188 protein-coding genes, 2 tRNA genes, 1 other RNA gene and 1 pseudogene (1 of these 192 running past the window's edge) are annotated in these 203,829 nt (G+C 65.1%); 89 read left to right on the top strand and 103 right to left on the bottom strand.

Annotation, left to right across the window (positions count from 1 at the left end; translation table 11 throughout):
- Positions 1 to 1,024, top strand: the 3' portion of a protein-coding gene (locus tag KVF90_RS16650) for a DUF4189 domain-containing protein (RefSeq protein WP_264392674.1). Its footprint begins 341 nt before the window's first position; the window shows 1,024 of its 1,365 coding nt (coding positions 342-1,365); its start codon lies off the left edge, out of view; its stop codon occupies positions 1,022 to 1,024.
- 28 nt (positions 1,025 to 1,052) lie between these two features.
- Here KVF90_RS16650 and KVF90_RS16645 read toward each other — a convergent pair whose 3' ends face one another.
- The 9 genes from KVF90_RS16645 to KVF90_RS16605 all read right to left on the bottom strand — a co-directional run bounded on the left by KVF90_RS16645 (position 1,053) and on the right by KVF90_RS16605 (position 13,262).
- Positions 1,053 to 2,915, bottom strand: a complete 1,863-nt coding sequence (locus tag KVF90_RS16645; RefSeq protein ID WP_264392673.1) for a methyl-accepting chemotaxis protein — start codon at positions 2,913 to 2,915, stop codon at positions 1,053 to 1,055.
- Positions 2,916 to 3,001: 86 nt separating this feature from the next.
- On the bottom strand, positions 3,002 to 4,807 hold the full coding sequence (locus tag KVF90_RS16640) for a methyl-accepting chemotaxis protein (RefSeq protein WP_264392672.1): 1,806 nt from the start codon (positions 4,805 to 4,807) through the stop codon (positions 3,002 to 3,004).
- On the bottom strand, positions 4,804 to 6,345 hold the full coding sequence (locus KVF90_RS16635; RefSeq protein ID WP_264392671.1) for a putative bifunctional diguanylate cyclase/phosphodiesterase: 1,542 nt from the start codon (positions 6,343 to 6,345) through the stop codon (positions 4,804 to 4,806). The genes KVF90_RS16640 and KVF90_RS16635 overlap by 4 nt, the downstream gene beginning before the upstream one ends.
- 113 nt (positions 6,346 to 6,458) lie before the next feature.
- On the bottom strand, positions 6,459 to 7,325 hold the full coding sequence (locus tag KVF90_RS16630; RefSeq protein ID WP_264392670.1) for a CheR family methyltransferase: 867 nt from the start codon (positions 7,323 to 7,325) through the stop codon (positions 6,459 to 6,461).
- Between the two features lie 14 nt (positions 7,326 to 7,339).
- Positions 7,340 to 8,503, bottom strand: coding sequence for a chemotaxis-specific protein-glutamate methyltransferase CheB (gene cheB / locus KVF90_RS16625; RefSeq protein ID WP_264392669.1), 1,164 nt, complete (start codon positions 8,501 to 8,503; stop codon positions 7,340 to 7,342).
- Positions 8,500 to 8,865 (bottom strand): response regulator, encoded by a 366-nt coding sequence (locus KVF90_RS16620; protein WP_264392668.1) that lies wholly within the window; start codon positions 8,863 to 8,865, stop codon positions 8,500 to 8,502. Before KVF90_RS16620 ends, cheB begins: the two co-directional genes overlap by 4 nt.
- A 52-nt stretch (positions 8,866 to 8,917) precedes the next feature.
- Positions 8,918 to 9,385, bottom strand: coding sequence for a chemotaxis protein CheW (locus KVF90_RS16615; RefSeq protein WP_264392667.1), 468 nt, complete (start codon positions 9,383 to 9,385; stop codon positions 8,918 to 8,920).
- Complete coding sequence (locus KVF90_RS16610) at positions 9,382 to 11,820, bottom strand: chemotaxis protein CheA (RefSeq protein ID WP_264392666.1); 2,439 nt, start codon at positions 11,818 to 11,820, stop codon at positions 9,382 to 9,384. The genes KVF90_RS16615 and KVF90_RS16610 overlap by 4 nt, the downstream gene beginning before the upstream one ends.
- A gap of 62 nt (positions 11,821 to 11,882) precedes the next feature.
- A complete protein-coding gene (locus KVF90_RS16605; RefSeq protein WP_264392665.1) occupies positions 11,883 to 13,262 on the bottom strand; it encodes an MATE family efflux transporter in 1,380 nt (459 codons plus the stop codon).
- 94 nt (positions 13,263 to 13,356) lie between these two features.
- Here KVF90_RS16605 and KVF90_RS16600 point away from each other — a divergent pair, with 94 nt between their 5' ends.
- The 3 genes from KVF90_RS16600 to KVF90_RS16590 are packed head-to-tail and all read left to right on the top strand — an operon-like array spanning position 13,357 to position 15,045.
- Positions 13,357 to 14,121 carry a class II aldolase/adducin family protein gene (locus tag KVF90_RS16600; RefSeq protein ID WP_264392664.1) on the top strand — a complete coding sequence of 255 codons (765 nt, stop codon included), beginning with the start codon at positions 13,357 to 13,359 and terminating at the stop codon, positions 14,119 to 14,121.
- Positions 14,122 to 14,141: 20 nt separating this feature from the next.
- Entirely contained in the window at positions 14,142 to 14,690 is a 549-nt protein-coding gene (locus KVF90_RS16595) for a (2Fe-2S)-binding protein (RefSeq protein ID WP_264392663.1), read from the top strand.
- A 10-nt stretch (positions 14,691 to 14,700) separates the two neighbouring features.
- Positions 14,701 to 15,045, top strand: coding sequence for an arsenate reductase family protein (locus tag KVF90_RS16590; RefSeq protein WP_264394576.1), 345 nt, complete (start codon positions 14,701 to 14,703; stop codon positions 15,043 to 15,045).
- Between the two features lie 116 nt (positions 15,046 to 15,161).
- Here the strand turns inward: KVF90_RS16590 and KVF90_RS16585 are convergent, their stop codons facing one another.
- The gene (locus tag KVF90_RS16585; protein WP_264392662.1) at positions 15,162 to 16,520 is read right to left on the bottom strand and encodes an MFS transporter; all 1,359 of its coding nucleotides are present in this window, start codon (positions 16,518 to 16,520) and stop codon (positions 15,162 to 15,164) included.
- Between the two features lie 9 nt (positions 16,521 to 16,529).
- On the bottom strand, positions 16,530 to 17,381 hold the full coding sequence (locus KVF90_RS16580) for a glycerophosphoryl diester phosphodiesterase membrane domain-containing protein (RefSeq protein WP_264392661.1): 852 nt from the start codon (positions 17,379 to 17,381) through the stop codon (positions 16,530 to 16,532).
- A 79-nt stretch (positions 17,382 to 17,460) separates the two neighbouring features.
- Between KVF90_RS16580 and lipB the strand changes: the two genes are divergently transcribed.
- Both lipB and KVF90_RS16570 read left to right on the top strand, forming a co-directional pair.
- Positions 17,461 to 18,150 carry a lipoyl(octanoyl) transferase LipB gene (gene lipB, locus KVF90_RS16575; protein ID WP_264392660.1) on the top strand — a complete coding sequence of 230 codons (690 nt, stop codon included), beginning with the start codon at positions 17,461 to 17,463 and terminating at the stop codon, positions 18,148 to 18,150.
- The gene (locus tag KVF90_RS16570) at positions 18,147 to 18,452 is read left to right on the top strand and encodes a hypothetical protein (protein ID WP_264392659.1); all 306 of its coding nucleotides are present in this window, start codon (positions 18,147 to 18,149) and stop codon (positions 18,450 to 18,452) included. The genes lipB and KVF90_RS16570 overlap by 4 nt, the downstream gene beginning before the upstream one ends.
- 220 nt (positions 18,453 to 18,672) lie before the next feature.
- Here the strand turns inward: KVF90_RS16570 and KVF90_RS16565 are convergent, their stop codons facing one another.
- Together KVF90_RS16565 and KVF90_RS16560 are read right to left on the bottom strand one after the other, a co-directional pair.
- Positions 18,673 to 19,149, bottom strand: coding sequence for a hypothetical protein (locus KVF90_RS16565; RefSeq protein ID WP_264392658.1), 477 nt, complete (start codon positions 19,147 to 19,149; stop codon positions 18,673 to 18,675).
- Positions 19,150 to 19,255: 106 nt separating this feature from the next.
- A complete protein-coding gene (locus KVF90_RS16560; protein ID WP_264392657.1) occupies positions 19,256 to 20,368 on the bottom strand; it encodes an alkene reductase in 1,113 nt (370 codons plus the stop codon).
- Between the two features lie 70 nt (positions 20,369 to 20,438).
- On the opposite strand from KVF90_RS16560, the gene KVF90_RS16555 reads away from it, so the two are divergent.
- Complete coding sequence (locus KVF90_RS16555) at positions 20,439 to 21,353, top strand: DMT family transporter (protein ID WP_264392656.1); 915 nt, start codon at positions 20,439 to 20,441, stop codon at positions 21,351 to 21,353.
- 40 nt (positions 21,354 to 21,393) lie between these two features.
- On the opposite strand, the gene KVF90_RS16550 is transcribed toward KVF90_RS16555, so the two are convergent.
- The 5 genes and pseudogenes from KVF90_RS16550 to KVF90_RS16530 form a co-directional block, all read right to left on the bottom strand.
- Positions 21,394 to 21,687 carry a GIY-YIG nuclease family protein gene (locus KVF90_RS16550; RefSeq protein WP_264392655.1) on the bottom strand — a complete coding sequence of 98 codons (294 nt, stop codon included), beginning with the start codon at positions 21,685 to 21,687 and terminating at the stop codon, positions 21,394 to 21,396.
- A gap of 55 nt (positions 21,688 to 21,742) precedes the next feature.
- Positions 21,743 to 21,916: a hypothetical protein gene (locus KVF90_RS16545; RefSeq protein ID WP_264392654.1), complete on the bottom strand. Its 174-nt coding sequence runs from the start codon at positions 21,914 to 21,916 to the stop codon at positions 21,743 to 21,745.
- A 64-nt stretch (positions 21,917 to 21,980) separates the two neighbouring features.
- Entirely contained in the window at positions 21,981 to 22,982 is a 1,002-nt protein-coding gene (gene nadA, locus KVF90_RS16540) for a quinolinate synthase NadA (protein WP_264392653.1), read from the bottom strand.
- A 76-nt stretch (positions 22,983 to 23,058) separates the two neighbouring features.
- Positions 23,059 to 23,829, bottom strand: a complete 771-nt coding sequence (locus KVF90_RS16535; protein WP_264392652.1) for a hypothetical protein — start codon at positions 23,827 to 23,829, stop codon at positions 23,059 to 23,061.
- A gap of 72 nt (positions 23,830 to 23,901) precedes the next feature.
- Positions 23,902 to 24,102: pseudogene (locus tag KVF90_RS16530) on the bottom strand (hypothetical protein); the annotation flags it as partial.
- Between the two features lie 371 nt (positions 24,103 to 24,473).
- On the opposite strand from KVF90_RS16530, the gene KVF90_RS16525 reads away from it, so the two are divergent.
- Positions 24,474 to 25,286, top strand: a complete 813-nt coding sequence (locus tag KVF90_RS16525; protein ID WP_264392651.1) for a helix-turn-helix domain-containing protein — start codon at positions 24,474 to 24,476, stop codon at positions 25,284 to 25,286.
- Between the two features lie 13 nt (positions 25,287 to 25,299).
- On the opposite strand, the gene KVF90_RS16520 is transcribed toward KVF90_RS16525, so the two are convergent.
- Entirely contained in the window at positions 25,300 to 26,184 is an 885-nt protein-coding gene (locus KVF90_RS16520; RefSeq protein WP_264392650.1) for an MBL fold metallo-hydrolase, read from the bottom strand.
- 56 nt (positions 26,185 to 26,240) lie between these two features.
- Here KVF90_RS16520 and glpK point away from each other — a divergent pair, with 56 nt between their 5' ends.
- Positions 26,241 to 27,713, top strand: a complete 1,473-nt coding sequence (gene glpK, locus KVF90_RS16515) for a glycerol kinase GlpK (RefSeq protein WP_264392649.1) — start codon at positions 26,241 to 26,243, stop codon at positions 27,711 to 27,713.
- A 140-nt stretch (positions 27,714 to 27,853) separates the two neighbouring features.
- Here glpK and KVF90_RS16510 read toward each other — a convergent pair whose 3' ends face one another.
- Together KVF90_RS16510 and KVF90_RS16505 are read right to left on the bottom strand one after the other, a co-directional pair.
- Complete coding sequence (locus KVF90_RS16510) at positions 27,854 to 28,315, bottom strand: DUF1465 family protein (protein ID WP_264392648.1); 462 nt, start codon at positions 28,313 to 28,315, stop codon at positions 27,854 to 27,856.
- 173 nt (positions 28,316 to 28,488) lie between these two features.
- Positions 28,489 to 28,698, bottom strand: a complete 210-nt coding sequence (locus KVF90_RS16505) for a DUF465 domain-containing protein (RefSeq protein WP_264392647.1) — start codon at positions 28,696 to 28,698, stop codon at positions 28,489 to 28,491.
- 283 nt (positions 28,699 to 28,981) lie between these two features.
- On the opposite strand from KVF90_RS16505, the gene KVF90_RS16500 reads away from it, so the two are divergent.
- From KVF90_RS16500 to tilS, 5 genes are all read left to right on the top strand, one after another.
- The gene (locus KVF90_RS16500; RefSeq protein WP_264392646.1) at positions 28,982 to 29,149 is read left to right on the top strand and encodes a YdcH family protein; all 168 of its coding nucleotides are present in this window, start codon (positions 28,982 to 28,984) and stop codon (positions 29,147 to 29,149) included.
- 85 nt (positions 29,150 to 29,234) lie between these two features.
- The gene (gene ptsP / locus KVF90_RS16495) at positions 29,235 to 31,505 is read left to right on the top strand and encodes a phosphoenolpyruvate--protein phosphotransferase (protein ID WP_264392645.1); all 2,271 of its coding nucleotides are present in this window, start codon (positions 29,235 to 29,237) and stop codon (positions 31,503 to 31,505) included.
- 148 nt (positions 31,506 to 31,653) lie between these two features.
- Positions 31,654 to 32,619 (top strand): helix-turn-helix domain-containing protein, encoded by a 966-nt coding sequence (locus tag KVF90_RS16490; protein ID WP_264392644.1) that lies wholly within the window; start codon positions 31,654 to 31,656, stop codon positions 32,617 to 32,619.
- Positions 32,620 to 32,747: 128 nt separating this feature from the next.
- On the top strand, positions 32,748 to 33,791 hold the full coding sequence (locus tag KVF90_RS16485) for a tetratricopeptide repeat protein (protein WP_319641038.1): 1,044 nt from the start codon (positions 32,748 to 32,750) through the stop codon (positions 33,789 to 33,791).
- The gene (gene tilS, locus KVF90_RS16480) at positions 33,782 to 34,777 is read left to right on the top strand and encodes a tRNA lysidine(34) synthetase TilS (RefSeq protein WP_264392643.1); all 996 of its coding nucleotides are present in this window, start codon (positions 33,782 to 33,784) and stop codon (positions 34,775 to 34,777) included. Before KVF90_RS16485 ends, tilS begins: the two co-directional genes overlap by 10 nt.
- 7 nt (positions 34,778 to 34,784) lie before the next feature.
- Here the strand turns inward: tilS and KVF90_RS16475 are convergent, their stop codons facing one another.
- On the bottom strand, positions 34,785 to 35,597 hold the full coding sequence (locus KVF90_RS16475) for a L,D-transpeptidase family protein (RefSeq protein ID WP_264392642.1): 813 nt from the start codon (positions 35,595 to 35,597) through the stop codon (positions 34,785 to 34,787).
- A gap of 84 nt (positions 35,598 to 35,681) precedes the next feature.
- Positions 35,682 to 37,070, bottom strand: coding sequence for a 30S ribosomal protein S12 methylthiotransferase RimO (gene rimO, locus KVF90_RS16470; RefSeq protein ID WP_264392641.1), 1,389 nt, complete (start codon positions 37,068 to 37,070; stop codon positions 35,682 to 35,684).
- 78 nt (positions 37,071 to 37,148) lie between these two features.
- Here rimO and KVF90_RS16465 point away from each other — a divergent pair, with 78 nt between their 5' ends.
- The gene (locus KVF90_RS16465; RefSeq protein WP_264392640.1) at positions 37,149 to 37,388 is read left to right on the top strand and encodes a DUF6356 family protein; all 240 of its coding nucleotides are present in this window, start codon (positions 37,149 to 37,151) and stop codon (positions 37,386 to 37,388) included.
- Positions 37,389 to 37,455: 67 nt separating this feature from the next.
- The gene (locus KVF90_RS16460; protein ID WP_264392639.1) at positions 37,456 to 37,857 is read left to right on the top strand and encodes a DUF1761 domain-containing protein; all 402 of its coding nucleotides are present in this window, start codon (positions 37,456 to 37,458) and stop codon (positions 37,855 to 37,857) included.
- Here the strand turns inward: KVF90_RS16460 and KVF90_RS16455 are convergent.
- The 3 genes from KVF90_RS16455 to serS form a co-directional block, all read right to left on the bottom strand.
- Complete coding sequence (locus KVF90_RS16455) at positions 37,854 to 38,933, bottom strand: potassium channel family protein (RefSeq protein ID WP_264392638.1); 1,080 nt, start codon at positions 38,931 to 38,933, stop codon at positions 37,854 to 37,856. The genes KVF90_RS16460 and KVF90_RS16455 overlap by 4 nt on opposite strands.
- 14 nt (positions 38,934 to 38,947) lie before the next feature.
- Complete coding sequence (gene surE / locus KVF90_RS16450; protein WP_264394572.1) at positions 38,948 to 39,712, bottom strand: 5'/3'-nucleotidase SurE; 765 nt, start codon at positions 39,710 to 39,712, stop codon at positions 38,948 to 38,950.
- Between the two features lie 137 nt (positions 39,713 to 39,849).
- Positions 39,850 to 41,400, bottom strand: a complete 1,551-nt coding sequence (serS, locus tag KVF90_RS16445; protein ID WP_264392637.1) for a serine--tRNA ligase — start codon at positions 41,398 to 41,400, stop codon at positions 39,850 to 39,852.
- A 98-nt stretch (positions 41,401 to 41,498) separates the two neighbouring features.
- Here serS and KVF90_RS16440 point away from each other — a divergent pair, with 98 nt between their 5' ends.
- Complete coding sequence (locus KVF90_RS16440; protein ID WP_264392636.1) at positions 41,499 to 41,738, top strand: hypothetical protein; 240 nt, start codon at positions 41,499 to 41,501, stop codon at positions 41,736 to 41,738.
- 59 nt (positions 41,739 to 41,797) lie between these two features.
- On the opposite strand, the gene KVF90_RS16435 is transcribed toward KVF90_RS16440, so the two are convergent.
- Positions 41,798 to 44,080 (bottom strand): TonB-dependent receptor, encoded by a 2,283-nt coding sequence (locus tag KVF90_RS16435; RefSeq protein WP_264392635.1) that lies wholly within the window; start codon positions 44,078 to 44,080, stop codon positions 41,798 to 41,800.
- A 122-nt stretch (positions 44,081 to 44,202) separates the two neighbouring features.
- Here KVF90_RS16435 and KVF90_RS16430 point away from each other — a divergent pair, with 122 nt between their 5' ends.
- Both KVF90_RS16430 and KVF90_RS16425 read left to right on the top strand, forming a co-directional pair.
- Positions 44,203 to 44,847 carry a TetR/AcrR family transcriptional regulator gene (locus KVF90_RS16430; protein ID WP_264392634.1) on the top strand — a complete coding sequence of 215 codons (645 nt, stop codon included), beginning with the start codon at positions 44,203 to 44,205 and terminating at the stop codon, positions 44,845 to 44,847.
- Between the two features lie 11 nt (positions 44,848 to 44,858).
- The gene (locus tag KVF90_RS16425; RefSeq protein WP_264392633.1) at positions 44,859 to 45,536 is read left to right on the top strand and encodes a Fe2+-dependent dioxygenase; all 678 of its coding nucleotides are present in this window, start codon (positions 44,859 to 44,861) and stop codon (positions 45,534 to 45,536) included.
- Here KVF90_RS16425 and KVF90_RS16420 read toward each other — a convergent pair.
- Both KVF90_RS16420 and KVF90_RS16415 read right to left on the bottom strand, forming a co-directional pair.
- Entirely contained in the window at positions 45,510 to 46,256 is a 747-nt protein-coding gene (locus KVF90_RS16420) for a hypothetical protein (RefSeq protein ID WP_264392632.1), read from the bottom strand. The genes KVF90_RS16425 and KVF90_RS16420 overlap by 27 nt on opposite strands.
- Before the next feature lie 50 nt (positions 46,257 to 46,306).
- Entirely contained in the window at positions 46,307 to 48,931 is a 2,625-nt protein-coding gene (locus KVF90_RS16415; protein WP_264392631.1) for a M14 metallopeptidase family protein, read from the bottom strand.
- On the opposite strand from KVF90_RS16415, the gene KVF90_RS16410 reads away from it, so the two are divergent.
- Positions 48,930 to 49,667, top strand: coding sequence for a hypothetical protein (locus KVF90_RS16410; protein WP_264392630.1), 738 nt, complete (start codon positions 48,930 to 48,932; stop codon positions 49,665 to 49,667). The genes KVF90_RS16415 and KVF90_RS16410 overlap by 2 nt on opposite strands.
- Before the next feature lie 72 nt (positions 49,668 to 49,739).
- Here KVF90_RS16410 and KVF90_RS16405 read toward each other — a convergent pair.
- Together KVF90_RS16405 and sppA are read right to left on the bottom strand one after the other, a co-directional pair.
- Positions 49,740 to 49,814 (bottom strand) — tRNA-Val (locus KVF90_RS16405).
- Between the two features lie 89 nt (positions 49,815 to 49,903).
- Positions 49,904 to 51,817 carry a signal peptide peptidase SppA gene (sppA, locus tag KVF90_RS16400; protein WP_264392629.1) on the bottom strand — a complete coding sequence of 638 codons (1,914 nt, stop codon included), beginning with the start codon at positions 51,815 to 51,817 and terminating at the stop codon, positions 49,904 to 49,906.
- 155 nt (positions 51,818 to 51,972) lie between these two features.
- Between sppA and KVF90_RS16395 the strand changes: the two genes are divergently transcribed.
- Entirely contained in the window at positions 51,973 to 52,992 is a 1,020-nt protein-coding gene (locus tag KVF90_RS16395; protein ID WP_264392628.1) for an aspartate carbamoyltransferase catalytic subunit, read from the top strand.
- The gene (locus KVF90_RS16390; protein ID WP_264392627.1) at positions 52,989 to 54,224 is read left to right on the top strand and encodes a dihydroorotase; all 1,236 of its coding nucleotides are present in this window, start codon (positions 52,989 to 52,991) and stop codon (positions 54,222 to 54,224) included. The genes KVF90_RS16395 and KVF90_RS16390 overlap by 4 nt, the downstream gene beginning before the upstream one ends.
- A gap of 372 nt (positions 54,225 to 54,596) precedes the next feature.
- On the opposite strand, the gene KVF90_RS16385 is transcribed toward KVF90_RS16390, so the two are convergent.
- From KVF90_RS16385 to KVF90_RS16375, 3 genes are all read right to left on the bottom strand, one after another.
- The gene (locus KVF90_RS16385; protein WP_264392626.1) at positions 54,597 to 55,955 is read right to left on the bottom strand and encodes a tetratricopeptide repeat protein; all 1,359 of its coding nucleotides are present in this window, start codon (positions 55,953 to 55,955) and stop codon (positions 54,597 to 54,599) included.
- Positions 55,956 to 56,016: 61 nt separating this feature from the next.
- Entirely contained in the window at positions 56,017 to 56,724 is a 708-nt protein-coding gene (locus KVF90_RS16380) for a type II toxin-antitoxin system HicB family antitoxin (RefSeq protein ID WP_264392625.1), read from the bottom strand.
- Between the two features lie 20 nt (positions 56,725 to 56,744).
- Positions 56,745 to 57,467 (bottom strand): ParA family protein, encoded by a 723-nt coding sequence (locus KVF90_RS16375; protein ID WP_264392624.1) that lies wholly within the window; start codon positions 57,465 to 57,467, stop codon positions 56,745 to 56,747.
- Positions 57,468 to 57,724: 257 nt separating this feature from the next.
- Here KVF90_RS16375 and KVF90_RS16370 point away from each other — a divergent pair, with 257 nt between their 5' ends.
- From KVF90_RS16370 to bfr, 4 genes are all read left to right on the top strand, one after another.
- Positions 57,725 to 58,759 (top strand): SPOR domain-containing protein, encoded by a 1,035-nt coding sequence (locus tag KVF90_RS16370; protein ID WP_264392623.1) that lies wholly within the window; start codon positions 57,725 to 57,727, stop codon positions 58,757 to 58,759.
- Between the two features lie 95 nt (positions 58,760 to 58,854).
- Positions 58,855 to 60,153, top strand: a complete 1,299-nt coding sequence (locus tag KVF90_RS16365; protein ID WP_264392622.1) for a DUF418 domain-containing protein — start codon at positions 58,855 to 58,857, stop codon at positions 60,151 to 60,153.
- Between the two features lie 242 nt (positions 60,154 to 60,395).
- Positions 60,396 to 60,596, top strand: a complete 201-nt coding sequence (locus KVF90_RS16360) for a bacterioferritin-associated ferredoxin (protein ID WP_264392621.1) — start codon at positions 60,396 to 60,398, stop codon at positions 60,594 to 60,596.
- A gap of 137 nt (positions 60,597 to 60,733) precedes the next feature.
- Positions 60,734 to 61,216 carry a bacterioferritin gene (bfr, locus tag KVF90_RS16355; RefSeq protein ID WP_264392620.1) on the top strand — a complete coding sequence of 161 codons (483 nt, stop codon included), beginning with the start codon at positions 60,734 to 60,736 and terminating at the stop codon, positions 61,214 to 61,216.
- A gap of 78 nt (positions 61,217 to 61,294) precedes the next feature.
- Here bfr and KVF90_RS16350 read toward each other — a convergent pair whose 3' ends face one another.
- The 4 genes from KVF90_RS16350 to KVF90_RS16335 all read right to left on the bottom strand — a co-directional run bounded on the left by KVF90_RS16350 (position 61,295) and on the right by KVF90_RS16335 (position 64,433).
- A complete protein-coding gene (locus KVF90_RS16350) occupies positions 61,295 to 62,104 on the bottom strand; it encodes a hypothetical protein (RefSeq protein ID WP_264392619.1) in 810 nt (269 codons plus the stop codon).
- Between the two features lie 22 nt (positions 62,105 to 62,126).
- Complete coding sequence (locus tag KVF90_RS16345; RefSeq protein WP_264392618.1) at positions 62,127 to 62,630, bottom strand: DUF2721 domain-containing protein; 504 nt, start codon at positions 62,628 to 62,630, stop codon at positions 62,127 to 62,129.
- Positions 62,631 to 62,635: 5 nt separating this feature from the next.
- Positions 62,636 to 64,048 carry a ribosome biogenesis GTPase Der gene (der, locus tag KVF90_RS16340; protein WP_264392617.1) on the bottom strand — a complete coding sequence of 471 codons (1,413 nt, stop codon included), beginning with the start codon at positions 64,046 to 64,048 and terminating at the stop codon, positions 62,636 to 62,638.
- A gap of 64 nt (positions 64,049 to 64,112) precedes the next feature.
- Positions 64,113 to 64,433, bottom strand: coding sequence for a DUF3297 family protein (locus tag KVF90_RS16335; RefSeq protein WP_264392616.1), 321 nt, complete (start codon positions 64,431 to 64,433; stop codon positions 64,113 to 64,115).
- A 136-nt stretch (positions 64,434 to 64,569) separates the two neighbouring features.
- Here KVF90_RS16335 and KVF90_RS16330 point away from each other — a divergent pair.
- The 3 genes from KVF90_RS16330 (at position 64,570) to KVF90_RS16320 (ending at position 67,747) form a co-directional block, all read left to right on the top strand.
- Positions 64,570 to 64,654, top strand: a tRNA-Leu gene (locus tag KVF90_RS16330).
- 61 nt (positions 64,655 to 64,715) lie between these two features.
- Entirely contained in the window at positions 64,716 to 66,281 is a 1,566-nt protein-coding gene (gene tig / locus KVF90_RS16325; protein ID WP_264392615.1) for a trigger factor, read from the top strand.
- Between the two features lie 191 nt (positions 66,282 to 66,472).
- A complete protein-coding gene (locus KVF90_RS16320) occupies positions 66,473 to 67,747 on the top strand; it encodes a DUF4189 domain-containing protein (protein ID WP_264392614.1) in 1,275 nt (424 codons plus the stop codon).
- A 7-nt stretch (positions 67,748 to 67,754) separates the two neighbouring features.
- Here KVF90_RS16320 and KVF90_RS16315 read toward each other — a convergent pair whose 3' ends face one another.
- The gene (locus tag KVF90_RS16315; RefSeq protein WP_264392613.1) at positions 67,755 to 69,290 is read right to left on the bottom strand and encodes an amidase; all 1,536 of its coding nucleotides are present in this window, start codon (positions 69,288 to 69,290) and stop codon (positions 67,755 to 67,757) included.
- Between the two features lie 174 nt (positions 69,291 to 69,464).
- On the opposite strand from KVF90_RS16315, the gene KVF90_RS16310 reads away from it, so the two are divergent.
- Both KVF90_RS16310 and clpX read left to right on the top strand, forming a co-directional pair.
- Positions 69,465 to 70,169: an ATP-dependent Clp protease proteolytic subunit gene (locus KVF90_RS16310; RefSeq protein ID WP_264392612.1), complete on the top strand. Its 705-nt coding sequence runs from the start codon at positions 69,465 to 69,467 to the stop codon at positions 70,167 to 70,169.
- A gap of 197 nt (positions 70,170 to 70,366) precedes the next feature.
- The gene (gene clpX / locus KVF90_RS16305) at positions 70,367 to 71,632 is read left to right on the top strand and encodes an ATP-dependent Clp protease ATP-binding subunit ClpX (protein ID WP_264392611.1); all 1,266 of its coding nucleotides are present in this window, start codon (positions 70,367 to 70,369) and stop codon (positions 71,630 to 71,632) included.
- A gap of 72 nt (positions 71,633 to 71,704) precedes the next feature.
- On the opposite strand, the gene KVF90_RS16300 is transcribed toward clpX, so the two are convergent.
- The 7 genes from KVF90_RS16300 to mtgA all read right to left on the bottom strand — a co-directional run bounded on the left by KVF90_RS16300 (position 71,705) and on the right by mtgA (position 77,541).
- A complete protein-coding gene (locus KVF90_RS16300) occupies positions 71,705 to 72,292 on the bottom strand; it encodes a DUF998 domain-containing protein (protein ID WP_264392610.1) in 588 nt (195 codons plus the stop codon).
- A gap of 103 nt (positions 72,293 to 72,395) precedes the next feature.
- On the bottom strand, positions 72,396 to 73,544 hold the full coding sequence (locus tag KVF90_RS16295; RefSeq protein ID WP_264392609.1) for a serine hydrolase domain-containing protein: 1,149 nt from the start codon (positions 73,542 to 73,544) through the stop codon (positions 72,396 to 72,398).
- A 318-nt stretch (positions 73,545 to 73,862) separates the two neighbouring features.
- Positions 73,863 to 74,417, bottom strand: coding sequence for a fasciclin domain-containing protein (locus KVF90_RS16290; protein ID WP_264392608.1), 555 nt, complete (start codon positions 74,415 to 74,417; stop codon positions 73,863 to 73,865).
- Positions 74,418 to 74,560: 143 nt separating this feature from the next.
- Positions 74,561 to 75,340, bottom strand: a complete 780-nt coding sequence (locus tag KVF90_RS16285) for an anti-sigma factor domain-containing protein (protein WP_264392607.1) — start codon at positions 75,338 to 75,340, stop codon at positions 74,561 to 74,563.
- On the bottom strand, positions 75,337 to 75,924 hold the full coding sequence (locus KVF90_RS16280) for a sigma-70 family RNA polymerase sigma factor (protein WP_264392606.1): 588 nt from the start codon (positions 75,922 to 75,924) through the stop codon (positions 75,337 to 75,339). The genes KVF90_RS16285 and KVF90_RS16280 overlap by 4 nt, the downstream gene beginning before the upstream one ends.
- Positions 75,924 to 76,862 (bottom strand): cation diffusion facilitator family transporter, encoded by a 939-nt coding sequence (locus KVF90_RS16275; RefSeq protein WP_264392605.1) that lies wholly within the window; start codon positions 76,860 to 76,862, stop codon positions 75,924 to 75,926. Before KVF90_RS16275 ends, KVF90_RS16280 begins: the two co-directional genes overlap by 1 nt.
- Positions 76,863 to 76,869: 7 nt before the next feature.
- Positions 76,870 to 77,541 carry a monofunctional biosynthetic peptidoglycan transglycosylase gene (gene mtgA / locus KVF90_RS16270; protein ID WP_264392604.1) on the bottom strand — a complete coding sequence of 224 codons (672 nt, stop codon included), beginning with the start codon at positions 77,539 to 77,541 and terminating at the stop codon, positions 76,870 to 76,872.
- A 102-nt stretch (positions 77,542 to 77,643) separates the two neighbouring features.
- On the opposite strand from mtgA, the gene KVF90_RS16265 reads away from it, so the two are divergent.
- Positions 77,644 to 78,975 (top strand): amidohydrolase, encoded by a 1,332-nt coding sequence (locus tag KVF90_RS16265; RefSeq protein WP_264392603.1) that lies wholly within the window; start codon positions 77,644 to 77,646, stop codon positions 78,973 to 78,975.
- A gap of 5 nt (positions 78,976 to 78,980) precedes the next feature.
- Positions 78,981 to 79,889, top strand: a complete 909-nt coding sequence (locus KVF90_RS16260; protein WP_264392602.1) for a hypothetical protein — start codon at positions 78,981 to 78,983, stop codon at positions 79,887 to 79,889.
- A 3-nt stretch (positions 79,890 to 79,892) separates the two neighbouring features.
- Here KVF90_RS16260 and rpoH read toward each other — a convergent pair whose 3' ends face one another.
- Positions 79,893 to 80,813 carry an RNA polymerase sigma factor RpoH gene (rpoH, locus tag KVF90_RS16255; RefSeq protein ID WP_264392601.1) on the bottom strand — a complete coding sequence of 307 codons (921 nt, stop codon included), beginning with the start codon at positions 80,811 to 80,813 and terminating at the stop codon, positions 79,893 to 79,895.
- A gap of 114 nt (positions 80,814 to 80,927) precedes the next feature.
- Positions 80,928 to 81,881: an RluA family pseudouridine synthase gene (locus tag KVF90_RS16250; RefSeq protein WP_264392600.1), complete on the bottom strand. Its 954-nt coding sequence runs from the start codon at positions 81,879 to 81,881 to the stop codon at positions 80,928 to 80,930.
- Between the two features lie 16 nt (positions 81,882 to 81,897).
- Here KVF90_RS16250 and KVF90_RS16245 point away from each other — a divergent pair, with 16 nt between their 5' ends.
- The 5 genes from KVF90_RS16245 (at position 81,898) to KVF90_RS16225 (ending at position 85,115) form a co-directional block, all read left to right on the top strand.
- Positions 81,898 to 82,293 (top strand): M67 family metallopeptidase, encoded by a 396-nt coding sequence (locus tag KVF90_RS16245; protein ID WP_264394570.1) that lies wholly within the window; start codon positions 81,898 to 81,900, stop codon positions 82,291 to 82,293.
- A 9-nt stretch (positions 82,294 to 82,302) separates the two neighbouring features.
- Positions 82,303 to 82,956 (top strand): histidine phosphotransferase family protein, encoded by a 654-nt coding sequence (locus tag KVF90_RS16240; RefSeq protein WP_264392599.1) that lies wholly within the window; start codon positions 82,303 to 82,305, stop codon positions 82,954 to 82,956.
- A gap of 27 nt (positions 82,957 to 82,983) precedes the next feature.
- Complete coding sequence (locus KVF90_RS16235) at positions 82,984 to 83,715, top strand: N-acetylmuramoyl-L-alanine amidase (RefSeq protein WP_264392598.1); 732 nt, start codon at positions 82,984 to 82,986, stop codon at positions 83,713 to 83,715.
- A gap of 34 nt (positions 83,716 to 83,749) precedes the next feature.
- Positions 83,750 to 84,177: RNase P RNA component class A (gene rnpB, locus KVF90_RS16230), an RNA gene on the top strand.
- Between the two features lie 104 nt (positions 84,178 to 84,281).
- Positions 84,282 to 85,115: a hypothetical protein gene (locus tag KVF90_RS16225; protein WP_264392597.1), complete on the top strand. Its 834-nt coding sequence runs from the start codon at positions 84,282 to 84,284 to the stop codon at positions 85,113 to 85,115.
- Here the strand turns inward: KVF90_RS16225 and KVF90_RS16220 are convergent.
- The 3 genes from KVF90_RS16220 to KVF90_RS16210 all read right to left on the bottom strand — a co-directional run bounded on the left by KVF90_RS16220 (position 85,091) and on the right by KVF90_RS16210 (position 88,188).
- Positions 85,091 to 86,401: a UDP-glucose dehydrogenase family protein gene (locus KVF90_RS16220; RefSeq protein WP_264392596.1), complete on the bottom strand. Its 1,311-nt coding sequence runs from the start codon at positions 86,399 to 86,401 to the stop codon at positions 85,091 to 85,093. The genes KVF90_RS16225 and KVF90_RS16220 overlap by 25 nt on opposite strands.
- A gap of 54 nt (positions 86,402 to 86,455) precedes the next feature.
- Positions 86,456 to 87,262, bottom strand: coding sequence for a metallophosphoesterase family protein (locus tag KVF90_RS16215; protein ID WP_264392595.1), 807 nt, complete (start codon positions 87,260 to 87,262; stop codon positions 86,456 to 86,458).
- A 173-nt stretch (positions 87,263 to 87,435) separates the two neighbouring features.
- A complete protein-coding gene (locus KVF90_RS16210; RefSeq protein ID WP_264392594.1) occupies positions 87,436 to 88,188 on the bottom strand; it encodes an SIMPL domain-containing protein in 753 nt (250 codons plus the stop codon).
- 65 nt (positions 88,189 to 88,253) lie between these two features.
- Between KVF90_RS16210 and KVF90_RS16205 the strand changes: the two genes are divergently transcribed.
- From KVF90_RS16205 to KVF90_RS16180, 6 genes are all read left to right on the top strand, one after another.
- Positions 88,254 to 88,691, top strand: a complete 438-nt coding sequence (locus KVF90_RS16205) for a VOC family protein (protein ID WP_264392593.1) — start codon at positions 88,254 to 88,256, stop codon at positions 88,689 to 88,691.
- Between the two features lie 119 nt (positions 88,692 to 88,810).
- Positions 88,811 to 90,235 (top strand): glycosyl transferase family protein, encoded by a 1,425-nt coding sequence (locus KVF90_RS16200; protein WP_264392592.1) that lies wholly within the window; start codon positions 88,811 to 88,813, stop codon positions 90,233 to 90,235.
- Positions 90,232 to 91,338 carry a hypothetical protein gene (locus KVF90_RS16195; RefSeq protein WP_264392591.1) on the top strand — a complete coding sequence of 369 codons (1,107 nt, stop codon included), beginning with the start codon at positions 90,232 to 90,234 and terminating at the stop codon, positions 91,336 to 91,338. The genes KVF90_RS16200 and KVF90_RS16195 overlap by 4 nt, the downstream gene beginning before the upstream one ends.
- 390 nt (positions 91,339 to 91,728) lie before the next feature.
- A complete protein-coding gene (locus KVF90_RS16190; RefSeq protein ID WP_264392590.1) occupies positions 91,729 to 92,646 on the top strand; it encodes a sulfite exporter TauE/SafE family protein in 918 nt (305 codons plus the stop codon).
- 10 nt (positions 92,647 to 92,656) lie between these two features.
- The gene (locus KVF90_RS16185) at positions 92,657 to 93,421 is read left to right on the top strand and encodes a TIGR02186 family protein (protein WP_264392589.1); all 765 of its coding nucleotides are present in this window, start codon (positions 92,657 to 92,659) and stop codon (positions 93,419 to 93,421) included.
- A 107-nt stretch (positions 93,422 to 93,528) separates the two neighbouring features.
- Positions 93,529 to 95,226: an ATP-binding protein gene (locus KVF90_RS16180; protein ID WP_264392588.1), complete on the top strand. Its 1,698-nt coding sequence runs from the start codon at positions 93,529 to 93,531 to the stop codon at positions 95,224 to 95,226.
- Between the two features lie 119 nt (positions 95,227 to 95,345).
- Here KVF90_RS16180 and KVF90_RS16175 read toward each other — a convergent pair whose 3' ends face one another.
- Both KVF90_RS16175 and KVF90_RS16170 read right to left on the bottom strand, forming a co-directional pair.
- Positions 95,346 to 96,080, bottom strand: a complete 735-nt coding sequence (locus KVF90_RS16175) for a 7-carboxy-7-deazaguanine synthase QueE (RefSeq protein WP_264392587.1) — start codon at positions 96,078 to 96,080, stop codon at positions 95,346 to 95,348.
- A 1-nt stretch (position 96,081) separates the two neighbouring features.
- A complete protein-coding gene (locus KVF90_RS16170; RefSeq protein WP_264394568.1) occupies positions 96,082 to 98,946 on the bottom strand; it encodes a valine--tRNA ligase in 2,865 nt (954 codons plus the stop codon).
- 110 nt (positions 98,947 to 99,056) lie between these two features.
- Between KVF90_RS16170 and KVF90_RS16165 the strand changes: the two genes are divergently transcribed.
- Genes KVF90_RS16165 through KVF90_RS16150 form a run of 4 tightly spaced genes read left to right on the top strand, consistent with a single transcriptional unit; the run spans position 99,057 to position 102,605 of the window.
- On the top strand, positions 99,057 to 100,169 hold the full coding sequence (locus KVF90_RS16165; RefSeq protein WP_264394566.1) for an ABC transporter permease: 1,113 nt from the start codon (positions 99,057 to 99,059) through the stop codon (positions 100,167 to 100,169).
- Positions 100,170 to 100,173: 4 nt separating this feature from the next.
- Entirely contained in the window at positions 100,174 to 100,983 is an 810-nt protein-coding gene (locus KVF90_RS16160; RefSeq protein ID WP_264392586.1) for an ABC transporter ATP-binding protein, read from the top strand.
- A 50-nt stretch (positions 100,984 to 101,033) separates the two neighbouring features.
- Positions 101,034 to 101,984: an MlaD family protein gene (locus tag KVF90_RS16155; protein ID WP_264392585.1), complete on the top strand. Its 951-nt coding sequence runs from the start codon at positions 101,034 to 101,036 to the stop codon at positions 101,982 to 101,984.
- A gap of 27 nt (positions 101,985 to 102,011) precedes the next feature.
- Positions 102,012 to 102,605, top strand: coding sequence for an ABC-type transport auxiliary lipoprotein family protein (locus KVF90_RS16150; protein WP_264392584.1), 594 nt, complete (start codon positions 102,012 to 102,014; stop codon positions 102,603 to 102,605).
- Position 102,606: 1 nt separating this feature from the next.
- Here the strand turns inward: KVF90_RS16150 and KVF90_RS16145 are convergent, their stop codons facing one another.
- The 6 genes from KVF90_RS16145 to crcB are packed head-to-tail and all read right to left on the bottom strand — an operon-like array spanning position 102,607 to position 106,504.
- Positions 102,607 to 103,311: an ATP12 family chaperone protein gene (locus KVF90_RS16145; RefSeq protein ID WP_264392583.1), complete on the bottom strand. Its 705-nt coding sequence runs from the start codon at positions 103,309 to 103,311 to the stop codon at positions 102,607 to 102,609.
- Positions 103,308 to 103,547 (bottom strand): hypothetical protein, encoded by a 240-nt coding sequence (locus KVF90_RS16140; protein WP_264392582.1) that lies wholly within the window; start codon positions 103,545 to 103,547, stop codon positions 103,308 to 103,310. Before KVF90_RS16140 ends, KVF90_RS16145 begins: the two co-directional genes overlap by 4 nt.
- Entirely contained in the window at positions 103,544 to 104,203 is a 660-nt protein-coding gene (locus KVF90_RS16135; RefSeq protein WP_264392581.1) for an HAD-IA family hydrolase, read from the bottom strand. Before KVF90_RS16135 ends, KVF90_RS16140 begins: the two co-directional genes overlap by 4 nt.
- Positions 104,200 to 104,814: an FMN-binding negative transcriptional regulator gene (locus KVF90_RS16130; protein WP_264392580.1), complete on the bottom strand. Its 615-nt coding sequence runs from the start codon at positions 104,812 to 104,814 to the stop codon at positions 104,200 to 104,202. The genes KVF90_RS16135 and KVF90_RS16130 overlap by 4 nt, the downstream gene beginning before the upstream one ends.
- Positions 104,814 to 106,094 carry an RluA family pseudouridine synthase gene (locus KVF90_RS16125; RefSeq protein ID WP_264392579.1) on the bottom strand — a complete coding sequence of 427 codons (1,281 nt, stop codon included), beginning with the start codon at positions 106,092 to 106,094 and terminating at the stop codon, positions 104,814 to 104,816. The genes KVF90_RS16130 and KVF90_RS16125 overlap by 1 nt, the downstream gene beginning before the upstream one ends.
- Positions 106,091 to 106,504: a fluoride efflux transporter CrcB gene (gene crcB, locus KVF90_RS16120; RefSeq protein ID WP_264392578.1), complete on the bottom strand. Its 414-nt coding sequence runs from the start codon at positions 106,502 to 106,504 to the stop codon at positions 106,091 to 106,093. The genes KVF90_RS16125 and crcB overlap by 4 nt, the downstream gene beginning before the upstream one ends.
- A gap of 229 nt (positions 106,505 to 106,733) precedes the next feature.
- On the opposite strand from crcB, the gene rpsU reads away from it, so the two are divergent.
- From rpsU to KVF90_RS16060, 12 genes are all read left to right on the top strand, one after another.
- The gene (gene rpsU / locus KVF90_RS16115; protein ID WP_017664771.1) at positions 106,734 to 106,940 is read left to right on the top strand and encodes a 30S ribosomal protein S21; all 207 of its coding nucleotides are present in this window, start codon (positions 106,734 to 106,736) and stop codon (positions 106,938 to 106,940) included.
- Between the two features lie 137 nt (positions 106,941 to 107,077).
- Positions 107,078 to 107,689 (top strand): FKBP-type peptidyl-prolyl cis-trans isomerase, encoded by a 612-nt coding sequence (locus tag KVF90_RS16110; protein ID WP_264392577.1) that lies wholly within the window; start codon positions 107,078 to 107,080, stop codon positions 107,687 to 107,689.
- A gap of 14 nt (positions 107,690 to 107,703) precedes the next feature.
- Entirely contained in the window at positions 107,704 to 108,006 is a 303-nt protein-coding gene (gatC, locus tag KVF90_RS16105; protein ID WP_264392575.1) for an Asp-tRNA(Asn)/Glu-tRNA(Gln) amidotransferase subunit GatC, read from the top strand.
- Between the two features lies 1 nt (position 108,007).
- Positions 108,008 to 109,489 carry an Asp-tRNA(Asn)/Glu-tRNA(Gln) amidotransferase subunit GatA gene (gatA, locus tag KVF90_RS16100; RefSeq protein ID WP_264392574.1) on the top strand — a complete coding sequence of 494 codons (1,482 nt, stop codon included), beginning with the start codon at positions 108,008 to 108,010 and terminating at the stop codon, positions 109,487 to 109,489.
- The gene (locus KVF90_RS16095; protein ID WP_264392573.1) at positions 109,489 to 109,803 is read left to right on the top strand and encodes a hypothetical protein; all 315 of its coding nucleotides are present in this window, start codon (positions 109,489 to 109,491) and stop codon (positions 109,801 to 109,803) included. The genes gatA and KVF90_RS16095 overlap by 1 nt, the downstream gene beginning before the upstream one ends.
- Positions 109,800 to 109,955: a glutamyl-tRNA amidotransferase gene (locus tag KVF90_RS16090; RefSeq protein WP_264392572.1), complete on the top strand. Its 156-nt coding sequence runs from the start codon at positions 109,800 to 109,802 to the stop codon at positions 109,953 to 109,955. The genes KVF90_RS16095 and KVF90_RS16090 overlap by 4 nt, the downstream gene beginning before the upstream one ends.
- A 109-nt stretch (positions 109,956 to 110,064) precedes the next feature.
- Positions 110,065 to 111,561, top strand: coding sequence for an Asp-tRNA(Asn)/Glu-tRNA(Gln) amidotransferase subunit GatB (gene gatB / locus KVF90_RS16085; RefSeq protein ID WP_264392571.1), 1,497 nt, complete (start codon positions 110,065 to 110,067; stop codon positions 111,559 to 111,561).
- A 53-nt stretch (positions 111,562 to 111,614) separates the two neighbouring features.
- On the top strand, positions 111,615 to 112,154 hold the full coding sequence (locus KVF90_RS16080; RefSeq protein WP_264392570.1) for a hypothetical protein: 540 nt from the start codon (positions 111,615 to 111,617) through the stop codon (positions 112,152 to 112,154).
- Positions 112,151 to 113,011 carry a hypothetical protein gene (locus KVF90_RS16075; RefSeq protein WP_264392569.1) on the top strand — a complete coding sequence of 287 codons (861 nt, stop codon included), beginning with the start codon at positions 112,151 to 112,153 and terminating at the stop codon, positions 113,009 to 113,011. The genes KVF90_RS16080 and KVF90_RS16075 overlap by 4 nt, the downstream gene beginning before the upstream one ends.
- A gap of 104 nt (positions 113,012 to 113,115) precedes the next feature.
- Complete coding sequence (locus tag KVF90_RS16070) at positions 113,116 to 113,895, top strand: alpha/beta fold hydrolase (RefSeq protein ID WP_264392568.1); 780 nt, start codon at positions 113,116 to 113,118, stop codon at positions 113,893 to 113,895.
- A gap of 82 nt (positions 113,896 to 113,977) precedes the next feature.
- The gene (locus KVF90_RS16065; RefSeq protein ID WP_264392567.1) at positions 113,978 to 114,844 is read left to right on the top strand and encodes an AraC family transcriptional regulator; all 867 of its coding nucleotides are present in this window, start codon (positions 113,978 to 113,980) and stop codon (positions 114,842 to 114,844) included.
- Between the two features lie 27 nt (positions 114,845 to 114,871).
- A complete protein-coding gene (locus KVF90_RS16060) occupies positions 114,872 to 115,330 on the top strand; it encodes a tRNA (cytidine(34)-2'-O)-methyltransferase (protein WP_264392566.1) in 459 nt (152 codons plus the stop codon).
- Here the strand turns inward: KVF90_RS16060 and KVF90_RS16055 are convergent.
- The 4 genes from KVF90_RS16055 to KVF90_RS16040 all read right to left on the bottom strand — a co-directional run bounded on the left by KVF90_RS16055 (position 115,327) and on the right by KVF90_RS16040 (position 120,535).
- Positions 115,327 to 116,070, bottom strand: a complete 744-nt coding sequence (locus tag KVF90_RS16055; protein WP_264392565.1) for a class I SAM-dependent methyltransferase — start codon at positions 116,068 to 116,070, stop codon at positions 115,327 to 115,329. The genes KVF90_RS16060 and KVF90_RS16055 overlap by 4 nt on opposite strands.
- A 192-nt stretch (positions 116,071 to 116,262) precedes the next feature.
- A complete protein-coding gene (locus tag KVF90_RS16050) occupies positions 116,263 to 117,753 on the bottom strand; it encodes a TolC family protein (protein WP_264392564.1) in 1,491 nt (496 codons plus the stop codon).
- Positions 117,754 to 117,755: 2 nt separating this feature from the next.
- Complete coding sequence (locus KVF90_RS16045) at positions 117,756 to 118,787, bottom strand: HlyD family secretion protein (protein ID WP_264392563.1); 1,032 nt, start codon at positions 118,785 to 118,787, stop codon at positions 117,756 to 117,758.
- 2 nt (positions 118,788 to 118,789) lie between these two features.
- Positions 118,790 to 120,535: an ABC transporter ATP-binding protein gene (locus KVF90_RS16040; RefSeq protein ID WP_264392562.1), complete on the bottom strand. Its 1,746-nt coding sequence runs from the start codon at positions 120,533 to 120,535 to the stop codon at positions 118,790 to 118,792.
- A 265-nt stretch (positions 120,536 to 120,800) separates the two neighbouring features.
- Between KVF90_RS16040 and KVF90_RS16035 the strand changes: the two genes are divergently transcribed.
- Genes KVF90_RS16035 through KVF90_RS16020 form a run of 4 tightly spaced genes read left to right on the top strand, consistent with a single transcriptional unit; the run spans position 120,801 to position 126,005 of the window.
- Complete coding sequence (locus KVF90_RS16035) at positions 120,801 to 121,937, top strand: FAD-dependent oxidoreductase (protein ID WP_264392561.1); 1,137 nt, start codon at positions 120,801 to 120,803, stop codon at positions 121,935 to 121,937.
- Positions 121,938 to 121,986: 49 nt separating this feature from the next.
- Positions 121,987 to 124,128 carry an FAD-dependent oxidoreductase gene (locus KVF90_RS16030; RefSeq protein ID WP_264392560.1) on the top strand — a complete coding sequence of 714 codons (2,142 nt, stop codon included), beginning with the start codon at positions 121,987 to 121,989 and terminating at the stop codon, positions 124,126 to 124,128.
- Between the two features lie 4 nt (positions 124,129 to 124,132).
- The gene (locus KVF90_RS16025; RefSeq protein ID WP_264392559.1) at positions 124,133 to 125,407 is read left to right on the top strand and encodes a NupC/NupG family nucleoside CNT transporter; all 1,275 of its coding nucleotides are present in this window, start codon (positions 124,133 to 124,135) and stop codon (positions 125,405 to 125,407) included.
- The gene (locus KVF90_RS16020; RefSeq protein WP_264392558.1) at positions 125,400 to 126,005 is read left to right on the top strand and encodes a CDP-alcohol phosphatidyltransferase family protein; all 606 of its coding nucleotides are present in this window, start codon (positions 125,400 to 125,402) and stop codon (positions 126,003 to 126,005) included. Before KVF90_RS16025 ends, KVF90_RS16020 begins: the two co-directional genes overlap by 8 nt.
- A gap of 3 nt (positions 126,006 to 126,008) precedes the next feature.
- Here the strand turns inward: KVF90_RS16020 and KVF90_RS16015 are convergent, their stop codons facing one another.
- Entirely contained in the window at positions 126,009 to 126,824 is an 816-nt protein-coding gene (locus KVF90_RS16015; RefSeq protein WP_264392557.1) for a DUF1499 domain-containing protein, read from the bottom strand.
- 204 nt (positions 126,825 to 127,028) lie between these two features.
- Here KVF90_RS16015 and KVF90_RS16010 point away from each other — a divergent pair, with 204 nt between their 5' ends.
- A complete protein-coding gene (locus KVF90_RS16010) occupies positions 127,029 to 127,532 on the top strand; it encodes a c-type cytochrome (protein WP_264392556.1) in 504 nt (167 codons plus the stop codon).
- Between the two features lie 81 nt (positions 127,533 to 127,613).
- Here the strand turns inward: KVF90_RS16010 and KVF90_RS16005 are convergent, their stop codons facing one another.
- Complete coding sequence (locus KVF90_RS16005) at positions 127,614 to 129,137, bottom strand: tryptophan halogenase family protein (RefSeq protein ID WP_264392555.1); 1,524 nt, start codon at positions 129,135 to 129,137, stop codon at positions 127,614 to 127,616.
- A gap of 20 nt (positions 129,138 to 129,157) precedes the next feature.
- Positions 129,158 to 129,826, bottom strand: coding sequence for a DUF6445 family protein (locus KVF90_RS16000; protein WP_319641061.1), 669 nt, complete (start codon positions 129,824 to 129,826; stop codon positions 129,158 to 129,160).
- Positions 129,827 to 130,265: 439 nt separating this feature from the next.
- Between KVF90_RS16000 and KVF90_RS15995 the strand changes: the two genes are divergently transcribed.
- A complete protein-coding gene (locus tag KVF90_RS15995; protein WP_264392553.1) occupies positions 130,266 to 133,085 on the top strand; it encodes a TonB-dependent receptor in 2,820 nt (939 codons plus the stop codon).
- Between the two features lie 206 nt (positions 133,086 to 133,291).
- Here the strand turns inward: KVF90_RS15995 and KVF90_RS15990 are convergent, their stop codons facing one another.
- From KVF90_RS15990 to KVF90_RS15975, 4 genes are read right to left on the bottom strand one after another with little or no spacing between them, the layout of a single operon-like run.
- Positions 133,292 to 134,809 (bottom strand): tryptophan halogenase family protein, encoded by a 1,518-nt coding sequence (locus tag KVF90_RS15990; protein WP_264392552.1) that lies wholly within the window; start codon positions 134,807 to 134,809, stop codon positions 133,292 to 133,294.
- Positions 134,806 to 135,843, bottom strand: a complete 1,038-nt coding sequence (locus KVF90_RS15985; protein ID WP_264392551.1) for a LacI family DNA-binding transcriptional regulator — start codon at positions 135,841 to 135,843, stop codon at positions 134,806 to 134,808. Before KVF90_RS15985 ends, KVF90_RS15990 begins: the two co-directional genes overlap by 4 nt.
- A 6-nt stretch (positions 135,844 to 135,849) precedes the next feature.
- Positions 135,850 to 137,502, bottom strand: a complete 1,653-nt coding sequence (locus KVF90_RS15980; protein WP_264392550.1) for an alpha-amylase family glycosyl hydrolase — start codon at positions 137,500 to 137,502, stop codon at positions 135,850 to 135,852.
- A complete protein-coding gene (locus KVF90_RS15975) occupies positions 137,502 to 139,343 on the bottom strand; it encodes an alpha-amylase family glycosyl hydrolase (RefSeq protein WP_264392549.1) in 1,842 nt (613 codons plus the stop codon). The genes KVF90_RS15980 and KVF90_RS15975 overlap by 1 nt, the downstream gene beginning before the upstream one ends.
- A gap of 314 nt (positions 139,344 to 139,657) precedes the next feature.
- Here KVF90_RS15975 and KVF90_RS15970 point away from each other — a divergent pair, with 314 nt between their 5' ends.
- The 4 genes from KVF90_RS15970 to KVF90_RS15955 all read left to right on the top strand — a co-directional run bounded on the left by KVF90_RS15970 (position 139,658) and on the right by KVF90_RS15955 (position 146,500).
- Positions 139,658 to 141,250, top strand: a complete 1,593-nt coding sequence (locus KVF90_RS15970; protein WP_264394564.1) for an MFS transporter — start codon at positions 139,658 to 139,660, stop codon at positions 141,248 to 141,250.
- Positions 141,250 to 142,614 carry an alpha-amylase family glycosyl hydrolase gene (locus tag KVF90_RS15965; protein WP_264392548.1) on the top strand — a complete coding sequence of 455 codons (1,365 nt, stop codon included), beginning with the start codon at positions 141,250 to 141,252 and terminating at the stop codon, positions 142,612 to 142,614. Before KVF90_RS15970 ends, KVF90_RS15965 begins: the two co-directional genes overlap by 1 nt.
- 32 nt (positions 142,615 to 142,646) lie before the next feature.
- Positions 142,647 to 144,719, top strand: a complete 2,073-nt coding sequence (locus KVF90_RS15960; protein WP_264392547.1) for a glycoside hydrolase family 97 protein — start codon at positions 142,647 to 142,649, stop codon at positions 144,717 to 144,719.
- Positions 144,720 to 144,793: 74 nt separating this feature from the next.
- Positions 144,794 to 146,500 (top strand): alpha-amylase family glycosyl hydrolase, encoded by a 1,707-nt coding sequence (locus KVF90_RS15955; protein ID WP_264392546.1) that lies wholly within the window; start codon positions 144,794 to 144,796, stop codon positions 146,498 to 146,500.
- Positions 146,501 to 146,619: 119 nt separating this feature from the next.
- Here KVF90_RS15955 and hemA read toward each other — a convergent pair whose 3' ends face one another.
- The 14 genes from hemA to bchF form a co-directional block, all read right to left on the bottom strand.
- Positions 146,620 to 147,840 (bottom strand): 5-aminolevulinate synthase, encoded by a 1,221-nt coding sequence (gene hemA / locus KVF90_RS15950; protein WP_264392545.1) that lies wholly within the window; start codon positions 147,838 to 147,840, stop codon positions 146,620 to 146,622.
- 31 nt (positions 147,841 to 147,871) lie between these two features.
- The gene (puhE, locus tag KVF90_RS15945) at positions 147,872 to 148,642 is read right to left on the bottom strand and encodes a putative photosynthetic complex assembly protein PuhE (RefSeq protein ID WP_264392544.1); all 771 of its coding nucleotides are present in this window, start codon (positions 148,640 to 148,642) and stop codon (positions 147,872 to 147,874) included.
- Positions 148,643 to 148,659: 17 nt separating this feature from the next.
- A complete protein-coding gene (gene acsF / locus KVF90_RS15940) occupies positions 148,660 to 149,721 on the bottom strand; it encodes a magnesium-protoporphyrin IX monomethyl ester (oxidative) cyclase (RefSeq protein WP_264392543.1) in 1,062 nt (353 codons plus the stop codon).
- Entirely contained in the window at positions 149,718 to 150,020 is a 303-nt protein-coding gene (locus KVF90_RS15935; protein ID WP_264392542.1) for a hypothetical protein, read from the bottom strand. The genes acsF and KVF90_RS15935 overlap by 4 nt, the downstream gene beginning before the upstream one ends.
- Positions 150,020 to 150,508: a photosynthetic complex assembly protein PuhC gene (gene puhC / locus KVF90_RS15930; protein ID WP_264392541.1), complete on the bottom strand. Its 489-nt coding sequence runs from the start codon at positions 150,506 to 150,508 to the stop codon at positions 150,020 to 150,022. Before puhC ends, KVF90_RS15935 begins: the two co-directional genes overlap by 1 nt.
- On the bottom strand, positions 150,505 to 151,278 hold the full coding sequence (gene puhB, locus KVF90_RS15925) for a photosynthetic complex putative assembly protein PuhB (RefSeq protein ID WP_264392540.1): 774 nt from the start codon (positions 151,276 to 151,278) through the stop codon (positions 150,505 to 150,507). The genes puhC and puhB overlap by 4 nt, the downstream gene beginning before the upstream one ends.
- Complete coding sequence (puhA, locus tag KVF90_RS15920; RefSeq protein ID WP_264392539.1) at positions 151,269 to 152,075, bottom strand: photosynthetic reaction center subunit H; 807 nt, start codon at positions 152,073 to 152,075, stop codon at positions 151,269 to 151,271. The genes puhB and puhA overlap by 10 nt, the downstream gene beginning before the upstream one ends.
- A 73-nt stretch (positions 152,076 to 152,148) precedes the next feature.
- Positions 152,149 to 153,588, bottom strand: a complete 1,440-nt coding sequence (locus tag KVF90_RS15915; RefSeq protein ID WP_264392538.1) for a BCD family MFS transporter — start codon at positions 153,586 to 153,588, stop codon at positions 152,149 to 152,151.
- On the bottom strand, positions 153,585 to 154,289 hold the full coding sequence (gene bchM, locus KVF90_RS15910) for a magnesium protoporphyrin IX methyltransferase (protein WP_264394562.1): 705 nt from the start codon (positions 154,287 to 154,289) through the stop codon (positions 153,585 to 153,587). The genes KVF90_RS15915 and bchM overlap by 4 nt, the downstream gene beginning before the upstream one ends.
- Positions 154,289 to 155,185, bottom strand: coding sequence for a ferredoxin:protochlorophyllide reductase (ATP-dependent) iron-sulfur ATP-binding protein (bchL, locus tag KVF90_RS15905; protein ID WP_264392537.1), 897 nt, complete (start codon positions 155,183 to 155,185; stop codon positions 154,289 to 154,291). The genes bchM and bchL overlap by 1 nt, the downstream gene beginning before the upstream one ends.
- Before the next feature lie 19 nt (positions 155,186 to 155,204).
- Complete coding sequence (locus tag KVF90_RS15900; RefSeq protein WP_264392536.1) at positions 155,205 to 158,843, bottom strand: magnesium chelatase subunit H; 3,639 nt, start codon at positions 158,841 to 158,843, stop codon at positions 155,205 to 155,207.
- Positions 158,833 to 160,410 (bottom strand): ferredoxin:protochlorophyllide reductase (ATP-dependent) subunit B, encoded by a 1,578-nt coding sequence (gene bchB / locus KVF90_RS15895; protein ID WP_264392535.1) that lies wholly within the window; start codon positions 160,408 to 160,410, stop codon positions 158,833 to 158,835. Before bchB ends, KVF90_RS15900 begins: the two co-directional genes overlap by 11 nt.
- 3 nt (positions 160,411 to 160,413) lie before the next feature.
- Complete coding sequence (locus KVF90_RS15890; protein ID WP_264392534.1) at positions 160,414 to 161,727, bottom strand: ferredoxin:protochlorophyllide reductase (ATP-dependent) subunit N; 1,314 nt, start codon at positions 161,725 to 161,727, stop codon at positions 160,414 to 160,416.
- Entirely contained in the window at positions 161,724 to 162,272 is a 549-nt protein-coding gene (gene bchF, locus KVF90_RS15885) for a 2-vinyl bacteriochlorophyllide hydratase (RefSeq protein WP_264392533.1), read from the bottom strand. The genes KVF90_RS15890 and bchF overlap by 4 nt, the downstream gene beginning before the upstream one ends.
- A 365-nt stretch (positions 162,273 to 162,637) precedes the next feature.
- Between bchF and KVF90_RS15880 the strand changes: the two genes are divergently transcribed.
- From KVF90_RS15880 to KVF90_RS15850, 7 genes are all read left to right on the top strand, one after another.
- Positions 162,638 to 163,408: a B12-binding domain-containing protein gene (locus KVF90_RS15880; protein ID WP_264392532.1), complete on the top strand. Its 771-nt coding sequence runs from the start codon at positions 162,638 to 162,640 to the stop codon at positions 163,406 to 163,408.
- A 12-nt stretch (positions 163,409 to 163,420) separates the two neighbouring features.
- Positions 163,421 to 164,842 carry a transcriptional regulator PpsR gene (ppsR, locus tag KVF90_RS15875; RefSeq protein ID WP_264392531.1) on the top strand — a complete coding sequence of 474 codons (1,422 nt, stop codon included), beginning with the start codon at positions 163,421 to 163,423 and terminating at the stop codon, positions 164,840 to 164,842.
- Between the two features lie 306 nt (positions 164,843 to 165,148).
- Positions 165,149 to 166,069 carry a chlorophyll synthase ChlG gene (gene chlG, locus KVF90_RS15870; protein ID WP_264392530.1) on the top strand — a complete coding sequence of 307 codons (921 nt, stop codon included), beginning with the start codon at positions 165,149 to 165,151 and terminating at the stop codon, positions 166,067 to 166,069.
- Positions 166,069 to 167,442 (top strand): BCD family MFS transporter, encoded by a 1,374-nt coding sequence (locus KVF90_RS15865; protein ID WP_264392529.1) that lies wholly within the window; start codon positions 166,069 to 166,071, stop codon positions 167,440 to 167,442. The genes chlG and KVF90_RS15865 overlap by 1 nt, the downstream gene beginning before the upstream one ends.
- Positions 167,439 to 168,635: a geranylgeranyl diphosphate reductase gene (locus tag KVF90_RS15860; RefSeq protein ID WP_264392528.1), complete on the top strand. Its 1,197-nt coding sequence runs from the start codon at positions 167,439 to 167,441 to the stop codon at positions 168,633 to 168,635. Before KVF90_RS15865 ends, KVF90_RS15860 begins: the two co-directional genes overlap by 4 nt.
- Positions 168,636 to 168,687: 52 nt before the next feature.
- Complete coding sequence (locus KVF90_RS15855) at positions 168,688 to 169,170, top strand: TspO/MBR family protein (RefSeq protein ID WP_264392527.1); 483 nt, start codon at positions 168,688 to 168,690, stop codon at positions 169,168 to 169,170.
- Position 169,171: 1 nt separating this feature from the next.
- Positions 169,172 to 169,453 carry a hypothetical protein gene (locus KVF90_RS15850; RefSeq protein ID WP_264392526.1) on the top strand — a complete coding sequence of 94 codons (282 nt, stop codon included), beginning with the start codon at positions 169,172 to 169,174 and terminating at the stop codon, positions 169,451 to 169,453.
- A gap of 110 nt (positions 169,454 to 169,563) precedes the next feature.
- Here the strand turns inward: KVF90_RS15850 and pufM are convergent, their stop codons facing one another.
- The 9 genes from pufM to KVF90_RS15805 form a co-directional block, all read right to left on the bottom strand.
- The gene (gene pufM, locus KVF90_RS15845) at positions 169,564 to 170,535 is read right to left on the bottom strand and encodes a photosynthetic reaction center subunit M (protein WP_264392525.1); all 972 of its coding nucleotides are present in this window, start codon (positions 170,533 to 170,535) and stop codon (positions 169,564 to 169,566) included.
- Between the two features lie 14 nt (positions 170,536 to 170,549).
- Entirely contained in the window at positions 170,550 to 171,374 is an 825-nt protein-coding gene (pufL, locus tag KVF90_RS15840; RefSeq protein ID WP_264392524.1) for a photosynthetic reaction center subunit L, read from the bottom strand.
- A gap of 98 nt (positions 171,375 to 171,472) precedes the next feature.
- Positions 171,473 to 171,667, bottom strand: coding sequence for a light-harvesting antenna LH1, alpha subunit (pufA, locus tag KVF90_RS15835; RefSeq protein WP_264392523.1), 195 nt, complete (start codon positions 171,665 to 171,667; stop codon positions 171,473 to 171,475).
- Between the two features lie 64 nt (positions 171,668 to 171,731).
- The gene (gene pufB, locus KVF90_RS15830; protein ID WP_264392522.1) at positions 171,732 to 171,890 is read right to left on the bottom strand and encodes a light-harvesting antenna LH1, beta subunit; all 159 of its coding nucleotides are present in this window, start codon (positions 171,888 to 171,890) and stop codon (positions 171,732 to 171,734) included.
- Positions 171,891 to 172,064: 174 nt separating this feature from the next.
- The gene (gene bchZ, locus KVF90_RS15825) at positions 172,065 to 173,510 is read right to left on the bottom strand and encodes a chlorophyllide a reductase subunit Z (RefSeq protein ID WP_264392521.1); all 1,446 of its coding nucleotides are present in this window, start codon (positions 173,508 to 173,510) and stop codon (positions 172,065 to 172,067) included.
- Complete coding sequence (gene bchY, locus KVF90_RS15820) at positions 173,507 to 175,045, bottom strand: chlorophyllide a reductase subunit Y (RefSeq protein WP_264392520.1); 1,539 nt, start codon at positions 175,043 to 175,045, stop codon at positions 173,507 to 173,509. The genes bchZ and bchY overlap by 4 nt, the downstream gene beginning before the upstream one ends.
- Before the next feature lie 4 nt (positions 175,046 to 175,049).
- On the bottom strand, positions 175,050 to 176,045 hold the full coding sequence (locus KVF90_RS15815; RefSeq protein ID WP_413676994.1) for a chlorophyllide a reductase iron protein subunit X: 996 nt from the start codon (positions 176,043 to 176,045) through the stop codon (positions 175,050 to 175,052).
- The gene (bchC, locus tag KVF90_RS15810) at positions 176,039 to 176,986 is read right to left on the bottom strand and encodes a chlorophyll synthesis pathway protein BchC (RefSeq protein WP_264392518.1); all 948 of its coding nucleotides are present in this window, start codon (positions 176,984 to 176,986) and stop codon (positions 176,039 to 176,041) included. The genes KVF90_RS15815 and bchC overlap by 7 nt, the downstream gene beginning before the upstream one ends.
- 127 nt (positions 176,987 to 177,113) lie before the next feature.
- A complete protein-coding gene (locus tag KVF90_RS15805) occupies positions 177,114 to 178,238 on the bottom strand; it encodes an acetylserotonin O-methyltransferase (protein WP_264392517.1) in 1,125 nt (374 codons plus the stop codon).
- Positions 178,239 to 178,332: 94 nt separating this feature from the next.
- On the opposite strand from KVF90_RS15805, the gene crtD reads away from it, so the two are divergent.
- Both crtD and KVF90_RS15795 read left to right on the top strand, forming a co-directional pair.
- Positions 178,333 to 179,901 carry a 1-hydroxycarotenoid 3,4-desaturase CrtD gene (gene crtD, locus KVF90_RS15800; protein ID WP_264392516.1) on the top strand — a complete coding sequence of 523 codons (1,569 nt, stop codon included), beginning with the start codon at positions 178,333 to 178,335 and terminating at the stop codon, positions 179,899 to 179,901.
- Positions 179,902 to 179,924: 23 nt separating this feature from the next.
- Positions 179,925 to 180,740, top strand: coding sequence for a hydroxyneurosporene dehydrogenase (locus KVF90_RS15795; RefSeq protein ID WP_264392515.1), 816 nt, complete (start codon positions 179,925 to 179,927; stop codon positions 180,738 to 180,740).
- A 58-nt stretch (positions 180,741 to 180,798) separates the two neighbouring features.
- On the opposite strand, the gene KVF90_RS15790 is transcribed toward KVF90_RS15795, so the two are convergent.
- The 7 genes from KVF90_RS15790 to KVF90_RS15760 form a co-directional block, all read right to left on the bottom strand.
- Complete coding sequence (locus KVF90_RS15790) at positions 180,799 to 181,812, bottom strand: DUF6607 family protein (protein WP_264392514.1); 1,014 nt, start codon at positions 181,810 to 181,812, stop codon at positions 180,799 to 180,801.
- A 20-nt stretch (positions 181,813 to 181,832) separates the two neighbouring features.
- Positions 181,833 to 184,100: a TonB-dependent hemoglobin/transferrin/lactoferrin family receptor gene (locus KVF90_RS15785; RefSeq protein ID WP_264392513.1), complete on the bottom strand. Its 2,268-nt coding sequence runs from the start codon at positions 184,098 to 184,100 to the stop codon at positions 181,833 to 181,835.
- A 181-nt stretch (positions 184,101 to 184,281) separates the two neighbouring features.
- Positions 184,282 to 184,443 carry a hypothetical protein gene (locus KVF90_RS15780; RefSeq protein WP_264392512.1) on the bottom strand — a complete coding sequence of 54 codons (162 nt, stop codon included), beginning with the start codon at positions 184,441 to 184,443 and terminating at the stop codon, positions 184,282 to 184,284.
- Between the two features lie 10 nt (positions 184,444 to 184,453).
- On the bottom strand, positions 184,454 to 185,326 hold the full coding sequence (bchO, locus tag KVF90_RS15775) for an alpha/beta fold hydrolase BchO (RefSeq protein WP_264392511.1): 873 nt from the start codon (positions 185,324 to 185,326) through the stop codon (positions 184,454 to 184,456).
- Positions 185,323 to 187,017 carry a magnesium chelatase subunit D gene (locus KVF90_RS15770; protein ID WP_264392510.1) on the bottom strand — a complete coding sequence of 565 codons (1,695 nt, stop codon included), beginning with the start codon at positions 187,015 to 187,017 and terminating at the stop codon, positions 185,323 to 185,325. Before KVF90_RS15770 ends, bchO begins: the two co-directional genes overlap by 4 nt.
- On the bottom strand, positions 187,014 to 188,015 hold the full coding sequence (gene bchI / locus KVF90_RS15765; RefSeq protein ID WP_264392509.1) for a magnesium chelatase ATPase subunit I: 1,002 nt from the start codon (positions 188,013 to 188,015) through the stop codon (positions 187,014 to 187,016). The genes KVF90_RS15770 and bchI overlap by 4 nt, the downstream gene beginning before the upstream one ends.
- A gap of 71 nt (positions 188,016 to 188,086) precedes the next feature.
- Positions 188,087 to 189,745 carry an ABC transporter permease gene (locus KVF90_RS15760; protein ID WP_264392508.1) on the bottom strand — a complete coding sequence of 553 codons (1,659 nt, stop codon included), beginning with the start codon at positions 189,743 to 189,745 and terminating at the stop codon, positions 188,087 to 188,089.
- 47 nt (positions 189,746 to 189,792) lie between these two features.
- Between KVF90_RS15760 and KVF90_RS15755 the strand changes: the two genes are divergently transcribed.
- The 4 genes from KVF90_RS15755 to KVF90_RS15740 all read left to right on the top strand — a co-directional run bounded on the left by KVF90_RS15755 (position 189,793) and on the right by KVF90_RS15740 (position 193,317).
- Positions 189,793 to 190,812, top strand: coding sequence for an ABC transporter ATP-binding protein (locus KVF90_RS15755; RefSeq protein WP_264392507.1), 1,020 nt, complete (start codon positions 189,793 to 189,795; stop codon positions 190,810 to 190,812).
- 63 nt (positions 190,813 to 190,875) lie between these two features.
- On the top strand, positions 190,876 to 191,913 hold the full coding sequence (locus KVF90_RS15750; RefSeq protein WP_264392506.1) for a Fe(3+) ABC transporter substrate-binding protein: 1,038 nt from the start codon (positions 190,876 to 190,878) through the stop codon (positions 191,911 to 191,913).
- Positions 191,914 to 192,054: 141 nt separating this feature from the next.
- Entirely contained in the window at positions 192,055 to 192,870 is an 816-nt protein-coding gene (locus tag KVF90_RS15745) for a ferredoxin--NADP reductase (protein WP_319641036.1), read from the top strand.
- Positions 192,871 to 192,945: 75 nt separating this feature from the next.
- On the top strand, positions 192,946 to 193,317 hold the full coding sequence (locus KVF90_RS15740) for a hypothetical protein (protein WP_264392505.1): 372 nt from the start codon (positions 192,946 to 192,948) through the stop codon (positions 193,315 to 193,317).
- A gap of 267 nt (positions 193,318 to 193,584) precedes the next feature.
- Here the strand turns inward: KVF90_RS15740 and KVF90_RS15735 are convergent, their stop codons facing one another.
- Entirely contained in the window at positions 193,585 to 194,094 is a 510-nt protein-coding gene (locus KVF90_RS15735; protein ID WP_264392504.1) for a hypothetical protein, read from the bottom strand.
- Positions 194,095 to 194,187: 93 nt separating this feature from the next.
- On the opposite strand from KVF90_RS15735, the gene KVF90_RS15730 reads away from it, so the two are divergent.
- From KVF90_RS15730 to KVF90_RS15710, 5 genes are all read left to right on the top strand, one after another.
- Positions 194,188 to 195,330: an acyl-CoA dehydrogenase family protein gene (locus KVF90_RS15730; protein WP_264392503.1), complete on the top strand. Its 1,143-nt coding sequence runs from the start codon at positions 194,188 to 194,190 to the stop codon at positions 195,328 to 195,330.
- Position 195,331: 1 nt separating this feature from the next.
- Positions 195,332 to 195,790, top strand: coding sequence for a hypothetical protein (locus KVF90_RS15725; RefSeq protein WP_264392502.1), 459 nt, complete (start codon positions 195,332 to 195,334; stop codon positions 195,788 to 195,790).
- 8 nt (positions 195,791 to 195,798) lie between these two features.
- On the top strand, positions 195,799 to 196,539 hold the full coding sequence (locus tag KVF90_RS15720; protein ID WP_264392501.1) for an SDR family NAD(P)-dependent oxidoreductase: 741 nt from the start codon (positions 195,799 to 195,801) through the stop codon (positions 196,537 to 196,539).
- 94 nt (positions 196,540 to 196,633) lie between these two features.
- Positions 196,634 to 197,308: a response regulator transcription factor gene (locus tag KVF90_RS15715; protein ID WP_264392500.1), complete on the top strand. Its 675-nt coding sequence runs from the start codon at positions 196,634 to 196,636 to the stop codon at positions 197,306 to 197,308.
- A 103-nt stretch (positions 197,309 to 197,411) separates the two neighbouring features.
- Positions 197,412 to 198,443, top strand: coding sequence for a hypothetical protein (locus KVF90_RS15710; RefSeq protein ID WP_264392388.1), 1,032 nt, complete (start codon positions 197,412 to 197,414; stop codon positions 198,441 to 198,443).
- A gap of 163 nt (positions 198,444 to 198,606) precedes the next feature.
- On the opposite strand, the gene KVF90_RS15705 is transcribed toward KVF90_RS15710, so the two are convergent.
- Positions 198,607 to 201,345, bottom strand: coding sequence for a TonB-dependent receptor domain-containing protein (locus KVF90_RS15705; protein ID WP_264392499.1), 2,739 nt, complete (start codon positions 201,343 to 201,345; stop codon positions 198,607 to 198,609).
- Positions 201,346 to 201,448: 103 nt separating this feature from the next.
- Positions 201,449 to 203,017, bottom strand: coding sequence for a hypothetical protein (locus tag KVF90_RS15700; protein WP_264392498.1), 1,569 nt, complete (start codon positions 203,015 to 203,017; stop codon positions 201,449 to 201,451).
- Positions 203,018 to 203,327: 310 nt separating this feature from the next.
- Between KVF90_RS15700 and KVF90_RS15695 the strand changes: the two genes are divergently transcribed.
- The gene (locus KVF90_RS15695; protein ID WP_264392497.1) at positions 203,328 to 203,738 is read left to right on the top strand and encodes a tetratricopeptide repeat protein; all 411 of its coding nucleotides are present in this window, start codon (positions 203,328 to 203,330) and stop codon (positions 203,736 to 203,738) included.
- Positions 203,739 to 203,829: the final 91 nt, after the last annotated feature.

Here is a 203,829-nt window from a genome sequence, read left to right as displayed (position 1 = left end):
CCATCGCTCAGTAGAAGCAGCCAAGAACCGCGTCATGGATGCCTGTGCGGCTGCCATGGGCGAAGGCTGCATTTACTCAGAGGCGTGGACCGGCAACATCCTCATTGCCGTCGCAGTCGATGGCGGCGGAGGCGTGTGGCCCGAGGGCGCGGAAAGAAAGTCCGAAGCTGAAAAAGAAGCGCTCGACACCTGCAAAAAAATGGCTCGCGAATGGGGTTGCAAGATAGCCTTCAGCTTCAGAAACGTCCTCATCCCTGCGGGCGCTGATCAAAGCCACGATTATTCGGAGGACTACTTTCCGCAAGGTCCGGTGAAGCGCCGCAAATGGGCTCTGTTGGCCCAGCCTGATGGGGTTCCTTCCATGGCCTGGCAGCGCAAGACCTGGCTGCTCTCGGGCAGGGATAACTGGGCAGCTGCAAAGGAAGAAGTGGTCGCTCGTTGTCAAGCTGACACAGGAGCGAAGTGCAGCTTCGGCGTGGGTGTTGCTGATGGTGTTCTCATCCACTATGTGAACAGACGGGGACAGACTTCCTGGCTGAACGCGGCAGGTGCGGCGACGCCAGAGGCACGTGTGGCCGAATTCTGCACGCCTGACGAAATGCCTTGCCGCATATTGGCGCTTTACGATGCTGCAACACCCCGGCTTCAAGTCATATCAGAACCAGAGCCAACCCGCGGTTACATGTCGGTCGCATGGCCAACCAAGGCAGGCTGGCCGCGGCTCGCGATCGTGACGGGGCGGCCGACGCTCGCCGCAGCAAACGCGGATGCCATCAAGCTGTGCGAAAGCCAGAGCAAGCTGACGTGCGAGCTGTATCTCGACAACCCGGACAACCTGACCAGCATGTTTCTGGGCCTTTACGAGCTACCGGGAGACCAGCTTCACATTATCCGAGGGTACTCGATCGAGGATGTGAAGAAGAAGGCCGCCGAATCGTCCAAGAAGAACAATCTGACCTACACCAATCGCGCGCTCGTCGATCTGTACGAGCGCGGCGAAACGACACCGCTCTACAAGGATTGAGCCCGCTTCACCGCCACGCCGTCGCGGATCAGCCCATCCGCACGGTGCGCAGGAAGCCGCGTACCTGATCGCCGAGATGGGCAGCTTGCGACTCCAGTTCGTTGGCGCTCGACAGCACTTGCGAGGCGGCCGCGCCGGTCGAGAGCGACAATTGCCGCACGTCCTCGATATGGGCAGACACCTTCTCGGTCCCGCGCGCGGCGAGATCGATGCTTAGCGCCAGATCACGGCCGGCGACCGATTGCTGGTCGACAGCTGTCGCGATCGAGACGGCGGTGGATTCGAGATCCTTCACCTGCCCCGCAATCGCGCGGAGCGCCTTGACGCTCGCCCCGGTGGTGGACTGCATGGCGCGGATCTGGTCGGCGACCTTCTCGGTCGCGCGGGTGGTCTGCATCGCGAGTTCCTTGACCTCGCTGGCCACCACCGCGAAGCCGCGACCTGCCTCGCCGCCGCGCGCCGCTTCGATCGAAGCGTTGAGCGCGAGCAGGTTGGTGCGCTGGGCGATGGTCTGGATCAGTTCCACGATCTGGCCGACTTCATCAGCAGAGGCGGCAAGGGCAGAGATGGTATCGTCCGCTTCGCCCGTGGCGACGGTGGCGAGCCGCGCGAGTTCGCTCGACGAGGCCGCCTGACGGCTGATCTCGCTGATCGACAGCGCGAATTCGTCACTGGCGGCTGCTGCTGCGGTGGCGCCGGCGTTGGCCTCTTCCATCGATGCGGCCACTTCGCCGGTGCGGCGGCTGGCTTCTTCAGCGCTGGTCGCCATGCGCGAGGCTGTGGTGTGGAGCTGGCTGGACGCTGCCGCCACGCCGCTCACCACATCGCCGACGGTGCGTTCGAACTGGCGGGCCACATCATCGAGCAGTGCGGCGCGCTTTGCTTCGGCTTCAACCCGCTCGCGCTCACGATCCTGCTGGAGCTGCAATTCCTGCTCCGCGCGTTCCGAACGTTCGCGGGCGCGGTCCTCCATCCACTTGTTGGCACGTTTGAACAGTTCGAGCGCGCGGACCATCTGGCCCACCTCGTCCTTCCGGTCTGCGCCATCGATGTGGAAATGCCGGTCTCCGGCGGCGAGCTGGTTCATCGCCGCTGCGATCTCGACGATCTTGCGCGAGAAATCGCGCGACAGGTAGGTCACACCCAGCAGCAGCACGGCAGCGCCAACAATCGCCAGCGCGGCGAGGATCAGGATCATGTTGAAGAAGTAGCCGATGCCGGAGGCTTCCTGCTGCTCGCCGCGCGCCGCGATTGCGGCGGACAGCTTGGCGCTGGCAGCCATCACCGCGTTGCCCTGATCGGACACTTGCGCCGCAGCCGCATTGGCGTTCCCGCCGCCGCGCACCGTTTCGCTGGCGCGGTCAAAGGTGCTTTCGAACCGGGCGAGCTCCGCGCGAACCGTCTGCACCTGAGGTGCCAGTTCGGGCGCCTCCGTGGCGACAGCCGCTTCGATGGACGCCACCTGCGTCAGCAGCGCGCTTTCCCCGGCGCGTTGCTGTTCGCGCAGGGCGGGGCTGCGATCATAGAGCACGCGCACCGAGTGATAGCGCAATTCGCCCGCGGACGATTGCAGCTGCCCGGCGGCGACGAGGGTTTCCTGCACGCGGGCCGATGCGTTGTAGCGGTCCCACAGGTGGGTCAGGCCGAGGCCGATCACCAGGGTCATTAACAATCCGACGCCGAGGAAGGTGCCGAAAACCGCGTTGATCTTGCCCGACAGCGAAAGGTTGCGGAACCAGGTCAGGCGTTCGAGGAGCGTTGCGCTCGGTGCAGCGCCTGCGGCAGCAGCAGCACCGTCCAGTTCTTCAAGATCGAAGTCGGTTCTGAGGTCGCGCACGAATTCGGGAACAGCCTGTTCCTCGCGACGCTCCTGCAAGCTCATCATGTTCATGCCGCAATCCCCCGGGGTCTGGTTGCAAGCATTTATGAAGGAAAATCCTTTCCAAATGCTTGAGTCCGCGGAATTGCAGTGCGTTACTATCCGGCGCGAACCCGCGACAGGAAACCTTGAACTTGCGTGCGCAATGTGGAGGCCTGGGTTTCGAGACTGGTGGCGCTGGACAGCACCTGACTTGCCGCTGCGCCGGTCGAAAGCGAAAGCGCGCGCACTGTATCGACATGGCCTGCGACCTTCTCGGTCCCGCGTGCGGCCAGATCGATGCTGCGGGCCAGATCATGCCCGGCGACCGATTGCTGGTCGACCGCTGCCGCAATCGAGACCGAGGTGGTTTCCAGCTGCTCGATCTGCGCGGCGATGGTGCGCAGCGCGCTGACGCTGGCGCCGGTGGTCGATTGCATGGCGCGGATCTGTTCGGCGACCTTTTCGGTCGCGCGGCTGGTCTGGGTGGCGAGTTCCTTGACCTCGCTGGCGACCACGGCAAAACCGCGTCCGGCCTCGCCGCCGCGCGCGGCTTCGATCGAGGCGTTGAGCGCCAGCAGATTGGTGCGCTGGGCAATGGTCTGGATCAGTTCGACAATCTGGCCGACTTCCTGCGCCGAAGATGACAGCGCGCCGATGGTGCTGTCCGCCTGCCGCGCCGAAAGGCCTGCCTCGCGCGCCAGTTCTGCCGAGGAGGCGGCCTGGCGGCTGATCTCGCCGATCGACATGGCAAATTCGTCACTGGCCGCTGCCGCTGCTGTGGCGCCGAGATTGGCTTCCTGCATCGCGGATGCTGCTTCGCCGGTGCGGGCGCTGGCGTCCTCTGCGGTGGTGGCCATCAGCGTGGCGGTGGACTGCAACTGGCTGGACGCGGCAACCACGCCGGTCACGACTTCGCCCACGGTGCGTTCGAACTGGTCGGCAATGTTCTGGAGCACGCGTTCGCGTTCAAGCCGGGATTCCTCGCGCTGCACCTGCTCGCGTGCATGTTCGTCAAGCTCGGCCTTGGCGCGTTCGGCGCGTTCGCGGCTGAGGCGTTCAAGCCGCAGTCCGGCGCGGTGGAAGATTTCGGTGGCGCGCGCCATGTCGCCGATCTCGTCCTGCCGATCCTTGCCGCTGATGGTGACATCATGCTCGCCCGCAGCGATGCCGGTCATCTGCCGTGCCATTGCCGAGAGGGTCGCGCCCACGGTGCGATTGAAATAACGCTGTGCGAACAGGGTGATGAGCGTGAGGATCGTGGCCAGCGCAATCCACATCACCAGCAGGCGCGAGATCAACGCTGCGCCGTTGTCAGCCATGGCGTCGGCTTCATCGCCGAGCGTTGCGGTCATGCCTTGCGCGTTTTCCAGCAGAGCGCTTCCGGTGCCGGCGATGCCTGATGCCTGACGGTGGCGGGTGGCGGTGTCCGCAGTGTCAGGGTCGAAGGCGCTGACCTGACGGGCGAGATCATCAATGCCGGTGCGGATCAGGGCCACGCGCTCCTGCGCGGCGATGCCGCCGGCCGCAGCGCTATCGGAGAGTGCGGCAGCGCTGGCCGCTGCGCGATCGAGCGCTTCACGCGCCGCGCGGGCGCGGGCCACATCGCCATCGGCAACGAGCATTTCGGCGTGCCGCTGGCCTTCGCTCAGCTGTACGAGCATCCGTTCGGCCTTGAGCGCAGCCTCGTGCGTGGTGCGGATCCGTTCGGCCCGCTGGCCCAGCTCGATATAGCCGCCGACCACGAACAGTCCGGCAAGCAAGGCAAAGGCAAGGTTGCCACTGAAGAACAGCGTGATCTTGCCGCCGACCGACAGCGATGCAAACCACTGCTGCGCACGGGCGAAGCGGGTGGCGGGCAAAGCCGCCTCATGTCCGGCCGTTTCGGCTTCGACGTCGAGGGCAATATCCTGAAGCGCGCTCATGCCGCCTGTTCGTCCTTGCTCTCGGGCCCTGCGGCCTGTGCGTCCAAAAGACCCTGTGCGGCGATCAACTTGTCGATGTCGGCTGCGGGAAGGGCGCGGTAGTAGAGCCAGCCCTGGATCTGGTCACACCCGGCAAGGCGCACCAGTTCGGCCTGCTCCTCGGTCTCGACCCCTTCGGCGGTGACGCCCATGTCGAGCGCGCGGGCCAGCGCAATCGAGGACAGCATCATCGCGCGGCTGCCGTCATCAACGCCGGCGAGTTCGACGAGGCTGCGGTCGAGCTTGAGCTTTTCGAAGCGGAAGCGCCGCAGGAACCCGATCGATGCATAGCCGGTGCCGAAATCGTCCAGCGCGATACGCACGCCGAAGCTGCGGATCACCGCGAGCGTGCGTTCAGCCACCACCGGATCGAGCACCAGGCAGGTCTCGGTCACTTCGAGTTCCAGCCGGTGCGGCGGGAAGCCGGTTTCCTCCAGCACCTCGCCCAGCTTGATCGGGAATTCGGCGTTGCGCAGCTGTGCGGCGGAAATGTTGACGGAAAGCGTGATGTCACCCCAGCGCAGCGCATCGCACACCGCCTGACGCAGCACCCATAGCCCGAGCGGATTGATCAGGCCCGAATCCTCGGCCACCGGGATAAAGATATTGGGGCCGAGCGCCGGGCGGTCGCCGCGATCCCAGCGCAGCAGCGCCTCGACCGCAACGATGCGCTTGTCGTCGGCGTTCACCAGCGGCTGATAGGCGAGGTGGAATTCGCCCGCGGCGATGCCGGTGCGGATTTCGTCCTCGATCTCGCGCACACGCTCGCGGCGGCGATCAAAGCTTTCGTTGAACCAGGTGCAGCGCATCTTGCCGCCGCGCTTCGACATGTCCATCGCCACATCGGACCGGCGCAGCATCTCGGACGAAGGGACGCGCAGATCGGCGGTCGAGCGGGTGAGGCCGATGCTGGCACCGACTGCGATGTGCCGGTGATCGAGCGTCAGCGGCGTGCCGAGCCGTTCGAGCAGCGTGCGGCACATGCCTTCGAGGATCGTGCCTGACACCTTGCCCGACATGACAGCGGCAAATTCATCGCCGCCCAGACGGTAGCAGCGCGCCTCGGCCCCGCAGACTTCGCGGATCAGCTGCGCGCAGCGTTCGATCAACTGGTCGCCGACCGCGTGACCATAGTGGTCGTTAACCTGCTTGAAGCTGTCGAGATCGATCATCGCCAGCGCCACTTCGTCCTCGCCGCGCGAGAAGGCCTGAATGTCCTCGTGCAGCGCGTGGCGATTGGGCAGCCGGGTGAGCGGATCGGTGTTGGCGCGTTCCTCGAGCCCGCGAACGCTGGCGATCCCGCTGCGGCCCAGGAAGAACAGCGTGGCGGCGTAGACAAGAATCGCCGAAATCAGCAACCCGCTCTTCGATCCGAACGCCCAGTGATCGGAGAAGCCCACCGCCAGAGCCAGCGCTCCGCTCATCACGCTGACCACCCCGAGGGGGATAAGCACCAGCCCGACCGAGGTCAGGTGCAGAGGTGGCTTGGCGGTGATCACGATCAGGCTTCCCGATAGGCGCGCAAATGTCGCGCTGTGGTCAGATCGTCCTAAAGAGGAGCGGCTAAGGAAGGGTAAAGCATAAGCCCCGCGCCGCCCGCGAGACGCGCATTTTACGCGATTTTCCGGAGGACCGGCGCGTGGGGCATGGTGACCGGCTCGAAAAAGCTCGCGCGGCGCGATGTCGGCACGAAGCGGTCGGTCTGGCCGATCACGGTCTCGCCCGCGCCGAGCATCAGGAAGCCATCGGGCATGACAGCCCCGGACAGGCGGGCAAAGGCGTTGCTGCGGGTCTGGCGGTCAAAGTAGAGCAGCACGTTGCGGCACAATACCAGATCAAACGGGATGCGTCCGGGATGGGCCGAGCCGAGCAGGTTGTGCTGGCTGAAGCGCACCATGCGGCGCACGTCATCACGCACCTGCCAGCCGCGCGCGGTCTCTTCGAAATGGCGCAGCATCTGGGTGACGCCGAGCCCGCGCTGCACCTCGAACTGGCTGTAGGTGCCGCTGCGCGCCGCGTTGATCGCGCGATGCGAGACATCGGTGCCGAGAATGTCGATCGTCCAGCCCTGCCAGCGTTCGGCCTGTTCGGCGAACAGCATGGCGAGCGAATAGACCTCCTGCCCCGTGGAGCAGCCCGCCGACCAGATCGACAAGCGGCGCACATCGCGGCGGCGCTGCGCGAGTTCGGGAAGGATTTCGCCGGGAAGCTGGTCGAAGGTCGGCTTGTCGCGGAAGAAATAGGTCTCGTTGTTGAGCAGCGCCTCGACCACTTCCTGCGACAGATCAGGGCCTTCCGGTCCACCCGGAGGCGCGGCGAGCAGGCACACGAGCTGGTCGACATTGCTGATGCCGTGCGCACGGAAAATGCCCGCCAGCGCCGAATTGACGCGCCAGCGGCGGCTTTCGGTCAGGTGCTGGCCGGTCCGTGCTTCAAGCAGATCGGCGATGATCTGGTGGGAGGCTTCGCTCGCTTCCATCGGTCCCGGGCCGCTTACCGCAGCACCGGGGCGGAGGGTGCGGCGAGCTGCGCCATCACCGCACTGCCGAGGCGGTCGGGCGGGGCGATCAGGCTGGCAAGGCCGGCTCGCGCCACCGCGCCGGGCATTCCCCACACGGCGCTGGTATCGGCATCCTGCGCATAGATCGTGCCGCCCGCATCAACGAGGTCCTTCGCGCCGAGCACGCCGTCGCGGCCCATGCCTGAAAGGATCACGCCCAGCGCCCGGCCTTCGCAGGCTTCGGCGAGGCTGGACAGCATCGGATCGACCGAGGGCAAACAGCCGCTCGTCACAGGTTCGGTGCTGATCCGGGTGACGAGGCCGCTGCTACCCGTGCCCTTGCGGCGGATCACGATATGGCCGTGGCCGGGCGCAATCACGATCCGCCCCGGCGTGAGGGCAAGGCCATCCTCTGCGATGTCGGCAGGCCTTCCGCAGGCGGCTTCGATCTGGCGGGCGAAGACCGGCATGAAGGATGCGGGCAGGTGCTGGGTGATCAGCAGCGGCAGATCGAAATCACGCGCCAGCTGGCGCAGCATCAGGCCGAGAGCGTGGATGCCGCCGGTCGAAGCGCCGATGGCGATGACTTCGGGCCGCCACATCCGCCGCGCAAGGCCGGGGCGGACGAAGGTCGGCTCGGGCGGGCGTGCGACGAAGGATTCGCTGTCGCTGACGTTGTCGATCCGGCTTGAACCGAGCGCGCGGATCTTGCCGAGCAGCTGCGCGCGGTAATCATCGGTGAAGCCACCGGGGCGCGGCTTGAGCAGCGTATCGGCAGCGCCCATCTGGAGCGCGGAAAGGGTGTGTTCGGCTCCGTCCACCGTCAGCGAGGAAACCACCAGCACTTGCGGGTTGCCGGGCGTCGCAAGGATGGCGGGCAGGGCTTCAAGCCCGCCGATTCCCGGCATCTCGAGATCGAGCAGCACCACATCGGCGGGGGTATCGGCGAGCTGCGCAATTGCGCGCTCGGCGCTGCTGGCGGTGCCGACGATCACCAGCGCGGCGTCGCTATCGACCATCCGCTTGAAGATGGTGCGAACGGTCAGCGAATCATCGACGATCATCACCCGGATGGCTGCGGCCGCTCCGGCATGGGCATAGGGACGGTTGCCGCTATCGGTGCGGGACGGGCGCTGCAAGGGGAGGGGGTGGCTCACGCAAACCCGACAAGCTGCAACTTGATCTGGAGCGTCTCGTGATCGAAAGGCTTCATCACATATTCGTCCGCTCCGGCCTGGATGGCCTGACGGATGTGCGCGACATCGTTCTCGGTGGTGCAGAACACCACCTTGGGCCGGTCGCCGCCCGGACGCTGGCGCAGATGGACGAGGAATTCGATCCCCGTCATCACCGGCATATTCCAGTCAAGCAGGACGACATCGGGCATCGCCGCTTCGCAGGCGTCCAGCGCGAGCTTGCCGTTTTCAGCTTCTTCCACGGCAAAGCCGAGGGTCTCGAGAATATGTCTCGAAACCTTGCGGATGACCCGGGAATCATCGACGATGAGGCAAGTTTTCATGGGCGTTCCTGCGTTTGGACCATGAACCTAGGCCAAGTTGGTAAGCATAGGATTAAGCTGCGACTTCGATTTCGTGTCGAACCGCCTCTGGTCCGGTGAGCAGCGCGGCCAGATCGATCAGCAGGGCGGGCCCCGCCATCGTCTCGATCATGCCGGTGGCGATCCGCGACCATTCGGGGCCGAATCCGCCCGGCACCTGCCCGGCCTCGCCCACGGCGGTGGTGATATCCTCGATCCCGTCGACCAGCAGCGCATAGGAATAGCCGCCCTCGGCCACCACGGCGGCGCGATGGTCTGTCGCCCAGTCGCCTTCCGCTTGGCCGCCCGTCAATCCGATCGCGCGGCGACAGTCGATCACGGTCAGCGCCTGACTGCGCAGCGCGGTGATCCCGGCAATCCAGACCGGTGCGCGCGGGATCGGGGTGATGGTGCCGATCTCGATCACCGATTTCACGTCGAGCGCGGAAAGCGCGCAGCGGCGCCCGGCGATCTGGGCGATGACAAGCAGGTCTCCGGTCATGCGGCCACTCCCGTTCGCGATGCAGCGGCCTTGGCCAAGGCCGCCAGCAGACCTTCGCGGTCATAGCGGTAGATCGTCTCGCTGCCCTTGGGCGCTTCGGGCTGGTCGCGCAGACGGATCAGCCTGGCGGGCAGCGGTCGGCCGAGCGCTTCGGCAACTTCGTAGACATCCTCGAACAGGATGCCGATGGCACCGGCGTCAGCCTCGCTATCGGGAACGATGTCATAACCGGCGGCGGTCACCAGCGGCGCGAGGATCGAGCGTGCCCATTCGCCATCGGGCAGCACGCATTGCGGGCGCGCAGCGGCAACCGGCGGTTCGCCGTGGCGGGCGAACAGTTCGTGCGCGTCGATCAGGATCGCGGGCTTTCCGCCGATCAGCGTCATGGCTTCGGCCAGCGGATCTTCGGGCACCGGGGTCAGGGCCTCGGTCAGTTCGACCGCATCCTCGACCTCGCGCACCGCATAGAGCAATTCGCACGCGCCGTCCGACAGGCGCAGCAGCCGCACGCGCGGCTGGGCCAGCGGGGTTTCAGGCAGGCCGACCAGCGGCAGGATCAAACCGTCGATCACCACGCGCGGGCGCGCGGCTGATCGGTCGATGGCGGTGGCAGGCGCGGTTTCGATGCGCTGCACCAGTTCCAGCCGCACGGCGGAACGGCGACCGGCGAAATCGGTGAACAGCATGGCACGCGGCACGGCTTCGGTGCGCGCGGCGGCATCGCCATCCAGCGGGCCGAGCACGCGGGTGCGGGTCTCCGAGACCAGATGATGATGCGCCGCGATATTGGCGACATCGAGCAGCAGCACCGGCTGGCCATCGTCCAGCAGCGTCGATCCGGCATAGAGGCCTGACCGCATCACTGCGGGTGCCAGCGGCTTGACCACCAGATCGCCGTGGTTGTGGATGCCTTCGACCGCCAGCGCGAACAGATCGCCGCTGGCAAGGCGGAGCATCACCAGCGTCGGCTCGCGCGGGGCGCTCTCGCCGCATTCAAGGCCGAGCACTTCGCCCAGCATCAGGCAGGGCACGCGGTTGCCGCGGAAGGTGACCAGCGCGGTTTCGCCCATGCGGGTGAGGTCGAGCGCCTTGGCCGAGGCCTGGACGATCTCCTCGACATAGCTTTGCGGGATCGCGAAGCGGTGTCCGGCAACTTCGACTGTCAGCCCGGCGATGATGCTGAGGGTGAGCGGAATCTGGAGCGTGAAGGTGGTGCCTTGCCCGGGGACGCTCGCCACCTTGATGCTGCCGCCGACCTTTTCGAGGTTCTGGCGCACCACATCGAGACCCACGCCGCGGCCCGAGACATTGCTGACAATCTCGGCGGTGGAGAAGCCGGGTTCAAAGATGAGGTTGAGGATCTTGTCGCGGCTCATCGCCTGCCGTTCGGCCGAGGTGACAAGGCTGGTGGCGATGGCCTTGGCCGCAATGCGTTCCTCGTCGAGCCCGCGGCCGTCGTCGGAAATGACGATGCTGATCGTATTGCCCGATTGGCGCGCGGCGATGGCGAGCAGGCCGATCTCGCGCTTGCCATTGGCGAGGCGGACGGTCGGTGCCTCGACCCCGTGATCGATCGCGTTGCGGATGATGTGGGTGAGCGGATCGCGGATCGTTTCGATCATCTCGCGGTCGAGTTCCACATCGCCGCCATCAAGATCGACCATCACCTGCTTGCCGAGTTCGGCGGACAGGTCGCGGACGAGCCGGGGAAGCGCGCCGAACAACGTCTCGATCCGCTGCATCCGCATCCGGGTGATCGCATCGCGGACGTCGGAGAGGATCGTGGTGAGGCGTTCGAAGGGGCCGTCGATGGTCGGCTGGTTGCCCGCCTGCCGGAGCCGGTGGGCCAGATCATTGCGGGCCAGCACCATGTCGGACACGCCGCTCATCACCCGGTCGAGCAGTTCGACGGGCAGGCGGATGGTGCGCTGGGCAGCGGCGGGATCGGACCGGCGGTAAGGTGCGGCCTGCTCGTCATTGGCAGCAAGCAGCGCGGCGGCCGGAGCGTGCAGGGGCGGGTTAGACCCCTCCTCGACCCCCTCCAGACCCCCGTTACCGGGTGTTTCATGTGAAACATCGAGCGCCGCGATCAGGATTTCGTCGCCACCTTCGGGGAAAGGTTCGCCCGCCTCGATGGCGTCGATCATCTGGGCGATCCGGTCGATAATGGCGAGCACGGCGGTGACGAGCTGCTGATCGGGATCGCGGCGTCCGGCACGGCAATCGGCCAGCGCATCCTCGGCAGCATGGCTGAGCCCGGCGAGGCGCGGGAAGTCGAAGAAGCCGCAATTGCCCTTCACGGTGTGGACGAAGCGGAAGATCGTATCGAGCCGCGCGCGGTCAGCCGGATCCGCCTCCCAGGCGACGAGTTCGCCGCCCGAGGCTTCCAGCATCTCGCGGGTCTCGGCGATAAAATCCGCCAGCAGATCGTCCATGCGGTGCGCGCCCTTTTTCGCTTTGCGTTGAGGGCTATGCGACAGAGTTGGTTAACAAGCGCCTAGCGCGCGGCAGGGACGGGCGGTTGTCTGCCGAAAATGTACCGCACCAGCACCACCGTCGATACCGCGCCGAACAGGTTGGCGGCAAGTTCGGCCGAATAGATCGCAGCCGATCCCATTCCGGGGCGCAGCACCAGTGCAACGGGGAGCATCACCACGAAGACCCGCGCCACCGATTGCGCGAGCGCGAAGCCCGCCTTGTCGACGGCGTTCATGATCCCGTTGCCGACGATCAGCAGGCCAAAGCCTGCATAGCCCCAGGCCGCGATTTTCAGGTACAGCGCGAATTCGGCAATCACGGCAGGATTGTCGCTGAAAATCCGCGCGAAACTCTCTCCTGCGGCGATCATGCCGACCGCGACAAGCAGCCCCCAGACGACGCAAAAACCCCCAGCATAGAGCACCGCCTCGCGCGCCCGGTCGATCCGACCCGCGCCCCAGTTCTGCCCGACAATCGCGCCGATCGCGCCCGACAGCCCGAGCAGCGGAACGATCACGAAGCTCTGCAACCGTCCCGCCGCGCCGAAGCCCGCCACCGCCGCCTGCCCTTCCAGCGCCACCAGTGACGTCAGGACCGCAAGTCCCAAGGGGTTGATCGCATTGGAGAACGCTGCCGGAAGCCCGACGCGGATGATCGCCTTGGCAGGGTCGATCAGGCTGCAATTCCGCAGCAAGCCGAGGTTCAAAGGCAAGGCCGTGCCGCGCAGCAGCCACAGCGCCATCGCTACGCCGACGCCCCAGCCAATCACGGTGGCATAAGCCGATCCGGCGATGCCGAAGCCTTCAAAGCCGCCAAGAACATCCGGTGTGCCGGTAATCAGGATCGGGTTGAGCACCCAGTTCGCGGCGGCATAGGCGATGCTCACCGTGCTGGTCCGTTTCGCCTCGCCCTGACCGCGCAGCACGCCGTTGAAGCCCATGATCGCAAGGCTCAGCGGGAAGCCGCTGGCATAGGGGGCCATATAGGCGCGGATCAGCGGCATCAGATGGGCGGGCGCGTTCATCGCGGTGAAGATCGGATCGATCAGCAGCCACAGGGCAAGGCCCATCAGCAGGCCGCAGGCTGCGGCAAACACGATCCCGAAATTGGCGCGCCGCGCGGCCTTTTCGAAATCGCCTTCCCCAAGTGCGCGCGCGACCACGGAGTTGATCCCCACCATCACCCCCACGCCCAGCGAAGTGCTGGCCACGGCGACGGGGAAGATGAAGCTGATCGCGGCCAGCGGCGCGCTGCCCAGCTGACCGATGAAATAGGCGTCGACGATCCCGATCGACATGATCGCCGCCACGCCGATGACGGCAGGCAGCGTCTGGCTGACGAGGTGTCCGGGGATGCTGCCGCTGACCAGTCTGGCAGAGGAAAGAGCGGGCGCATTCATCGTTTCCAAGGCCTAGCGGCAGGCCGCGCGGCTTGCAAAGCATTCCCTCCGCATGCGATAGCTAGGCCCAAGGACAGACGGAGAGGAATGGCCCATGGCGACCCAGCTCAAACCCACAATCGAATGCAGCAAGGAAGAATGGCAGGCGCGGCTCGACCTGGCGGCGTGCTACCGGATCTTTGATCACCTTGGCTGGTCGGAATCGATCTACAACCACATCTCTCTGAAGGTGCCGGGGGAGGAGGACACCTTCCTCATCAACCCCTTCGGCCTGCTGTATAGCGAAGTGACCGCGAGCAACCTCGTCAAGATCGATGTCGAGGGCAGTAATGTCGGCGGGTCACCCTATATGGTGAACAAGGCGGGCTTCACCCAGCACGCCTATTTCCACAAGCATCTGGGCAGCCGTGCCGACGCGATCTGCCATGTCCACACCACAGCGACGATGGCCGTGGCGAGCCACAAGGACGGGCTGCTGCCGACCAATTTCTACGCCTGCAATTTCCAGGGCCAGATCGGCTATCACGACTTTGAAGGCGTCACCGTCCGGGCCGAGGAAGGCGAGCGGCTGGTGCAGAACCTTGGCAATCATACCATCCTGATGCTGCGCAACCATGGCCCTGTCGTCATGGACCGCACCATTCAGGGCATGTTCGTCAAGATGTGGGCCTTGCAGCGCGCCTGCGAGATTCAGGTGGCGACGCTCTCCATGGGCAATCCGAACCTCGTCCCGCAGGAGGTGATCGACGTCCACCAGCGCGACCTGTCGGTGATGGCCGGGCAGGGCGGTGCCGGCATGTTCGACTTCGAAGCTTGGAAGCGCCGGGTCGACAAGATCGACGATAGCTGGCGTCAGTAAGCACCGCTTAGGAACCGACCATGTCGCGCATGACCGTCAACGAGCGGCCGGTCGAATTCGACCTCGATCCGCGTATGCCGCTGCTCTACGCGCTGCGTGAGGCGATGAACCTCACCGGCACCAAGGCGTGTGGCGGCGGGCCGCAATGCTCGGGCGCGTGCACGGTGCTGGTCGACGGCGTGGCCCTGCGGTCCTGCGCGATCACGCTGGCCGAGGCTGAGGGGCGGCTGATCACCACGATCGAGGGGCTGTCGCGCGATCGCTCGCACCCGGTGCAGCAGGCGATGGTGGCGCAACAGGCGATCCAGTGCGGCTATTGCACGCCCGGCATCGTCATGGCGGCGGCAGCGCTGCTCCAGCGCAATCCTTCGCCAACCCGCGAGGATATCGATGCGAGCATCCCCAATATCTGCCGCTGCGGCGTCTATCCCCGCTTGCTCAATGCAGTCGAACAGGCGGGCCGCGTGGCGCAGCGGCAAGAGCGCGTCAGCGCCGCACCCGCGCCGGGGATCAGCCCCGAGGATGCAGCCAAGGCCGTGCCCGCACTGCGGGTGCCGAAGGGCGAGTAGGATGACGAAAATGAAGGCGACGATCTGGCACAACCCGGCGTGCGGCACGTCGCGCAAGACGCTGGCGATCCTCGAGAACCTCAGCAAGGTCGAAGTGACTGTGGTCGAGTATCTGAAAGACCCGCCCAGCCCGGAGAAGCTCGCGCAGCTTTACCGCGATGCCGGGATCACCCCGCAGCAAGGCTTGCGCCTGCGCGGCACAGACGCGGCTGAGCGCGGGCTCCCCGAGGCGGGCGACGCGGCGGTGCTGGCGGCGATGGTGGCCGATCCGATCCTGATCGAGCGACCGCTGGTGGAGACCGACAAGGGTGTGCGCCTGTGCCGCCCGCAGGATATTGTCTTGGAAATCCTTTAGGTCTGGCGGTGCTCGGTCGCTTAGCGACCGCGAGCGCACGCGCGCGAGCCGCAGGTGCCCCGTAGCGTAGCGAAGGGATCAGCACCGAGGACGCACCCGCGGAGGCGGGTGCGCAATCAAGACCGAATCAAGTCTCCGTCAGCCTGAAGCCGGAACCACCCGTGCACCAGCACGATCAGACACAGCGCCACGATCAGGCCGAAGCCCAGCCAGTCGGAATGTCCATAGAGCCACACGCCCAGCGCGGGGGCGTAGATGTAGCTCGCCCCGGCCAGTGACGCGACGATGCCGCTCGCCTGCCCCTGCTCGGCGCGGGTCACGGCGAGCGAGGTGCCCGCGGTCGTACCCGGCCGGAACAGGCCAAACCCCAGCGAGGCGATGGCATAGCCCAAGGCGATCAGATGGAGATCGCCTGCCACCGCCAGCAGCACCGTGCCGAAGGCTGCGGCGGTAATCCCCCACAACGTCGCCGCACGCGGGCCGAGGTCGAAGCGCGGGATCAGGCCCCATTGCGCGAGCAGGGTCGCGATGGCTCCGCTCATCAATACGAGGCCGACCGGCCCCGCGCCTTCGGCTGGCGTGTCGCGCAGGCCCAGCCGGTCGAGCACCAGAAAGCCCGAAATCCCCAGCACCATCGCTTGCGCATGGCCGCCGAAGAACCCCGCAAACACCCACGGCCGCAGACGCGGATCGCGCCAGCTGAGGCGGGGCGGTTCGGGCGCGGTGTCGTCCTGTTCGGGCGTCTCTTGCGGATCGACAGGCGCGCCCGAACCGCTCGAATAGGCGACCCCCTGCCCGCGCGCGGCATATTGCGGCTCGTCATCGGGCAGGCGCAGGCGCAGCAACACCAGTGCGACGACGCCGATTGCGGCAAAGCACAGGAACGGTCCCGTCAGCCCCAGCCCGAGGAACGGCACCACCATCAGCGGGGCAAGCGCCGGGCCGATCACCGTGCCAAGACCAAAGCTTGATGCGATCAGGGACAGCGCCTGCGTGCGCTCCGCCCGGGGGGTGCGCGAGGCGACATAGGCCTGCACCGCCGGCGGCGCGGCGCTGCCGAACCCGCCATACAGGCTGCGCGCGGCGGCAAAGGCGATCAGCGTCCAGAACGCCGTCATCCAGCCCGAAAGTCCGGCCCACAAGGCGACACCGCACAGCACGAAAGAGGCGATGAAGCCTGACAGGCCCAGCGCCATCATCGCCTTGCGCCCGCGCTTGTCCGAACGCCGCGCCCAGAACGGCGCGCACACCACCCACAACAGCGCCGACCAGCTATAGGCCAGGCTGATCCACACATCATCGACCTGAAGCGCAGTCCCGATCGAGGGCATGACCGATTGCATCGCGGTGTTGCCCGCTGCGGTGACCAGCATCACCATGAACAGCAGCGCCATGCGCGAAGGCGGTATCGCGCCGGTGGGGGCAGCAGCAGCGGGTGGAGCCGCGCGCGTCAGGTCGGGATCAGTATCGGCCATCGCGCGCGGTTACTCGAATTCGGTGGCCAGCGCCTCGGGCGATGCACCTGCCAGCTGGCGGTGGATGGCGACCGTCACCACCAGAAAGATCACTGTGAGCAGGGCGTTGACGAGGCCGCCCACCACATCCGTGCCGACGCTTGTGACCGGCTCGCCGAAAGCCGCCAGCACCAGTCCCAGGATCCCGGTGACCAGCGCCGAGATGATCCCGATGGTGAACAGCAGCAGGAACAGGAACAGCACGATGCGGAAGCTGTTGCCCTTGGTCAGCCGCCACGAACGCTTGATCGCGGCGACCGGATTGCGCTCGCCCTCGATGGCGATCACGGGCGCGATCAGCGAGAATTTGATGAACAGGTAAAGGATCACAACGAGGCCCGCGACCAGCGCCAGCGCCGCCACAGCCGGCGGCGCGATCGCTGCGATCAGGCCGAGCGGAAGGCCGATGGCGATCCCTGCGGCAATCGCGCTGAGCAGCTGGGCGGCGATATAGGCCGGAATGCTCCGCAGCCCCGTCCCCAGCGCCTCGCCAACGGTGGGATGGCCGCGATCGGTCAGCAGCGCGAACAGGCTCATCGAACCCACGAACTGCACCACGCTGAGGCCGAGCAGCAGCGGCCAGTTTGCGGCGTAGATCGCGCTCATCTGGTCAACCAGCGCCTGCATGGCAACCGAAGGATCGGCGCCCGATGGCCCGGCGGGTTGCGGCGGATTGGCCAGCTCCGGCACGAAAATCGCCGCCGCGAAAGAGGGCAGGAAGAAGAACAGCCCGGCAATCGCGCTGATCGTGTCGCGGTTGGCGCCGATCAGTCCGGTCGTCTGCGTCCAGGCCTGGCCCATGTCGAGCTTGCGGTTTGTCATGTCGGATCCCTTCCGCCGGGCGGCACGTGTCGCGCAATCGCCTCTTGATCTCGCCGCTCAATGCCCCCACCGGTGCGGCATGGCAAGCATTGCTCCCGCCCCCGGCGTTGCATATCCGATCGAATGGCGACGAGAGCGCGCGCCGGTGGCCTATAGCGCCGCGCTGGCCGCGATGGAGGCGCGCAATGCGGCCGTTCACGCAGGCGAGGCGGCGGAGCTGATCTGGCTGCTCGAACACCCCCCGGTCTACACCGCAGGCACCAGCGCCGATCCTGCCGAACTGGTCGATCCGCGCTTCGAAGTGGTCGAGGCCGGGCGCGGCGGGCGCTACACCTATCACGGGCCGGGCCAGCGGATTGGCTATCTGGTGCTCGATCTGGCCAAGCGCGGCAAGGACGTGCGCTGCTTCGTCCACGCGATCGAAGGCTGGGTGATCGCGACGCTCGCCCGCTTCGGGGTGGAAAGCTGGCGCGCGGAAGGCCGCGTTGGCATCTGGACCAGGGACATTGACGGGCGCGAGGCCAAGATCGGCGCGATCGGCGTGCGGGTGCGGCGCTGGGTGACGATGCATGGCTTCTCGGTCAATCTTGACCCTGACCTTGGGCATTTCGGCGGGATCGTGCCTTGCGGCATTGCCGAATATGGCGTGACCAGTCTTGCGCGGCTGGGGCTGACAGTCTCCGCCGAGGAATGGGACGCCGCCTTGATCGCCACCAGCGATGATTTCCTTGACGCATTGGACGCGGCGGCGAAAAGGGCGTGCCTATGAACCGCGCCGCGCTTCTTGCCCTTTGTTGTCTTGTCGCCGGGTGCGGTGAGCAAGCCGCTCCGCCTGCGCAGCAGGGCGGGGAGGCTTCGGGCGAAGTGCTCGCCGGGTCGATCAACGACGCGATGATCCCGCTCGAACAGCTGGAATCGCAGGCCCCGCTCGCCCCGCGTCAGGGGGCGGTTCCGACCGATCTGGATGCAGAGCAGCCGGTCGTCACGCCTGCCGAAGGGATTGATGGTGCGCCGCCAAGCGAAGGGGCCGCACCGGCACCAGTGGCTCCGGTAGCGCAGCCGGAAGAATAGCCCGCGGCCTTTCCTTCCCGTCTCCCCGGACGTGATCCGGGGCCCCGCTGCCTTCGTCTAAGCCCGCAAGCAATGATAGCGGGATCCCGGGTCAAGCCCGGGAAGACGACACAGCGAAGATTCTGCGGGGATGACTGGGTCGGGCGGCTTGGGGGCAGGTTTCAGGGATGGGCAAGCTTGGTCTGAATGACCGGAATTGGGTGGATTCCGGACAAGTTGATCACTGAACTGAGGGTATGGGAAGGCCTTCGACGATTTCGCGCAGTTCGCCATTCCTATCTGCCAATCTCTCGTGGTCGCAGCCGAAATCCGCAAGATAATGGACATCGTCGTCGGCTGATTGCCAGCGCACATAGAGTGCGCCTGCGTCGGTAACTTTGGGCACGCCTTTCGGGCAGACTTGCTCGATGAACCTCATCGCACTTTCGTCAGAGATTGGCACCGCTTGCTTGCGATATGGCTGCAGTTTTGCAAGCAGTTCAAGCAGTTCGCCTCGAGTGAGTTTGAAACCACCCTTCCTCCCGTCAGGATGTGGTTCGCTATCCTTGTAGGTTCCATTACCTCCTGCATCGATCACAACGTCGAGAGAAGACCAGCCAGAAAGCCGCATCTCGAGCCGCTCGATTTCCTCGCCGCGGCTGTCGGGCGCACAGCTTGTAACAATGAGCAAGACGAATGAGGCGAACAAGGCACGCATTCAGTTGATCTACATCGATAAGTGAATGGGCGCTACGGCGTCGCTTCCCAACCGGCAGCTTTTCCCCCGGCAGCGCCCGAAGCGGACACTGCCGGGAGCGTGAGCCTTACTCGGCCGCTTCGGCCTGTTCTTCTTCCAGCGTCGGGTAGTCGACGTAGCCTTCGGGGATCGGGAAGTACCAGCTCTTGGGCACGTCCTTGTTCGGGTTCCAGTGCGCGCCGACCGCGATCCGCTTTTCGAGATCGGGGTTGGAGATGTAGGGGCGGCCAAAGCTGACCGCGTCGCACTTGCCACTGGTCACATCGGCGACGGCTTCCTCGGCGGTGTAGTCCGAATTGAGGATCAGTGTGCCGGTGTAGATCTGGCGGATCAGCGGGCTTTGCTTGGGCACATCGGTCTGGCCGAAGGTGCCGTCCGGGCCGGGCTCGCGCAGCTCGACGAAGGCAAGGCCCAGTTCTTCGCAGACCTTGGCCGCCGCGCCGAAGGTCGCTGCCGGGTTGCTGTCATCGGTGCCCTGCGAATCGCCATTGGGCGAGAGGCGGATGCCGACACGGTCCGCACCCCACACATCGATCAGGGCTTCGAGCACTTCGCGCATGAAGCGGGTGCGGTTTTCGGGACTGCCGCCATATTCGTCGGTGCGCAGGTTGGTGCCGTCGCGCAGGAACTGGTCGACCAGATAGCCATTCGCGCTGTGCAGCTGAACCCCGTCAAAGCCCGCTTTCTTGGCGTTCTCGGCGGCGCGGCGATAGTCGCCGATGGTCCGCTGGATATCCTCATGCGTCATTTCGCGCGCGACCGCATAGGGCTGCTTGCCGGTCGGCGTGTGCGCCTCGCCCGGAGCCTGCGTGGCGCTCGCCGAGAAGGGCGGCTGGCCATCGAGGAACACCGGGTGGACGATCCGGCCCATGTGCCACAGCTGCATGACGATCAGGCCGCCTTCTTCGTGCACGGCCTTGGTGGTGGCCTTCCAGGCTTCGGTCTGCTCGTCGCTCCAGATGCCCGGCGCGCTCGGCCAGCCGAGGCCTTCGCGGCTGATGCCGGTCGCTTCGGTGAGGATCATGCCCGCGCCGGCACGCTGGCGGTAATAGGTCGCCATCAGTTCGTTAGGGGTGAACATCGGCTCGGCCGCGCGCCCGCGGGTGAGGGGGGCCATGTGAATGCGGTTCTTGGCATGGAGCGCGCCCATCTGGAGCGGCTGGAAGAGTGCGTCGTGCATATGTGGGTAATCCTTGTGAGCCAGTTGCGATTGGCTATCCAATTGGGGGGCGCAAGGCTAGGGCGCAAGCATGGAAAATGAGGGTGCCGCCCAAGAAGAAGTTGCGCGTGAACCTGCCGGGACGGGTAGGCGTCCGGCGGCGTGGCTGCTGCTGTTCGCGCTGTTCGGCGGCAACGTGGCGCTGGCCATCGGCCCGTGGTTCGTGCGGATTGCCGATACCGGGCCGGTCGCGGCGGGCTTCTGGCGTCTGTTTCTGGCGCTGCCCTTCCTGGTTCTGCTGGCGCGGGCGAACGGCCAGCGGCTGACGGGGATGGGCGCGAAGACGCTGGCGCTGGTGGCGCTCGGCGCGGTGACCTTCGCTTTGGACTTGGCGAGCTGGCATATCGGGATCGGCATGACGCGGCTGGGCAATGCAACGCTGTTCGGCAATGCCGGGTCGATCGTGCTGCTGTTCTGGGGCTTCCTTGTCGCGCGCACGCTGCCCGGGCGGCTGGAGTGGCTGGCGATTGTCTTCGCCCTTGCCGGGGCGGCGATCCTGATGGGGCGCAGTCTGGAGATTTCCGACGAGACGCTGATCGGCGACCTGTTCTCGGTCGCGGCGGGGCTGCTTTACGCGGTGTACCTGCTGACGCTGCAGGGCGCGCGCGGGAGCTTCGGTTCGTGGAGCCTGCTGGTGTGGGTGAGCCTGTTCGGCGCGCCGGTGCTGCTGGTGATCGCGCTGCTGCTGGGCGAGCCGGTGTGGCCGCAGGCATGGGGGCCGGTGGTGGGGCTGTTCGTGCTCAGCCAGCTGGTCGGGCAGGGGCTGATGGTGTTTTCGCTGAAATACTTCCCGCCGCTGGTGGTGGGGCTGGCGCTGCTGACGCAGCCCGCTGTCGCCTCGATCTACGGCTGGCTGGCATTCGGCGAGGTGCTGTCGGGGGTGGATATTGTCGGCATGGTGCTGGTGGGGGCTGCGCTGGCTGTGAGTAGGGCGCGGGCCGCCTGACCACTTTCGTCACCCCAGCGAAAGCTGGGGCCTAGGGCGGCTAGGCGTTGATCGTGAGAAAGAGATCGTCCCAAGACGGGTTCTGCCTCTCGATCGCCTCGATCTTCCACATCCGCTGCCACGCTTTGATCGCCTTCTCGCCGGCGATGGCCTCTTCGATGGTCGGGTAGTGTTCGACATAAACGAGCCGCGTGCATTTGTAGCGCGATGTGAACGTGCCGCCCTTGCCCTCACGGTGTTGCGTCACACGGGCCGGCAAGTCGCCGGTTACACCGGTGTAGAGCACGCCGTAGCGCTTGTTGGTCATGATGTAGACGTAGCCACCGCGCTCCATTTCAAGAGCTTAGCACATGGCGGCCCTAGGCCCCAGCTTTCGCTGGGGTGACGAATTAAGGGAGCAAGGCCCAAACCCGCTCCACGTCATGCCAGCGCAAGCTGGCACCTAGGGCGGCATGCGCCAACGTGACCATGCTAACACAATAGATGATCAGGGCGATCAGGCCGTACGCGGGGTGGTATCCGGCCTTGATAAGGGCGAGAAAGATTTTGGCGATGTGCTTCATTCCGCCATTTTACGGCCTGTCAACACCCCGCGCTATTTGTCTTCCCTAGGGCAGACAATCAGAGCTAATCTCCTGAAAACGCCACCTTCCCCAAATCGCCCATCCCCACAGTCCCGCTCGCCATGTCCAGCATCCGGTCGAGGCTGCGCTTTGCCTTCAGGCGGATGCCTTCCTCGATCTCGATCTGTGGCGAGAGGTCGCGCAGTGCCACGTAGAGTTTCTCCATCGTGTTGAGCGCCATGTAGGGGCAGATGTTGCACGAGCAGTTGCCGTCCGCGCCCGGCGCGCCGATGAAGGTTTTCTCGGGCAGGGATTTCTGCATCTGGTGGATGATGTGCGGCTCGGTCGCGACGATCAGGGTGTCGCCGGTGAACTCCTGCGCGAACTTGAGGATGCCGCTGGTCGAGCCGACGTAATCGGCGTGGTCGATGATGGTCGGCGGGCATTCCGGGTGCGCGGCGATGGGCGCGCCGGGGTATTGCTCTTTCAGCTTCAGAAGCTCGGTTTCCGAAAACGCCTCGTGCACGATGCACACGCCGGGCCACAGCAGCATTTCGCGGTTGAACTTGCGTGCGAGATAACCGCCCAAGTGCCGGTCGGGGCCGAAGATGATCTTCTGCTCGGGCGGGATCTGGGCGAGGATCGTCTCGGCGCTGGAACTGGTGACGATCACGTCCGACAGGGCTTTCACCTCGGTCGAGCAATTGATGTAGGTCAGCGCGATGTGATCGGGGTGGGCTTCGCGGAAGGCGCGGAATTTCTCGGGCGGGCAGGAATCCTCAAGGCTGCACCCGGCGTCCATGTCGGGCAGGATCACGGTCTTCTGCGGGCTGAGGATCTTCGCGGTGTCGGCCATGAACTTGACCCCGCAGAAGGCGATCACGTCGGCATCGGTCGCCGCCGCCTTGCGTGACAATTCCAGGCTGTCGCCCACGAAATCGGCAATGTCCTGAATATCGGGCGTCTGGTAATAATGCGCGAGGATCACCGCATTGCGCTCTTTGCGCAAACGGTCGATCTCGGCGAGCAGATCGGCGCCGGTGGGGACTTTGGTGACGTAGCTCATAAGACAGATCCCGCTGTTGGGTGTGGGCGGGATATAGGCGCTGATGCGCGATTTTCGAGCGAAAAGCGCTGCCGCCTTACATCGTGAAGCCCGGCGGCAGGAAGGCGGCCATGGGCCGCTCGGCTCCCGGCGTTCCGGCGATCACCCACTCGGTCAGCGCATAGCCGATGGGCGAATAGGCCAGCAGCATCGAGACAATGAACGCCCCGGCATTGACCCCCATGCCCCACCAATAGGCGGGATGAACCCGCCCGTCGCGTCGCCAATCGGCGATCATCCCGATCACCGGGAAGATGAAGCTGGCGGTGACAGCAATCGTCCAGGCGTTGGGGATCAGCAGCGGCATCGGCAGCAGGCGGCCAAGCCCGGGACCGGTGAGGATGCTCATCGCCACCAGCATCAGCCGCCTGTGCCACCCGCTGTAGCGGCGCACGCGCAGGGCCCACAGCGCCAGCGCGCCGAAGGCCAGCAGCCCGGCAAGATTGCTGACGAAGAATTCGTTGACCGCAAAGAAGAACGGCCCGCCCGTGGTGCGCGCCGACACGACGATGATCATCGTGCCTGCCGCCACCATCAGCGGGATCCACAGATAGGCTAACTTGCCCAGCTGGCGGTGCAACGCGATGTTGCCCGAGGCGATGGTGACGACCTGCGCAAGGTATAGCCCCAGCCAGCCCATGAAGATCATGCCGTGGACGTGGAAGGCGAGCGGGAGCGCGAAGCTCGACCGGCCCATTGCCAGATTGACCGAGAAGCCCGCCACGATCACCAGCGCCATGACGAAAGCCATGATCGTGTAGAAGCGCGTGCCTTCTGCCGCAGCGCCGCCTTGTGCCAAAGTCGCCATATGCTTGATCCCCCGATCACGCGCCCCTTCGTCAATCAGACCATGGAACGGCGGTCAGGGCAAGCGGCGCGGTTAGGCGGTGTGCCAGACCTCGCCGTCACGGTGCGCCATTCCGCGCTTTTCCAGATCGAGCAGGTGCGCGGTGACGCTCATCTCCGCCGCCCCGATCAGACGCGGGTCGAGGCCCTTGTACATATCGGGGATGACGACGCTGGTTGACCAGCCCATCACGTGATCGCCGGTAAACAGCGCGCCGCTCTCTTCGAGCGAAAAGCTGCCTGTCGCCATGACGCGCTGTTCACCGGTGGCTTGGCCGACTCGGCATGTGGTGGAGGGCCGCGAACCGAACATGCGGGCGTGTCTCGCACGCTCTGACGATGTGCGTGATCCGGTTAGGGCCGCGGCTGCTTCCTGCTTACCGCTCTAGGGGGAAACATGCGTAATAATACTCATGGCAATTTAGATAATCGAGTGTTTGATTTAACTAACGGGAAAACCATTTAATCTTTGATTTAAGTATGTTATACATTTGCGATGAGTTGGGATTAACAATAGCTTCTCTACAATGGCACCGCATAGCCGCTACAGACAGGCTGTCCTTCATTTCGGGAAGGGGAGCCGATTTAAGGCAAGGTCGGTTCATCATGGCAAAGTATCAGGTGATTCAGGATAATGTCGGTTCTGTTGTCCATCATTCCGGCATGGACGAAGATGGCCGCATATTCGCATTTAACTCCGACCCTCTCGCCGCGATGGGGTGGTATGCCATAAACCAGCAGGGGACTTGCGCGATGGAGCGCATTCTTGGCGCAGCCGCTCGGTTCGTGGCGGTGGGAAATCAGGTCGGAACAGCGCTTAGCCAGTTTGTTCTGTCGACGTTCGGGCCAACGGCGGTCTACCCCGTGACGACCGATGATATCAGGGGCTTTTCCAGCCAATTGGGCGATTACAGCATAATCATCGTGCTGGTTGACGATGTCGCGCGTGCCAAGCGGGCGTTCCGCGAAATCAAGGACTTTGCCCAGACAAAGCTTTGTTATGCGATCATGACCGAGTCCAATCCGCAGGCCAGGGCCTCGCTAATGCGCTTCCTGTTCGACGACGTTTTCGACACGCGCATGAAACCCTCGGAAATCCTCTTGCGCATCCAGTCCCAGTGCAGCCGTCAGATGCAATACAACAGCGCATTACGCGGTGACGTGGCGTTCGAAACGTTCTGCGACGAAAACCTCGATGGCCGGGTTCACAGTCTGCATTTCACGTTGCTCCGGCAATTGTTCGACAACATGGGGCAAGTGCTGCGCTATCGTGATCTGGCCGCTTACGATTTCCATTCGGGCGAATTCCGACTGGATTCGCTGACAGTCAGAATCCACAATCTGCGCCGCCGCCTGAAGAACTACGAAATCCGGTGCGAACGGGGCGTGGGCTACGCCTTGGTCAAATGCGACTCATAGGGCCGCTTGCGGGCTAGCTGCTGGCCAGCGCCCAACGGCCGCCGTCACACGCCGCCAGACCCCGCTTTTCCAGATCGAGCAGGTGCGCGGTGACGCTCATCTCCGCCGCCCCGATCAGGCGCGGGTCGAGGCCCTTGTACATATCGGGGATGAAGGCGCTGACAGGCCGCGCGGCCTCGCCCAGCAGGCGCAGGATCTGGTTTTCGCGCTGGCGGCGGTGGCCGATCATGCCGCGCACCAGCTGGCGCGGTTTCTCGATCGCGGCGCCGTGGGCCGAATGGTAGCGCACGTCTTCGCGCGCCATCAGCTTGTCGAGGCTCGCCATATAGTCGCCCATGTCGCCATCGGGCGGGATGACGACACTGGTTGACCAGCCCATCACGTGATCGCCGGTGAACAACGCGCCGCTCTCTTCGAGGGCGAAGCACAGGTGGTTGGAAGTGTGACCCGGCGTGGCAACGGCGGTGAGCGTCCAGCCGGTGCCGCGCATCGCCTCGCCATCGGTCAGCACGCGGTCAGGCGCATAGGTGGGATCGAAGGCCTCGTCCGAACGCGGGCCTGCGACTTGCAGCATCAGCGGCGCGCAGCCGACGATCGGCGCGCCGGTCCGCTCTGCCAGCGGCGCGGCGGCGGGGGAGTGGTCGCGGTGGGTGTGGGTGCACATGATCGCCACCACCTTGCGCCCGGCGACAGCGGCGATGATCGCATCGATATGCGCAGGCTCGTTCGGGCCGGGGTCGATCACCGCGCAATCCGGCCCTTGTGGATCGCCCACGACATAGGTCTGGGTGCCGGTGAAGGTATAGGGCGAAGGGTTGGGCGCCAGCACGCGGCGCACCAGCGGCTCGACATCTTCGGCAAGGCCGGTGGGCCAGGGCTGGGGAGGGATCGTGACCATGGCCTTGCATATGGCGAGCGCCGTGGCAGATGTCACGCCGGAGAGAGGAATACCCCATGGCTGACTACATCCTCGTCCTCGACGAGGGCACCACATCCACCCGCGCGATGCTGTTCGCGAGTGACGGCGTGCTGGTCGCCAGCGCGCAGGAGCCGCTGACCCAGCACTATCCGCAAAGCGGCTGGGTGGAGCATGACCCGCGCGAGATCTGGGAGAAGACGCTCGCCTGTGCGCAGGAGGTCGTGCCCAAGGCGGGCGGGGCGGCGAGCATTGCCGCGATCGGTATCACCAACCAGCGCGAAACCGTGGTGGCTTGGGACCGCGCGACCGGCGAGCCGCTCACCAACGCCATCGTCTGGCAGGATCGCCGCACCGAACCCTTCTGCTTGGAGCTGCGCGAAGCCGGCCACGAGGCGGGCGTGCAGGAGCGTACCGGCCTGCTGCTCGACCCCTATTTCTCCGGCACCAAGATGCGCTGGATGCTCGACAATGTGCCCGAGGTTCGGGCGGCGGCGGAGCGGGGCACGCTGGCCTTCGGCACGGTCGAAAGCTGGCTGGTGTTCAAGCTCACCGGCGGGGCGGCGCATATTACCGACGCCTCCAATGCCAGCCGCACGCTGCTGATGGGGCTGGAGGACGACCAGTTCAACGAGGAGCTGTGCGAATTGCTGGGCGTCCCGCTCGCCAGTCTGCCCGGCGTGGTCGACATGGCGGGGCCGCTCGCGGTGACCGCGGCTGACCTGTTCGGAGGCTCCATCCCGATCACCGGCTTGGCGGGCGACCAGCAGGCGGCAACCATCGGGCAGGCGTGCCTCGCGCCCGGCCAGACCAAGGCAACCTTTGGCACCGGGGCTTTCGTGCTGACCTGTCAGGGCCGCCGCATCCCGCGCTCGACCAACCGCCTGCTCGGTACGGTGCTGACCCAGCTTGATGGGCAGCGCACCTATGCCATCGAAGGATCTGTCTTCGTGGCGGGCAGCCTTGTGCAATGGCTGCGGGATTCGCTCGGCATCGTGCAGGTGGCCGAGGAGACCGAGGCGCTGGCGCGGTCGATCCCCGATAGCGGCGGGGTGGTGATCGTGCCTGCGCTGGCCGGTTTGGGCGCGCCGCATTGGCGGGCCGAGGCGCGCGGGGTGGTTGCGGGCCTGAGCTTCGCGAGCGGGAAGGCGGAACTCGCGCGCGCCGCGCTGGAGGCAATGGCGCACCAGACACACGACCTGTGCGCGGCCTTCACCGCCGATGGCGCGCCGTGGCAGACGCTCAGGATCGATGGCGGGATGTCCGCCAATGACTGGATGGCGCAGGATCTGGCCGACATGCTCGGCATCCCCGTCGAGCGGCCCGGGTTTGTCGAGACGACAGCGCTTGGCGCAGCGATGCTGGCGGCGTGCGGGGCGGGGATGTACCCCGATCTCGGCACGGCAGCGCAAGCGATGCGCGGGCGGTTGGCGAGCTTCGAGCCGCAGATGGACGATGGCGTGCGCGACGCGCGGCTGGCGGCGTGGAAAAAGGCTCTGGCTGCGGCTTGACGGTTTCGCGTTCCGACCGGGTCTTGAGGCGTCTTGCAGGGTGTTAGACCCCAGCCAGACCCCTCTTAGACCCCCTCTAGACCCGTCCAGACCCCTTCCCGCCACGGTGTTTCACGTGAAACAGCGACGAAGGGGGCGGGCTAACCTGCCCGTCCGAATGTCTGGCCGATCCGGTCCTGAAAAGCCCGGGCCGGGGAGGTCGTTTCGAAATTCTGACGCCATGCCTCGTCCAGCCGGGCAATGCGCCGGTGCAGCCGTTCGGTATCGGCGATCAGCTCGCGGGTTTCCGGTTCGAGCAGTGCGAGTTGGGTCTCGTCCGACAGGCGGTCAGCCGGTAGCGCGCCATGCAGGCGTACCTGACTCTCGCTCAGTTCCCCCTGAAACAGCGCCCGCTGGTTCAGCAGCCAGGCGAGCACGTGCATCATCCGGGTGGTGGTCTTGAGCCCCTCGGTCGACAGGGCGAGGCGCATAAAGGCGTCCTCTCCGGCCAGCGGTTCGCGCACGCCGGCGGCGAAGACTGCGCGGACATCGTCAGCGAGAACAAGCGCTTCGGTGTAGAGCGCCTCGATGATCGGGCGTGTGAGGTTGGTGGTGCGAGCCATGTTGCGCGCAAGACTACGCCGCTAGCGCCGGGCTCGCCATACGAGCATGGTTACTTTCCAAGTAATTTTCACATCCGTCCCTTACGGGAACAGAATTGACCGATCGGTAACCACGTCTGTTTTCGATCACGCTGGCGCGCGACGCAGGCGGCCCAAGGCGGCACCCCGTCAAATCAGGCGATGATATCCGGCAGCAGCGTGTCCTCGATGATCGCGATCTGGTCCTTCAAGCGCAGTTTGCGCTTCTTGAGGCGCGCGATCTGGAGCATGTCGGCCGTCGCACTGGCGCGCGCCGCATCGGTCAACGCGGCAATCGCAGCGTCGAGATCGCGGTGCTCGGTCTTGAGCAGTTCGAGCGTTTTCCGGAGCTCTTGCTCGGTCATCCTTGCCCCTGATTCCTTCACCGCGGCCACTGCCGCCCAAATGCAGCGCTGCGCTACGCGTTCCCGTGATGCTTTGGTAGATGTCACACACAGTTTTCACGCCGTTGCGAAACGAATGCTGCGACGCGGTTCGTCTCAGCCACATACGGATGCGCCGATTTACGATCCATCAGGGCTTTGCAAGTTACCCTCGCTGTGGTTCTTTCGAACCTGCGGCTCGGCCGCGTCATGTGCCGAGTCGCCTGTCCGGGGGCATCCCCCCGCTACGATAGGAGAACGCATAATGGCATCGACCGCAGTGTCTTCCCACCTCCACGCCCTCCAGAGCAAGCACGCCGGCCTTGAGGCCCGCCTGCGCCAGGAAATGGCCCGGCCCGTGCCCGACACCGCGATGATCCAGTCTCTCAAGAAGCAGAAGCTGCGATTGAAGGAAGAAATCTCGGGACATTGACGCCCTGATCAAAGGGCGGAGCGGCGGGGGTTTCGTCATCTGCACCATTGCAGGTTACAGGCCGCACCCGTAAACCGGCATGGTGATGTCCGCCGCCGCCTCCGCCCGCCAGATCCTGACCCGCCTGACCGAGGTGATGGCCTCGCGCATGCACGCGCAGGGCAAGCTCGATCAGGTGGTCGAAATCATCGGCGAATGCCTGTCTAGCGAGGTCTGCTCGATCTACCTTCTGCGCGAGGGCATGCTCGAGCTGTTCGCGACCCGCGGTCTCAACCAGAGCGCGGTGCACGTCACCCGCATGGCAATTGGTGAAGGGCTGACCGGCGCGATTGCGCAGAAGGTCGAAACGCTCAATCTCGCCGAGGCCAAGGCCCACCCCGACTTCCAGTACCGCCCCGAAACGGGCGAGGAGAAGTTCCACTCCTTTGCCGGTGTCCCTATCGTCTACCGCGCCCGTGCGGTGGGCGTGCTGTGCGTCCAGCATGTCGAACCGCGCCGTTACGAAGAAGTCGAGATCGAGGCGCTGCAGACCACTGCGATGGTATTGAGCGAACTGATCGCCAATGCCGAACTGGTCGATGAAGAAGAAGCGCGCGGCCTGACTCAGGAGCAGACCGGGCCGCAGACCATCACCGGCCTGACGCTGGTGAAGGGGCTGGGCGCGGGCGTTGCCGTCTATCACCAGCCGCGTGTCGAAATTACGCAAGTGATGGCCGAAGATACCGAGGCCGAGCGTCAGCGCGTCTACCGCGCCTTCGACCGGATGCGCGAGCAGATCGACACGCTCGCCAGTCAGGCTGAATTCGGCGCTGGCGGCGAACACGAAGAGGTGCTCGAGACCTACAAGATGTTCGCCTACGACGAAGGATGGTCGCGGCGCATCAACGAGGCGATCGATAGCGGCCTCACCGCCGAAGCCGCGATCGAGCGCGTGCAGCAGCACACCCGCATGCGCATGCGCGAAATCGATGATCCGTTGCTCGCCGACCGGATGCACGATCTGGAGGATCTGGCGAACCGGCTGCTCAGGATCGTCGCCGGACAGGTCGGCACCGCGGCCTCGCAAGGACTGCGCAAGGACGCGATCCTGATCGCGCGCAACCTGGGTCCGGCAGAGCTGCTCGAATATGACAAGCGGCGGCTGAAGGGCGTGATCCTCGAGGAAGGCTCGCTCACCGCGCATGTGGTGATCGTGGCGCGCGCCATGAACGTGCCGGTGATCGGCCGGACCAAAGCCGTGCGCGGCACGATCCGCGAAGGCGACGAGATCCTGCTCGATGCAACCGCGGGCAATGCCATCGTCCGCCCGCTGCCGCAGGTCGCCGATGCGTTTCAGGCGCGCTTTGCCAAGAGCCGGGAAAAACAGGCGGCCTATGCATCCCTGCGCGATGTCGAGCCTTTCACCCGCTGCGGCACCCGCATTCAGGTGATGATGAACGCCGGGCTGCGCGACGACATGAGCTCGCTCGCCATGACCGGCGCAGACGGGGTCGGGCTGTTCCGCACCGAATTCCAGTTCCTCGTTTCGGCCACCTTGCCGCAGCGCGAGCGCCAGACGCGGCTCTACCGCGATGTGCTCGAGGCGGCGGGGGACAAGCCGGTGATTTTCCGCACCGTCGACATCGGGGGCGACAAGTCGGTACCATATCTCGCCAGCGAGATTGCCGCGCAGGACGAGAACCCCGCGATGGGCTGGCGCGCGCTGCGCCTCGCACTGGAACGCGAAGGCCTGATGAAAATCCAGGCGCGCTCGCTGCTCGAAGCGGCGGCGGGGCGTTCGCTCTATGTCATGTTCCCGATGGTGTCCGAACCCTGGGAGTTCGACGCGGCCAAGACCGTCTTCGACGAACAGCTCGCCTACTTGCGCGCGCAGAAGAAGCTGCTGCCCGAACGTATCCACTTCGGCGCGATGCTGGAGGTGCCTGCGCTCGCCGAGGTGCTCGACCTGCTGTTGCCGCGCCTCAGCTTCCTGTCGATCGGCACCAATGATCTGACCCAGTTCCTGTTCGCGGCCGACCGCGCCAACCCCAAGCTGGCCGAGCGTTATGACTGGCTCAGCACCTCGATCCTGCGTTTCCTGCGCCGCGTGATGCAGAACAGCGTCGGCAGCGGCGTGGATATCGGCGTGTGCGGCGAAATGGGCGGACGCAGGCTGGAAGCGCTGGCGCTGATGGGGATCGGTTACCGCCGCCTCTCGATCACCCCCGCGGCGGTCGGCCCGATCAAGGAATTGGTGCGCAAGGTCGACCTGGCCGAACTGACCACCGCGATGACCGCATGGCTCGCCAATCCCGAACTCAATCTGCGCGAACAGCTGTCGGCTTGGGCCGATGCACGCGATATAGAATATGATTGAACTCGGCTCGCCGACAGACGTGCGCGGTCTGCGGCAACGAGCTATAGCAACGCTTGACAGGACGCAGCCCAGCGGGTGAGTCCGGTTCAGGAACAATACACGCACACTACCTCATATAAAGCCTCGCAAGAAGGCGCGGACCCGGGTCATGGACAGCGAAGAACAGAACAGCGCAGACACTGCGCAAGAGCCGGTTGTTTCCGGACCGGGCGGGACCTTGCGCGCGGCGCGCGAGGCGCTGCGCCTTGATCTGGCGCATATCGCTGCCGAGACGCGCATTCCGCTGCGCCATCTCGAAGCGATCGAGGCGGGCGATTTCGAAAGCCTGCCGTCGCGCGCCTATGCGATCGGCTTTTCGCGGACCTTCGCCAAAGCGGTAGGCCTTAATGACGCGGCCATCACCGATGCGGTGCGCGTTGCACTGGCCGACGGTTCGATGCGGCGGACGGCACCGTCTTCCGGGATGGAGCCGGGCGATCCGGCACGGCTTCCTTCGGCGGGTCTCGCCTGGGCGGCGGCGGCGGCGGTGCTGGTGTTCGCTATCGGGATCTTTGCCTTCTACAACAGCTATTTCGGTGCCGGGACTGAGCCGGGTTCGCTGCTGTCACCCGAGTCTGCAGCGCCGTCTGCACCGGTTGCAGCCCAACCCGCCCCTGCGCCCGTCGCAGCGCCGGGCGGCGCGGTGGTGCTGACCGCGCTTGAGGACGGCATCTGGGTACGGCTTTACGAAGAAGGGGGCGAGCGGCTGACCGAACGGACACTCAAGCAGGGCGAGTCGGTCGAAGTGCCAGCGGCGGCAGTCGATCCGCGGATCAACACCGGGCGGCCCGATGCGCTGGCGGTGACGATTGGCGGCCAGCAGGTCCCCAAGCTTTCGGATCGGCCGGAAACAATCTCCGGCATTGCGGTATCGGCGAAGGCATTGGCCGCACGGACAACCGCTCCTGCGGCCGGAGCGGTAACACCGCTGGCAGGTAACGCCACTCCGCCGACGCGTCCGGTGCGCCAGAACCTGTCCGCCCGCCGAACCGATACTGCTGCGCCCGCGCCGACTCCGGACATAGCCGCGCCAACCGAAACCGCACCTTCGCCTGATCGCGCGCCGCAGCGTTAACCGTTTTTCCCGTTGATTAGGTGACTTGCCGCTCTCGACTTGGGCCGCAGGGCGCGGCAGGGATTCGGGACATGTTCATGTGGTGTGCGCCACGCAGTCGCAACCATTGCCAGGGAGCCTGACGAGCCATGACCCCCGACCTGCGAACTTCTGCCCTCAAGATGATCCCGCTGCGCCTTGCCGGTGCGGCGTTGATGGCGGCCACCGCTGCAACCATTGCCACCATGCCCGTACCGGTCGCCGCGCAGGAGACCGCGGACGAAGCACGTATCCGCAAGATCGAGGCCGAGGTCCGCGCTCTCCAGCGCAAGGTCTTCCCCGGCGGTGACGGGCGTTTCTTCGAGCCCCAGATCGGCCCGGGCACGCAAGGGTCGGCCACCACGCCCGCACCGGCAATCGGCACCAGCGCGCCTTCGACCACCGCGGTGACCGACATCCTCATCCGTCTCGATGCTTTGGAAAGGCAGTTGCAGGCGCTCACCGCGCGTTCGGAAGAGCAGGCTAACGCGCTCTCGCAGATGGAATTGCGGCTGGCGGCTCTCGAAACGGCAGGCAATGTGCCGATCGATGCACCTGCGGCGAACCTGCCAGCTGTGCAACCCGCGGCGACTACGCCGGTGGTTGTCCCTGCGGCGGCGACCACGCCTGCGGTGCGTCCCCCGGTCCAGACCACACCCGCGCCCACCGTGCCTGCGCCAACTCCTGCCCCGGCCGCCAGCGTCGCCGCGCCTAGCGCCTCGCGTCTTGCTGCGGTGCAGGCAATCGCCAAGCCGCAGACAGCCGACGCGGGCGATGACGAGTATTCCTACGGCTTCCGCCTGTGGAGCGCCGGGTTCTTCCCCGAAGCGCGCCAGCAGCTCACCCGCTTCGTCGAGCAATATCCCAACCACACCCGCATCAGCTTCGGGCGCAACCTGCTGGGCCGTGCCTTCCTTGACGACAATATGCCCAAGGAGGCCGCGCAGTGGTTCCTCAAGAACTATCAGGCCAACAAGGCCGGTGACCGTGCGCCGGACAGCCTGCTGTACCTTGGCGCATCGATGATCGCGATGAAGGATACCAAGCGTGCCTGCATCGCGCTGGCCGAATTTGCCGAGACCTATCCGCTGATCGCATCGGGGCGGCTCGCCACCGACTATCAGGCGAACCGCGCGAAGGTGAAGTGCAGCTAGACCTTCCCGCGCGCTTCGCTGCCGATCTGGGGGCGCTGTGGCCCGAAGACGAGCGGAGCGGCCCGCTGGGACTGGCGGTATCGGGCGGGCCGGATAGCCTCGCACTGCTGTTGCTCGCCCATGCGACGATGCCGGGGCGGATCGCGGTCGCCAGCATCGATCACGGCCTGCGCCCCGAGGCTGCGGGCGAAGTCGCCCTGGTCGAGCGGATCGCTGCCGAGCGGGGCATTCCCTTCACGCCGCTGACTGTCACGCTCGCCCCCGGCAATGTGCAGGCCAAAGCGCGCGAGGCGCGCTACGCGGCGCTGGCGGAGTGGGCGCAAGAAGCAGGATTGGGCGCGGTCGCGACGGCGCACCATGCCGACGATCAGGCCGAAACGCTGCTGATGCGCCTCAACCGGGGCAGCGGGCTGGCGGGCCTTGCCGGCGTGCGGGCCAGCACAACCATTGACGGGACCGATGTCGTGCTGCTGCGCCCGCTGCTCGGCTGGCGCAAACCCGAGCTGTCGGCAGTGGTAGAAGATGCCGGGATCACCCCCGCGCTCGATCCGTCCAACACCAATCCCGATTTCGACCGCGCCCGATTGCGCGCCCGGCTGGACGAGGCCGATTGGCTCGATCCGGTGCAGATCGCCGCGAGCGCCGCGCATCTCGCTGAAAGCTGGCAGGCGCTGAACTGGTATGCCGAGCTGGACTGGCACGAGATGGTGATGCGCGATGACAGCGCGCCGGGCGGGCTGGGCTACACCTATTGCGCCAACGTTCCGCGGGTGATTGCCATCGAGACGATCCTCGCGATCATCGCCGCGCTGGGCGGGCACGCCACCCGGGCCGAGGCTGCGCGGGCTTGGGACCGGCTCTGGGCGGGCGAGAACGCCTCCTTGGGCGGCGTGCTGGCGGTGCCGGGGGTGGAGCGGGTCGAAAAGGTTGGCGTGATGATGCGCGTGTGGCGCTTCCGGCCGGAACCTGCGCGTTCTTTGAATTGATCGCGCGCTAGAGCACCTTGTCGCCAACCCCGATCATCCGCCCGCGGGTGATGATTACCTTGTCCCCGCGCTTGCTGGCGGCGAACAGCTTCGAGGCGAAATCGTCAGGCACGCCGATGCAGCCGTGGCTGGCATAGCCGTTCATCACCGGCGAACCGTGGATCGCGATCCCGTCCCACGTCAGACGCAGCGTCCAGGGCATGGGCGCATTATTGTATTTCTCGGAGACATTGTCCTTCTCCTTGGTCAGGATCGGGAAGGTGCCGAGCGGGGTGGGGTGGTCCTGCGTGCCTACCAGCACCACTGCGGTCCCGATCTCGTGCCCGTCACGGAAGGCGCTGATCACGCGCGCGTCCAGGTCGACGGTTATGACCAGTGCGCCGGTGCGCGGTGCGGCGCCTTCGTCCCAGAACCAGTCGCCGTAACGGATGGTGCCTTCGATAGGCAGGATCGACTTGATGACGAAGGGATTGCTGCTGGTGCGCGTCAGAGTGGCGGGCGTCGGGACGGCGACCGGCATCGGCGCAGCGACGGGAAGCGGCTGCGCGACATCGATTGGCATCATCCGGATCGCCGGACCGCGCGGTTCTTCAGCCTCAATCACCGGTGCCGCGACCTCCAGCGGCGGCAGGCCGGCATAGACTGCTGCCGCATCGTCTAGCGCAGGCACTTGGCTATCGGGGTCGATCTCCTCGAATGTATCCGCGGCGCGCGCCGCCACGACTTCTGCGGCATCGGCAGCACGGTCGACATTGGACTGCGCGAAGGCTGCGAATTGCAGCACCGCTACGGCGATGAGGAAGACGAGGATACGGATCATGCCCGCGAATATGCCGCGTTAGCCGAAGCGTTACCAGCGGTTAACCACGCTGCGTCCCTGCGGGGGACGGGCGAAGGGCAGGGGTTAACGCGCGATCACCCCGAACAGGTCGTGGGCATCGGCATCTTCAATGGTGACGTTGACGATATCGCCGGGGGCGAGCGTCTCCGGCACATTGCGCAGGTACACCGCACCGTCGATCTCGGGCGCGTCGGCCTGGCTGCGGCCGCTCGCGCCGATGTCACCGTCTTCGTCGGGCTCGCCAACCTCGTCGATGATGACGGGCAGCGTCCGGCCGACCTTGGCAGCAAGCTTGGCGGCGCTGATCCGCTCGGTCACTTCCATGATCCGGGCGTAGCGTTCTTCCTTGATTGCCTCCGGCACCTGATCGGGGAGCGCATTGGCAGCCGCGCCCTCAACCGGTTCGAAGCGGAAGGCACCCACGCGGTCGAGCTGGGCTTCTTCCAGCCAGTCGAGAAGGTACTGGAAGTCCTCCTCGGTCTCGCCCGGGAAGCCGACCACGAAGGAACTGCGGATCGCGATGTCGGGGCAGATTTCGCGCCATGACTTCAGCCGCTCCAATACCTTTGCCTCGTTGGCGGGCCGGCGCATCAGCTTCAACACCTTGGGGCTGGCGTGCTGGAACGGGATATCGAGATAGGGCGTCAGCAGCCCCTCGGCCATCAGCGGGATGACCTGATCGACGTGGGGGTAGGGGTAGACGTAGTGGAGCCGCACCCACGGCGCGTTGCCTTCGGGAGTGCGCAGCCCGCCAAGCTCGCGCGCCAGATCGGTCATGTGCGCACGCACTTCCCGGCCTTTCCACTCGCGCGGTTCGTGGCGGATATCGACCCCGTAGGCGCTGGTGTCCTGCGAGATGATGAGGAGTTCCCTGGTGCCGGCGGCGACCAGTTTCTCCGCTTCGCGCAAGCAGGCATCAATGCGGCGGCTGGCGAGTTTCCCGCGCAGGTCCGGGATGATGCAGAAGGCGCAGGAGTGATTGCAGCCCTCGGATATCTTGAGGTAGCTGTAATGGCGCGGCGTCAGCTTGATGTCAGGCTGCGGGATCAGGTCGACGAACGGCCCCTGGCTCGGCGGGGCGTGCAGGTGGACCGCCTCCACGACCTGCTCGTACTGGTGCGCGCCAGTCACCGCGAGCACTGCCGGATGCGCGGCGCGGATCGCGTCCGCCTCTTCGCCCATGCAGCCGGTCACGATTACGCGGCCGTTTTCGGCGATCGCCTCGCCGATCGCGGCAAGGCTTTCTTCCTTGGCGGAATCGAGGAAGCCGCAGGTGTTGACCAGCACCACATCCGCGCCCGCATAATCCTCGGCAAAGGCATAGCCATCGGCGCGCAGGCGAGTGAGAATCCGCTCGGAATCGACGAGCGCCTTGGGGCAGCCGAGGCTGACCATCCCGATCTTCTTCTGGTCGGGGAGGACGGTAGGGGCGGTGGTGCTGGCGGTGTTCATTGCGGCGCGCCCCTACACTGTGTGCGGCCCTAGCGCTAGGGTTGACGGGCGCAGGTCTGGCGGGGCATCTGGGAGAGCATGATCACGAAGCTCTTCACAGACCACCCGCGCGCCATCGGCGAGACCTATGGCCAGCACGCCCGGACCGCACTCAGCTTTGGATGGCGGATGGTAGTCGGGGGTCTGGCATGCATGGTCCACGCCATCATCCCGGGCCTGTTCGTCAAAACCGCGAGCCGCACAGTGGTGCAACTCGACGCTGAAATGCGCGGCCGCAAGCCTGCACCGGGCGCCGAGGAATTCGCTTACGTCATCTAGGCGCGCCCTGGCGCTACCCCTTGTGCGCGCTTTGCGGTAGCATGACGCTGCAGCGAGGAGAGCAAGCATGAGTGATTTCGCCCTGTGGCCGGTGCTGGCGGGAACCGCAGCGTTCTTTGCCGTGGGCGCCCTGTGGTACGGGGTGATCTTCGCCAAGCCTTGGCAGCGCGCGGCCGGGCTTTCGAACACCCAGCTCAAGAGCGGCAACATGGGGCTGATCTTCGCGCTGACCTTTGCCTTCGAGATGCTGATCGCGATGGTGCTGTGGCACCTCGTGGCTCGCACCGATCCGCCGCAATTCGTGGTGATGATGATGGCGGTCGGATTTGCGATCGGGGTGATGATCCCGGCGATCGGGATCAACTATCTCTACCTGCGCAAACCGCTCGCGCTGTTCCTGATCGATGCTGGCCATTTCCTCGTCGGCATGGCGGCGATGGGCGGGGTGTACGTGTGGTTCAGGGCCTAACCCGCTGAGCCGTTCTCGCTCTGCGCGGTCGGAACGATTTCCACCACCACATCGCCTGGCTGGAGCATCTGGCACTCGTCCTCCCAGAAGCCGATGGCGCGGCCATTGCGATAGACCCGCAGGCCCTGTCCGCCGCTCTTGAGGTCGGTGATCGACTTGCCGCATTCTGCCGCGCTCACCTCGCGCTCGACCAGTTGCACCCGCCCACCGACGCTGGCGAGGTCGGCGAGATAATCGGCGATGTGTGCACCCTTGACGCTGCCGGCCAGCAGCAGGCCGGTGAAACGCACCGGGTTGATGACGTTGTTCGCGCCCGCCTGCCGCGCCAGCAGCTCATTATCCTCTGCGCGCACCACCACGCTGATCGGAACCTTGGGCGCGAGGTGGCGCACGGTCAGCACCATCAGGATCGAGGTATCGTCGCGCCCGGCGCTCACCAGCACGCTGGCGGCCTGCGCGATCCTGACCGCTTTCAGCGTTTCGTCACGCGTCGCATCGGCGGCCATGACATTGACGCCAAGCTTTTCCGCTTCGGTCAGGCGTTCCTCGGACGGGTCGATTACGACGATGCAGCGCGGATCGACCCCGCGTTCGATCAATTCGCCCACGCTTTGCGCGCCGGAGACGCCGAAGCCCAGCACCACCACATGATCGGTCAGCTGCTCCTGGATGCGAGCCATGCGAAACTTCTCCCAGCTGCGCTTGATGACGAAATCGTAGGCCGCGCCCACGAAGATGAACAGCACCGCGATGCGCACCGGGGTGACGATCACGGCCTCGATCAGCCGCGCCCGGTCGGAAATCGGAGCGATATCGCCGAAGCCCGTGGTCGTGATGCTGATCATGGTGAAATAGACGACGTCGAGGAAGCTGATGACGTTGTCGTGATTATCTTTCAGCCCCGCGCGGTCCCACCAGTGGATCGCTATCACCAGCGTGATCAGCAGGAAGGCGAGGCCCATGCGGATGCCGAGATCGCCCCACACCGGAATCCTGACCTGCCGCCGCAGCGGCTGGAACTGGTCAGCCAGCAGCGCCTTGCGCCGGAACGGATTGCGGCTCGGCTCCTCGGCCATCCGCGCGCGCCCGCTCAGCCGCCGAATCGATCGGCGAGGATGCCGATGGTCGAATAATGGGTGAGGTCGAGCTGCAGCGGAGTCACCGCGACATAGCCTTCCTCGATTGCTTCCAGATCGGTGCCATGGTCCAGCGTATGCTCGATCTGGTCGAGCCCGAACCAGAAATAGCGGTAGCCGCGCGGGTCGCGCCCTTCGACAAGGGTGCCGCGCGAGTAGTCGTGGAAGCCTTGCCGCACGACGCGGATGCCCTTCACGTCCTCGGGAGCGCGTGCCGGGAAGTTGACGTTGATGAGCGTGCGGTCGGCCATCGGCGCGTCGATCAGCGGCTTCAACACCTTCGGCCCCCATTCGCGGGCCGCGCCGAAGGGCACGTCATCGCCCATGCCTTCGCGGGCATAGACCTGGCTGAAGGCGATGGAGCGGATGCCGGCCAGCGCGCCCTCGATCGCGGCTGAGACGGTGCCGGAATAGGTGATGTCATCGGCAAGGTTCGCGCCGCGATTGACGCCGGACAGGATCAGGTCTGGCGCATCGGGCATGACCGTGCGCAGCGCCATCATCACGCTATCGGTGGGCGTGCCGGTGACGGCGAAGCGTCGCTCGCCCAGTGTCTGGAGCCGGACGGGACGGGTCAAGGTGAGCGAGTGACCCGCGCCCGATTGCTCCTCGGACGGGGCGCAGATCCAGATATCGTCGGAAAACTGCCGCGCGATCTCCTCCAGCACCTTGAGGCCGGGGGCGTGGATGCCGTCGTCATTGGTGAGGAGGATTCTCAGCGGTTTTCTCCAATCTCGTCATGCTGAACTCGTTTCAGCATCCATCGGTCTGCCAGTCGCCGTGCAGTGTTTGGGGCACGATGGATCCTGGAAGCGAAGCTGGCCATAGGTCAATCAAGTTCAGGATGACGGAGGGGTTATTGGGGGGTGATGACCTCAAGCCCGCCCATATACGGCCTGAGCGCTTCCGGCACCGTCACGCTGCCATCCTTGTTCTGGTAGTTCTCGATCACCGCGACCAGCGTGCGCCCGACCGCGAGGCCGGAGCCGTTGAGGGTGTGGACGAACTCGGTGCGCTTCTCGCCCGCCACGCGGTAGCGGGTGTTCATGCGGCGGGCCTGGAAGTCGCCGGTGTTGGAGCACGAGCTGATCTCGCGGAAGGCGCCCTGACCGGGGAGCCACACTTCGAGGTCGTAGGTCTTGCGCGCGCCGAAGCCCATGTCGCCGGTGCACAGCAGAAGCTTGCGATAGGGCAGGGCGAGGCGTTCGAGGATGGTCTCGGCAGCGCGGACCATGCGCTGGTGTTCTGCTTCGGAGTCCTCAGGCTTTACGATGCTGACCAGTTCGCACTTTTCGAACTGGTGCTGGCGGATGAACCCCCGCGTATCGCGCCCCGCCGCACCGGCCTCGGAGCGGAAGCACAGCGTGAGCGCGGTGAGCCGCATCGGCAGAGCGGCTTCGTCGAGCAGCTCGCCCATGACGCTGGCGGTGAGGGAAACTTCGCTGGTGGGGATGAGGTAAAGTGAAGATATTTGCTTGCTTTTGCGAGCGAGCGCCTCTCGCTCTTCGATTTCATTCGAGCGCTTCACTCTGTCAAGTAAGCGCTTTTCGTACGCAGCAAGCATGTCATCAAGCTGATCAACCAAGGCTGGATAATTATCAGATTCAGTTATGGCATCTACGTCTTCCACATTCTTTCTAATCAGCCGAGTAAGATCGAGGAAGTCTATCAGCGCCTCGCCATCTGATTTGATCGATGCGTTTAGCGCGTCGGTTTCGATTTCGATCTTTTTGGCCTCGTTCAAGATGCCGAAGCTATCCTCAGCAAACTTCGGCAGCTTGTCCGTGCCGTACATCGCCTCGTCCTTGACGAGCACTGGCGGGTTGCATTCGGCATAGCCATGCTCGCCCGTCTGCACGTCGAGCATGAACTGACCAAGCGCCCGGTGCAGCCGTGCCATGCCGCCGCGCAGGAAGGTGAAGCGTGCGCCCGACAGCCGGGTGCCGGTCTCGAAATCCATGCCCAGAGCAGGGGCGATGTCGGCGTGTTCCTTGGCGGTGAAATCGAACTCCCGCGGGGTGCCCCAGCGCGAGACTTCGACATTCTCCTCCTCGCCGCCGCCATCGGGGACGTCCGCGCCGGGCAGGTTGGGGATGATCTCCAGCGCCTCTTTGAGATGCTTCGCCAACTCGTCGGCGCGCGCTTCCAGCGCGGGCATCTCGTCCTTGAGCGCGGCGACTTCGGCCTTCAGCGCCTCGGCTGCGTCCTTGTCGCCCTTGGCCATCGCCGCGCCGATCAGCTTGCTCGCTTCGTTGCGGCGGCTCTGCGCGATCTGCACCTGCGTGGTGACCGCGCGGCGTTCTTCGTCCAGCGCGATCAGGCCCGCAGCCAGCGGTGCAAGCCCGCGCCGGGCAAGGCCCGCATCAAAAGCCTCGGGGTTCTCTCGGATAAAGCGGATATCGTGCATGGGCCGCGCTATGCCCGCTCGGGCGGATCAAGAAAAGCCGCAATCGGATGGAACTTACCGGGCTGCCCCACGGTTCATCGCTGAGGAGGTATCGCAATATGATCCGTAAATTGATTGGCGCCGCGATTGGCGCAAGTGTCGCAAAGAAGCATCCGGCAGCAGGCGGAGCGACTGGCGTCGTGCTGGCGACCGCCGTGCCTTTCATCATCTCGCGCGTCAGCCTGCCCGCGATGGTGGCGCTGGGCGTCGGCGGCTATGTCGCCAAGCGCTTCATGGACAAGAATACGGCGGAGCAGGCCACCAAGCCCACCCCGCCGTCTGCTCCCGTCCAGCAGTAACCCGGTAATGAAGACAGGGGCGGCGGTGGCTATCCAGAGGCCGCCGCCCCTTGGGGAGTTCAGAACGCGAAGCCGACCATCACATTCCACGTGCGCGGGTCGCCGAAGTAGACAGTCTGGATGTTTCCAACCGAGCTGAACTCCTGACCATCGGTTCTGTAGAGTTCGTCGGTGAGGTTCTTCACCCCGCCCTGCACATAGAAGCGCCGGTTGGCATCATCGAAGCGAACGAAGGCGTTGGTGAGCCAGTAGCCGTCCTCGACCAGCCCCGCACGGTTGTCGACGCTCAGGAAATGCTTGTCGACGAAGCGCGCATCGCCGGCGAAGGTCAGGCTGCCCGCGCTGCCCAGTCCGATGCGGTAATCGGTCGCAACGTTGAAGGTGATCGGTGGAGCGAAGGCCGGCTCGCACGTGATCTGCGTGCCGGTCGGGTTGCAGCTGAAGGCGGGCGCGCGGCGGCCGTCGTTGAATTCCTCATACTGCGCATCGAGATAGCCGAGGCTACTGCGCACCGTCCAGGCCTTGGTCGGCTTGACCACGGCTTCCAGCTCTGCGCCACGGATCGACATCTTGCCGGCGTTGAGCACCGGGAAGACGCCCACCGCGCCGCCACCGACACGGGCCTGGAAATCTTTGAAGTCGCTGTAGAAGACGTTGCCAGCCAGGTAGACGCGCCCGTCGAGGAAGCTTGCCTTGGCACCTGCTTCGTAGGTCCACACGGTCTCGGGCGCGAAGTTCGTCACCAGCTGCGAGGTGCCGTTCACCACCAGCGTGAGATCGGCGAGGCCGTTGGCGCGGCCATTGAAGCCGCCTGACTTGAAGCCCCGCGAGGCCGAGGCGTAGATCTGGCTGTCCGCACCCGGCTTGTACGATAGGGTGACGCTCGGCGTCCAGGCATCGAAGCTGATGTCGTTATCGAGATTGAACGGCGCGGGCAGGCTGCCCGGGAAGCGGAAGGTCAGCCCGTTCAGCGGACCGAAGGTTGAGACGGTCGTGGTGACACGGTCGTAGCGGCGATCTTCCTTGGTGTAGCGCAGGCCGCCAGTGATGCTGAGGCGATCGGTGAAGTCGTAGGTCGCCTGACCGAAGGCCGCGTAGCTCTTGGTGTTCTGCTCGTCGTCGATCAGGCGGGTGAAGGGCACGCCGAACAAATCATCGGCATAGGCCTCCTGATGCGAGCGGATATTTTCGTTGAGGTAGAACAGCCCGAACACGCCGCGGAAGTTGCTGGTGTCCCACTTCAGCTGGACTTCCTGGCTGAACTGACGCTGGTCGATGCCGACGAAGACGTCGCCGAGCTCGGCCTGAGTGGCATCGATGTCGATGAACAGGTCGGGTTCAAGCTTGCGCCACGCGGTGATGCTGGTCAGCGTGATCGCATCCGAGAGTTCCACATTGGCAGTGAGGCTGGCGCCCCAGTGATCGAGCCGCTGGCCTTCGTCGCCGGTGAAGCTGGTGGAGGCGCGGAAGTCATAGGCACCATCGGGCTGGGCAGGGATTGGCCGCACGCCGCCAAGGTTGGCGGTGGCGTAGCCCAGGGTAAGCGCGTTGCGCTGGCGGTTGTAGTCTCCGCTCGCAATCAGCTCGATGGTGTCGGTTGCCTGCACACGCAGGATGCCGCGCGCGGTAAGGCTGTCGCGATCGTTGTACTTGCGTCCCGTGCGCGGATCGGTGACGATCCCATCGCGCTTGTCATACTGGCCCGCGAGGCTGAGCGCCACGCGGTCTGTGACCAGCGGCGCGCTGAGATAGCCATTGAGCACGATCTGGTCGTAGCTGCCGTAGAGCGCCGAACCGGCGGCGCGGACATCGTCGAGATCGGGCTTGCGGCTGACGATCGAGATCGCGCCTCCCGTGGTGTTCTTGCCGTAGAGCGTGCCCTGCGGGCCGCGCAGCACTTCGATCCGCTCGACATCGAACAGGCCGAGCAGCGCGCCCTGAATGCGCGACAGGTAGACGCCGTCGACATAGATTCCGACTGCGGGATCGAATGTCTGGAGCGCGTCAGGCTGGCCGAGGCCGCGGATGAAGATGTTGGCGCTCGCGGCCGAGCCACGGCCCTGAACGAGGTTGAGGTTGGGGGCGGCGGCCTGAAGGCCGGACAGGTCGATCGACTGGGTGCGCTGTAGATCGGCCTGGTCGAAGGATGTGACCGCGACCGGCACGTCGATCAGGCGCTCTGCACGGCGGCGCGCGGTGACGAGGATTTCGCCGCTCTCGGCCGGGGCTTCGTCCGCGACTGTATCGGCTGCGCTGTCCTGCGCGGCGAGGGGATTGGCAAGGCTGGCAAGGCCGGCGGTGCCGACAAGCAGCGCCGTGCGGGCATAATTGGTGAATCTCATAGGGTGTTCCTCTCCTGTCGCCTTCTTATGGATGCATAGATATTGAAAGTTGAACCACCTTTCAAGTTTAGACTTGTGCGTACCCCTTGCGCGTCCTACCGAAAGCGTGGAGGGAGTAGCTGATGGGCAACAGTCCGGGCACCGCGACAAAAGTCGAAGACGCTGCGTGCAGCGACGCCAAGACGCCGCGCACCGAGCGTGGGCGGCGGACGTTGCGCAAGCTGCTCGATGCTGCGGCCGAGGAATTTGGCGAGAAGGGCTTCCACGAAGCCTCGGTCAGCTCGATCACCCGCCGGGCGGGCGTGGCGCTGGGCAGCTTCTATACCTATTTCGACAGCAAGGACGCGCTGTTCCGCGCGCTCGTCGCCGATATGAGCGAGAAAGTGCGCACCAGCGCGCGTTCGGCGCTGACGGACGGCATGGGCGCGCTGGAGATCGAGCGGGCCGCGCTCGCCGCGTTCCTGCACTTCGCCGCCGAGCACAAGGAAGTCTACCGGATCATCGACGAGGCGGAGTTCGTCGATCCGGCGAGTTACCGCGAACACTACGAGACCATTGCCGCCCGTATCGCTGAAAGGCTGCGCGCCGGGGCCGCCGGGGGCGAATTCCGCGATGGCCTGGGTGAACTTGAGGCCTGGGCGATGATGGGCATGAACGTCTTTGTCGGCCTGCGCTATGTGGTGTGGGGCGGCGGGGCCGAGATGGGGCCGGACGATATCGCCGCCGGGGTCAACCGTTTGCTGGCAGAGGGCGTCTTGCGGCGCTAGAGCTGCCGGCCATGATCCTTGCCATCCAAGCCATTCCCGACGCCGAAGACCTCACCGCGATCGCCGAGCGCATCGCCCTGCTCGAATGGCGCGACGGACGCGAGACGGCGGGCTCCGTCGCGCGGCAGGTCAAGCGGAACGAACAGGCAGCGATGGACAGCACTGCCGGCCGCGGGCTTCAGGACGAGATCAGCCGCATCCTGGGCGATCATCCCGTCATCAAGGCCGCCGCCCAGCCGCGCCGGTTCTCGCCATTGATCATCAGCCGAACGGGGGTGGGCGGAAAGTACGGTGCCCATGTCGACAACGCACTGATGGGACGCGGCGCAAAACGGCTGCGCACCGACCTGTCCTTTACCCTCTTCCTCACCCCGCCCGCAGATTACGACGGGGGCGAGTTGGTGATCCATGCCGCCGGCACGACCCAGGAAGTCAAGGGCGAGCCGGGCCATCTGGTGCTCTACCCATCGGGCAGTATCCACGAGGTGAAGCCCGTCACGCGCGGCACGCGGATTGTTTGCGTGGGATGGATCGAAAGCCTCGTTGCCGATGCCGCGCAGCGCGAGATGCTGTTCGATCTGGAAAACCTGCGCGCTGCGCTGCGTCAACAGCTCCCCGGTCAGTCCGCCGAGCTGCTGACCCTCGACAAGACCATCGCCAACTTATTGCGGATGTGGGCGCGTTCTTGAGGCCCGCGGGGCGGCGGTACGTTTGCCCTTGATCGTGAAGTAGATAATCAGGCTTACGCCGATGACGCTCGGCCCCGCCCAGATCGCCGGATTGAACACGTGCTCGGGCACCAGCCGGATCAGCCCGACCGACAGAAAAGCGGTGTAGGCGGAAATCCCCATGCCGATCAGCGCGCGGAAATGTTCGCCCACATGCGTGCCCTTTGGCGGGTCGTCACCGCGCCAGATGTAACGCTGCTGGATCAGCATCGCGACAATGCCGATGAAGGCTACCAGCACCATCAACGGGTGCGCGACCTTGAAGCCGAAAAAACCGCACCACGCACCGGAAACGATCACCGCAGCGATCACGGCCTGATGCCGCAAGCGGCGCAGTGCGGGCCGGTCACGCGCATGGCGCACCACCGCGAGGCCATAGTCGACAAAGCCAAGCGTCAACACGCCGAGATACAGCATCATCCAACCGAACAGCCCTTCGTAGAGAGTGCGATCGGTGATCTCCGGGTGGCGGTGCTCCGGCCCGTAGAGCGACAGCAGCGCCATCGCGATGGCCAGCGTGCCGGCGCCCAGAAAGCCGAAACAGGCGACCTTGCCCCACTTGCGGTGATTGGCCGCGCCCTTGCGGGTTACGATCGGCCCCCAAAACGCCGTCAGCCCCACCGTACCGGTGACGACATGGGCGACAACAAGGGCCTCGAACAGCGCCATGCCCATCAGCATGACACAATAAGTGTCAGGTTCCTAGATCAGTCCGCGGTCAGCCCGCGCCCTCACCGCACCCGCGACGGCGCAACGAGGACGGCGTTGGCAATCAGCAGATCGAGCCCTTCGAGATAGGCGCGGGTGGAGGGATCATGCGCGAAGCCGATCACCAGCCCGCGCCCCTGCGGCTGTGCCACGAGGTAGGGCTTGTAAGCCAACTGCTTACGGTTCTCGTCCCACACATAACCGCTGGCGATCAGATTGCCGGGCGCGGCGAAGCGCAGCACGTTGATGCCCTTCGCCCGGTCGAGCGGGGTGAAGATCTGCGTCCCCGTCGCCAGCACCACCGCGCCATCATCGTAACCGGCGGAGAGGAAGTGGTCCGGCTCGCCCACCACATTCAGCAGCGCGCCCGGCAGGGTGTCGGGCAAGGCCTGCTGATCCTTGATAGCCTCGCGGTACTCTGCGTCATTGGTGATGGCGACCGCCTCGGCCAGTGCGCCCTTGGCATCGCCGCCCTCGGCAGGCTCGCGGCCCAGCGCGGCTTCGCGCTTGACGGCAAGCAGCGGGTTATCGCCGCCGCTGAAGCTTTCCAGGCTTTCGCCGATCGCCACCAGCACCCCGCCGCGCTGGACGAAGCTGCGCACCGCGCGCTGCCCGCCATCGCCAAGCACACCCGAAGGGTCACCCTCGGGCACCAGCAGCACGTCATAATCGCTGAGGTCGGCGCGCGCGAGGCGGCTGGTGCGGATCGGCGTCACCGGCAGACCGATGCGCTGTTCGAGCACAAAGCGCAGCGCGCCCGCCGAGAGCTGCGACACCCCGTCATCCCAGGCCACAGCAACGCGTGGCAGGGTGAGCCGCACGAAGCGTTCACTGCCGAGGTTCGGCCCGCTGTCGACCCAACCGCTATCAAGCGCGACGGTATGCGCGCCCACCTCGCTGGCCAGCGCGGCGAGGCGTGCCATCTTTTCAGGGCTGTTCGATCCGGCCGGGAACACCACGGTCCCACGCGGAAACTCGCGGCCTGCAGTGGTGAACGCCTTGTCGGTGACGCGGCCCTCGATCCCTTCGCGCAGGGCCAGCGTGACCAGACGGGCCTGACCGCCATCGGTCCACGGCACGGCTATGGCAAACGCTCCGCTACCTTCCGCCTTGGCTATGATCGGCGCATCGGGGCTCAGCGGGTCGCCGCTTACGGTGGTATTGCAAAGCGCCACGTCGACGCCCGCCATCGGTCCCACCGACCAGGCGGTCACGTCATAGAGTTCGTGCGGCAGATCGACCGAGCGGCGGCGTTCCTGTTCGGCAAGGAAGTCAGGCGGCAACGGCGTGTCGCGGTCGAGCAGGCTGCGGATCAGCCGGGCGGCAGGTTGGGCCTGCGGGACAGCGAGGTAACCGGACGGATAGGACTTGCCGCAGACGCTGGCGCTCCCTTCGCGGCGCAGCACCGTGATGCCTTGCGCAGCGAGCCTCCGGCCCAGGCGCTCTGCATTCCAGCGCCGCTTGCCGAGATCGATGACATAGGCCCCGCGTCCGGCAGCGCCGCTGGCATTGCCTGCGCGATAGGCCGCGAAGTCTGAAAGGAACTTTTGCGGATTGTCGGCCACCGCAGCGGCGGTCGCCAAGCTGGCGGTGAAGTGGTTCTCCACCCCGTCGGCATAGGTCAGTTCGGTCCCGTCGCGCCGGGCAAACACCAGCCCGCGTGCCGAGCCTTGCTCGTAGGTCGATCCGACTGCGCCCTGATGCGCGTTCCAGGTGTCGCCGTAACCCGGGTAGAACAGGTCGAACACCTCACGCGTGAAATAGGGCTCGCCGCGCGCGTCGAAGGCAGCCGCGTTGTAGCGACCGATCAGTTCATAGGCGCGGATCTGTGCCGGGGTGAGGTTGGGGCTAAAGGGCTGGGCAGCGGGCGAGAAGAAGTAAGTCTCGTCCCCGCCCATTTCGTGCAAGTCGACCACCACGACCGGGTTCCACTGGCGGATCGCGGCCACCTTGCCGCGGGTCTCGGGCTGGGAAAGCGTGAACCAGTCGCGGTTCAAATCGAACATGTAGTGATTGACCCGCCCGCTCGGCCACGGCTCGTCATGCTCGGCGGCCTGCCGGTCGGCATCGGGGACGATCCCTGTCGAGGCGAGGAAGTTGTTCACGAAGCGCGCCCGGCCATCGGGGTTCTGCATCGGGTCGACCACCACGATGGTGTTCGCCATGATCTTCGCCGCGCGTTCGTCACCCTGCGCGGCAAGCAGGTGATAGGCGGTCATCAACGCGGCATCGGTCGAGGAAATCTCGTTGCCGTGAACGCCATAGGCGAGCCAGGTGACCGGCAGCGCCGATCCATTGCCCGCGCGTCCGGCGGCGATGTTCGCCATATCGGCGCGGATCGCATCGATCCTCGCCATGTTCGCCGGCGCGGAGAGCACGAGGTAATAGAGCGGCCGGCCTTCCCAGCTCACCGCATATTGCACCAGCTGCGCGCGATCAGGCGCGGCCTCGGCCAGCGCCTTGAGGTAGGCATAGGTCTGGTCGGGCGAGGTGATGCGGCTGCCCGGCGCATGGCCGACCGTGGCCGTCAGCGTGGGGATAGCCGAATCGAAGCTGCCCTCGGCAAAGGATTGGGCGTTTGCCGGGAAGCCGGCACCCGTCAGCGCCGCCAGCACGATGAGCCACCGCCCCAAGAACATGTTCCGCATGAAATTCCCTCGCCAGACCGCCGGACGGCGGAAGAACGCAAAGCCTTGCCGCGACAACACATGGCCGGTCAAGCGGGGAGGGGCGAATGACGGAGTTCGCTTGCGCCAATTTGGGTGCTTGTCTAGCTTGGTTGCCGGACTGAGGGGGCCAATGCGCAAAAGACCGATCACACTTGCCATCCTCGCCTTAGCGCTTTTGCCCTTGAACGCGGAGGCCCAGACTTCCGGAGTCCAGGTGGTGGGTGGCACCGGCCTCAATGCATTCGGCGGGATATTCAGGATTGAGCCAAACGCCGCTCTCGACATGGAGGGCCCCGGGCGTGACATCGGGCGCGATATCGCCGCCTACTGGGTTACCTATCGCTGGAAGACGCCTGCCCGATCATCGGCGTCCTGCGAGGTAAACCTCACCAGGTTCGATTTCCTCGGTTTCAACGGTTCGATGCCCGATGAAACGACCGAAGTCGAAAAAGAGGCCGCGCGCCTCAAAGGGTTGGCCGAAGCGCCGGAAGAGCCTTGGGCGCGGATCACAATGACAAGGCGACAGCAAGGCCGTTTGAGCTTGCTGGAACTGGTCAGCGTTCGGAATGACGGGCAAGAGTTTCTTTCGCAGTCGCTGCTCTTTGTCGACGGGCGCCACACCTACGAGATGAAGTCGCTGTGCATCGGCGCCACGCTCGCCGAACTGCGCGATCTGAGCGATACGATCGGCGTCCACAATATCACCGAGCACTGACTCACCAGCGTCTGGCAACGGCCAAGTGCGGCGTCACGGCCGCGTGCCATCTTTCCTGAGAAATCGAAAAGATGGTGGGCGCGACAGGGATTGAACCTGTGACCCCACCCGTGTGAAGGGTGTGCTCTACCGCTGAGCTACGCGCCCGTCCGTTGGGCCTTGAGGCCCGGACAGGGGCGCGCCTTTACTGCGGCCTTGGAGGCTTGGCAAGCACTGGCATCAGGCCCGCGCGCGATTTATCCGCCCACCAGCCAGGCGAGCAGTGCCAGCGCGCCTTCGGGCCGCTTGCCCGCCGGAGTGGTGACAGCGCGGGGTGCGGCTTGGGAAAGCACGCTAGCGGGGCAGGCCATGCAGAAGGCCTGCACCCCGCGAGTGCCCAGCAGACGCTCGGCATCCTGGGTGATCCGCGCGCCGAGATGCTCGCTGCGCATCGCCGTCATTGCGAAGAGATCGCCGTTCTGCACGCTTGGCCCACCGGCATCATCGCCGGCAACCAGCTGGCGGATCAGCGAATCGTAATTTGCTTCACGCTCGCCCAGATAGACTGCGTGCCATTCGCCATCCTTGGCTCCGGCCTTGGCTGCGGCCCAGGCGAGGGCATCGGGCAGGCCGCCGAATTCGTCGACCAGTCCCAGCTGGCGCGCCGTGCCGCCGTCCCAGACCTGGCCTTGCGCAATGGCATCGACCCGTTCGACCGGCAGCCGGCGAGCCTTCGAGACTAGCGCGAGGAAATCCTTGTAGGTGCCGCTGATCGAGGTCTGGAGCAGTGTGTCCATCGTCGGCGAGAAGCCGCCCACGAAGTCCGGCTGGCCCGAAAGTTCGGTGGTGCGATAGCCGTCCGAGGTTACGCCCAGCCGTGCCGCGGCCCGTTCGAATGTCGGGACAACGGCAAACACGCCAATCGATCCGGTGATGGTCTCGGGCTGGGCGAAGATGCGCTCTCCCGGCATTGACACCCAGTAGCCGCCGCTTGCCGCGATATTGCCGAAGGAGACGGCGACCGGGATCTTGCGGTCGCGATGGCGCTGGATCGCACGGCGGATTTCTTCCGAGGCGGTCACCGAACCGCCGGGCGAATCCACCCGCACCACCAGCGCCGCCAGATCATCATCGAGCGCTTCGTCGAGCAGATCGGCGATCCGCGTGCCGCCTGCGATGCCCGGACCCGCCTCGCCATCGACGATCTCGCCCGCAATGGTGATGACACCGATCGCCTTGCCGGACCGGCTTTGGCCGATATCGGCGAGATAGGGGGCAAGTTCGCTTGAGGCGTAGCTGCCGGGCAGCTTGCTCCACGGGTCCTTGCCCGCCAGTTCCGCCACCCGTGCGCCGAATTGTACCCGGTCTCCTAGCTTGTCGACCAGCCCGCCTTCGACCGCGGCCTTTGCCAAATCTCCGCCCGAACTTTCGATCCACGCAACCGGATCGCCCGTCACCCGCGCCAGCGCCAGCTTGGGGCGCGCCTTGGTGACGTTGGCCTGCCATTCCTCCCACAGGGAGCCGTAAAGCCCGCCGATATTGGCGCGCGCTTCGTCCGACATGGTGCTGCGGGTATAGGGTTCGACAGCCGATTTGAATTCGCCCACCCGGTAGACGCGCGCATTGATGCTCAGTTTTTCGAGCAACCCGGCGTAATAGAGATTGTTGCCGCCCGGCCCGGCGATCATCGCCAGCCCCTGCGGATCGAGCCAGACTTCGCTGGCATGGGCCGCAATCAGCATGTGATCATCGGCGTAGCCCACGGCGTAGGTCAGCACCGGCTTCTTCGCCTTGCGCACCCGGTCCATCGCGTCGCCGATATCGGTAAGGTGCACCTGTCCGCCGCCGAGGAAAGTGGTGAGGTCGATCACCACCGCCTTGACGCGGTCATCGGCCGCGGCGGCATCAAGCGCGCGCACCACGTCGCGGGCGCGGGTTTCGCCGATGGGGGTGCTGCGCGAAAGAAGCGCCTCGATCGGATCGAGCACGGATTTTTCCTCGACCACGATTCCGGCAAGGTCGATCAGCAGCGCGCCATCGCGCACCTGTCCCGGGTTCGGCCGGGCCGACAGAATGGCGAACAGCCCGACAAAAAAGAGCAGCATGAACAGCAGGACAAGCCCGTCCTTGATCCCCACGAGGATCTTCCAAACCTTGCCGACGAAGCTCATCAGAATTCCCTTTTGCCCTGCCACTCGTCATCTAGGGTCTTTGGCCCACAACTTCCATGAGAAAGCTTACGGCGCAGGCTGAAGCGCGGATGTGGCTCGACGAAGGCCGTGGGCCGTTGCAGGTTGCGCCGTCAGCCTCTAAGGGCGTGGCTTTAATGACACCGACCGATCTTTCCCCGGCCTCGGGCCGCTTTCCGCCCGGAAGGCTGGCCTTTCCGCACCGCGACCTGACCGGCATCGGCAAGTTGCAGCGGCACGAGATCCTCTATCTCCTCCACGAGGCTGAACAGTGGGTCGCGCTCAACCGGCAGAGCGCCAAGCACACCGACCTGCTGGCGGGCCTGACGATCATCAACGCCTTCTTCGAGAATTCCACGCGCACGCTGCTCAGCTTCGAGATCGCGGGCAAGCGTCTGGGGGCGGACGTGGTCAACATGCACGCCGCGCAAAGCTCGGTGAAGAAGGGCGAGACGCTGATCGATACCGCGATCACATTGAACGCGATGCGCGCCGATGCGATCGTCATCCGGCATGGATCGTCGGGCGCGACGGGGCTGATTGCGGACAAGGTCGATTGCCCGGTGCTCAATGCGGGCGACGGCAGCCATGAACATCCCACCCAGGGCCTGCTCGATGCGCTGACGCTGCGCCATGCCTTGGCCGAACGCGGCGAGGGCGCGGAGGACTTTACCGGCCTCAATGTCGTGATCTGCGGCGATATCCTGCACAGCCGGGTGGCGCGATCGAACATCCTGTGCCTGACCGCGCTGGGTGCCAAGGTGCGCGTTTGTGCGCCGCCGGCACTGATGCCCGCCGGGGTCGAGGCGATGGGGGTGGAGGTGTACCACAACTTCGATGCGGCACTGGACGGCGCGGAAGTGGTGATGATGCTGCGCCTCCAGTCCGAGCGGATGAGCGGGCAGTTCGTCCCTAGCCCGCGCGAATATCGCCACCTTTACGGGCTGACGGCAAAGCGCCTTGCGCTCGCCGCCCCGGGTGCGCTGGTGATGCATCCCGGGCCGATGAACCGGGGCGTGGAGATCGACAGCGAGGTGGCCGATCTTGACGGCCGGTCGCTGATCACCCGGCAGGTCGAGATGGGCGTCGCGATCCGCATGGCGTGCCTTGATATCCTGACGCGAGAGGCCCGCGGTGTGGAGGGCTGGGCAGCATGAAACAGGCGCGGCCACTCACCATCACCAACGCGCAGCTGGTCACGCCCGGCGGCGTCATCGCAGGCGCGCTGCGCTGTGCTGACGGCGTGATCACCGCGCTCGGGCAAGACGTTACCGCGCAGGACGGCGATGACATGATCGACGCGCGCGGGCGGTTGCTTGCGCCGGGTCTGGTCGATCTCGGCGTATTCGCGGTCGACAAGCCCGCATTCCACTTTGGAGGGATCACCCGCGCGGCGCTGATGCCGGACCAGTCACCCCCGCTCGATCTGCCGAGCCGGGTCGGCTTCATCGCCAAGAGCGGCAAGCCCGATCTGTGGGTCCACCCGCTCGCCGCGGCGACGCGCGGACTTGAGGGGCGCGAGCTGGCCGAGCTGGCACTGATGCAGGAAGCCGGGGCCAAGGGGATCGCCACCGGGCGGCGCTGGATCGCCGATAGCGGCGTGATGCTGCGCCTGCTGCAATATGCCGCGATGCTGGGGCTGGTGGTCGTCACCCATGCCGAGGATGGCGGGCTGGCCGGAGAGGCTGCCGCCACCGCGGGCGAGATCGCGACGCGGCTCGGCCTGCCCGCTGCCCCCGCCGAGGCCGAAGCGCTCGCCATCGCCCGCGATATTGCGCTGGCCGAACTGGCCGGAGCGCGGCTGCATATCCGGCAGGTCACCACCTCCCGAGGGTTCGCGCTGGTGCGCGAGGCGAAGGCGCGGGGGCTTGCCGTCACCTGCGGCATTACGCCTGCGCATTTCATGCTGTCCGATCTGGCGACCGCCGATTTCCGCACCTTCACCCGCCTCTCGCCGCCGCTGCGGTCGGAGGCTGACCGGCAGGCGGCGCTTGCCGCGATTGCCGACGGGACAGTGGATGTCATCGCCAGCGGCCACGATCCGCGCGGGCCCGAGGACAAGCGCCTGCCCTTCGCCGATGCCGCTCCGGGAATGGCCGGGGCAGAGACGCTGCTGGCGATGGTGCTGGGTCTTGTGCGTGACGAGGTGATCGACACCGCCCGCGTGTTCGACCTCACCGCCCGCAATCCTGCACGGTTGCTGGGCGTTCCCGCCGGAGCGCTGGCGGCGGGGCTGGAGGCTGACCTTGCGCTGATCGACGCGGATGCGCCGTGGATCATTGACCGCCGCAAGATGGAGGCGACTGCCGACAACACCCCCTTCGACCGGCAGGGCGCACAGGGGCGCGTGCTGGGTCTGTGGAAGGGCGGCGTGAAGCTCGCGCTGTAAACTCCCATCCTACAGGCCGAGCCCGGATCAAGCTCGATCTGGCGCCGTGAAACAGCGCGGCAAAGAGGGTCTAGAGGGGGTCTAAGGGGGGTCTAGAGGGGGTCTGGAAGGGCGCTAAATCCGCCGCGCGGTGTTGGATTTCGCCGTGCTTTTCCGCAGAATTCCGCCATTCCTTGCCGCTCTGGCGATGTTTCACGCGCTTCACAGCGCGGGCAGCAGATTTTCACCCACCCGCAACCCTATCGCGGCCGCCCCGATGTAGGAAAGCCTGTGCGCGCACTGCCCGAATGGGCTCTCACCAAAAAATAACTCCCGGACAGCGCGGGGGGCTGTCCGGGAGCAAGGTGCTCATTGCCGTACCAGGAAATTCGTTCAGCGGCTGCGCGAGGCGACCTGCACCGGGCGCTTGGCGCCCACAGCGCCAGCAGGCGGGGTCGTCGCGGCGTAGGCAAAGCAGCCGCGACCGGCTGACTTGACCGTGCCGCACATCGACTTGGCGCTCTTGGGGCCGAAGCCGTCGGCAGCGACGCGCCAGAAGGTGCGGCCGTTCACCACGGCCTGCGTGATGACCGGCTTGTGATCCTTGAGCTGCGGGAACTTGCCCTTGAGGACGGTCCAGCCACGCTCGGCCTCGACCTTGCTGTCGTAGGAGCCGAGCTGGACGAGATGCGATGCGGCGGCCTTGTCGCTGGCGACCGGAGCCGCTGCGGCTGTGGTAGCGGCCATGCGGCGCTGCGGCGCGGCAACGGCCATGCGCGGTGCAGCAGGCGCACGGCGGGCCGAGGCGGCAGGAAGCTGCTGGACCACCGGGTTCGAGACATAGCGCACGCCAGCGGGCGCGGGCTCGACCGTCTGGACCGAAGGTTCGGGCGCGGCGAAGGCCTGCGTGAACACAGCCGAGGTTTCGGCCTGGGCAACCTGCACGGGCTCGGCCATGGCGAGTTCGCCCTGCGCCTGTTCGGCGGCCTGGGCGACCATCACGTCCTGCGCCGGGAAATTGGCGAGCGCGAGCTGTTGCGGCTGGCCGCCATCGGCGCGCGGGCTGACATCGAGCAGCGTGGCAATGCGCTGCTGGAACATTTCGGGCGCGGACATTGATGCCCACTGCGTCAGGCGCACATCGACCTGATCGGCCGGAACGTCCTGCTCCGCCATCACCCGCGCCAGACGCCAGTTGCCGGCGAGCGCATAGGTATAGGCGAGGTTCTGGCGCAGCTTCGGCGAAACCTCGTCGCTGGCACGCACGGCATTGACCAGCACGTGGACGCCGCGTTCCGGCTGCCCGGCAAGCGCCATCGCAAGGCCGAGATCGGCGGGATCAATAACCTGCGCGTATTCGTCCAGCACCGCCGTCGCGGCGCGGCCTTCGCCCAGCGCGATCTTGGCGAGCGCGAAGCTCAGCACGGTGCGCGGATTGTCGTCACCCAGATCAAGCGCATCGCCAAAGCTGGTGGCGGCGGATTCGAACCGGCCTGCTTCAAGATAGGCGGCACCCAGCAGGGCGCGGTAACCGGGGTTGCGCGGCTCGGCCAGCACAGCCGCTTCGGCGTGGACGATGGCCTTGTCGACCTGGCCCTTGGCCAGCGCGGTCTGCGCGCTGCTGAACGACACATCGGCGCGCGGCGCGGCCGAGGTCATGCAGCCGGTCAGCGCCAGTCCTGCGATGGCAGTTGTGACGGCGAGCGCGAGGCGCGGCGCAGTCGGGCGGCCGGTCTTGATGCTGCGGTCCATAGTCATATCCCCCGTTTGATCCTGATGGTTCATGTGTGGTGGTGGTTGATCGGGCGCCGGTTCAATGGCGCTTGAGATGGTTGGCGATGACGTCGAGATCATCATATTCGGCGAGCAGCCGGTCGAGCGCTTCGGTCACCAGAACCTGGGCGCTGACGCCCTGCATGGTGGCGGCAAGACGCAGCTTGAGGTGGCGGTCGGCATCGAGCCGCAGGGTGAAAGCGGCGCGGCGACCGGATTGCACGGCAGGCATGCGGGCCGGTTTGGCAGCGCGCTTGGCAACCGGAGCGGGCGCGGCGACCGGCTGTTCGAAGGCGACCGGCGCGAGCGGGGCGTAAAGCACACCGGCCTGGTCTTCTTCCTCTTCTTCGTCCTCGTCGTATTCGGCGCTGTCGAAGGATTCGCCGTAAACGGCGTCCTCCTCCTCGTCATATTCCTCTTCGTGGTCGTCCGCGCCCGTCATCGCCGCGTCGGCGAGGACGCGTTCTTCGAGTCGGCGCTGCTGACGGCGGACGATCGGGCCGGGGCCGGACGCGTCCATGTCGGGCGTGAAATCGCCGTGGATCGGCACCACGTCGGCGCCGCCCTCAATATCACTGGCATGCTCATGGTCGCCCATGTCGTTCCAGCCGAGATCCTCGAGATGCTCATCGGCGATCTCCGTCTCGTCAGCGACGAGCGGAGCGACCTGCGGACGCATCGCAGGCTTGGCGCCGCCCTTGCGGGCCAGCAGCGACGGGCCGAGCGAGGCAAAACCGGAATCGGACATGACCTACGGCCCCCGCGCGCTTACTGCGCCACCCGGCGACCGAAGCCGCCAGCGGGACGCGGAACACCGCCAAGCTGCTGCGCGACGCCATTGGGGGCGGGCGCAAACACGGTGCGGCGGAAATTCTTTTCGAGCCGGTCGGCAATGTAACGCCACAGTGCGGCGATCTCGGCAGCCGAGCGGCTTTCGGGATCGACTTCCATCACCGTGCGGCCATCGATCATCGAGGCGGCGAAATCGGTGCGGTGGTGAAGCGTGATCGGCGCGACGGTGCCGTGCTGCGACAGCGCGACCGCGGCTTCCGAAGTGATCTTGGCCTTGGGGGTGGCCGCATTGACGACGAACACCAGCGGCTTGCCTGCGCGTTCGCACAGGTCGACCGTGGCGCCCACGGCACGCAGATCATGCGGGCTGGGACGGGTCGGCACGACGATCAGTTCGGCAACCGAGATGACCGACTGGATCGCCATGGTGATGGCGGGCGGCGTATCGATCACCGCGAGCTTGAAGCCCTGCTGACGCAGCACCTGAAGATCATTGGCAAGCCGCGCGACAGTGGTCTGGGCGAAGGCGGGATATTCCGCCTCACGCTCGTTCCACCAATCGGCCAGCGAGCCCTGTGGGTCGATATCGATGAGCACGACCGGGCCAGCGCCTGCGCGCTGGGCCTGGACGGCGAGATGTCCGGACAGGGTGGTCTTGCCCGATCCACCTTTCTGCGATGCCAAAGCGAGTACACGCAACGCCTGGGTCCCCCATAAATTGGTCCGCTGCGGGTTGCCCTATTGCAACGCCTGACACCGGCTGGATGGAGACGGGATCGCAGGATACCCCTAATTTAGGGTTAAGACGCTGCATCTGAGTGCAAGAAGCAATCGGCCCGGCACAGGCACTTGCGGCGCGCTGCATTGCGCGGGAGGGGCGGGCAACCATTTGCTAACCCTGTTCGGCTAGTTTGCGTCCCAGCAATTCACCCGGCTTTCCCGCGAGGCATATGGCGATGGCAAGGATCACAATGGCGAATCTGGTACGAACCCCCGCATTGGCGGGTGCGGCGGCGCTTGCGCTGCTGGCTGTTCCCGCACTGGCCGACGTTAAATCCGGGGTCGATGCCTGGACCGCAGGCGATTTCACCCGCGCGGTGGTCGAATGGCAGGGCCCGGCGGCGGCGGGCGATCCCGATGCGCTGTTCAATCTTGCGCAGGCCTATCGTCTCGGCCGCGGGGTCGAGGTCGACAATGGCCGCGCGCGCCAGCTTTATGAAGAAGCCGCGCGGCTCGGCCACGTGAAGGCCGCCGACAATTACGGGCTGATGCTGTTTCAGGAAGGCGAGCAGGAAAAGGCGATGCCGCTGATCCGCGCCGCGGCCGATCGCGGCGATCCGCGGGCGCAATATGTGCTGGGCCTGTCGCACTTCAACGCCGACTATGCCCCGCGCGACTGGGTGCGCGGCTATGCGTTGATGACGCTGGCGAGCGGCGCAGGCCTGCCGCAGGCGCGCGATGCGCTGGTGCAGATGGACAAATACGTACCCTCCGCGCAGCGCGCTCAGGCGCAATCGCTGGCCCGCGAGCTTGAAGCGGGCGCCAAGGCGCAGCGCTCGTCCGAATTGGCAGCGGTCGAACTCGGATCACGGCCCGCGGCTCCGGCTGCGGCGCCTGTTCCGGCGCCTGTTCCGGTCGTTGCCGCTGTAACGAAGCCGCCCGTTGCCAAGCCGGTCACGCCGGTGACGCTCGCCGCCGCGCCCAAGCCTGCTCCCAAGCCAGCGGCTTCGGCCCCGGCCCCGGCCGCCGCGCGCAAGCAGGGCAAATGGCGCGTGCAGCTCGGCGCGTTCGGTGTGTCGGCCAATGCGGACCGCCTGTGGGGCCAGCTATCCGGTCACGCCGCGCTGTCGGGCACGAAAAAGACCCTGGTGCCGAGCGGCAAGGTCACCCGCCTGCTCGCCACCGGCTTTGCCAACGAGGGCGAAGCGTCCCGCGCCTGCGCCGCGCTGAAGCGCGAAGGCAAGGCCTGCGTCGTCGCCGGGCAAGGCTGAGCGTCGACCAAGGACTGCCGCCTTTCGACAGGCGGCCCTTCCCAAGGGCGTGCGAATCGCTAATCTCTCCGGCGCAACTGGCCGGGGGATCAGCCATGAACGAGACAATTTCGCCGCACGCGCTGGACGATACCTTCGGCGACGGGGCGCAGAGCCTCACGCCGGTAAGCACCGGCAATCGTATCGACACGCTCGATTTTATCCGGGGCCTTGCGGTGATGGGGATCCTCGCCGCGAATATCGTCGCCTTCGGCCAGCCGTTCGAAGCCTATATGTATCCGGCCGCGTTCCAGACCGATCCAGGCGACCCGGGCGGGTGGATGTGGATTGCGCAGTTCGTGCTGGTCGACGGCAAGATGCGCGGGCTTTTCACGCTGTTGTTCGGTGCGGGCATGTATCTGTTCATGGAGAAAGCCTGGGCGCGCGGTGCCACGCGCGGGCTTCAGGCGTGGCGGCTGGCGATCCTGATGGCTTTCGGGATGACCCACTTCTTCCTCATCTGGGCGGGCGATATCCTGTTCTATTACGCGCTGTTCGGCTTTGTCGCGCTTGCCTGCCTCAAGTGGAGCGTCAGAACCCAGCTTGTGGCAGGGCTGGCAGGTTACATCATCGGCGCGCTGCTGATCGGCGGATCGCTGTCGATGCCTTGGCTGATTGTCGACACGCCGTTCGGCCAATCGTCGCCCGATCTTGTCGAGCAGCGGGCCGACATGATCGACCAGATCGATGGCGCGCTGGCGCATGGGGCGGTGCCCAATGCGACGATTGCCTCGGGCGACTATGCCGCGCTGGTCACCCACCGCGTCACCGAGCAGTGGTACGAACCGCTGGGCAATGCGTTGCTGTTCGGGTTCGAAACGCTGCCATTGATGCTGATCGGCATTGCGCTTTACCGGCTGGGGTTCTTCAGCGGTGCCTTTGACCGCGCGAAGATGGTGCGCTGGGGCTGGATCGGAACGATCGCAGGCGGTCTGGCGCATCTGGGCATCGGCCTTGCGGTCAAGACCTACGGGTTCAGCTATTATTCGACGCTGGCGGGCTTCGTCGCGTGGAGCACGCTGCCGCGGTTGTGGATGGTGGTGGGCCTCGCGGCGCTGCTGGTGGCCTATGCGCCTTCGGCCACCGGCTGGCTGGGCGAGCGGGTTCGCGCCGCGGGACGGGCGGCCTTCACCAACTACCTCGGCACGTCGGTGGTGATGATGTTCGTCTTCCACGGCTGGGCGCTGGGGCTGTTCGGACAATTGAATCGCCCGCAGCTGTATATTGTGGTGGTGCTGGCCTGGGTGCTCATGCTGGCATGGTCGAAGCCATGGCTCGACCGCTATCGCTACGGCCCGCTGGAATGGCTGTGGCGGTGCCTGACTTACAGGACTCTCTTCCCGCTGAAGAAATAGCGGGAAGAGAGTCTTTGTTTTCCGCACGCCCTCCGGCGTGCGAAATCCTCGCTCACACGCCCTGCGGGCGCGTCGCTGCGGGCGGCCGGTCGGCCTTGCGGCGTGCTGCGCCGCCGAATCAGCGCGAATCTCAGGGTGGGTCGGGCTGACGAACGAGGCCGAAGCACTTTTCCTCTTGTTATTAAGAACCGTTCGCATACATTGCCTCCTGCAAACGCTTCGCAGGAAAGATTCGCGCGCTCATGTACATCTGCATCTGCAATGCCATTCGTGAGACTGATTTGCGGAAAGCCGCGTTGACCTGCGATGGCGACGCCGAAGCGACCTATGCCTGCCTCGGCAAGCGGCCCAATTGCGGCCAGTGCCTTGAAGAAGCGCAGGAAATCATCGACGCCGAACGTGCCGCCGCAAGCTGCAATGTATTCGCAGTAGAAGCCGCCTGACCCGCGATTGCGAACGTCTCGCAAGCGACTGATTCGCAAAGAAAATTTATCGCCCGCCCTTGCGGACATAGTCCGGCAGCGTGTATCTATGATGCAACGCCGCATACCGGCTTTGATATTTCGCAAAGGACATTCCCATGAAGGGCGACCCCAAGGTCATCGACTATCTCAATCAGGCGCTCACCAACGAGCTGACCGCGATCAACCAGTACTGGCTGCATTACCGCGTGCTCGACAACTGGGGCATGAAGAAGCTTGCTGCCTATGAACGCCACGAATCGATCGAGGAAATGGAGCACGCCGACAAGCTGGCCGAGCGCATCCTGTTCCTTGAAGCGCTTCCCAACTTCCAGGCGATCCACAAGCTGAAGGTCGGCGAGACGGTGGAGGAAGTGCTGCGCGCCGATCTCGCGCTGGAACACGAAGCGATCCCGCTGCTCAAGGACGCGGCGGAATATGCCCGCAGCGTCAAGGATCACACCTCTGCCGGGCTGTTCGAGGATATCCTCAAGAACGAGGAAGAGCATGTCGACTTCCTCGAAACCCAGTTCGAGATGATCGAGCGCATGGGGCTGCACAATTACTGCCAGCTGCAAAGCCAGCCCGCCGGCGAAAGCTAAACGCGGGCAGCAAGGGCTGCACGAAACAAGGGGCAGGGCCGGATGCGGCTCTGCCCCTTTTTGGTGCCTGCCGCGTGCCTATTCCCGGGGTGCGCCGGGTTCCGCGTTGCGGATGAAGGCCGAAAGGTCGCTGTCTGGCATGATCCGAACCAATGTGGAATCCACGTCGAGCTGCGGCAGGCTGCGACCGTCCGGCAGGAAGGAGCGGGCGCGATAGGCATCGCCGACGCGGTCGTAGACCAGACAGAACTCCTGCGATCCGAGGCGGTCGATCAGGCCGACTGCTAAGATCGTTGGAAACAGCTCGTCCATCGTCTGCTCGGTGACCGATCGCTTGCTGTGCAGTGTCAGTCCGAACAAGCCGGAATAACACATTGCGGTCCCGCGCATCTTGCGCTGCGATGCCATCTCCAGCCAGATGCCGGGGGCGAAGCTCACGAAGACTCGCTCGTCGATGCCGCCCGGCGGTGCAGGGCGCAGGGTGAGTGAGGTGAAACCCGCAAAGTCGGGGGCGGCCTTGCCCGACAGGTCGGTGACCGACAGCACTTCGGTGTCGTCGTCGCGCAACAGGCTGGCCGCCAACCCGCCCTCGCGCGCGGCGAGTTCGGCGAGGATGTCGATCCCGCTTTCGCGCCAGCCGGACACCGGCTCGCCGGGCGAGAGCAGCTGTTCGATGGTCGGGGCCAGCACTTCGTCGAGTTCGGCGCTGGCCGCCAGAATCGTGAAGAAGGTCGCCACCCCTTCTGCGTCCAAGCCTGCGAGCGGACGGGTTTCGTCCGCCGCATCGATCGAAGGCGTTACGGGCGCGTCCTCCTGTGCGGACAGCGGAGCGGCACCAAGGGCGAGCGCCGCGAGGCCGGACACAAACCACGTTCTAGCGCTCAGCATCGTCTTCACTCCTTGGGCGCGCCTAATCCTTCGCTTCCTGCGCCCCGATCGCGGCCAGTCGCGTCTCGAACAGGAAGAAGCCGAGGCCCGTCACCAGCAGCGCCATCGTCAGCACCCATAGCGCGGCGATGACGGTGCCGATCTGCGACGTGATATAGGCCGAGATAAACAGCAGCATGATCACGGCGCTGATCATGACCGCCGCTGCGGTCGAGAACATGATCGCCCCCTGCATCAGCTTGCGCCGCCGCATCAGCCAGCCGACCTCGCGCGCCTGCTTGGCGGTGCGCTGGCCTTCCATCTTCTCCTCGATGTTCTCGATCCGTTGGGAGATCCAGATCATCCGGCTCATGATGACATTCATCACCGCGCCGATACCGGACAACAGAAAGGCGGGCGCAAGGCTCAGTTGCACCACCTGCTGCACCCGGGGGGTGGAGGCGGTGCGCTCGAAAATCTCCAGCGCGAAAGGCAGGCGCGTTTCTGCGGCAAGGGTAACGGCAGGGGCGAGCAGATCGAACACCATCGCTGCTAGTCCTTGGCGTAGGGGTTCTTGTTGGCCTTGAGCGTGACGCGCACGGGCACGGCGTCGAAGCCCAGCTTGGCGCGGATGCCGTTCACCAGATAGCGCTCGTAACTGGTGGGCAGCATGTCGAGGCGGGTGCCGAAGATCACGAAGCGCGGCGGGCGGGTGCCAGCCTGCGTGATGTAGCGCAGCTTGATCCGCTTGCCGCCGGGGGCGGGGGGCGGATTGGCCTCCAGCGCATCGTCGAACCAGCGGTTCAATGCGGCGGTGGAGACGCGCTTGGACCATGCATCGCGCAGTTCGAAGGCACCGGCGAGCATCTGGTCGAGCCCCTTGCCGGTCTTGGCCGACACGGCGAACAGCGGCAACCCGCGCACCTGCGCAAGGCCATCATCGAGCGCGCCACGGATGCCGTTGAACAGCTTGCTCGCGTCCTCGGCCACGTCCCATTTGTTGATCGCGATCATCAGCGCGCGGCCTTCTTCAAGTACGTGGCTGGCGATCTTGAGATCCTGATGTTCCAGACCCTGCGTCGCATCGAGCAGCAGCACCACGACCTCGGCAAAATCGACCGCCCGCCGCGCGTCGGCAACCGAGAGCTTTTCCAGCTTTTCGGTGACGTTCTTCCGCTTGCGCATCCCGGCGGTGTCGATGAGGCGAATCTCGCGCTCCTCGCCGCTCTTGGGATCGGTCCACATCCAGTCGATCGCAATCGAATCGCGGGTGATCCCGGCTTCGGGGCCGGTCAGCAGGCGGTCTTCGCCCAGCAACCGGTTGATGAGCGTGGATTTGCCCGCATTGGGGCGGCCCACAATGGCCAGCTTCAACGGGCCGGAGGGGCGATCCTCTTCCTCCATCGCCGCGATTTCGGCGCGGGTGATTTCGTCGATCTCGTCCCATTCCTCGGCCTTGGCGCCGATGATCGGCCACAGCCCGCCGAACAGATCGGCGATCCCTTCGCCGTGTTCTGCCGACATGGCCAGCGGCTCGCCAAGGCCCAGCGCATAGGCTTCCATCGCGCCCGCTTCGCCGCCCTTGCCTTCGGCCTTGTTGGCGACGACCACCACCGGCACTTCCTGTTCGCGCAGGTAGCGGGCGATTTCCTCGTCGAGCGGGGTGAGGCCTGCGCGCGCGTCGATCACGAACATCGCCGCATCCGCGCCAGCCAAGCTGGCCTCGGTCTGCTTGCGCATCCGGCCCGGCAGGCTGAGTTCGTCCTCGTCCTCCCACCCGGCGGTGTCGACGATGGTGAAGTGCAGGCCCGCAATATTCGCATCGCCCATCCGGCGGTCACGCGTCACGCCCGGCTGATCGTCGACCAGGGCGAGCTTCTTGCCCACCAGCCGGTTGAACAGCGTGGACTTGCCGACGTTAGGGCGGCCGATGATGACGACTTCGGGCTTCTTGGGGAGGGGCATGATGCGTGCCCAAGTGGGCGCAAACGCCCATTTTGGCAAGCGTTGCCCCCAATGCTCCGGCGAATCAGCCCTTTTTGGCGACCGGCGGGTTTTCGCCGAGGTCTTCGTACCAGGCTTCGACCGGGCCGGTCAGCTTCAGGGTCAGCGGCTGGCCCTTGCGGTCGACCGCCTTGCCTGCCTGCACCCGCACCCAGCCTTCGGTGATCGAATATTCCTCGATATCGGTGCGCACGCGGTCCTTGAAGCGGATGCCGACTCCGCGCTGGAGCTTCTCGGCATCGAAGAACGGGCTGCGCGGATTGACCGACAGGTGATCGGGCGGCACGTCCGCGCCGGAGACGGTCGGGGCGGTTTCGCCGGTGGATTCGGGTGTTTCTTCGCTCATCTGCGCGCCCTTAATCACCATTCCCCGTACCATCAAGCGTGTTGCGCTTGCCCTTTTCGGCAGAGCGGGATAGAGGCGCTCGCTAATACGCGCGGGGTGCCTTAGCCGGTTTCCCCGCGCGGCTTCGTTCGGGCATGCGGGCGTGGCGAAATTGGTAGACGCGCCAGATTTAGGTTCTGGTATCGCAAGATGTGGGGGTTCGAGTCCCTTCGCCCGCACCAAATTCGCCCCGAACCAGCCCGGCTCACCGGATTTTTGGCAAGAAGGCTTCAATCAGTCACCATGCAGACCAAGCAGACCGTCAACGAAGGGCTCAAGCGCGCCTATCTGATCACGATTCCCGCCGCCGATCTCACCGCGAAGATCGACGCCGAGATCAAGAAGGTTGCGCCGCAGGTGCGGATGCCCGGCTTCCGTCCGGGCAAGGTGCCCGCCAACCTCGTCAAGAAGATGCACGGCGAAGCCCTGCACGGTCAGGTGGTGAACGACACGATCCGCGAATCGGTCGACAAGCTGCTGCGCGACGAGGCGCTGCGCCCCGCGATGCAGCCCGAAATCGGCCTCAACGAGGATTACGAGCAGGGCAAGGACGCCGCGATCACCGTCAGCCTTGAAATTCTGCCGACCATCGAAGCGCCGAGCCTCGACGGGCTGAAGCTCGAGCGTCTGGTCGTTCCGGTGACCGATGCACAGATCGACGAAGCGCTTGGTAACATCGCCTCGCAGAACAAGAGCTACAAGGACGCCGCCAAGACCAAGAAGGCGGCCGACGGCGATCAGCTGATCATCGACTTCGTCGGCAAGCTTGACGGTGTCGAGTTCGAAGGCGGCAAGGCTGAAGACGCGGCGCTGGTGCTGGGTTCGGGCACCTTCATCCCCGGCTTCGAAGAGCAGCTGGTCGGCGTGAAGACCGGCGCGGAAAAGACCATCACCGTCACCTTCCCCGCAGAATATCAGGCCGATCATCTCGCCGGCAAGGAAGCGACCTTCGACATCACCGTGAAGGCGGTGAAGACCGAAACCGAAACCACGCTGGACGAGGATTTCGCCAAGAGCCTCGGGCTCGACAGCCTCGACAAGCTCAAGGAGATCATGAAGGCGCAGCTGGAACAGCAGACCGCCGGCATGACCCGCACCCAGATGAAGCGCGCGCTGCTCGATCAGCTGGCTGCCGGCCACAGCTTCGAAGTGCCCGGCACGATGGTTGAGGCCGAGTTCCAGCAGATCTGGGCGCAGCTTCAGCAGGAAGCGGCCAATGACGCCGATCCCGCCGCTGCCCTCAAGCAGATCGAGGACGAGAAGGACGAGTACAAGTCCATCGCCGAACGCCGCGTGCGTCTGGGCCTGCTGCTTTCGGAAATCGGCCAGGCCAATGGCGTGGAAGTGACCAGCCAGGAAATGTCCATGCTGATCCAGCAGGCCGCGATGCAGTACCGCGCCGAGGACCGTGAACGCTTCGTGCAGTACATCCAGTCCGAGCCGATGGCCGCCGCCCAGCTGCGCGCCCCGCTGTATGAAGACAAGGTCGTCGACTTCCTGTTCGACAAGGCCGAAGTCACCGAGCGGGAAGTGACCGTCGAGGAGCTTCAGGCCGCGATCGAAGCCGAGGAAACCGAAGCCGCACCGGCTCCGAAGAAGGCGCCTGCCGCCAAGAAGAAGGCTCCGGCCAAGAAGGCGGAAGCGGCTCCGGCTGAGGAAGCCCCGGCTGAAAAGCCCGCCAAGAAGGCCGCTGCCAAGAAGCCTGCTGCCAAGAAGGAAGCGGCTCCGGCTGAAGAAGCTGAAGCCGAGCCTGCCAAGAAGGCCCCTGCCAAGAAGGCCCCGGCGAAGAAAGCTGCTGCCAAGAAGTGATACCGGCCCGGGCCTCCCCCATAGGGGGGCGGCCCGGGAGTACCAGTACATCGCAGTACTGCCGCTCCAGATTGTCGCGGTTGCCCGGCCTTGCTAGGCGCGTCACGTGGCTTCGTGGGCAAAGGTGATCGAGCATGCGTGATGGCCGGAACACTGCGCTGGCGTTTGCTGCCGCAGCGATAGCGGCCGCCATGGCAGCCCTGTCATGGGCTTCGCCCGCGCAGGCACAAGGCACGTTTATCTGCCCCACTGGACCCGGGCCGGGCGAGCAACAGATCGGGATGACTCCGGGCGGCAACGGCGTCGCCTCGGTACCGGTGTGCGCCAGCAGCGGCCCCCCGCCGCCGCCAGCTGTGCCGATGCAGTCCATCCCCAATTACTACGCGGCGGCCTGGCATGCCGATGCACGCGACGCCTGGTTCAGCGTCGGTTTCCAATCCAGGGAGCGAGCGGAAGGCGCTGCGCTGTCAGCCTGCAATTCCGCAATGGGCGGCGGCTGCACGATCGCGGCGAGCAACCTTAACGGTGCGGTCGTCCTCGCCCGGGGTGTCGATGGCGGCCTGTATATTGTCGACCGGGCCAAGAGGCGCGAGGCCGAACGCGCGGCGAAGGACTACTGCCGGAAGCAGAACGACGAATGCGAGATCCTCCGGTGGGCCACTGCCGAACCCGGTTCAGCGCCCGTGGGCCAGTCTGTCCCGGAGAATCCCGAGATCTATGCGCCGCAGGGCGATCCGCGGCGCATTCATGGTGCGGCCGTCTGGCTCGACAAAAGCAAGGGCAACGGGCGGCCCCATGTCGGCGACGTGTGGGTCGTTGGCGGGCGGCCCAGCGCTGACAAGGCGCATGCCGATGCGCTGGCGGCGTGCGAGGCCGAATATCCCGGGCGATGCGTGGTCGCGCTGTCCGCATCGGACACCCTGCTGACGGTGGTGCATCGCGACGGGCAGACGAAAAGCATCGCCACCGCCGCGTCGGTTGAACTTTCGAAAAAGCGTGCACTCGATCATTGCAAGGAGGACAAGGCGGCGGGCAAGTCATCCGGCAAGTGCACGCTCGCCGGCACGTTCAACCTGTCCGATGAATTTGTGATCCGTTACGATCCCTCGGCCGAAGGAAAGCCCTTTGCCACCGCCCAGGCATGGGTCAAAGGTGACAGCACGCGTTGGGGCAGTTCGGTGTGGAGCGTCAGCGGCATCAAGGATGTCGATGTGGCCGGCAAGGCGGCGCAGGCGGCGTGCGAAAAGGAATCCGGCGAGGCGTGCGAGGTCGCGTCCTCATCGTTCAACAGCCTCGTGGCGCTCTATCTCGACCAGAACAAATCGGTCCGGATTTCTTCCATGGCCCGTGATATCGACCCCGCAGAGCGGGTCGCCGCCCGGTGCAGCGCGGCCGCTGTGACCTGCAATCTGGTCAAGGTGGTCGACGCGCGTGTCGCTGCGCGGGAACGGATCGACCTGCAATAGGCAGGGCTTATTCGGCCGCGCGCCACGGACGGAATGTCGGCGCGGGCAGCTTGGCTGTCCGCGCTTTTTCGTAGACTGCGCCTGCCTTCAGCACGGCATGATCCTGCCACTGGCCGCCCATGATGCTGAAGCCCACCGGCAGGCCTTCCACGCCGCCCATCGGCACGGTGATATGCGGATAGCCCGCAATCGCCGCCAGATAGCCCGCGCCGATACCATTGGCATAATGGTCGCCATTGACGAGATCGGTGGTCCACGCCGGGCCTTCGGTCGGCGCGACGAGGAAGGTGACCTTGTTGTCGGCGAGCAGCTTGTCGATCCCTTCCGCCCGCGTCAGGCGGCGCAGGGTGGCAAGGTTCTTTGCATAGGCTTCCGCATCGGTGGTGGTGAGCGCCTGTTCGAACAGGTCCTGCCCGAACCAGCGCAGTTCCTGATCGGCGTTGGCTGTGTTGAAGGCGATCACATCGGCAAGGCTGCGCGGACCTTCGGTACCGGGGCGCGTGGAGAGGTACTTGTCCATCTCGACCCGGAGTTCGAACATCAGCACCGGCAGCGCGGCTTCCCACAGCTCGCCCGGGGCTTCGTATTCGACATCGACCAGCTCCGCGCCTGCGCGGGTCAGGTCCGCCAGCGCCGAATCGAACAGCGCCTTTACATCACCGCGCGCGCCCACCGCGCCGCGCAGCACGCCGATGCGCACGCCCTTGAGCGATGCGGTGTCGAGACCGGCGGTGTAATCCTTCACCCGCTTGGCTTCGAGCGTGACGGGATCGGCCTTGTCCTCGCCCGCAATGGCGGTCAGCAGCAAGGCGGCATCATAAACGCTGCGCGTCATCGGCCCGGCGGTGTCCTGCGTGCTGGAGATCGGCACCACATGGGTGCGGCTGACGATCCCGACGCTCGGCTTGAAGCCGACGAGGCCGTTGACGCTGGCCGGGCAGGTGATCGAGCCGTTGGTCTCCGTCCCGATCGCGCCCCAGGCAAACCCCGCCGCCACCGCCGCGCCGCTGCCGCTGGAAGACCCGCAGGAATTGCGGTCGATGGCGTAGGGATTGCGCGTCAATCCGCCGACCCCGCTCCACCCGCTGGTCGAGGTGTTGGAGCGGATATTGGCCCATTCGGACAGGTTGGTCTTGCCCAGCACCACGCCGCCGTTCTTGCGCATCATCGCGATCAGTGGCGCATCGCGGCCGGTGGCGTTGTCCTTCAGCGCGAGCGATCCTGCCGTGGTCGGCCATTCGGCGGTTTCGACATTGTCCTTCACCAGCACCGTGCGGCCCCGCAGCGGGCCGGTGCCGAGCAGCTGGCGCGCCTTGACCGGGGCGGTCGGATCATAATCGATCACCGCATTGATGCGCGGGCCATTATCGTCGAGCGCCTGGATGCGCAGGATGTACTCGTCCGCGGCGAGCAGCTCGTTTATCGCAGCCCGGTCCGGCGTGCTGTCGGCAGGGGGCGGGCTGGCCTTCTGGGCGAGCGCCGGCATGGCAGCGGTGGCAAGGAGCAGGGCGAGGGCCGGGCGGGCCAGAGTGCAATGGTTCATGGCGCATGGTTTGCCACGCTGGCGCGCCGCGGCAAGGGGCAAAACGCCCCTGTCCCCCTAGCCCCTCACGCCCGCTCGTCCGCAGGCAATTCACAGAGACAAGGTAAACGCCCTTGAAATTGCCCCTCAGCGTCCGACATAGCCATATCGAAACCAGCAAGGGCGAAGCATTCCATGATCGATCTGTTCGGCAATACCGGCGAATCCTACGGCACCCAGGGGCAGTTCACCCGCGATCCGGTCACCGGCGCGCTGGTGCCGATGGTGGTCGAACAGACCAGCCGCGGCGAACGCAGCTTCGATATCTTCAGCCGCCTGCTGCGCGAACGCATCGTCTTCGTCACCGGTCAGGTTGAAGACGGCATGGCCTCGCTGATCACCGCTCAGCTGCTGTTCCTCGAATCCGAGAACCCTTCGAAGCCGATCAGCATGTATATCAACTCGCCCGGCGGCGTGGTGACGGCCGGTCTCGCGATCTTCGACACCATGCAATATATCAAGCCGCGCGTGTCGACCGTGTGCATGGGGCAGGCCGCATCGATGGGCAGCTTCCTGCTGGCCGCGGGCGAGCCGGGCATGCGCATCGCGCTTCCCAATGCGCGGATCATGATCCACCAGCCTTCGGGCGGGGCGCGCGGGATGGCCTCGGACATCGAGATCCAGGCGCGTGAAATCCTGCGCATCCGTTCGCGGATGAACGACCTCTACGTGAAGTTCACCGGCCGCAGCCTTGAGGAAATCGAAAAGGCGATGGACCGCGACACCTTCCTCGAAGCCGAAGAAGCCAAGAACTTCGGACTGGTCGACAAGGTCTTCGAGACGCGGCCCGACAACGAGGAAACCGACGGCGAGCTCGGTTCGGGCGGGGCGCCTGAATAAGGCTCTGCCTGCCTCCTGCACCGCAGCGGGACAGTGGCCCTGCAAGGCCACTTTTCCCGTTCATCTGGCGGTAGCGCCGCTATGGTAACAACACGAATTCTCGCGCCATGTGTTGATTCATCTGGTGCCATGGATACACTTGACGAATCCGCCATGCGCATCGCGCAGCGTGCAGGGCCGGATTCGAGGACACAGGAATGACCAAATTGAGCGGATCCGACAGCAAGAGCACCCTCTACTGCAGCTTCTGCGGGAAGTCGCAGCACGAAGTGCGCAAGCTTATCGCCGGCCCCACCGTGTTCATCTGCGATGAATGCGTCGAGCTGTGCAACGACATCATCCGCGAAGAAACCAAGGCAGGGATCGCCGGCAAGAAAGATGGCGAGATCCCCACGCCGATGGATATCTTCACCACCCTGAACGATTACGTGATCGGGCAGGACCGGGCGAAGCGCGTCCTCGCGGTGGCGGTGCACAACCACTACAAGCGGCTGAAGCACTCCGGCAAATCTGGCGATGTCGAACTGGCAAAGTCGAACATCCTGCTCGTCGGCCCGACCGGTTCGGGCAAGACCCTGCTGGCGCAGACGCTGGCGCGCACCTTCGATGTGCCTTTCACCATGGCCGATGCCACCACGCTGACCGAAGCGGGCTACGTGGGCGAGGATGTCGAGAACATCATCCTCAAGCTGCTTCAGGCCTCGGACTACAATGTCGAAAAGGCCCAGCACGGGATCGTCTATATCGACGAGATCGACAAGATCACCCGCAAGGCGGAAAATCCCTCGATCACCCGCGACGTTTCGGGTGAGGGCGTGCAGCAGGCGCTGCTGAAGCTGATGGAAGGCACCACCGCCTCCGTGCCGCCGCAGGGCGGGCGCAAGCATCCGCAGCAGGAATTCCTCCAGGTCGACACGACGAACATTCTATTCATCTGCGGCGGCGCCTTTGCGGGCCTCGACAAGATCATCGCCGACCGCTTGCAGAAGCGCTCGATCGGCTTCGGCGCGCATGTTGCCGATCCGGACAAGCGCCGCGTGGGCGAGTTGCTGGAGAAGAGCGAGCCCGAGGATCTCCTCAAGTTCGGCCTGATCCCCGAATTCGTCGGCCGTCTGCCGGTTATCGCCACGCTGCACGATCTCGACATCCCGGCGCTGGTGACGATCCTCAACGAGCCCAAGAACGCGCTGGTCAAGCAGTACAAGAAGCTGTTCGAGCTTGAGGATGTGGAGCTGACCTTCACCCCCGACGCGCTCCAGGCGATTGCCGAGCGTGCGATCAAGCGCAAGACCGGCGCGCGCGGGCTTCGCTCGATCGTGGAAGGCCTGCTGCTCGACACGATGTTCGACCTGCCCGACATGGAAGGCGTGACCGAGATCGTACTCGACGCCGATGTGGTCGCGGGCAAGAAGGAACCGATCCGCGTGATCGGCACCGAGAAGAAGAAGGAAGAGGCGGCGTAAGCCGACTGCCGTCGAAAGCCGCGCGCGCGTCCGCGCGGCTTTCTTCGCTTCGCGCGGCCAGCGCCGCTGAATTCAAGGGTTTTGTCCGGCCTGCCCGCTTTGCTGCACGTTCAAAACGTAGCCAGCAAATCCATGCCAGCCGAAGATCACCAGAACGGCAATGCGCGCAGTAAGGCCCCTGATCTCCTGTGGTTCCAGCCCCGAAAGCAGGAACCACATGTAGAGCAAAGTCAAAAGCGCCGCGAACAGCGAGACGTTTACGACCAAACGGGACCGCAAGGCTGCAGGGGCCTCGGCGGCGAAGAATCCCGGGATCAGCAGGTAAAAAATCACCAGTCCCCACAAACCGTGGCGAGCATCGCCCATCGGAAAAACGCCTCCCGAGGCGTAGCTTGCACCAAAGACGAAGGCAGCCAGACCGGTAAAGACCATCCTGTGTGGCCTGTGCACGATCAGACCAAGCCCGAACAGCGCGACAGAGGTTCCGGCGAATATTGCACCGCTGCGCATCGCGAAGCCCGGCCAGCCTGGCAGAATTCCCAACTCGCTGATGTGCTGCGATAGCGATGAATAACCTGGAGTCAGCACCCCGGCCAGCAAGATCAGAGCAAGCGCCAGGGCGGGGACGAATCGCACTTGTCCGATCAGCACTTTCGTCATGCAGGAGTTCCTTTTGAGGGCAGGGGTTGGTCCTTGCAGCGCTGTTTCAGCGTGCCGAGACTGCAATCTACTTATGGTGGGGGGATGCGAGCGGGGCGCGATGTTAAATGTGCTGCCGCGTCCGCGAAACCTGCCATGCCTTTTCGGCGAGCAGGTAAAGCGCGTTCTCGGCGCCCGTACGGTTTGCCAGCAGGACGATGCCGTAATCGCGCTCAGGACGGATTTCCACGTAGCTGCTGGACCCGAAAGTCCCGCCCGAAGCGCGAAGGACATGCGTACCGTCGGCCGGTATCGCAAACCGCCAGTTGAAGCCGAGCCCGCCTTGATCATACTTCATGGTGGCCTGCTGGCTCAGCCGGATCGCTTTGCCGTCCGCGCGCAATTGGGCCTGGACGAACTTCGCCATGTCGGCGCTGCTATATCGCAGGCCCCCTGCCGAGAGGATGTACCGGTTATCGAGTGCCGGCATGGCAACACCGCGGCCAGAGTAACCGGTAGCAAGGTCGCTGGCGCGGACCTCCAAGCTGCCGCTCTTCATACCCGCAGGCTGTTCGATGAAGCGGGAGACGAGGGTTTCGTAGCGGTCGTTGTAGACGCGTTCCAGAATGATCCCGAGCAGGGTCGCTGCGACATTCGAATGGCGCGGAGTGGTGCCGGGCCGGTCGATCAGGGTTGCTGATCGCAGGTCGGTCAAGAAATCGTCGTTTGAATAGCTGCTCCAGCGTTCCGAAATCAGGAACGGGGCGCGGCTTGGCCCACCTTCTTCGATGAAGGGCTCCAGATCCGGAATATTATCAGGCAGCGCCGAGGTTGTCTCGGCCAGATGGACCAGGCGAACCGGCTCACCCTGCCACTCGAGGTTGGGATAATCGCCGGGAAGGTACTGGCGAATATCGTCCTGCAAATCGACACGCTGTTCCACCACGGCCTGTGCAAGCAGAAGTGAGGTGAACACTTTGGTGATCGATCCGATCTCGTAGACAGTGCCGCTATCCGGGCGCATTGCCGAACTACGCGATATGGTTCCGAAATTCAGGAACCGAACATTGCCTTGTTCGATGATCGCAACGGACAGCGCATCGGCTTGGTCGGCAGCAATAAAGGCTTCACCGAGACGTTGGACCTCATTGTCCGGCGCCGGCAAGGCCTGCGAGGGCTGATCGAGGTCTGCATGCGGGGAACAGGCCGCCGCCAATGATGCGGCCACAACTGCAATGAAGCGAGACCGTCGCGGTGCTGTTTTCAATGGCATTGCAACAGGTCCCGGCAAAACTGGCGTTGGGGCAGATTGACGTTCTGCAGCTGGTCTGTGACCAAAAGCTGATCGGTCGGCACTCACGGCTAAAGCCGACGATTTTCTGCCGAGTCAAATCCGGCCGTGGACTGCTACACCGCGACCCGAGCAGTCGCGCCTTGCCAAACATGCTTGGCCGTCCGACGGCGAACTCGGTCCCCCACAAACCAAAACCCCGCCCGGCCCTGGAGGAAGGCCGGACGGGGTCGGGAGAAGCGCTGCCCCTCGGATGGGAGGGGATGGGGGTTGAAAGGCAGCGCCAGCTGTTAAGCTCTATCAGCCGGGGAGGAACACCCCGTCGGTCACGTGGACCACGCCGTTCGACGTCATGACATCGGCCTGCGTCACAGCGGTGGTGCCGCCGGCCGCGTCAGTGATGACGATCTTGTCGCCCGACAGGCGCGCCTTGAGCTTGCCGCCCGAAACGGTGGTCAGCGTGGCAGTGCCGCCGTGCTGCTTGATCAGCGCGACCAGATCGGCCGCGGTCACCTTGCCCGCCACAGCGTGGTAGGTGAGGATGGTGGTCAGGGTGCCCTTGTTTTCCGGCTTCACCAGCGTGGCCACGGTGCCTTCAGGCAGCTTGGCAAAGGCGGTGTCGGTGGGGGCGAAGACAGTGAAGGGGCCGGGGCCGCTCAGCGTTTCGACGAGACCCGCAGCCTTGACTGCGGCGACGAGGGTGTTGTGCACGCCGGTGCTCATCGCGACCTGCACGATGTTGGGCTCTGCCTTCATTTCCTTGTGGTGATCGGCAAGCGCGGGGGCGGCAACAAGGCCGGTGGTCGCGGCCAGAGCGGCGGCGATAACGGCAGTCAGGGTGGTCTTAGGGGTCACAGGGGGAATCTCCGTAAAAGGAATGTCGCGTCTGCAAGCCCCTCCCGCTTGCATAAGACGTTACGGATTCCTTGGCGGAGCGGATGCGGCGAAAATGCAAATGCGGATGAATTGCCGTTAGCGCACGGCGAAGCGAGTGCGGCTCAGACGCGGTTGAACGCGCCCTTGGCCACCACCGGGCCGGCGTCCTTGCCATCGGGCTTGCCGCCGATCGGCTCGCGGGTGAGCACGACGCTTGCCCCGTCACCCAGCTTGGCTGTCACCGCCGCAGGCAGCACCATGCTGCGCACTTCGCCCGGCGCGACGACGCCCAGCGACTGGACGGCGCTGCCATCGGACGGCACCAGCCACAGCTCGTGATCGTGCACCCCGTCAGCGGTCAGGCCGATCGCGGCGACCAGCATCTTCTCGCTTTCGGGAATATAGGTGACATCGAGGCGCAGGCCGGTCTCGCCAATCGGCACGGTCGCCACCATCGGTGCGGCGGCGGCAATCTGGGTGGGCGGCGCTTCGACTGGTGAACGGCCGGGGGCGAACATGAACAGCGCCAGAGCCAGGGCAGCCGCAGCCGAGGTCAAACCAGCGACCCACTGCCAGCGGCGCACCCGCGCTTCGAGCGCGATGACGTTGGCGGGCAGAGCATCAGGCGCGGCGGGCACGGCGGCATCGCTCTGCTGCGCGGTCACGCGGGCGGCGATGCCTTCCCACACGTGATCGCTTGGCTCTGCCCCGGGCATGGCATCGGTCAGCGGGGCGAACCAATCGTCCCACCATTCCTTGCGCCAGGCGAAATTCGGATCGGTCGCATACTTCCCGCGCGCGGCGAGCAGTTCTTCGCCCTCGAGCAGGCCAAGCGCCCATTCGGCGGCGATCATCGGATCATCGCGGGTCACTTCCGGGCCCGTATCTTCTGGCGCGCTCATACCGCCTCGCTCGCTTCAAGGCAGGTGCGCAGGCGTTGCAGCCCGCGGCGGATCCAGCTTTTCATCGTACCGAGTGGCACATCCGCAGCCTCGGCCAGCTGGGCATAGGTCTGCCCTTCGAAGAAAGCCGCGCGGATATGCCCCTGCGTGCGGTCATCGAGAGCGCCCAGACATTTGTGGATCTGCGCCGCCTGTTCCGCATCGACCAGCAGCATGTCGGCGAGCGGCGTTTCGTCGGCGAGCGGCGCGGCTTCCTCGACCGGAACAGCGCCGCCGCGCACCTTGCCGGTGCGCAGCCGATCAATGGCGCGGTTGCGCGCAAACGCCGCCAGCCACGCGATCGGGCTCGCGCGGGACGGGTCATAGCGGTCGGCCCGCTGCCAGAGATTGACATAGACGTCTTGCAAGGCGTCCTCGGCTTCCTTTCGGTCACCCAAGATACGCAGGGTAATGCCGAATAGCTTCACCCGCGTGGCGCGATAGATTTCTTCCAGCGCGGCTTGATCGCCCGCGGCAAGGCGCGCCATGGCATCGCGCAGCGCTTCGCGGGCTTCGTCGGAGGAAGGGCGGGGGCGGGCGGCCATCAGCAGTCGGCTCCGCAAGGGTGGCAGGGTGCCTCGCCGCTTTCGACCTGAAGAGTCGCATGGCCCACACCGAAGCGTGCCTCCAGCGAGGCGGCGACATCGCGCAGGAAGCTGTCGGCAGCAGGGCGGCCGGGCATGACAAGGTGCGCGGTGAGTGCGACTTCGGTGGTCGACATCGGCCAGACATGCAGGTCATGCACCGCCGTCACGCCATCGAAGCTGGCAAGGTGCTGCTTGACTTGCGCCAGATCGATCCGGGCGGGGGCGGCGAGCAGGCCCATGGTCAGGCTGTCGCGCGCAAGGCCCCAGGTGCCCCAGGCAATCACGGCAAGGATCACGAGGCTCACCGCCGGGTCGATCCACCAGATGCCGGTGACCAGGATCGCCAGACCGGCCACCACCACGCCGAACGACACCAGCGCATCGGTCGCCATGTGGAGATAGGCGCCGCGGATATTGATATCTTCCTGGCCCTTGAGAAACAGCATGGCTGTCAACGCGTTGATGACGATCCCGATCCCGGCCACCGCCGCCATGGCGAGGCCCTGCGGCTCGGTGGGGTTCATCATCCGGTGCACGGTCTCGAACAGGATCGCGCCCAGCGCCACCGCCAGCAGCAGCGCATTGGCGAGCGCGGCGAGGATGGTCGAGCTTTTGTAGCCATAGGTGAACCGGCCCGAAGGCGGGCGCCGCGCTGCGATGCTGGCGATCCACGCCAGCGCCAGCGCCAGCACGTCGGACAGATTGTGGCTCGCGTCAGCCACCAGCGCCATCGACCCGTAGACGACCCCCGCCACTGCCTCCACCGCGACGAAGGCGACGTTCAGTGCGATGCCGATCGCAAAGGCGCGGCCGAAATCGGCGGGCGCGTGATGGTGATGCCCGTGCCCTTCATGGGCATGGCCGTGATCATGGTGATGGGCGTGCGCGTGGGCCATTATGCGATCAGTCGTAGACGCATGCATCGAGCCCGTCACGCCTGACGATGCCGATCCGCCGCTCGATCCGGTTGCCGTGGCGCGCGAGCCATCCGCCCGGGCTTTTCACCGAGCGCTTCTTGGGGCTGGGCAGCGCGGCGGCCATGCGGCTCGCCTCGTCCCGGTTCATCCGCGCGGCGGAGTGGCCGAAATAGCGCTGCGTCCCGGCCTCCGCGCCATAGGTGCCGATCCCGGTTTCGGCGACGTTGAGATAGACCTCCATGATCCGCCGCTTGCCCCAGATCAGTTCGATCCAGAAGGTGAACCACGCTTCCAGCCCCTTGCGGAAGAAGCCGCCGCCTTGCCACAGGAAGACGTTCTTGGCGGTCTGCTGGCTGATCGTCGATCCGCCGCGGATCTTGCCGCCTTCCATGTTCTCGCGCATCGCCAGCTCGATCGCTTCGGCGTCGAAACCGAAGTGTTCGCAATAGCGCGAATCCTCGGCAGCGATTACCGCGGAGACCAGATTGCGGTCGATGTTATCGAGGCTTTCCCAGTCCTTCGTGATCCCGTTTTCGTCCATCAGCATGGTCGCGGTGACGGGGACGGGGACCCACTTGAAGATCACCACCAGCACCACGGTCAGCGCGATGAAACTGGCGGCCGCTTTGGCGGCGTAGCGAAGAATGGTGAGCACCATGACGGCGGCTCTAGCGCAGCATTGCCGGTCAGGGAAGCATCCGCGCTTGCAGGCAGGGGCACGGCATGGCTACCTAGCCGGCATCAACCGGGGAGAACTTTCATGCGCCTGTTCCAACTCGCCGCCAGCGCCATCGCGCTTGCCGCTGTCGCCGCCCAGCCTGCCCGCGCCGAGGACCCGGCAACGAAGAAGGCGATCGAGGCGGAGTATGACACCTACCTCGCCCCGCTGTTCCTCGATTTCCATCAGAACCCCGAAATGGGCTTCCTCGAAAACCGCACCGCCGCCAAGATGGCGACCGAATTGCGCGCCGCCGGGTTGGAAGTGACGACCGGCGTCGGCAAGACCGGCGTGGTCGGCATTCTCAAGAACGGCGATGGCCCGCTGATCCTGCTGCGCGCCGATATGGACGGGCTGCCGGTCGAGGAGAAGAGCGGCCTCGCCTATGCCTCCAAGGCCAAGCAGATCGGCGAGGATGGCAAGGAATATCCGGTGATGCACGCCTGCGGGCATGATACGCACATCACCTCGATGGTGGGCACCGCGCGGCGGCTGGCGGCGATGAAGGACAAGTGGAGCGGCACGCTGATGTTCGTCGTCCAACCCGCCGAGGAAGGCGTGCGCGGGGCCAAGGCGATGATGGAGGACGGACTCTATACCCGCTTCGGCAAGCCCGATTATGCGCTGGCCTTCCATGTCGCCGCCGATCTGGAAACCGGCAAGGTCTCGGCCTCGGAAGGCATCCAGTATTCCTCGTCGGATTCGCTCGACATCATGGTGCCGGGCATCGGCACCCATGGGGCTGCGCCGCATCTCGGGAAGGACCCGGTCTACATCGCCTCGCAGATCGTCACCGCGCTGCAATCCATTGATTCGCGAGAAATTTCCCCGCTGAAGCCGGTGGTGGTGACGGTCGGATCATTCCACGCCGGGACCAAGCACAATATCATCTCCGACGAGGCCAAGCTGCAAGTCACGGTGCGCGCCAATGACGAGGAAACGCGCGAGCAGGTGATCGCCACGGTCGAACGGATCGCGGTCAACATCGGCAAGGCGCATGGCCTGCCCGATAATCTGCCGGTCAAGGTGATGCGCGGATCGGGCACGCCGGTGACCAATAATGATCCCGCGCTGGCCCGCCGCCTCAACGCGGTGCTGAAGCGGGACCTGGGCGAGGCGACCGTGGTGCCCTTCGTGCAGCAGAGCATGGGCGCGGAAGACTTCACCTATTTCGTCGCGCCCGATACCGGCGTTCCGGGCTATTACTTCGCGGTCGGCGGCACCACGCCCGAGCGCCTCGCCGCGGCCAAGGCAGGCGGCGCGCCGATTGCCGGCCACCACTCCCCCCTGTTCCAGATCGCCCCGCGTGAAAGCGTGGTGCTGGGCACGCGGGCGATGGTGGCTGCGGTGCTGGATCTGGCGCCAAGGAAGTAGGCGGGATGAGCAGGCGGCTCATCGCGCTGGCGCTTGCCGGGGTGCTGGCGTGCGCCAGCGCCCCGGCGGCCGCGTCGGCTGACGACAGCGCGGCAGCGCTTGAGGTAACGCACTACAAGATCACCAGCCGCTACAGCACGAGTTCCGAAGGTCATGGTAGCTCGGGCTCATCGAACGGACGTAGTGCCTATCGGGAGGAGGTGCGCGCCGATGTCGCAGGGTGCCGCACCCGCATCTTTGACCTGATCGATGACCCTGAACGGAAGCGACCGCTGGTCGAATGGCAGATGCCAATCGTGTTGCGCGAATGCCCCGGCGCCACGCCTGTTCTCGCAAACCGAGACGATATGTTGGCGCGCCGCGATGCCTTTCTTGCGGCCATAAAGGTGACCACTGAGGCTTGTGGGCGTTACTATTTCACTTGGAGCGTGTTCCAGATCGAATGCGATCCCGACGCAGCGGTCGAGGGAATTCTGAAGAGCGATCTGAGTCTCATTCCGCTGGAGGACGGCGCTGATTACCGCCTGCCTGACACTGGCACCGGTGTGACCCTTGTGCTTGCATCCGATACGCCGCCGGGCCAACGGGTATTCACTGGTACCGCCGCCATCGACCCCGCTTACCTGCGCGATTCCGCCGCCGACACGATTATGGTGGTGGCCGAAGTCAGCGGCAAAACGGTCACGCGCGAGGAAGCCTTGGCCCAGATCGCCAGCCATCAGTTCTCTGGCAAGAGCACGATCACCGTAGTCGAAGAGGCCGCTGCCGACCGAATCACCACGACGATCACCGGAGTTGTCCGCGAGGTCGACGCCGAGGGAGAGGTGGCAACTCGGCAGGGCGAGGTCGTCACCATACGACAAAGGGTCGAAGCTGCTTCCGGCTCCGACCCTTCGCAATTCTCGGACGACTAAGCCTTACGCAACCCCAGGAAGCAACCGCTCGCCCGCGATGCGCTGCATTGCCTTTTGCAGCTTTTCGAACGCGCGCACTTCGATCTGGCGGATGCGTTCGCGGCTGACGTCGTAAGCCTGCGACAGTTCTTCCAATGTCTGCGGCTTTTCGGTCAGGCGGCGTTCGGTCAGGATGTGGCGCTCACGCTCGTTGAGGCTTTCCATCGCTTCGGAAAGCATCGCCATGCGCATCTGCGATTCCTCGGCATCGGCCACGGTCTCGTCCTGAAGCGGGCGGTCATCCGCCAGCCAGTCCTGCCATTGGCCGGAGCCTTCCTCGTCCCCGCGCAAGCTGACGTTGAGCGACGCATCGCCGCCCATCATCATGCGCCGGTTCATGTTGATCACTTCCTGCTCGGGCACGCCGAGGTCGGTTGCGATCTTGGTCACGTCGGCGGGGCTGAGGTCGCTGTCCTCGTAAGCTTCGAGCTGCTTCTTCATCCGGCGAAGGTTGAAGAACAGCTTCTTCTGCGCCGCGGTGGTGCCCATCTTCACGAGGCTCCACGAGCGCAGGATGAACTCCTGCATCGAAGCCTTGATCCACCACATCGCGTAGGTCGCGAGGCGGAAACCGCGATCGGGTTCGAACTTCTTGACGCCCTGCATCAGGCCGACGTTCCCTTCCGAGATCAGGTCGGAAACGGGCAGGCCATAGCCGCGGTAACCCATCGCGATCTTCGCGACGAGCCGCAGGTGGCTGGAGACGAGCTGGGCAGCGGCTTCGGGATCCTCGTGTTCCTGATAGCGCTTGGCGAGCATATATTCCTGCTCGGCCGTCAGCACCGGAAACTTGCGGATTTCGGAGAGATAGCGGTTGAGGCTCTGCTCACCGCTGAGCGCCGGAACCGAACTCGTTCTGGTTCGGGCAGTTGTAGACTTGGTCACTGGTTACCTAACCTTTCTAGCGTCGACCGCTTGCGCCGGACCCCTGATGGGCATCCCGCGAACTGGGCCACGGGTTACGAATATACGCGAAAATCTGTCAGATGTATGCGCGTTTCATCGATTACTATCGCGCAATTCGTCGATCAGTTCCGCCATGTCTTGCGGAATATCGCTGCTGAAACGGATGTTTTCGCCGGTAACGGGGTGAACAAACCCCAATTCCGCGGCGTGGAGCGCCTGCCGGGCGAAACCGAGTCGTTCCAGCACGGGGCGCAAGGATTTGGGTGTGCGGCCATAGGCAGGGTCTCCCAATAGCGGGTGGCCGATTGACGCGCAGTGAACGCGGACCTGGTGGGTTCGCCCCGTTTCCAGCCGGCATTCGATCACTGCGGCCTCGTTCAGCCGTTCCAGCACCTTGTAATGGGTGATCGCCGTTTTCCCGCGCGAGGAAATGTTGGGGAGCACCGTCATTTTCTTTCGGTCGCTGTCCGACCGGCCGACGCGGGCGTTGATGGTGCCTGTTGCAGGGGAGGGGTGGCCTGCGGTGACCGCGATGTAGCGGCGGTGGACGGTGTGCGCGGCGAACTGCACGGCCAGCCCTTCGTGCGCGGCATCGGACTTGGCGACCACAAGGAGCCCGGAAGTGTCCTTGTCGATCCGGTGGACGATCCCGGGGCGCGCGACTCCATTGATGCCGGAAAGCTGCCCCCGGCAATGGTGGAGCAGCGCGTTGACCAGCGTGCCGGTGATATTGCCCACCGCCGGATGCACGACCATGCCCGCAGGCTTGTCGACCACGATCAGGTGCGCGTCTTCATATGCGACATTGAGCGGAATGATCTCGGCCGCGGCCTGGGCGGGCATGGCGGCGGAGATGATGATCCGGAACGGCGTGCCCTCGGCCACCTTCATCGATGCCGCAGTCGCGGTCTTGCCCGCCACATCGACGCGGCCTTCGTCAATCAACCCCTGCACCCGCGCGCGGCTGAGCCCGGTTGCCTCCGCCAAGGCCTTGTCGAGGCGGGCGGGGGCGGAAATGGTGCCGGTGATGATTTCGCTGTCGGACATGGTATGGCCATGCGTGATGGAGATCGCTGTGACAAGCCAAGCCCTCGCCGCCATGCAGGCCGCCGCTGCTGCCGCGCACCCGCGCGAGGCTTGCGGTATCCTGCTGGGCGAGGGGCGCTGCATCACGCAGGCCCGCGAGACCCGCAATGTCCACCCCGCGCCCGAAACCCATTTCGAAATCGACCCCCAAGCCCTGATCGACGCGCACCGCGCCGCACGGGCGGGCGGGGCGCAGGTTCTCGGCTATTTCCACTCGCACCCCACCGGCGATCCCGTCCCTTCCGCGACCGACCGCGCATCGGCATCGGGAGACGGGCGGATCTGGGCAATTGTCGCGGGAACAGACGTAAGGTTCTGGATGGACGGGGAACAGGGCTTCACCGCACTTTCCTTTGCGCGTGTCGATGGGTAGGAACGTCCCATGATTTCCCAGACCGATCTCGCCGCGATGCTGTGCTCGCGCCTGTGCCATGACATGCTCTCCCCGGTGGGCGCGCTCGCCAACGGGCTGGAGCTGCTTGCCGACGAGCAAGACCCCGAAATGCGCGCGCGCTGTATGGAGCTGCTGGAGCAGTCAGCCAAGATCAGCACAGACAAGCTCAAGTTCTTCCGCCTCGCGTTCGGCGCGGCGGGCGGCTTTGGCGAGGCGATCCCGATTGACGAAGCCAAGGACGTGATCGACGCGCTGGCCTCGGACGCCAAGCGGGTCGAGGTCAACTGGGCGATTGCCGAGCCGAGCCTGCCCAAGCCCGCGGTCAAGGTCATGCTCAACCTCGCGCAGATCGCGCTGGACGCGCTGGTGCGCGGCGGGACGCTCGACATCGGGGCGGAGCGGCGCGACGGGGCGGTGGAAATCGTGGCGCGTGCGCGCGGTGACCGGATCGCCTTTGACGAAACCATCGGCCGCGCCTTGCAGGGCGACCTTGATGAAGGCGAGATCACCAGCCGCACCGCCGCCGCACACATGATCGCGGTGCTCGCCGAGGAAATGGAGGGCGGCCTCCAGTACAAGCTGGGCGATGGCGCGCTGGTGCTGGGTGCGGTGCTGCCCGAGCCTGAAGGCATGATCGGCTAAGGCTGCGATGTCGGGGGGCACGGGGGTATGATCGACGGCGGGACGGGCGACGAACTGGTCCACCGCGAGGTGCTCTCGCCCAATCATGGCGCGCGGACGCTGCCGGTCTCGATGGTGGTGATCCACTATACCGAAATGAAGCCGGTCGAAGCCGCGCTGGAGCGGATGTGCGATCCCGGATCCTCGGTGAGCGCGCATTACTGCATCACCGAAGAAGGCGAGGTTATCCGGCTGGTGCCCGAGGACCGCCGCGCCTGGCACGCGGGGGCGAGCTACTGGCGCGGCATTCCGGACGTGAACTCGGCGAGCATCGGGATCGAGCTGGATCACCCCGGCCACGCGCCCGAGAATGGGGGCTATCGCGGGTTTGCAGATAGCCAGATCGACGCGCTGATCCCGCTGCTGGCGCGGATCGTCAGGCAATATGATATCCCGCGCGCCAATGTCGTCGGCCATTCCTGCGTCGCGCCGATGCGCAAGGTCGATCCGGGCGAGCTGTTCCCGTGGGACCGGCTGGCGCAGTACAAGCTGTGCCTGCCGCGCCCGCAATGCCTTGCCGCGGGCAACCCGTTCCACAACGAGGGTTCGTTCTTCCTCGCGCTCGAACGCTTCGGCTATGACATCACCGATCAGGCCAGGGCGGTGGAGGCGTTTGAACGGCGCTGGCGGCCCGAACACATCACCGGCATCCCCGATGGCGAAATCGCCGCGATCCTGTGGCAGCTGCTGCTCGACCGCGACCAGGGGCGGACGCGCTAGCAATCTCCTCAGGTCAAGCCTATAGCCCCCATCGTCAGGGGGCCTGAGGCAGCCGCGTGTCGCAAGACGCGAGGAAAGTCCGGGCTCCACGAAACAAGGGTGGCGGGTAACGCCCGCCGGCTGCCCGCAAGGGCGGCAAGGGAAAGTGCCACAGAGAGCAAACCGCCGATGGCCCCGGACCAGTTCCGGGGGACAGGCAAGGGTGAAAGGGTGCGGTAAGAGCGCACCGGGGGGCTGGCAACAGCAACCGCATGGCAAACCCCACCCGGAGCAAGGCCGAATAGGGGCCGCGCGCCCGTCCGCAAGGAAGGGTAGGGGTGTTTCGCCCCGAGCGGTCCGGGTTGGCTGCTAGAGCGCCGGAGCAATCCGGCGACCAGATGAATGGCTGCCACCGCGCGGCAGGTCCCCTCGGGGATACCGTGTGCGGAGACAGAACCCGGCTTATGATGGCCCCCTGACGTTTTTGTTGTCCTACCGCTACGCTACTTGAGGACGGACTTGTCGTCCTACCGCTTTGCTACTTGAGGACGGAATCCCCGTCCCGGCACCCTTAAGGATTAGCCCCAATGCAGGTGATCGGATCGGCCATGACGCCGCGTGCTTCGACGGCCCGGCCGCTGGTCCAGCGTATTGCCATCATCCTTGCGGTGGTGGTGCAGATCGGCGCAGGCTTCCTGCCGCGCTTCGGCATCGGCGAATTCATCGGAGACCGCTCTGACGCGGTGCGCACGCTGATCACGCCTGCGGGCTGGGCCTTCGCCATCTGGGGACCATTGTTCGCGCTGTCGGTGGCCTTTGCCATCTGGCAGGCGCTTCCTGCGCAGCGCACCAACGCCTTGCTTGACCGCATCGCATGGCCCGCCGCGGTCGCGCTGGCGGCGCAGGGGGTATGGTCGACCTATACCCAGCTGGCGAACCTCACCTTCGTGTCGGTGGTGATCATCCTCGTCTCGCTCGGCGGCCTGCTGATCGTGCTGCGCGCGCTGGTTCACGCGCCGACCTTATCGCGGGGCGAGCGCGTCTTTGCTGCGCCAGCCTTCAGCGCGCTGGCGGCGTGGCTGACCGCAGCAAGCATCGTCAACATCGCGGCGAGCCTCAAGTATCACGGCTTCGCCGCTGCGGAGCCTTCGCCGCTGGTCACCACCGTGATGATCGTGATCGGCGCGGTGATTGCCGCCATCGCAGCCGCGCGCGTGCGCGGCGCGCCGCTTTACGGTCTGGTGTTCAGCTGGGCGCTGATTGCGATCAATGCGGCTGGGGGCGCGCGTTTTGCGAGCATCAGCGCGGCGGCCATTTTCGGCATCATTCTGGTGCTGGCCGTCACCGTGTGGCAGCTATCCCGCAAGGAGAACCGCCGCCACTGGCTGGGCGGCGGTCAGGCTCGGCCCACGCTGACATAGGTGAAGCCTGCGGCGCGCATGTCGTCCGGCTTGTAGACGTTGCGCAGGTCGACCATCACCGGGGCGTTGGCGAGTTCCTTGACGCGCTTCAGGTCGAGCGCGCGGAAGGCGTCCCATTCGGTCACGATCACCACCACGTCCGCGCCTTCGATGGCGGCATAGGGGCTGTCACACATGGTAACGCCGGGCAGCAGCGGGCGGGCCTGCTCCATGCCTTCGGGGTCATAGGCGGCGACATCCACGCCCGCATCCATCAATGTCTGCGCTACCGCAATCGCGGGGCTATCACGCATGTCATCGGTGTTGGGCTTGAAGGTCAGGCCGAGCAGCGCCGCCTTCTTGCCGCGCGCTTCATCGAAGCCGCCGAGCGCATCCACGACCTTGCGGCCCATCGCCCGCTTGCGGCTGTCATTGACCTTGACCACAGCTTCCACGATCCGCGTCGGGCTGTCGTAATCCTCTGCGGTCTTGAGCAGCGCGAGCGTGTCCTTGGGGAAGCACGATCCGCCATAGCCGGGGCCAGCGTGCAGGAACTTGGCGCCGATGCGGTTGTCCATGCCGATACCGCGTGACACATCCTGCACATTCGCGCCGACCTTTTCGCACAGATCGGCCATTTCATTGATGAAGGTGATCTTGGTCGCGAGGAAGGCGTTGGCGGCGTATTTGATCAGCTCGCTGGTGCGGCGGCTGGTGAATAGGATCGGCGATTCATTGAGGAACAGCGGGCGATACACCTCGCGCATCACCTCGCGGCCGAATTCGTCTTCCGCGCCGATGACGATGCGGTCGGGGCGCTTGAAATCGCCGATTGCCGCGCCTTCGCGCAGGAATTCGGGGTTGGAGACGACCGCGAACTGGTGAGGGGTGCCGGTTTCGCGGATGATCCGTTCCACCTCGTCGCCGGTGCCGACGGGCACGGTCGACTTGGTGACGATCACCGCCGCGCCGGACAGCTTCTCGCCCACTTCCTGCGCGACTTCATAGACGAAGGTCAGATCGGCGTGGCCATCGCCCCGGCGGCTGGGGGTGCCGACCGCGATGAAGATCGCATCCGCGCCCGCAATGCCTTCGCCCAGATCAGTGGTGAAGGCGAGGCGTCCCGATTTGACGTTGCTGTCAACCAGCGCATCGAGGCCCGGCTCGTAAATCGGCATGATCCCGGCGTGCAGCCGGTCGATCTTGCCCTGGTCCTTGTCGATGCAGACGACGTCATGCCCGAAATCGGCAAAACACGCCCCCGATACGAGCCCGACATAGCCCGACCCCACCATCGCAATTTTCATGAACTGATGCCCTCAAAGGAATCCGACGACGGCTGGCGCTGCGGATTGCGGCCCCTATTCTGCCTGGTCACCGTGGAAAATCTCCACCGGCCCGCCATCATCCGTGCGGGCTTGAACGATCCGCCTCTGCTCGCCCTCGAGCACGAGCGCTGTAAGCACACCCGATCGAAAAGCGCCAGTGTCAATTCCGATCCGGTTCCCGCAATCCATCACCCGTTCGAAGATGGTGTGGCCGTGCACCACCACCTTTTCCAGCGGGCCTTCGTGGCTGAGAAAACGCTCGCGAATCCACAGCAGATCGCTGCGCTTCTGTTCGCCCAGCGGACGCGAGGGATCGATACCGGCATGGACAAACACATAATCGCCCGCGCGGATCATCGGTTCGAAGGCGGCGATATAGTCGCGCGTCGATTCCGATACGAGTTTGGGCAAGCGCTCGAAGATTTCCTCCAGCGTCAGCTGCGCAAGCTGCCGGGTCGAAAAGCCGTAGCTCAACACCGTTTCGCGACCGCCATGCTTGAGGAAGTGGCGCAGCGCCTCGGGCTTTTCGAAGGCAGCGAGGAACATCTCCTCGTGATTGCCGGCGAGGATGCGGACGTTGCGGGTCTGCTGCCAGTTGCGCGCCCGCGCAACCACCCCGGCGCTGTCCGGCCCCCGGTCGACCAGATCGCCGAGTAGGATGATGCGGTGGTCAATTTCGGGCGCGGCCGCCATTTCCGCTTCGATGGCAGTGATCATCGCCTCGAACAGGTCAAGCCGTCCGTGAATATCCCCGATGGCATAATAGCGCGTACCCTCCGGCACCGCCGGCAATTTGGGCGGTGGCGGGGGACTGAACAGGTCGCGCAATCTCTGGAGCATGGTCAATGAAGCGATCAGGTTAGGCGAACCCGGAATGGGCTGCGCACGGGCGATTGTGGTCACACCATCGTGGCAGGGGGGCGCGCATACCGTCCGTAACGTTGCCGCGCAACAAACCCTCTCCCGCGCACGACCAGCGGTGTGATATTGTCGCCCAATAGCGCCAGCCTGCCTTAATCCAGCGTGAAGCTGACAGTCGTGACGACCCGCACCTTCTTGTAAGGGCTGTCCGCCGATCCCCATCCGCCGGCCTCGCCATCGCGGGCCTCGATTTCGAAGTAGCCCTGTGTCGCGTCCTTGATCTTGCCGACGCCGGAGTTTGAATCCTCGGCGAATTGCTGGGCGGAAGCGCGGGCGTCCTTGGTCGCTTCGGCCACCATCTCGGGCTTGATGTCGTTCAGCTTGGTGAAGGTGTAGGCCATGCCCGAACCTTCCTCGATGAACACGCCGCGGCCGACCAGATCGAACTGGCGGGCGACCGCCTTTTGCGCGCGGGCAATATCGGTGGTGCGCAGCGCGAGCCGCTGGCGCACGGTGTAGGTGGTGACGCCTTCATTGGTGAAGCTCGTCACGTTCGCGCCGGTCGGCTGGAGCGCATCGGCGGGGAAGCCGAGATCCTTGAAGAACGCCTCGATCGCCTGCGTATCGCCGCGCACCTTGTTCTGCGCTTCGACAAGGCTGGTGGACGATGCGGAGTAGGAGATCGTCCAGGTGGCCAGATCGGCGGTCACGTTGCGCTCGGCCAGGCCGCGCACGGTGACCGCACGCTCGGCATCCTTGGCGCGCAGCAGCCCGTCACCCAGCAGGTATCCGCCTGCGATCATGCCGACGGAAAGGATCGCCGCCGTGCCGAACCAGCGCAGGCTGGCGGGCTGTTGCAGAACACCGCTGGACGCATTCGCCGGTTGCACATCATCGCCGCTCATACCATGTTCCTCGAGAAAGAGTTGATGCGACGAGTTGTGCATCATCGTCGATGAATGGAGTTTGAATGGTAAAGTACCTCCACACCATGATCCGCGTGTCCGATCCGGACGCGACGGTCGATTTCTTCAAGCTGATCGGGCTGGAGGAGGTCCGCCGCTTTGACAGCGAGGCCGGGCGTTTCACGCTGATCTTCCTCGCCGCACCCGGGCAGGCGGGGCTGGCTGAAGTCGAGCTCACCTATAACTGGCCGCCGGCCGATGGCAGTGCCGCTGAGGAATACACCGGCGGGCGCAATTTCGGGCACCTCGCTTACCGGGTCGAGAATGTCTACGAGACCTGCCAGCGCCTCGCGGACGCCGGACACATCATCCACCGCCCCCCGCGCGATGGCCATATGGCCTTCGTCAAATCGCCCGACGGGATCTCGATCGAGCTGCTTCAGCAAGGCAATCTTGAACCGGCCGAGCCTTGGGCGAGCATGCCCAATGTTGGTAGCTGGTAAGTAGCCCCGCCGTTGAGCGTCTGAATTTAAAACGATTTATACCATCAAAATAATCAGCCCGGTTGCATTGCGGTCTCTGCCAAGGTAACTTGTTGCCTTACTTGGGGAAGGGGGTCGCCTTGTCCATAATTGAGCCTGCACTGTGGCAGGGGCTTGCCCTGTTACAGCATGAACTCTTGCTTTTTGCAGGGGCGTTTTTTCTGATCGGCGCGCTCGATGATCTGGCGGTCGATGGCGCGTGGCTCTGGTTGCGGGCGACGGGGCGCGCGGCGACTGCGCGGCGCAGCCGCATCGCGCTGCATCATCGCGCACTGTCCGGCCCCGTCGCCGTGCTGATTCCCGCCTGGCGCGAGGCGGCGGTGATCGGGCAGACGATCCGTCATCTGCTCGAAACATGGCCGCACGCCTCCCTGCGCCTTTATGTCGGCTGCTACCGCAATGATCCCGCCACACTCGACGCGGCAATTGCCGCCGCGCGCAACGATCCGCGCTTGCGGCTGGTGATCGTCGATGATGACGGGCCGACCACCAAGGCCGATTGCCTCAACCGTCTCTACGCCGCGCTCGCGCTGGATGAGGAACGCGGCGGGCAGCGCTTTGCCGCGCTGGTTTTCCACGATGCCGAGGACATGGTCGATGCGGGCGCGCTCGGCCTGCTGGACGAGGCGTTGTCGGCGGGCGCGGATTTCGTGCAGCTGCCGGTCGAGCCGCTGGTGCCGCGCGGTCGCGGCTGGTTCGCGCGGCAGATCGGCAGCCATTACTGCGAGGAATTCGCCGAGGCGCATGGCAAGGCGATGGTGGTGCGCGATGCGCTGGGCGTCGGGCTGCCGGGCGCGGGCGTGGGCTGCGCCGCCTCGCGCCGCGCGGTCGACTGGCTGGTCGCTCGCCAGAGTGATGCACTGCCCTTCGCCAGCGACTCGCTGACCGAGGATTACGAGCTCGGCCTCGCCATTGCTGCGGAGGGCGGGCGCTGCCGCTTCATCCGCGCGCGCGGCGAGGATGGGCGATTGATCGCCACCCGCGCCTTTTTCCCGCACAGCTTCGATACCGTGGTGCGCCAGAAAAGCCGCTGGGTGCTGGGGATCGCCTTGCAGGGCTGGGACCGGGTCGGCTGGGCGGGTGGGCTGCGCGAGTTCTGGATGCGCGCCCGTGACCGCCGCGGGCCGATGACCGCGCTGGTGATGCTGGTGGGCTATGCGCTGGTGCTGCTCACCGGCATTATGGGCATGATGGTGATCGCCGGTCTGGCCGAGCCGCCGCCGCTCACCCCGCTGCTCGCGGCGGTGCTGACCGCCAACGCAGTGGCGTTCCTGTGGCGGATCGCGATGCGCTTCGCCTTCACCGCGCGCGAATACGGCTTTGCCGAGGGGCTTCTGGCGGTGCTGCGTCTGCCGCTTGCCAACGTCATCGCCATCATCGCCGGGCGGCGCGCGGTAATGACCTATATCGGCACGCTGGGCGGAAGCGCGGCCGCGTGGGACAAGACCGAGCATGACGCGCACCCTGCCGCCGAACCGGGTCTGGCAGGCGCAGCCCGCATATGACCGCGCGCTCCCGTCCCGCCCGGGTACGCGGTGCGCCGCTGATCGTGCTGGCGGCGCTGCTGTCCGGCTGGATAGGCCTGCGCGCGGTGTGGTGGGAATATCCTTTCCCGGTGGAAGGCAATGCGCTTGCGATGTCACCCGATGCACCGCCCCTTTCAGCCGTACCGCTACCGCCCAACGCTGCCGCGACGGATGTTCTCGCTGCTGCGAGCGAGGTCGGCGGGTTGGCATTTCACCAGCCCGTGCCGCCGCATGGCACGAACCTGACGGGTGCGGCGCAACTGCTGCGCATCGCCGGTATGCTCGAACCTCAGCCCCCGCGCGAGGCGACCGCGCCGGGCCTCGCTCCGGCACCCCTCGCCGCGGACAGCATCCCGCCCTCTTCCGCGCCCTTCCTGCCCCCGCCATTGCCTGCGCCAAGCCTGCCCGCCGCGCGGCGCTGGTCGCTCGATGCATGGGCGTTCTGGCGGCAGGGGTCTGATGCCGCTCCGGTCTCGCAAGGGCGCGTACCGATCTACGGCGCGAGTCAGGCGGGGGCGGTGCTGCAATATCGCCTCGCCCCCGGCAGCGCCCGCGATCCCCGGCTCTACGCCCGCGCCTATCGCGCGCTGATAAGCCAGGGAGAGAGCGAGCTGGCGCTCGGCGCGTCGCTGCGTCCTGTGCCGCAGGTGCCGCTGCGTGCGGCGGGCGAGGTGCGTTACACCGACACGGCGTTCGGCAATGCCGTGCGTCCGGCGGCCTATGTGGTGAGCGAGCTGCCTCCGGTGCGCCTGCCTTACGGCGCGCAGCTGGAGGCGTACGGGCAGGCGGGCTGGGTCGGCGGACCGGGCTCCACTGCTTTCGCCGACGGGCAGGCGAGCGTCACGCGCGAGCTGCCAAGGGTCACCCGCTTTAGCGACAATGCGCTGCGCCTCAGCATCGGTGCGGCGGCGTGGGGCGGGGCGCAGCGCGATGCGCAGCGGCTGGATGTGGGGCCGACCATGCGGCTCGACCTGCGGATCGGCCCTGTGCCCGCGCGCCTGTCGGTCGACTGGCGCGAGCGGGTGGCGGGCGATGCCGGCCCGGATTCAGGCGTGACCGCGACTCTTTCTACCGGGTTCTGACGGGCAGGGACGCCGCGATCAACGCGGTTTCGCGTTCATCCTCTACCACTGACGGTCATCATAGCATTCCGCGCACAGGTTCGCGCTGCTGCAATCGGCAACACCGTGCGGGCAGCGATGGCGGAACAAGATCAGCCGGAGAATTTCAAGAAGGCGCGACACCATTCCCGTCAGCTAACAAGTCTGACGTGAATTACAAATCTTTATTAGTATTCAATAATTTGAATGTTTATCAATCAACCATAGGTTAGTTTTTGGGGCGATCGCGGGATCCTCGCGGTGCGACCGACAGGGGCGTCCTGCGCGGAAAAATGGCTGCGCCTGCCGAACCAACAGGAACGCGGCCACCATGTCTTTCATCGCCCTGCGCGCTAGTCTAAGCCATCGCGCATGGACGTTTACCTGCCCATCGCGAATCTTTCGGTCAACGGCCTCTATATCGTGCTGCTGGGCGGGCTGACGGGCATTTTGTCGGGTCTGTTCGGCGTCGGCGGCGGATTTCTGACAACGCCGCTGCTGATCTTCTACGGCATCCCGCCGACGGTCGCTGCGGCCTCTGCCGCGACGCAGGTGACGGGCGCGAGCGTATCGGGCGTGCTCGCCCATTCGCGGCGCAAGGGCGTCGATTACCGCATGGGCGCGGTGATGGTTGGCGGCGGGATTGTCGGCGCGTTGATCGGAGCGGGGCTGTTCAGCGTGTTGCAGACGCTCGGCCAGATCGATGTCGTGATCTCCGTTCTCTACGTCCTGATGCTCGGATCGATCGGCACGCTGATGATGCGCGAGGCGGTGAGCACGCTGCGTCCCGGCCTGCTCGGCAAGATGGGCGCACAGGTCAAAAAGCGCCGCCACCACCCGCTGGTCGCCAGCCTGCCCTATCGCTGGCGGTTCTATGCCTCGGGCCTGTATATCTCCCCGCTCGCGCCGATGATCCTCGGGATGCTGGTCGGCATTCTCACCATGCTGATGGGCGTGGGTGGCGGCTTCCTGCTGGTTCCGGCGATGCTGTATATTCTCGGGATGAGCGGCAATGTCGTGGTCGGCACGTCGCTGTTCCAGATCCTGTTCGTCACCATGGTGACCACCATGACCCACGCGCTGACGACCAAGGCGGTCGATCTGGTGCTGGCGGCGCTGCTGCTGCTGGGTTCGGTGCTGGGGGCGCAGTTCGGCACGCAGATCGCGCTGAAGGCCCGGCCTGAATATCTGCGCCTTGGCCTTGCCGCGCTGGTGCTGCTGATTGCGCTGCGGATGCTCTACGGCCTCGGCGTGCAGCCTGACGAGATCTACACGGTGGTGCCGCTTTGAGAGATATGCCGTGAGCTTCGCGGGGCGGTTCCTGTTTGCGCTGGTCGCGTGGGCCGCGCTGTCCGCCCAGCGCGAGCCGGTGCTGGTGCCCGCGGTCAGCCAGTCGCTGATTGAGGTGCGGCAGGGCTTCACCGGCGCGCGGCTGCTGCTTTACGGCGCGGTAATCGATCCCGGCGGCGCGGCCAGCACCGAGAATTACGACATTGTCGTCGTCCTCAAGGGGCCGACCGAACCGGTGCGCATCCGCGAAAAGGACCGCATCGCCGGGATATGGATGAATGCCGGGTCGAGCGATTTCCGCTCCGCGCCTTCGTTCTTCGCGGTCGCCTCGTCGCGGCCTGTGAAGGAGATCGTCGATGAACGCACCGCCGCCATCTACGAGCTGGGGACCGACTTCATCCAGCTTTCGCCTTCGGGCCAGATCGATCTGGAGGAACAGGCCCGCTTTGCGCAAGGGCTGGTCGAACTGCGGCGCAAGCAGGGGCTGTTTCAGGAAAACCCGCGCGGGGTGAGCATCAGCGAAAAGGTGCTCTATCAGGCGCGCATCGATCTGCCCTCCAACGTCACCACCGGGCGCTACACCGCCGAAACCTTCGCCATCGCGCGCGGACGGGTGCTGACGAGCGCGACCGCGCGGATCGAAGTGGTCAAGGCCGGGCTGGAGGGCCGCGTGGTCACTGCGGCGCAGCGCTGGTCGTTCTTCTACGGGCTGGGCGCAATCGCGCTGTCGCTCGGCATGGGCTGGCTCGCCGGTCGCCTGTTCGCCCGCGCCTGATCCCGCCTGCCAGACGGGGCGCGTTTGGGCGGCGTTGACCCGATTTTAACCTCACCGGCCCTATCTGGCCTTCGCTGCAATAAGGCCGCGCGAGGGAAATTGCGCCGATGAGCGACCACGCCAGACAGGATTTCGAGCGCTTTACCGGTCCCAATCCGGAAGGCACCGATGAAGTGACGGCGGCCTATAGCCGCGGCGCGCAGGATAATGCGCGCCTGCCGATTGGCGTGGTGCTGGAGATTTCCGGCTCGGGCTCGCAGATCGCGCTCGACCTGCAACGCATCAATGAATGCATGAAGGACGCCGATCCCTCGATCGCGCTGGCCGGGCAGGTCGGCAGCCAGATCAAGATCCGCGTCGGCGATTCGTGGCTGCTCGCCAACGTGCGCGACCAGCGCAAGGATCGTCGCACCGATGGCGGGATCATCGCCCATATCGACTTCCTCGGTGAAGGCGGCGAGGAAAAGCTGACGGGCCGCATTCACAGCTTCAAGCGCGGTGTCACCCGCTATCCTATCCCGGGTGCGATGCTCTACCCCGCCACCACCCGCGATCTGGAGCAGATCTACGCGAGCGATGGCCGCGCCAGCATCACCATCGGCAAGGTCTTCCCCACCAAGGATATCCGCGCCGGCCTGTATATCGACGCGATGCTGGGCAAGCACTTTGCGCTGCTCGGTTCGACCGGGACCGGCAAGTCGACCAGCGCCGCGCTGATCCTGCACCGCATCTGCGAAGCCGCGCCCAAGGGTCACATCGTGATGATCGACCCGCACGGCGAATACTCCGCCGCGTTCCGCACCACCGGCCAGATTCTCGACGTCTCGAACCTCCAGATGCCGTATTGGCTGATGAACTTCGAGGAGCACTGCGAAGTCCTGCTGTCGAGCAGCGGCAACGAACGCCAGGTCGATGCCGATATTCTCGCCAAGTGTCTGCTCGCCGCGCGCAGCAAGAACCGGCTGGCGCAGACGATGGGCAAGATCACGGTGGATTCGCCGATCCCCTATCTGCTGTCGGACTTCAGCAACATCCTTCAGGACGAGATGGGCCGGCTCGACAAGGCCACCTCCACCGCACCCTTCATGCGGATCAAGGGCAAGCTGGACGAAATCAAGGCCGACCCGCGCTACCAGTTCATGTTCTCGGGCATGCTGGTGGGCGACACGATGGTCGAATTCATCGGCAAGATTTTCCGGATGCCCGGCAACGGCAAGCCGATCTCGATCATCGACGTGTCGGGCGTGCCGTCGGACATCACCTCGACCGTGGTCGCGGTGCTCAGCCGCCTCGTGTTCGACTTTGCAATCTGGGGGCGCGAGGAAAAGACGCGGCCCGTGCTGCTGGTCTGCGAAGAAGCGCACCGTTACGTCCCCAACGAAAAGAACGCCGATGGATCTTCGGTGGGCAAGATCCTCAGCCGCATCGCCAAGGAAGGCCGTAAATACGGCATCTCGCTGGGTCTGATCACCCAGCGTCCCTCCGACCTTGCCGAAGGCGTGCTGTCGCAGTGCGGCACGATCATCGCGATGCGCCTCAACAACGACCGCGACCAGGCCTTCGTGAAAGCCGCCATGCCCGAAGGCGCGCGCGGGTTCCTCGATTCCATCCCGGCGCTGCGCAACCGCGAATGCATCATCTGCGGCGAGGGCGTGGCCATCCCGATCCGTGTGTCCTTCGACACCCTTGAGGAACACAAGCGACCGGCTTCGGAAGACCCGAGCTTCGCCGAATTGTGGAACACCGACGGCGGCGAAGACGAGCTGGTCGAGCGCGTGGTGATGCGCTGGAGAAGTCAGGGTTAAAGAAGCCCCCCTTCGTCATTGCGAGCGCAGCGAAGCAATCCATGGACGAAGAGTGCGGCTGGTGCGACGGCAGTCCATGGATTGCCGCGTCGCCTCCGGCTCCTCGCAATGACGAGAGGCTACGTCCCTCTGGTATCCCCGTAGAGGTGAATATGCAGCCGATCGCTCATGCGGAATCCATGCTCCAAGCATAGCCCGCTCAGCCACGCCTGCCGTTCGCGCTGGGTGGCGCTGTCGGTGCCTTCCGCCATCAGGAACACCCGTTCGGGCCGGAAGCGGTAGCGGGCGTGCAGCGCCAACACTTCGTCCACATCCTCCGGCGCGGCGATCACGAACTTCAGGAAAGCGCGCGGTTCGGCGGCCCATGCGTCGAGGCGTTCGGGGATCAGCGCCAGATCGGCGGGGTTGCCGCTGTGCGCAAGCTTGGGGCTGACGTTGTATTGATCGACCCGCACATCCAGCCGCGCAGGCGGGGCGACTGTGCCGTTGGTCTCGATCTCGACACTGATGTCCGGCAGGTGCGCCAGCATCTCGGCCAGCGCGCCTGCCTGAAGCAGCGGCTCGCCCCCGGTGATGACAAGCCGCTTCTGGCCGAGGGCCGCGATCCGCGCGGCAGCATCTTCCGGCGAGAGCGTCACCTGATTGGCCTTGCGGTCAAAGGCGATGCCGTCGCTGTGGGGCCGGTTGTCCCCTTCAAAGCGCCACGTGTAGGCCGTGTCGCACCACGTGCAGGCAAGGTTGCAGCGCGATAGGCGCACGAAGGCGACCGGCACGCCCATGCTCGGCCCTTCGCCCTGCAACGAGGCGAAAATCTCCGGCCCGCCGGTATCGTCGGTGGCGAGGGTGAGGTTCACCTCACCCCAGCCGCGCCAGCGCTGCCGTCAGCCGCTCGACTTCGCCCGTGTGGTGGGCGAGATCGGCGCGGGCTTTCTCGACCGCTTCCGGCTTGGCCTTCTCGGCGAAGGCGGGGTTGGACAGGCGGCCGCCCAGCGATTTGGCTTCCTTCTCCGAAGCCGCCAGCGCCTTTTCGAGCCGTGACTTCTCGGCCGCGATATCGACAATCCCTTCGAGCGGGATGATGAAAACATCGCTTCCGGCGGTCACCTGCATGGCGGGGCCTGCGGGTGCTTCACCGATGGTCACGGGGGTCAGGCGCGCGAGGCGTTCGATCGCGGCGCTGCTGCGTTCGATCGTGCGGGTCGCCACATCGGAAGGGGCCGCGAGATAGGCAGCCAGCTTCGCTCCCGGCGCAATGCCGAGTTCGTTCTTGGCCGAGCGGGTGCTGGTGGTGAGGTCGATCACCCAGTCGATCGCGTCGGTCGCCTCTTTCGAGACCTCGGCTTCGGGCTTGGGCCACTGCGCCACGATCAGCTCGTATTCGCGTGCGCCCAGCTTGTGCCACAGCTCTTCGGTGATGAAGGGCATGAAGGGGTGCAGCATGACGAGAATCTGGTCGAGCGCCCAGCCGGCGACCGCGCGGGTTTCCACGGCGGGCGGGCTGTCCGCGTCACCGGCAAACACCGGCTTGATCAGCTCCAGATACCAGTCGCAGAACTTGCTCCACGTGAACTGGTAGATCGCGTTGGCCGCCGCGTCGAAACGCAGGTCGGCCATCGCGCGCTCGATCTCGGTCACGCAGGACGCGACCTCGCCGATGATCCACTGGTTGGCGGCGAGGCGCGCGGTCGGGGCCTTCACACTCGAAGAAGCCCCGATACCGTTCGACTGGCAGAAGCGCGCCGCGTTCCACAGCTTGGTGGCGAAGTTGCGATACCCCTCCACCCGCTTTTCATCCATCTTGATGTCGCGGCCCTGGCTTTCCATCGCCGCCATGAAGAAGCGCAGCGCGTCGGCCCCGTACTGGTCGATGAGGCCGAGCGGATCGACGACATTGCCCTTGGACTTCGACATCTTCGCCCCGTCCGCCGCGCGCACGAGGCCGTGGAGGTAGAGCGTGTCCCAGGGCTTCTGGCCCATGTTGTAAAAGCCCATCATCATCATCCGCGCATCCCAGAAGAACAGGATGTCGAAGCCGGAGATGAGGAGGCTGTTGGGGAAGTGCTTCTGGAGCAGCGGGCTATCGCTCTCCGGCCAGCCCAGCGTGGCGAAGGGCCACAGCGCGCTGGAGAACCACGTGTCGAGGACGTCGGGGTCCTGCCACAGCTGGATTTCGTTCCAATGGCGCGTCAGATCATCATCAAGCGGGCTAGCAGAGATATACGGGGACGCGTCCTCGATTCCGGCGCTCAGGTAGTAGCTCTTGGCCTTCGCCAAAGCCTCTTCTTCTGTCGCAGCGACGAAAGTCACGATTTCGTCAGTCAGGCCTAAATAATCCAAGCCGGTGCCGTCTTCGGAAACACCCGGCCCAAACCAAGCCGGAATGCGGTGGCCCCACCACAGCTGGCGCGAGACACACCACGGCTGGATGTTCTCCATCCAGTTGAAGAAGGTCTTCTCCCAGGTCTTGGGCACGATGGCGATGTCGCCCGAACGCACCGCCTCGATCGGCTTCTTGGCGAGTTCCGCGGCGTTCACGTACCATTGGTCTGTCAGCCACGGCTCGATCACCACGCCGCCGCGGTCGCCGAAGGGGGTCGCGATCTGGCGCGGTTCGGCGTCGTGCTCGACCTCTTCGCCGTCCTTGTTCTTGGTGATGTGGGGGATGAGGAAGCCCTGCTCCTTCATACGCGCCACGACCAACTCGCGCGCGCCGTCCACGCCGTTGCGCTTGAAGCGGTGGAGGCCGAGGAATTCGTCGGGCACCAGTCCATCGGCGGTCTGGCAGACGTTCGCCTCGGCATCGAGCATGTTGAGCATCTCGGCAGGCGCAAAGCCCGCGCGCTTGCCGACTTCGAAGTCATTGAAGTCATGCCCCGGGGTGATCTTGACGCAGCCCGAGCCCAGTTCCGGATCGGCGTGTTCATCGGCGATCACCGGGATGCGGCGGCCGGTCAGCGGCAGCACGACAAACTTGCCGATAACGCTGGCATAGCGTTCGTCCGCCGGGTTCACCGCCACGGCCATGTCCGCCAGCATCGTCTCGGGCCGAGTGGTGGCGACCTCCAGATAGTCACGCCCATCGGGCAAGCGCGCGCCGTCCGCCAGCGGATAGCGCAGGTGCCAGAAGCTGCCTGCGATGGTCTGGGTTTCCACCTCAAGGTCGGAAATCGCGGTCTTCAGCTTCGGGTCCCAGTTCACCAGCCGCTTGTCACGATACAGCAGCCCGTCGTTGTAAAGATCGACGAAGGTCTTGATCACCGCCTTGGTGAAGTGCGGGTCCATGGTGAACTGTTCGCGGCTCCAGTCCATCGAACAGCCCAGCCGGCGCAGCTGGCCGGTGATCGCCCCGCCGCTTTCGGCCTTCCACTCCCACACCTTGTCGACGAAGGCCTCGCGCGAGTAATTGGTGCGCTTGTCCTGCCGCGCTTCCATCTGGCGTTCGACCACCATCTGCGTGGCGATCCCGGCGTGATCCATGCCGACCACCCACAGCGCGTCCTTGCCGCGCAGCCGCTCGTAACGGACCACCACGTCCTGCAAGGTGTTGTCGAGCGCGTGGCCGATGTGCAGGCTGCCGGTCACATTCGGCGGCGGGTTGACGAGGGTGAAGGCTTCCGCATCGGGCCGGTCGGGCCGGAAGCAATTATTCGCCTCCCAATGCGCGTACCAGCGCGCTTCGATATCGGCAGGGTCGAAAGTGGTGGGCAAGGTCTCGGTCATAATGCCCCGCGCCATGCCAGCACCTATGTTGCGATGCAATGATGGACCGAATTACGGTTCGCCGCGAGAGCCTTGCGGGCCGCCCGATTTCGCCCCATACCCCCGATCCGATGCAGAGCGCCGCGCAACACAGGCTTGACGATACGGACTCTGGCGGCCCCCGGCTGTTGCTGTCGGGGCAGTTGACGCTGGCCCATATCGGCCCGCTCGAAGCCGAGCTCAGGCACATGGATGGGCCCGTCCGCACCCTTGATCTTTCCGAAGTCGAAGAGATCGACACGGTTGGAGCCTATGTCGTGTGCCGGCTGGCGAGCCGCCACGAATCCGAGATCACCGGTGCCAGTCCCGAGGCCGAGCGGCTGCTCGCCGCAGTGCGTGATATTGGCACAGAGGGGCACACCCATGCGCACCGCCTGCCGGTTTGGGAACGCGTCCCGCTGGCCGTGGGCGAAAAGGTGTTCGGCGCGCGCGGCGGCATTTACGGCGTGGTCGACTTCTTCGGGCAGATCCTGATCGGCGCCGCCAACCTGGCCCGCCACCCGACCCGTTTCCCGATCAAGGCCCTGGTACACCAGATGGAGCTGGTCGGCGTCACAGCGCTGCCGATCATCGGGCTGATGAGCTTCCTGATCGGCATCGTCATCGCCCAGCAGGGGTCGGTGCAGCTTGAACAGTTCGGCGCCGAATCGCTGACGGTGAACCTCGTTGGCCGCATCACCCTGCGTGAGCTTGGCGTGCTGATGACCGCGATCATGGTGGCGGGCCGTTCCGGCAGCGCCTTTGCCGCGCAGATCGGCACGATGAAGCTGACCGAGGAAATCGACGCGATGCGCACCATCGGCATCTCGCCGGTCGAGGTGCTGGTGATACCGCGGATCGTCGCGGCGACCTTGATGATGGTGCTGCTGGGCTTCTACGCTTCGATGGCGGCGATCATTGGCGGGGCGGTGGTCGGCCAGTTCGCACTCGGCATCCCGTTCTTCACCTTCCTGATACGAATTCAGGAAGTGGTGCCGGTCCATGACCTGTGGGTCGGCCTCCTCAAGGCGCCGGTGTTCGGGCTGATCGTCGCGCTGGCGGGCTGCTATCATGGGATGCAGGTGCACGGCGATTCCGAGGAAGTCGGACGCCGCACGACGATGGCGGTGGTCTCGGCGATCTTCGCGGTGATCGTGATCGACGCCTTCTTCGCGGTATTCTTCACCGAAATCGGGTGGGGCTGACGCGATGCGCATAAACAAGCATCCCGATGACGATCAGCCGATCATCAAGGTCGAAGGCCTGGTCAACAAGTTCGGCGACTTCGCGGTCCATGACGGGCTGGACCTTGAGGTGCGGCGCGGCGAGATTCTTGGCGTGGTGGGGGGATCGGGCACCGGCAAGTCGGTGCTGATGCGCTCGATCATCGGCCTCCAGCGACCCGATGCCGGACGTATCGACGTGCTGGGCAAGACCATCACCGAGCTCGACCTTGAACAAGGCATCGGCGTGCGCCGCCGGTGGGGGATTCTGTTCCAGGGCGGGGCCCTGTTCTCGACGCTGACGGTGGGCGAGAATGTCGAGGTGCCGCTCAAGAAGTACTACCCCGATCTCGATCCCGGATTCCGGGCGGAGATTGCGCGCTACAAGGTCATGCTGACGGGCCTTCCCGAAGACGCGGTGCAGAAATTCCCGAGCGAGCTGTCGGGCGGCATGAAGAAGCGTGCCGGCCTTGCTCGCGCGCTGGCGCTCGATCCGGAGCTACTGTTCCTCGACGAGCCGACCGCCGGGCTCGACCCGATCGGTGCGGCCAAGTTCGACCGGTTGACCCGCGAGCTTCAGGAGGCGCTGGGCCTCACGGTGTTTCTCATAACCCATGATCTCGATACGCTGTACGAAATCTGCGACCGGGTGGCGGTGATCGCGGAGAAGAAGATCATCGCGGTTGGCACGATCCCGGAATTGATCGCCACCAAGCATCCGTGGATCGAAGAATATTTCAACGGCCCACGCGGCCGCAGCGCCCATGCCACCCACATCCGGGGCGAAAGTGCATGAGCGAGAGAATATTGGACAAGCCCGCTCGCCGGGCCGCATAGGGAACGCGCATGGAAACCAGAGCCAATAATCTGTGGGTCGGTGCGGTGACGCTGGTGCTGCTGGCGGCGCTGGCGGCGTTTATCGTCTGGATCGCGCGCCTGAACGAGGGCGAGCAGGACGAATACGACATCTTCTACGCCCAGTCCGTCTCGGGCCTCGCCAATGGCAGCCAGGTCAGCTTTGCCGGCGTGCCGGTGGGGCAGGTGACGGAAATCGCACTGGCCGATGACAATCCCGAATTCGTGCGGGTGCGGATCAAGGTGGGCGAGGATGTGCCGATCCTGGTCGGCACGCAGGCGACCATTCAGGCGAGTTTCACCGGGGTCTCGACCATCCTGCTCGATGGCGCGCGCAAGGATGCGCCGGAGATCACCTGCGAGACAACCGCCTGTCCCGAAGGCCGGCCGGTGATTCCGCCGGGCCGCGGCGGATTTGGCGAGATCGTCGCCAACGCGCCGCTGTTGCTGGAACGGCTGGCGACGCTGACCGAGCAATTGAACGTCATCCTCGGCCCCGAAAACCAGCAGGAAATCTCCGGCATCCTCAAGAACACCAACCGTCTGACCAGCGGGCTGGCCGACGCGAGCCCGGAGCTGACGGCGAATCTGAAGGAATTCCGCACCACGATGGTGGAGTTCAACCAGACCCTCGACGCGGTCGAGAAGCTGGCGCTGACCACCGACGGCGTTCTGAACAAGGAAGGCCAGCCGCTGGCGCAGGAACTGCGCGCCACGTTGAAATCGGCGAACGCGGCGCTGACCTCGCTTTCGGCAACGCTGGAAGACACGCGCCCCGCCGCGCGCCAACTGCGCACCAGCACGCTGCCCAATGCCGAAGCGACGCTGGAGGACCTGCGTGCCACCAGCCGCGCGCTGCGCTCGATCACGGAAAAGCTCGAAAGCGAAGGCGCGGGCGCATTGGTGGGCGGCAAATCGCTGCCCGACTATAAGCCTGAATGATCTGGCCCGACTGAAAGGACCGACCGCATGAACTTCAGCCTCCGGCTTGCTCTTGCCGCCCCTCTGCTGCTGGGCCTTTCGGGCTGCATCAGCCTCGGCGGGGAGCCGCCTGCCAGCCTGCTGACCCTCAGCCCCGAAACGCGCGCTCCGGCCGGGCCGGGCGTCGCCGGGACCGAGCGGCCGGTGGTGGCGGTGCTCAGTTTCGATACGCCCGCCAAGCTGGATGTGCTGCGCGTGCCGGTGGCGGTCAGCGATACCGAGCTGGCCTATCTGCAAGAGGCCTTCTGGGTGGAAAAGCCCGCGCGCCTGTTCCGGCGGCTGGTGGGCGAGACGATCCGTGCCCGCGGCAATGCGATGGTGATCGACGGGGACGATACCGCAACGCTCGCCACGGTGACCTTGCGCGGGACGTTGATCGACATGGGCTATGACGCGCAGACATCATCGGCGGTGGTGCGCTTTGATGCGGTGCGGATCGGCAATGACGGCGCGGTGACCACCCGCCGCTTCGAAGCGCGCGAGGACGGGGTTGCTGCGGAGACCCGCGCGGTGGGCGCGGCGCTCAATGCGGCGTCCAACAGAATTGCGGCGGAAGTCGCGGACTGGGTGGCGGCGGGGTAAGTTAATCCAGCGCCAGCCGCGCAAAGGCGCAGGCGCGCAGGAAATCGGCTTCGCGCCGGGCGCGACGTTCCTCCGCTTCCCAGTCGCGGCCCCACAGATCGGCCTGCCATTCTTCTTCAAGACATGCCGCGCGCCAGAGCGCCAGCGGCTCATCCTCGTGGCGCGCATCGAGCGCGGCGAGCGCTGTCACCAGCGAAGCGGCGAGCTTGGCCATGGCCTCGACAGCGGCGAGGACGAAGGGGTCCAAGGTGTTGAGCCGCGCTTCCAGCACGGCCATGGCCTCGGGCGGCTGCGGGCGGTGGAGCACACCGCTGACCCGCACCAGCGTGATGCCGTGCGCGGCCTCGAACGCGGCGAGCAGCGGCTCCCACACCGCCTGCTGATGCGCGTGGAGCGGTTCGTCAGGATCGGCGCGGTAGCACAGCGTATCCGTCTCGGCATAGGCAACCAGTCCGCGCGCAATCGCCGCCGGATCGGCCGCGACAATGTCGATGGCGTAATCGGCCATGTCGCGCATCGGCAGGCTGGCCGGATCGATCTTTTCACCCTGACTGCGCCATTCGGACGCCAGCGCCTCGCCCAGCGCCCCGGTCGGCATGACCTGCGCCGCCCCGCCCACGGTCTTGACCCCGCGCCCGTCGAGCAACACCTGATAGCCGCCCGCAATTTCTGCGAGCGTCACGTCCTTGTAGAACCGGCGGATCATCGCGGCGGACGGCCTCCCGCGTTCCAGCGGCGCGCAATGAAGCGCGGCAGGAAGAAGACCTCAAGGAAACCCGCCACCGCAAACACGACCCCCACCGGGTAAGGCAGGTCGATCACTCCGCGCACGATGGCGAAGCCGAGCATCACCAGCGCGATCCCGCTGAAGCGAACGAGGTTGATGATGATAAAGCCGGTGCGCGCCCGCGCCTCGGCGATTTCGCGTTCGGATCTGCTCATGGCAAGGTGTCCTCCAATGCGGCGGCAAGCGCTGCGGCGCTTTCGACCACCTGTGCCGCGCCGCTCGCCAGCAATTCGGGTGTGCCGTGATAACCCCATCCGACCCCGATCCCCGCGACCCCGGCGGTGCGAGCCATCAGCATGTCGAAGCTGGTATCGCCAATCATCACGGCTTCGCGGGGCTGCGCCCCGGCTTCGAACATGGCAGCTTCGAGCATCGCCGGGTGCGGCTTGGACGGGTGCCGGTCGGCGGTCTGGAGCGAGACGAACAGATCGGCGATGCCGTGGGTGGCAAGGCAGGCGGCAAGGCCCCGGTCGGACTTGCCGGTTGCCACGGCCAGCGCCCAGCCCGCGCCGTGCAGCGCGCGCAGCAGTTCGGCGATGCCGTCGTAGAGCGGCTCGTCGAGCAGCCCTTCCTCGCGGCGCGCGCGGAAGCTGGAGCGGTAGAATTCGGTCACCGCGCGGTTCTGGTCGTCGGTCAGGTCAGGCGCGAGACTGCGCACGGCTGCGGGCAGGCTCAGCCCGACGATCCGGCGCACCGCGTGATTATCGGGCGCAGCAAGGCCGGCGCGGGTAAAGGCGCGCTCCATCGCCCAGCACACGTCCGCCTGCCCGTCGACCAGCGTACCATCGCAATCGAACACCGCGAGCCTCATGCCGCAACACCCCGCACCAGATCGGCAAGGACGGGTTGGCCTGCGCCTTCCAGCCCTGCGGCGATCCGGGCGCGTTCATCAGCCGACTTGTTCTGCGAAAGCTTGAGGGTGGGGCGCATCGCCAGCACTTCGAGTTCAAACCCCACGATGCCGCGGAACAGGCCTGACCACACCTTCTCGGAGGATTCCTCTGCCACCCACGGCGCGCCGCCAAGCTTGCCCTCATGCTTCAGAATCGCTGCGTGGAGGAAGGCTTCCAGTGCATCATCGGCGATGCGCCGCACCCGGCCTTCCAGTTCCAGCGCGATGTAATCCCAGGTCGGCACGGTGTCGCGGTTGTCGTACCAGCGCGGAGAGACGTAACCATCGGGGCCATTGACCACGATCAGCGCCGTCTCGCCATCCAGATGCCGGGCGAGTGCATTGTTGCGGGCGAGGTGGAATTGCACCGCCCAAGGCTCATCGGGGCCGCCCTCTGCCAGCAGCAGCGGGGTATGCGCGACCCTTGGCCCGTCAGGCGTTGCGGCGAACACCATGCCGAAGCCGATCTCGTCGATCAGGCTTTCGCAGAAGGCGCGATCCTCGGTGCGGTACAGCGGATTGGGATGCATCAGCGGCGGGCCTTGCCTCCGGCGCCTTTCGGCGGTGCTTTGGCAGCAGGACGCGCCCGGTTGGCGGGGGCTTTGGCTGCCTTGGGGGCGGGCTTCGATGCCGGTTTCGCAGGAGCCTTGCCCTTCGGCTTGGCCTTGGGCTTGTCCGAGGCGGCCCCGCGTGCACGGCGGGGCGCGCGGGCTTCCTTCCTCGCCTGCTTGAAGTGGCGGCGGGCGGCCTGCTTTTTCTCTTCGCCCGTGCGTTCCGGTGCCTCGTCCCCCATCGGGGAGGCGTCCGACAGGCTCTGATCGAAGCCCAGCACATCCATGCTCATGGCAAAATGCGGGGGCAGTTCGGCGGTGACGTCCAGCTTGCCGCCGGTTCCATCTCCCACCTTGGGTTCCGAGATGATCAGGCGGCGCGCATGGAGGTGCATCTTGCGGCTGACCGCGCCGGTCAGGAAACTATCCGGCCCGCCATACTTGCCGTCACCCACGATCGGGTGGCCGATCGCTGCCATGTGGACGCGCAGCTGGTGGGTGCGCCCGGTGAGCGGTTCCAGCTCCACCCATGCGGCACGCTGGCCCGCGCGGTCGACGACGCGGTAACGGGTTTTCGAGGGAGCGCCGTTTTCCTCGTCGATATGCATTTTCTCGCCGCCGGTGCCCGGCTGCTTGGCGAGCGGGGCGTCGATCACGCCCTCGGCAAGATCGGGCACGCCGACCACCAGCGCCCAATAGACCTTGCGCGCGCTACGGCTGGCGAACCGCTTGGAGAAGCTGGCGGCGCTGCCCGGCGTGCGCGCGATCAGCAGCACGCCCGATGTGTCCTTGTCCAACCGGTGAACCAGCCGCGGGCGGGGGGTCCTCTCGGTCTCGACAAAGGCATCCAGCAAGCCATCGACATGCTTGGTCGTCTTGCTTCCGCCTTGCGTGGCAAGGCCGGGGGGCTTGTTGAGCACAATGGCGCTCGCCGTCTCGCGGATCACCATGGCCTTGGCCTCGGCGATCTGCTCGGGGGTTAGCGTGCGAACGCGCGGCGCGGCTTTCTTGGCGGTGGGCGCGTCTTCTCCGCCGGGCGGGACGCGCAGCACCTGACCCTGCTCCAGCCGATCTTCGGGCTTGGCGCGCTTGCCATCCACTCGGATCTGCCCGGTCCGCGCCCAGCGGGACACGGTGGCAAAGCCGATCTGCGGCAGATTGCGTTTGAACCAGCGGTCAAGCCGGATGCCGTCATCATCCTCGGAAACGGTGAACTGGCGGACGTTGTCGGTGGAGGCGGTGGTGAAAAAATCGGTCATGATGCACTCTGCGCGGCAACAAGGCCGATGATGATCGCCGCCATGCCCGCGATCAGCGAAGCGGCGGCATAGCCTACTGCCAGCATCGTCTGCCCGCGATGGAGCATGGTGACGAGTTCGGAACTGAAGGCGCTGAACGTGGTGAACCCGCCAAGCAGACCAACACCGATCAGGAGCCGCAGCGGTTCGGCATTGGCCGTAGCCATTGTCCCGCGCGCCAGCCAGCCGACCAGCGCGCCCATCGCAAGGCTGCCGACGATGTTGATGGCCAGCGTGCCCCACGGGAAGGTGTTTTCCGCCCCGGCCAACTGGCCCACCCAACGCCCCGCATGATAGCGCAGCACCGAGCCAACCGCTCCGCCGACGGCGACATTGAGGCTTGCGACAAGGGGGGAGATTTCACCGGACATGGCTGGCCTTTAGCGACGGGAGAGCGTTCTGCCTAGCACGGCCGGAGCACCTTCTGCGCTCCATCGCATTCTGGCGGCTTGCCATTTTGTCGCTGTTGGACTATCGGGGCCCCGTTTGAAGGGCGGCTCCCACGAGGAATCGCCCGCATTTCATTGGAAATTCATCGCGCAACCCCGCGCAGAATCACAGCGGGGCTCTGGGCGTTTGGACATGAGGTATTCGTCGTTTATGCAAATCATGGTTCGCGATAACAATGTCGATCAGGCCCTGCGCGCGCTCAAGAAGAAGCTGCAGCGCGAGGGCGTTTATCGCGAAATGAAGCTGCGTCGCCACTACGAAAAGCCCAGCGAAAAGCGCGCCCGGGAAAAGGCCGCCGCCGTGCGCCGCGCCCGCAAGATGGAGCGCAAGCGGATGGAGCGTGACGGGAGCAAATAATCCCGTCCGCAAGCGTGCATCCGTAAGCGGAACCGCTTGAATCCCCCTTTCCGATCAGCCATCAGGGCGCGGCTTTATTCCGCGCCCTTTTGTCGTCATCCCGCCGCGCCCCGCGCGCGGCTCATCAGGACAAGTCCATGACCGAGATTACCCGCGTTCCGATCAAGCCCGTTGCCAAAGGCTCGCTGACCAAGCTGTGGATCGGGGTGATCCTCGCCGTGCTGGTGGGTGCCGGGCTGGCATGGTCCGCCGTGCCGCGCGGCCTCAGCGTCGATACCGAAGTGGCCGGCACCGGCCCGATGCCCAAGATAGGCGAGGTCGTCTGGGTCAAGTACAAGGGCAAGCTTGCCGCTGACGGCACGATGTTCGACGAATCGCAGGACATCCCGCTGCCCGTGCAGGGCCTGTTCCCCGAAGGCACGCCGTTCCCGCTTGAGGAAGGCGCGACCGTCCCGGGCTTCTTCCAGGGTCTCCAGAAGATGCAGAAGGGCGGCAAGTACACGCTCTTCATCCCCGCCGATCTGGCTTACGGCGCAACCCCGCCCCCGGGCTCGCCGATTCCGCCGAATGCGGATCTCGAATTCGAGATCCAGGTGATCGACATCATGAGTCGTGCGACATTTGATCGCAATCTCCAGATTCTCCAGCAGAACATGGCTGCGCAGATGGGCCAGCAGGGCGGCGGCGCGCCCGAGGGTGCGCCCCAGGGTGCGCCCCAGCAGGCCCCCGTACCCCAGCCGGGCCAGTAAGGAGCGCGCGGGCAATGTCGGTCGACAAGGCAACCGTCGCCAAGATCGCTTCGCTGGCGCGCATCCGCATGGATGATGCAGAGCTGGAGCGCATGGTGCCCGAGCTTAACGGCATCCTTCAATGGGTGGAGCAGCTGGGCGAAGTGGACGTCACCGGCATCGAGCCGATGGCGGCGGTGATCCCCAACACGCTGCGCCTGCGCGCCGACGTGATCGACGCCGACCCGCTGACCGGCGGCGGCAGGCAGGGTGACGTTCTCGCCAATGCCCCCGCTGCCGAGCATGGCTTCTTTGGTGTCCCCAAGGTGATCGAGTAAAATGACTGACCTGACCCAACTCGGCGTGAAGGACATCCGCGACGGCGTGCGCGGCGGCAGCTTCACCGCGCGTGAAGTGGCTGAGGCGTTCAACGCCGCCGTTGCCGATGCCGCTGCCCTCAACGCCTTCATCGTCACCACCCCTGACCACGCACTCGCCGCCGCCGACACAGTGGACGCGGCGCGCGCCGCTGGCGGGGAATTGGGCCGTATGGCTGGCGTGCCGATCGGCATGAAGGATCTGTTCGCCACCAACGGCGTGCAGACCACTGCGTCCAGCCACATCCTCGAAGGTTTCACCCCCCGCTACGAAAGCACCGTCTCGCAGAAGCTGTGGGACGCGGGCGCGGGGATGCTGGGCAAGCTCAACCTTGACCAGTTCGCGATGGGATCATCCAACGAGACGAGCTATTTCGGCAACGTCTCCTCGCCGTGGCGCAAGGCGGGCAGCAATGCCGCGATGAGCCCGGGCGGCTCCTCGGGCGGTTCGTCCTCGGCGGTCGCCGCGCGGATCGCGCCTGCCGCGACCGGCACCGACACCGGCGGATCGATCCGCCAGCCCGCCGCCTTCACCGGCATCTGCGGGATCAAGCCGACCTATGGCCGCTGCTCGCGCTGGGGCATCGTCGCTTTCGCTTCCTCGCTCGATCAGGCCGGGCCGATGGCGCGTTCTGTCGAGGATTGCGCGATCATGCTCGGCGCGATGGCGGGCTTCGACCCGAAGGATGCGACCAGCCTTCAGATGGACGTGCCCGATTGGGAAGCTGCCCTGAACGCCGACCTTCGCGGCAAAAAGGTCGGCATCCCGCGCGAATACCGGATGGAGGGCACCGATCAGGCGATCCTCGATAGCTGGGAGCAGGGCAAGGCGTGGCTGAAGGACGCGGGCGCGGAAATCGTTGACGTCTCGCTGCCGCACACCAAATATGCGCTGCCCGCCTATTACATCGTCGCCCCGGCTGAGGCGTCGAGCAACCTCGCGCGCTATGACGGCGTGCGTTACGGGTTGCGCGATCTGCCCGATGGGTCGGGCCTTCAGGACATGTACGCCGCCACCCGCGCCGCCGGTTTCGGTGACGAGGTCAAGCGCCGCATCCTGATCGGCACCTATGTGCTCTCGGCGGGCTTCTACGACGCCTATTACACGCAGGCGCAGAAGGTCCGCGCGCTGGTCGCCCGCGATTTCGAACGCGCGTTCCAGGAGTGCGACGTGATCCTCGCGCCGACCACGCCGACCGCGAGCTTCCCGCTGGGTTCGATGAACGAAGACCCGCTGACGATGTATCTCAACGACGTCTTCGCGGTCCCCGCGTCGCTGGCTGGCCTGCCGGCGATGAGCGTGCCCGCCACGATCAACGCCGACGGGTTGCCGCTCGGCCTCCAGCTGGTCGGCCGCCCGTTCGACGAGCAGGGCGTGCTGAATGCAGGCCTCGCGATCCAGCAGCGGGCAGGCTTCACCGCCAAGCCGGAGAAGTGGTGGTAATGGCCGGTAATCCCGTAACTCTCGAACCGATTGAGGGCTGGGGTTATTCCGAAGCCATTGATGGCAGTCTCGCACCGCAATTTCGCATTGCGATGACCGGCACAGGAGTGGAATTCGGAGACGGGGTAATTGGCTGGACGGGGGCAGCTATTGACGGCAAATACAGCGGAGCCAATGTAAAGGTCACCCCGCGGCATACCGAATGGGACGGCATTGTTGTGGTCAAGGTTGAAGAAGCAGGCACTGGAAGACTGCTCTTCTACGGGATGGCTGAAAGCCACGGCCTTGAACCGTCATGGAAACTGCTGACATGAGCGCCGATCCTGCACTGTGGGCTGCCGGGATCGGCATCATGCTCGCGGTGCCGCTGACCTTCATGGTCGCCAATTGGGTCAGGAAGAACGTCGATCACGGAGAAGCGCGCTTCGGGCCTGATGGCAAGATGATCGACGACGAAGAGAAGTAAGGGTGACGGCCCTCCAATCGTCATCCCGGCGAAGGCCGGGACCCAGAGGAACTCTCCGCGACCGCTGGAACTGGATTCCGGCCTTCGCCGGAACGACGAGGTTGAAACGATGAGCAACTACCGCATCCAGGGCGCAACCGGTGAATGGGAGGTCGTGATCGGCCTTGAAGTCCATGCGCAGGTCACATCGCAGTCCAAGCTGTTCTCCGGCTCGGCCACGGCCTTCGGGGCGGAGCCGAACTCGCAGGTCAGCCTTGTCGATGCCGCGATGCCCGGAATGCTGCCCGTGCCCAATGCCGAGTGCATCCGTCAGGCAGTGCGCACCGGCATGGCGATCGAGGCGCAGATCAACGCGTGGAGCCGGTTCGACCGCAAGAACTACTTCTACGCCGACCTTCCGCAGGGCTACCAGATCAGCCAGCTCTACCACCCCATCGTCGGCGAAGGCTCGCTGCTGATCGAGGCGGACGAGAAGGCCGGTATCGCCGAAGACAAGATCATCGGGATTGAGCGCATTCACGTGGAGCAGGACGCGGGCAAGCTGATGCATGATCAGCACCCGACCATGTCCTATGTCGACCTCAACCGCTCGGGCGTGGCGCTGATGGAGATCGTCAGCCGCCCCGACATGGCATCGCCCGCCGAAGCAGGGGCTTACCTGCGCAAGCTCAGGGCGATCCTGCGCTATGTCGGCTCGTGCGATGGAAACATGGAAGAAGGCTCGATGCGCGCCGACGTGAACGTCAGCGTGCGCAAGGTCGGTGACGAACTCGGCACCCGCACCGAGACCAAGAACGTCAACTCCGTGCGCTTCGTCATGCAGGCGATCGAGCATGAGGCGATGCGGCAGGTCGATGTGCTGGAAGCGGGCGGCACGATCGTGCAGGAAACCCGCCTGTTCGATCCGGGCACCGGCACCACGCGGACCATGCGTTCGAAGGAAGATGCGCACGACTATCGCTACTTCCCCGATCCCGACCTGCTGCCGCTGGTGCTGGAGGAAGACTTCCTCGCCGAATGCCGCGCCAGCCTGCCCGAACTGCCGGACGCCAAGCGCAAGCGTTACGTCGATGTGTTGGGCCTCACCCCCTACAACGCGCGCGAACTGACCGCCGAGGTCGAGACCTTCGCGCGGTTCGAAACCCTTCTGGCCGAAACCGCCAAGGTCATCGGCAAGGATGAAGCCGCTGTCGCCACGCAGGTCGCCAACTGGTCGCTGTCAGTCGCGCCGGGCGTGATGAAGGCGCTGGGCGATGAGGCCGACGCCGCCAACGCCACGGCAGCTGCGCAGGCGGCCATCCTTGCGATGCAGGACAAGGGCGAAATCAGCGGCGGTCAGGCCAAGGAGATCTTCGAGATCGTCCTCAAGACCGGCCGCGATCCGGCTGAAATCGCGGACGCCGAGGGACTCAAGCAGGTCTCCGACACCGGCGCCATCGAAGCCGCCGTCGACGCGATCATCGCTGCCAACGCCGACAAGGTCGAACAGTACCGCGGCGGCAAGGAAGCGCTGTTCGGCTTCTTCGTCGGCCAGACGATGAAGGCGATGCAGGGCAAGGCCAATCCGGGCGTGGTGAACCAGTTGCTGAAGGCGAAGCTGGGCTGAGGCGAGGCCGGATGTTGATCAAAGGGGGCGGTATGCGATTGGGATCAACATTCTTGCCCGTCATGCTTGCCGTCGCCGCGCCTGCCTGGGGACAGGCGGCCACGGCCGATCTGCCCGACCCCGCGTCGATAACAGCTCCCGATCTGTCGGGCGGGCGCGATCCGGCCGTGGTGCGCGACGGGGTGAAATATTACTACTTCTGGCGCGCCGACACGTCCTACGCGCAAGCCTATGCGGATTTTGCCGATTGCGCGCGGTTCCTGCCGATGGCGCAAGGCAACGCGCCCTTGCTGCCGATGTTCATCGCCTGGCGCGGCGCAGCGGAAGATCGGGACGACACGCCTGCGGCGACGCACCAATATGGCCTGGTCGGCGATCTGATCGGAGCGATGATCATGGGCTCGGCCAGCCAACTGGCGGCGCAGGCGCGTTTGCATGCCTGCCTTGCGCCGCTTGGCTACCAGCGCTTCCCCTTGCCCAAGGCCACTTGGCAGACGATCCCCGCAGACGCCTCAGCGGCGACAATTGCGCTAAGGGCGAAGATCGCCTCCGGCCCACGCCCCGACGCTGAACCGCTGGAGGAGGTGCAATGATGCTGCGTTATGCCATCACCATCATCGCGGCGTTTCTGGCGCTGGGCGCCCCTGCCTCGGCCAAGCCGGTTGACGAACTGATCGAGATTGCGGGCGGAAAGCCGATCACGCTGCGCCCGGATCGCGCCTATCTCATGTTCCGCGTCACGCAGCAGAGCGGCGTCACCCCGCTCGAACCTCTGCTGATGCGGGTGCCGACGGCCGAAGAGATTGCCCGTTACGAGGCGGCCAAGGCCGAAGCCTTCGCCAAGGCGCTGCCCGGCCTGACCAAGACCTATCAGCGCAATCTTGACCGGCTGCGGCAAAGCGCAGGCTCTGCCGATCCCGCTCCAACGGCCCCGACGCTGGAAAGCTTCCCCTTCGCGTGGGACGCGGTGGGCAACTTGCAGGATGTCGATTTCGGCAGGCAGTTCGTGAAAACGGCCGCGGAAGAGACCTTTCTGGTCGAGGCTCTGCCGGGCGATTACGTGCTCTACGGTTTCACGCCTTCCACGGGCCTGCCGCGCCTGATGGTGTGCCTGTGTCTGGGGTCGGTCGGCTTTTCGGCCAAGGCGGGCGAGGTGACCGATCTGGGCTACCTCATCTCCGATTTCGCCTATCGGCCCTCCAAGGCACCGGAGCTTAAGGGGCAGGGGGGCTATACCGGCACCGTGCGAGCCGCGCGGGCGGATAGTTCGATGCCGCCAGCCTTGGCGGATGCGCGGATTACGCCTGCGACCTATCGCGCGGTGGGCCGGTTCTTCACGCCCAATGCGGTGAATATCGGGCGGCTGGCCGAGGTGCCCGGTGTGCTGGACTATGCGGGCGGCACAGTCATCGACGCCGCGACAGGTCAGGCTGTCCCGGACAATTTCTAGGCGTCGGGCCATCGCCGCCCTGGACAAGATCGCAATGCCCCTCTCCATCCTCCTCTTCCTCCTCCAGCCCGAGCTCCCCGGCAGCCTTGGTCGTTGGTGATCCGATGGTAGGTTCCGACTGCGCGGTGCTCTATTTTCACGGCTTGCCGGGATCGCAGGCCGAGCTGTGCAGCTTTGGCCCGGCCATTGCCGCAAACGCCCGGCATTTCCATGTTGTCGCTCGCACCGATGCTTTGGTGGACGGCGATTCTTCGGGTTACTTCAGCAGGCTGGCGGAGCAGATCGAGCGGCAATTTGCGGGGGTGGCGCTGCACCTTGCGGGCTTTTCTCTGGGCGCGGCGACTGCCTTGCGGGTCGCACTCTTTCTGGGCGAGCGGGTGGCGCGGATCGATCTTGTCTCCCCCGCCGCGCCGCTCCAGCTGGGTGACTTTCTGGGCGGGATGGCAGGCGCGCCCGTGTTCCGCGCGGCACTGGCGGGGCGCTGGCCCTTTGCCGCGCTGACGCTGGTGCAGGCGCAAGTTGCGCGGCTGGCAGCGCAAAAGATGGCCGGCGCGCTGATGGCCAAAGCCAAGGGAGAGGACCGCGCGCTCGCCGCCGATCCGCGCTTCATCGCCGCCCTCGCGCAGTCGCTGCGCCACAGCCTGCTGGAGCAGCGCGATTCCTATCAGGCCGAAATCCGCGCCTATGTCGGCGACTGGCGCGCCGATCTCGCGCTCATGCATCAGCCTGTGCGCATCTGGCAGGGGAGCGCGGACGACTGGACCCCGCCCGCCATGGCCGAGGCGCTGGCCGCCGCCCTGCCGACCCGTCCGCAGGTGACGATGCTGCCCGGCTGCTCGCACTTCTCGGCGCTGCGCCACTACCTGAGCGAACGCGCGGCCTGAGCCGTGCCCTCGTCGAACCGCAAGATCGGTCGGGCGCGCTTGCTCTGGCTCTCGTAACCCTCCCCTGCCACGGAGGATGGAAATGAACGAGGCAGCCGCCGAAAACTACCGCAAGCGCATGGCGCGGGTGCTGGATCATATCGACCGGCACCCCGACGGCGACCTGCGGCTGGAGGCACTTGCCGGGGTGGCTGCGTTCAGCAAGTTTCATTTCCATCGCCAGTTCGCCGCCAGCTTCGGCATCTCGGTGCAAGCCTATGTGAACCTCTCGCGCCTCAAGCGCGCGGCGTTCCAGCTTGGCTGCCGCACCGAGATGACGGTGATCGCGGTGGCGTTGGAGGCGGGGTATCAAACCCCGGACTCCTTCGCGCGGAGCTTCCGTAAGGCCTTCGGGGTGAGCCCGTCGGCCTTTCGCAAGAACCCGGACTGGAGCGCGTGGCACGCGGCGATCCTGCCGCAGACACAAGCAAGGAAACATGCCATGACGCTATATACTTCCGATCAGGTCGACATCGTCGATGTCGCCGCCACTCCGGTTCTCACCCTGCGCCACGATGGCCCGCCGCATATGCTCAGCGCCAGCATCGGGCGCTTCATCGCCTGGCGCAAAGCGAATGGCGCGGGGCCGCAGCGCACCCGCACCTTCACCATCTTCCACGCGGATGGCGAGGGTGAGCCGCAGGTCGAGCTTGCCTGCTCGCGCCTCCCCGGCCTCGCCCTCGAAGAGGGAATGGGCGAGGCCACCATCCCCGCCGGACGCTGCGCCCGCTTGCAGCTCATCGGCCCGGGTGACGATCTCAAGGACCCCGCCAATTGGCTCTACCGGGAATGGCTCCCCGCGAGCGGCGAGGCCTTGCGCGATTTCCCGCTGTTCTGCGAGCGGAGCAATTTCGGCCCCGGCATCCCGGAGGGCGAGATGGTGACCGATCTCTACCTGCCTCTGGCCTAAGCGGGCGGCCGGGATTAGGCGGGGGCGATGTCTATTTCCATCGTCCTCGTCCAGCCCGAGATCCCCGGCAACACCGGTTCGGTAGGGCGCACCTGCGTGGCGCTCGATATGGAGCTGATCCTGATCCACCCGCTCGGGTTCGAGATCACTGACACGCGGGTCAAACGCGCGGGGCTCGATTACTGGCCGCATGTGCGTCTGACCGAATATGCCAGCTGGGACGCCTTCATCGAAGCCCGCGCTCCGCGACCCGATCAGCTGTTCCTGTTCGAGGAATTCGGCGCGCGTTCTTTCTACGATCCGGACTATCCGGACGACGCCATGCTGGTGTTCGGGAAGGAGACCACGGGCATCCCCAAACCGATCGTCGAGCGCCACGCCGACCGGCTGGTCAAACTGCCGATGCGTTCGGAGGTGATCCGGTCATTGAACCTCGCCAACACGGTGACGGCGGCGGCCTATCAGGCGCTCAGAGGCAAAATCTAGAGGCGGCGGCGGCCGACCAGCAGACCCTTGGTGCCCGCGCCTTCGTAGCTGAAGGTAAAGTCGGGCCAGGCCTTCTTCCAGCGTTGCGCCACGTAACGCTCTCCCGGGCGCGCCGCGTCGTCGAGCAGCACCGTGCCGCCCGGTGCGATCAGCGGGAACAGGCGCTCGGCCATGCCGCGTGCGAAGGGGTGGACAGCCCAGGGCGGCCCGTCGATCACGAGGAGGTCGATCGATCCCGGCACTTCGGTCAGCGCATACCACAGCCCTGGCCAGCGCACATCGCGCTGCACCAACGGGGCATGGTGGAAGGCGGCGGCAAGATCATGCTCGGCCAGCCAATCGTCCATCGCCGCCACAAACGGCGCGTGGCCATCATAGGAATGGAGCCGTCCGCCGCCGTTCTGCGCGAGCGCCTGCGCAATCACCAGCGATGTCGCGCCCGAACCCAGCTCGACGACGTTGGCGGGCTGCGCGGTCTCGATCTCGTCGACGATGCGGTGGAGGAGATAAGTGTCGGCCTTCCAGCTGCCGAGATGCGGCAGCGCGTCCGCCTCCAGCCCGAGCCGCGCCAGTAGCGCCGCCTTTTGCGCCTGCGTGCCGCCATAGAGGCTGCGCAGCAGCCACGGCCATTGGACCGCGCCGAATGCGATCTGGAACATCCGCTCGCCGCGCGTGCAGCGCACATCGGTGGCGCTCTCGCCGGGCTTGGCGAGCAGCCCCGTCAGCAATTTCGTGGTCATGGGACGTGTTCTCGGCAAAGGGAGGGTCTAGCGCCGTCATGGGCGCGCCCGCGCGAATGGGCAACGGGCGATTGCCCGTGCCTGAACTTTGGTTCTGCGGAAATGACGTCTGCGGCAAGCCGACGCAAAGGCCCGCTGTATCGCCTGTGAGGCACTCAGAGGGAGATCAGCCTGACGACGCAGCGCGTGGTCTTACTCCAGCCCCAGCGCGCGCAGGTTCATCGTCGCCGCGTTGTAGCTGGCTTCGGCCAGTCGTCCGGCCAGTTCGGCGCGAATGGCGCTGACCTGGGCGTTGGCGGCGGTTTCCTCGCGTGCGTTGACGAGGAAGAATTCCCCCGCGCCCAGCCGGAACCGGGTGCGTTCGGCCTGCACCATCTGGTTGGCCTGCTTGACCTCGGCCTCCGCGAGATCCGACAGCTTCAGCGCGGCCGAGAGGTTGGCGAGGATATTGCCGACTTCGGTGGTGATCTGGTCGGCAATGCGGCGCTGGCGCAGCTCGGTCTCGCGCAGTTCGGCCTCGGCACGCTGCACTGCGCCGCGCGCGGTCCGGCGCTGCAAGGGGACCGAGAAGGTCAGGCCCACCACGGCATCGGTCGAATCAAACCCCGGCCCGCCCGGCCCGAGCTGGCCGAAATCGCGCGACAGCTCGACGCTCGCATCGAGCGAGGGTTGCAGGTCATTCTGCCGCAGCGCGACCTTGTTGTTCGCGCGTTCGAGCGCGAGCTTGAAGGTCTGGAGCTCCGGCCGGCTCTGGATAATCTCGCTCGTCGGGGTGGCAGCAAGCTGTTCGGCCGGGGCGATGCTTTTCATGCGCGCGAGATCGGGCAGCATCTCGCGGGTGGGGACAACCATCTGGCCGTCCGATCCGCGCAGGTAATAGCCTAGGCTGTTGGAGGCGGTCGCAAAATTGCGCTTGGCCTCTTCCAGCAGCGCGCGGCGTTTGAGCAGGTTCAGCTCATTCTCGGTCAGCGCGATGCGGGCGCGCGCGCCTTCGTTGACTTCGCGGGTCAAGCCGATCTGGCGGGCCTCGGCGATTTCGAGCAGTTCCTCGAAGACGCGGATTTCCTCGCCTGCGCCGACCCAGCGCCAATAAGCGCGCAGCGCTTCGTGCTGGACGTTGAGCTGCACCAGCAGCACATCCAGCCGCGCCTGACTGGCCGCGAGGCGGGTGTCCTCGATCGCGAAGCGGCGGCTGTCGATATCGCGGTTGCGCAGCAACGAGAACAGCGCACCGACCTTCGCCTCGCCCAGCGCGTTGGTGTAGTTATAGTTCTCGTAAGTCGGGAAGTCCCCGTCCGAAACGCGGTACGATCCGAACACTTCGGCGCCATAAGGGCGCAGGGCCTGGCGCGCTTCGACCTTGCCGTAGCCGCCCGAATAGAAGCCGGTCAGGCGATCATAATATTCGCCCTTCAGCATCAGGTCGAAGGCGCCATCGGCGGATAGCTGGTCCGAACGGGCGGCGGCCTCACGCTCGAAAGCTTCGAGGATCGAGGGGAAGGTGAGCGCGGAGGACCGCAGCACCTCGTCAGGCAGGAGCGGCCCGGTTTTCAGGGCAACGTCGAGCGGATCGCCGACCGGGGCAATATCCTGCGCCGCGAGCGGTGCCAGCGGGGCAAGCGCCAGCGCCGCTGCGGTGCCAAGCAGCGCGCCCAGCCGCAGGAAGGCAAGACTTCGCGGCATCGTCAGTTCGCCGAATCCGCGCTCGCCGCCGCCGTCAGCTCGGGCGGGAAATTGTTGAGCTGACGCCAGATTTCGTAGCCGACCGGCACCGTCTCCAGCAGCACCCAGGCCTGTACCGCCGCGCCGAAGCGGACATAGCGTTCCTCGGGCCAGGCCTGTCCGTCGCTACGGTCCTCGGCGATCAGCACGCGGAAGCGGCCATTGACCTGCGCCGACTGGTCGACCGTGATGACGCGGCCGCCGAATGTCCCGATCGCTTTCGAGGGCCAGCCGGAAAACTGCACGGCGGGCCAGCCTTCGAACTGGATGCGGGTCAGGTCGCCCGGACGGACCAGCGCGACATCGCGCCCGTCGATGAAGATCTCCACCACGCGCACCGCATTGTCGGGCACGAAGGTCGCAAGCACATCGCCGGCATTGATATAGGTCGCCGCGTCACCCGCATTGAGGCTCTGGATAAAGCCATCGCGGGGCGCGCGGACGATCTGCACCGACTGGCGCGAGATATTCACGTCGGCACGGTTCAGCTCGGCCTCGGCTGCGGCGACGCTGCCTTGCATCTCGGCGACCTTGATCTGCGCCAATTCGTAATCGCGCCGCGCGGCGAGCCCCGCCTCGAACAATTCGCGCGAGCGGCGGACATCGATCTCGGCCGTGGCCAGAGCGGATTTTGCGGCCTGCAATTGCAATTCGACCTGGCGGCGTTCGGACTGGAGGCGTTCGATCAGCTGCGGGTCGATGTCGGCGATGCGGACGATCGGATCGCCCTTTTTCACCGAGCTGCCATCGCGCACGTACCATTCCTCGATCCGGCCGGGCACCAGCGCGTTGATATCCTGCTTGCGCTCGTTCGGGCTGAGCGTGGTCACGACCCCGCGGCCCGATGTGGTCTGCACCCAGGGCACATAGATCAGGAAGGCGATCACGATCACGATCGCCGCCAGCAGCATGAAGAACACCGCCCGCATCACCCGCGGCGTCTTGATCGACGCGAGCGTGGTGAAGTGCGCCATGTCTTGCTTGGGTATCGCCATGGTCAAGCCCCTCCCTTGCTGAATGGTGCGCCCGGCGGCGGGGCAGGGTGGCGGATCGCCTCGTGGAAATCCTCGAAGCTGGCAAAGCTGCGCTGCCGGTTTGCTTCAAGGTACAGGAAACGGTCGAAGCCGAGATCGATGCGGCGGTTCGAGAAATAGATCACGGTCGAATAGGCCTGTGCGCGCAGTTCGGTCACTGCGCGTTCGATGGGTTCGGGATCGAGCAGGTCGAACAGGCGGCTGAGCACCAGAATGCGCGGCTGTTCGAGCAGCGCGTTGGCGAGCTTCAACTGCTGAAGCTCCACCGCCGAGAGCGGATAGCCGGTCGATGCAAGCGGGGTGTCGAGGCCCTTTTCCAGCTTGGCGATGGTGTCCGCCAGCCCCACCGTTTCCAGCGCGGAGATCATCCGCTGCGGTGCGGCTTCCGGGCAGGACAGGGCGAGATATTCGCGGATCGTCATCTCGACGATGCTCGGCCGGTCGAGCACCTGCACGTTCTTGCGCAGGTGGTGTGCTTCGATCGCCTTCATGTCGATCCCGCCCAGCGTTGCGATCCCGCCCTGCGGCAGGACGTGCATCTTGAGCAGGTTGGTGAACAACCGCTGCACCCCGTGCTGGCTGGCTGCGGCCATGATGATCGCGCCGCTGGGGATTTCCAGATCGAACTGCGCGTCCTCGTCCCGCGCGCGGCCGCGCACGCCTTTCATCACGATGGTGTGATCCGGCCCGTCGAGCGGATCGGCCCCCTTGGGCTGTTCCTGCTCGACATCGTAGAACTGCGAGATTTCCTCAACCGCGGCGAACAGGTCGTAGAAATAGCCGAGATAGCTGCCGAGCTGCGCCACGCCGAAGAACGCCGCCGACAGCACCAGTTCGGCCGCGACCAGCTGGCCGAGGGTGAGCTGGTTCTGGATCACCAGCCATCCGCCAAGGCCGAGCAGCGCGGCGCTGGCCGCGGCATACATCAGCAGGAAGGCGATGGTCTGCGAGAACAGATGGCGGAAATGCCGCTTGCGCTCGTTGATGTAGATGCGGGTGTGATCGTCGGTCTTGTCGAGCGCGTAGTCGATCCGGCGCTGCGACTTGAAGAAGCCGTTGGAGCCGCCGATGGTCTGAAGCCAGGCGGCGGTCGCGTGCTTGGCATGGCTGAGATCGACCCCGGTGCGCAGCGCGCGGCTGCCCCAGCTGAGCCACACCACCCAGATCAGCGCGATCATGACCAGCGTGAAGCCGAGGAAATAGGGGTGGTAGAGCGAGACCAGCACAAACCCGACCGCAATCTGCAACAGGGTGGTGAAGCCGCCGATGAACAGGATCGGGATCGCGGTCTGCACATAGACCACGTCGAAATAGCGGTTGAACAGCGGGCTTTTTTTCTGGTCGCCGAAGAACGGGTTCTGGGCATAGACCGAGATCAGCGACATCTCCGCCACCATGCGTGCGTAAAAACGCCGCGCGAACAGCTCAAGCAGGTGGACGCGCAAGGCGTAGAGCATGCTGGAAATGACCAGCAGGCCGAACAGGGTGAGCGACAGCATGACCAACGGCGCGGTCAGCGCGGTGTTGGCGATGGTGTTGATCAGCATCTGCACCGAAATCGGCGTCGCCAGCGAAAGCAGGCTGATGCCGATGCCATAGACGGCAGCGAGCCAGTAGAAATTCGCTTCGGGCTTCAGGATGTCAAAGAAAATCCTGAAGAATTTTACCAGCGAAATCTGTGACCCGTAACTTTGGCCTTCACCTGCCATGGCAGCCTTTCCGTCCGAAACCCGTGTTCATGCGCTCCGATGCCGGGCCAGATGGCGCGCGCCGGAACCTGTGTGCATCTATTGCAACATTTCCGCGCCGCAAGCGATCAATCATCGATCGGGCTTGCGGTTCCGGTATTTGCATTATGTTCAAGTTCTTGAATATATGCGTCTGTGTGACGCTTAGAGAGGTAATAAAATATCAAGCGCTCGATAGCGCTGAAAGCTTGCCCGTAGCTGAACCGCGGGCGATGAGGCGAGAGTAATGAGCGGACAGACTGCGATAAATGGGGACAAGCCTCCAGCGGCGGTGGTGCTGGTGGGGGGCGGACATGCCCATGTCGCGGTGCTGGCGGACTGGATCGCGGGCGGCATTCCGGCGGGCGCCCGGGCCGTGCTGCTGACGCCGGAGCGGCATCTGCGCTATTCCGGCATGGTTCCGGGCTGGCTGGCGGGGCAGCATGGCAGGGATGACGGGCTGGTCGATCTCGCTGCGCTCACCGTGCGGGCCGGAGTGGAGCTTGTGCTGGATCGCTGCACGGCGCTGGACCCCGAAGCCCGCGAGGTGCGGACGGCGAGTGGCCGCGCAATCGCATTCGACATCGCCTCTTTCGATACCGGCGGCGCGGCGCGGGGCGCGGCGCTGCTGGGGGATGACCCGCGCCTGATCGATATTCGCCCGATTGGCGCGTTTGTTGACCACACTGCCGCGCTTCCGACGCTTGGTCGGGTGGTGGTGGCCGGCGGCGGCGCGGGGGGCGTGGAGCTGGCCTTCGGCCTGCGCAACCGCGCCGGTGCCAGCCCGCCGCCCGAGGTGCTGCTGGTTACCGGCGATGAAGGCGTGCTGCCCGGCTTCGCTGACTCCGTACGGCGCAAGGTGACACGGGCGCTGGCGCGGCAAGGGATCGCGGTGATCGCAGCGAGCGCCCGGTTCGAGGGCGGCGCTATCACGGCAGGCGGACAATCGCTCGAACCTGCGGATTGCATCATCGCCGCCACCGGCAGCGCCGCGCCCGGCTGGGTGCAGGTGAGCGGCATCGCCACCGATGCGTCCGGGTTCATCGCGGTGGACGCGCACCAACGCTCCACATCGCACCCGCACATCTTTGCGGCAGGCGACGTTGCCGCGCGCACCGACCGCCCGCTCGCCCATTCCGGCGTTCATGCGGTGTTTGCCGGGCCGGTGCTTGCCGCCAACCTGCGCAGCCTGCTGGCGGGAGAGCCGCCGCGCGCGACCTACCGTCCGCGCCGGCACAGCCTTTATCTGATGAACACGGGCGACGGCTCCGCGATTGCCAGCTACGGACCGCTCTTTGCCGAGGGGCGATGGGTGCTTGCCCTCAAGCACCGGATCGACAAAGGCTGGATCGCCAAATACGCTGCCCTCGCTCGCGCGTTGTAACCATCCGGCATCGGACCACGAATGCCGCCCAAAAGGGTCATTCTTTTCCGTGAAAAAGCTTGCCATTCTCGCCGTGCTGGCCGCGCTCGTCGGTGCCTATTTTGCTTTCGACCTCGGACAATATCTGACGCTTGAAGGCATCAAGGCGCTATCCGCCGATCTGGCTGCTTTCCAGCAGCGCAATGCGATTGCTGTAATCGCCGGGTTTTTTGTCGCCTATGTGGTGGTGACCGGCGCTTCGCTGCCGGGTGCGGCGATCATGACGCTGGCGGCAGGCGCCTTGTTCGGTTTGGTGGGCGGCACCATTATCGTATCCTTCGCCTCGACATTGGGCGCGACGCTGGCCTTCCTCTCCTCGCGCTACGTGCTGCGGGATTCGATTGAGGCGCGCTTTGGCGAGCGGCTGAAGGCGATCAATGCCGGGGTTGAGCGGGACGGGGCATTCTACCTGTTCACCTTGCGGATGATCCCGGCCTTTCCCTTTTTCGTGGTCAATCTGGTGATGGGCCTGACCCGCATCCGCACGCTGACCTATGCCTGGGTGAGCCAGATCGGCATGCTGCTGGGCACGATCGTCTATGTGAACGCGGGCACGCAGCTCGCGCAGATCGACAGCCTGTCCGGGATTGCCACGCCGGGGGTGCTGGGGAGCTTTGTGCTGCTGGGCATCGTGCCATGGCTGGCCAAGGGCATCATCGGCGCGCTTCAGCGCCGGAAAGTTTACGCGGGGTTTGTTCGTCCCAAAAAATTCGACCGCAATCTGGTGGTGATCGGCGCGGGCTCGGCGGGTCTCGTCTCGGCGCTGATCGGGGCAACGGTGAAGGCCAAGGTGACACTGGTCGAGGCGCACGAAATGGGCGGCGATTGCCTCAACACGGGCTGCGTGCCCTCGAAAGCGATCATCAAGAGCGCCAAGGTCGCCGCGATGATGCGCCATGCCGACCGCTTTGGCCTGACGCCTTGTGAACCCGAGGTGCCGTTCAAGGCGGTGATCGCCCGCGTCATGGGCGCGATCAAGACGATCGAGCCGCATGACAGCGTGGAACGCTACACCGGCCTCGGCGTCGATGTGGTCAAGGGCTATGCGAAGATCATCGACCCCTGGACGGTCGAGATCGCGCGGAACGACGGTGGCACGCAGCGGCTGACTACGCGCAGCATCATCATTGCCAGCGGGGCGGAACCGGTGGTGCCGCCGATCCAGGGGATCGAAGACTCCGGCTACCTCACCAGCGAGACGATGTGGAACGCCTTTGCCGCAATGGACACAGCCCCGGCGCGGGTGGCGGTGCTGGGCGGCGGGCCGATCGGGTGCGAGTTGAGTCAGGCACTTGCACGGCTCGGCTCGAAAGTGACTCAAGTCGAGATGGCGGACTCACTGCTCGGGCGCGAGGATGCCGACGTTTCGGCACTCGCCCGCGAGGTGCTGGAGGCAGACGGCGTGCGCGTGCTGACCGGGCACAAGGCGGTGCGGATCGAAGGCGGCACGCTGATCGCCGAACATGGCGGAACCGAGGTGCAGGTGCCCTTCGACGCGCTGATCGTCGCCATCGGGCGCAAGGCGCGGCTGACCGGCTTCGGGCTGGAGGATATCGGCGTCGACACCGCCAAGACGGTCGTCACCGACGAATTCCTCGCCACGAAGTTCCCCAATATCTTTGCCGCAGGCGACGTCGCGGGGCCATACCAGTTCACCCACACCGCCAGCCATCAGGCGTGGTATGCGAGCGTCAACGCGCTGTTCGGCACCTTCCGCAAGTTCAAGGCCGATTACCACGTGATCCCCGCCGTCACCTTCCTCGATCCCGAAGTCGCGCGCGTCGGCCTCAACGAGCGCGAGGCGGCGGAGCAGGGCATCGCGGTGGAGGTGACTCGCTATGACCTCGACGATCTCGACCGCGCGATTGCCGAGAGCGAGACCAAGGGCTTCGTCAAGGTGCTCACCCCGGCGGGCGGCAAGGACAAGGTTCTGGGCGCGACCATCGTCGGCGCGCATGCGGGCGAATTGCTGGCCGAATATGTGCTGGCGATGAAGCACGGGATCGGGCTCAACAAGATCCTCGGGACGATCCACGCCTATCCGACGATGGTGGAAGCCAACAAGTTTGCGGCCGGCAATTGGAAGAAGGCACACAAGCCGGAAGCCCTGCTCAAGTGGGTCGAGCGTTACCACGCATGGCGGCGGGGCTGACGAGGTGGAATTGTTCGATCAACTGCGCGGGCTGATCGGCATCGCGGTGCTGCTGGGCCTCGCGTGGAGCCTCAGCGAAAACCGCCGCGGCCATCCCGGCTGGCGCTGGATCGCCGGTGCGCTGGCCATGCAGGGCCTGCTCGCCGTGCTGATCGTGCGCGTGCCGGTCGTCTGGGAGGCGGTCGGCCTGGTCAATAATGCGGTCAGCGCGGTCGAGGCGGCGACGCTCAAGGGCTCGTCCTACATGTTCGGCTATCTCGGCGGGGCAGAGCTGCCCTTTGCCCTGAAGGAAGGCGCGCAGCCGCCGCTGGTGATCGCCTTCCAGATCCTGCCGCTGGTGATCGTCTTCTCCGCATTGGCCGCCTTGCTGTGGCATTGGGGCGTGCTGCGCTGGATGGTGAACGGGTTGAGCTTCCTGCTGCGCCGTTCGCTCGGCGTCTCCGGGGTTGTTGGCCTGTCGGGCGGGGCGAGCGTGTTCCTCGGCGTGGTCGAAGCGCCGCTGGTGACCCGCGCCTATTTCGCCAAGGTGAGCCGCAGCGAGCTGTTCCAGATCATGACGCTGACGATGGCGACCATCTCGGGCGCGATCCTGATCCTCTACGCGACCACCTTGCGCGCCGTCGTGCCGGATGCCGTGGGGCACATGATCTCCGCCTCGCTGATCTCGCTCCCCGCCGCGCTGCTGATTGCGCGCCTGATGGTGCCCGCTGCCGCCGATGATACCGCGACCGAGGTCGAGAAAGAGGATCCGGGCCTCCGCTACGAAAGCAGCATCGATGCTATCGTCAAAGGCACGATGGACGGGATGCAGCTGTTCCTCGCGGTTATTGCAGTGATCATCACCGTCTTCGCTCTGGTCGCGCTGGTCGACATGGCGCTGGCGCTGCTGCCCTTTGTCGATGGCGATCCGCTGAGCCTCAAGCGCCTGCTCGGCTGGGCCCTCGCGCCGTTCATGTGGCTGCTCGGGGTGCCCTGGGCAGAGGCGCAGGCGGCGGGCGGGCTGATGGGCACCAAGGCGGTGCTCAACGAATATGTCGCCTATCTCGAACTGGCGGCGCTGCCCGCCGGAACACTTGGGCCGCGCGCGACGCTGATCGTCACCTATGCGCTATGCGGGGTGGCGAACCTTGCCAGCGTCGGGCTGCTCGTGTCGACCATCGGTACCCTATGCCCCGAACGCCGCGCCGAGGCTGCGGCGCTGGGAATGAAAAGCTGGATCAGCGGCAACCTTGCCAGCGCGATGACGGGGGCGTGGATCGGGCTGGTCACCTATGCTTGATGCCAAGCTTCGCCCGCTGATCGATCCGCCGCTCAACCGCGCGGGCGCCGTGCTGGCTGGCCTCGGCGTCACCGCCAACGGATTGACCTTCACCGGCCTCGCATTGGGCCTTGGCGGAGCGGCCGCGATTGCGCTGGGCCACGTGGGCTGGGGCCTCGCGCTCATTATCGCCAACCGGCTGGCGGACGGCCTTGACGGGGCGGTCGCGCGCGCAAGAGGCCCGAGTGACCTCGGCGGCTATTTCGATATCGTCGCCGATTTCGCCTTCTACGTCAGCGTGCCGCTCGGCTTCGGCATCCTGAGCGCTGCCAACACCTTGCCCGCGCTGGTGCTGGTTGCCAGCTTCGTGCTGACCGGCGTGAGCTTCCTCGCCTTCGCCGTGATCGCCGCCAAACGCGGGGACGAGACAGAGGCGCATGGCAGGAAAAGCTTCTTCTATTCCACCGGCCTTGCCGAAGGGGCAGAGACCATCGCGGTGTTCATCGCCATGTGCCTTGCGCCCGCGTGGTTCGGGGTGCTTGCTTACAGCTTTGCCGCGCTTTGCGTGCTGACCGTATTCCAGCGCAGCGCAATGGCGGCGTCGGCGTTCCGCGATTAGCGATTAGCGAGCTGCCGCGCCCAGCAGCGTTTCGGTGCGGGCGCGCAGGTCGATGATGCGGGCGGTGTTGGCGCCAAGATCGCTGACGCCCACACGGCTCGCCGAACGGAAGTCGATCTGCGCATCGCCGACGCGGGCGACGACATCGTCCTTGAAGCCGAACCAGAAGGTCTCGGCCGTGCCCTCGACTGTGCCGGTAACGTCGTCCGAACGAATGTCGGTGAGGCCCATTGCCCCCATCGCTGCGGCCACCGCAGCAACGCCTTCAGCCTTGCTTGCGCCGCCCAGCGGCAGCGGGGCAGGGCGATCGGAACGGGCGGTGATGATCTGCGCGTGGCTCTTCACCGCCAGCTCGGGCGAAACGCCGGCCTTCTGGTAAAGCGCGATCTGCCCAAGCGGAGTTTGGTAATCGGCCAGCGGATTCGCGCCCGCGGCCTCGCGCGCTGCCAGCGTATCGGCCGTGAAGGCAGGAGGATTGCCGGTGTCGGTGGCAATATCGTGGATCGGATTCTCGCCCGCCTTGCCGCCCGCGGCCATGAACACCGCCAGCGCCGCTGCCGGTAGCAGCAGGCCGATGATCCCCACCGCCACCAGCGCATTGCTGCGCGGCTTGGCGCGCGCGGCGAGAATCAGCGACACCAGCGCGGCCAGCGCGGTGATCCCCAGCACAACCATCCCGCCAGTGAAGGTCAGCGCCATCAGCCCCACCTTCCAGTCCCAGATGCCGAATTTCGTGCCGAGCGCGGCAATGCCGAAATAGACCGGGAGAAACGCCAGCAGGGCGAGGACGAGCTTGGTGTGCTTGGGCAGATTTGTCATGCCCGCGACCATAGCGCCCCTTCGCGGCATGGCAATCTTTGCGCGGCGAGTGGAAACCCATCGCAGGCTTGCGCGTTCATACTTCACGGCACCTGGGGAGAGGGGCGAAACTTGCGTGAAGTCCCGCTTTCCATGCCCGAAAATCTGGTTTATGGCCCGCAGGGATGCGGGAGGAACTTAAAAGTGTTCAGAGGACAAACGACCATGAAGCGTAATTTCCTGATGGGCGCGGCCGCGCTGGCGAGCCTTGCTACTCTTTCGGCTTGTGGCGGCGGCAACAATGCCCAAGCCCCGGCTGCGACCGAAACCGAAGCGGCTGCTCCGGTTGAAACCCCGGCTGCTGCCGACACCCCGGCTGCTGCTGCTGCCGACGGTGCCAAGCTTGAATATGCCAGCTTCACCGGCGATGCCGCAGCGGGCGAAAAGGTGTTCGCGGCTTGCCGCACCTGCCACGTGTTCGACGAAGGTGTGAACCGCGTCGGCCCGTCGCTGCACAAGGTCGTCGGCCGCAGCGCCGGTTCGGTCGCTGGCTTCAGCTATTCGGACGCCAACAAGAACAGCGGCATCACCTGGACGCCGCAGGTTCTGTTCGAATACCTCAAGGACCCGAAGGCTTACGTCCCGGGCACCAAGATGGCCTTCCCGGGCGTCAAGGATGACCAGAAGCGCGCCGATCTGGTGGCCTATCTGGAAGCCCAGTCGAAGTAATTCGGCAGGCCTCAGGGCAAAGAAAAACGGGCGGTGCAGCATGGCTGCGCCGCCCTTTTTCGTGGCCGGACTGCGGGACGGTCAGGCCGCCAGCAGGCTCGGGTCGGCAGGGCAGTGCAGGCGCAGGTAATCCTCGTGCGTCGGCAGTGATCCGACCGCACGGGTGATCAGCGTGCGCAGATTGGCGAGGAATTCGGCGAGCTGTGCAGGCGCGATCTGATCGGCCATCGGATCGTAATCGGCTGGCATGATCCCCTGACCGAGCATCACCTGCACCCAACTCGCATCGCGGAACAGATCGTCGACATCGCGCCCGATGCGGCCCGACGCGGCAAACAGCGCCAGCTTGTGCGTGAGGCTGTCGGGCACCTCCATGTTCTTGCAGTAGCGCCAGAACTCCGAATCCTCCCGCTCGGTCTGGTGGTAGTGGAGGACCAGGAAATCACGGATCTGCACGAATTCGTCCGCGCATCGCCGGTTGTATTCATCGCGCATTGCCGATGCATCGCCCGCGCGCGGGAAGAGCTGGATCAGCCGGCTGACATGCGACTGGATCAGGTGGATGCTGGTCGATTCGAGCGGTTCGAGGAAGCCGCTTGAAAGCCCGATTGCCGCGCAGTTGTGCGCCCAGAAGGTCTCGCGCCGTCCGGTGGTGAAGCGGATCGGGCGCGGGTCGGCCAGTGCCTTGGTATCAAGCCCCGCGAGCAGAGTGTCCGCCGCCGCCTCGTCGCTCTTGAAGCCGCTCGAATAGACATGGCCGTTGCCGGTGCGATGCTGCAGCGGGATGCGCCACTGCCAGCCCACGTCCTTCGCGGTGGCGCGGGTATAGGGCACCAGCGTCGGCAGCCGCTCGCTCGGCACCGCCAGCGCGCGGTCACAGGGGAGCCACTTGGACCAGTCCTGATAGCCGACCCCCAACGTCTCGCCGAGCAGCAGTGAGCGGAAGCCCGTGCAGTCGATGAAGAAATCGCCCGCGACCTGTGTGCCACCCTTCAGCGTGATCGCGGTGATATCGCCGCTTTCCCCGTCACGCGCGACGCTCTCGACAATGCCCTCGGTGCGGGTCACGCCGCGCCCCTCGGCATAGTCGCGCAGGAACAGGGCGTATCGGCTCGCGTCGAAGTGGTAGGCATAGGCGAGGCCCGTCATCGCGGTGTTGCCCACCCGGTCCATCTTGCCGAACCGCGCCTGATCCGCCGCCATCTGGTGCAGCGAATAGTCCCACAGCCCCTTGGCCTGCGGGCTGCTGCCCGCGCTGCGCCGCCAATAGTGGTGGAAGGCGACATTGCCGAGGTTCATCCCCGTATCGCCGAAGGTGTGGAGATAGCTGCTGCCCTTGCGCCCCCAGTCGACAAACTCGATCCCCAGTTTGAAGGTGCCCGAAGTCGCCCGCAGAAAGGCGTTCTCGTCGAGGCCGAGGATGCCGTTGAGACGGATGATCTGCGGGATCGTGGCCTCACCCACGCCGACCGTGCCGATCGCCTCGCTCTCGACCAGTTCGATGGTCAGCCGTTCGCCAAGCAGCCGGGCGAAGGCGGCAGCGGTGATCCATCCCGCGGTGCCCCCGCCGACGATCACGAGCTTTTTCACTTCAGGTCTGTCCATTTCCCGTCCCCTGTCGCCGCTCAGCCCTGAACCGGGCGGAAGAAGGCGTTGATGGTCAGCCGGCCCTCGCGCGGGTCGGCACTCAGCGGTGCGGCGTTGTCGATCACCCCGCTGTGAAGCATGTTGCCGCGGTAGAATACCGCGCGGTTGAATGTCCCTTCCGCCACATGGATGCGCTCGAAATGCGGCGCGCCATCGGTGGGGTAGGCGGCGGGCGGCAGGCCGGTCCGCCCATAATCGGCCTGCACCGCTGCGGCATAGCGCGGGTAGGTCTCTGCCGTCAGCGACTCGAGCCCGGTCGAGCGGTGGCGGAAGAAGGCCGTCCCCCCATGTGCGGCGCTGTTGAGGTACAGCATCATGGCGATCTGCTGCGGATCGGTGCCGTCGACATGCGGCAGGCGCTGGATCGGCGCGAGGTCTGCGGGCGCGGTCGTCACCAGCGAATACCACGCCTGCATCGCCCAGCCGCGCGGCGCTGCGCCAAACCACTGATCAAGCAGCGGCGAGAGCTGCGCAAGCCACGCATCGCAAACCGTTGGATCGAGCGCCGCGCGGACGCCCGGATATTGCGGTGTGATCTTTGCAAAATTTTGCAAAACAGCTTGTGCAATGGCGTGATCTGGCGTCCCGAGAAAATTGGGTATGCTCACAAGTTTCTGATTTAAAGACGGAAATTCTTCCTCAGCTATATTTGCAAGCGAGATTCTCCATCCGGCGGGGGGCGCTCGATGGGCGGAGGTGGGCAAAGTGGCCATGCCGGGGAGCCTAACAAACTCGGGCAGGCACTCCAAGGGCAATGGTTAAGTGTCTGTAAGATAAATTAAATATGTCGGATCGACAGGGTTTGGCGAGGTCGAGCCGCACGATGTCATGCGGGAAGCGTCATGCTGCATTGCGGCATGATCGGAAACTGTGTCAATCGGGCAACATTTGCATGCCGGGCGACATGTCTGCGGCGGCGTAAGCTCCATTCGCTACGAGTTAAACACTTGAAAAACAGTACGTCTACAAGATTTTTGGGCCCCCGTCATCGTTCTGCCATTTGACGATTTACCTGAGGTTCAGCTTGGGCTATGAAAAAAACTGCAAAAGCGGTCGTTCAAGGGCGCTTGCGGGAGGGGACTTCTGATGAAAATGAACGGGATCAATGCAAGCGCGCGCCTGCTGTGCGGGGCCGCAACCTTTCTGGCGCTGACGGCAACCGGCGTGCCGGTGCTGGCGCAAGAGACGGACGAACAGGCGGCCGCCGCTGTCGAGGGCGAAGGCGAGGACGCAATCGTCGTCACCGGCATCCGCGGCTCGATCCAGTCCTCGCTGGATGCGAAGCGCCAGGCCACTTCGATCGTCGAGGTGATCACCTCCGAAGACCTTGGCCTGCTTCCCGACCTTTCGATCGCAGATACGCTTGCCCGCCTGCCCGGCGTCACCGCCCAGCGCGTGCGCGGCCGTTCGCAGTCGGTCTCGATCCGCGGCCTCGGCCCGGACTTCTCGCTCGCGCTGCTTAACGGCCGCGAAGTCGTTTCGGCCGGCAACAACCGCGGGATCGAGTTCGACCAGTTCCCGTCGGAACTGATCGGCACCGGCGTGGTCTACAAGACCGGTGACGCGCAGCTTGCCGCCATCGGCATCGCCGGCGCGGTCGACCTGCGCACCATCAAGCCGCTCGATTCCAAGAAGCGCCAGATCACGGTTTCGGGCACCTACACGCTCAACGACAATGGCTCGCTCAACCCCGATTTCGGCGCTGACGGCTATCGCTTCTTCGCCAGCTACATCGACCAGAATGCCGATGGCACCATCGGCTGGTCGCTCGGCGCGACGATGCAGTCGATCCCGACCCAGATCATCCAGCGCGAGCTGAAGACCAATAATGGCCAGGTTACCCGCACCGTCACCCCGGGCGGCACCGTGTTCCCGCGCGATAACCCGCGTCAGGGTGTGCAGAGTCGCGAGTTCAAGCGCACCTCGATTGCCGGTTCGCTTCAGTTCGAGCCGACCGACCGGTTCTCGCTGACGATCGACGGCTTCTACACGGGCACCGAAGATTCGGGCATCTTCCGCGGCACCGAAACCCCGATTGCTTCGTGGAGCACCAATGGCGGGGCGCAGGTCGGCGCCGTGACGGGTTCCGGCCCGTTTGCACAGAGCGCGACCTATACCAACGTCTTCCCGATCCTGCGGACCGACACCGAAGGCGCGGATTCCTCGATCTTCGCGGTGGGCGGCAACCTTGAGTGGAAGGCGACCGACAACCTCGGCTTCGTGCTCGATTACGGTTATTCGACGCTCGACCGCGACGATGTCGATTATGAATCCTATGCCGGCACCGGCCGCAACGGCACCGGCCCGGCCGACACGCTGACCTTCAACTTCAACCCGAACGGCGAATACAGCATCGACGGGCTGATTGATTACACCAACCCGGCCAACGTGCTGCTCACCGATCCGGGCGGGTGGGGCCAGGTCGGCTTCCTGCGCGAACCGGAAATCAATGACGAACTGCATCAGCTCCGCGCCGAAGCCTATTGGGAGTTCGATGGCGGCTTCATCGACCGCATCGTGGCAGGCTGGCTCTATACCGACCGCTCGAAGGACTTCGACAACAACGGAACCTTCCTGCGTCCGGGCACCGGCTTCGTGAACAGCTCGCGCGCGATCCCGTCGGACCTCATTATCGGCCAGACCAACACCAAGGGCATCGGGCAGGACATCATCGCCTATAATCCGGCAAGCCTGCTGACCAGTGGTGCCTACACGCTGCAGCGTGCCACCGACGATACCGAATGGCTCGTGGATGAGCAGGTGCACAACTTCTACATCCAGGCCAATATCGACGGCGATCTCGGCTCGGTGCCGGTGCGCGGCAATATCGGTCTGCGTTATGTCGATACCTCGCAAAGCTCGACCGGCACGATCAGTGGCGGCCGCGTGAACGAAGTCAACGCCAGCTACGACAACTGGCTGCCGAGCGTGAACCTTGGTTTCGAGGTCATGGAGGATACCTTCATCCGCCTCGCCTTTGCCAAGACCATCACCCGTGCCCGGCTCGATCAGCTGGCGGCGAACCAGAACATCAACGTCAATCCGCTGAGCTGTTCGGACACCAACGCCGACCAGATCCCGGATACGGTGATCGGCTTCAACCCGCCTGCGCTGGTGTGTTTCAACCTTAGCGGCGGCAACCCGACCTTGCAGCCGTACCGTTCGACGTCATTCGACATCTCGTTCGAAAAGTACTTCACGCCAGGTACGGCGATCATCGTTGCCGCCTTCCACAAGGATCTGTCGGACTGGGTCGTCAATCAGCCGACCGTGCTCGATCTGACCCAGCAGATCCAGAACGCGGGCTTCGGCTCCATCCTGACCACTGCGCCGCAACTCGCGGTCGGGGCGTTCGACGGGCCGGTCAACTTCTCGGATGGTTCGATCACCGGGATCGAAGGTACGGTGCGCGTCAATTTCGGCGACCTCGTCGATGTGCTTGACGGGTTCGGCGGCTTCTATTCGGTGACCTACTCGGACGCGACAATCGACCCCCCGGGCCAGACCCCGATTGCGATCCCGGGCTATTCGGACCTCACCTGGTCGAGCGACATCTTCTACGAAAAGAATGGCTTCCGTGCCAAGCTGGCTGCGCGCCATCGTGGTGCGTTCCTGTCGGAGGTTCCGAACTTTGCAGGCGGGCTCGAAGGGGCAAACTCGCAGAGCGAGACGATCCTCGATGCGCAGATCGGTTACACCTTCGAGAAGGAAGGCAGCTTCCTCAACGGGGTGCAGGTTCTTGCAGAAGTCTTCAACCTGACCAACGAACCCTTCGTGACCGAGAACGAGCTGTTCGACCGGGCTCCGGGATCCACGCCGGCCCCCCAGTCGCTCGGTGTTTCTTTCCCGAGCCGTCACGAGATCTACGGACGGACCTTCCAGTTCACGATCCGCAAGAGCTTCTGATAACGACGCCCTCGGGTCGCCCCAGGGTCTCAGGAAGGGCTCGCCAGCAATGGCGGGCCCTTTCCTTTTGGGGTGTGCTTGCGGCAGTTCGTGCGGGGCCTGCACGGGTTAGCCGGGGGTTAGACCCCCTCTAGACCCCTCTTAGACCCCCTTTAGCCCGATGTTTTGCGTGAAACATCGCCTTCGGGTGGTGGTGTGTGGCTTGATCAGGACGCGATCGGCGGGGCGGGGCAATGCCGGGCGATGAAATCGCCATGCGATGGCATGGTGGCAACCGCCTCGTCCATCGCCTGCCGGATCTGCCGGAGCCGCTCGGCAACCGGCACACCTACGCGCATCGCGGCAAGGGCAGGGGCCCGTTGCGGGACGATGCCCTGCCCGAGATAGACCGCAATCCAGCTGGGATTTGCGAACAGCTCCTGCCCGTCGGCAACCAGCATTCCGTGGCTGCGGAAGTGGTCGATCTTGTATTGCAGGCTGTCCGGAATCGGCATGGCCGCGCAATATCGCCACAGCGCGGAATCGTCCCGTTCGGTGGCCTTGTAATGGAGGATCAGGAAGTCCCTGATCAGCTCGTATTCCCTTGAAGTCTGGGCATTATATTCGCGCGTGAGCAAGGGCGACATGGTGTTGTCGGGCAGCAGCGCGATCAGCCGCAGAATGCCGTATTGGATAAGGTGGAGGCTGGTCGATTCCAGCGGCTCCATGAACCCGGCGGAGAGGCCAATGGCAACGCAATTGCGCTTCCAGAACTCGCGCCGCTTGCCTGTGACAAAGCGCAAGGGGCGGGGGTCCGCCAAGGCCTTACCGTCAAGGTTGGCGAGCAGGGTTTCGGCGGCCTCGTCCTCGGAAATGAACTCGCTGCAATGCACGTAGCCATTGCCGGTGCGGTGCTGGAGCGGGATGCGCCATTGCCACCCCGCCTCGCGCGCGGTGGAGCGGGTGTAGGGGGTGAACTCGCCGCGTTCGCACGGCACCGCCACGGCGCGGTCGCAAGGGAGCCAATGCTGCCAGTTGTCGTAGCCCGCCTCCAGCGCCTCTTCGATCAGAAGCCCGCGGAAGCCGCTGCAATCGATGAAGAATTCGCCTTCGATGCGGGTGCCGCTGTCGAGCGTCACAGCCTCGATAAAGCCGTCTTCGGCGCGCAGTGCGACGTCGACGACCTTGCCCTCGATCCGCTTTACCCCCCGCGCCTCGGCGAAGCGCCGCAGGAAGGCGGCGTAGAGCCCGGCATCGAAGTGATAGGCGTAGTCGAAGGTCGACTGGATCAGCCGCCGGTCGGGCGAGGGGTGGGCGAACTTGCCCGCCTTGGCCATCGCCCAGCACATCGAGAAATCGTCGATCGGGCCATCAATGCGGCGTTCAAGATGTTCTCGCATCCAGTGGTGATAGAAGGGAACACTATCAAATTCAGCGCCATACTGGCCGAAGGGGTGGAAGTAGCTATGTCCCTTGCGCCCCCAGTCGATGAACTCGATCCCGAGCTTGTAAGAGCCCTGCGTCTCGCGCACGAAGGTTGCTTCGTCGATGCCGAGCCGCTGGTTGAAGTTGCGGATCGGCGGGATGGTCGCCTCTCCCACGCCAACTGTGCCGATCGCTTCGCTTTCGATCAGGGTAATGGCGCAGGCCCCGCCGACCGCATGGGCGAGCGCCGCCGCTGTCATCCACCCTGCCGAGCCGCCGCCGACAATGACGATGCTCTTGAGCGGCGCGGGTTCGGTCATCCCCCGCAGCTCTCGCGGATCAGCAGGCTCGTTTCCAGCCGCTGCGAGATCGCCGGACCGGCGCCCTTGTCGATCAGTTTCGATACCAGCATCCGCCCTGCCAGATTGGCGTCCTGATCGATGGTGGTCAGCTGGGGGGTGACAAGGCGCGCGGCGGGGATGTTGTCGTATCCCACCACCGAAACATCCTCCGGCACGCGCATCCCGGAGCGGGTCAGCGCCCGGATCGCGCCGATGGCGATAAGGTCGCTCGCCGCAAACACCGCATCAAAGCGCAGTCCCCGCGCCAGCGCGCTGCGCACTGCTGCTTCGGCCGAATGCACCTCGAAATGGGCGGGCAGGACAAGATCCTCGTCAAGTCCGATCCCCGCCTGATCGAGCGCCTGCTTGTAGCCGCGATAGCGTTGTTCGGCTTCGGGCGCTTCGGTGTCGCCGAGGAACAGGATGCCCTTGCGCCCGAGGCGCGCGAGATGGGCGGTGGCCCGCCGCCCGCCGGCGAGGTTGTCCGACCCGATCACGCAATATTGCGCGTCCGGAAACTCCGCGCCCCACACCACGAAGCGGTTGTCGCGCGCGGCCAAGGCGTTGAATTCGTGGTGCAGCGAGGACTGTCCGATGAAGATCACGCCGGTCGCGCGGCTCGTGCTCATCGCGTAATCGAGATCGCCGCCTGCGCGAGGGCTGAGGTGGCTGATGAGCAAATCGGCATTCCGTTCCCGCGCGGCTTCGGCAATCCCGGCGAGCAGTTCGAGGAAGAAGGGGTCAGACACGCGGCTGTCGCGCGCCTGCGGGGCGGGGACAACCACCGCGATAGTGGCATCCGCGCCGATTGGCCCGCTCGGCATGGATGAGCGGAACTCGTAATCATGCGCGCGGGCGATCTGCCAGATTTGCTGTTTGGTCCGGCGCTTCACCGAGGGGCTGTCATTCAGCGCACGGCTCACGGTGGAGATCGAAACACCCGCCTCGCGCGCGATGTCCTCGAGCGTGGCACTGCGCCGCGCTTCCGAGGAGGAGGGAGGGTTATCGGCCATCTGCCCCTATCCGCCCTGGACTTCGGCCCAGTAGCCGGTGCCGGGGGCGAGCGTGAGCGGGACGCTGTCGCTGCCAACCGCGCTCTCGGTGGCGATCAGGCTCAATGCGCCGAGCCCTTCCGGAGCGCTGAATGCGCCGGGCATTTCGCCGAGGTTGAAGACGCACAGCACGCTGCCCGCATCGTCGTGGCGCAGGAAGGCAAGGATATCCTCCGGGCTGTCCAGCAATTCGATATCGCCATGCACCAGCGCCGGGTGCTGACGCCGCTGGGCGAGCAGCTGGCGCGCAAAGCCAAGGGTCGAGGCGGGGTCAGAGGCCTGCCGGTCGACCGCGAAGCCGGTGTGGACGGGGTCAAGCTTGAGCCAGGTGCGGTTGGCGCTGGAGAACCCGGCTTGCGGGGCATTCGCAGCCCACGGCATCGGGGTGCGCGCGCCATCGCGGCCCAGCGTGTGCGGCCAGTTGGCGATGGCTTCGGGATCGAGCAGGTCTTCGAAAGCCACCTCGCCCTGCGGCAGGCCCAGTTCCTCACCCTGATAGATGATCGGGTTGCCGCGCAGCGCCAGCAGCAGCAGCAGGTTCAATCGCGCGGCGCGCGCCATGTCGCCATCCAGCGTCCAGCGGGTCACGGCGCGGGGGGCATCGTGGTTCGAGAACGCCCATGAGGGCCAGCCTTCGCCCGCATCGCCGCTCCACTGCGAAAGGCTGGCACGCACGATCGGCGCGGTCAGCCGCGGGGCGTAGAGGAAGTCGAAATTATAGGCGGAATCGAGCCGCTTGCCGCCTTCGGTAAAGGCCTTCATCTCGGCCAGCGGCTCCGGCCCGCCGACTTCGGCGACCGTGAAGCGGCCCGGAAATTCATCGATCGTGGCGCGAATGCGCTCGAGGAAACCGGTAATGTCGGGGTGCGACTGGTTGTATTGTTTGACCTGCATGTCGAACGGGCGCGTGACCAGTTCCATTGGCATGCCGCTCGGCGGATTGTCGCGCAGGTCGGGATCGTGCATCGAGAAGTTCAGCGCGTCCAAGCGGAACCCGTCCACCCCGCGGCCCAGCCAGAACCGCGCCACATCCAGCAGCGCGTCCTGCACGTCCACATTGTGCACGTTGAGATCGGGCTGACTGGTGAGGAAATTGTGCAGGTAATACTGCTTCCTCGGCCCGTCCCACTGCCATGCGGAACCGCCGAACACCGATTGCCAGTTCGACGGGGGCGAGCCATCCGGCTTGGGATCGGCCCAGACATACCAGTCGGCCTTCGGGTTGGTGCGATCAGCGCGGCTTTCCTGGAACCACGCGTGTTCGTCCGAGGTGTGCGAATAGACCTGATCGATAATCACTTTCAGGCCGAGACCGTGGGCCTTTTCGATGACCCGGTCAAAATCGGCGAATGTCCCGAAGCTCGGGTCGATTCCACAGTAATCGGCAACGTCGTAACCGAAATCCTTCATCGGCGAGGTGAAGAAGGGTGAAATCCAGATGCCGTCCACGCCAAGATCGGCGATGTAGTCCAGCCCGTCTGCAATGCCTGCAAGGTCGCCGATCCCGTCGCCATTGGTGTCGCGGAAGCTGCGCGGATAGATCTGGTAGATGACAGCGCCGCGCCACCACGCCAGCGGAGTGGTGGTCGCCGGGGCAGTCTCGGCAAGTGCGGTTGCCATTAGTCGTCAGTCTCCAGAATGCAGGCGGCAAAGCCGAAGGCGGGAAGCGTCACCTTGACCGCACCGGGCGCCGCGAGCGCGGCCGGGCACTGGCCCAAAAGCGGCACGACACCGGTGGTCCGGTAGCTTACCTCGACATTGCGCGAAAGGGCCGAAGCGCCGGTATTGAACATGGCAATCACGCGCTGTCCGCTTTCGGGATCATGGCGCTCGACCGCGAGCAGGCCGGGCGCGGCTTCCTCGAAAGCGCGCACTTCGCTGAGGCCCCGGCGCAGCGCCGGGCTGGCGCTGCGCGCGGCGGCGAGTTCGGTTACGAGGCGGTAGAGCGGGTGGGCAGGATCGAAATTGCTCTGCGCGGTGCTGGCGCTGCTGCCGACGAGGTTGTTGTCGTTATAGGCCGCGACCTTGCTGGGGAGCATGTCCTCGCGGGCGAGCTGGTCGTTGCCGTCGGAGATGAAGCCTTGCTCGTCCCCGTAATAGACGGTTGGTACGCCGCGCAGCAGGAACATCATCGCGTGGCCCAGCTTCACCCGCGCGAGCAGCGTCGCTTCATCATCCGATCCGCTCATGGATCGCACGAACATCGAAAACCGCCCGAAATCGTGGTTGCCAAGGAAAGTCGGCAGGCCCAGCGCGGTCTTCGCCCCGCCGGGATAGATCGCGTCCTGCTGCAGGAATTCGGCCATCAGGCGCGGGGAGGCCTTGCCGCTGACGACCAGCTGGGCCGCCTTGGCAAAACCCATGTCCAGCGCATAGGGCAGACCGCTTTCCGCCATCACTTGTGCGGCAAGGGTTGCGGTGGGTTCTTCGTAAGCGATCTCACCGAAGATGTGGAAGTGATCGATCCCCTTGGCCTTGGCGCGGGCCTGCATGGCGGGGACGAAGGCCTGCCAGAACTCGGGGTTCACGTGCTTTGCCGTGTCGATCCGGAAGCCGTCGATCCCGTAATCGTCGATCCAGGCCCCGAAGATGTCGATCATTCCGCTGACAACGCGCGGGTGCTCGGTCGCGAGATCATCCAGCCCCGAGAAGTCGCCATAGACAGAACTCTCGCCGATCCAGTGCGAGTTGCCGCGGTTATGGTAGAGCGTGACGTCATTGAGCCATGCAGGCACCTTCACGTTGCGCTCCGCCTCGCGCACGACAGGCGTGTAGGCGAAGGAAGGGTCGGTCAGCCGCGCCCAGTTCGCGGGGTCAGGATTGTCGTCGCCCGCAAAGCCCGGATTGATCGCTTTCCCATCCGTGCCGCCACGCCGCGAGAAGGGATAATCGCCCTTGGCACGGTAGGCGTAGCCGCTGTCCAGCCCTTCGGCATAGTCGATCACATCGGCGGTGTGGTTGGTGATGATGTCCATATAGACCTTCATCCCGCGGCGGTGGGCGGCATCGACGAAGGCCTTGAACTCGGCATTGGAGCCGAAATGCGGATCGACGCTGGTGAAGTCGGTCACCCAGTACCCGTGATAGCCCGCGCTTTCCTCGCCCGGACGACCCTGCACCGGCTTGTTCTTGAAGATCGGCGCGAACCAGATCGCGGTGACGCCCATGTTCTGGATATAGTCGAGCTTGGCGGTCAGACCTTTGAGGTCGCCGCCGTGGTAGAAGCCCTTGTGCGTCGGATCGAACCCGTGGTCGAAGGCGCCGCCTTTCAGCCCGCCGCGATCATTGCTGGTATCGCCGTTTTCGAAGCGGTCCGGGAGGACGAAATAGATGATTTCATCTTCCAGCTGGCGTTCCGCGATCGGGGCGGGCGCGGCGGGTGTTTCTGCCGCGATCGGGCCTCCCGCCACGGCGGTGCTCGCGCACAAAACAGCCGCCAGCCTCACGAAGATTCGCGTCATTACCCAACTCCCTCAGTCACAAGTTGTGACAGCTTGGGAATATTTTTGCAAATCTTTGTGACAGACCTGCCGTCCGCAAGAGATTGCCGACAAGCCTCTCATTTATATAAATTAAAGCGTGCTTCGCTGTGATGATCGGGGTTTTTCAGGGTGCCTTATGGCAAAGTTTCTTGCAAATTTTTGCAGGGCGTCCAGACTAGGGACTGGCAGCGCGTAAGGCATCATCGGACGTTCGATCCGTAGAGCATAGGCGCTGCCGGGAGCCGCGTCACGCCCGAGCGGGCGGCGCGGCCGGGAGAGGGATGAAAGCGATGATGACGCAAGTCGGGCACAAGCCTGCGTCCAAACCGGCCTTGGGCGCGGCGCAGATCTGGAACATGAGCTTCGGCTTCCTTGGCATCCAGATCGGGTTCGAGCTCCAGAACGGCAATGTCAGCCGCATTTTCCAGACATTGGGTGCCGATGTCGGCGAGCTTGCGATCCTGTGGATTGCCGCGCCGATGACAGGCCTGATCGTGCAGCCGATCATCGGCCACCTGTCCGACAAGACGTGGAGCCCCCGCTTCGGTCGCCGCCGGCCTTTTTTCCTCATCGGCGCGCTGCTCGCCAGCCTTGCGCTGTTTGTCATGCCCAATGCCCCCGTGCTGTGGGTCGCGGCCGGGATGCTGTGGGTGATGGACGCCTCGCTCAACATCACAATGGAGCCGTTCCGCGCCTTTGTCGGAGACAACCTGCCCGACCGTCAGCGGACGAAGGGCTATGCGATGCAGAGCTTTTTCATCGGCACCGGAGCGGTGCTGGCAGGCGCGCTGCCGTGGGTGATGACCAACTGGATGGGCCTCAGCAATGTCGCACCGGAAGGCCAGATACCGGATACGGTGCAGTGGTCGTTCTACATCGGCGGCGCAGCGCTGCTTGCGGCTGTCGCCTGGACGGTTTTCACAACCAAGGAATACTCGCCCGAAGAACTCGCGCGCTTCAATGCTGCGCACAATAGCGGCAATGCTGCATCGCGCGTAGCCATGCAGCGCAGCGCCGCACAGTTCACCAGCGGCGGCGTGGCATGGATCATCGCCGGAGCGATCATCGCTGCTCTGGTCATGGTCGCCCGCAGTGATCCTCGCCCGGCCTTCCTCGGCACCATCGAGGTGGCCAAGGACATCTATGTGCTCGCCGCGCTGGTTGCCGGCTTCGGTGTGATCCAGCTCCTTGCCGGGATGCTGCGCGCGCAGGGGCGCCATGACAGCGGGTATATGGAAGTGGTGGGCGATCTGTTCGCCATGCCGCGCACCATGCGCCAATTGGCGGTGGTGCAGTTCTTCAGCTGGTTCGGGATGTTCGCGCTGTGGATCTACGGCACGCCGGGCGTGACCGAGTTCCACTTCGGCGCGACCGACACGGTGGGCGCCGCCTATCAGGACGGTGCGGACTGGTGGAGCCTGATGGGATCGGTGCGCAACGGCCTTGCCGCCGCGGCGGCGCTCGGCTTTGTGATGATCGCCGCGAAGATTGATCGCATCCGGCTCCACGCGATCAATCTGCTGCTCGGCGCGGCGGGCTTCGGCGCGGTGCTGCTGATCCGTGATCCGGCGCTGTTGTGGGTGCCGCAGATCGGCATCGGCATCGCATGGGCCTCGATCGTGTCGCTACCCTATGCGATCCTCGCGGGATGTGTGCCGCAGGAAAAAATGGGCATCTACATGGGGGTGTTCAACATCTTTATCGTGGTGCCGCAGCTTCTGGCGGCGACCCTGCTGGGCTTTCTGCTCACCAATCTGTTCGGCGGCGAACCGATCTACGCAATGGTGATCGCGGCGGTGAGCTTCGTACTGGCCGCGGTGGCGACGCTGTTCGTGGTGGATGGCGAGAAAGCGGACGCTCCGGCGCTGCAGGCGGGGCCGGCGTGATGCGGATCGCCACAGCCCTGCTGGCGAGCGCGCTCGCCGCAAACCCGGCGCTGGCCGAACCTGACTATGCCCCGCGCGATGTGGTGGAGGCCACCAACGCGGAATGGACGCGCGATGCGGTGCTCTATCAGCTCAACACCCGCCAGTTCACCAGCGAAGGCACCTTCAAGGCGGCGCAGACACAGCTGCCCCGCCTTGCCGCGATGGGCGTCGACATCATCTGGCTGATGCCGATCCACCCGATTGGCGAGGCAAACCGCAAGGGCTCTCTGGGCAGTCCCTATGCCGTGCGCGATTACCGCGCGGTCAATCCCGAACTCGGCACCGAGGCCGAGTTCCGCGCCTTCGTCGACGAGGCGCACCGGCTGGGGCTGAAGGTGATCCTCGACTGGGTCGCCAACCATTCGGCCTATGACAATCCGCTGACCCTCAGCCACCCCGAATGGTACACCCGCACCCCCGAAGGCGCGCTGACCAGCCCGGCCGGGACCGACTGGTCGGACGTTGCGGATTTCGATTACAGCCAGCCCGCCCTGCGCCAGTACATGACCGAAAGTCTTGTCTACTGGGTGCGGGATTTCGGCATCGACGGGTACCGCGCCGACGTGGCGGGATATGTCCCGACCGATTTCTGGGAGACCGCCCGCGCGGAACTCAACAAGGTGAAACCTGTCTTCATGCTCGCCGAATGGGAGCAGCGCGATCTCCATGCCCGCGCCTTCGATGCGACCTATGGCTGGGGCTGGAAGGAGGCGATGCAGCGGCTTGTGAAGGATGGCAGCGGGGCGGGGCCGATGCGCGGTTACTACGCCGGACAGTCCGAAACCTGGCCGCGCGCGGCGATGCGCATGGTCTATACCGAGAACCACGACCAGAATTCGTGGGACGGCGTGGCGGCGCAGATCTACGGTCCGGCCTATGAGGCGGCGATGGCGCTGTCCTTCACCGGCAGCGGCCTGCCACTCATCTACAACGGGCAGGAAGCGGATAATGACCGCCAGCTCAAGTTCTTCGAGCGCGATCCCATCGTCTGGCGCGAGGGCAAGCATGACGCCCTGCTGCGCAAGCTGATCGCTCTCAAAACGGCGAGCCCGGCGCTCCACAATGGCCGCTTCGGCGCGCCGATGGTCGAGGTGCCGACCAGCGCGACAGCGGATGTCTATGCCTTCACGCGTGGCGACAAGGGCGAACGCGTGTTCGCTGTCTTCAACCTCAGCCCCCGCGCGCGCAGCATCACCTTCACCCACGCGCGCCACCACGGCAGCTACACCGATGCCCTGACCGGCACTCCCGCCAGCTTCGCAGGCAGCGAGACGCTCGATCTGCCCGCCTGGGGCTACCGGATTTTCCAAGAGACCAATTGAGGCGGCTCCCCCGTGGCCGCAGGAGAGGGACGATGACGAAGCACTGGAAATCACTCATCGCGCTGGCGGCTATCGCCTGGGCAGCCGCCCCGGCCCACGCCGAAAGCCTGACGGTGGCCTCGCCCGATGGCAAGATCACCGTCACGGTCAGCGATGATGGCGGCCTTGCCACCTATGCCGTCGCCTTCGAAGGCGAGCAGGTGATCGCCCCTTCGCGTCTGGGGATGCTGTTCGCCGAACACCACGGTTTCGAACGCGGGCTCACCATCGCCGCATCGACCCGCGCCAGCAGCGACACCACGTGGGAGCAGCCGTGGGGCGAGCGCCGTCTGGTGCGCGACCAGCATAACGAGCTTGCCGTCACCCTGAAGGCGAGCGAGGGGCCGGACCGGCAGATGACCGTCCGCTTCCGCGCCTTCGATACCGGGATCGGCTTCCGCTACGAGCTCGCCGAGCAGCCCGCGCTACAAGGCGATATCGCCATCGTCGAGGAGCTGACCCAGTTCGGCGTCGGCGACAAAACGACGATGTGGTACACCCCCTCGGACGAGTTCAACCGCAACGAATATATCTACCGCGTCGCCCCCGCCGGGCAGGTGGATGATGCGCACACGCCTTCGACCTTCCGCACCACCACCGGCATCCACTTTTCGATCCACGAGGCGGCGTTGGTCGATTATTCCGCGATGTCGCTTGATCAGCTGCGGCCGGGCAATTTCCAGGCGAACCTGCGCAATTGGTCAGGCGGGCCGAAGGTCAGGACCAAGGCCCCGTTCAAGTCCCCGTGGCGCACCATCCAGATCGCGCGCGATGCGGTGGGCCTGATCAATTCCGACATCATTCTCAACCTCAATGAACCCAACAAGCTGGGCGATGTCTCCTACGCGAAGCCGGGCAAATATGTCGGCATCTGGTGGGCGATGCACATCAACGACCGCACCTGGGCAAGCGACAAGTACCACGGTGCCACCACCGCCGAGACGAAGCGCTATATCGACTTCGCCGCCAAGCACGGCTTTGCCGGCGTGCTGGTGGAAGGCTGGAACAAGGGCTGGGACGGCGACTGGTTCAACAACGGCGACCTGTTCAGCTTCACCGAGGCCTATCCCGATTACGATATCGATGGCTTGAGCAAATACGCGGCGTCCAAGGGCGTCAGCCTGATCGTCCATCACGAGACCTCGGCCAACCTCACCAATTACGAAAAGCAGCTCGAAGCAGGGCTTGATCTCGTGAAGAAGATCGGCTCGCGCTACGTGAAGACCGGATATGTTTCCGACGCGGGCGATGCGGTGTGGGTGGATGACAAGGGCATCCGTCACTACGAATATTACGATAGCCAGCGCATGATCGACCACCACCTGACCGTGATCAAGGCGGCGGCGGAGCGCGGGATCGCGATGGACACGCACGAACCGGTCAAGGACACGGGCCTGCGCCGCACCTATCCCAACTGGATGACGCGTGAGGGCGCGCGGGGCATGGAGTTCAACGCCTGGGGCTCGCCGCCCAACCCGCCGAGCCATGAAGCGATGCTGGCCTTCACCGCGCTGCTGGCGGGGCCGTTCGATTACACGCCGGGGATTTTCGATCTGCGCCCCAACGAGCGCCCCCCGGTGCGCCCCGACATGCCGCGCGGTGATCCGTCAAATCGACCGCAGACGACGCTGGCCAAGCAGCTGGCGACCTATGTGACGATCTACTCGCCGTTGCAGATGGCGGCCGATCTGCCCGAGAACTACGAGAAGCGCTTGGACGCCTTCCAGTTCATCAAGGACGTGGAGGCCGACTGGGAGCAGTCGATCGCGCTGGCGGGCGAGGTCGGTCAGTTCGTGGCGATGGCGCGGCAAGGGCGCAAGTCGAAGGAATGGTTCCTTGGCGCGGTGACCGACGAGAGCCCTCGCGATCTGTCAGTGCCGCTGAGCTTCCTCGAAAAGGGCCGCAAATACCGCGCGCAAATCTACCGCGACGGACCGCACGCGCACTGGGATTACAACCCCTATGACATCGTGATCGAGGAGAAGGTGGTGACCGGCGGTGATGACTTCGCGGTCTGGCTCGCCGCCTCGGGCGGGGTGGCGGTGCGGTTTATTCCGGTGAAGTGAGTGCTGCCTGACAGCCTCGCCCATTCATCGGCAGGCGCGAATTTGCCCCGGACGGGGAGACAAGGGGAAGAAGAATGCGCCGCTCCATTGTGTCACGCGTGCTGGTGATTGCGCTGGCGGCGGCCGCTGCTGTCAGTATTGCGCCAGCTGCATTGCATGCTCAGGACGAAACGGCCGACGAGGCGGACTCAGTCGATCCGCACTGGCGGGCCACCACGGTCTACTTCCTGATGACCGACCGTTTCGCCAACGGCGACCCCGCCAATGACCAGATGGTCGGTCGCAAGCGCGATGGCGGGCCGTTGCGCAGCTTCGAAGGTGGCGATCTCAAGGGCCTGATCCGGCGGATCGAACAGGGCTGGTTCAACGATCTCGGCGTTGACGCGATCTGGACCACACCGGTGATCGAGAACGTCCATGGCTTCGTCGACGAAGGCGAATGGGGGCTCACCTACGCCTATCACGGCTATTGGCCCAAGGACTGGACAGCGGTTGACCCCAATCTCGGCACCGAAGCCGATTTTGCCGCGATGGTGAAGGCGGCGCATGGCAAGGGCCTGCGGGTGATCATCGACGTCATCGCCAACCATGCTGGCCCCGAGACCCCTCTCGATCCGCGCTGGCCCGAAACATGGGTGCGCCGCCAACCGCCATGCGATTACCAGAGCTATGCCGGCACGGTCGACTGCGAGCTGTCTTTCACCCTGCAGGACATGCGCACCGACAGCGAAACGCCCGTGGCGCTGCCTGATTTCCTCGTCGCCAAGTGGCGCAAGGAAGGGCGGCTGAAGCGTGAATTGGCCGAGCTCGACAGTTTCTTCGCGCGCACAGCTTATCCGCGCGCGCCAAAATACTATCTCGTCAAATGGCTGACAGACTGGGTGCGCGATTATGGGATCGACGGTTTCCGGGTCGATACGGCGAAGCACGTCGATCCCGAATTGTGGGGCCTGCTCAAGCGGGAAGCCGCCATTGCCTTGGCAGACTGGCGCGCACTCAATCCCGAGCGGCTCGCCGGGGATCGTCCCTTCTACATGGTTGGCGAGGTGTTCAACCACGGCCTGCTCGCTAATGGCCATTCGGTCGGCGCGGCCTATGACTATGGCGACCGGATTGTCGATTTCCGCGATTACGGGTTTGATGGCACCATCAACATGGGCTTTCCCGGCCATCTTCAAATGCCCCTGCCTGCACTCTACCGGGCCTTCGATGCCGAGTTGGCGACAGGAGCATTCGCCGGGCGGGCGACGCTCAACTATCTCGCGTCGCATGATGACATGGGCCCGCACGACCCCTCGCGCGAAAAGCATTTCGAAGCCGCCGAGGCGTTAATGCTCGCGCCGGGCGGGGCACAGATCTACTATGGTGACGAGATCGCCCGCTCGCTCGTTGTTCCTGGAACGAAAGGCGATGCGACATTGCGTTCGGTGTTTGATTGGCAGGAGGTCGAAACCGAGGCTGGCATTGCGATGCTCCGGCACTGGCAGAAGCTTGGCAAATTCCGTGCACGACATCCCGCCATCGGGGCGGGGCGGCATCACGAACTTGGCTTCAGGCCCTATACCTTCGCCCGCACCCTAGACGAGGCAGGGATCGCCGACCGGGTGGTGGTGGCGATGACCGCCGGATCGGAAGGGCCGGTCACGATCAGGACCGGCACGGTCTTCGCTGAAGGTGCGATGCTGCGCGATGCCTACAGCGGCGAAGTGGTTCGCGTGTCGGGCGGGGCGGTGCAGATCGCGAAGCCCGACCGGATCGTGCTGCTAGAGGCCGCGCCGTAGCGGCTCGCGCGGCGGCCAACGCCGTACCTTAAACGCAAAAGAGGGCGGACGCCTCCCCCAAGGCGTCCGCCCTCACTCCCGTCCAAGGGAGAGCTTGCAATCCTATCAGTCGGGAAGGCTCAGGCGGCTTTTTCCATCCGGGCCAGTTCGCAATGCGACCAGATCTCGGACAGGGCCTTGATCAGCCGGTCGATGTCGCCATCGGTGTGCACGGGTGACGGCGTAACGCGCAGACGCTCGGTCCCCACCGGTACGGTCGGGTAGTTGATCGGCTGCACATAGATGCCGTGATTGTCCATCAGCCAGTCGCTGATCATCTTGCACTTCTTGGCGTCGCCAACCATCACCGGGATGATGTGGCTCGGGTTGTCGAGGTGCGGGATGCCCATGATGTCCAGCGAACGACGCACCTGCGCCACGCGCTCCTGCTGAAGCTCGCGCTCGGCGCTGCTGGTCTTGAGGTGCCTGATACTGGCCGCAGCGCCCGCCGCGATGGCAGGGGGCAGGGCGGTCGAGAAGATGAAACCGCTGGCAAAAGAACGCACGAAATCAACGAGATTCGCCGATGCGGCGATATAACCGCCCATCACGCCGAACGCCTTGCCCAGCGTTCCTTCGATCACGGTGATGCGGTCCATCAGCCCTTCGCGCTCGGCAATCCCGCCGCCGCGTGGGCCGTAGAGGCCGACTGCATGGACCTCGTCGATATAGCTCATCGCGCCGTGCTTTTCGCACACGTCGAGGATGTCCGCGATGGGGGCAATATCGCCGTCCATCGAATAGACGCTTTCGAAGGCGACCAGCTTGGGCACTTCGGGGCCGTACATCGAGAGCAGCTCGTCGAGATGCTCCGCGTCATTGTGGCGCCATACCTTGTAGGGCGCGCGGCTGTGGCGGATGCCTTCGATCATCGAGGCGTGGTTCAGCGCGTCGGAGAAAACGACGCAGCCCGGGATCTTGCTCGCCAGGGTGCCAAGGCCCGCCCAGTTCGACACATAACCGCTGGTGAACAGCAGCGCGGCCTCCTTGTTGTGGAGGTCGGCCAGCTCAGCCTCAAGCAGCACATGATGATGGTTGGTGCCCGAAATGTTGCGCGTGCCGCCCGCACCCGCGCCGCATTCATCAAGGCATTCGTGCATCGCGTCGAGCACATCGGGGTGCTGCCCCATGCCCAGGTAATCGTTCGAACACCACACGGTGACCGCCTGCGTTTCGCCTTCGACGAAGCGGGTCGCGTGCGGGAAGCGGCCGCGGTGGCGCTTGATATCGGTGAACACCCGGTAACGGCCGTCAGCGCGCACAGTGTCGAGCTCGCCGGCGAAATAGGCTTCGAAGTCCATCGGTGTTCCCTCTGTCGTCATCATCTTGCTTTCAATCTTGATGGGTCTGCGCCGCAGCCTTCCGCTGCGGGTAGGCCCAGCCCCACAGCATTCCGTCGCGGAATGGCAGGGCAAGGAAAAGGTGTTCGAGCACGCCGAGCAGGCTCAACGTGGTCAGCAGGCTTGCACCCACCATCTCGGCGCTGCCGACGGGGGCGGCGAGGGCGAGGCTGGCGAACCACACCGTCACGCCCGCAATCCCCGCAATCGACAGAGCGAGCAGCATGGTCATCCGGCTCGGGCCGAAATACGACTTCAAGTAGGAGAGCTGTTCGGGCAGCATTTCCGAGGTCGAATTGGGCACGCCGACAAACAGGTTGATCTTGGAAATCAGCCGCATCGCGAACATCAGCACGAACACCGTCGCCCCGATCTGGTTGGGCACGTCCCAAGACAGGGAGATCAGCAAAAGCGCCGTCACCGCGAGGGCGACCTCGTGATGCATCACTGTCGCTGCGGCCTGACGGAAGCGGGCAACACCCGTCAGTCCGGCATCGGCCATTCCGCGGCGCGGCCCTGCCGATGCGCCGGTAAGGAAGGACAGCTCGTGCCAGCCCCACACCATCAACGCGCCAACGAAGGCCAGGTACACGGCCCACACCTCGGCCGACACCGCGGCGACGAGGATCACCACCAGCCCGGCGATACCGGCAACACTGCCGATCAGCAGGCTTGTCGAAAAGGTGGCGCGCTCACGATTGTCCGCCCAGGCAATCAGCCCGGTCGCGACAAACCAGATCGCCACCGTCACGATGAACGGCACAATGTGGCCGCTCCAGCTCACCACGCGGGTTGCAACCGGATCGAATTCGGAAGGGGGTTCGACTTGGGCCGTTGCAGATACATGCGCGCAAAGGCGAAACCGGCTCCGGCCATGCCCGAGACGCGGCCGATCATGCCACCGATCCCGCCGCGCGCCTTGCCTTCCTCGATGCGTTCAGCCGCAAGGCGCAGCTTTTCCATCTGGCGGCGGAAGGCGGGGGCATCAATGTCGAGTTCGACCGGGAAGACCTGGCGGCTGATCTGGTTGCAGATCTCGAACACCTTGTAGTCATACTCGGTCGGATCGACACCGAGCGCGGCGTGGAACACCGGGCGGTTGTGATCGCGCACATACATCGTGGCGTAGACCGACAGCAGGAAGAAGCGCACCCACAGCTTGTTGGCGCCTTCGAGCAGCTTGGGATCGGCGCGCAGCAGCATGGCGAAAGCCTCGCCGTGGCGGAACTCGTCGTTGCACCATTCCTCGAACCAGTCGAAGATCGGGTGGAACTTGTACTGCGGGTTCTGCGCCAGGTGGCGGAAGATCGTGATGTAGCGCGCGTAGCCGATCTTCTCGCTGAGGTATACTGCGTAGAAGATGAACTTCGGCTTGAAATACGTGTATTTCTTGGTCTTGGTCAGATAGCCGAGGTCCACGCCGATCCCGGCATCTTTCAGGCTTTCATTGATGAAACCGGCATGGCGGCTTTCATCGCGCGCGAGCAGACGGAACAGCTGCTTCACATCCGGGTTCTTGGTGCGGCGTGCGATTTCGGCATAGAGCACGCAGCCTGAAAACTCCGACGTCATCGAACTGACGAGGAAATCGGTGAACTCCTGCCGCAGCGATGGCTCCAGCCCTTCGATCACGCCCTTGAAGCGGTCGGAATGCTTGAAGTGGAGCTTGTTGGGATCACCCACCATGTCCGCGATCAGCTGGTCCCACTCGCGCCGGACAAGGCTCACGTCGATCGCGTCGAGCGCGTCGTAATCGGTGGTGTAGAAACGCGGGGTCAGCATCGTGTCCTGCGTCGCGATTGCCATCGCTTCTTCGCTGGTCATCGGCTTGTAGGCGTTCATTTGATCCTCCCGGCATTGAAGCTGACTTCGTAGAGTTCGGCCAGATCGAAATAGGCCGCGAACCGTGTGACGGCGCGGGAGAGCGGGCTGGCGCGTGTCACCGTCGCGCGGCGCTCGAAGACCTGACGGGTGCCGAACGGGATCTGGATCGGCGCGCCATGGACGCGGACCTTGTCGCCCGGCTCCATCGGAATATCGCCGTCCAGTTCGACATGGGCGTGAAAATGTTCGGAGCTCTGCTCGACCGTGATCGTGCAGGGCGTTTCGAACGAATGCGTGGCGAAGAAGGAGAGCGCCATTATTTCGGCTCCACCGCGGCAGGCAGGAGATTGGCGTAAACCGCGCGGTTGTCCGGGCCGAATGAGCTGACTTCGACGCTGCGGCCTGTGACCGGATCGCTGAGGGTCAAGGTGTCGTTTTCCCACCGGGTCAGGGTGAACGGCACGGCCGGCCCTTCGCCGCGGATACGGCGCTGATGGACGAGGCTGCGCACGGTTGCGCGGATGAAGCCGCCTTCACCGGGGCCGAACCGGGCCAGCACTTCGGCGCTTGCCCCGTCTTCGACCCGCACGGTGCCGTCTGCCTCGTCGAAGAAGCGCAGAGTGCGTTCAACGTCTGGCTTGATCCCGGCTGCTGCGCGCGCTTCGGCAGGCACCGACTGGCGCTCGAACAGGCCGAAGCTGACCGATGCCGTGAGCGCGAGCGAGATCGCCACGATGCCGCCCATCAGCAACAACGGCGTGCGGTGGACGGTGATTTCGTCCTTCTCGTACTCCCGAACGATCATGCGGGCGCTCCTTCAAGACCTTGCTCGCCGCGGCGGATCACGGGCGGGAGACGACCGGGAATGGTCGCGGGTTGCGAAGTGGCTTGCCCGACGGGCGAGGCGGCTTCCTTGATCTCGCTCAAATTCCGCTCGATTGCGCCGAAGCGCGCGCGGGTTTCGGCGATCATCTGTGCGACGCGGGCAGCATCGGGCACGGCGCGCAGCATCGGCTGCGGTTTCGCATAGTGGAACGGGCGCACATGCGGCCACAGCAGCAGCGTGCCGAGGAGGCGTTCGCCCTCCAGCTCGAAGGCGATGTCACCGTGGCCGTCCTTGCCACGCATCCGCAGATGGGCGGCAGTGACTTGCTTGAGGGGGATGTTGATCCGCGTCTCGATTGCCATGCCGATGCGCATGATCAGCCTGGTGTCGGTAAGGATGTAAAGCGTGCTGCGCGCGCTCATCCAGGCCAGCAGATACAGCAGAGCGGCAAGCGCGGTGCCAAGCACGCCAGCGACCAGCGCGGCATCAGGCTTGCCCATCATCAGCGCAATGACGATCAGCGCGGCAAAATACACCCCGAGCTTGCGGGTATGGAATGCGCCCGCTGCCAGCTGCGATATCTGCGGACGGCCCTTCCACAGCACGGTTTCATCCGGCTGCGGCGTGCCCATCCGGTCGCCGAAGGCTTTGGGCCCATCGTTCTCGAGCGCAGCGTGATCCAATGCGGTGGGCGACGGCGTTGCCGCCGCCCCCGGTCCGGATGCCTGCGCGAGCTCGTTCAGAGGCATGCTTCCGACCTTTCCGGGGTTGCATACATGTAACCGCCGCCGAAGTAGGCCTGGATGCGGTCTTCTTCGTAGCGGGTGATGATCCCTGCGGTTTCAAGCGCAGGTGCGGTTTCGAACTGCGCGGCTGTGATCGCATCGATCTCGACGAATTTGGGCTTCTCGTCGATGATCGGCAGCAGCGCGTCGAGCAGGCCGTTGCCGTGAACCACGGCGACCATCATCGGCGCCAACACCTTCTTGCCGGTGCTGGTTTCGACTTCGAGATAGCGGATCAGGTGTTCGGCCTGATCGACCCAGATGTCGCTGACCTTGCCAACAGTCGCGCCGTCGGCAGCAACCACCGGCCAGCCGACCAGCTGCGGATCATTGTCGGGGATCACCAGCTCGTGGCTCTGCGCGATCGGGACGATGCGCGGGCGGCCGTCGAAGGTCAGATCGGGATACTTGGAACGGTTGGCCCAGGCGGCCGGGCCCATGCCGTCGATCATCGGATCGCCGGTCGGGACGAGCGGCGCGCCGGCGGAGCGGAAGGCGGGCACGGCGGGGACATTGACGTCGTCGCGCGCCACGTCCTCGGGCACATAGGTGCCGCGGCCGTTGGGGAGCTGGAAGCTCTTCTTGTCGCCATCGGTCAGCTTGATCGAGTGGACCCTGCCGGTATCCTCGTCCTCGAGCGGGTAGCCTTCACGGCGGCTCTCGCGGTTGAGGTAGAAGACCAGGGCAATAAAGAAGCCGAAGAACAGCAGGAAGGCGAGTTCGGCAACATCAAAGGTGCCGACGATATAGGCAGCGTTCATTTCACATTCCTCTCATGGAACAATCCGGCTGAGGCGGAGCCGGGCAAGGTACGGGACGGGCGGGCACAGGTAATCATGTCGGAAACTCGGTAAGGCCAAAGGGCTGGGCGAGCGGATCTTCGTCCTCCGTCCGCATCCGGTTGTGCTGACCGACCAGCGGGCCGATCGCGGCAAGACCGATCAGCAGCAGGCCGATTTCAAGAATGTAGACGGTGCCATAACCGGTCGCGCGCATCGCCAGAGTGGCCGTAGAGTCGCCGCTTTGCAGCAGCGCCGCCACGCCATCGCGCAGCAGGCCGCCGACCGCGATGCCGATCCCGGCGCAGGTCGCCTGCACCGCGCCCCATGCACCCAGCGCAAGGCCGGCAGATTCGTTCTTGGCGAGGCTCATGGCCTCCATCAGCGTGCCGACCGAGAACAGCCCGAGGCCGACCCCGATTGTCAGTGCGCCGGCATACAGCATCAGCGGCGCGGCAAACGGCCCCGCGAACAGCACCAGCAAGAAGGCATTGATCCCGACCACCAGCCCTGCTCCAGCGAGCCGCAGCGGGTCCCATCCGCGCGCAAGTGCCCGGCCCGAAAGCGTGAAGCCCGCGAGCGAGCCCAGCGCCCAGGCCCCGGTCAACCCGGTCGTGGCGCCGACCGAAAGGCCGAGGATTTCGCCGCCGTAGGGCTCAAGCAGCGCGTCCTGCATGGCAAAACCGGCCGCGCCGATGCCGATCGCGGTCAGCAATCGCGCGTTGCGGCCATCGCTCACAAACGCTTGCCAGAGCTGCGCGAATTTCGGTGTCTCGCGTCCGGGAGCCGTCGCCGCGGTATTGCGGGGTTCCTGCTTCCAAAGTGCGGTCACGTTCAGAATGATGGTCAGCAGCGCGCAGCCCTGGATCACCTGCACCAGCTTGGTCGCGGAGTAATCGGCAAGTATGCCGCCGATCACAAAGGCGGCGAACATCATGCCGACGAGCAGCATCACATACAGCAGCGCCACAGCGCGCGGGCGCTTGGCTTCCGGCGCAAGATCGGTCGCAAGCGCAAGGCCCGCAGTCTGGGTCACGTGGAACCCGATGCCGGTCAGCAGGAAGGCGGCTGTCGCAGCAACTAGACCAATCTCGAAGCGCTCGGGCACAGCGAGTAGCAGCAGCGCAAACGGCATGATCGCCAGTCCGCCGAACTGCATCAGCGTGCCGAACCAGATATAGGGCACCCGCCGCCAACCGAGGACCGAACGATGGGTATCTGACTTGTGGCCGACCAGCGCACGGAAGGGCGCGGCGAAGAGTGGCACCGCGATCAGCAGCGCAACCAGCCAGGTCGGCGTGCCGAGTTCAACCACCATCACGCGGTTGAGGGTGCCGTTAAGCAGCACCATCGCCATGCCCACACTCACCTGAAACAGCGAGAGGCGGAGCAGGCGCGGCAAAGGCAGGTCCACGCTCGCCGCATCCGCAAACGGAAGGAGCCGGAAAACCAGCTCGGTCCAGTGCGGTTTGGGCGGGCGTGCCGGGCGTGTCATCCGTGTCTCACCAGTTCAAGCGCCTGGGAGGTGTAGAAACCCGACTGGATGCGCCGGGTGCGGCCGATGCTCCAGCCACTGAGCCGTGCCAGCCGCTCGCGCAGATCGCCCTCGGCAACCGGGACGATGGCGGGTGAACGATCCGACTTGGGGAAGAACTTGCCCACTTCGTGCATCGCGGTCAGCAGCTTGGTGCGGGGTGCGAAGGTGAAGAGGATCGACCCGGTGGTGCGCTGCGCCAGCTGGCTCAGGGCATCGACCAGATCTTCGGGCTGGTAATGGATCAGCGAATCCATCGCCACCACGTGGGCGAAAGTGCCCAGCTGCGGATCGAGCATATCGCCCGAACGCCAGTGGATACGGCCATGACCGATGAAGGAAGGAGTACGTTCGCGCGCCACTTCGACGAGGCCAGCGGCGACATCGATCCCGGTGACTTCCGCGCCCCGGCATGCCGCAGCGACCGCCAGCGACCCGGTGCCGCAGCCGGCATCCAGAACCGCGGTGCGGCGCAGGTCCATCGGCAGCCAATCGAGCAGGTTGGTCCGCATCGCATCGCGCCCTGCACGCACGGTAGCGCGGATGCCGCTGACCTTCGCGTCCGAGGTGAGATCGATCCACGCCTGCCGCGCGGTGCTGTCGAAATAGGTCGCCAGCGCCTCGCGGCGGTGATCATATTCGGATGGATTGCGGCTCGCCATCATTCAAACCCCAGGAAGTCGAAGATGTCGCGGTCCTTCATCGGCTGCGCTTTCGAAGGATCGACGCCCGCCCACAGCATGGCGGCAAGGCGCAGATATTCGTCCTGCGCCGCGACCACTTCGGGATCGTCGCCCATCTCGAACAAGGTGCACTTCTTGAGGCGCGAGCGGCGGATTGCATCGACATCGCGGAAGTGCGCGAGGCGGGGCATCCCGACCTTTTCGCAGAAGCGGTCGATCTCGTCGGTGTCCTTACTGCGATTGGCGACCACGCCTGCAAGACGCACGTCGTAGTTCTTCGCTTTTGCCGCAATCGCCGCCACGATCCGGTTCATTGCGAAGATCGAGTCAAAGTCATTCGCTGCCACCACCAGCGCACGTTCGGCATGTTGCAGCGGCGCGGCAAAGCCGCCGCACACCACGTCGCCCAGAACGTCGAAGATCACGACGTCGGTTTCCTCAAGCAGGTGGTGCTGCTTGAGCAGTTTCACTGTCTGCCCGACGACATAGCCACCGCAGCCAGTGCCCGCCGGAGGCCCGCCAGCCTCGACGCACATCACACCGTTATAGCCTTCGAACATGTAGTCTTCGGGGCGCAGCTCCTCGGCGTGGAACTCGACCGTTTCGAGCACGTCGATCACCGTCGGCATCAGCTTCTTGGTCAGCGTGAAGGTGCTGTCATGCTTGGGATCGCAGCCGATCTGGAGCACCCGGTGGCCGAGCTTCGAAAAGGCGGCTGACAGGTTCGACGAAGTGGTCGATTTGCCGATCCCGCCCTTGCCGTAGACGGCGAAGACCTTGGCGCCCTTGATCTTGTCTTCGGGGTCCAGCTGGACCTGGACCGATCCGTCCCCGTCGGGCGGGTTGAAACTGGATGAGGGGCTGTGCAGGTTCATGATGATCTATCCCTTGGTCTTATTCTGCCGGGAACACGCCTTCGAGGCGGTCCTCCAGCTCGTCATTGGCTTCGCGCAAGGCGGCAAGCGTGGCCTCGTCCGGCTCCCAGAGGCGGCGGTCGCAGGCTTCGAGCAACCGTCCGGCGACCCGGCCTGCGCTCTTGGGGTTAAGCTCCGAAAGCCGGCGCCGCATGTCGGCATCCAGCACGAAGGTCTCTGAAATCTTCTGATAGACCCACGGCGCAACCTGACCGGTGGTAGCGGACCATCCCAGTGTGCTGGTCACATGGCCCTCGATCTGGCGCACGCCTTCGTAGCCATGTTCGAGCAGGCCTTCGAACCACTTGGGGTTCAGTGTGCGGGTGCGGGCTTCGAGGTCGATCTGCTCCGACAGGGTGCGCACCTTGGTGCTGCCGCGTGTCGCATCGAGGATATAGACCGGCGTTTCTACACCCTTGGCCCGCGTGACCGAGCGGGTCACGCCGCCCAGGCCATCAACATACTGGTCGACATCATTAATGCCGAGTTCGATGCTTTCGAGGTTCTGGTAAGTGAAATCGACTGTGCTCAGCGCGCTTTGCAGCAGCTCGCGCTGTTGCACCGGCTTGCCCGAGACACCGTAGGCAAAGCCCTTGTTGATCTCGAAGGCATTGGCGAGCTCGTCAGGATCGGCCCAGACGCCGCCTTCGATCATCTGGTTGACGTTGGCGCCATAGGCCCCTTCGGCATTGGAGAAGACGCGCAACGCGGCGGTTTCGAGGTCGCAGCCGTGCTTTTCCATCTGCGCCAGCGTGTGCTTGCGAACGAAATTGGCTTCCGGCTTTTCGTCCGCGGCGGCGCTGGCAAGCAGCGCGGCTTCGGCCAGCATCCGGGTCTGCATTGGCAGAAGGTCACGGAAGATGCCCGACAGCGTCATCACCACGTCGATGCGGGGGCGGCCCAATTCGGCCAGCGGGATCAGTTCGGCACCAGCTAGGCGGCCATAAGAATCGCGGCGGGGCCGGGCGCCCATCAGCGTCATCGCTTGCGCGATCTGGACGCCTTCGGACTTCATGTTGTCTGTGCCCCACAGCACCATGGCGATGCTCTCGGGGAATGGCTGTCCACCGTTCACATGGCGGGCGATCAGCTGCTCGGCCTGTTCGCTGCCCAGGCGGCAGGCATAGGCAGACGGCATCAGGAAGGGATCGAAGCCGTGGATGTTGCGGCCGGTGGGCAGCACATCAGGGTTCACAACCACATCGCCGCCGGGGGCCGGTTGGACATAGCCACCATCGAGCGCGTGGATGAGCGAGCCCAATTCGTCCGAGGAATCGAGCAGCGCGGCGAGCCGTGCCCGGTCGGGCGTGGGGCCATCGTGGCTGCCCGCTTCCATCATCGCGTCCAGCATGTCCTCACGCTCGGCGCCTTGCGGGTTGCGGCCGAAGATGTGCAGACCGTGCGGGATGAGCGATTGCTCCATCTCGTAAAGGCGTGCGGGCAGTTCGCCGATGTCGGCATAGGCGATGTCGAGCGCCTCGCACTGGTCGGCGATCATCGCAGCCAGATCCGCACGCTCGTCCGCGTGATCGGCATCGTCGATCGTGGCGCGCCAGCGATCCACACTCGCCTTGAGTTCCGACAGGCCCTTGTAGAGCCCGGCCTGCGCCAGCGGCGGCGTGAGGTAGCTGATCAGGGTGGCGCCCGAACGGCGCTTGGCCAGCATTCCTTCCGAAGGGTTGTTGGCGGCGTAGAGATAGAAGTTCGGCGTGTCACCGATCAACCGGTCCGGCCAGCACTTGCCTGACATGCCGGCTTGCTTGCCCGGCATGAATTCGAGCGCGCCGTGAGTGCCGAAATGCAGCACTGCATGCGCACCAAAGTCCTCGCGGATCCAGCGGTAGAAGGCGCTGAAGGCATGGGTGGGCGAGAAGGTGCCCTCGAACAGCAACCGCATCGGATCGCCTTCGTATCCGAAGCTGGGTTGCACGCCGACGAAGACATTGCCGAACTGCACGCCCTGCACGAGAATGTGCCCGCCGTCCGAAAGCTGCTTGCCGGGGGCCGGACCCCAGGCCGCTTCGATCTCGGCAAGGTGCGTCTCGCGCCGCACATGTTCGTCTGCGGGGATGCGGTGGGCGACGTTGGCGTCGCTGCCGAAGCGTTCCGAATTGCCCTTGAGAAGCGCATCGCGCATCGCATCGAGGCTTTCGGGCACATCGACGCTGTAACCTTCAGCCTTGAGCCGGTGGAGCGTCGCGAAGAGCGATTCATGTACGCCCATGAAAGCGGCTGTGCCTGTCGCTCCGGCATTCGGCGGGAAGTTGAAGACAACGATGGCCAGCTTGCGGGCAGCGCGCTCGGAACGGCGCAGCTCGATCAGCTTGAGCGTTTTTGCAGCGAGCGCCTCGGCGCGTTCGGGGCAGGCCTGCATCGGCCGCGCCTTGTGCGAGGCGGGGCGTGCGCACTTGCGCTCGCAGCCTGAGCAGCCTTCTCCCGATTGTCCCGCACGTCCGCCAAACACGTGCGGGACAGTCGAGCCGTCAAGCTCTGGAAGGGCGACCATCATGGTGGATTCGAGCGGCAAAAGGCCCTGCGGCCGGTGCGCCCAATCCTCGATGGTCTGGAATTCGATGGCGTGCGCGGCGAGATAGGGCAGATCAAGCCCGCCGAGGGTCTCGCGCGCGGCCTGTGCGTCGCTGTATGCCGGGCCGCCAACCAGCGAGAAGCCGGTGAGGTTGACGATGGCATCGACCGTCGGCTTGCCATCAGGCCCGACGAAGAAGTGTTCGATCGCAGGGCGCGCATCGAGCCCCGCGGCGAAGACCGGTACGACCTTCAGGCCCGCAGCCTCGAAAGCTGCAATCGCGCCGTCATAATGCGCGCAGTCGCGGCCCAGCAGGTAAGAGCGCAGCAGGATCAGCCCGACCGTGCCCTTGTTACCTTCGTCGCGCGGCAGAAGGCGCAGGCTTTCCGAGATGCGCTGCTGGGTGCGCGGGTGATAGACGCCCGTTTCGGGGTATTCGAGCGGCGCGTCGGCTTTGGTGATGCCGCGGCGGTAGAGCCGCTCACCGGCCGCATAGCGATCGATCAGGGCACGCACCATCGCGACGACGTTTTCGTCCGATCCCGCCAGCCAATATTGCAGCGTGAGGAAATAGGCACGCACATCCTGCGCGGTGCCGGGAATGAACTTCAGCAGCTTGGGCAGGCGGCGCAGCATCTTCATCTGCCCCGCGCCCGAATTGCCACCCGGCTTGGCCGAGCCGCGCAGCTTCTTGAGCAGCGCAAGCGGGCCCTTGGCCGGTGCATCCATCCGGTAGTTGCCCATCTTGGTCAGACGGACGACTTCGCCCGCCGACATCAGGCACACCATCGCGTCGCAATCTTCACGCCGCGCTTCGAGCGAGGGGAGGATGGCGCGGATGTGATCGTCAAGGAACAGCATCGTCGCGATGACGATATCGGCTTCCGAAATGGCGGCCTTGACGTGATCGAGTTCGCCCGCGTCGCTGCCCCATTCGGAAGCTGCATGGAGGCTGAGTTCGATACCTTCTGCCGCCAGCGCCTCTTCGGCCCGGTCAACCGCCCCCTTCAGGTGATTGTCGAGCGTGACAATCACCACCCGGACGGGTGCACGCGGGTCAACCGAGGAGGACGAGGCGACATTACCGTGCATAATGCGCCTTGGCGTCATACAGGGTTTCGAGATCGATCTCCTGGCGCCCCTCGGCGTGAGCGAAATTCTCGGTGTTGCGGCGGGCCTTGCCGCGCACGAAGAACGGGATTTTCTTCAGTTCCCGCTCGGCCTCGGCGGTCCAGAGCGAACCTGCGCTCTCGGCCGTTTCCATTGCCGGGGCAGGGATGTCCTCCACGGGCGCTTCCGACACCGCCGGCACTGCGGCTTTGCGGGGGCTGTGCGCGGCGTGGTGCGATGCGCCAGCTTCGTCCGAAAACTCGAAGTCTTCGCGGAACATGGTGAGCAGGTGCTCTTCCAGACCCATCACAAGCGGGTGCACCCAGGTGTCGAAGATCACATTGGCGCCTTCGAAGCCCATCTGCGGCGAGTGGCGTGCGGGGAAATCCTGCACGTGGACCGGCGCGCTGATAACGGCGCAGGGGATGCCCAGCCGCTTGGCAATGTGCCGCTCCATCTGCGTGCCCAGCACCAGTTCGGGCGCGGCAGCGGCAATAGCATCTTCGACCGCGAGGTGGTCATCGGTGATCAGCGGTTCGATCCCGCAGCGCGCAGCCTCGGCGCGGACTTCGCGGGCGAACTCGCGGCTGTAGCAGCCGAGACCGCAGACTTCGAAGCCCAGCTCCTCGCGAGCGATGCGGGCGGCGGCGACGGCGTGGGTCGCGTCGCCGAAGATGAAGACGCGCTTGGAGGTCAGGTAGGTCGAATCGACCGACCGTGACCACCAGGGCATCCGGGAAGAGGTGTCGCCGAGGGCAGGCGTGGGATCTGCACCTGCCAGCTCGGCGACGTCGGCAATGAAAGAGCGAGTCGCTCCCACGCCGATAGGGATGGTCCGCACCGCGGGTTGAGCGAAAGTGCGCTCAAGCCAGCGGGCGGCCTCATCTGCGATTTCAGGGTAGAGGACGATGTTGAAATCGGCCGCGCCGATGTTCTTGATGTCCTCCGGGGTGGCGCCCAGCGGGGCAACGAGGTTCACCTCGACGCCGAGTTGGGCGAGGATCTTGCGGATTTCGACGAGATCGTCGCGGTGACGGAAGCCGAGCGCCGTGGGGCCGAGGATATTGGCGCGCGCAGGGCGGCCTTCGCGCGGCTCACGGACAACCGACTTGTCGGCAAGGTGGCGGACGATCTGGTAGAAGGTCTCGGCCGCGCCCCAGTTTTCCTTGCGCTGGTAGCTCGGCAGTTCGAGCGGGATGACAGGGCAGGGCAGGTTCATCGCCTCGGACAGGCCGGCCGGATCGTCCTGGATCAGTTCGGCGGTGCATGAAGCGCCGACGATGATCGCCTGCGGCTTGAAGCGGGCAACCGCCTCGCGTGCCGCATCCTGGAAAATCTGCGCAGTATCCTTGCCCAGATCGCGGGCTTCGAAGGTGGTATAGGTGACCGGCGGGCGCTTGCCGCGCCGCTCGATCATCGTGAACAGCAGGTCCGCGTAGGTATCGCCCTGCGGTGCGTGGAGCACGTAGTGAAGCTTCTCCATCGCGGTCGCCACGCGCATCGCACCGACATGGGGCGGGCCTTCATATGTCCAGACTGCCAGTTGCATCGCCTAGATCTCCAGCATGTCGCGGCGCCGCAGCGGCCGGGCGAAGAGTTCAGCGAGATCGGCGGCTTGGTCAAAACCGTGGATCGGCGAGAAGACGAGTTCGATGGCCCACTTGGTGGTGAGGCCTTCGCCTTCGAGCGGGTTGGCCAGACCAAGCCCGCAAACGGTGATATCGGGCCGGTCAGCGCGCACGCGGTCAAGCTGGCGATCAAGATGCTGGCCTTCTGACAGGCGGACATTGGGGCCGAACCGGTCAAGCTCCCGCGCCAGATGTGCGCGGTGCAGGTAAGGCGTGCCGACTTCGACCAGTTCCATGCCAAGTTCGTCCTGCAGGAAGCGCGCCAGTGGCACTTCAAGCTGCGAGTCAGGCAAGAAGGTGATGCGCTTGCCTTCAAGCTGCGGGCGCAGATTGGCGAGCGCGCGGGCGGCGCGGGCGCGGCCCGGTGCGATGACCTGCTCGGTCAAGGCGCGGTCGATGCCGAAGGCCTCGCCGGCAGCGCGCAGCCAGTCAGATGTACCGTCGACGCCGAAGGGAAACAAAGCCTCGATCCGCTGCGCGCCGCGCCCTTCGAGCGCCATCGCGGTTTCGCCGAGAAACGGTTGGGCGAGCAGGTAGCGTGTGTTCGCGCCGACGCTGGGAAGATCGCGGGCATTGCGCGCAGGCAGGCAGCCGACCTTGGCGATGCCCATCTCGGCAAACAGGCGCAGGAACTGGTCTTCGACGATGTCGGGCAGGCTGCCGACGATCAGCAGCTCCTTGGGCGCATCGGCGGGAAGGGCGGGCATGACCGGCACCAGCGCGGAAAGGCAGGCGTCCTCACCTTGCGTGAAGGTGGTTTCGATCCCGCTGCCCGAGTAATTCAGAATACGGACGCGGGGCATGTGCACCGCACCCAGACGCTGGGCGGCCTTCGCCAGATCAAGCTTGATCACTTCCGAAGGGCACGATCCGACGAGGAACAGCGTCTTGATGTCGGGACGGCGCTCGAGCAGGCGGTTCACCACCCTGTCAAGCTCGTCCTGCGCATCGACCATGCCGGCAAGATCGCGTTCTTCCATGATCGCGGTGGCAAAGCGCGGTTCGGCGAAGATCATCACGCCCGCAGCTGATTGCAGCAGGTGAGCGCAGGTGCGCGAGCCGACGACGAGGAAGAAGGCGTCCTGCATCTTGCGATGCAACCAGATGATGCCGGTGAGGCCGCAGAACACTTCGCGCTGGCCGCGTTCACGCAGGACGGGGCGCGCAGCTTCGGCAGCAGGGCGATCATTGCGGACCAGTTCGGCAGCGCAGCCATCAAGGATGCCCGCCGCGCTCATGCTGTCACCGCCTGGGGAGCAAGCGCGCCTTCAAGGCGAGCCATGCGCAGTTTCCACAGGAACTGTCCGGCATTGATAAGGTAAGCGCCGTAGCCAGCCAGCGCGACCAGCATCCGCTGTTCAAGCGTACCGATCTCGCCCAGCAGCAGCACCAGATAAAGGCTGTGCAGCGCCAGAACGAGCATGGAGAAGACATCTTCCCAGAAGAAAGCCGGGGCGAACAGCCATTTGCCGAACACCACCTTCTCCCAGATCGAGCCGGTGATCATGATGGTGTAGAGCACCAGCGTCTTGATCACGATCGAGACATCAGCGGCCCATGCGCCTTCACCAGTGGTGAGGGTGCGGATGACAAGCCCGAGGCTGACGAGGAACACCACGAACTGCACCGGGGCGAGCACGCCCTGAACAATCGTCCAGATCGATTCGTCGCGCCGTTGCCGCTCCTGCGGGGTGTAAAGCGCGCGGGTGTTGCCCCTCTTGTGGCCCGCCCCTTTCACCGTGGTTCCAGGTTCGACCGGGGATGCCTGATCCGTCCGAGTCATTTGATGCGTTAGCCTTTTCTCTCAGAATCGAAACTTACTCCTTCCAAACCGAGTGTCAACTAGATTGGACGTTTAGTTTTGTTGACGATTGGACTATCCTGGGTAAGGTTGTTTGCGCGCTCACCCAAAAAGGCGTACATTAGGAGTCGTCGGCTCTTTGGGATCAGAGCCAAGGCTGTTTGTTGGAATGGTCACTACCTCCTGCGGAAGGTTGGTCCGCACGACCTGGGAGGGTCCGGAAGATGGGAGAGTCCAAGGCATCAGGCATGTTCGGCGCAGGGTCTTCTGTGTTGCGGGGAGTGATCTCCGCGCCGCTTGACCGGGTCAGACGTCGCTCCGCCGCCAATCCGGACCAATGCGACTCGGTGAACACCATCATCGAGAGCGAGATCATCCCCCGATTGTTGATGGCTCACACCTCATCGGAAGGCCGTGCCCGGTCCCGATTGTCCCGCTCCATCACCGCCGACGAAGCCTCGCGCTTTGCAGTACTCCCGCTCCGTCTGGAGGCCGCCAGCCTGCTGGAAGAGGTCGACGCTTTCATCGTTAAGGGCGCGAGTGTCGAGACGATCTGTCTCGATCTGCTCGCTCCGGCAGCTCGCCGACTGGGCGAGATGTGGGAGAATGACGAGTGCGATTTCCTTGACGTTACAATGGGATTGTGGCGCCTTCAGGAAGTGATGCGCGAAGTTGCAGCCCGCTCTCCATCCGACTTGGCGGGCCTTGCGCTGCCGTACAGCGCGCTCTTCTCGCCGATGCCGGGGGACCACCACAATTTCGGCACGCTGATGATCGAGGAAGTCTTCGCTCGCGGCGGCTGGCGCAGCGAGGCGCTGGTCAAGCCGGAGCGGCGCGAATTGCTCGACCGGTTGGCCCGCCAGCCCTTCGATCTCATCGGATTGACGCTCGCCCGCGATTGTCCTAGCGCCGCCTTGGCCAACCTCATCAAGGCGGTGCGCAACGTATCGGCCAATCCTCACATCATCGTGCTTGTCGGCGGACGAATGATCAACGAAAATCCGGGAATTGCGGTCGATGTGGGGGCTGATGGCACAGGGGCGGACGCGCTGGCCGCGCTCGAACTTGCCGATAGCCTCGTCAAGACGGTTGCTGCTCGTGACATGAACCTCCGGTAGGTTCCAGACACGATGCTCACTCGCAAACACAGCATTGAAGGCAAGCACCCGTTCGGGAAGGCTGCCGAGCTGTTCAATACGCTCGATGCTGATGCAGCGATGAAGCTGGCGATGGTCGCTGGTGACGTGACGCTGGTTCTCGACGACACCGGCACCATCCTTGATGCGGCCTTCGATCCGCGCGAATTTCCGGGGTTTGCCGGATTTGTCGGCACCAACTGGATCGAGACCGTAACCGACGAAAGTCGCCCCAAAATCATGGAGATGCTCGCGGCCGCGCGGCGCGGCGAAGTGCAGCATTGGCGGCAGGTCAACCATCCCTCGCGCGATGGCGATGTGCCGATCCGCTATGCCGTTCTGAGCGTCAACGGGGGCGAGCACCGCATCGCCTTTGGCCGCGATCTGCGCGAAGCGGGCAAGCTCCAGCAGCGCCTGTTGCAGGTCCAGCAATCGCTTGAGCGGGACTATCTCAGGATGCGCCAGCTCGAGGCGCGTTACCGGATGCTGTTCGAACGATCGAGCGAGCCGGTGATGATCGTCGAGGCCGGAACGCTGCGTATCCGCGAGGCCAATCCGGCCGCCCATACGCTGGTCGGCGCGCGTCCTGCGAGCCTTGCCGGCAAGCGGCTGCTGACCTTTGTCGACAAGGCGTCGCACGATGCCGTGCAGTCGCTGGTAGGTGCTGCGCTGGTATCTGATACCGTCAGCCCGGGGCGCATCCGGATCGCTCGCGGTGCGCGCGAAGTGATGGCTTCGGTCAACGGTTTTACCCAGGATCGCGGCCAGTTCCTGCTGGTACGGCTGGTGCCCGCCACGGACCGCGCGGGGACCGATTTCTCCCCCGTCCTGGCGCTCGTTGACCAGATGCCGGACGCCTTCGTGGTGGCCGACAGCAACCTCGAGATCGTCACCGCCAATGCCGCCTTTGTCGAGATGTTGCAGGCCGCCAGCGTCGATCAGCTGCGCGGAAGGCATCTTTCGGAATCGATCGGTCGTCCGGGCATCGATCTTGACCTGATCGAAGGCCAGATCGACCAGCACGGTGCCGCGCGCAATGTCGCCACGGTGCTCAGGATCGGCCATGATGTCGATGGTGAACCCATTGAATTATCGGCTGTTCGGACTTCGGGCGAGGAAGGCTACTATGCTTTCGTGATCCGCCCGATCGGACGCCGGCTGCGCGATTTGCCGCCGGGCGCGCAGGATCTTCCGCGCTCTGTCGAGCAGCTGACCGACCTTGTCGGCCGCATGAGCCTCAAGGATATCGTGCGCGAAAGCACCGATCTGATCGAGCGGTTATGCATCGAGGCGGCGCTGTCTTACACCTCGGATAACCGCGCATCGGCGGCCGAGATTCTCGGCCTTTCGCGCCAGAGCCTTTACTCCAAACTGCACCGTTACGGGCTCGGCAATCTGACCGGCGAAAACGACTGATCAGCCCCCCATGTAGGGCAAATGACCCGCTGGAAGGGTCATTTGGCAAAACCGGCAAAACCGACCCCAAGATGGGGTCTAACCGGGGTCTGGAGGGGGTCTAACCCCGGTCGGGAGTCGGTCTGAACCGGCCTGACGCAGTTGCCGTAAAACTTCCCTGAATGTCCAACTGTCAAGTTCGGGAACATGCCCCGAAATGACATGCCTTGCGCCCGTTTACGAATTTGAACGCAAAAATCGGGTTTTGGTGCATTTATAGTGTCAAAATAATTTGACGCTTATGCCTGTCAGGCATAGCTTCCTTGTATGGAGCACTCGGTACCCTCGACTCGCACCGTGCCCACCCCGGCTTCGCGGTTACGTCCGCGCCCGGGAGACGTGCTCGAACTCCTCAAACCGATCACCTGGTTCCCGCCGATGTGGGCCTTCATGTGCGGCGCGGTATCGTCCGGCGCGGGGCTGGAGGGGCGTTGGTGGTTCGTCGCGGGCGGCGTGTTGCTGGCAGGGCCGCTGGTGTGCGGCACCTCCCAGGCGGTCAACGACTGGTTCGATCGCCATGTCGATGCGATCAACGAACCTGACCGGCCGATTCCGTCAGGCCGCATTCCGGGCCGCTGGGGTCTCTATATCGCCATCATTGCGACGCTGGTTTCGGCCACGGTCGGCTGGCTGCTTGGCCCGCTGGTGTTCATTGCCGGTCTGGTCGGCCTCGCCTTTGCCTGGGCCTATTCCGCCCCGCCGCTGCGCTTCAAGGCCAATGGCTGGCTGGGCCCGCTGGTGTGCGGGCTGACCTATGAAGGGCTGAGCTGGTTCACCGGCGCCGCCGTCATGCTGGGGTCAATGCCCTCGGTAGAGGTCATCGCCGTGCTGGTGATGTATTCGCTCGGCGCGCACGGGATCATGGTCCTCAACGATTTCAAGGCGGTCGAAGGTGACCGCCAGACCGGCCTGACTTCGCTGCCCGTGGTGCTAGGGGTGAGCGCCGCAGCGCGGCTCGCCTGCGTCACCATGGCGGCCGCGCAGGTGGTGGTCATCGCGCTGCTGGCGGCGTGGGGCTATGCGCTATCGGCGCTGGTGGTCAGCGGCGTGCTCGCCGCGCAGATCGCCGCCATGCCCAAGCTGCTGCGCGATCCGGCGAAATATGCCCCTTGGTACAACGGCGTCGGTGTGACCCTCTATGTGCTGGGAATGCTCGCTGCGGCGCTCGGCCTCGGGGGGTACATCTGATGCACGCCCCCCTCGCCTCCTCCTTGGTGAAAACGCAGGGCTTCGGCTGGCTGGGAATTGTCCGGATCGGGCTGGTGCAGGCCGCGATCGGCGCGCTGGTGATGCTGGCGACGACAGTGCTGAACCGGGTGATGGTGGTCGAGCTGAAGCTGCTTGCCGCGATCCCTGCCGGTTTGGTGGCGTGGCATTATGCCGTGCAGCTGGGCCGCCCGCTGTGGGGCCATGCCTCGGACAAGGGCAATAACCGCACCCGCTGGATCATCGGCGGCGTTGCAGTGCTGGCGGCGGGCGGATTGCTCGCCACGCAGGCGACCATCATCATGGCGACCTCCTTTGTCCCCGGTTTCGCGCTGGCGGTGCTGGCCTACACCCTGATCGGCGCCGGCGTTGGCGCAGGCGGGACATCGGCGCTGGCGCTGCTGGCTTCGGGCGTCGCGCCCGAACGGCGGGCGGCTGCGGCCGCAGTGACGTGGACGATGATGGTGGCGGGGATCGTCGCCTCGGCGATCACCGTCGGCCAGTTCCTCAAGCCCTTCAGCTTTGACCGGATGCTGCTGGTTGCGGGCGGGCTGGCGCTGGCGATGGTGGCGTTGACGGTGATCGCGACATGGCGGTTGGAGCGGCAGGCAGGCCGGTTCGGCCATGCGTCGCGCGATGGCGCCGCGCCCGATTTTCGCGCCGCCTTGACCGAGATCTGGAACGAGCCTGCCGCCCGGCGCTTCACCATCTTCATCTTTGTCTCGATGATCGCCTTTTCGATGCAGGATCTGATCCTTGAGCCCTTTGCGGGCCTCATCTTCGGGATGGAGCCGGGGGAATCGACCAAGACCGTGGGCCAGTTCCACCAGGGCGGTATCCTGATCGGGATGATTGTGGCGGGAGTGGGCGGGAGCGCCTTTTCGGGCAAACGCGCGGCTGGCCTGCGGCCCTGGGTGGTGGGCGGATGTCTTGCCTCGGGGCTGGGACTGGGCGCGCTCGGTCTTGCCGCGATCAACGGGCCGCCCTGGCCGCTCGAAGCGAATCTGTTCGTTCTCGGCTTCGGCAATGGTGTTTTCGCGGTGGCCGCGATCGGATCAATGATGGGGCTGGCCGGCGCGGGTGAAAACACGCGCGAAGGCGTGCGCATGGGCGTTTGGGGCGCATCGCAGGCCATCGCATTCGGCCTCGGCGGGTTGTTGGGCGCGGTCGGCCTCGATCTGGCGCGGGCGCTGCTCGGCGATGTCGGCGCGGCGTTTCAATTGGTGTTTGCGGTGGAAGCGGCGGCCTTCGTGGCTGCCGCGCTGCTGGCGGTGAAAGCGACCGGCGCGCAGGCGATCCGGGCAAGCGGGATACAACGGGAAGGGCCCACCGGGCCGGGAGAGGCATTCGCATGAACCAGACAATCTATGACGCCGTGATTATCGGCGGCGGTCCTTCCGGCTCCACGGCGGCGACCGACCTTGCCTTGGCGGGCCATTCGGTGCTGCTGATCGAGCGCGGCGGACGGATCAAGCCGTGCGGCGGGGCGATCCCGCCGCGACTGCTCGCCGATTTCGACATTCCGCAATCGCTGCTCGTCGCCAAGGCGCGTTCGGCCCGGATGATCGCGCCTTCGGGCCGCGCAGTCGACATGCCGGTGGGCGAGATCGGCTATGTCGGCATGGTCGACCGCGAGGAATTCGACGAAGCATTGCGCGAACGCGCGCGCCACTCCGGGGCAGAGCGCCTGACCGCGACCTTCGAGAAGATCGAGCGTGACGACAAGGCGCACCCTATCGTCACCTTCCGACGCACGCGGGGCGGCCCGATTGAAAGCGTGCGCGCCCGCGTGGTGATCGGCGCTGACGGGGCGCGCTCGGCCGTGGCCAAGCAATGCCTGCCGGGTGCCGAACGCATCCCCTGCGTCTTCGCCTATCACGAGATCATCAAATCCCCGCCGCGCAACACCGACCAGTTCGATGCCTCGCGCTGCGATGTCTATTATCAGGGCCGCCTCTCGCCCGATTTCTACGCCTGGGTTTTCCCCCACGGGGATACGGCGAGCATCGGGGTGGGCAGCGCCAACAAGGGCTTCTCCCTGCGCGGTGCCATCGCCACGATCCGCGATGATCTCGGCCTGGATCGCTGCGAGACTTTGCGGCGCGAAGGCGCGCCGATCCCGTTGAAGCCGCTGAAGCGCTGGGACAACGGCGCCGATGTGATCGTGGCGGGTGATGCTGCCGGGGTCGTCGCGCCAGCTTCGGGCGAAGGCATCTATTACGCGATGGTCGGCGGGCGTCTGGTGGGCGAGGCGGCCGCGGCTTTCCTGCGCACCGGCGATGCCAAGCAGCTGCGCAGCGCGCGCAAGGCCTTCATGAAGGAACACGGCAAGGTGTTCTGGGTGCTGGGGATGATGCAGTATTTCTGGTATTCGTCCGACAAGCGCCGCGAGCGGTTCGTGACCATGTGCGACGACAAGGACGTGCAGGAACTGACCTGGCAGGCCTATATGCACAAGAAACTGGTGCGGGCGAAACCGATGGCGCACATCAAGATTTTCCTGAAAGACACCGCGCACCTGCTGGGGTTGAGGCCCGCGACGCGGTAAGCGCCGTGCTGGCCATTGCAGGTTGCGGGGCAGGCCCTTACACCCAACGCCCATGAGCAGAATGATGATCATCCCGGTGACGATCGCGACCGCCGCGGCGATCTGCGTTGCGGCACTGGGCGCGACTGTGACCGATCTTGGCCCGTGGTATCAGGCGCTGGCCAAGCCGGACTGGAACCCGCCCGATGTGGTGTTCCCGATGGGCTGGACCGCGATCTATGCGCTGATCACCGTCGCCGGCATTACCGCATGGCGCGCCGCGCCCACCAATGCTGCGGCGGAGTGGGTGATCGGGCTGTTCGCGCTGAACGGCTTTCTCAACATCACCTGGTCGATCCTGTTCTTCCGCTTCCAGCGGCCCGACTGGGCGTTTTTCGAAGTCACGCTGCTGTGGCTCTCGATCCTCGTGATGATCTTCTATTGCGGGCGCTTCTCCAAGGGCGCGGCGCTGCTGCTGGTGCCCTACCTCGGCTGGGTCAGCTTTGCCGCCGCGCTCAACTGGGCGGTCGTGCAGCTGAACGCACCCTTCGGCTGAGATGCCGGGCGCAGGCCTTACCGAATTCCTGTTCGATAGCGGCCACGCGGCCGATGTGATCCTCGGCGTGCTGGCGATCGAGGCTGTGTGGCTGCGCGCCGCAAGGCGCTGGAGCTGGGGCGCGATTGCCGCACTGCTCGGCCCGGCGGCGCTGATCGTGCTCGGCCTGCGCGCCGCGATGGTGGGGGCCGCGTGGTGGTGGATCGCCCTGCCGCTGGCCGCGTCCCTGCCGCTCCACCTGATGGATCTTCGCGCGCGGCTCGGTGCCTCCCGCCAGCCCTAGAACACTTTCCCAAGCCCCATAAGAAAACCCGGCCGGACCGCGTGGGTCCGACCGGGTTGTTCGTCTTGTTCCTGAAGGAAGCAGCCGGGCCTTGAGACCCGGCCCGCCCCTTAGTTCCCCGCGGAGGCCTGTGCGGCGTCGGTCGGGTTGTAGTTGATCGTATCCGGAGCGTAGTAATGTTCCTGCGCCCACAGGTACCAGTTATCGACCACGGTGCCGGTCAGCAGGATGCCGATGCCACCCGTAAGGGTCGTCAGCACTGCGAACCACCAGGCCCAGCGGTGGATGGATTCGAACGAGGCGTTGAAGCCCATCACCCAGCGCCAGAACAGTGCACCGCGTTCCGCAGCCGTGCCGCGGTCGGTAATCTGTTCGATCTCGCGCTCGCCGCCATAACGGCCGAGTGCCAGGATCGTCGCACCGTGCATCGCGAACAGAACCGCCGACCCGTAAAGGAAGACAATCGAGAGCGCGTGGAACGGATTGTAGAACAGGTTCCCGTAGACCAGCGAGAAGTTGTTGGTCCAGTTAAGGTGCTCGAAGATGCCGAACGGCACCGCTTCCGACCACTGGCCCATCAGCATCGGGCGAATGAAGCCCAGCACCAGATAAAGCCAGATGGCGGAGGCGAAGGCCCAAGGGATGTGCATCCCCATGCCCAGCGCCTTGGCACGGTTGTAGGTGCGCACCCACCACATCAGGATCGAGACCGTCAGGCTGAAGCCCGCGAGGATCCACCAGCCGCCCTTGTCCAGCGGGACGAAGGGGCTGAAGCCATATTCCGGCCCCGGAGGCGCCAGATACAGCCAGAAGAATTCGCGCATGAAGCCTTGCGGGCTCCAATTGACCTGAGCCCAGAAGTTGAGCCCGATGATCATGATCGCCAGCGTACCGAAGGCGAGGCTGATCACCCCGGTGGTGCCCAGATAGATCGGACCGAACTGGGCCTGACCGATCTTCCCGAGCCAGTAGGTATGCCCGGTAAGGGGAATACGGACGTCTTCTTCGGGTGCAAGCGGGATGCCCATTTCGGGCGGCCCTTTGACCTGTACCTGCGTGAAAATGTTTTGATAAGTCGCCATGGTTCAGGTGCTCCTTACGACCAGATCGGGATCTTCTTCCAGAAATCCCAGAATTCGATCCAGCTGCCGACATACAGAGTGCCGGAGATGACGATGCAGATGGCGCTCCAGAACCCGGCGCTCAGCGCCAGGAAAAGCCCCACCCGGTGGATGCCGAGCGTGCCGACCGAGTAGCCGATGAAGTCACGGAAATAGGTGTCTTCATATTCCGGCGACTTGACGTCGGTGCCCCCGCTCGGATTGACCGCCGACAGCACCAGACCGCCATGCAACGCGAGCGCGAGACAGTTCGTGAAGAAGAACGTGATCGCGAGCATGTGCACGGGGTTGTAGTGGAAGTTGCCGAAGGCGTAGCCGACGTTCGAGACCCATTCGAGGTGGGTCCAGATCCCGTAAGGGAAGCCGTTGCCCCACGCGCCCATCCACAGCGGACGGATGACGTTGAGCGAGACATAGGCGAACACCGCAACGCTGAAGGCGATCGGCACGTGGTAGGACATGCCGAGCTTGCGGGAGACTTCCGCCTGCCGCAGCACCCACGAAACGAAGGCTACGACAGCGCAACACGTGATGATTTGCCAGTACCCGCCCTGTTTGAGCGGAGCCAGCGAAAGGCCGTATTCGACCGGTGGTGGGTTGATCGAGATCAGCCAGGGGTTGAGGGTCGGACCCTGTGTTGCGGCGGCGAAGATAAGCGCAGTGCCAAGCAGTGCGCTGATTGCCGTCGTCACTCCGAAGAATCCGACATAAAACGGCCCGACCCAGAAGTCGAAGAGGTCGCCGCCGATTAATGTGCCACCGCGGACGCGGTATTTCCGCTCGAAACTAAGGAGCGCCATAGGTCCATCCTCCCCGCCTTCGCGGCGGGCGCTTGAATTGATCGAAAGAGTGTTAGGAGGCAGGCAGGCGAACCTGCCCCCTCACATTCGACCAGGAACTATCCTGCCGCCGGAGCTTCCGACGATTCGATAGCGGCCTGAGCCGGCGCGGGCGTGCCAGGAGCACGCTCAAGCCAGTTGTAACGATCCGTGCTGAGCAGGATGAAGTGGATGGTGAACGCCAAGACGGCGAGACCAACGTGCAGCGCTACGAGTGCGCGACGGATGTCGAAATAGAACCAAACTCTCCACATGGGAAAATTCCTTTCAAAAGGTGATGTTTAGCGAAACGGTCCGGCCGAGGCCGGGGTCGACCAATTACTGGCCGAAACCGCCGCCAATCCAGGGCTTGTAAGCCCAGAGCAGGGCATGAGCGACAAGCGCGATCACCACGTAAAGGGTGAAGGTGCCCATAAAGCCCTTGTGGATTTCCTGTGCCTCTTCAGGCGTCAGGTGAGTTCCGATACGTTCGTTCATCGGGTTTTCTCCGTTCAGTTGGGTGTGAATGAGAGCCCGAAAGCCCCCGTCGGCATCCCCGCGTGATCCCCCACGTGGATTGGAGAGCCCCCTTGAAGGTGGGGGCATGGGATGGCGCCAATGCGGATGTGATCCGCGCTGGCGACAAACTGGTGTGAAGGGCGGGCATCATGTTCATGCTCCCGTTCCTTCAAGCAGCGCCTCTGCGAGGCAATCTGCTGTAACTGTTTCGGTGCCGCGGCTGCGCGCGGTCCGCTCGGCCGCGTCGCGCAGGCGCTTGGCGGCGGAAATGCGGATCAGCACCGGCTGGGCTTCGACAAGCTGGTCGAGCTTGGATTTGGCGTCATTGTCCCAAGTCAACTGGGCTTCGTTGCGCGCGGGCGTGGCCTCGACCTTGTCCATGTCCGTGCCGAGCGGCAGGATGTGGAACAGCGCGTCGAACAGCGCATTGCACACTTCCTGCACCAGATAGGTCGCGCCCGAATATCCCATGAAGGGCGTGCCGGTGTGACGGCGGATCGCCGCGCCGGGGAAGCTTGCGGGGATATACATCCCGCGCGCGCCGCACTCGGCCATGTACATGCGCTCGTTATAGCTGCCGAACACCACCAGCGGCGGGTTGGCACGGATGGCTTCGCGCACCTGCTCGTTGACCGGCTTCACGCCCGCACAGCGCGAGAAGGCGAAGCTGCAGGGCAGACCCATGTCGTCTTCGAGGAAGTGGCGGATGCCGCGCGCGTAGGTTTCGTTGGCGACGATGCCGAAGCTCGCCGTGCCGAAGAAATCCTGCGTGACCGAACGCCACAGGTCCCACAGCGGCTTGATGGTGGTGTGCTTTTCGCGCTCGATGAAGGGCTCGGGATCAAGGCCGAGCTCGGCGGCGAGGGCGCGGAGGAACTTGGTGGTCTGGCTGAGGCCGATCGGCGCCTGGAAATAGGGCCGTTCAAGCGTTTCGCACAGGTTGCGGCCGAACTCGCGGTAGAGGCAGACATTCGCGTCGGCCGAGGCGAGCTTGGAAATGTCGGCAAGGTGCGTGCCGAGCGGGAAAACCACGCCCACTTCCGCGCCGATGCCTTCGATCAACCGGCGGATCTCGGCCAGATCGCTGGGCATGTTGAACATGCCGTAGCTGGGGCCGATGATATTGACGCGCGGCTTTTCGTCTTCGCGGCGCTCGCGCGGGGCGGGCATCTTCTTGGGGCCGAATTCGGTCCACAGCCAGGTTAGCGCGCGGTCAGCCGACTGCCATTGATCTTCGTCGATGGTGCGCGGCAGGAAGCGCTTGATATTGGTGCCTTCGGGCGTGACGCCGCCGCCGATCATTTCGGCGATGGAACCGGTCACCACCACAGCGGGCAGTTCGGGATCGAGCGTCTTCCAGGCGCGCTTCATTGCGCCTTCGGTGCCGGTCTTGCCCAGCTCTTCCTCACCCAGGCCGGTGACGACGATGGGGAGTTCATGCGGGGGCAGGGCGTCGGTGTAGTGCAGCACCGATGTGACGGGCAGGTTCTCGCAGCCCACCGGACCGTCGATGATGACTTGCAAGCCCTTCACCGCGGTGAAGACGTAGGTGGCGCCCCAATAGCCGCCGGCGCGATCATGGTCGAGGACGAGGGTCATGATCCGATCGCCTCCGCTGCCTTGCGCGCCGCTTCGTTGAGGGCGGCGTATTTCTTGCGGAACTTGGGCCGGTCGACGGGGAGTTCTTCCCACACGCCTGCGGCATGCTCGGTCCCGACGCCTTCGAAGAAATCGCGCATCGCATCGAAGCGCGCCTTGTTGCCCATCGCGGCGTTGATGACCGTGGCGAGGCTGCCAGCCCCTGCCGGGCCCATCAGCGGACGGGCGGAGATGAGGTTGGTGAAGTACAGCGAAGGGATCGCGCGCGATTTCGCATATTGCACAACCGGGGTGGTGCCGATGGCGAGATCGGGGCGGTATTCCTCGACCGCGGCGATGTCCTGTTCAAGGCTGGCGCGGAACTGAACCTGCACGCCGCGCGCTTCGAGCCATTCGCGGTCGGCATCCGACCACTTGGTGCGCGGGCAGGCAGAGCCGACATAGGGCACTTCGGCGCCGCTTTCGATCAGCAAGCGCGCAACCAGCAGCTCGGAGCCTTCATAGCCCGAAACCGTGATGCGGCCCTTGATCGGCATCTTTTCGATCGCGCCGCGGCAGGCAGCGATCATCGCGTCCTTGACCGCGTCGACCTTGGCTTGCGGCAGGCCCATCGTGTCGCCGATGGCTTGCAGCCACGCTGCGGTGCCATCCGCTCCGACGGGAGCCGAACCGATCACCGGACGGCCCGCGGCTTCGAATTCGCGGATGCTGGCGGTGTAGAAGGGGTGGATCGCAGCGACGACCGAGCAATCGAGCGCAGCATAAAGCTCGCGCCATTCGCGGGTCGGGACAACCGGGCCAGCGGCCAGACCAAGGGGCGCGAGCATCTGCCCGATCACCACCGGATCAACCGGGAACATCTCGCCGAGCAATGCGACACTCGGCAGGTCGGAACGTTCGCGTGGCGCGGCAACGGGGCCAGCCATCACTTCTTCGCGGGCATAGGCGAGCATCGCGCCAGCAAGCACGTCCTTCGCTTCGGCATGGGTCGGAATGCCGAAGCCCGGCACGTCGATCCCGATGATCCGGACGCCGTTGATCGCCTTGCCCAGCAGTCGCAGCGGCACGCCGCTCGCGGTGGGCACGCACAGGTTTGTGACGACGATCGCATCGTAATTTTCAGGATCGGCGAGGCCTTCGACCGCTTCCTTGATGTCCTCGAACAGCTTGCCGGTGACCAGCGTTTCCGAGGAGAAGGGCACATAGCCCACCGTCCGCCGCGCACCATAGAAGTGCGAGGTGAAGGTGAGGCCGTAAACGCAGCAGGCCGAGCCCGAGAGCACGGTCGCAGTGCGCCGCATTCTCAGGCCCACCCGAAGCGAACCGAATGCCGGGCACATCGATTGCGGCTGATCGTGGGGGCCAACCGGATAGTCGGCCGCGTATTGATCGAGGATTTCGCTCTTGCCCGCAGCACGGGCGGCCTCGTTCATGGTGTCCTTCGACGCGCAGGCTCCGCCTCCGGCGACAGCTGCGGTATCGAGTTCGATCCGGTCAGGGGCGCGTGACGCGTTGGAGGGGAAGGCATCGCTCATCGCATCAGGCCTCGTCGTAGATCACTTCGAGGGTCGGGCGGGTTTCATATACGCCGCCGCGCATGTCCGCCTGGGTAGCGGGGATGAGATCGACATTCGCGCCGGTCACATCGGCACTGAACAGGCCAAGCAGGCCGTCCTGCGACAGCGGGGTGGGGCGCACCGGAGGTGCTTCGGCGACGTTGATCGCGAGATCTTCGAACAGGCTGGCCCATTCGCCGCCGGGGATGCCGATGATCTGGTAATTGGCGCTCTTGCGGCGGATGTCTTCATTCGCCGGGATCGCGGTGAGCACCGGAATGCCGACCGCATCGGCGAAGGCATGGGCCTCGCCTGTGCCGTCATCCTTGTTGATGATCATGCCGGCCACACCGACATTGCCGCCCATCTTGCGGAAGTATTCGACCGCCTGGCAGACATTGTTCGCCACGTAGAGCGATTGCAGGTCGTTCGATCCGACCACGATCACCTTCTGGCACATGTCGCGGGCGATCGGCAGGCCGAAGCCGCCGCACACCACGTCGCCGAGGAAATCGAGCAGCACGTAATCGAAGCCCCAATCGTGGAAGCCGAGCTTTTCGAGCAGTTCGAAGCCGTGGATGATCCCGCGGCCGCCGCAACCGCGACCCACTTCGGGGCCGCCAAGCTCCATCGCGAACACGCCGTCACGCTGGAAGCACACATCCTCGATGCGGACTTCCTCGCCTGCGAGCTTCTTGCGCGAGGAGGTTTCGATGATCGTCGGGCAGCTCTTGCCGCCGAACAGCAGGCTGGTGGTGTCGGACTTCGGATCGCAGCCGATCAGCAGCACGCGCTTGCCCTGCTGGGCCATCATGTAGCTGAGATTGGAGAGTGCGAAGCTCTTGCCGCTGCCGCCCTTGCCGTAGATCGCGATGACCTGCGTTTCGCTTTTGACCTCGCCGGTGTGAACCGGATCGGGTTCAATGTTCGCTTCTTCGCGCAGGCTAGTCGTCTGGGTGTCGAGCACGGACATCAGCATTCGCTCCAATCAAGAACCATCTTGAGACAATCGGGGTCGGTGAAGGCCTGCGGATAGGCGTCGAGCGCCTCTCCGGCCGGACGCCGGTTGGTGACGAGGCCCTTCAGGTCGAGCCTCCCGCATTCGATCAGCGCCCGCGTTTCAGCCAGATCGCCGGGCTGCCATTCGGCGGCGACGCGGAAATGCGCCTCGCGCATGAAGGCGGCCGGGAAGGCGAAGCTGACGCGTTCGGAATAGAAGCCCGCGAGCACGATCTCGCCGCCCTTGGCGAGGCGCATGATGAGATCGTCGATCAGGCCGGCATCACCGCTCGCGTCGTAGATCGCGTGGTAATCGCGGCGATCATCCGTGGCGGGGTCGATGACATTGTAGCCGACAGCGCCGGTGCGGCGGGCCGGATTGGTTTCCCACACGGTCGGCGCGGTTCCGCCCAATGCCAGCGTCAGCCGGGCCAGCAACCGGCCCAGGACGCCATGACCGATGATGAGATCGGGCAGGGCTTCACGGCGGGCGAAGCCGCCCTTGATGGCGTGAAGTGCCGTCGCCGCGAGGGCACAAAGCACCCCGGACTCGCCGAGGTGCTCGGGGATCGGCAACGCTCGCGCCGACGGCACTATGACGCGACGCGCGGTACCGCCGAAGAGGCCCCGCGCGTCGGTGTAGCAATTGGCTCCGGGAACGAAGACCCAGTCGCCAATGCGGGCGCGGGCTTCGGGTCCTGCATCGACGATGCGGCCGACTGATTCGTATCCGGGGACCAGCGGATAGCCGAGGCCGGGGAAGGGCGGCATCCGCCCGCTCCACAACAGCTTTTCGGTGCCGGTACTGATTCCGCTGAAGGCGATTTCGATGAGAACGTCGGCGGCGTCCACCGGCTTCATCTCAAGCGCACGAAGCGCGAGGCGCTCCGGTGCTTCGAGAATGACGGCCAGGGTATTCATCGCTTCGTTCTCCCCTTTTTCGGATTCCGCAGCGCGAACGCCGACTCGAAAGTCCGAAAAAAACGTTCTCCCACCTGTTTGCTACGCCTTACAGTACTGACTGTCAAACAACTTGGACAATTTATGCTCAAGCCGTGGCAAGGATAATGCTTGCGTTGACCGGTTGCGCCGTTGCGACGACCTGAGCGCGGGCGAAGCCTGCGGCGCGCAGCATGGCGATGATTTCCGCCGGGCTGCGCGGGCGGCCCGAGCCCATCGCCCACAGGTAAAGTCCGAAAAACGCCTCCCCCATCGGCTCGGCACCGGGGATCTGCGCCATCGGCTCGGCAATCAGCAGGCGTGCACCGGGGGCAAGACTTTTGCGGATATTGGCGAGCAGGGCTTGTGCCGGCGCATCGTCATGATCGTGCAAAATCCGGACAAGCGACACCATGTCATAGGCTTGCGGTATGGAATCACTGAAGAAATTTCCAGGATGCGCGGTGATTCGCGATGCGCCCAACGCCGCGCCCAGCACCTGTGCGCCGGTTGCGGCGACTTCCGGCAGATCGAACAGGCCGAGCTGGAGGTGCGGCCAAGCTGATCCGATATGGCGCAGAAACGCCCCGTGCCCGCCGCCGACATCGAGCAGCTTTTCGACATCGCGGAACGCCACAGATGCCAGCACCTCGTCCGCCACGAAGTGCTGCGAGGCGGCCATAAGCTCGGAATATTCGGCAGTGTCGGCCCCGCGCTCGGTCGCTCCGTGGAGCGCACCCGCATAGGTCCAGAAGCGCGAGAGCGCGGTCGGTTCGGCCCGGTCAGCGCGCAGCAGCGCGAGCGGATCGGCAAGGTCGGTATAGAGCAGCCGGTGGTGCCGCACCATCGCCTGCACACCGGGGTTGGATGCAAAAACAGCGCCTTGCTCGCCCAGCATCCAGTGATCCGTCGCCGGTTCTTCCGACAGCATCAGCGGACGACCGGCGCGCAGCAGGGTCAGCGTTGCGTTCTCCGACAGGCCCAGGCGCGGCGCGATCGCGGTGGCGGAAAGGGGGCCATCTTTGAGGATATCGAACAGCCCGCCTTCCACATAGGCGCGCAGCACCTGCGAATAGGCAAAGCCCGCCAGCAGATCGAAAGCGGCATCGGCGCGGCTGCGCGCGATCCACCTGATAAGCGGCAATCGCGCCGCCCAATGCTGGAACTTCGGCGAGGCGAACACCCGGTTACGGCGCTTGACGTAACCGAGCTTGAAGGCGGCCCATTGGCTCACTGACTGGATGCTTTACAGGCCATATGTCTAAATAATTGGACATAGGCGCGCGTAAGGTCAATTATATTCGCACAAGTCAGACGAGGGTGGATGGGTGAGCGCGCGAGTCGTCGTGATCGGGGCAGGGATAGGCGGGCTTACCAGTGCCGCCTTGCTGGCTGCGCGCGGCGCCGATGTCACCGTGTGCGAGAAAGAGGCCTGGGTCGGCGGCAAGGCGCGACGCGTTACGGTCGATGGCGCTGCAATCGATGGCGGGCCGACAGTCTTCACCTATCGTGGCGTCTTTGACGAAGTGTTTGCCGCTTGCGGCACACGGCTCGAGGACCATGTCAGCGTCAAACGCGCCGAAGTGATCGCCCGCCATGCGTGGGACGATAGCGGCCATCTCGACCTTTTTGCCGATCCCGAACGCAGCGTCGATGCCGTCGGCGCCTTTGCCGGGGCCGAGGCGGCGCGCGGCTATCGCAGCTTCACCGCCGAGGCGCAGCGCATTTTTGAAGTGCTCGAAGACCCCTTCCTGCGCGGCGACAAGGCCTCCACGCCCTTGCCGATGATGTGGCGGATCGGGCCGTGGAAGATGGGCGACATGCTCGCGATGCGTCCGTTCGACGGGATGTGGAAGGCGCTCGGCGGCCATTTCAAGGATGCGCGCCTCCAGCAATTGTTCGGCCGCTATGCCACTTATTGCGGATCATCGCCCTTCTCCGCGCCCGCCACGCTGATGCTGATCGCCCATGTCGAGGCGCGCGGCGTGTGGCTGATCGATGGCGGCATTCACGCGCTGGCCAAGGCGATCGCGGGGCTCGCGCAGCAGCAGGGCGCGCGGGTGCGCACCGATGCGCCGGTGGCCGAGATACTCACTGCCAACGGCCGCACCAGCGGGGTCAGGCTGGCGAGCGGCGAGGTTATCCCGGCAGACGTTGTCATCTGCAACGGTGATCCCGGCGCGCTTGCCACCGGATGCTTCGGGCAGGACGCGGCGCGCGCGGTGCCTGCCATCCCGCGCGGCAAGCGCTCACTCTCGGCACTGGTGTGGTACGCCCACGCCAGGACCGAAGGCTTCGAACTCACCCATCACAACGTATTCTTCTCGCGCGATTACGCGCGCGAGTTTCGCGAGATCGGCAGCGGCACCACGCCGTCGGAACCGACCGTCTATGTCTGCGCCATCGATCGCGGCGCACGGCTTGCTGACCCGGCCCCTGCGCCGGGGACACGCGAACGCATCCAGATCATCGTCAACGCCCCCGCTAACGGAGACGTCCACGACTACACGCCCGAGGAGAGAGCCCGATGCACGCACGCCATGATGGCCACGCTGAAACGCTGCGGCCTGCAGCTGGAAGATCCGCTTCCGCATCAGCTCATGACCCCGCAGGATTGGGAGCGCCTGTTCCCGGCCACGGGCGGCGCCCTTTATGGCAGAGCGTCGCACGGCTGGGCGGCCTCCTTCCAGCGGCAGGGGCCGAAGACCCGGCTGCCCGGTCTCTATTGCACGGGCGGGGCGACCCATCCGGCGGCTGGGGTGCCCATGGCAGCCTTGTCCGGGCAGCTGGCCGCGCGGGTAATCGCGAGGGACCTCGCTTCGATGAGGACGTCCCGCCCGGCGGCTACACCTGGTGGTATGTCGACGCGATCAGCGACGACGGGCAGCACGGGCTGACGATCATCGCGTTCCTCGGGAGCGTGTTTTCGCCTTACTACAAGAAGAGCGGGCGGGGCGATCCGCTCAACCACTGTTCCCTGAACGTCGCGCTTTACGGCCCGCAGGCGCGCTGGGCGATGACCGAGCGCACGTCCGGCGCGGTGGAGCGTGATGTCAGCAATCTGGTGATCGGGCCGAGCAGCGTGCGCTGGGAAAATGGCGCGCTCACCATCGACATCGTCGAAGGCGACACTCGCCTGTTCGTCCCCTGGCAGCGCCCGGTGCGCGGGACCGTGCGGGTCTATCCCGAGGCACTGAACCGCACCGCCTTTGCGCTCGACGGGGCCGAGAGCCACATCTGGCACTGCCTTGCCCCCTGCGCCAGGATCGAGGTGGAGATGACCTCGCCCGGCCTTTCGTGGAAGGGCCGCGCCTATCTCGACCATAACCGCGGTGCCGAGCCGCTGGAGACCGGCTTCAACACCTGGCACTGGTCGCGCGCGCACCTGAAAGAGGGCGCGCTGGTGTGTTACGAGGGCGAGCGCGGCGATGGCTCGCTGTTCGCCAGCGCGCTGCGTTTCGACGCGAAGGGCGTGCCCGAACCGGTCGAGCTGCCGCCCATTGCCGCTTTGCCCGACAGCAAATGGGGCATTGCCCGCCGCACCCGCTCCGATATCGGCGTGGCCGAGGTGCGCCGCACGTGGGAGGACACCCCCTTCTACGCCCGCAGCGAACTCGCCTCGCGGTTCCTGGGCGAGGAGGTGACGGCCGTGCAGGAAAGCCTCGACATGCGGCGGTTTTCGTCCCCGCTGGTGCAGTTCATGCTGCCGTACCGGATGCCGCGCCGGAAGGGTTGATCCGCAGGCTCGGCCGACGGGATGAGTTTTGCATCCCGCCGACCGGACATGATGGTCATCAGCCGCCCTTGCGGGCAGTGCCTTCCTCGATCAGTGCCAGCGCCTTTGCGCTCGCGGCTTCGGGGGTTTCCTTGCCGTCCTTGATCGCGTCGGCGAGCAGCATCAGTTCGTTGGCGATGGTGGTCCCGGCGCTGGCTTCCTGCGCGATGCGGATGCCGCCATTGGCCGCGGCGACGTCATCCCACTTGCCGCGCACCGCATCCCAATACCCTTGGGTCTTCTCCCAATAGGTCTCGGCGGCAGCGACATTGTAGCCGTTGAAGCGTTCGTAGGTGTTGAGGACGTATTCCTGCACCACAGGCTTCGCCTCGCCCCCTTCCTTGGGGGTCACCATCTTGGTGTTGTCCTGCCAGTGGATCCAGCCGGTCGGGGTCAGCTGATGGCGGTTGATGCCCATGTAATGGTCATAGACCGGATTGCGGATCGCATCGCGCCGGGCGAGCGGCCGCGCGGTCCAGTTGGAGCGCCAGCGGCGGATGCCCTGTGTCGTCTCCCATTCGCCCCACCCGGCATAGCGCGGGCTGTCATCGACCTGGTAGACCGTCTGCGACCAGCGCCCGGCGCGCATTTTTTCGGGCACGGCCTTCCATTCCCAATTGTCGCCGCCGGTGAAGGCGAGGATCTTTTCGGGCTGATATTCCCAGTCCTGCCGCCAGTGCTTGACGACATAGGGATTGGCCTCGTCCCCCGTGACCAGCAGGTGCTGGAGCACGATGCGGGTGCCCGTATCCTCGATCACGCGGACGCTTTCGTATCCGCCTGAAATCTTGCGCTCCAGCGGCGTGTAGCCTTCCATCCAGGGGGTGGATTCCTGCATGTCGAAGGTGACCTTGAAGTCGCCCGCCATCGCAAGGATCGTCTGGCGGTCTTGCTCGAATGCCGCTCTGGCCGCCTCGGCAGTCTGGACAATCGGGCCATCGGCCAGCGCCGGGGCGGGAACGGCGGCCAACGCGAGCGCCGCGAGGCCAGATGCAAGGATAGTCTTGGCCATAGTCTTTGTCAGTCGGTTCATGGGTTGTCCTCCATGGGGGTTTAGAAACGGTAGCTCGCCGAAAGGCTGAGATTGCGGCCGGGGCGGGTGAAAGCGTCGAAGATGCCGGCGTCATTGACGCTCAGCCCGCGCACATCGGACCACAGGGCGTAGGTCTCGTTCGTCAGGTTGAAGAGGCCCGCGCGCAGCTTCAGCGCATCGGTCACGGCATAAAAGGCGGTGAGATCGAGGATGGTCGACGCATCGGGCCGCACGAACAGATCGCTGCCATTCGCGGCGCGCTCCAGCTCGCCCCTTTCCTTGCGGGCGTTGTGGGTGAGGATCAGCTCGCCGCCAAACCGCCCCGAAGGCGCGCGATAGCCAAGGCTTGCGACCAGATTGAACGGATCGATCGTGTCCAGCGGTGTGCGCACGCCTGCCGGATCGATGGTGTCGCCATCGGCATAGGCCATTGCGAAGCGCGCGTTGAAACCGCTGGAAAGCTTCATCTCCGCCCGCGCCTCGACCCCTTCGATCCGCGCGCCGTCGAAATTGACGAACTGGAAGATCGCCGGATTCTGCGGAGTGAACCCGCCGCTTACCACCTGCTGGTTGATGAAGTTGTCGTAATCGCCGCGGAAACCGGTGAGCTGAAGCGAGAACACCTCGCCCACATAGCGCGCGCCCACTTCCCAGCTTTCGCTGGTTTCAGGCCGCAGATCGGGATTGGGGATGGAGGTGTATCCGCCTGCAATGAATTCGAAGAAGTTGTTCACCTGAGAAGGCGTCGGCGCGAGGAAGCCTTGGGCGTAATTGCCGAACAGGATCACATCGGGCGCCAGCTTGACCGTCGCGCCGAACTTCGGGGAGAGGCGATTGGCGCTCTGGCCCTGCGGGGTGAAGGCGGTGAGCAGCGGATCGTCGGTCGGGTTCAAGTCATAGAAATCGAACCGCAGCGCCGGAAACAGGGTCAAGGCGCCGTCCAGCAGCGTGATCTCGTCGGCGATGAACATCCCGCCCAGCGTGAAATCGGTCGCCGGGAAAGCGCGGGTGGGGAAGCTTTCACCACGCCCGGGGAAGGTGCCATCGCGCAGGCCTTCCTGGCGCGTCCAGCTGATATCGCCGCCGATGGCGATGCGGTGGCGCATCCCGGCAAGGTCAAAGCTGCTGCGCGCCTCGCCCGCCGCGCCATAGACCCGGTTTTCGAAAGTGTTCAGCCGCTCGCGATCCGGCGCGGGCGTGGCTGTGAGCGTGGTGCGTTCTTCAAAGGCAAACTGGCGGTCCTCGGCATCCTGCCAGAAGGCCGAGACGAACGCATATTCGATCACATCGTCGGGGGTGCCATCATAGGTCCAGTCGACCGAGGCGCGCTTGCGCTGGTTGGTATCACGCGCGTTCAGCGCATCGACGGTCCACACCGGGTTGGGCCCGAAGGTGAAGGCCGGGCCGAGGCCGGTCAGCACCCCGGTTTCGACTGCGCTGTCCAGCCATTCGCCGGTCAGGCGGATGCGGTGCGGGCCATTGTCCCAGACGATCTTGGCGAGCACCGCATCGCTGCGCCCGTCCTGCGGGTTGGGTGCGGTGCGAGAAGGGCCGGTTCCTCCGGTGGTTCCGCGGTTTTCCAGCTCGCTGAAATCGCGGCGGGTATAGGCAATCATCGCCGACAGGTTGCCGGTCTGCCCGGCCAGCGTTGCGGTCTGGGCGAATTCATTGTCGTCGCTCGAATATTGCGAGTTGACGAAGCCGCCCAGATCGGCGCCTGCAATGATGTCGACCGGGTCGGACGTGACGAAGCTGATGGCGCCCGCCAGGCCATCGGAACCGTAAAGAGCAGAGGCCGGGCCGCGCAGGATTTCGACCTGCTTGACCAGACTGACATCGGCAAAGCCGCCGCGTCCTGCGTCCTGCGGGCCAAAGCTGAAGCCTTGCGGGGAGCGGATGCCGTCGACCTGGATCAGCACCCGATTGCCGCCGATTCCGCGCACCGCGAAGTCCTCGTTGCGGGCGCGGCCGGTGGCACCGATTGCTGCACCGAAGCGGGCGGGCGCGCGGCGGACGGAGACGCCAGGTTCGAAGCGCACCAGATCCTTGACGTCGGTGGCGAGCTGGTCGGCAATGTCTTCGTCGGTGATGATCGTGACCGTTGCCGGTGCTTCTTCCTGCAACACGGGTGCGCGGGTGGCGGTGACAGTGATGCGGCCGGTCTGCGGCGGCGCTTCGGCGCTCCCTTCAGCCCCTGACAATCCGGTTTCAGCCGCGCTGGCGGCCCCGGTCGCACCGACCGTGAGCAAGACGGAGAGGGCATAATGCGTGAGTGGTTGTGATGACATCGGACTGGCTTGTTCCCTGCTGATATGAGCCGGGCGTCAATGCCGTTATTGCGAATGAGAGTCAATATTATCCGTAATAAGAATCATTAGCAAAAATGGTCTGTGCTCAAGCGCCCTCGCAAGCGCGGAAAGATCTGGGGTGAGGTGGAGGACTGCTGACCGGTCGGAAGCAGTGGCAGGCCTAGGCGGCGGGCGGCCCGCTGTCGCGCTCGGCCGCTTCTTTCGCTGCCTTTTCGGCGCGGGTCTTCTTGAGCATCCGGTCCATCTTCCAGAACTGCCAGACGCCGAAACCGATCGCGATGCCGTAGAACAGCACGATCTCGATCCAGCCAAAGTTGCCCATTGCGCCTCTCCTAGCTCTGCTCGGCGAGGAACGCGGCGATCAGCGCGGCGGCTTTCTCGGGTGCTTCCTCGTGGGCAAGATGGCCGAGGCCGGGCAGCACGTCCAGCCGCGCATTGGCGAGCCAGCTGTGTGCATCCTTCGCCCAGTCGAGCGGGATCGCCGGATCATTCGCACCGTGGACCAGCAGCACCGGATTGCGCACTTCGCCCATCCGCAGACGCAGGCCGGGCAAGTCCCAATTGGCCATCATCGCCAGCGCGCCGCCCGCGTGGCCGGGATGTTTCAGCAGCGTGCTGTAGCAAGCCAGCCCCTCGGCATCGATATGCGAGTGGGTGGATCGCCACAGGAACCGCTTGGCTCCCCCGACAAGGTCGATGCTTCCGGCAAAGAAGCGCGGCACCAACGGATTAATGAACAGCGCTTTCGCCACCGCGGGGAAGATCTGCGCTAGCGCGCCGGGGAAGGGGCGCAGCGCGGAATTCAGCCCGATGATCGGGCCGGTGTAGCCGTGATCCAGCGCCATTTGCAGCGCAATCGCTGCGCCTGCCGAATGGCCGATGATTGCGGTCGGCTCGACCTCCAGCGCCTTCAGCAACGCAGCAATCTCGCGTCCCATCGCGGGCAGGCTCATCGCATAGGCATCGTGCCCTGCGGTGAAGGCGTGGCGGGGGAGATCGGGGGCGATGACGGTGTGGGTCTTGGCAAGGATCGGCATCAGCCCGCGCCACGAATGCACCGAGGCGCCGGTGCCGTGGAGCAGCAGCAGCGGCGGGCCGGAACCCATGCGCTGTACATGCCAGCGCGCCCGGCCAGTGGAGACGAAGGTGCTCGCTTCCCGATGCGGCCAGATCAGCCCTTCGCGGTTCCAGTCGAGGTTGCTCACGCCGCCTTGCCGATCGGCTGGACGGCGTTGATCGCGGCTTGCAGCATCCGCGCATCGGCGCGGGGCAGGGCGAGGAAACGGCCGCCCAGTGCATTCGCCAGCGCCGCACCTTCGGGGCCGGGGCGGGCGGAGATATCGACCACCAGCGCATCGATCCCGCGCGCGGCGATGGCTTTGGCGGCGGCTTCGGCATCGGCGGCGGCTTGGGGGCGACCGGGCGAGCCGTCAGCAGCGATATTGGCGCGGCCGTCGGTCAGGATCACCAGCGCCGCGCTGCGTCCGCGGGCGATCACCGCCTCGGCCACCTCGCGCGCCGCGTTAAGGCCCATTGCCAGCGGTGTGCCCCCGCCACCGGGCAGTTCGGCCAATGTCCGCCGCGCGCGGGTCAGCGAGCGGGTGGGGGGAAGCAGCAGTTCGGCGGTGGTGCCGCGAAAGGCGACCAGCGCGACTTCGGAGCGGGTGACATAGGCCTGCCCCAGCATCAGCTCGACCGCGCCCTTGGCCTCGGCGAGACGGGCGGCGGCGGCGGAACCCGAGGCATCGACCGCGAATATCGTGACGCGGGCGGTGCGTTCCTCGAAACGGCGGATGCGCAGGTCTTCCTTGCGCATGATGAGCGGAGCATCGGAGTTTGCGCCCTGTTCGCGGCGGCGTATGGCCTGCCAAGGCACGGCAGCGCGCAGGCTGTCGATCAGCGCCAGTTTCGCGCCCCCGCGCGGCATGCCCGGACGCGCTCCCAGAGGCTTGCCACGGGTCGCCGCCTTGCGCTTCTGCCCGGTGCCGCTGCTGCTTGACCGGCGCGGGGCCTTGCCCTGGGCGAGGCTTTCGAGCAGGCCCGCCGGAATCGCTGCCTTCGCCGCCTCGACCAGAATGTCGGAGAGGTCGGGTTCCTGCTGCTCGCGGTCGGCGTCGTCGGAATTGTCCTGCTGGCCGTCTGGCGGCGGGGGCGGGCTGTCCTCGGGCGGAGCGTCCTGTTCCTGCGGCGGCAGGCGCGTGGCGCGCGGGGCTAGGACGAGGCGAACCGCGCCCGTCAGGTCGGACGGCAGGACAGCATCGCGTCCTTCCAGCGCTGCCAACCCCCGCGCGGTTTCTCCGGCAAAGATCAATGCGCGCAAGGAGTCGACGCCCAGCACCTCGGCCGTCGCGGCCAGCGCGCGCAGGGCGGCATCTTGGAGCGGGGCGACATCAGCCATCGCACCCTCTGCCGGGGCAAGCTCCACCCCCTGCCAGCGACGCGAGGCGGCAAGATCGCAGGCGAAGGCGAGGCGTTCTGTCAGGCTGGCGGGCGGGGCTTCTTCGGGCTCGGTCGCATCGTCGAGCAGCACCAGCGCGGCCTGCCCATCGTCCAGCGCCTGCGCCAGCCTTCCGGCAATCGCACCATCCATCCGCTCGGCCATGCCTGCCAGCAAAGCTCCGCCGCGCGCTTCCTCGATCAAGCCGGTCTGGCGGATCGGCTTGCCGGCGGTGAGGCTGGCGGCAAGATCGATCCCGCCGAGCAATCGTTCGTCATCAATATGGCCGGGGAGGCGGCGCAGCGCGATATGCTCGCCCAGGGCCGCCACCAGCGCCTCACGCGCCGGGCTGCTGCCGCGCAGTACCAGACCCTTGAAGGTTGCGGGGGCCAGAGCAAACAGCCGCGCCGCCAGTACCGCATCGTCCAGCGGATCGGCGGGCGGGGCGGGGGGCGTCATCCGAACAGCTCGGCAATCGCCCGGGTAATGCGCACGGTGGAGCCCGTCTCGTCGAGCACATCGCGCCGCAGCCGGTGGCGCAACGCGGAAGGGGCGATGGCGATCAGATGCTTGCGCGTGACCTTCTTCGCGCCTTCAAGCGCCGCCAGCGCGCGGGCGGCGCGCATCAGGGTCAGCTCGCCGCGCAGGCCATCCGCGCCGACGGCAAGGCACAATTCGGCGGCATCGCGCAGCACGTCCTCGCCCGGCGCAAGCTTGGCGAGCCGCGCCTTGCCCTTGGCCACGCGGTTGAGGGTCGCTGCGTCGTCCTCCGCCCAGCGCGCGGCAAAGGCCTGCGGGTCAGCCTCGTTGGCGGCGACGAGGCGCATGATCTCGATCCGCACCTCGATATCCTTGGGCGTGCGCACTTCCACCGACAGGCCGAAACGGTCGAGCAGCTGCGGGCGCAACTCGCCCTCTTCGGGGTTGCCGCTGCCGATCAGCACGAATTTGGCCGGGTGGCGGACGGAAAGCCCCTCGCGCTCGACCACATTCTCGCCCGAGGCTGCCACATCGAGCAGCAGGTCGACCAGATGGTCTTCGAGCAGGTTGATCTCGTCGATATAAAGAAATCCGCGGTGCGCCTTGGCGAGCAGGCCGGGTTCGAACGCCTTCTCGCCCGAGCGCAGCGCGCGTTCGAGATCGAGGCTGCCGATCACCCGGTCCTCGGTCGCGCCCAGCGGCATGTCGACGAAGGGCACGGCGCGTTTGACCATCTTGCCGCTGCCGCACACATCGGGGTAGCGCGCCTGATCGTCCTTGGAGCAGCCGTATGGGCAGCCTTCCGCCGCCATGATCGGCGGCAACAGGCTGGCGAGCGCGCGGGCGGCGGTGGACTTGCCCGTCCCCCGATCGCCAAACACCATCACCCCGCCGATACTGGGATCGACGGCGGCGATCAGCAGCGCCTGTTTCATTTCGTCTTGACCGACGATTGCGGAGAAAGGGAAGCGTGCCATGTACTTTGCCTTGTGGACGTTCGGGCGGCTTTGGACAAGCCCAAGTGACAGGCTGGCGTTACACTTTGTGGCTAACGCTTGCCCAGCCGGTTGAGCACCAGCACCGGCAGCAGTCCCGCCGCCAGCAGGATCAGCGCAGGGATAGCCGCCTCCACCAGCCGCTCGTCGCCCGCGAGGCGGTATGTGCGGGTGGCGAGGGTTTCGAGGTTGAAGGGGCGCAGGATCAGCGTGGCGGGCAGTTCGCGCAGGGTGTCGATGAACACCAGCGCGGCGGCGCCCGCAAGGCTCGGGGCGAGGAGCGGCGCATAGATGCGGGCAAGGACGCGTGACGGTGCAGCGCCGAGGCTGCGGGCAGCAGCGTCAAGCCCCGGAGGAATGCGCGCGATACCGCCGCTGACGCTGTTATAGGCGACCGTCATGAACCGCACCGACAGCGCATAGACCAGCACCGCGCTCGTCCCCGTCAGCAGCAACCCGCCGCTCCAGCCGAGGCTGTCGCGCGCAAAGCGGGTGAGCGCGACGTCGAAGGCCCCCAGGGGCGCGAGCAGACCCACCGCCAGCAGTGCGCCGGGCAGCGCATAGCCCAAGGTTGCCAGCCGGATCGCGCTGGCAGTGACGCGCGAGGTCGATCGCGTGCGGGCAAAGGCAAGCAGCAGCGCGGCGGCAAGGCACAGGCCCGCCGCGGCAAGGCCGAGCCACAGGCTGTCGCGGATATAGGTGCCAAGCTCTCCGGCAGCGGCCTGCGCAGTCTCGGTCATTGCCATCGTGGCAAGATACCCGGCAGGCAGGACGAAGCCGAGCAGCACCGGGGTCAGGCAGGCGGCGAAGGCCAGCGCCTTGCCCGTTGGGGTGAGCGCCACAAGTGGTTCTTCATCCGCCCCGCGTGCAGCGAGGCCATCGCGGCTGTCACTGCGACCGGCGCGCGTCTGCGCTTCCCATGCGACCAGCGCGATGACGAAGACCAGCATCACGGCGGCAAGTTTCAGGGCGGCGGCCTTGTCCCCCATCGCCAGCCAGCTGCGGAAGATGCCGGTGGAGAAGGTGGGGATCGCGAAGTATTCGGCCACGCCGAAATCTGCGAGCACCTCCATCAGCACCAGCGCAAGACCGCCCGCGATGGCGGGACGCGCAGCGGGGAGAGCCACCCGCCAGAACGCGCGCGCCGGGGCCGCGCCGAGGCTCCGCGCGGCGCGGAACTGCGTCAGGCTCTGCGTGGCAAAGGCAGTGCGGGCGAGGAGATAGACGTAGGGATAGAGCACGAAGCCCAGCACAAACGCCCCGCCGCCCAAAGACCGGATATCGGGGAAGGAGTACTGCCCCGCGCTCCATCCCGTCGCATCGCGCAGCGCGCTTTGCACCGGCCCGGCATAATCCAGCAGGTCAGCGTAAAGATAGGCGGCAAGATAGGCGGGCAGGGCCAGCGGCAGCACCAGCGCCCAGCTCAGTACGCTGCGCCCCGGAAAGCGCGTCGCTGCGACCAGCCAGGCGCAGCCGGTCCCGGTTACGGCTGCGATCCCGCCCGCCAGCAGCATCAGCAGCGCGGTGTTGGCGATGTAGGTCGGCAGCACAGTCGCCGCGAGGTCGCCCAGCGCCTCCCCTCCGCCCGCAAGCGAGGCCCACAGGATCGCGGCAATCGGCAACCCGGCCAGCGCGGCAATCGCCAGCGCGGCGATGCTCCATCCGTTGCCGCCGCTTGCGTCCCGGCCTGCAAATTGCCTAAGGCGGCTCAACGGGGCTCCCCCGTGAAACCGTCGCGCCCCATAGGCAGGATCAGCGTTTGAGCCTCGAATTTCGTCATATTGCCCATGCTTATGGTCAGGTGCGGGCGCTGGAGGACATTTCTTTCAGCGCGCCGGCCGGCGAGATCACGTGCCTGCTTGGCGCGTCGGGTTGCGGGAAGTCAACACTGCTCGGCCTCGCGGCAGGCTTGTTGCGGGTACAGCAGGGCGAGATCGCACTGGGCGGCGAAGTGCTGGCCGATGCGCAGCGCAGCCCGCCGCCCGAAGCGCGGCCGGTGGGGCTGGTGTTTCAGGACGGGGCGCTGTTTCCGCACATGACGCTCGCCGCCAATGTCGCTTTCGGCCTGCCCAAGGCGCTTCGGGGCGAGGCGGACAGCTGGCTCGCCAAGGTGGGGCTTGCCGGGATGGGCGCGCGCTATCCGCACGAGCTTTCCGGCGGGCAGCAGCAGCGCGCCGCGCTTGCCCGGGCGATGGCGCCGGGGCCGCAGGTTCTGTTGATGGACGAGCCCTTCGCCAGCGTCGATATCGTGTTGCGGCGCAAGCTGCGGCGCGAATGCCGCATCCTGCTGCGCGAGGCCGGGGTCACGGTGGTGCTGGTGACGCATGACCCGGCCGAGGCGCTCGATATCGGTGACCGGATTGCGGTGATGGAGAGCGGGCGGATCGTCCAGTTCGGTACGCCGCAGGAACTCCACGAAGCCCCCGCCAACGCTGCCGTGGGCGCGATTTTCAGCGGGGCGCAGGTAATCGCGGGAAGCCGCGCAGAGGAGGGGCTGGACACGCCTTTCGGGTTGTGGCCGCTGGCCAGCCTCGGCACGGAATTGCCCGATGTGTCGCATTTCGATCTGCTGGTGCAGGCCGACCGGCTGGTGCCGGTGCCCGATGTGCGCGGATGCGCTGTGCGCGACGTGCATCCGATGGGCGCGCGTAGCCGCGTGCTGCTGGATGGTGCGGACGGGGCGACGATAACGGTCGAAACCGCGCTGACGGTCGATCCCTCCAAGACCTATAGCCTCGTCCCCGACGCCGAGAGCGTGCGCGCCTTCCCCCGCAGTTAGCGCTTGCGCGACCCGCGATTATATTGCAAGTCATTCGCAAGTAATCACGGAAAGCCGCTCCCCATGATCAGACTGTTCCAAGCCGCCCTGGCGTTTGTCGGCCTGCTTGCCCTGTCCGCTTGCGCCGACGAAAGCGCCAGCGAAGGCGTGCCGGTCACCGGCGAGATCAACATTTATTCCTCGCGCCATTACGATACCGATCTGGCGCTGTACGAGGATTTCACCAAGGCCACCGGCATCAAGGTCAACCGCATCGAGGCCGATGCCGACGCGCTGATCGAGCGGATCGCGGCCGAGGGCGAGTTCAGTCCGGCGGACCTGCTCATCACGGTCGACGCCGGACGCCTGTGGCGCGCCGAGGAAGCGGGAATCCTCTCGCCGGTGGATTCAAAGATCCTCGAAGAGCGCATCCCCGCCAACCTGCGCGATCCGCAAAAGCGCTGGTTCGCCCTGTCGACCCGCGCGCGGATCATCATCTACAACAAGGCCAAGGGGAAGCCCGCAGGCCTCGACACTTACGAGGGTCTCGCGGACCCCGCGCTGAAGGGCCGCATCTGCATGCGTTCGTCCTCCAGCGTGTACAACATCGCGCTGCTCTCCAGCATGATCGTGCATGACGGGCCGGAGAAGGCGGGCGCCTGGGCCAAGGGCGTGGTCGCCAACTTCGCGCGGCCCCCGCAGGGCAACGACATGTCGAACATCGAGGCCGTGGCGGCAGGCGAATGCGACATCTCGCTGGTCAACACCTATTACCTCGCGCGCTTCGACACGCCGGATAAGCGCAAGGTGCTGGACGCGATCGGCATCATCTTCCCCAATCAGGCAAGCACGGGCACCCATGTGAACATGAGCGGGGCAGGGGTGGTGAAGACCGCGCCGAACCGGGCGAATGCGATTCTGTTCCTCGAATACCTCTCGTCCGAGAGTGCCCAGAAATATCTCGCCAACGGCAATAATGAATACCCCGCGGCCAAGGGCGTTGCGCCGACCTCGGCGGTCGAGGCGCTCGGCACGTTCAAGGCGGACCCGCTGGGCGCAGCCGAGATCGGCAAAAACGAGGCCAGAGCGGTCGAGCTTTACAACGCCGCGCGCTGGAACTGATGCGGCGGGATTGCGGCACATCAAGGCCCGCTTTCACCCCTTAACACTAAACTGTCTTGAAGGGGGCGCAGGTCTAGTCCATTTGCGCCCCCATGTCCTGCCGCCCCTCCGGGCAGCGCACACCTGTATCCGAGGCCCGTTTTGAACCAGCCCACTCTGACCCGCGACCAGTTCACCGAAAGCGCGGCGCTCTCTGTCGAGACCATCACCTATGTGCACCACTGGTGCGAAGGGCTGTTCACGCTCAAGATGACGCGCCCGGCGAGCTTCCGCTTCCGCTCGGGCGAGTTCGTGATGATCGGCCTGCCCGGTGACAACGGCAAGCCGCTGCTGCGCGCCTATTCGGTCGCCTCGCCTTCCTATGAGGAGGAACTGGAGTTCCTCTCGATCAAGGTGCAGGACGGCCCGCTGACCTCGCGGCTGCAGCACATCAAGGTCGGCGATCCGATCTACCTCGGCAAGAAGCCGACCGGCACGCTGGTGACCGACGCGCTGCTGCCGGGCAAGCGGCTGTTCATGCTCTCGACCGGCACCGGCCTTGCGCCCTTCATGAGCCTCGTGCGCGATCCCGAGGTCTACCAGATGTTCGAGGAAGTGATCGTCGTCCATTCCGTGCGCAACGTGAACGAGCTGGCCTATCGCGAGCTGCTGGAAAGCAAGCTCGAAGGCGATCCGCTGCTCGAAGACGAAGACCGCGCGAAGATGATCTACGTGCCGACGGTGACCCGCGAGCCCTTCCGCACGCAGGGCCGCATTCAGGCGCTGATCGACGATGGGCGGCTGTTCGAGCAGTCGAAGGGCCCGCAGCGGTTTGTGCCGGACGAGGACCGCGTGATGCTGTGCGGCTCGATGGCGATGATCAAGGATCACGCGGCCGATCTGGAACGCCGCGGCTTTGAAGAAGGCGCGAACAACAAGCCGGGGCAGTTTGTCATCGAGCGGGCGTTTGTGGGGTAAGGTGCGGTCTATTCCGCAGCATTCACAGATGGTTCAGTATCCAAAAGGCAGCTTTCCCGAAACAGGGAGACTGCCATGCTGCACCGCTTGATCCCCGCCGCCGCCATGCTTGCTGCCGCACTCGCGCCCGTCGCCGCGACTGGCCAGACGGATGTGCGCATGTCGCCGCTCCCGAACTATAACCTCGTTCAGCTCTCGGTCGCGGCCAGTGCGGTTCCGATCGAGGAATTTCAGGCGCGCACGATGGAAATCAACTCGTGCGGAGATGCGGTGAAGCTCGGCAAGGCGCTGGATGCGAGGGTGGAGCGCAAGAACTTCGTCCACGAGACAGAGCTGCCCCCGCAGCTGCGTCCGGTGCTCCGAAACCTGCCGAACGGCATGGCGACTCCGGTGCTGAGTGAGGATGGCACAGCGCTTCATGTACTGGTGGTCTGCAACCGGGCCTGATTGGGGCTTTACGGTTACGCGCGGCCATTTCGTGATCGAGCGGGCGTTTGTGGGGTAGTTCCCCCGCCCCGGGCTTGACCCGGGGCCCCGCTGCCTTTCGAGTTCGGCCATTGGACAGAACAAGCTGGGTCCCGGGTCAAGCCCGGGACGGGGAGTAAATTTGCCTGGTTCCTCGTCACCCCAGCGCAAGCTGGGGCCTAGAGCCTCTAGGTGCAGCGCTTGCCGCCCTAGGTCCCAGCTTCCGCTGGGATGACGAACGTTTGAACTTCAGGCTTCCCCGTTGCATTCCGCGCGCTCGATCCGCCTTGTCTGCGGATCGTACACGATCTCGATGAAGCCACACCCTCCATCGAGAACGCGAGGCATCTCGCCATAGTTGTCAAACCAGCGCGATTGGCCCGCCTTGCCCATTCTTTCCGCGCTAGCCTCATTGTCGCGGACCAACTCGGCCACTTCCTCTTCGGTGCAGGGACGCGATTCGAGATCCTCGAGCATCACCTCGCAGCCATACTCGGCGTTTGCAATCGGAGGCTCGCTCGGGCTGACATAGACGGCCAAGATTTTGCCATCCGGCCCCAAGGCGTAATTGCGCGAATACTCATCGAGCGCGCCCGCTCCCTCTGGCAGAACCACTGCCGCCTCGATCGCCCGCATAATGGTAGCCTGCTCCGAGGATTGCGCTGAGCATGCCGTTCCGGCGGCGAGCACAAGAATTGCAGAAATCGCTTTCATCACAGCATGATGGCGCAGGCGGAGAGTGATGGCAATGGCTAGCAAGCCAAGCCCCACCCCCAATTTCGCACTTGACCCTAGCCCCCACCCCCTGTTCACTCATGGCAAATCAAAACCCATCTGCCGGAGAGAACCCCCATGCTCGCGACCTCCTATCGCACCGCCTATAACGAAGACCACGAGGCCTTCCGCGACACCGTCCGCAAGGTCTTTGCCGAACACCTCACCCCGCACATGGAGGAGCACGAGGCCAACGGCATCGTCCCGCGTGATGTGTGGAAGACAATGGGCGACGCCGGGATGCTGTGCATGACGGTGAAGGAGGAAAACGGCGGCCTTGGCCTCGATTTCGGCTTCAACTGCGTGCTGACCGAGGAACTCAGCTACCTCGGCTCGTCCGCGGGCTTCACGCTCCAGAACGACATCACGGCGAACTATTTCGAGCGCCTCGGCAACCCCGAACAGCGCGCCAAGTACCTGCCCGGCATGGTCAGCGGCGATATCATCACCGCGATCGCCATGACCGAACCGGGCGCAGGGTCCGACCTTCAGGGCATCCGCACCACCGCCAAGAAGGACGGCAACCACCTCGTCATCAACGGCTCGAAAACCTACATCACCAACGGTCAGAACGCCGATTGCGTGATCGTGGTCGCCAAGACCGATCCCGAGCTGGGCTCCAAGGGCATCAGCCTTGTTCTGGTCGACGCCGACACCCCCGGCTTCGAGCGCGGGCGCAATCTCGACAAGATCGGCCAGCACGCCGCCGATACCTCCGAACTGTTCTTCAACGATTGCCGCGTGCCGATGACCAACATCCTCGGCGCGGAAGGCATGGGGTTTGTGCACCTGATGGAGGAACTGCCGCAGGAACGCCTCGGCATCGCGGTCGGCGCGCAGGCGGCGGCGCAGCGGGCGTTTGACGAGGCGGTGACCTTCACCAAGGACCGCAAGGCTTTCGGCAAGACCGTGTTCGAATTCCAGAACACCAAGTTCACCCTCGCGGACCTCAAGGCCAAGCTGCAAGTGGGCTGGGCGCACCTCGACTGGGCGATCCGCAAGCATCTCGCAGGCGAACTCACCACCGCCGAGGCCTCCGCGGCCAAGCTGTGGCACACCGATCTGCAATGGGATCTGTGCGATGCGTCGCTGCAACTCCACGGCGGGGCGGGCTACATGAACGAATACGCCATCGCCCGCCTGTGGCGCGACGCGCGCGTGACGCGGATCTTCGGCGGGACGAACGAGATCATGAAGGAAGTGATCTCGCGGAGTATTTGAGGTGGCTGAGCCGCTTCGTTCCGACTGGAGGCTATATTGCTTCCGGCTTGCGTTAGTCCTCACGGGCTCTATCTCGCTGGTCGGGTGCGAAAGCTCTGCCCCGCAATCGATGTCGGCGTGGTTCGCTTGTTCGAGCAAAAGCGGTGATCAGCTGGTGTTGGGTCACCTAGACTTTGTTGAAAGCAGGGGACAGTTTCGCCTCCAGTTTTTTGGGCAAGACGTTTTCTATAACGTGAAAAGAATTTCACCCCAAGGCGGCTCTGTAAGCGGAACGGCTGTTTTCCAAGGCAGTCTGACCGGCGAGACGAAAGCTGCTCCCTTCGATTTCGTCTATGACCGCCACGAACAGAGGCTGAAGTTGGACGGAGTTTGGAATGAGTGTGATGTGCTGCAAGATCGCTCTTTAGTTTACCTTCCTGTCGACGAAACCCAAACGGCGGATCCGACAGAACAACAATAGGAAGAGCCATGACCGACCCCCTCGACTTCACCGGCAGCCAAGTCCTCGTCATCGGCGGGTCGAGCGGGATCGGGAATGGCATTGCGCACGGGTTCCGGCAGCGCGGCGCGAGCGTTACTGTCACCGGCACGCGGACCGATTTCGGCGATTACCTTGAGGCCGAGGACAGCGACTTCACCGGCCTCGACTACCGCCAGATTGATCTGACCGATCGCACCGCCGCTGACCGGCTGGCGGGTGACCTCGGCCCGCTCGATGTCCTCGTCCTCTCCCAAGGCACCGTGCGCTACGGACGGCAGGAGTTTACCCGCGAGGGGTGGGACGCGGTGGTCGATATCAACCTCAATTCGGTGATGGACGCCGCCCGCGCCTTCCACCCCGCGCTGGCGACCGCCAAGGGCGCGATCATCATCGTCTCCAGCGTCGCCGCGTTCAAATCGACAATCGGCACGCCCGCCTATGCCGCATCGAAAGCGGGCGCGGCGAGCCTCACCAAGACACTCGGCGAGGCCTGGGCGCGCGACGGCATCCGGGTCAACGGCATCGCGCCGGGGCTGGTGCCGACCAAGCTAACCAGCGTCACCACCGATCATCCCGAGCGCCTCGAAGCCAGCCTCAAGTCCATCCCCCTGCGCCGCATGGGCACGCCCGAGGATATGGCGGGCGCGGCGCTGTTCCTTGCCTCGCCATTATCGGCTTACATCACCGGGCAGACACTGGTGGTGGACGGGGGATTGACCCTCTCCTGAGCCTGCGCGCGGATTGTTACACTCGCAGGTGATATAGTCACAATCGCGTCACAAGCCTGCGCCAATCCTCGTTCGAAAGCGGGGCAGGCAGCACATGGATGTCGTCAATATCTTCCTGACGAGCGAGTTGGGCGAAAGTCTGGACGACTTCGTCCACGATCAGCGGCGTTTCACCTTCGACAGGCTGGGGGCGGAAGGCCCGCGGCGGTTGGTCGAAGGGCCGATGTGGGCGTTTATCGACTGGGTGATGCCCGAACTTGCCGGTCTCGAAATGTGCCGCCGGTTGCGCGCCGATACCCGCACCATGGACGCCCATGTGACGATGGTGCTGGAGGAGGACGATCCCGAGGATCGTCGCCGGGCGCTGCGCGCCGGGGCGGATGATTACGTGATCGGGCCGCTCACCCGCACGGCTGTGCTCGACCGGGTGCTGGCGCTGCAATCGCGCACCAGCGAGCGGCAGGCGACGCGCCGCTTCGAACTTGGCGCGCTGACGATCGACATGGCCGCGCTTCAGGCGCGCTGGAACGAGACGCCGATCGTACTGCGGCCCAATGAATTCCGCCTGCTGCGCTTTCTGGCCGAAAACCCCAACCGCGTGCTGACCCGCGAGGATCTGATCAGCGGCCTCGGCAAACGGGAACCCCCGATTGACGAGCGCACCGTGGACGTATGGATCGGCCGCCTGCGCCGCGCGATCAAATCGGCCGGCGGCGGCAACCCGCTGCGCACGGTGCGATCCCTGGGATATGTCTTCGATCTGGGGTGAGCGGGCGTACAGGAAACGTCCACAATCGCGCGCCGCGCGACAAAACGGGACATTCGGCTAGCGACCCCATTGCTGCCATACAGCTGCGCGACTAAGCTGAGAAATGTCCAAGGCACTTTCGCCACTTTTGCTCACTGCAATCGAGCGATATGCGGCAGCGCGCGAGGCGAAGGCCGATCTTGCGAAGCCCATTGCCGATTTCATTGCGGCAACGGAAAATCAAAGCCCGGCATCCATCGCCGATGCAGATGGAGCGATTGCCTCAGCTGCGGGGCTGTGGAGCTGGTCTCAGAAGCTAAGCTGGTTTGATCGCAACGTCCTTGGGAAAAGGAGTGATCGGGATCTGCTGGATGAGGTTCCTGGGCTGCCGTTTCTCTTTCTGTTCCACAAAAACGGATTCCTGCGACAAGCTGCACTTGAGAGAATATCAGGCCCCATCCCCAATGCCTTTCTGGTCGCCGCTTTGGCGTGGCGTCGGAACGACTGGGTTCATCAGGTTCGTTCTAGCGCCAAAGCCTGCATGGATCGGTGCCTACCGTTCACTAGCCCCGACGTGCTATCCGTATTCTTTCTTGAGACGGCAGGGCGTAGGTCGACTTGGCGGCGCTGGTCGGACGCCGAGCGACAGTCAATGGATGCGCTCGTAGCTCGCCCGGAGGCGGTAGCAGAGATCGTGGCGCAGCTTCTCAGGCAACGAAACGGACCACTACCCTCGTGGCTGCGGTCTCTACTCCAATACGAATGGATCGACCCCCACCTCAAGCTGCTCGCAGTGGAGGCGAAAATTTCGGGAGTGCGCGCCGTCGCCCTACAAACCTTGGCGTATGGCTATGCTCGCTCAACTGACGGCTCAGGGGAGCGCTTCTGGATAGATAAGCCGATGGGAATTAGCGGTTGGCGGCCACGTGTCTGGCAGCGGGCTCTGACCATCCATTCTGATCGTTCTGAAGCGATTCGCAGCGGCCTGCGTGATCGCTCAACCGCTGTGCGAAAGGTCGCGCTTGAGGCAATCATCGACCATGCTTCACATGATACGGACCTTATCGCTCTGGCAGGGTCATTCCTCAATGATCGCTCCACCAGCATTCGTTCGAAAGCCGCATTCATTGTTGAACGGATGAAGCAAGCACACTGAACGATTTGTCCGCTTCCCACCCACTTCCGGTCACAAAACCGCACGCATCATCGCCCTGAAACCGGACGCGACCGGTGATCCCTCTACAGATCGCCTGGCCCAGCAAAAAGGCCGCCCGGTGAGGGGCGGCCTTGTTTGGTTTCGGCGCAGGAACGCGGGCGCGTCAGAATTCCGCCTTCACGCCGATCGAGAACACCGTCCCCACATCGAAGGTGTTGATCTCGGCACGGTTGCCATTGAGCTCCTGGAACTCGAAATTGTCGCGCCCGAAGATGTTGCGCGCTTCGAGGCTTACCTCGAGCGGCACGCCGCCCAGCTTCACTTCGGAACGCGCCACCAGGTCGACCGTCAGGCCCGGGTCTTCGACCACATCGGGCAGCGCCCCGCCGCGCAGCGTCACGCGCTCGCTGGCGTAGTTGAACAGCACGGTGAACTGCTGGACCTTGTCGAGATCCTCGATCCCCAGCGACAGGTTCGCCACGTGGTCCGACTGGCCGACCAGCGGCGAGCCGTCGTCGAACAGCTGGCTGGCCAGCTGCCCGGTCGCCCCGGGGATCGGAGCCAGATCGGCCGCACCCACGGAAATCTCCGACTGGGTGTAGGTGTAGTTGGCGATGATCAGGAACTGCTTGTTCTCGAACAGCCCGCCCCAATCGGCCAGATCGATACCGTAGGACAGATCAAGCTCGGCCCCGTACAGGTTCGCCGAGGGCGCATTGGCGTAACTCGTCTCGATGATGCCGGGCGCGGTGATCAGGAAGTTCTCGATCGGGTTGTCGATCTTCTTGAAGAAGCCGGCAAGGCTCACCTTCTTCGGCCCGCCCATGTAATATTCGGCGCGCGCTTCCACGTTGATCAGCTCGCTGTCCTGCAGGAACGGGTTCCCGCGGAAACGGCGGTTGCTCTCGGGATCGAAATAGGTCTGCTCCACCAGCTCGCGGAACTGCGGGCGGGCGATGGTCTTCGATGCTGCGAAGCGCAGTTGCAGATCGTCGATCGCCTCCCACGTGACCGTGGCCGCGGGCAGGAAGTAGTCATTGGCGATCCGCGTCGGGTTGGCGAGATTGCCGCCGCCGAAGGTCAGATCGGGCGCGGCGACCTGAAGCCCGTCTTCATAGCGCACGCCTGCCTCGATATTGAGACGCTCGGTCGCGCGGAAACGCGCCAGCCCGTAGCCCGCGTGCACCGTCAGCGCGGCGTCGAACACCGGGAAGGGGGTCGGATCGGACACGGTGACGTTGAAGAAGCCGGTGCCGTTCGCATCGGTCGCCAGCGTCGCGCCGTTGAGGATCAGGCCCGGTTGCCGCAGGCCAAGCGCGCGCAGCAGCGTGGTGTTCTGCGCGGAGGAGCCGAGCAGTGGGCGGATGATGAAGGACAGCGACCGGCGGGTGGTGTCCGAATAGGCATAGCCCGCGGTCAGCGACAGGTCATCGGTGACGTCGAAGGTCACGTCCGCGCCGCCGAACCACAATTCTTCGGTCAGGTCTTCAAAGCCGACCTGAATGCGCTCCGTCCCGCCGATCAGCGCGCCGACATCGACCACGAACTTGTCGCCGAAGGGATCGTTCGGAATATTGGTGCGGATATAGGGCACGATGGCGTTGTAGGGCGCCTCGCGATCGGTGCGGGCATAGCCGCCGCGCAGATCGAGTTCGAAGGCATCGAAGTTGAATTCGGCGACGATTTGCGAATCCATCAGCTGGCGTTCGAACCAGCCTGTCTGCTGGGTCTGGAAATCGAACGGCCGCGCGACATCGGTGAAGCTGTCGGTGCCGGTGGCAAGCCGCGCGGTCTTCAGGGTGTCGCGGATGTAGAGATTGGTCCAGCGGACGGTGTGTTCGCCGATATCGAGGCCGAGCCCGATCAGCGCGTTCACCAGCACCTTGTTGTCGGTGATGAAGTTCTGCGAATCGAACAGGATCTGGCCCGCTTCCGCGTCACCGAACTGCTGGCTGGTGACATTGCGGTTGCGCCAGGTGTTGGTAATCCCGGCCGTGGCGATCAGGCCGAGGTAATTGCCGTCACCCACCTCGAACGAGGTGCCGCCGGTAAGGTTGGCCGAGAAGTTGATCGGCAGCACATCGTTCTTCTGGAGCGTCACCAGATTGAGCGGCATGATCTGCCCGGCCAGCTGGCGCTGCTGCGCGGCGGACAGGTCGTTGATCCGGGTGCCGCTGCCGATGGCGTCCTGCAACACGCTGGGGAAATCGCGGTTGCCGTTGTCGAAGCCGAAGCTGTCCCAGTCCGACCCGAAATAGGTGAGGCCGTTCTGGAACGTTGTCTCGGTATCACCGCTGCCCGAGAAGCCGACGGTGAGGAAGGTCTCTGTCGGGATCGCCTTGGTGGTGAGGTTGATAACCCCGCCGCCGAACTCGCCCGGGAAGTTGGCCGAATAGGTCTTCTGCACGAGGCTGGAGGCGATCACGCTGGTCGGGAAGATGTCGAGCGGGACCACGCGGCTCAGCGGTTCGGGGCTGGGGAGCGGCAGGCCGTTGAGCAGCGCCAGCGAATAGCGGTCACCCAGACCACGCACGAAGACGCGGCCGTTGCCGACCAGCGAGAGACCACTGACCCGCGCCAGCGCGCCGGCAATGTCGCCTTCACCGGTGCGGGCGATGTCGGCTTCGCTCAGCACGTTCAGCACCTGGCCCGAATTGCGCGCCGGATCGCGGTTGCGCCGCCCGGTGACGATGATCCCGCCGCCCGGCACAGAGATATCGGTCTCCTGCAGATCCTCCACTGGATTCTCGCCTTCGACCGGATCGGTCGGCTGCGCTTCGGCTTCGACCTCGGTCTCGGCTTCGGGCTCCTCTTGCAGCGCGTCCTGCGCGTGGAGCACCGACGGCAAGGTCAGCGATGTGGTGAGCAGCAGCAGCCCAGCGAGGCGCGTGCGGGTGGACATGGGTGAGGACCCCCTCATGAAATTGGTCATTCTTGAATGCGAAAATGGGGGAGGCGCTGCGTCGAAGCGGCGTCTCCCCCGGTACGTGTCACAGGCTCGGGCCTTAGGCCGGGTAGACCGGCAGCGAGGTGCAGTTGCCCGTCGTGCTGGCAAAGTTCTGGATCGACGAATTGCACGTCCAGTTGCCGAAGGTGCTGGTCAGGGCCGCCGCGTTCTGGATCGCCCCGACGAAGGTGCGGGTCGGGAAGAAGGTCGAACGGCTGTTGGCATTGAACGCCGTGCGGCCCGTTTCACCCGCGCCGTTGACGACGCCGTTAGTGAGCGTGATCGCGAAGGCGAAGTTGTTGTTGGTGCCGCCGTTGATGCGCGCTGCCACGTCGGCATTGGTATTGCCGGCGCCGCCGCGGATCGGATCGGTCGCCGGGCAATCGCCGACCACCGAGTCCACGCCGATGATCGCCGCCAGTGTGGTGGGTTCATCGATCTGGAAGCAGTGGTTGGTGCCGGCATTGATCACGCCGTTGGTCAGGCCAAGCGCCGCGCCGCCGCGTGCCTGGATGACCTGCGGCGCGCCGTCACGCATCACGAAGGTGAAGTTGTTCACCTGGAAGCGGGTCTGCGGAATCGCGTTTGACGGGGTACGGTCGGCGACGTTGGGCGAGTCCAGTTCGATCGCCCGGTCACCGGTGGTCGAACGCTGCACCGCGATCACGGTGTCGAGATTGACGATCGCGCCTGTATCGACATCGAGCGAATCGTCCGAAGCGCCGATGATCGCGAAGTTGCGGGCATTGAAGCCGCCGCCGAAGAACTCGATGCCGTCATCCGAGCTGTTGAACGAGACGAGGTTCTCGATCACGGTGCCCGAACCCGCGCCGCCGGTGGTCAGCGACTGGAGTTCGTTGTTCGGTGCCAGTTCGAAGCCCGAGAAGCGGATCTGGTTGAAGCGGAACGAGCCGGAGCTGTCCGCCGCGTTGGCGCCGCCGAACGGGGTGGCAACCGCCGCGCCTTCAAGACGGCCTTCGCAGGTCGCATTGGCGGTGGGGTTGGCGGCGGTGTTGAACACGCCGGTCGAGCAATCCGACACCGGTGCGCGGCCGAGCAGCACGACGCCGCCCCACTGCTGCTGGTTGTTGTCATCATTGATGCCGAGCACGTTGTCGCGGCTGGTCCAGATGATCGGGCGGTCAGCCGTGCCGTTGGACTGGATCGTGTTGCCGCGATTGACCACCAGATAGGAATCTTGCTGGCCGTAAAGGATCACGCCCGGCGCGATGGTCAGGGTGACAGTGGTGCCGGTGCTGGAGAAACCACGATCGGTGCCGACTTCGACGCGGCCCGGAATGCGATAGAGCAGGCCGCGGATGTAAGGCAGGTTGTCCGTGCTGGTGAAGCGCGCGGGCAGGGCGCAGACGCGGTAGGTGCCGGTCGGGGTCGCGGTGGTGACACCTTCATCGGTCAGACCGCCGGTCGACGCGATGGTCGGGCAACCGGCCGCCGGGGTCACGAGCGACTGGGTCGGCGTCGGGGTCGGAGTCGGCGTCGGCGTGGGGGCCGGGTTATTGATAATGATGTCGCCGCCCGAGCCAGGCGAGACGATTTCGTCCGCGCCGCAGCCGGCCAGAGCGACCAGACTGCATCCCAGAATCAGCGTGCGTTGAATGTTTTTCACAGCGAGCGGTCCCCTCTTGAGCCGAGAATCGGTTTAGGCGCGTGTCGTGATGCGCTGGGGGCTCGCTAGGGGTCGGGCATGTCAGAATTCTTGCAGCATTACAGTCTTGTGTCAGTCGAGCGATTATGACTGAAGAAAGACAAATGTGACAACGCCGACCCATCTCGGTGCGTGCTGTCTGTAACATTGGAATGCCGTAAAATCAGTGTGATAAGGCATTTCATTACAAGTAAATTACAATGTTTCAGTTTTGTTGCATCGGCCCGTTGTGTGAGTCATTATCCCTCTCGTTCTTGGAGGAGTCTTGCCGATGTCCGTCACCGCTTTCGCAATCGCGCTGATCGCTGCAACCCCGCTGGCAGCCGCGCCTGCCATGCCTGTTCCGGCCTTGGCCGAGGCGACCGAACTCGCGGTGCAACCGCTTGCTGCCGGGCGTGCCGATCAGGCGCTCGCAACGCTTGAGAAAGCCAGCATCGCCGATCCGCATGATGCGGCTGTGCTGATCAATCTCGGCATTGCCTATGCGCAGGCAGGCGATGACGCCAAGGCGCGCGCCGCCTTTGAACAGGCGTTGGCCTGTCATGAAGTGATCGAGCTCGACACTGCGGACGGAAGCGCCACGGATTCGCGCCGCCTTGCGCGGAAGGCGATCAAGATGCTCGAGCGCGGCGAGTTCCGCCCCGCGCCGACGCGCGCCGGACAGCTGACCCTGCGCGACTGACACATATCTCTATCGGGACGCGAACGGGCGGATTGCGAAAGGCGCAGTCCGCCCGTTTTGCTGTCCGGAAGGCACAGTTGCGACAATCCTG

It is taken from the genome of Porphyrobacter sp. ULC335, assembly GCF_025917005.1.
Taxonomy (GTDB): domain Bacteria; phylum Pseudomonadota; class Alphaproteobacteria; order Sphingomonadales; family Sphingomonadaceae; genus Erythrobacter.
This window is presented reverse-complemented; position numbering and strand designations above follow the sequence as displayed.

Bases quoted from the DNA above. Each gene is read 5' to 3' on its own strand.
- KVF90_RS16645 (WP_264392673.1), bottom strand. From the start codon at position 2,915: ATGAACATGATGAGCTTGCAGGAGCGTCGCGAGGAACAGGCTGTTCCC.
- KVF90_RS16640 (WP_264392672.1), bottom strand. From the start codon at position 4,807: ATGAGCGCGCTTCAGGATATTGCCCTCGACGTCGAAGCCGAAACGGCC.
- KVF90_RS16630 (WP_264392670.1), bottom strand. From the start codon at position 7,325: ATGGAAGCGAGCGAAGCCTCCCACCAGATCATCGCCGATCTGCTTGAA.
- KVF90_RS16620 (WP_264392668.1), bottom strand. From the start codon at position 8,865: ATGAAAACTTGCCTCATCGTCGATGATTCCCGGGTCATCCGCAAGGTT.
- KVF90_RS16615 (WP_264392667.1), bottom strand. From the start codon at position 9,385: ATGACCGGAGACCTGCTTGTCATCGCCCAGATCGCCGGGCGCCGCTGC.
- KVF90_RS16610 (WP_264392666.1), bottom strand. From the start codon at position 11,820: ATGGACGATCTGCTGGCGGATTTTATCGCCGAGACCCGCGAGATGCTG.
- KVF90_RS16605 (WP_264392665.1), bottom strand. From the start codon at position 13,262: ATGAATGCGCCCGCTCTTTCCTCTGCCAGACTGGTCAGCGGCAGCATC.
- KVF90_RS16600 (WP_264392664.1), top strand. From the start codon at position 13,357: ATGGCGACCCAGCTCAAACCCACAATCGAATGCAGCAAGGAAGAATGG.
- KVF90_RS16595 (WP_264392663.1), top strand. From the start codon at position 14,142: ATGTCGCGCATGACCGTCAACGAGCGGCCGGTCGAATTCGACCTCGAT.
- KVF90_RS16590 (WP_264394576.1), top strand. From the start codon at position 14,701: ATGAAGGCGACGATCTGGCACAACCCGGCGTGCGGCACGTCGCGCAAG.
- KVF90_RS16585 (WP_264392662.1), bottom strand. From the start codon at position 16,520: ATGGCCGATACTGATCCCGACCTGACGCGCGCGGCTCCACCCGCTGCT.
- KVF90_RS16580 (WP_264392661.1), bottom strand. From the start codon at position 17,381: ATGACAAACCGCAAGCTCGACATGGGCCAGGCCTGGACGCAGACGACC.
- lipB (WP_264392660.1), top strand. From the start codon at position 17,461: ATGGCAAGCATTGCTCCCGCCCCCGGCGTTGCATATCCGATCGAATGG.
- KVF90_RS16570 (WP_264392659.1), top strand. From the start codon at position 18,147: ATGAACCGCGCCGCGCTTCTTGCCCTTTGTTGTCTTGTCGCCGGGTGC.
- KVF90_RS16565 (WP_264392658.1), bottom strand. From the start codon at position 19,149: ATGCGTGCCTTGTTCGCCTCATTCGTCTTGCTCATTGTTACAAGCTGT.
- KVF90_RS16560 (WP_264392657.1), bottom strand. From the start codon at position 20,368: ATGCACGACGCACTCTTCCAGCCGCTCCAGATGGGCGCGCTCCATGCC.
- KVF90_RS16555 (WP_264392656.1), top strand. From the start codon at position 20,439: ATGGAAAATGAGGGTGCCGCCCAAGAAGAAGTTGCGCGTGAACCTGCC.
- KVF90_RS16550 (WP_264392655.1), bottom strand. From the start codon at position 21,687: ATGGAGCGCGGTGGCTACGTCTACATCATGACCAACAAGCGCTACGGC.
- KVF90_RS16545 (WP_264392654.1), bottom strand. From the start codon at position 21,916: ATGAAGCACATCGCCAAAATCTTTCTCGCCCTTATCAAGGCCGGATAC.
- nadA (WP_264392653.1), bottom strand. From the start codon at position 22,982: ATGAGCTACGTCACCAAAGTCCCCACCGGCGCCGATCTGCTCGCCGAG.
- KVF90_RS16535 (WP_264392652.1), bottom strand. From the start codon at position 23,829: ATGGCGACTTTGGCACAAGGCGGCGCTGCGGCAGAAGGCACGCGCTTC.
- KVF90_RS16525 (WP_264392651.1), top strand. From the start codon at position 24,474: ATGGCAAAGTATCAGGTGATTCAGGATAATGTCGGTTCTGTTGTCCAT.
- KVF90_RS16520 (WP_264392650.1), bottom strand. From the start codon at position 26,184: ATGGTCACGATCCCTCCCCAGCCCTGGCCCACCGGCCTTGCCGAAGAT.
- glpK (WP_264392649.1), top strand. From the start codon at position 26,241: ATGGCTGACTACATCCTCGTCCTCGACGAGGGCACCACATCCACCCGC.
- KVF90_RS16510 (WP_264392648.1), bottom strand. From the start codon at position 28,315: ATGGCTCGCACCACCAACCTCACACGCCCGATCATCGAGGCGCTCTAC.
- KVF90_RS16505 (WP_264392647.1), bottom strand. From the start codon at position 28,698: ATGACCGAGCAAGAGCTCCGGAAAACGCTCGAACTGCTCAAGACCGAG.
- KVF90_RS16500 (WP_264392646.1), top strand. From the start codon at position 28,982: ATGGCATCGACCGCAGTGTCTTCCCACCTCCACGCCCTCCAGAGCAAG.
- ptsP (WP_264392645.1), top strand. From the start codon at position 29,235: ATGTCCGCCGCCGCCTCCGCCCGCCAGATCCTGACCCGCCTGACCGAG.
- KVF90_RS16490 (WP_264392644.1), top strand. From the start codon at position 31,654: ATGGACAGCGAAGAACAGAACAGCGCAGACACTGCGCAAGAGCCGGTT.
- KVF90_RS16485 (WP_319641038.1), top strand. From the start codon at position 32,748: ATGACCCCCGACCTGCGAACTTCTGCCCTCAAGATGATCCCGCTGCGC.
- KVF90_RS16475 (WP_264392642.1), bottom strand. From the start codon at position 35,597: ATGATCCGTATCCTCGTCTTCCTCATCGCCGTAGCGGTGCTGCAATTC.
- rimO (WP_264392641.1), bottom strand. From the start codon at position 37,070: ATGAACACCGCCAGCACCACCGCCCCTACCGTCCTCCCCGACCAGAAG.
- KVF90_RS16465 (WP_264392640.1), top strand. From the start codon at position 37,149: ATGATCACGAAGCTCTTCACAGACCACCCGCGCGCCATCGGCGAGACC.
- KVF90_RS16460 (WP_264392639.1), top strand. From the start codon at position 37,456: ATGAGTGATTTCGCCCTGTGGCCGGTGCTGGCGGGAACCGCAGCGTTC.
- KVF90_RS16455 (WP_264392638.1), bottom strand. From the start codon at position 38,933: ATGGCCGAGGAGCCGAGCCGCAATCCGTTCCGGCGCAAGGCGCTGCTG.
- serS (WP_264392637.1), bottom strand. From the start codon at position 41,400: ATGCACGATATCCGCTTTATCCGAGAGAACCCCGAGGCTTTTGATGCG.
- KVF90_RS16440 (WP_264392636.1), top strand. From the start codon at position 41,499: ATGATCCGTAAATTGATTGGCGCCGCGATTGGCGCAAGTGTCGCAAAG.
- KVF90_RS16435 (WP_264392635.1), bottom strand. From the start codon at position 44,080: ATGAGATTCACCAATTATGCCCGCACGGCGCTGCTTGTCGGCACCGCC.
- KVF90_RS16430 (WP_264392634.1), top strand. From the start codon at position 44,203: ATGGGCAACAGTCCGGGCACCGCGACAAAAGTCGAAGACGCTGCGTGC.
- KVF90_RS16425 (WP_264392633.1), top strand. From the start codon at position 44,859: ATGATCCTTGCCATCCAAGCCATTCCCGACGCCGAAGACCTCACCGCG.
- KVF90_RS16420 (WP_264392632.1), bottom strand. From the start codon at position 46,256: ATGCTGATGGGCATGGCGCTGTTCGAGGCCCTTGTTGTCGCCCATGTC.
- KVF90_RS16410 (WP_264392630.1), top strand. From the start codon at position 48,930: ATGAAATTCCCTCGCCAGACCGCCGGACGGCGGAAGAACGCAAAGCCT.
- KVF90_RS16415 (WP_264392631.1), bottom strand. From the start codon at position 48,931: ATGCGGAACATGTTCTTGGGGCGGTGGCTCATCGTGCTGGCGGCGCTG.
- sppA (WP_264392629.1), bottom strand. From the start codon at position 51,817: ATGAGCTTCGTCGGCAAGGTTTGGAAGATCCTCGTGGGGATCAAGGAC.
- KVF90_RS16395 (WP_264392628.1), top strand. From the start codon at position 51,973: ATGACACCGACCGATCTTTCCCCGGCCTCGGGCCGCTTTCCGCCCGGA.
- KVF90_RS16390 (WP_264392627.1), top strand. From the start codon at position 52,989: ATGAAACAGGCGCGGCCACTCACCATCACCAACGCGCAGCTGGTCACG.
- KVF90_RS16385 (WP_264392626.1), bottom strand. From the start codon at position 55,955: ATGGACCGCAGCATCAAGACCGGCCGCCCGACTGCGCCGCGCCTCGCG.
- KVF90_RS16380 (WP_264392625.1), bottom strand. From the start codon at position 56,724: ATGTCCGATTCCGGTTTTGCCTCGCTCGGCCCGTCGCTGCTGGCCCGC.
- KVF90_RS16370 (WP_264392623.1), top strand. From the start codon at position 57,725: ATGGCAAGGATCACAATGGCGAATCTGGTACGAACCCCCGCATTGGCG.
- KVF90_RS16365 (WP_264392622.1), top strand. From the start codon at position 58,855: ATGAACGAGACAATTTCGCCGCACGCGCTGGACGATACCTTCGGCGAC.
- KVF90_RS16360 (WP_264392621.1), top strand. From the start codon at position 60,396: ATGTACATCTGCATCTGCAATGCCATTCGTGAGACTGATTTGCGGAAA.
- bfr (WP_264392620.1), top strand. From the start codon at position 60,734: ATGAAGGGCGACCCCAAGGTCATCGACTATCTCAATCAGGCGCTCACC.
- KVF90_RS16350 (WP_264392619.1), bottom strand. From the start codon at position 62,104: ATGCTGAGCGCTAGAACGTGGTTTGTGTCCGGCCTCGCGGCGCTCGCC.
- KVF90_RS16345 (WP_264392618.1), bottom strand. From the start codon at position 62,630: ATGGTGTTCGATCTGCTCGCCCCTGCCGTTACCCTTGCCGCAGAAACG.
- der (WP_264392617.1), bottom strand. From the start codon at position 64,048: ATGCCCCTCCCCAAGAAGCCCGAAGTCGTCATCATCGGCCGCCCTAAC.
- KVF90_RS16335 (WP_264392616.1), bottom strand. From the start codon at position 64,433: ATGAGCGAAGAAACACCCGAATCCACCGGCGAAACCGCCCCGACCGTC.
- tig (WP_264392615.1), top strand. From the start codon at position 64,716: ATGCAGACCAAGCAGACCGTCAACGAAGGGCTCAAGCGCGCCTATCTG.
- KVF90_RS16320 (WP_264392614.1), top strand. From the start codon at position 66,473: ATGGCAGCCCTGTCATGGGCTTCGCCCGCGCAGGCACAAGGCACGTTT.
- KVF90_RS16315 (WP_264392613.1), bottom strand. From the start codon at position 69,290: ATGAACCATTGCACTCTGGCCCGCCCGGCCCTCGCCCTGCTCCTTGCC.
- KVF90_RS16310 (WP_264392612.1), top strand. From the start codon at position 69,465: ATGATCGATCTGTTCGGCAATACCGGCGAATCCTACGGCACCCAGGGG.
- clpX (WP_264392611.1), top strand. From the start codon at position 70,367: ATGACCAAATTGAGCGGATCCGACAGCAAGAGCACCCTCTACTGCAGC.
- KVF90_RS16300 (WP_264392610.1), bottom strand. From the start codon at position 72,292: ATGACGAAAGTGCTGATCGGACAAGTGCGATTCGTCCCCGCCCTGGCG.
- KVF90_RS16295 (WP_264392609.1), bottom strand. From the start codon at position 73,544: ATGCCATTGAAAACAGCACCGCGACGGTCTCGCTTCATTGCAGTTGTG.
- KVF90_RS16285 (WP_264392607.1), bottom strand. From the start codon at position 75,340: ATGAGCGCGCCAGAAGATACGGGCCCGGAAGTGACCCGCGATGATCCG.
- KVF90_RS16280 (WP_264392606.1), bottom strand. From the start codon at position 75,924: ATGGCCGCCCGCCCCCGCCCTTCCTCCGACGAAGCCCGCGAAGCGCTG.
- KVF90_RS16275 (WP_264392605.1), bottom strand. From the start codon at position 76,862: ATGGCCCACGCGCACGCCCATCACCATGATCACGGCCATGCCCATGAA.
- mtgA (WP_264392604.1), bottom strand. From the start codon at position 77,541: ATGGTGCTCACCATTCTTCGCTACGCCGCCAAAGCGGCCGCCAGTTTC.
- KVF90_RS16265 (WP_264392603.1), top strand. From the start codon at position 77,644: ATGCGCCTGTTCCAACTCGCCGCCAGCGCCATCGCGCTTGCCGCTGTC.
- KVF90_RS16260 (WP_264392602.1), top strand. From the start codon at position 78,981: ATGAGCAGGCGGCTCATCGCGCTGGCGCTTGCCGGGGTGCTGGCGTGC.
- KVF90_RS16250 (WP_264392600.1), bottom strand. From the start codon at position 81,881: ATGTCCGACAGCGAAATCATCACCGGCACCATTTCCGCCCCCGCCCGC.
- KVF90_RS16245 (WP_264394570.1), top strand. From the start codon at position 81,898: ATGGAGATCGCTGTGACAAGCCAAGCCCTCGCCGCCATGCAGGCCGCC.
- KVF90_RS16240 (WP_264392599.1), top strand. From the start codon at position 82,303: ATGATTTCCCAGACCGATCTCGCCGCGATGCTGTGCTCGCGCCTGTGC.
- KVF90_RS16235 (WP_264392598.1), top strand. From the start codon at position 82,984: ATGATCGACGGCGGGACGGGCGACGAACTGGTCCACCGCGAGGTGCTC.
- KVF90_RS16225 (WP_264392597.1), top strand. From the start codon at position 84,282: ATGCAGGTGATCGGATCGGCCATGACGCCGCGTGCTTCGACGGCCCGG.
- KVF90_RS16220 (WP_264392596.1), bottom strand. From the start codon at position 86,401: ATGAAAATTGCGATGGTGGGGTCGGGCTATGTCGGGCTCGTATCGGGG.
- KVF90_RS16215 (WP_264392595.1), bottom strand. From the start codon at position 87,262: ATGCTCCAGAGATTGCGCGACCTGTTCAGTCCCCCGCCACCGCCCAAA.
- KVF90_RS16210 (WP_264392594.1), bottom strand. From the start codon at position 88,188: ATGAGCGGCGATGATGTGCAACCGGCGAATGCGTCCAGCGGTGTTCTG.
- KVF90_RS16205 (WP_264392593.1), top strand. From the start codon at position 88,254: ATGGTAAAGTACCTCCACACCATGATCCGCGTGTCCGATCCGGACGCG.
- KVF90_RS16195 (WP_264392591.1), top strand. From the start codon at position 90,232: ATGACCGCGCGCTCCCGTCCCGCCCGGGTACGCGGTGCGCCGCTGATC.
- KVF90_RS16190 (WP_264392590.1), top strand. From the start codon at position 91,729: ATGGACGTTTACCTGCCCATCGCGAATCTTTCGGTCAACGGCCTCTAT.
- KVF90_RS16180 (WP_264392588.1), top strand. From the start codon at position 93,529: ATGAGCGACCACGCCAGACAGGATTTCGAGCGCTTTACCGGTCCCAAT.
- KVF90_RS16170 (WP_264394568.1), bottom strand. From the start codon at position 98,946: ATGACCGAGACCTTGCCCACCACTTTCGACCCTGCCGATATCGAAGCG.
- KVF90_RS16165 (WP_264394566.1), top strand. From the start codon at position 99,057: ATGCAGAGCGCCGCGCAACACAGGCTTGACGATACGGACTCTGGCGGC.
- KVF90_RS16160 (WP_264392586.1), top strand. From the start codon at position 100,174: ATGCGCATAAACAAGCATCCCGATGACGATCAGCCGATCATCAAGGTC.
- KVF90_RS16155 (WP_264392585.1), top strand. From the start codon at position 101,034: ATGGAAACCAGAGCCAATAATCTGTGGGTCGGTGCGGTGACGCTGGTG.
- KVF90_RS16150 (WP_264392584.1), top strand. From the start codon at position 102,012: ATGAACTTCAGCCTCCGGCTTGCTCTTGCCGCCCCTCTGCTGCTGGGC.
- KVF90_RS16145 (WP_264392583.1), bottom strand. From the start codon at position 103,311: ATGATCCGCCGGTTCTACAAGGACGTGACGCTCGCAGAAATTGCGGGC.
- KVF90_RS16140 (WP_264392582.1), bottom strand. From the start codon at position 103,547: ATGAGCAGATCCGAACGCGAAATCGCCGAGGCGCGGGCGCGCACCGGC.
- KVF90_RS16135 (WP_264392581.1), bottom strand. From the start codon at position 104,203: ATGAGGCTCGCGGTGTTCGATTGCGATGGTACGCTGGTCGACGGGCAG.
- KVF90_RS16130 (WP_264392580.1), bottom strand. From the start codon at position 104,814: ATGCATCCCAATCCGCTGTACCGCACCGAGGATCGCGCCTTCTGCGAA.
- KVF90_RS16125 (WP_264392579.1), bottom strand. From the start codon at position 106,094: ATGACCGATTTTTTCACCACCGCCTCCACCGACAACGTCCGCCAGTTC.
- crcB (WP_264392578.1), bottom strand. From the start codon at position 106,504: ATGTCCGGTGAAATCTCCCCCCTTGTCGCAAGCCTCAATGTCGCCGTC.
- rpsU (WP_017664771.1), top strand. From the start codon at position 106,734: ATGCAAATCATGGTTCGCGATAACAATGTCGATCAGGCCCTGCGCGCG.
- KVF90_RS16110 (WP_264392577.1), top strand. From the start codon at position 107,078: ATGACCGAGATTACCCGCGTTCCGATCAAGCCCGTTGCCAAAGGCTCG.
- gatC (WP_264392575.1), top strand. From the start codon at position 107,704: ATGTCGGTCGACAAGGCAACCGTCGCCAAGATCGCTTCGCTGGCGCGC.
- gatA (WP_264392574.1), top strand. From the start codon at position 108,008: ATGACTGACCTGACCCAACTCGGCGTGAAGGACATCCGCGACGGCGTG.
- KVF90_RS16095 (WP_264392573.1), top strand. From the start codon at position 109,489: ATGGCCGGTAATCCCGTAACTCTCGAACCGATTGAGGGCTGGGGTTAT.
- KVF90_RS16090 (WP_264392572.1), top strand. From the start codon at position 109,800: ATGAGCGCCGATCCTGCACTGTGGGCTGCCGGGATCGGCATCATGCTC.
- gatB (WP_264392571.1), top strand. From the start codon at position 110,065: ATGAGCAACTACCGCATCCAGGGCGCAACCGGTGAATGGGAGGTCGTG.
- KVF90_RS16075 (WP_264392569.1), top strand. From the start codon at position 112,151: ATGATGCTGCGTTATGCCATCACCATCATCGCGGCGTTTCTGGCGCTG.
- KVF90_RS16070 (WP_264392568.1), top strand. From the start codon at position 113,116: ATGGTAGGTTCCGACTGCGCGGTGCTCTATTTTCACGGCTTGCCGGGA.
- KVF90_RS16065 (WP_264392567.1), top strand. From the start codon at position 113,978: ATGAACGAGGCAGCCGCCGAAAACTACCGCAAGCGCATGGCGCGGGTG.
- KVF90_RS16060 (WP_264392566.1), top strand. From the start codon at position 114,872: ATGTCTATTTCCATCGTCCTCGTCCAGCCCGAGATCCCCGGCAACACC.
- KVF90_RS16055 (WP_264392565.1), bottom strand. From the start codon at position 116,070: ATGACCACGAAATTGCTGACGGGGCTGCTCGCCAAGCCCGGCGAGAGC.
- KVF90_RS16050 (WP_264392564.1), bottom strand. From the start codon at position 117,753: ATGCCGCGAAGTCTTGCCTTCCTGCGGCTGGGCGCGCTGCTTGGCACC.
- KVF90_RS16045 (WP_264392563.1), bottom strand. From the start codon at position 118,787: ATGGCGATACCCAAGCAAGACATGGCGCACTTCACCACGCTCGCGTCG.
- KVF90_RS16040 (WP_264392562.1), bottom strand. From the start codon at position 120,535: ATGGCAGGTGAAGGCCAAAGTTACGGGTCACAGATTTCGCTGGTAAAA.
- KVF90_RS16035 (WP_264392561.1), top strand. From the start codon at position 120,801: ATGAGCGGACAGACTGCGATAAATGGGGACAAGCCTCCAGCGGCGGTG.
- KVF90_RS16020 (WP_264392558.1), top strand. From the start codon at position 125,400: ATGCTTGATGCCAAGCTTCGCCCGCTGATCGATCCGCCGCTCAACCGC.
- KVF90_RS16015 (WP_264392557.1), bottom strand. From the start codon at position 126,824: ATGACAAATCTGCCCAAGCACACCAAGCTCGTCCTCGCCCTGCTGGCG.
- KVF90_RS16010 (WP_264392556.1), top strand. From the start codon at position 127,029: ATGAAGCGTAATTTCCTGATGGGCGCGGCCGCGCTGGCGAGCCTTGCT.
- KVF90_RS16005 (WP_264392555.1), bottom strand. From the start codon at position 129,137: ATGGACAGACCTGAAGTGAAAAAGCTCGTGATCGTCGGCGGGGGCACC.
- KVF90_RS15995 (WP_264392553.1), top strand. From the start codon at position 130,266: ATGAAAATGAACGGGATCAATGCAAGCGCGCGCCTGCTGTGCGGGGCC.
- KVF90_RS15990 (WP_264392552.1), bottom strand. From the start codon at position 134,809: ATGACCGAACCCGCGCCGCTCAAGAGCATCGTCATTGTCGGCGGCGGC.
- KVF90_RS15985 (WP_264392551.1), bottom strand. From the start codon at position 135,843: ATGGCCGATAACCCTCCCTCCTCCTCGGAAGCGCGGCGCAGTGCCACG.
- KVF90_RS15980 (WP_264392550.1), bottom strand. From the start codon at position 137,502: ATGGCAACCGCACTTGCCGAGACTGCCCCGGCGACCACCACTCCGCTG.
- KVF90_RS15975 (WP_264392549.1), bottom strand. From the start codon at position 139,343: ATGACGCGAATCTTCGTGAGGCTGGCGGCTGTTTTGTGCGCGAGCACC.
- KVF90_RS15970 (WP_264394564.1), top strand. From the start codon at position 139,658: ATGACGCAAGTCGGGCACAAGCCTGCGTCCAAACCGGCCTTGGGCGCG.
- KVF90_RS15965 (WP_264392548.1), top strand. From the start codon at position 141,250: ATGCGGATCGCCACAGCCCTGCTGGCGAGCGCGCTCGCCGCAAACCCG.
- KVF90_RS15960 (WP_264392547.1), top strand. From the start codon at position 142,647: ATGACGAAGCACTGGAAATCACTCATCGCGCTGGCGGCTATCGCCTGG.
- KVF90_RS15955 (WP_264392546.1), top strand. From the start codon at position 144,794: ATGCGCCGCTCCATTGTGTCACGCGTGCTGGTGATTGCGCTGGCGGCG.
- hemA (WP_264392545.1), bottom strand. From the start codon at position 147,840: ATGGACTTCGAAGCCTATTTCGCCGGCGAGCTCGACACTGTGCGCGCT.
- acsF (WP_264392543.1), bottom strand. From the start codon at position 149,721: ATGAACGCCTACAAGCCGATGACCAGCGAAGAAGCGATGGCAATCGCG.
- KVF90_RS15935 (WP_264392542.1), bottom strand. From the start codon at position 150,020: ATGGCGCTCTCCTTCTTCGCCACGCATTCGTTCGAAACGCCCTGCACG.
- puhC (WP_264392541.1), bottom strand. From the start codon at position 150,508: ATGATCGTTCGGGAGTACGAGAAGGACGAAATCACCGTCCACCGCACG.
- puhB (WP_264392540.1), bottom strand. From the start codon at position 151,278: ATGCCTCTGAACGAGCTCGCGCAGGCATCCGGACCGGGGGCGGCGGCA.
- puhA (WP_264392539.1), bottom strand. From the start codon at position 152,075: ATGAACGCTGCCTATATCGTCGGCACCTTTGATGTTGCCGAACTCGCC.
- KVF90_RS15915 (WP_264392538.1), bottom strand. From the start codon at position 153,588: ATGACACGCCCGGCACGCCCGCCCAAACCGCACTGGACCGAGCTGGTT.
- bchM (WP_264394562.1), bottom strand. From the start codon at position 154,289: ATGGCGAGCCGCAATCCATCCGAATATGATCACCGCCGCGAGGCGCTG.
- bchL (WP_264392537.1), bottom strand. From the start codon at position 155,185: ATGAACCTGCACAGCCCCTCATCCAGTTTCAACCCGCCCGACGGGGAC.
- KVF90_RS15900 (WP_264392536.1), bottom strand. From the start codon at position 158,843: ATGCACGGTAATGTCGCCTCGTCCTCCTCGGTTGACCCGCGTGCACCC.
- bchB (WP_264392535.1), bottom strand. From the start codon at position 160,410: ATGCAACTGGCAGTCTGGACATATGAAGGCCCGCCCCATGTCGGTGCG.
- KVF90_RS15890 (WP_264392534.1), bottom strand. From the start codon at position 161,727: ATGAGCGCGGCGGGCATCCTTGATGGCTGCGCTGCCGAACTGGTCCGC.
- bchF (WP_264392533.1), bottom strand. From the start codon at position 162,272: ATGACTCGGACGGATCAGGCATCCCCGGTCGAACCTGGAACCACGGTG.
- ppsR (WP_264392531.1), top strand. From the start codon at position 163,421: ATGCTCACTCGCAAACACAGCATTGAAGGCAAGCACCCGTTCGGGAAG.
- chlG (WP_264392530.1), top strand. From the start codon at position 165,149: ATGGAGCACTCGGTACCCTCGACTCGCACCGTGCCCACCCCGGCTTCG.
- KVF90_RS15865 (WP_264392529.1), top strand. From the start codon at position 166,069: ATGCACGCCCCCCTCGCCTCCTCCTTGGTGAAAACGCAGGGCTTCGGC.
- KVF90_RS15860 (WP_264392528.1), top strand. From the start codon at position 167,439: ATGAACCAGACAATCTATGACGCCGTGATTATCGGCGGCGGTCCTTCC.
- KVF90_RS15855 (WP_264392527.1), top strand. From the start codon at position 168,688: ATGAGCAGAATGATGATCATCCCGGTGACGATCGCGACCGCCGCGGCG.
- KVF90_RS15850 (WP_264392526.1), top strand. From the start codon at position 169,172: ATGCCGGGCGCAGGCCTTACCGAATTCCTGTTCGATAGCGGCCACGCG.
- pufM (WP_264392525.1), bottom strand. From the start codon at position 170,535: ATGGCGACTTATCAAAACATTTTCACGCAGGTACAGGTCAAAGGGCCG.
- pufL (WP_264392524.1), bottom strand. From the start codon at position 171,374: ATGGCGCTCCTTAGTTTCGAGCGGAAATACCGCGTCCGCGGTGGCACA.
- pufA (WP_264392523.1), bottom strand. From the start codon at position 171,667: ATGTGGAGAGTTTGGTTCTATTTCGACATCCGTCGCGCACTCGTAGCG.
- pufB (WP_264392522.1), bottom strand. From the start codon at position 171,890: ATGAACGAACGTATCGGAACTCACCTGACGCCTGAAGAGGCACAGGAA.
- bchZ (WP_264392521.1), bottom strand. From the start codon at position 173,510: ATGACCCTCGTCCTCGACCATGATCGCGCCGGCGGCTATTGGGGCGCC.
- bchY (WP_264392520.1), bottom strand. From the start codon at position 175,045: ATGAGCGATGCCTTCCCCTCCAACGCGTCACGCGCCCCTGACCGGATC.
- KVF90_RS15815 (WP_413676994.1), bottom strand. From the start codon at position 176,045: ATGCTGATGTCCGTGCTCGACACCCAGACGACTAGCCTGCGCGAAGAA.
- bchC (WP_264392518.1), bottom strand. From the start codon at position 176,986: ATGAATACCCTGGCCGTCATTCTCGAAGCACCGGAGCGCCTCGCGCTT.
- KVF90_RS15790 (WP_264392514.1), bottom strand. From the start codon at position 181,812: ATGAACCGACTGACAAAGACTATGGCCAAGACTATCCTTGCATCTGGC.
- KVF90_RS15785 (WP_264392513.1), bottom strand. From the start codon at position 184,100: ATGTCATCACAACCACTCACGCATTATGCCCTCTCCGTCTTGCTCACG.
- KVF90_RS15780 (WP_264392512.1), bottom strand. From the start codon at position 184,443: ATGGGCAACTTTGGCTGGATCGAGATCGTGCTGTTCTACGGCATCGCG.
- KVF90_RS15770 (WP_264392510.1), bottom strand. From the start codon at position 187,017: ATGACGCCCCCCGCCCCGCCCGCCGATCCGCTGGACGATGCGGTACTG.
- bchI (WP_264392509.1), bottom strand. From the start codon at position 188,015: ATGGCACGCTTCCCTTTCTCCGCAATCGTCGGTCAAGACGAAATGAAA.
- KVF90_RS15750 (WP_264392506.1), top strand. From the start codon at position 190,876: ATGATCAGACTGTTCCAAGCCGCCCTGGCGTTTGTCGGCCTGCTTGCC.
- KVF90_RS15740 (WP_264392505.1), top strand. From the start codon at position 192,946: ATGCTGCACCGCTTGATCCCCGCCGCCGCCATGCTTGCTGCCGCACTC.
- KVF90_RS15730 (WP_264392503.1), top strand. From the start codon at position 194,188: ATGCTCGCGACCTCCTATCGCACCGCCTATAACGAAGACCACGAGGCC.
- KVF90_RS15720 (WP_264392501.1), top strand. From the start codon at position 195,799: ATGACCGACCCCCTCGACTTCACCGGCAGCCAAGTCCTCGTCATCGGC.
- KVF90_RS15715 (WP_264392500.1), top strand. From the start codon at position 196,634: ATGGATGTCGTCAATATCTTCCTGACGAGCGAGTTGGGCGAAAGTCTG.
- KVF90_RS15710 (WP_264392388.1), top strand. From the start codon at position 197,412: ATGTCCAAGGCACTTTCGCCACTTTTGCTCACTGCAATCGAGCGATAT.
- KVF90_RS15705 (WP_264392499.1), bottom strand. From the start codon at position 201,345: ATGTCCACCCGCACGCGCCTCGCTGGGCTGCTGCTGCTCACCACATCG.
- KVF90_RS15695 (WP_264392497.1), top strand. From the start codon at position 203,328: ATGTCCGTCACCGCTTTCGCAATCGCGCTGATCGCTGCAACCCCGCTG.